Source organism: Rhizobium sp. BK399 (genome assembly GCF_014194695.1).
Taxonomy (GTDB): Bacteria; Pseudomonadota; Alphaproteobacteria; order Rhizobiales; family Rhizobiaceae; genus Rhizobium.
The window spans coordinates 1-225,963 of sequence record NZ_JACIAH010000009.1 but is presented as its reverse complement, the minus strand read 5'-3'; the positions used below and the strand labels follow the sequence as shown (position 1 = coordinate 225,963).

The window sequence follows — 225,963 nt, the reverse complement described above, 5'->3', positions numbered from 1 at the left end:
GCTCCGCACCGCAACCCGCCGCTACCGCCCCAAATACAGCAACCCAAAACCGCCGGAGCGAACTTAAAACTGGATAAAACTTGGGGGCAAGGTCAGGCGCATCGGCCTTTTTTGAAACGATTCCTTCGAGGGACAATTTGCAGGCGGAACGAAGCACGGCGTCGCCGCCCGTTTCGAAATGCTCGACGAAACGGAGTCGGGGCTCATTTCCAATTACGCTCAGCAAAGTGCGCAGACGGTCCTTGCGTCCGACCAATGGCATCGAGCGCAGATCCTCCTCCCCATCAAACAGCAGGTCAAAAGCAAAGTAGACCAGATTGCCAGTATTTCCCTCTGACAAGGCAGCCTGGAGTGCGGCAAAGTCCGGAGCGCCGTTTTCGTCAAGCGCACAGATTTCGCCGTCGATGATGCAATCAGGAAGTCCAGACGCCGCCGAGGCAATCTCGGAATATCTGGCCGTCCAGTCGAGACCCTTTCGCGTCTTGAGCATGACAGTTCCCGCGGCCACTCGCATCTGAATCCGATAGCCAACTTGATCTCATGGAGCCAATTCTTGCCTGCCGGTGGCCTTGCTAATGTTTTACAGAGCTGAGGCGCTACGAAGTCAGGCAGGTCAGCCGGCGCCTTTTCCGCGGCGCCGATTTTCTTTCGGCGTTCATCCGCGGCAAGCCCATTCTTGCTGTCCCAGACCGCGTCGGATTTCAGGTCGGCATTCGCCATCATGAACGGTTTTGGCTTGCGGCCCTTTCCATCCGCAATCTGATCCATCGTCCGACCGGACGCAATGGACGTCACATTCTGCTCAAGAATGGCATCCCCATTCTCCTCGACCGAATAGTCGTCGTGATGTTTGATCAGGAGCCAGTTTGTCCGCTTCCCGCCGTCGCGGTCACCGCGCATTCGCACCAGAACAAAGCTGCCGTGAAGACGCCTTCCGTGGAGTGTGAACTTGAAATCGCCTTTCTTCAGAGCGTCCTGAGGGGAACCCTTTCCCTCCGGTTCCCAGAATCCACGGTCCCATAGCATCACCGTGCCTCCGCCATATTGGCCCTTTGGGATCGTCCCTTCAAAATCGCCGTAGTCGAGGGGATGGTCTTCGACTTCGACCGCCAGACGCTTGTCATGCGGATCCAGAGACGGACCCTTCGTGACTGCCCACGATTTGAAGACTCCATCAAGCTCCAGTCGGAGATCATAGTGAAGGCGGGTTGCGTCGTGTTTCTGGATTACAAAACGGAGACGATTGGATGCCTTCACGGGAACTCTGCCGCTCGGCTCCTCGGTTTGGTGAAAATCCCGCTTGGCACGATAGGTTGAAAGAGTATCGCTCATTATGACCTCCCTTCTTTCGTCGACATTCGTTGCTCACCCCACAAAGCTGCCGGTCCCAGGGCCGATCGGGCAAAATCACCTGCACCCAACAGGTACGAACGCTTACTTGAGGTGAAATGGTTGAGAGAAATTGCCACCCAGTCATTCGCCACGAACGGTCTCCTGATCATCATGTCAGTGAGAGAAACGCTGGCCGCGGCAAGGAGTTTCGTGGTGCCGGGGAGCGCCCAACACCTCACCTGGCCAGGCAGGAACTGTGAGGATCCTCAAAGGTTGTATGAGAGCTGGCTCCCGGCGAAAGAAATTCCATTCCTGGATCTGCAAGCCGGCGAGGATGAAGCAGGAGGACAAGAATGACACGGATCACAGGATCATGTCGATGCGGACGCGTAACTTATAGCCTCGAAGGGGAAGCCACTCGCATAGGAATTTGTCACTGTACGGACTGTCGGCAGGAAAGCGGTTCGGCTTTCACATTCTTTGGTGTCTGGCCCGCTTCTTCCTTTTCAACGTCTGGGCAAACGGAGGTTCACGAGGGCCGGAGATTCTGCCCGACGTGTGGAAGTAGGATGTTCTCATACAATGATAATGAAGCAGAGGTAAAACTTGGAACGCTACGAGACGCCCCCACGGCTTTGGCGCCGACATACGAGCTGTGGGTCAAAAGGCGAGAGCATTGGCTTTCGCCGATCAATGACGCCGTTCAGTACACCGAAGACAAGATCGCCTGATTGAAAGGATCAGCCGTGCCCCCACGTTCAACGGACGATGTGCTACGCAGCTTCCGCTGCCAATAGAGTTTGCGCCCGGCACGGGCGTGAATCCTGTCGCGAAGGAGGGCCCACCTCTGGCCGACGCGTCTTCAACTACGATGAGGATCGCAGGGAAGGCGTCATTTGGAAATGGGTGCCAGCAATCTGAACCACTGCCACCAGTCTTGCTCTGCTCTTAGCGGCGAGCGAGATGCAAATTCTGCAAGAAAGCGCCCCCGGCGTGTGGGAGGTCCGAGCCGGAGGCGCTTTACGACGGGGATTGGAACCACCACGATGAGAGACGTGGCTGCCGTGTTTCACCAGCATCAACCCTTTAGCGTTCGTTCCTGCCCTTTGCCTGTTCCGGGCGTAAGGTAACGGACTTTCCTTGCTGATCTTATGTGATCGCAGGGATCAACGAACCTTTTCCGTTCCACTGGGCGAATTGATCATCGTCTTTCCTCCACCGCTTCCACTTGCAGTCGGATCGCGATCGGTGGCTTGTGGTGGCCTTGAACCTCCACCGGCGGGATTGTCGTCAAACGTGCCTTTTCCAGATGGCTGCGCGTTGATCGGGTCGATCGCTGTTGATACGGTCGGCTTATGATCGACGTCAAGACTTTCCCCCCACCATTCGACCGCTCCCCAGGCAACGAACGCGAGGAGCAGAACTGACACCAGAACGATGAGGACCGGTTTACCGAAGTTCCCCTGTCTCGCCTCCGTGGCGGTTTCGGTTACCGTCTTCTGATCGCTTCCGGCGCTATCGGTTCTCATCGAAAACTCCATGAATAATTGACGAACGGGTAACCTTCGAAGAAACCAGATGTTCCCTCGACCGCACTGTGGGCCAAGGCCGAAGAAATCTTGGAAAGGCTGCGTTCTCACCCGCTCCGACAAGACTTTACCGCCCGCCAACGTCCAGCAGCTGCTCCAAAAGGGCCAGCCGTTCTTCACCAGAGTTTGTTCGCTCCTCAAAGATCAGCCTCCCTTCACGTAAGGAACTGGGGCGAATTCGATCAAAATGCTTCTTGATGTGCCGGGTGTCCTTGTTGTTGAAGGTCAACGCGATCCCTTTAGGACCTCCTTCGACGCTTCTGATGCCAAGCAGCTGCGCAGCTACTCTAACGCTCGTCAGGCGCAGCAAAAGCGCCAGATCGACCGGGAGGTCGCCAAACCGGTCGTCAAACTCTTCCGCGAGCGCCTCTACCTGATCCAGTGAGTCCGCCCGCAACAATCTTGAATACAGTCCGAGTCTGACGCCGGCGTCGCTGACATAGTCACCAGGAATTGCCCCTGATATGCCGAGGTTAACGTCGGTTTTAGACTGGCCGCTTTCTTTTCTTCCGGAGATCGCGCGCTCCAACAGGTCCTGATAAAGAGCGGTACCGATAACCTTTAGATGCCCTGACTGCTTGTCACCTTCGATCTCGCCACCGCCCCTGAGCTCCAGGTCGTCCAAACTGATCGACAGGCCGTCGCCAAGGCGATCATTGTCCAGGATGGTCGACAGCCGCGATCGGGTGGCATCTGCGAGGTTCCTGTCGGGCGGCAGGATCAGGTAGCATATGCCCTGAACCTTGGACCTTCCAACGCGGCCACGTAGTTGATGAAGTTGCGCAAGCCCGAAGCGGTCGGCACGCCAAATGAACATCGTGTTGGCGCGCGGCACATCAAGCCCGCTTTCAACGATATTGGTTGCGAGCAAGACGTCGCCATGTCCATCTGCAAAATCGACCATGATTTCATCCATCTCGACCGCCCGCATTTTCCCGTGCGCTACGCGGATCGTGAGTTCTGGTACGACATTGGCGAGCATAGCACGCAGTTCTTCGATATCTTCGATCCGCGGCGTAACAATGAAGCTCTGGCCGCCTCTGCGATATTCGCGAAGGAGCGCCACGCGGAGAGAAGCCTTGTCGAAGTCCGTCACCACCGTCCGCGCCGGTCTTCGCTCCGCCGGCGGGGCGGTCAGCAGGCTGGTGTCCTGAATTCCAATCAATGCGGTCTGCAGGGTTCGCGGTATTGGCGTAGCCGACATCATTATCGTATGGATGGCAGGCGCCAGCTCCTGCAGGGCTTGTTTATCCCGAACACCGAAACGATGTTCTTCGTCAATAATCAGCAACCACAAACGGGGCAGTGAAATGTCTTTGGCGAGTATCGCTTGTGTAGCAACGACGACACTGATGTCGCCGTTTTTCAAACCCGCCTTAACGCGCTTCGCCTCTTTCGGGGAGACGACCCGTGACAACATCGCCACTTCTATTCCCATGCCGGCAAATCGTCTGCTGAACGTCACGAAATGTTGCCTTGTCAGGACAGTGGTTGGCGATACAACGACGACTTGTCCCCCTGCAAGTGCGACAGCGGCGGCCGCTCGAAGCGCCACCTCAGTCTTTCCGAAACCCACATCACCGCAGACGAGCCTGTTCATCACCACGCCGGATGCAAGATCAGTCATGACGGCTTGGATAGCCGCAGCCTGATCCGGTGTTTCTCCATAGGGAAAACGGGAAGCGAATCTTGCGTATCGGGCCCGAGGCGGCTTCACCGCCTGCGCCGGAGACGCTTGGCGGTTTTCGGCAGTTTTTTTCAAATGACGAACCGCTGCGCGGATGTCTTTATCTACCAATGCCCGTTTCTTCTTCCAACCATCGGTATGCAACCGGTCGAGAGGAACAGCAGTGGCGTTGGAGCCATATCGCCAGATCTTACCGAAGTCGTCCATCGGCACAAGGATCGATGCTTCGCCATAATAGACGAGACGTGCCGCATCGCGAGTTTCGCCCTCAACTTCAACTGTTTCCAATCCGGACAGTCTGCCTATGCCGTAATCCTCATGAACGACCAAATCGCCGAGCTCGAGGTCTGGTTCGGTATTTATCCCGACCTGTGAGTACTGCGTTGGTATCGCCCGCCCCACAATGTCTGCCGTTCCAAGCATGGCGAGTCTTTGGTGGTGGTCAATAAAGCCATGATGCAGACGACGGGAAAGCCTCAGCAGACTTCCCGGCGGCGCGGTTTGATGGTCCAGCCATGTTCCAATCGGTTGAATGCTGAAGCCTGTCTGTTGCACCAATCGTTGGGTAGCGCGCTCGATATCGACCGACTCTCCTGCCAAGACGACGGTCCATCCTGAACGAATATGATCTTCGACGAAAGTCCGCAGTGCTTTGCCCGGACTGACAAATTCGCTGAATTGCGGAACTTCTTGAGCCGCGGTCGTGTCGATCTCAAAAGAAGGCAACTTGTTGATGAAAAACGTCCATTGGGCTTCATCGATATAGAGCGAGTGCTCGAAAGCTCGTCCGCCGAAAGCCACATGGGCATCATCAATCAATTCGAGATAGAACGGCAGTCGACGAAAGGTTTGGTCAGGCACCGCTATCTTGACGTTTTCCAGAATGTCGAATGCGCTCGGGAGTTCGCCATATTGTCGAAAAAGCCGATTGTACAGTGCGTCCGCCGTGTTGGCCGGGTCGTCCTTTTCTTCGTCGCGGCCAATTACCGCCTCCGACGCAGGTCCGAAAACCATCTCCTCCAGGGCCTTTGTCGTCCTTTGGCTGGTTGGATCGTAAAACCAAAGTTCCGAGATCAAAGTGTTGCGCAAGGTGACACGCACTGGGTAACGGCCGCCGGCTGGAAAGATGTCGATCAGACCGTCGCGAAATGCGAATTCTCCGGGCTCGTCGACATTTCCGTCCTCATAATATCCGGTCCGCTTCGCGAAGACCAGAAACGTGGTTATGTCGAAGCTCTCGCCGATCGCCAGGCGATACCAAGTGTCTCGGATGACCCCTAGTGGTGGTACCTTCTGCACCATTGCTTCGAGGGAGGTTACAAGAAGCTTGGGTCCTGTTGGGCTTTCGAGCCAGACCCTGAGAGCGTCCATGCGCCGGCCCATGCTGTGTCTTGAGGGTGGAGCGCGATCGTAGGGCAGGCAGTCCCAAGCAGGAAGCATAACGACCGGAGCGATCGGGTTCATCTCCATAACAGCGCTCGCGATCTGGGTCGCCGCCAACTCGCTTGAAGCAACATAGACCAGATTATGCGTGCTTTCCTGCAGCTCTCTCAAAAGGCTTGCTGCCACGAAAGCTGGAGGTGGCAAGCTATCGGAAGCGGGGCCGTTGGCAATGTCAGTCGCGGCGTTGGCTTCCATCAATTATATATTTCCAATCAGATAGCAGCGTGTGTGATTTTGAGACCGGCGCTTTTCACCAGGAAATTCGCTCTCCATCCAACGAGCTGAAATCCGCTCGCGACAGTGCACGTTAACCCGCTGGCCGCTTTTGACGTCGACAGGGGTGAAGTTTGAAGGTACCAGGAAAATCAATCATGTCAGCTTTCCGACAAGCTCAGCATAATCAGAAAACGTGAAATTCCTGCCCCGCTGCGCGGCTTCGTTGGCGAGGACGAGAACGCGGATCGGAAACAAGGTTGCCGCGCGATTCGAATTCGAGAGTTCGTGATCATCATCTTCGGCCACGGCCCTTTCAGCGCGGCCGAGTGCCGCTGCGATGTCCTGGTGGGTAAATGCGCCCTTCGCTACAAGAGCGTTGGAAAGCGCTGCGACTGCCATGATCAGTCCCTCGAGCTGTAGATTGGCGGTGTTCACAGTTGGCTCCTATGGGTTGGTAGAATTTGGCGTGGCAACTCTCTTCTGCAACCAACGAAAGACTCTGATCTCTTCAACATCCATCCATTCCAAGAGCCGCTCGCTTCTTGTCTTCAATTGTAAAACATCCCGCAGTTTTCCTTCGCGAAAGTCGTCGAAAACCGCGGGATGAATATAGGAAGATCGGCAGACAGAGCGGGTGTTAACAAGCTTTGCCGCGACCTGGTCAATTGCTTCGTTCAATTGTGTGGCGATCCCCCTTTTGGAGGCGGCGGCTTCAACTGGCGCAAGTGCAGCGACAGCCATGCAAGTCCCGCCCCAGGTTCGAAACTGTCTTGAGCTGAAATCCTCTCCCGTGACGTCGCGGATGTAGCCATTCACGTCGTGGGAAGAGATCGGACGACAGCCTCCCTCATCGCAAACATATTGAAATAGATGTTGACCGGGCAACTCCTGGAGCTTTCTTACAACATTTGCGATGCGACGATCACGATGGGAAAGATTCCACTCTTTGCCCGACTTGCCTTTGAACTTGAACTTGACATTCCCTCCATCAACTTTCACGTGGCGGTTTCGGAGCGTGGTCAGCCCGTATGAACGGTTCTCCTCGGCATAGGCGACGTTACCGATACGGATATAGAGATTGTCCAGCATCCAAACGACTGTTGCGAGCGCTTTGTCCATGGTGAGCCCTCGGGATCTCAGATCGAGATCCACTCTCTCGCGAAGGTCCGGTAGCCGTGCAGCGAAATCAACGAGACGTTCAAACTTCGCCCGTCCCCGCTCCATGTGCCATTCCGCGTGATAGCGGTACTGCCTCCGCCCACGTGCATCGGTTCCGACCGCTTGGAGGTGGGACAGCGGGTTCGTGGAGATAACGACGTCGGTATAGGCGGGTGGGATGGCCAAGGCATTCAGACGTGTGATTTCGGCTGGATCAGTGACACGTCGACCGTCCGGCATATAATACAGAAAGCCTTTTTTGCCCGGCCGTCGCGTGAAGCCGCTTTCGAGAGAAGACAGATAAACGAGGCCGGATGCCAGCTTTGCGCCCGCAGCGGCAGTCCTTACGGCATCTTTGGAAAGCATCTGGTTCATGACATCCGTAACTCCGGTCCCGGCCTTCCGGTTCCGGCTGCTAGTGAAGCCAAGAACGTCGGGCTGGTTTGGCCACGCCAGGCATCACGCGATAGTATCTGCTGCGGGCGTCATCGGCGCGCGATGTTTTGAGCTCTTCCTCAAGAGCCTGACGACGGGGCTTCGTGCACGGCCGCGCCGTAACCGAGACCCTGTGGTCCTCTTTCGGCTTCCGGGTTATAGAATAGCAATGGCGCCGATAAGCTCGGCGAGAGCCATCTTCGCTCAGGACCTCCGCGCGGAGCTTGCTTCCGAGCTCCGGGTTTAATGTCGTCTCGCAGGGCGATTGATGGTCGTCACGGCATCTTGTCATCGCGGTTCCAAGCAGCTTGGTCGATCGAGAACCTTCAGCATTGCGTCTGGTCGATGTACATATCAGGGCGGCCCGAGGAGCCAGCTACCGATCGCAAGTCCAACGGCAACAAGGACAAGGCCGGCGACAATGATGCCTAACGGCACGACGCGGCCCGTCTGCGATATTGTCCGTGCGGATCCTGGCTCACGCATGGCGACGTCGTAGTTCTGCTGGATGTCCGGCTTCAATCCTGCTCGATCTTCAATGGCCATACCTGCCTGCTCCGGCGATATTGGCACTCCGCCGGCCTCTGCATCGGTTTCCATCGGTGCCGCAGCGGGATCAAAGCCTGATCGGCGATCGCCGCTCTGCCCGGATTGAATCTGTCCGCGCACCTGAGCACCGGTTCTTTCTTCTTGTTTTGTCATTGCTATTCTCCCACTTCAGTTTTGGGCTGCCGGATTTTAACTCAGGCCGACGACGACGAGCGATCCCACCGTGATCACCACGCCGATCACTAGTGTTGCAACTACGTAGATCATCAGCGGTCGATGTGAGGATCCCGGGTCCATTGTTGATTTCCTCTCTAAGTTGCCTGGCGTGCGAAGGCGACGACTGGGCCGGCGATGCGGTAAGCTGCTGCGTTGTCGATCTTTCGCCCACTCAAACCGTGCCAGAAGATCGAAGTTCCACCGAATCCTCGTTCGAGCGTTTTGCAGCTGGGCGGAACATCTTGGAGCGAGCGCAGGTCCAATTGGAGCAAATCATGAAAAACTCCCCATCGCACTCTTCTGGCTTGCCTGATTGCCCTCCCCGCTTTCACTTCGGGCGGCGTCGACGGACAGCACGCCTCTGACTTCGCTGGGAAGGCGGCTATGTCAACATGTTCGAGATCGAGACAGCGAAAATCGATATTGCCCAAGGAAGGGCCGGAAGATGCCAGGTAGTTCGCGCAGGACATGCTCAAAGACCGTGGAAAGCAGCTGAGCGATGCAGCGAAAAAGGACGGTACCGACCGAGCTTGACAGTCAGCACCACAAAATTCTCGTAGCGCTGGAGAACAGTGACGCAGCGAACCTTGATCAGACTATCTGTCGACGAAATTACCCACCCACCACATCAGCGATGGCGAGAGGTTTCCGAAAACCTCTAACCCGATGCTCTGCGGCGACTGCCAACAGCCCGCGGCGTTCGGTAACCGCCGAATCTCAGGTTGTCGGACGCACGAATGAGTACAATGTTAGGCGAGCACGCGACCGTTTTGTCGAGGATCCCAAAGGTTCTGTTCTGCAGGATTGCGAAGCCGCGATTGCCGGAGCAAAGGCTGTCGCCCGCGAAGAGACGGAAAGGACACGCCCGCAGCCCATGGGGCGATGCGCGCCCTTGTCCGATTGGGTGGCTCTAACTCTCCTGCTTCTTCGCCAACAGCCGCGCTTTCCTCAAACGCTCGGTCTTTGCTTCGCGCTTCCGTCGCTCCTCATCTGCGACCTGCCTTGCGAAGCGGGAGGTTTCCTCAAATGCCTCCAAGCGCTGCTGCTTGCTACTTCTTGAAGGTTTGCGGGTGTCGCCTTCATACATTCGATCGTCCCGTTTATAGCTATACTCGACTGCCGGCTCTTATGGACGGCGATGGTTTCACTGCTTCTTCACCTTATCGCCACGGTCGCCTTGGCCTGGTTTGGCTGCATGTTGCGCTTTATGTCGGCGATCCGCCGACAGTGATTTGCTGACGTCAGTCGACTCCTTGAATCGGCCGCCTTCGTCGCGACGCACGTATCTTTTGTCTGAGCCGGTATCGACGAGTTCTCTTCTGGACATGAAACATCTCCTTTGTTTCCCCAGGGAAAACGCTTCGGCAAGGAAGAGTGTTCAGTACGCTAGCGTACCTGTCGTACGAACCAGAGAAGTAGCCGAGCGTGCGAATGATCGATGGTTCGAGCGTCAGGACACACAACCCAGACATGATCGGGTGCCGAACCAGCCTGTTTGGCATTGATGGCTACCTCATTCCGATGTCGCTCGATACCTGCCTCGGCCGACGTGCGAAGGCTGTTCGGGAACCTTCGTTCTCGCTGCTTGTTGAGACGCGGTTTAAGATATTAGACAGGAGATCGAGCGTGATCAAACCTGACACGGAGCGGAAAAATGAGCCATTCATTGCTCCATCTGCAGATAGCCCGAAGGAAAACCAGAGAAAGCGACGAGCAGCCAGCGGTTTGGTTGGAATCATCATTGTCGCAGTAGCGACCTTTTTCCTGCTTTACATCTGGATTGTAATTTATGGCCTCTCGGCAAGCTGGCTTAACTCCGGATGATTTGGTCGACTGCCCCTACCGAGTCAAATGTGCGTCACATCAATGTTCCCCGAGCGGGTGCGGCTGGGGCAATACGGCAGCTTCTCCTCGGCGACGCAATTCAGTCCTCGCGCTGAACCGAATGTCTGGATCTCGGTCCTGGCCGATGAGCCGCGAGGGCACAAATGCCACCGGTGGGTTTGAGTAGGCCAGATGCGACGTCCTTCCAAAACGGCGCTGATGGCGCATCGGCATCAATGAGGCGATGGATGGCCATCGTCTCGGCCGAAATCCCTCGCCAGGATTGACAAAGAGCGCACCACGCGACCTTGACACGTGCTACAGGGCGTCTGCTTGAAGTTCGACGTCTTGCTACCCAATCTCACAAACATCGAAGCGGCCAGTTCCGGCCGTCCCAAGATCGATGACCCGTACACGAGGGCTTGTGATTTCAGTCATCGATGACATGGCGACAACTCAAGATGTCCCTTAGAAGCGGCCCCTCCGCAGGGTTTGCCTCGCCATCAGTGACTCAACGCTTTGGCTATTTCCAACGCCAGTTGATCCTGGGAATATGGTTTGCTCAGCCTGTGAGCGTCAACGTGCATCCCATTTGGCAAATCCGCATAACCAGTCGCGAGCAGGACGGGAAGATCGGGACGAATTTCACGAGCCGCCTTGGCCAGATCGGCCCCATTCATTCCAGGCATGGAGAAATCCGTGATCATCAAATCGAAATCCTGACCATTTTGAAGGACCTGAATTGCCTCTGCGCCGGAGTGAACTTCAACGACTTCGTGGCCGAGATCGGTCACCATGTCCGCAGAGCTCATCGCGATCAGAATATCATCATCGACCAGCAGGATACGCTTCGGGCCACTATCAGTGGGAGGCTCGATCTGTAGCTGCAACGGTTGAAGCAGTTGTTCTTCCCTGGCCTGTGCGACGGGCATCCATAATTCCGCTGTCGTTCCGGCGCCCGGCGAACTTTTCAGCCGAAAATGACCATTGAGTTGTAAAGCCAGCCCGTGGATCATCGAGAGACCGAGGCCCGTTCCCTTGCCGAGCTCCTTGGTCGAAAAGAACGGTTCGATGGCTTTGCTGAGCGTGTCCGGATCCATGCCGTAACCCGTATCGGTCACCGACAGGACCACGTATCGGCCAGGTCCGAGATCATCATCCAAATCGTCGACGGCCTCCTCCCTGAGGGCGACCGTCAACGTGCCTCCCTCGGGCATGGCATCGCGGGCGTTGACCGCCAGATTGAGCAGCGCCAATTCCACCTGATTGGCATCCGCCAGGACCCGTGGCAGGTCTTCCGGTATTTGTCGGAGGAGAGTGACCATCGGTCCGATTGATCTTTTCAATAGCTCTTCCATATCGGCCACCAACGACCTCATGTCGACGGACTTGACCTGCAGGTCCTGCCGCCGGGCGAATGCCAGCAGCCGTTGCGTCAACGAGGCGCCTCGCTTTGCACCCTGAACCGCGCCCTCGATCAAACGCTGCATGCGAGGATCGTCACCAACATTCTTGCGAATGAGGTCGAGATTACCGAGGACCGCCATCAGGAGATTATTAAAGTCGTGGGCGACACCCCCGGTGAGTTGACCGATCGCTTCCAGCTTCTGGGCCTGTCGGAGTTGCTCTTCCGCTTTTTCGCGCTGTGCGACCTCCGCCATGACAGCTGCGTGGGCCGCTTCCAGTTCCGCTGTTCGGGCTGCAACGCGCTCCTCGAGGACTTCGTTCAGCTTTTTCTGCTGCTCCTCGGCATTGCGCCGATCTGTGATGTCGGCCAATACGCCGACAAGTTTGACAGCCTCGCCACTACGATTTCGATAGAGCTGCGCCCTCATCTCCGCCCAGTGTACAGAACCGTCCGGCCAGATGGTACGGTATTCGATTGAGTAATCAGCACCCGTGTCGATGGTGGTAGCGACCGCAGCTTTCATTCGGTCGAGATCTTCGGGATGGATCGTGAAGAGAAGATCCTCGTAGGTGAATCGGTCCTCAGCCCCTCTGCCGAATATCGCGCGGCAAGTCTGAGATGTGGTGAGGACGTTGGTAGCGAGGTCGAGCTCCCACGCGCCGAGTCTGCCGGCCTTGAGTGCGGTCTGGAGCCGTCGCTCGCTTTCGTTCAGGGCCTCGATGCGCAGCCGAGCCTCAAATTGTCTGCGGCGGCCGCGCATCGCGGTATGTGCGATGCTGACAAATGTCGTGGCATGAAAAGGCCGCTCGAGGAAGCTGACATTGCCGAGAACCTCAGACAGGCGCGCGGCGGCGGGGTTGCGTTCGGGTCCACCCCCGCGATGGGTGAAGACGATAAACGGCATATCCGACCAGCTGGGCTGATTCCTGATCCATTCGGCAAGCGGTTTCAGATCTGCGGAACGGAGCGTCTCTTCCGTCAGAACGACAAATCCCGTGTTCTCGCCGATCCTCTGCAGCAGTTGCTGTAGGTCATTGACCGATTCCGAAGCCAATCCGGCTTCGGCAAGTAGTGCCTTTGCAATCTCGGCGTCACGGCCGGATGGAGCAAGCACAAGAATGGTCGTCGATAGGTCAGGAATCTTAATCATCCTCCGGCTGAGACAGCAGCTCTTCGCCTTTGCCCATGTAACTCGGAACCCCTCTTAGGACGCCCTGAAATTCGGAAAGCGGGGCTCCAAGGGTCAGGCCACATTCGCTGATCGTGAATTCCCGGATCGTGTCCTCGTGCTTTCCGGTGCGCTTCTTGATTACGGAAACAGCACGACGGATCTTTCCGAGCGCCTCGAAATAGCGCAGAAGCACAACCGTATCGGCAAGGTAGGTAACGTCGACCGGCGTCTTCATGTCGCCGACGAGACCGTGCTGAGCGACGGTCAGGAACGTCGTCGCGCCCTGCCTGTTCAAGTATTGAAGTAACTCATGCATATGCAGGATGAGCGCGTTCTCTTCCGGCATAGCGGCCTGATAGCCGTTGATGCTGTCCACCACGACAATCTTAGCGTCGAAATCGGACACGCGATCACGCACGCGCTGAGCGAACTCGCCGGGTGAGACCTCGGCCGCATCGAGCTGCTCTATATGGATCAGCCCCTGATCTCTCATCTTTTCGAGATCGATTCCTAAAGCCTTCGTTCGGTCAAACAGGAGGGAAAGTTCCTCATCGAACACGAAAACCACAGCTCGCCCTCCGCGCTTGACGAGAGCGTCCACGAACTGAAGCGCAAAAAACGTCTTGCCGGTTCCGGCCGGCCCGATCAGCAGCGTGCTGGATCCCTGTTCGATCCCTCCCCCAAGCAAACCGTCAAGCTCGGCAACGCCACTTCCAAGCGTGCTTCGGTGAAAGTCGGTTCTGTGCTCGATAGCGCGCAATCTCGGAAAAACCACGACGCCGCCGGTGTTGATGATGAAATCATGGTACCCACCCCGGAAGGACTGCCCACGATACTTGACGATGCGTAATCGCCGCCGCTCTGAACCGTAGTCCGGCGCCAACTGTTCGAGGTGCACCACGCCGTGAACGACACTATGGACTGTCTTGTCCATCGTGTCCGATGTCATGTCATCGAGCAGCAACACGGTCGCACCGGACTTTGCAAAGAAATGCTTCAAGGCCAGGATCTGGCGGCGATAGCGGAGCGAACTTTGTGCCAAAAGCCTGATTTCAGACAGGCTGTCTATGACGACGCGTGCGGGCTTTAGCCGCTCGAACGCCTCGAAGATCATCTTGGTCGTCTCGCCAAGTTCCAGATCCGAGGAGTAAAGCAGGCTTTGTTGCTGGTCAGCGTCAAGCAGGCTCTCCGGCGGCACCAGCTCGAATATCTCGATGCTGTCGTTCAGTTCAAGCTCATGAGACGCTGCGCTGCTCCGCAGTTCTTCTTCTGTTTCCGACAAGGTGATGTAAAGACAGCGCTCGCCAAGGGCAGCCCCCTCGAGCAAAAACTGCAATGCAATGGTGGTCTTTCCCGTACCGGGCGCCCCTTCGAGAAGAAAGACATGAAGGCGGGTCAATCCTCCCGACAGTATCTCGTCGAGACCAGCGACACCCGTTCTTGCCTTTTCCTCACTGCCTTTCGTCATTATAGGTCCGCTCCCTCAGCCGCAGATGGTATCAATAGAATTTCAATCTGCTTGATTATGTAAAAGCGGCGAAGCGCCAGAAAAGGGTATGAATGTAAAAGAGTTGATGGGGCATATTATGGGCACCTCCAGCATATTCACGATCAATCGACCGTCGTCGCGAACAGGGCGCTCAGAGACGAAAGCAGCTCACGTTCGGAATAGGGCTTTCCGACGAAGCCGACAGGATGCCACTGTTGAGCAAGCTGCCGCGTCCTTTCGTCGAGGTTCCCGCTGACAAACAGGGATGGAATATTCCAGCGCTGCCGCAGGGCCGCCGCCGTCTCGATCCCATTCGACCCCCGCGCCAGGTTCACGTCCATGATGGCGACATCGATCCTGCCACCAAGCTGTTCAGCCAGCGACAATGCCTGGAGCATGTCGGATGCCTGGCCTGCGACGATATGGCCGGCTTTGAGGAGCATGTCCTCGAGATCGAGGGCAAGCAGCATTTCGTCTTCAACGATCATGACCTGAAGAGGCATCACGACAGTTCCCTTGGAAACGTTACAGTGGCCCGAAAACCTTGCGTCGGATCCTCCTCTTCGATGAAAACACCTCGTATCTGTGCGGTCATGGATGTGACAAGCTTGCTCCCGAGGTCGGACAGACCGTTATCGTCGCTTTGGCGAGGATCCGGATTGGTGACACTCAATGCCAGGACGCCGTCCTCTGGGAGTTCTCGCAGCTTGACGAGGAGACGGCTGCCATGGGCTGGAGCCGCCTTCAATGCCGCAGTGACGAGCTCGTTCACGATGATCGATAGCGGAATTGCACGTTCTGTTGGCAACTCGATCTGCTCTACTTCCACCGCGATCGGACGAGACGGTCGCTCATTCGTTATATCGAGGCAGAGTTTTGTCAGATGATCGGCCATGTCGACTGTAAGCGAATTGGCGGTCCGATACAGATGCTCATGAACCGATATGATGGCTCTGACCCGTGAGATTGCCTGATCGAAGGCCTCCTTCGTCTTGGAGTCCCGCAACCGGCGCGCTTGCAGCCTCAGCGTACTCACGACGAGCTGGAGGCTGTTCTTGACGCGATGATTGACCTCAGCGAGCAACGCATCCTTTTGCTCGAGGAGCTCGCCCTGGGTCTTTACGGACACAGTCAGCGCAGCCTCCCTTTGCCGCTCGGTGGTAACATCCATCAACACACCGATCATTCTAACCTTGCCGTCGGACGTCCTTAGAACCTCGCCGCGGGATTCCACGTGTCGCACGCCCCCCGTCGGCAGAACGATACGATAGTCAAAACGCGCGGCAGTCTGGTCCGGGCTTGACTGGATGCGGCGAAGGCCCTCTTGCACCGCCGCAAGATCCTCCGGGTGAATCCGCGCGAAAAAGGGCGCGGCCACTGGCCCGCCCTCCCCGGGCAGGAACCCGAACATCTCATCGACGGCGTTGCTGCGTCGCCAGATATCGGTTTCCGGCTCATACTCCCAGGTCGCAAGCTCGGCGGCATGCAAGGCAATCCTCAGACGGGTATCAGCCTCCCTCGCCTTCAGGACGCGATCTGTAACATCCATCGGATTTTGTATGATGTACTGGACATGGCCATCATCGCCGATGACCGGCGTGTGAACAGGTGTCCAGAACTTCTGCGAAAATCCGCCACCGGGTTGGGGGATGTCGTATTGAATGACCGCCATTTCGTGCGGTTTGCCAGTTGCAAGGGCGTGGCGGAGGGAAACTTCAAGCGGCCCTTGCTCCACGGTCCCGGCAGCCTCGGGATTTTCGGGAAACGCTTCGAGAATGTGACGACCGACAATGTCGTTTCGCACGCGCGATGTGAGCGAGAGATATGCGTCGCTTGCGGCGACGATCGTCAGACCGGGATCAAGCACAAGATAGGGCTGTGGCATCCCCTGAAAGATAGCTGCGAAGTTTGTTGTCTGCATCTATTGAGGCACTCGACTGCGGCTTCGTGCTCTTCCCCAGGGAACGAATCTTCTTTCTGAGGAATGGATCATCAAAATAGGGCGGGCCGACACGGCGGCAATTCTTCCAGGTTTTGTTTCTCGGCAGATGAAAGCATCGTAACGCGCCGAAACGACCGGAGTTCCTATCTTCGGATCTCTTCGGAGCAAAAACCATCGAGTGTGTCGAGTTGGCGTCAGGCAGTCGTCCATCGAATCCGCTGCGCGCTGACAATGTCACCGGACGAGCCGAAGTCCTTCGGCGGGTACGTCTCAATCGATCGTTCGGCTATTCCGCAGCAAAAGCAACACGATTGCTGTTCAGTGCGACGAGCGTCCTTGCCCGCTCAAGCGATGCACTCTGATCGTTACGATAGCGGGAACCAATCTCCATCATCAGCACGGTGCCTGGCAGCGTTCAAACTCGCCGAAGATCCTCCCACTCGCTGTCGCCCCCGCCAAGCGGCATGTGGCGGGCCTCAATGATCTCGGAACCATTGCCACGCTCGCGCATTAGGTGGCGCGAACGAGGTAAGCATGACTGAAATCACTTTCTGGAACAGGCCGGTCGTCATCGTGATCGGATCCGCAATGCATATTGTCCGCAACACCCGAGAAGCCGCGTGGCTGCTTGCAGACAAATGGCCTGTTGTGAGCGGAAACTCCTTCACCAGGGCATTGCGAGCCTGTTCGGCGAGCCTCGATGGGAAAAAATCGGCGACCTATGCCCGACTTGCCCTGATCGCTGCAGCCCGCCACGCCAACCTCAGGGTCGAAGCGTAAAGGCTAGCGCCCTTTGGCCATGTCCCACGCTCACGACCTTACAAGGTCGCGAGCGTCGCGTTGGAGATCTGGGCACCATAGCTCTGGCGAATGCTGACCTTTTTCTCGAGTGCTTCGATCACGAGGGCGGAAAAATCCACGCCATAGAGATTTTCCAGATTCTGAAGTCCGCCCGGTGTGAAAACGTTGATCTCAAGGATTTTTGATCCCACGATATCAAGGCCTACAAGGAACATGCCATCAGCCACAAGCTTGGGCCGAACCATCTCGGCAACGGCCAGCATTTCCGGAGTGACCTTCACCTTGGCCGCCTTTCCGGAGGCACGGATATTCGATCGCACTTCACCCTTGGCCGGTACCCTCCTGAAGGCGGCATAGGCTCCATCCTTTTCGAGTGGCCTGCCATTCATCACGAACAATCGTACATCACCTTCAACTGCGTCCGGCAGGTATCCCTGGGCAATCAGGTACCCCTCCCCGCTGACCGCCTCGAAGATCTGATTAAGATTGGATTCCTTGTTGGATTTGATCTTGAAGACATGCTTGCCGCCTGATCCCTGAAGAGGTTTCAGGATCACGCCGCGCTTCTGGCTGTCGATAAACGATCTGATTTCATCCAGGCTCTTGGAAATGAGCGTGGTCGGACGGACGCTTTCGGGGAAATCCTGGAAATAGAGCTTGTTTTGAGCAGTGGCGAGCGCATTCGGATCATTCACCGTCAACACCCCGCGCTCGACAGCCAATCGTCCAAACATTGCCCCGACATTGACAGCCCATGCTCGCTCATCTGCATCCTCAGAGGGATCGTTGCGCAGGAACAGGACATCGATATTGGAGACGTCGATTGTTTCCCTTGAAACCTCAGCCCGCAGTCCGGCAATGAAAGCGTCCTGATCCCTGGTTTTGGACGGAGGCGGGATTACCGCGCGGACCAGGAGGTGGTCGTCAGGCCGAAGCACAAAATCATCAGGTGTAAGGTAACAGACGTCGTGACCACGTGCCCGGGCGGACATCGCCAGCGATGTCGTGGTATAGTACGATGACTCGCTCTCAATGGAATTTACGAAAAAAGCTATCCTCATTCTACATTTCCTTCGATTGAAGAAGATCGATCGGCCTTAATCCCTGGCGTGCTTTCTCAAGCCTGTCGCGGCCATCCTTGGTGGCCAGAAACAGCGGATAAATCGCCGGCGGCTTCAACAAGCCACGTGACGCCAGTTCCTCCATCACACCAAAATGGCCGGATGAGATTTTTCCCATCCAGAATGGATCGAGCGCTGCCCCTCGTTTGAGATGGTCGAGAAGCTCAAGAAGCCCCCGCAGGTAGATCGCGTCCTTTGCCAGCCCACCACCCCGGTAGACACGCAGAGTCAGATTGAACGCGGCAGCTCGTGAAAAGCCGTAGTCCCGCACCAGCCGATGGAAGGTCTGATCGAATTTTGCACCGGACAGCATGTCGGCACATGCGACCACGCGCGCCGCGATCAACTTGAGACGTCCTGCCGTCATTCCGCCGGCTAGATACTCGGCAAAGACTGCAAGACCTTCCTGCATGCCCTCATATCCTGCAAGCCCTGAACGAAAGAGCCTCAGTCCCTGGCACCCGCCATTGAAAAACGTAAGAAGGTGGACCCCTATTTCGTGGGAGAGAAGCGGCGCCACCCGGCGGGGATCCATCAATGTCTTTCTCGAGATGAGAAGACGGTGGTTCGATACCATCAGTCCCGACGGCAAGTCGTCCCGGACCTCAACGTCGACCTGGAAGTCGGGGAACTTTTCCTGGTAGGCGGCGATCATCGACTGCGCCTGCCGTTCAAGGTACACACTGTCGGCCGCCTCAACGTCGTCGCTCCTTGACGCCGTGTCGGGCCCGTCTTCACTGAGGTAGTCCAGAATGCGTTCGGCTTCAGCCAGCAACAATGGTTCGACAGGTCCATAGAGCGCTCGTCCAAACTCGATGAAGGTCTGGCGATTGCGCGCAGCAACCAGGGACAACTGCAGATCCACTTCCTGCTGCTTTTGCCTGTACAGTTCGTAAAGCACCGGGTCCTCGATCCGGTCAAAGGCAATGGAAAAGAGGCGTTGCTTTGCATCCTCGACCTGCACGGTCAATGGCCGATACAGGAAGCCTGGATCACCTACGAACCCGTTGGCTTCGAAGCGATGGAAAGCTTGACCTGCATTGATCGGGGTCACTGCCAAAAGGACATCAAATGCCGTGGCGATCTCATCGATGCCACGATCCACACGGTTGACCGCCTCGACCAACGCGCGGCGTCCGAGCGAACGATGGGACGCAGGCTTCATAATTCCACGCGCCTCTATGAAAGCCGCGCACGCTCGAAGCCCGGCATCGAACAGCGTCGCAATGAGCTGGTCGCGCACCTCCGGAAAGGTGTTACCGGACTGGGGAGCACGGTAGATCGGGGCGAACTCCGCAACCAGAAGGGCGCAGCCGGCAAGCCCGGCCAGATCCCCGTCAATCTTCGAGGATGCCATGCGCCGCTCCTCGACCTGGGGCGTGCGGAAGCGTGCTTCGCTGGCACTGACAGCCTTCGAGAAGGTTTCCCTGACTTCCGGCGCATTGCCTGACGACCAGACCGAAACCTCGAATGGTGGGAGGTACGGTGCATCATCTGTCAGGAACCTGTCGCGATCGAGCTCAGCAAACCGGACAATGACAAAGGCCCCGAACTGTTTGGCCGCCACCATTGACAGTGCCTTGACGATCGGCAGGACGGACCTCGGATCCGATGCGACAAGGTAGGAGGCGTTCGCCTGCACCACGGATCGGGCAACGTCCTCGTTGCGACCGCCATCGATGTGGAGGAACAGAAAGGGTAGCAATCGATCGACATGGAGGCGACTGCCGTCACCGAAATCCTTGCGGATGGCCTTGCCTTCATTCAGAGAGCTCACGACATCAACCAGCCAGTCGATCTGATCAAAGTGGACCGGGCCAGTCATGAGCCGTACCCCAGAATGCGTTCCAGCAGGGGTACTGCCGCGGCAAGACCACGACGCAATTCATCAAGGACGACGCGATTGGGCTCGCCCGTCCATTCGTCCATGAAGATTTTCTTGAATTCGATCGCGACGGCGCAGCCTGTCTCCGGAAATGCCTCATGGATAAACCGTGTCTGTTCTCCCCTGCCTTGGAAGGCAACATTTTCTCTCACATCCAAAGGTCTGCCGTTCACGACGATGGTCTGGAGGTGTTCGATCAGTTGGTCCACCACATAGGCCCACCGGTCCCTGTCCATCGAGAATGTGCCAATATTGATATCCGGCGCATCCTCTTGGCTGGTCTCGACGTCAGGCGCTGCCCGCCGATGATTGTAGCTATGGACGTCCAGAACAACGAATCTGCCAAAGTCGAGCTCAATCTGTTTGAGGAAGGTCCGAAGCATCGTGTAGTAGCTATCGTGAAGAGCGAGCGATCGGGCTTTTTCCTCCTGTGGCAGAGGCTCGCGCCAGACCTTCAGCCCCCACGCCTGTTCGGGGGTGAGGTAGAGGGCGCCGTCCCGGCTCCGGTTGAGGTCGAATTCAAAACGCGAGCGGTGGCCAACGACCTGGTTCGGCACATCATTGATCAGGAATGCGGTAAACGGATCTTCCTCGCGTTGTCTTTGATGGGCTGACAGCGCAAATCGGTCCTGTAGACTTTCCCTGACACCGCTTCCGTCATGGATTGCTGTACCGATCACCGGTGAGTCCGCCCTGGTGAGCGTCCATAGCCTTTTGCACCCTGCTTCCGTCGGTCCTGCGTCGACCCTACTTTCCATCAATACCTCCCGCTCGGTTGAAGGCCGGGTTGAACCGGTCTAGCGACGATCGCAGGTCCATATATTCCTGCAAACTTCCTGGTGCGTGCTAGCAGTGCGAGGTGCACCCAGAAATGTCTGACATGGCTCCCCGCAGGTCCTCCGTCTCCTATCAATTCCTTGAGACACAAACGCGATGCGAGGCAATTTGGTTCGATGCCTCCTCCTTGTGGGCGGGACGTATGAGACGGACGCTCGACCGTGCTCCATTGCGAATTGAGCAGCCGAACAACTGTCGGTAGATTTGCCGCCTGCGACATGGTAGGTTTCGCCCGTACTTCAGCGTTGGCGTGCGTTCAGGAGAATGCGATGTTGCGATCGGGCAGGAAGTATCAGCATCTCGTTCATGACGCTGGCTGGAAATGCGCCAGCCCCCTTCTCCAGCAGGCAGCTATGTGGCTGCGAGAATATCCGCGGAGAGATTTGCTCAAGATTTCGGATCGGCGGCGATCGCCAGGATGATAGCTGTTCGGCCCAGTGTACGGCCACATCGACGGACGTGATCGATGACTGCAGCTTCCGATCACCTCAATAGTCTTGCCCCTCGACCAGGTTCAACGTTCTACCTTAGACGGGTCAATGAAGGCGCCATGTACCATTAAAGCCATCTGCAGTAATCAACGGACAGGCATCGGCGGGCACCAGTACAGGCGAGGCGCTCGTCGCCATGGAGACGCTCGCCGCAGAGAAACCTCCGCCCGGCTTCGGGTTTGAATGGACTGTTCTGGCACGGCAGGAAAGCAGGCGGGTGGACAGACCGCCCTGATCCTTCTGATGGGAATGGTTTTTACCTACCTCCTTCTCGTCGCCCGGTACGAGAGCTGGAGTGTCCTGTAGTGGTCATGATGTCCGTCTCCCTTGCCGTGCTTGGGGCACTCACCGGGCTCGCGCTTTCCGGCGTTGACCTCAATATTTACGCCCAGATCGGATTGCTGCTCCTGATAGGCCTTGCGGCTAAGAATGCCATCCTCGTCGTCGAGTTCGCCAAGGAGCGGCGCGAGCAAGGCGCAAGCATCATGAATGCAACAATCGAAGGCACCTCGCAGCGGTTCCGACCCGTGCTGATGACCGGAATGGCTTCGGTGCCTGGGGGTGCTGCCGTTGGTTGTTGCAACAGGCGCAGGGGCCGGTAGCCGCCAGGCCATCGGGATAACGGTCCTGGGTGGGCTCCTGCTTGGAACCATCCTCGGCCTTCTTGTGATTCCGCTCTTGTATTTCTATGTGCAGACCATTCGGGAGGCTTTGAAAAGGAGGATTTTCAAAGCCAGGTGGACGAAGCCATCACTAGCTCAAGCCCGGAGTAGAACGCCGTCAGGTTTCGATAAGGTCCGATCGCCAACACGGGCCACCATGCCGCTATCAGAAGATGAGCGGAGCGATGTCGATCTTGGCCTTTCGGTAACGCGTGCCTTGTTGGTATTGCCAAGAGCCTTGACGGGAGGAATCGACGTCGCCTATCACGGGGCTCGCCTGCCAGTCGCCAGCCGTGCGACTAAGCGCTCCACAGGCAAGAGAGAGGCACTGCTGCAAGAGTGTCCCCGAACGGCAAAACCTTGTCGCCGTCATAGAGTACCCATCCCGCTGTGAAAGCCGCTCCCGTCGCTGCGGCGACCTTTCTAAGACCCTTAAAGTCGGCCGGTGTCACGGTGGCCGAGGCCTTGATCTCAAATGCCACAATGTTACAGGAACCCGCTGAACCTCGTCGATGACGGCAGTGTCGATCTGCCGAATGAACCCGACAGGGTCGGTCCTGGCGGATGACAATGTTGTTTCGTCGTCAAACGTAAAATAGGGTCGATCCGGCTCCAGCAGGGTTCGTGCCAACGTCGTTCTTCCGCATTGGCGTGGTCCATTGATCAAGACGACCGGAGTGTCCTTCAAGGCGGTGCGGATCCGCTCGGCTGCGCCCCTCGGATAGAGCATTTCTGCTTGTCTTCCAGTCATTGAATCCTCCAGACATGCGGCGCACAACGGCCTGCCCTATCCCGTCCAATTCGGAACCTTCTCTCGTCCAATTCGGATTTCAAGCTCGTCCAATTCGGATTTTATCCGCGGCTATCTCGGATCGGGATATAGCGGAATTCTCGGCAGCGCAAATGTACATGTCACGTCCGTCCTCCGGATCGGATCCGTTCCCACTGTTGTGATGCGGGCGCGCCGGCCTTCAATGCGCGGATCGTGCGCGGCGGAAACGCCAGGCACAAGATGACAACCGATGTAGCGACAAGCTGCTCGGCAAGGTGAATGCCGAGTGCAGCAAGGTGGCGACAAAATGCTTCCGGCCAGTTCCCGTCATTTTCAGCTTCGAATTCTACAGCATGGAAATTCAGGCCTTTCGAAGCTGGCGGATCGACAGGCTCAAAACGGCCGGAAGGGCGAACATAAGTCCGGGATCACTGAGAACGCCCCCCAAGGAAAGTGCTGGCGCTTTCAAAGTCGTTTAGAGTGCGTCCAGTCGTCATCGGCGCCGACATGGAACGAGCGCGACACGAAACAGCGCGAGCTGCGAGAAGCTGTAAGTCAATCATCGAAGGATGGAGGACATATGGATATGACCAGTGCCTTAATGCGCAGCCGCGAGCTCGACGGCGGTCTTGGCGTCTTCAGCGTTCATCCGACCGTCAACCACCGCTTGGCACGCTTTCCATGCTCGTTGCCACTTGGCAGCGCTCTGGTGCGGCTCATGGATGAGCCACGTCAACGCCTCCTCTGGGGAGCCGACAACAATACGAATGCGGCTGTCTCCTAACACGAGAGGCTTTTCCCATCGGTGTACCAACATGGTCTCTCTCCAATTCGGGCATCCGCTCAACCTCCCCGATAGATGGGTAGCGGCCGCCTCAGTTCAATCGTCGACACGCTAAAGGAACATCCAGACCCCCGTCGATCCTTCAAGGAGAACCCGTTGGCGAAGGAGACGCGGGCCGAATTCCGGTTCTGCAAAGCCCGCCACGGCGAACGCAAGTCCAGCGAGTGGAAACCATCAATCGATCTTCGGGCGCAGCGCTTGAAGCTCATCGAGCGCAACCTTGTGAAGGCCGGCTTCGAGTCCTTCGTGCCTGCCTTAATCCTCGGATTCATGGTAGTGATCTGGCAGTTTACACCTACGACAAATAGAGATATTCTATATCCTTAATAGATGCAAATCAGCATCTTTCGGATCTTTCAATGAATCTCAAGAGCCAAGTCGAATGGGCGCTCCACTGCTGTGCCATTCTCGCAGGCCTGCCAGAGGGCCGTTATCTATCCACCAAAGCTCTGGCGGAGTTCCATGGGCTTCCGAAGGAATACCTCTCGAAGGCCTTGCAAGGACTTTCGCAGGCAGGACTGGTGCATACGACCCTTGGCCCGACGGGCGGGTATCGGCTGGCCAGAACGCCCGCCGAACTGACCTTTCTCGATATCGTCGAAGCCGTGGAAGGCAAGGCCAGAACCTTCGTTTGCAACAACATCCGGGCAAACAACCCCTGCAGACCTCCAGGATACTGCGAAGACCAACCTTGCGCGGTCGCGCGGATCATGTGGGAGGCCGACGAAGCGTGGCGGGACAAGCTCCGCAGCGTGAGACTTTCCGACCTAGTGGAGACGCTTTCCAGGGATATTCCGCGCGATCTTTGGAAGAGCAGTTTTGAATGGGTGCTAGAGCGCGCCGGATGATGGTGTTCCGGGAATCCTGGCGGGAAAGGACTGGAGCGGCATCGCCAGGAAAAATCCCTTCTCCCTGCAATGGCGATGAACAGAAGCGATCACTTCGTTTCGGGCGGGCGTCCGGGCTGCCGGGCTCGTGACACGAAACTGAAGCTCCGTCTCGATCGCTACTGCGTCAATCGCTTTCAGTGCGACGACGGGCGGCGGATCCTTGACGATCGCATCACAGGCTTGAAGCGCGGTGAGCATGAGTTCTTCGACCTGCTCCGGATCGTGGCTTGCCGCAATTCTTATAAGAAGCGCGATCTGATGACTTTCGTCGGGCCGGCTGAGATTGGTGAGGCCAACCTTGGCGAGCACGCTGTTGGGCAAGACTACGACATTGTGAGCGCCGGTGATCAGGGAGATGGACCGCCAGTTGTTCTCAATAACCCTTCCCTCGGTACCGTCGCCGAGCACGATCCAGTCGCCAATTGTAAAGGGCCGTCCCAAGGTCAATGCAACCCCGGAAAAGACGTCACCGAGCGTATTCTGCAGCGCAAGGCCGAAGATGATCGCGACAACGCCCGAGGTTGCGATCAGAGTGCCGATGGGCGCCTGGAACACAAAGCCCAGTATGGACAGCGCTACGCCGAGATAGACGATCGCAACAATGAGGTCCTGCAATAGTCGCGCCTCGCGCGGACGTCGTTCAAGAACGATGTAAATGCGGACAAAACCGATGAGCGTCCAGGCGAGGTGAGTCCACCACAGGACGCGTGCAGTGGTAGCCATGCCGGCCCTGAAGCCCGTGAGCTGCAAGTCGTCGACCCGGTGCGGCATGATTCCGGCTCCTGCCAGAACGACGGTCATGGCAGTGAAGAAGAAGATTTGCACGACAAGTCTGGCCGTCGGTCGGCCGCTGCCCTGAAGATGCCAGACAGCAATCCCGGCAATTCCCAGGAGATTGATCAGCGTCAGCGGCAGCAACGGATGTTCCCTCTTTCATACTCTTTGGCACCCCAAAAGAAAAGTAAAAGAGGCACGATGCTCAACCGCACCGCGCCCCGCTTTCCCTCACTATTTCTTCATGGGAAAGGTGAGTTCCTTTTCACTGGTATCGACCACGAAGACAGCAAGAAGCTTGGCAGGTTCTGTCTTGCTGCCGTTTTCGCTCACACCATGGCGATCCCCCGGCATTTCCGAGAAGCTTTCACCTGCCTTGTAGACCTTGACCGGTCCATCGTTGACCTGGCTGCGGATCGAACCCTCCAGCACTGTCGCATAGATGAAGGCCGTGCTCGGATGGGTGTGCCCCTCTGAAAATCCGCCGGGGCCGTACTCCACGAGCACGCCCTTGATGCTTTTACCGGGTACATTCGGAAGCTCATGTTCGTACACAAGGGTCACTTTCGACGCTTCGCCGGCAACTGCATCGTGAGTGCCGGCCGGTCCCGTCAGTCCCGCAACGAGAAACGAAAAGGCGATGATTGATCTGATCATTGTCATTCTCCTGTTCTGGACGATTGCGCACCTGTTAGCGGCACAAGTCGGCCGATCAATTGCGCTGGGCCATTGCAAACCACTGTTCGAACGTGATCTGGCCAAGTCGGGGATTGTTGTCAGAGACGAGCGAGCCGTCGTCGAGCCGGGCGCCGAAGTATCGAGCTTCCGGGTCCGGCTGCACTTTCCGCACGTCGCCAGTTGCTTCGAGATAGCGCGCAACGAGTTCGTTGAGCCGGAAACGCTCGGGGCCGGCGATCTCCACCGTCCCGTTGATCGGGGCAGAGACGGCAACTTCGGCCATCGCGGCGGCGACGTCGTCAGATGCGATCGGCTGGATGTAGGCCGGTGACAACCGCACTGTATCGCCGACCGTTCCGGACTTGGCGATGCCGCCCACAAACTCCATGAATTGCGTGGAGTGTACGATGGTGTAGGGAATCGCCGATGCCTTGATCAGCTTTTCCTGCGCAAGCTTGCCCCGGAAATAGCCACTCTCCTGCAGGCGCTCGGTTCCGACAACCGACAGCGCGATGTGATGTTTGACGCCGGCATCCTTTTCGGCCCGAAGAAGATTGCGCCCCGAGGCCTCGAAGAACTCGAGGACGGCCTTATCTTCGAAGGATGGTGAGTTGGCGAGGTCGACGACAACATCGCAACCGACCAATGCCGCAGCCAGACCTTCCCCGGTCACGGTGTTGACGCCCGTGTTCGGAGAGGCAGCAAGGACATCATGCCCCTGCTTGCGCAGGCGTTCGACCGTCTTCGAACCGATCAGGCCGGTTCCGCCAATAATAACGATTTTCATGGGACTTCTCCCCGGTTTGCGGCCAGGCCGCGGTGGTTGGTGGCTAAAGGACAGGGGCTTAGTTCAAGCCTGCCTTGTCGAGGCCGTAAAGCTTGTCTGCGGAGCCCGGCACCGACTTGAACGCAATGCTGGCGCGGTTCCAGGCATTGATCACCATAACTACAAAGGTCAGATCAGAGATCTCTTTTTCTGAGAGCTGGCCTCGAACGCGTTCGTAAAGCTCGTCGGGAATTCCACCCTCCGGAAGCTTCGTCAGCGCTTCAGTCCAGGCGAGTGCGGCGCGTTCGCGCGGGGCAAACAGGTTCGATTCGCGCCAGATCGCGACGTGGTAAAGGCGTAGCTCTGTTTCGCCATGCAACTTGGCTTCCTTCACGTGCATATCGAGGCAAAAGCCGCACCCGTTGATTTGCGACGCCCTGATCTGCACCAGATCGTGGAGCTTCGGCTCGATGACGCTTTCCTTGAGGCTCATGCTGAGCTCGGAGAGCTTCTTGAAAAGTTCCGGGGATTGCTGTGCGTAGTTCAGGCGCTGGGTCATGTCCGTCTCCTTATTTAAGGATATTTGTCATCCTTATGGATATAAGATATCCGTAATTGCTGGACAGTAAAGCGTTTGCGGTCTAGTCTCGGAACATAAGGGTTATGTCGAACGGTACGGGTAAAGTGGGATGGACATCGTTTGCGCGCTGAGGACGTTCATGAGGGTCGCCGAGACAGGATCTTTTTCTGCAGCGGCAGCCGATCTCGGCCTGACGCAGCCAGCCGTTTCAAGGCAGGTTTCCGCGCTCGAGGAGCACCTCAGCATCCGCCTCTTCCATCGCACCACGAATGCGCTCGCCCTGACCCTCGAGGGTGAGCAGATCATTACGATGGCCTTGAAGGTGATCGACGCAGTGGACTCACTCAATGAGGCGTCGGGTGCCGAAGCAGCCAATGCCATGGGCCGTGTGCGCCTCGCCTTGCCCGCCCCACTTGGCCTTTATGTGAGCGACCGACTTGCGCAGCTTCTCGACCACCATCCTGGCCTGGTGGTCGAACTCCTTTTCCGGGAGGAGCCATCAGACCTCATCGGAGAAGCCATCGACCTTGAGGTACGGCTCGGTCTTGTCTCTGACAGCAGCCTCATGTGTCGCCGGATCGGGTGGACGACAGCCTTTCTCTGCGCAGCCCCCGCCTACCTCGAACGCCGGGGAGTTCCAAAGGCTCCGGCCGAGGTCAACACGCACGACTGTATCTGTTACAGCCGAGCCGGAGATGGCCGATCCTGGCTGTTTTCAGACGGCTCAAACGAAATTTCCGTTCGCATCTCGCCGCGGCTGGTCGCAAACAGCGCCCTTGCGGTGCACCGCGTGGTCTTGAGCGGAGGCGGCCTTGCCGTGCTTTCGCATATTCTGGCATATCCCGATATGGAGGCAGGCCGGCTGATCAATGCAATGCCGGACTATCCACCCGTGCGGCTGCCGATCAACCTTGTCTATCCGTCACGAAAGAACCTGCCCTTGCGGGTTCGCACCGTTCTCGACTTCCTCGTCGAAGCCGTCAGGGACGATCCGTTTATGGCCTCCTGATTTCGCGCCAATAAAGAGCAACGGTGTTAAGCGTCAAGCATCGTTGCGCGATGATCGCGCGTTCGAGCGTTGAGGACGATGATCATCCTTCGCAATCCGGCCGCAACGACAGACCTAGTTCTTCACGCCGGCCGTGCGTTGTTCACTTGGCAAAATTGCTGAAAGTGATCGAGCAGAAGAGGTGAGAATGCCGTGTTCTTATGCCGCAGCCTTCGCAGCGCGAGCGACGGCAAGATGCTGCCTGATCGCCCGATGGATATCCGTGATCGTGTCGAACACCAGATTATCCAGGTCGATCACGTGGAAACGAACGGCGATGAATCTCAGCCGGCTGTCGGCGGGGACAGCGATACCGACCTCTTGACCACCAAAAATGACTGCTTGCCTTTGCATAAACGCCCTGCACACTGAACCTCGGCGCATCTTTAGCAAGATCGAATGAAGGATTTACGACAGGGCAACCATCAGTAGTAGTGAGGCCACCGAAAATCCACGATAATACCCGCGCTGCCCCTTTGGAAGGTCCTTTATACCAAGGGTCAGTGTGAGGTGGCCGTGGTTTCAGCACGAGATGCTAGGTGGTCTCTTATTGCACGCCTGATTTCAGTCACCGTGTCGAACACCTCGTTGTCCAGGTCGATGACCTGGAAACGGACCGCGATGAATTTGAGGCGGTTATCCACTGGAACCGCAATACCGACTTCCTGACCGTTAAAGACGACAGCTTGTCTTTGCATAACCAATCCCTGGCCCGTCATGGGCGTCACATCTAGCAAGTGGAATGAACAAAGAGGACGCGTCAATACACGCTCGAGAGCCGGTATCGGATCGAACGCACATGGTGCACCGTCACGAAGAACTTTAGTCGGATGGACAAGACATCACTCCCTTTGGCAAGGCCAACGGCAGCCAGAAAAATTTATGCCAGAACCATCCATTAAGCAACTGATTTCTGTAATTATTTAGCGTTAATTAATCATATGACAATTACCGCAGGTGCGAGAAAAAAGGTGGTTCACCGGACCAAGCAATTGCATTAGCTGACGGAACGGGATGAAAGCAGGGATGCGCGAAAGGCACCGAAGCCGGATGTCCTTTAGCGCATCCCTGGCCGGTTCGAAACGGTTCGGCTGAGATTGCGTGGACCTGGCGGTCTTCTTCCGCGCTTTAACGGCATCGCCTTCCTACCCCTTTCCCTTGCCCGGCCGCCGTCGGGAATTTGCTTGCGATCAAGGGATGGGTGCGATCGCCCGTTCCCTGACGTTCACACCTGCTGGAATGTTCCCATCAAGGACGATTTTGCCAGCATTTGATTTTGCGCCTCCTCCCACATCGCTTCGATAGCTGCTGATGCCGGCACAGTGAGATTCGGCACGTCGAGCGCTGCAACTGTAAAGTGGTAGTGATGGACGCCATGTCCTCGCGGCGGTTCTGGTCCATCGTAACGTCTATTGCCAAAATTGTTGTCTGAAAACCGCAACCCGCTTCCGTTAGCTGTATCGCTGCTTTCCTGCAGGCCGTTGCTTGTTGGCGCAATATTATAGACGCCCCAATGCCGGAAAGTTCCATAAGGAGCATCCGAGTCCTCGATGACAATGGCGAAGCTTTTGACATTGTCCGGCGCTCCGGACCAGGACAATGCCGGCGCTATATTCTCACCCAGCCTGGTATGCTTTTTGGGAATTGGGCCTCCGTTCGCAAAGGCGGAAGCTCAAAAACGGCATCTGGACCTCCAGGTGGGTTCGAGGGTCGCCTCGGCAATATATTCGCCGGCAGCACTGGCATCGGTCGCCCACTGCGATTTGAATGGATGGCCCAGCAACTTTGCGACACGAAAGTTCCAGACGTCTCGCCAGTCATCCTGGATTGTCATAGCGATGCGGCATGAGGCGCGCCAAGCAACACAAGCGGTCTCTAAATCGACTCCTTATCCGTGGGATCTGACAAAATCTAATGGCGCCCGGCTATAACCGCAGCAAGCCTCACCATTATCTCTCCGGGTCCCACTGGTTTCAGAAGACATTGTACCCCTCTGAAGCGATCCGGGATCTCGATCGGGTCGTAGCCGGTAACGAAAAGGAACGGAATGTCTTGCTTCATAGGGCAATCAGCGAGTTGGAAGACGTTTCGATACAGCAGATGAACATCGAGAACAGCGGCATCGATGCTCGCGAGATTGAGTGCGGCCAAGCCGCCATCGAGGTGGGGAAAGGGCCCGACGACATCACTTCCCTGTTCCTCCAGCGCCAGCGTCATATCGACGGCCTGAAGATAGTCGTCTTCCACGACGAGCACGCGCTGTCCTATGAGATCGCTGAACATGGTCGGGTCACTCGGCACAGGGAAACAGTAGCCACGCGTTGCCTTTAGGAGCCAATCGCTCCGGGCCCGCGCTCGGTTTTTGTACGGTATTCGACCAATTCCGGAAGCTGGGAATCGGGACTTCATTCTAAAGGGCCATACCTCAGGCACCTAAGCCTGAACGCGACCCGACACTCCTGCGCGGCGGGCCGCACGGTCAGCAGCATGGACGATCATCGATTGCAGCCGCTGACGCTGCTGGATGGCGAAGGTCGGGCGTCGGTCAGAGCCGCTGGTAGTCCGGGAAATTGAAATCAACAGGCTGGTAAGTTCTCCTGGGTCCGGTGACCATGAGCGAAAAGATCCATCGCTTCGATGCAAAGGATTCTCGACGCGTTTCCGTTATGAGCAGCCGGCAATGGCTTTTCAAGGCTCACTGAAGCATTGCCATTTCACTGTCTCGAATGCGCCTGTTGAACATCACCAACCTTTCCGTCTGGTTTAGCAGGATAAATGGCAGCGACGGTATATTGGAGGTCAATGAAGAACGTGTGTACGTGATCGTACTTGAACCGAACAGTGCGCGACCTATTCTGGCATGTGGGGCGCTACCTGTTGCCTTGTCTCGGTTGGTAACGGGTGATCACGGGCAGGGGAGAGTCTGATATGCCGTCGCAAGGAGACGTTAGCAACCGAATGCTCAAGGCTTTGACAGCCGACGATTTCGATCTTCTCGCGAAGCATTTGGAAGCCGTCGATCTGCCCGCCAACTTCCGGATAGCGGAGCCGCGCAAGACACTCGACTTCTTGTACTTTCCGGAAAGCGGCATCGGATCGGTGATGGCGGTCGGCCCTACAGGACAGATGGCGGAAGCTGGCATGTTCGGCCGGGAAGGATTTGTTCCGACTGCCACGATCATAGGCGACGACATTGTTCCGTACCTGATTGAAATTCATGTGGCCGGAACCGGATACAGGGTGTCGGTCGAGGCGATGCGCCAGACAACCCTAAAAAGTTCGACCCTTCAGGTTCCGATGATCAAATTTATGCACGTTTTTGCCACCCAGGTGGCCTATACCTCGCTGGCGAACGCCAAATTCGATGTGGAACAACGGCTCGCGCGCTGGATCCTGATGTGTCACGATCGGCTTCACTCCGAGGAGATGGCCATTACCCACGAGTATATCGCCCTTATGCTTGGTGTGCGCAGACCAAGCGTGACCACGACCTTGCATGTCCTCGAAGGCAAGCGCCTCATTCGCTCTAGCCGTGGTTCTGTGATCGTGCGGGATCGAAGGGGTCTCGAAGCCCTCGCCGCAGGTTGCTATGGAACGCCGGAGCAGGAATTCGAACGACTTCTCGGTAAGACGTGAGCGCCCTCTGCACGAGACGGCGTGAGGGTCCGCCGAACGCCCTTGTCCACCCACTGTTGCAGGAACAATACCGCCGGATATGGGTTGGATAACTCCAACAAGGCGGAGGCTTCAGAAATGGACCATACCAATCACGTTCGGCTTAGCACTGCGGATCTCGTCCCTGATAATCTTGAAGGGGCGAGCGTATATGGCGCAGATGACGAAAAGGTCGGAAAGGTCGATCACGTTCACGGCGTCGGCGAAGCCAGCACTGTCATTATCGATGTCGGTGGGTTTCTCGGCCTCGGCGCCAAACCAGTGGCAGTGCCTGCAAGCCAGCTTGATTTCATGAGAGATGAAGACGGCGAAGTCCACGCCGTGACCACGTGGACGGAGGATCAGCTAAAGGCGATGCCCGAGCATCGCGACTGAAATACCAAGGCCCGTCGAAAACGTCGGGCCTTTTTAGCGCCTTTTCATCGAGTAATTTATTGAGTTTAAAAGATGTTTTCGTTTTTTGCTGTTGATGCGTCACCTTTAATGGCATGCCGTGGAATTCGAACTGCTCACGCGTGATATCGCTCGACCGTTGCCCTCAGCGCCGATAGGGCTTTGAACAGAGTTCTTGATTTGGTCTCAATCTGGTGGCGAAAGTGACCTTAGTGAAAATTCCGGCTCTTCACCTTCAATGTGTCGATGTGCAGATCAGGAACGAAGATATCTCTGGGCCGGACGGTCGATGGTGATCTTTCGCGCGAATCCGGACTGCCTGGCGAGCCATGGGTGAACTCATCGCCGCGTCCGGTCGGGATCCGGACTGACATATCCAGGTCGGCAAGGCCTGACAGTTCGCCGCTGAGGTCGAAAAGCTGCTGTGCAACGAGGTGAACGACATCCCCTTCCCTCTGCACGCGGCCGTTGATCGCCATCATCGAAGAGCCGAGGACCACGCGGCGGCACTTCTCGAACAGGCTCGGCCAGACCACAATGTTGGCAGGACCGGTTTCATCTTCAATCGTGATGAACATGACGCCCTTCGCGGAGCCTGGCTTCTGCCGCACCAGCACGAGGCCCGCCGTCATAAGCCAGCGGCCATCACCCGCATTCATCGCGTCATTGCAGGTGACGATCCGGCGATCTGTCAAATCCTTCCTCAGGAACGCTATAGGATGTTCGCGAAGCGTCAGGCCGACATGGCCATAGTCTTCCACGACGTTGTGACCCCTGGTCATCTGTCGCAGTTTGACCTCGGGTTCGTGCTGTTCTGCGATCGCTTTCATCTCGCGTTCGGCTGCGGCCGCAAATAGGGGAAGGGGCTCATCTCTCAGGGCTCTGATCGCCCACATTGCATCGCGGCGTTCCAGCGTCAGCGAAGGAAGGAAGGCATCTGCCTTGGCGAGCTGGACAAGGGCTTCCGACGGAACACCCGACCGGCGCCAGACATCGTCGACACTCTCAAATTGCGAATTCATCCGCGCTGCGACGATGCGGGCGGCATCGACGACCGCCAGTCCCATGACCAGTCTCATGCCAAGCCGGACAGCGTGGCGTTCCGTATTGCCAATGCGCTCGAGCGTACAGTCCCATCGCGAGCGATTGATGCAGACCGGGCGTATTTCGACACCGTGATTTCGCGCGTCGCCGACAATCTGAGCCGGCGCATAAAACCCCATCGGCTGTGAATTCAGCAACGCAGCGCAGAAGACGTCCGGGTAATGACATTTCACGAAATTGGACGCATAGGCAATGAGCGCGAAGGATGCCGCGTGGCTTTCAGGAAAGCCGTACGAGCCAAAACCCTCGAGCTGAGAGAATGTCTTCTCCGCAAATTCCGCCGTATAGCCATTGTTGATCATGCCATTGACAAGCTTGTCCTTGAAGCGCGAGACGCCGCCCGTGAACTTGAAGGTCGCCATGCTCTTGCGCAGTTGGTCAGCCTCACCACCGGTAAAACCTGCGCACACCATCGCGACCTTCATGGCACTCTCTTGAAAAAGCGGGACGCCGAGGGTCTTGCCAAGCACGGCTTCGAGCTCGGGGGTCGGATACTCGACCTTTTCCTTGCCCTCGCGCCGACGCAGATATGGATGGACCATGTCGCCCTGGATGGGACCAGGCCGGACGATCGCGACCTGTACGACAAGGTCGTAAAATGTCCGTGGCTTCATCCGCGGGAGCATCGCCATCTGGGCGCGGGACTCAATCTGGAAAGTCCCGAGCGTGTCGGCCCTGCGGATCATCGCATATGTCGCGCTGTCCTCCTGCCGGATATTCGAGAGATCTAGATCGTCGTTCTTATGGGTCCGGATGAAGTCGAACGCCTTGTTCATGCAGGTGAGCATGCCAAGGGCAAGAACGTCGACCTTCATGAACTTCAGTGCCTCGACATCGTCCTTGTCCCATTCGATAATCTGCCGGTCGACCATCGACGCCGGTTCGATGGGAACGAGATCGTCCAGTCGGTCATGGGTAAGAACGAAGCCGCCGGGGTGCTGGCCAAGGTGCCGCGGGGCGCCCATGAGCTGCTGAGCCAGTTTCAATGTCAGCACCAGGCGCCGGTCCGCAGGGTTAAGGTTGAGATCCCTTATGTTGCGATCGCTCACTTCTTCTGACCAGGACCACATGCCCGACGAAAGCGCCTTGATCACGTCCTCTGGCAGGCCGAGGGCCTTTCCGACATCGCGGATGGCACCCTTGGCACGGTATCGGGTTACGGTCGAGCAGAGCGCGGCCTTGTCGCGACCATAAGTCCTGTAAATCCACTGGATGACCTGCTCCCGACGCTCATGCTCAAAGTCCACGTCGATGTCGGGAGGCTCGTCGCGTTCCCTGGAGACGAAGCGCTCGAACAGGAGATCGTTGGTCTCCGGGTCAATGCTGGTGATGCCGAGGATATAGCAGATGGCGGAATTTGCTGCCGATCCCCTGCCCTGACAAAGTATCCCTTGGCTGCGGGCGAACCTGACGATGCTGAAAACCGTCAGGAAATAGGGAGCGTAACGCATCTCCTTGATGAGCTCGAGCTCATGTCTGATGACCCTGAGCACGTTCTGCGGCAAACCTTCAGGATAGCGGTCCGGAATACACGCGCGAACATAATGCTCCAGCGACTGCTGAGCATCCATGCCTGGCATGATGGCTTCCTCGGGGTACTGGTAAGTCAGCTCCTCAAGGGAAAACCTGCATCGCTCGACGATCTCCATCGTTCGCGCGAGTGCTTCGCTGTGGCGCGGAAACAGACGTTCCATCTCTTCAGGCGGCTTTAGATATCGGTCGGCATGGCGTTCCCTCTCGAAGCCGACATCATCGATGGTGGTGTGATTGCGGATGCAGGTCACAACGTCCTGGAGTTGCCGACGGTTGGGTTCGTGGAACAACACATCGTTCGTCACGACAGTGCGAACCCTGAACTTTGCCGCAAGAATGGACAACTCGTGGAGTCGCATCTGATCGTTCGGCCGTCGCCTCAGCGACAGCGACAGGTAGGTGCGGTTTTCGAAAATCTCAGCCAGCTTTCGAAGCTGGATCGCACAAGTTTCATCCGGGAGATCAGGAACGAGAACACAAATGAGGCCCTCGGCGTAACGGGCGACATCATCAAGCGTCAGGATGCAGTTGCCCTTTCCTCCTCGGCCCTTTCCGAGCGTGAGAAGGCGGGTCAGACGAGAGTAGGCCGATCGGTCGGTCGGGTAAACAAGAAGGGAGGGGCCGTCCTGAAGATCAAGCCTGCAGCCCACGACGAGCCGCACACCGCTCGCACGAGATGCCTCCAGGGCCCGCACGACACCCGCAAGACTGTTGCGATCGACCACGCCAAGAGCTTCAATTCCAAGCTCCTTCGCGGTCCAGAACAACTCGTCGGCCGATGATGCGCCCCGGAGGAAGCTGAAGTGGGTGGTGACCTGAAGCTCGGCATATCTCATGCGAAGATCCCATGCAGGAACCATTTATGGCTGCCGGTTTCGGGGTCGATGCCGTCCCCGCTACGGAAAATCCACAGTCGTTCGCCTGCGTCGTTTTCGATGATGAAGTAGTCGCGCACTGCTGTGAACTCGGCATCGCACGTCCACCATTCACCGAAGACCCGCTCCGGTCCATCGGCCCGTCTTACGCGATGTCGCTTGCCGCGCCACGTAATGGTTGCTGGCGGGTGGTCAGGGAGAAGGGCAATGGCGTCTATCCGGTCAGGGCGATCAAGCAATCGGACAGGACGCGGCCAATAATGAACCCAGGTTTCCTCGACTTCGGCTGCCGCAGCCGAAATGCGCCGCACACTCCGTTCGGGAACGTCGGACGCGACCGGAGCTACACGATAAACACGCTGTCCGCGGTTGCCAAAGATATCGATGAGGGGCGTGATGTCCTCGTTTTTCTCCTCCACGAGCGACGACGCGTGCTGCTCTTCGGCCAGCAGCTCGGTGATCACGGCGGCAAGTGTAAGCTTCTCGATACCGAAACCCGGCTCGATTTTTTCCGTGCGATCCCTGAAGAGCTTCGTCAACCATGCGATATCACGCGCGGGTTTCGCCGTGCCGGCGCGGATTGCTTGCCTACTGCCATCGACCTTCTCGACGATCAAGTCTGTCCTGCGAACGCCGAGCCCCTTGCGCTGCAGTTCGGCAACGAGCTGAACGATCAGGCGACCCACATATTTGTTGATTGTTTCGGCCGCGCCGATAGGTTCGGCGAAAGCGCGCGAGACTTCGATCCACTCCGGCGCACGGATCGGCTCAATAGGTTCCGACAGCCGGCCGAACATTTGATCAATGCGCCGGCCGATTTCAGGTCCGAACCGAAGCGCCAGCGGGGCACGGGGCGTTGCAGAAAGCTCTCCGATGGTCCTGAAACCCAGCATGCGAAGGTCTGACACGATCGGCTCCGGCAATCTCAGAAGAGAGATTGGAAGCCGCTCGGTTGCTCCGGCGGCTTCGCCGCGAGGGACAACAACTGTCTGCGTTCTCGCCGCACGCGCGCAGGCATGCGCCGCGCCCCAGGTGTCTGCCACGGCAATGCGTGCGGTCAGACCCCTGGCATGGAACTGATTGCCAAGACGCGTCAACATCGGCGCTTCTCCTCCCTGAAGATGGTCGGCGCCTTCCGTGTCAAGGACAATGCCATCTGGCGCATCGACCGCGACGATCGGCGAGTACACCGTCAGCGCCCATAAGGTTATCCGCCTGAGAGCCTCGGCATCGGCGGCGGCGTCTGCGTCAATCATCGCCAGTCCGGCAAAGAGCGCCTGTGCCTTGGCAGCCTGCATGCCGATGCGGACCCCCGCTTTCTGCGCCGCGGCGTCAGCAGCCGAGACCCATCGCTTCGGGCCTCTTCGTTCAATCACCGCAATCGGTTGATCAGCCGGAATGCCGGAATCGGCGCGACGAATCCGATCGGTTGCCAGATAGGGAAGATATATTGATACGACCCTTGTCATCGCAGGCTCCAATTTCAAACTCAGCACATTCGCCCGCCCGCGATCGCATCAATTCAAGCAACCACCTTGGACGTCCGACGCCCGGAACGGGCAATTCTGCGCTCGGCAGCACACTGACCCGCCAGCGTGTGACCGAGGCCGTCGGCTGGCCGAAGTCGTTCGCTTCGGTCTGACGGCGCCACCGCCGGACAACAATCCCCATCGTGCCGGTCCTTTCGGCTGCCAGCTGCAGACGTCGCGAAGCGACCATCGGTAGCCGAACAAGTTCTCCGATCACCGCACCGAGGCCACCATACCCAAGCGCCTCCTCCATGGATGAAAGGACATCCTCCTCCCGATCGCCTTCAACGAAGATGACCCGATCGGGATGAAGACCCGCCTGAGCCAGCGCCGGAAAGAAGAGGTCCGGACGTGTCAGACACCAGACAATCTTTCCTCGCGTACGCGCGGCGATTCCCGCGGCAAACAAGGCTGCCGCTGCTCCGTCGACCGTCCCGCATCCGCCGCCTGCAAATTCGTGTAGCGCGCCATAGGCGAGACCACCGCCAGGCAGGATCCGATCGATTTCGGGCACGCCGAACGACAGGCTGCCCGCCCGCCTGGACGCTCCCCCCTCCAAGGAGGAGATGCGCTCGCGCAAATCCGAGAGAATGTCCTGGCGAGCAGCCGACATCGTTGGCGAATCCTTCCGAAATCGCATTAAGAGGGACGACATTCATGTCGTTCATAACGGTGATGTTCTTCTTCTGTTCCTTTCCGCCGACGTCGTCAAGATGCTCAAAACAGGAAATTATTCCTCATTTTGGGGTGTGATGAGGATTCGTCAGATGAATCAAGTTCCTAGATAAGAGGATGCCGCCTTTGCGCCACGGAAGGTTTTGCGCCACTGAAGGAATTTTTGCATCAGCGCCCGTGCCTGTGGAATTCTCTTTGACGAGCTATGGCTGCCTGCGGAGGGTGTAACAAGCTTAGGCAAATCTGGAGACCGCGCGAGGAACCTTTTCCTGTTGCTACCCATTCCCTCCCCGAGCGCGGGCCGTGTCAACCGGACGCGACAGGGATGGCGAACGCAGCGGTTTTTCCGGTTTCTCGCTGCGGCCAACGAAATGGCAGTCGAGCGTCCAACCTGTCCGGCATCCGCCTCGCCTAACGGAGAAGAGAAAGCAAACGCGCAAGGAGCGGCATCGGGACGAAAATGCCCGTTGAGCGGATCCCATCATGATGAAGGACAGAACAACGCCTCTCCACACCCGGACGGTCGATATATCGTGATCCGTGGCCGCCAAACAGGACCACTCAGATCGTTGTGCTGGTCCGAAGAACGGCGTCCGCGATTGTTGCTCCGAGGCACCACCGCCGAACGATAACGGAGGTAAGACAGTCCGCGCAAACTTCCTTTCTGGATGCGCTCCTGAGGCTTTCATCAGACTTAAGTCCTAGCCCGGGAACCTAAGTCACGCTCCGTCGTTTGAGAGCAATTCGGCTAACAGGAGCCGGATTGGGGAAAGACGTCTTGCAGGATAAACAGCAAATTCGAATGGCCTGCGCGCGCCGAAAGGCACCTTTTTCGGCATGGATTGTACTCTCGGCCGGGCTGCTCTATGTGTGTCGTTAGACAATGCCCGGTGATGCAGGAAAGCTTGCGGGAGGCGTTGCAGGCGCCCGTTTCATCGATAGTACGCAGTAATATCCATGCCCTATCTATCCCATGTCCATCAGCTACCCTCCCCGTCAGGTCATCGATGAACTGGCTCGGCCGCTGGAAGAACCAAACGCTCGCTTCGCAGTTTTTTCTCGCTGGGGGCATCGTCTCCGCCATTGCCATGTTCCTGGTTGGGCTGCTGGTGACCCACTTCATCCAGGGGGCCGTCATCCATAATGCAGGTGCGACCACCGCACTTTATGTGGATAGTGTGGTCGCCCCCCTGTTGCCGGACATGCAGAAGGAAGGCCTTCTCGACGACGCCACGGCTCGCGCCCTGGATGAGACCCTTGGCCAGGGGGCGTTGGGCCGCAGACTCGTTTCCTTCAAGTTGTGGCGCCGGGATGGCACCATCCTCTATTCAAACGAAAAAGGGCTGGTCGGAAGGACGTTTCCGGTCACTGACAAGTTACGCGAGGCCTTCTCCGGCACTCTCGTTGCCCGATATGAAATTCCAACCGATCCAGAAAGCGCGCAAGAGCGGGTCTACGGCAGGCCGCTCATGGAAATCTACAATCCCGTCCTTCAACCCTGGTCGGGAGAGGCCGTTGCGGTACTGGAATTCTATGAGAGTGCAGAAGGGCTGGAGGAGAGCCTGACGCAGGCGCGATTGGGAAGCTGGCTTGCGGTCGCCGGCGTAATAGCCGTGTTCTTCCTCGCCCTTTCGGCATTGGTTTTTCGTGGTAGCCGCATTATCGAAGCACAACGGGTGGCACTCGGAGCACGCGTAGACGAGCTTTCCGTATTGCTCGGCGAAAACCGCGGTCTGCAGCGACGGCTGCAGAAATCATACCAGCGTGCCGCAGCCTTGAACGAAACCTACCTGCGAAGCATCGGCGCGGACCTTCACGACGGCCCCGCCCAGCACATTGCTTACGCATCGCTGAGGCTGGACAGCGAACTCCTCGTCAATCCGGCAACCGCGCCTGCCGCTCGGGATGAAGAGCTGTCATGGATCCGCTCTAGCCTTGCAGAGGCGATCTCGGAAATCCGCAGCATCTGCCGAGGGCTTGTCTTGCCGGAGATCGAAAACGCCTCGATCCGGGAAATCGTCAACCGTGTTGTCGAGGCTCATCAAAGCAAGACCGAGACAGTCGTCGAACTGACCATCGACGACGACGACCCGGATCTCGCGCCCGCTGTAAAGATCTGCATCTATCGCTTCATCCAGGAAGCGCTCAACAACGCCTATCGGCATGGTGGCGGCGTTCAGCAGGCAGTCAAGGCAATATCGCACAATGGATATGTGCGCATCGAAGTCAGCGACAGAGGCGAGGGCTTCGATCCGAAGGAAATCAGGCCATCGAGCCTGGGACTGGTCGGTCTTAGGGAACGTATCGACAGCCTCGGAGGTGTTTTCGAGGTGCAGTCGGGCCCTGATGGCACGACTTTGACCATGAGCTTTGAACCGATGGAGGCGGAAGACTAGAATGGCATCAACTCGTATCGGCGTTGTCGACGATCATCCGCTCTTTCGTGAGGGTGTCGTGCGAAGCCTGTCTGAAAACAAGGACTTTGTCGTCGTTGGCGAGGGCGCAAGTGGCGCGGACGCCTGTCGGATCGCCCGCGAATTGAACCCCGACATCCTGCTTCTTGACGTTTCCATGCCAGGAAACGGACTTTCTACCATCTCAGACGTTCTCGATACCAGTCCGTCGACCAAAGTGATCATGCTGACGGCATCTGAAGAGGTCGAAAGCCTGGTTACGGCCCTGCGTCTCGGAGCGCTCGGCTATGTCCTGAAGGGCGTGGGTGCGAGGGGATTGATCGACGCCATCACTTCTGTTCTTCGCGGGTCACGAGCCGTGAGTCCGGCGATGACGGCAAAGATCATGGAGAAGTCCCTGCAGCGTCATCGCTCGGCCGAAACCGTGCTGACCCCACGCGAAGTCGAGATTGTCGATCTCGTCTCAATGGGTCTGTCCAACAAGCGGATTGGTCTGAAGCTCGACCTGCAGGAAAAGACAGTAAAGCATCACATGACCCAGATCCTGACCAAGCTTGGGGTCTCGAACAGGACTGAAGCCGCTATGCGGTGGCGAGACAGACTAGCGTAGAATGCCGATAAGCCGCCGCGCATCGTCGGCGGTTGCACCCCGACTGATGATTGTCCGTCCCTTCGAATCTCGCATGATGTAGCGACCCTTGCGAAGGGTTTCCGTGATCCCGTTGGCGTGGCGGACATTGATCGAGCCATCGCTGCCCTCACTCGATTGCGTCACCGTCGATCCGCTGGACGTAGAACTCAAGCTACCGTTCCCTGTGCTGGCACTGCCACCACCGTTGCCCTTGTTGCTGTTGTTGCCGCCGCCGGACTTCCCGTTCCCGTTTCCTCCGCCGTTGCCATTCCCGCCACCGTTTCCGTTTCCGCCGCCGTTGCCGTTCCCATTTCCGCCGCCGTTTCCGTTACCGCCGCCGTTGCCATTGCCGTTTCCGTTGTCTTTCGCTGATGCAGAGAACGGAAGAGCGACCGCAATTCCAGCGGTGCCTGCAAAAAGCTTCAGCAAAGAGCGTTTGGAAAGAATCATGGCATGCCTCATTTCGGTATCAGCTACGCAAGTCAATACGCGTTAGATCATTGTATTGTTTCCAAACTAGGAGGGCATCAGACCTATGGGAGTGGCGGCGCAAGACTTTGGTCCCATATTGCCGACTTTTCATAAAACGTGGGTCCGAATTTACACGCGACGTTCAGGAACACCTAGGGTGAGTATGATACGGCGACGCCGTCTTCTTCCTTAACTGCACATTGTCGTCACCGGTCTGCCTCATTCCAGCATCGTCAGCTGAACTGCGAGAAGGAGCTTTGCTTGGACGAAAAGGAACAGCGGCGGCGCATGCGCTCCGATCATATATGGGAGGATGCGGGCCCCAAAGGCCGACATCGTGATCACTGGGCACGGGCGGAATAAAACCACGGGGCGACGGAAGAGGCAGCCGAAGGAACCAAGGCAATCGGAACGCCAAAAGACAGTTTAACGATGAAAGGACCACCAAGGATTCGGCCGTGGACATCCGACCTGCGCTGATGATCAGTGCAGACTGATCGCGCACTGCTCGAGGCCAGACCGGCAACACCCTAGCACCTCAGGGATGGCCAGACGCGGTCACGAGCCATAGGATGCTCCGATCGCACGCAATGAGAGATTGATCGGCCAATAACCGATCCGAACATCTATCTTCGATTGCAGACCCTGGTCGCATTCGGGTAGAAATTCGCTAGGGATTCTCCGGAGCGAGCCATGCACATTCAGCCGCAACAGCGGATTTATATCTGCTTTTTCCTGTTTGCGGTGTCGATGGGAGCGACATTGTCGCGCCTGCCCGATCTTCAGGATGCCCTGCGGATCGACAAGTCGGAATTGGGCCTGACACTGATAGGCGCCGCAATCGGCGCTCTGCTGTCACTGACATTCTCCTCCCCGCTCGTTGCCCGCCTTGGTGCACGCACGACGGCATTCGCAACAGTTCTTGGAACCTCCGCTCTGCTTGCGCTCGTGCCATGGATGACCGCTGCCCCGCTCGTATTCGGTCTCCTCTTCCTGGAGGGACTGTTGGCCGGTGCACTCGAGATAAATTTAAACGTCGAAATTGATCGCATAGAGGCCCAGCTGGGCCGCGGGGTCATGAACAGGGCCCATGGGTTTTGGAGCCTTGGCTTCTTCGTCACCGCGCTCGTATCGGCTGCCCTCCGTCAGGCGGGAATGTCAATGCAACTCCATCTCGCGCTGACATTCACCTTCGTCCTTGTCGCTGGTGGGGTCGTCATTGGTGGAATGCGCAATGCCCCGGCCAAACCGAACATCGAACATGTCGATGCCGGGCATATCGCTCTTCCGACGGCAGGCCTGTTGCCCCTCTGCCTGATCGGAATTGCTGCCTTTCTTGTCGAGGGAGCAGGCATCGACTGGTCGGCCATCTATATGCGCGACGTATTCCAGTCGGAACCATTCGTCGGGGGGCTTGGCCTTACCCTCTTCACCTTCTTCATGGCCCTGGCAAGGTTATTTGCAGACCCGTTTGTCGATCGCTTTGGCTCACGTTCCGTGGCCGTCGTCCTTCTCATTACATCTGCCGCGGGTCTTTGCGCGGTTTCACTGTCGCCCCACCAGAGTATCGCACTGGTCGGATTTGCGTTGATGGGTGCCGGATGCAGTGCCGTCTATCCTCTTGCTGTCTCGGCAGCCGCTCAACGAGTCGACAGGGCAGCCCATGTCAACGTCGCAGCCCTGGGTCAGATGTCGTTCGTCGTGTTTTTCCTGGCCCCGCCTCTCCTCGGCTTCGTCGCCGAACAGGCTGGCATTCGCACCGCATTTTTCATTTGCCTTCCGGTCATCCTGACTGCGCTTTTGTGTGTCCGCTCTCTCTCCTATCAACGGAAAGTCGTGATCGCTTAGAGCGCAAGCCGTCCGGGCATTACGGGGGGTCATGAACCAAGCCTAACCTGATCGATTGCTCATGTCGGGGCACCGGTGGAACAAACGGACGGAAATTGTGTTCCTGTCCCGCTGACCACATTCGGGGACTTTTATGCCGCAAAAATCTGGGTTCGACGTCGAGGCAGGTGACCATTTGGCTCTCGGCGCGACACCTGACGCTGATGGTGTCAACTTTGCTCTCTTCTCGGCGCATGCCGAACGGGTCGAGCTTTGTCTTTTTGATGCAGAGGGCGGCAACGAACACCGTATCGAGCTTCCGGAATACACCAACGAGATCTGGCACGGTCGCATCCCTGGCCTGAAACCGGGAGCGCTTTATGGCTACAGGGTATACGGGCCTTACGATCCGGAGAACGGCCATCGCTTCAATCCCAACAAGCTTCTCATTGATCCATACGCGCGGGAGCTCGTCGGAGACATCCATTGGGGTCAATCTTGCTTCGGCTACGATCTCGAAAGCGAGGAAAAGGACCTTTCCTTCAATGGAGCCGATAGCGCGCCCGACATGCCCAAATGCCGTGTGATCGACCCGAACGACTTCACTTCAATCGACGATCTCAAACCCGGCATACCCTGGTCACGTACGATCTTTTACGAGGCACACGTGAAGGGGATGACGCAATTGCATCCTGCCGTCCCCGAAAAGCTGCGGGGCACGTTTGAGGGCTTGGCGAACCGGGACGTCGTCGAGTACGTGAAAAGCTTGGGAATCACCTCCATTGAGCTTCTCCCCGTCCATTATTTTCCCGATGATGCCCACCTACTCGACAAGGGGCTGAGGAATTACTGGGGGTATAACACGATCGGCTTCTTCGCTCCGGCTTCGCGCTACTACGGGCCCCATGGCCTTTTAGGATTCCGAAATATGGTCCGCGCTTTCCATGATGCGGGGATAGAAGTCATCCTTGATGTCGTCTACAACCATACTGCGGAGGGAAACGAGCTCGGACCAACCCTTTCGTTCAAGGGTATCGACAACTTCTCCTACTACCGGACGATGCCCGACGAAGCACGCTACTACATCAATGACACCGGCACCGGCAATACCGTCAACACCTCGCATCCCCGTGTCCTGCAAATGATCACGGACTCCTTGCGCTACTGGGCGCAGGTCATGAATGTCGACGGATTCCGCTTCGACCTCGGCACCATCCTCGGGCGGGAACCAGAGGGTTTCGACCAGCGAGGAGGCTTCTTCGATGCGGTTGGGCAGGATCCGGTCCTTTCCCGTCTCAAGCTGATTGGCGAGCCTTGGGACATTGGACCGGGCGGTTATCAGGTCGGTGGTTTTCCCCCCGGCTGGTCCGAGTGGAATGACAAATACCGCGATACAATGCGCGACTACTGGAAGGATGAAGACGGAACCGCGCGCGACTTTGCCGCACGCGTGCTCGGATCAGGTGACATTTACGACTTCCGCGGGCGCAGACCTTGGGCAAGTGTTAACTTCGTGACGGCACATGACGGGTTCACGCTGAACGATCTGGTCTCCTATAACGAAAAACATAATGAAGCGAATGGTGAAGCCAATCGTGATGGCCACGACCACAACCGAAGCTTCAATTACGGCGCCGAAGGCCCCACCGACGATGATGGGATCAATTCTGTCCGCGATCGCCAGAAGAGAAATTTCCTCGCCACCCTCCTCCTGTCCCACGGCGTTCCCATGCTTTTGGCTGGCGACGAATTCGGCCGCAGCCAGATGGGCAACAACAATGGCTACTGCCAGGACAGCGATATAAGCTGGCTGCATTGGCAAGGGCTGCCGGACAGCGCACAGGCTCTGCGCGTCTTTACAGCTCGGCTGATTGCGCTCCGCCAGGAACAACCACTACTGCGGCGTGAAAGCTGGCGCAACGACCTTACGATCAGCTGGCTCAACCCTGTCGGCGGTGAACAGACCGAGGACCATTGGGACGATGAGGGAAGCACGACACTTGGGCTGCGCCTGACCACCAAGCATCTCGATGGCAATGAAAATGCCTGGAAGGAGGCGCTGGTGCTGTTCAACCCTCACGACGGTCAGGTGCCGTTCAATCTTCCATCACTGGAAGACGGCCAATGGATTTTGGAGCTTACGACCGCCGACCCTGACGTCGAGAGGGTCGATCTCAACGACACCGATCACTATGACCTGGAACCCAGAAGCCTCGTCATCTTGAGGCGAGCTTGAGCGGTAGACGGAAGCTCCGTGCTTGTGTTTCGCGCCGTACCCCTGTTGTCGAAAACCGCAAGCGCCCGCCCGGCCGGTTAAGAATCCATTCCGGAACATCAGTCGCTTTCGCGGGTTGATGGAAGCGACCGCTTCAGAGGAATTTGGATGAGCGTACCCCCGATGACATCCGAGACTTCAGACAGTCCGATGATGAAGGCACGGGCCATCCCGCAGCTGATCGATCCTGACGCCGAGCCATTCGTCGCCAAGGCGATCGAGGAACTTGCTTCCTCCGAAATACCGTTTCTGGTCGCAGGGACTTACGCCGTCAGTGCCTATACGGGCATCTCCCGTCTCACCAAGGATCTGGACATATTCTGCAAGGCCGGAGACTGCGGGCGCATCCTTGGCTACTTCAGGGAGCGTGATTACGAGATCGCGGTCGAGGACGAGCGCTGGATCGGGAAAGTGCTGAAAGGAAAGCACTTTTTTGATGTCATCTTCGCCTCATCCAATGGCACGATGCCGGTCGGCGACGCGTGGTTCGGTGACGCCCGGATGATTGAATTATGCGGGTTTCCCGTCCGCATCGTCAGTCCGACTGAACTGATCTGGTCGAAATGCTTCATTCAACTGAGACACCGCTATGATGGCGCTGACATCGCCCACGTCATCTTGCGGGCCAGCGACGAAATCGATTGGGCAAGACTGCTCGGATACCTCGAGGTGCAGTGGGAAGTGCTTCTGATCCATCTCCTGAACTTTCGATGGATTTATCCTACCGAGCGAGACAGGGTTCCCCAGTGGCTCCTGGATGAACTGATTGATCGCCTGAAGACCCAATGCGACATGCCCCTGCCGCAAATGCGCATCTGCCGCGGGCGGATGTACTCCCGTGTCGACTACGAAATCGACGTGAAGGAGTGGGGCTTTGCGGATGTCGGTGGCGAAGGCGAGATGCGAGGCAATTGGGAGATCGATGATGACCAGTAGTGCCGGCAAGCTCAAGGTGGCGGCAGTCGCCGACCTGCATGTGAAGGAGGATGGAAAAACCTCCTACAAGGACATGTTCACAGAAATATCAGGCGTCGCGGACGTTTTGGTCATAGCCGGCGATTTGACAGATCTCGGCAAACCAAAGGAGGCCGAGTTGCTGGCGGCGGATCTCAGAAGCTGCACGATCCCGGTTGTCGCGGTTCTCGGCAACCATGATTATGAAAGCGGGATGGTTGAGGAAGTATCCACGGTACTGACCGATGCGGGAGTGGTACTCCTTGATGGAAACCCGACCGAGATAGACGGTGCGGCGTTCGTCGGTGTCAAGGGTTTTGCCGGTGGCTTTGGCCGCCATATGCTTGGGTCTTTTGGAGAACGCGCCATCAAGGCCATGGTCGCCGAAAGCATCGACGAATCCATGCGGCTGGAAAACGCAATGCGCAGGATCAGTTCGGACCGGGCAATGGTGGTGCTTCATTATGCTCCGATTGCGGAGACCGTCGAAGGTGAGCCCCCGGAAATCTATCCGTTTCTCGGATCCTCGAGACTTGCGGAAACCATCGATCGTTTCAATGTAGCCGCAGTCGTTCACGGTCATGCACACCACGGTACCTATGAGGGCAAAACCCCGCGGGGGGCTCCGGTCTATAATGTCGCCGCCCACGTTGAAAAACCGAACGGGAAGCCGTACGCCATCCTCGATCTGTAACCTCTACGTGACGAAACGACAGCGGGTTTTCGAAGCAAAACTCAAACTATCAGCCAGACGTGACGCGCCAGACAGTATTGCCCGCATCATCAGCGATCAGCAGTGCACCGCCCTTGTCCAGTGCCAGACCGACCGGTCTGCCTCTGGCTTCATTCCTGTCGCTCAGGAAGCCGGTGACGATGTCGACCGGTTTTCCGTTCGGCTTACCTGCTTCGAACGGCACGAAGACGACCTTATATCCGTTGAAGGAATGCCTGTTCCAACTGCCATGCTCGCCGATAAAGGCGCCACCAGAATAGGCGGCTGTAAGGCTCTGTCCCTGGTTGAACACCAGACCGAGCGGGGCAACGTGAGAGCCGAGGGCATAATCCGGTGCGATCGCCTTTTCGACAAGGTCGGGCCTTTGCGGCATTACGCGTGGATCAACGTTCTTTCCGTAATAACTGTATGGCCACCCATAGAAGCCGCCTTCCTTCACCGAGGTCATATAGTCGGGAACGAGGTTGGGGCCGAGTTCGTCACGTTCATTGACCACCGTCCAGAGTGCCTTTGTCGTCGGTTCGAATGTGAGGCCGTTTGGATTGCGAAGCCCATCGGCGAATACCCGTGCCCGTCCCGATGCGCGATCAACCTCCCAGATGGCGGCCCGCCCCTTTTCGGCCTCGATGCCGTTTTCGGTAATGTTGCTGTTAGAACCGACGCCAACATAGAGGCGCAAACCGTCCTCGCTCGCCACAAGGCTCTTCGTCCAGTGATGATCAATCGGCCCACCCGGCAGTTCGGTAAGGCGGGTGCCCGGATCGGAGATCTTCGTATCACCGTCCTTGTAGGGATATCGCATGATCGCGTCCGTGTTCGCAACGTACAGCTCTTTCCCGACGAGCGCGACACCGAACGGTGAATTCAAATGTTCGAGGAACGTCTGCTTGATATCGGCCTTGCCGTCACCGTCCGTGTCACGCAGAAGCGTGATTCGATTGGCGGGCTTGCCACCCCCGCTATTGGTGGCGAAGGCTTCAACGAAGCCCATGATGATATCCTTGGGCCGCTTGGCTGGTGCCTCGGCAGGAGCCTCTGACTCGACCACGAGGATGTCGCCATTCGGCAGCGTGTAGAGTGATCTTGGATGCTGTAGTCCTTGCGCGAGAGCCTGGATCTTCAGCCCAGACGCGACCGACGGCGTTTCGTTGCTTTTCCAGCCGACGACCTTGGCAAGATGCATCGGAGGAAAGAGATACTGCGACTGCTCGGGAAGATCGGGCGTCGGGCCTATGCCGCCGGATGGATCCGGATCGTTGTCACTGCATGCAGCCAAAATCGTCGAAGCCAGCAGTATCGAACAGGCTCGGACCTTCAGATTGGGCGAAAGGTTGTTCATCCCATTACCTCCTCTGCCGGATGGCGCTGAATGCCCGCGCCAAGCAACGCGGCAATGACGATTGCCACGAAGGTTGCGATCGAGGTTGCCAGGCCCGTCGGCACGACAGACGTCCAGGCATCCCTGCTGTGAATGAGTGTGTTTAGAAAACCGAGGAGAAACGCTGCCAGAAGACATCCGAAGTACATGACAAGGCGCAATGGAGCCGTCGTCAGAACCCCACGGCTCCAGTCCGCAACAACCCCTACCGCTCCGACGACGCCCAACACCAAGCCTGCCATCAGAAGCCAGGCCGAAAAATCGGCCCAGGTCATTTCAGCGGTCTTCCAATAGGCGATGTCGGTCAGCAGGGCACCGATAAAACAGGTTGCCGAGAAATGGAGGGGAATAGAGCGGAAGGCGGTCCTGGGGGCCACTAGTCGAAGGGGAAGCAGGGCGTGAGATGACATGGCATTGATCCGGCTGAAGTTTCGGCCCAAACGATGTGACGGCCGGAATGTTCCAGCGGCAAAATGTTGCACACCTCTGTGGCGTGCAGCTCGATAGGAGGCTGGAACCCACACGCAGGCTTGCGCGTTACGCGAGACTTCCATGGCAACAGAAAACAGGACCAAATGCTGGAGTTTCATACCACGGGCGCGCCAAAAGCTGTCAATCCAATCAAGGTTGTTGGCTCAGCTTTGCGACGAGCGAAACCGGTCTTGCCTGGCCAACCGGTCATCCGCCCGGGATGGAACGCCTGGCGCAGCGAATGTGCGGATAAAGCAGCCTTCCTCGTCGATGGCGCAGCCTATTTTTCCGCCCTCGATCATGCTCTGAGACAGGCACGCCGCGAGATCTGGATCGTCGGCTGGGACTTCAACCCCGACATCCGGCTGAAGCCAAAGACGAGCACCCAAACACTTGGCGAACTGCTTCTGTCCATCGTCGATAGCCATCCGCAGCTACAGGTCCGGATTTTGGTCTGGGGCATGGGCCCGATCTACTCAGGCAAGTCGCTCCAGCTCTTCCATCGCAACCCCGTCTCCCATCCGCAGATTTCCTTGCGTTTTGATTTCCGGCACCCGCTTCGCGCATGCCACCATCAAAAGCTTGTATCGATTGACGGAAACCTGGCCTTCCTCGGCGGGATCGACCTTACCGCCAGACGATGGGACGAGCCTGATCATCGCGTGTCAAATCCGCTGCGTCGTTCTCCCGACGGCACGCCTTACGAGCCGGTTCACGACATCCAGTCAGTCATCTCAGGCAAGGCGGCAGAGTTGGTCGGCGATGTCGCGCGCCGGCGCTGGAAGAAAGCAACGGGCGAAAAGATCGAGCCCTTAACGCGGCCATCGGATATCTGGCCAGCCGTTGTTGCCGAGATGGAGAACATTCCTGCCGCCATTGCTTTGACCGAACCTGGTCTCATCGGGAAGAGGGGGCGCTATGAGGCAAGACGGCTGACGCGGGATGCCATCGCTTCCGCACAGCGTCTTATCTATGTCGAAACGCAGTACCTCGCATCATCCAGTGTCGCTCGGGCCCTTGCGAAGCGATTGAAGGATCCAGATGGCCCGGAGATCGCGGTTGTCGTTACGAAAAGCTCGCACGGCTTCATCGAAAAGCTCGCAATGGGGAACAACCGTGACAGGTTGATCCGCCGACTGAAGCGCGTCGATCGTCATGGTCGACTGAAAGTCATGTATGCCGTTGTTCCGGACGAGCAAGATAAAGATCAAGAACTCACTGTTCATTCGAAGCTGATCATTGTGGATGACCGCTTCATGCGCATTGGCTCGTCCAATCTCAACAACCGATCAGAGGGCCTGGACACCGAGTGCGATCTTGCCCTCGAGGCAAATTCAAAGAAGCATCAAGACGCGATCTCATTCCTGCGGCATCGCCTGATGGCAGAGCATCTGGACGCAAGTCCTGCAGACGTCACCGAGTTGGAACGATCTTGCAGATCAATGCTGACAACAATCGATGAGCTGAATATCGGACGGCGAAAACTGAGAGAATTTCCGGTCGATATCCAGGGAAAAACGGAGTTGTTACCTGGTACATCGTTTGTCGATCCACGCAAACCCTATTGGCCGCTACAACGATTGCGCCTGCGCCTCGGTCGTATCCTGAGCGGGCTTGGTTGAGGATGTGGCCTTTCGCTTGCGGAAGGTCAGCTCGCTGATCCCGAAGACAGCCAGGCCGATCATGAGGGGAAGAAGAAAATATACGACGCGAAAAGCGACGAGCGCCCCAATCGAGGCAGAGCCTGGCAAGACATGGTTGACAGTCGCCTCCAGCACGCCAAGACCGCCTGGAACATGTGTGACAAGGATTGCCACATTAGCCAGGACGAAGGCCGTAGCCGTCTGGACAAAATTGACATCGCCGTTCGCTGCCAGAAGCTGGTGCAGGCAGGCCGCCACGAAAATGAAATTCAGGGTACCGATAATGACCTGCCCTACTGCCAATTTAGTGTTAGGCATTTCGAAGCTCCATCTCCAGAGCTTCAGTTCCGATCGCACTGTCCCGGCCAAAATGACGTAAGCCACGGGAACAAGGAGGCAAAGGATTCCCATCCAAAGCAGCCCAGCCGAGCCGATGCGGAGCAGATTGCTCGCATCGCCGGGATTGACGAGCAGGGCAATGCCAGCCAGCGTTGACAAGCCGATGCCAACAGTGACGCCGCAAAACAGTATGACCTTGGCCACTTGCTGAGCATCGAGACCCCACCGCGAGTAGAATCGGTATCGTACGGCTCCGCTGCTAAGGGCTGCAACGCCGAGATTGTGCCCGATCGAAAGTCCGGTGAAGGATGCAACGGCAGCCCGCCGATAGCTCAACGGCCTGCCTGCGTAGCGGAGTGCCATCCAATCAAAGCCGGTCAGGCACAAATACGAAAGCGCTGAGCACCCGAGGCTCGCCATGAGTCGCGTTTTGGGAATTGCAATAATAGACGCCATGATTTCGTCGAGCGAGTACCGCTTGAAGACCTTGTAAAGAAGGTAAGCTGCAAGAAGAAGGCCCAACACAAGAGTCAGATTGATGAAAATGCGCTTGGCTGTCATGAAGATCCCGATTGCGTTGAGCTTTCAATGGGAACGAAATAAACCAACGCGGGTTCCCGCCGAATGAGTATCACGTCAGCGTCATTGCCGGCCCCTCTGCGCGGACTGAGGATCCTTACATACAATGTTCACAGTTGCATCGGGACGGATCGACGCCTCGACCCGAAGCGCATAGCCGAGGTCATCGCGCAATCGAAAGCCGACATCATCGCCCTCCAGGAGGTTGATGTGGGAAGAAAGCGAACCGGCGGTATCGATCAGGCTCAGACGATTGCAAGCCTTCTTAAGATGGAATCCCACTTCCATCCTGCGCTGCACGTGCGCGAAGAGCGTTACGGCGATGCGATCCTAACAGCGCTTCCCACAAAACTGGTAAGGGCCGGGTCCCTGCCCTCGGTCGGCGAGACGCGTGGCGCGATCTGGGCGGAAGTGACTGCCCAGGGTCACCGTCTCAACGTGATCAATACCCATCTCGGCTTGCGAGCAGGAGATCGAAGGCGACAGGTTTCAACACTCCTCGGTGAGAACTGGATGGGTAGCGCCGCATTTCGCGCACTGCCTGCCATCATTTGTGGCGATCTCAATGCCGTGGGCTCGTCCGCCGCTTATCGGCACCTGGCGCAGCACTTTCAGGACGCACAATTGATGGCGCCTCGCAAGCCCCGGCCGACTTTCCCGTCGAGGTTCCCACTATTGCGTCTTGACCATATTTTCGTTTCCGAGGGGTTTGGTGTCACTGCTTCCGAGATCCAGACCAACCTTCTCGCCCGCCAGGCATCGGACCATCTGCCGCTGATGGTTGAATTGGATTTGCAACGGTCAGGCTGAGCGAGCGAGGTTCCTGTTCGAACCACTACCCATCTCACCTGACACGGGAATTGATATAGCTTGTGGCCAGCTGAGCTCCGCGTTGCGGAAAGCCAGAGGTGAAAAGGACTGCCCATCAATTCAGTCGTTTGATCGGGAACTAAACGACGCCGCCGCGGTTCGTAGTCTTCTCGGTGCGTAAGCTGATGGGGCACCAGAGCCGTATTCAAACAGGTGGGTAACGCGGTGTCGAACGCCTTGGCGACACGAACAGCTTGCCCGCAGAAGACAAGACCGGACTTTGTCCGTATCATCCCACCGGCAGTCTACGCCGGAAGCAAACCAAGGATTTGTCGACTGAAACAGATAGCGCCCCTGTTGTTCAAAGGACGAACCGTCCTCATTGTTGAGGAGGGACACCTTCTCGATGATGACACGCGCCTGCTTCTCGAAACAGGCGGTGCCATCGTGATCGCTGCAGCATCGGTGCCGTCAGGCCTGACATTGTTGACGAATGAGAACATTGACGCTGCCATCCTCGATCTACAATTTGATGGTGACGCAGTGTTTCCATTAGCCGAAAGGCTGCTATTCCTCGAAATTCCCTTCATCTTCGCCACAGCCTATGTCAGCCCGGAACTTTCGGGCATCTATGGTGGCTTCCATCTTTGCGCAAGGACGACAGAACTCCAGCAGATTGCCGAGGCTCTTTTTGGAACTGTCGCCTCGATCTGAGACTGCCATCTTCAATTCGTGCGGTTTCGTACTTAACGCATGAGGCCGGAACGAAGTACCCGGTCAGTCCTTCTCCTTCATGTATCTCCAAGGGAAGGCCATACTCGTGTACAGTTCAACCGAAACCGTTCGCCGGGAAATCGTGAGTCTGATGCCGGCGTTGCGCGCGTTTGCGAGAACCTTTTATCGGAACGCCGCCGATGCCGATGATCTGGTTCAAGAAACGCTGGTCCGCGCACTTATTCACCTGGACCGTTATGAAGAGGGGACCCGGCTCAAATCCTGGCTCTTCACAATCATGCGCAACACCTTCTGCTCGTGCTATCGAGTGACAAGAAGGGAAGCGGTCGGGACGTTGGAATGCGTGTCCTCGCGGGAAAGCGTTCAGCCGGACCAGGAATGGCGCATTCGAGGTCATGAACTGGAAGCGGCCTGTGTGCGCCTGCCTGAGAAATATCGGGGCGCCTTCGAGTTCGTCTTCATTGACGGACGCAGCTACGAGGAAGCTGCGGATCATTTTCAGTGCCCTATCGGCACCATTAAAAGCCGCGTCAACCGTGCACGCCAGCACTTGATGCATGCGCTGTCCTAGCGAGTATCCAAACGACTGCTATACTGTCTGATGCCAAAGAATTGCCCGCTAACCATTACGGCCTTCGATCGCAGGACCGACAGTAATTCTTATGAAATGCGGAACGGGAAAGAGATTTGCACGTTCGAGCCATATGTCCGGGACACAATATCCCTGCTTGTCTAACACATGACCGAAGCCGTGGGAGAACACCATGATACTGGGCAGTCAGATCAAAGCGGCCAGGGCCCTGTTGGGTTGGCAGGTGAGCGACCTTGCCAGGGCCGCGGGAGTAACGGCAAGCACTATCGATCTTGTGGAAAACCAGATGGGGATAATTGCTGACGATACCGAGGGCTTAAGGGATATCATCGCCTCGGTGGAGAGGAGCGGTGTTGTCTTCTTAACAGAATATTCGAATGAGGGTGGACCAGGCGTGCGCCTCAAACCAGCAGAAAGGGTCTATACCGATGAAGCGGACACGGTTCAATACAAGGAATATCTCGTAAACGATGCGCCACCCGGTGCCGGTGGCTAGCTCTGTCCCCCTTCCTTCCGGTCGCAAACCCAGGACCATGCTTACGATAATTTTAATCGCTCTCAGCCGCTAGAGGCCGAATGCGTCCATTCGATCGCCTATATGCCGTCGAAATCACTTCACGGAGTCCACTAGGACGGGACGCAGAGGTAATCTTTCATGACGAAGCCTTGGACCTATAGCCGCGGACCGATCTGTTCAACGGAACCGGATATCATAAAAGCAACCACGATCAATGATCTCCTCCGTGAACCGGTTGGCATATTGCCGGTAAGGGTCGGCGATCCTATCAAGCCATTCGAATGCGGCCTCTGGAACCATTTGAGACTGCGCTTGCGGCCCGGTGTTTCCGTTACATCGTTGCGGAAGGCCACGGGCGCGTACCTCCATTCAAAACGATATTTCTTTGCAATGGCGCAACCCGACTCCCTGCGCTTCGACATCGACGGCGCGCCGGCGGCCCCGGTCTCGAATGAGGATCGCCTTGCGGCCCAAGAGCGGTATGAAATGTTGCGACGAACTGATGCTCCTGCGTTGGAACCTGCTGCGCCTTTGTTGGCGAAAGCAGATCGGATCCGCGCCGGTCTTCTACCTCGCGCGCAGGTGGGTGTGGCCAGTCGCATTCGCTAGCCACTGCTCCGTGGGCACCGATGGTGGCCGAGTTGCGCAATCCGTAACCGCTTCGCTCCGTTGAAGCCGGAAGCGATAACGGAAGTAAACCGGCCGTTCCCTTCCGCTCGTTCGTATAGGCGCTTCTATCGCCTGCAGAACCGTTTGTGAAGATGGTGTTGAGAAGGGCCGCCACCTGGCTTCGGAATGCTCGAATCGGGTCAGCAGCTTCCGGCGTTCGACGTGACATTGTTATACGCATTGTGGTCAAAAACGTCCATGGAATTTCGCCGGGATCGCTGAAACAGTGGGTTTAGAGACGCTATTCCTCATCAGGTGACGGAGAGATTATCCGTGTTCCGGTCATGCTTTTTCGAACCAGGGCCATGAGCATCGGTCCTGGTGAAAACTGCTTTCGCTGGGCACGGCGTGTCAGATCCCGCAGGTATCCGCCAGCCGAGTTGATACACCGACCTCGCTCCAGGATGCAGGCCACGGCAATAGCCGCGTTCTCCGGGCCCATTGCGTGGCAGGCGTCTTCAAACGTCGCTGAACTCACGCCGAGCATCGATCTGACGACAACAGCCGCATTCATCAGGTCCCTCCAGCTGTTAATCACACCGCGCGGGCCATAGGCGGCGATATCAGGGCATGCTTTCAAAACAAGACTAAGCGGCAGTGCCTGGCTGGACGTGGATGGTGGAGGCTCCTCCCCGATCGAGCTGACGCGAACTGGCCGTTCCGCGGATGCTTCAGATTCAAGATAAGATTCGGTATTAGAACTCTGTGTGTGGTGCTCATTGTGAGCGTCATTGGAGCTCGAATTATCCAAATCTTGGTGGAATTTCAGGATATTGATGATCCTTGCCTGCAAATGGCGCATACCGTCGAGAATGACATGGATATCATCGAGCGATTGTGAGCGGGAAATCCTATCCACGAGGTCCTGATAGGCCGCCTCGATCATCTGCCAGTCGCCTTCAATGCCTTCTTCCTTGGCGACGCCGAAGAGCTTTCGCACATCGCGCCGGCAGATGGTCAAACTCTCCCTTGCCCTGCGCGTGGCTGTGCGCTCCGCAACGACCTGCTTGGCAATGCCCGCGAACTCCTCAGCGCGCGACAGCAGGGGCGACAGATCGAAACCATAGGCGCTTTCGATCTCCCCTCCCCTGCCCCTATGGGCGTATCGCTTGCCATTGGCACTGTCCCGACGCAGGATCACGCCCGCCTCAACGAGAAACGCGAGATGCCTGCGAAGTGTGGCGCCCGCTATGCCGTGGGCACGGAGCGAAAGCTGCGCATTTGACGGGAAGACGACGAGTTGGGCGTCTTGGCGAAGCTCATTCTCGGGATAGAAGCTCAACAGCGCGTCAAGCACAGCCAGACTGCGGTCTTTCAGGCCGAGCGACTGCATAGCTTCAGAGACGTCACGAAAGACGCTCCATTTGTTTACCGATTTGCCCTGGCTGATTTCGGATACGGCGGTGTGCCGTTTCACCAGCGCAAGCGTCATCGGCCGCCGCCCAAAGGGCGTCGTCACATGTTCACCTTGCATTTTCCTTCACCTTTCAGAAGGCAAAAGAAATCTGCTCACCAAAACGGTGCCAAAGACTCTTGACTGTGATTCGAGGAAGTGCGATTCTCTGGTTGTCTAGATCAGAGGAAGGCTTCCACGGCGGCAACGTTGAGGGGGCCTTTTTCTTTTGCTGTTCAATCTCCCGTTTGCTGTTTCTCTTCAGAATGCGAATACTGCTCGAATAGGCTTTCTAGGTTGCTGGAGAGCCATTGCCCGAAGGATTTGCCCTTCGGATTTCCAAATTCCATAACGAGGCCGTTGCCCTTTGGCGTTGCCAGGACACTCACGGACTGGTCCGACGGTGTCCATGCGGTACCTGCCAGTGTCTGCTTGCTACGGCGATTCGATTTTCCGGCTGATTTCAATGCGGAAAGAAGAAAGAGAAACTTCGCTTCATCTGTTTCACATGCGAGGAATGCTTGGTCCTGCACAGCCTCGCGCGCGCGCGCGTTGATCGAAGGGTTCAGTACCAGCTTTTTCAGCTCCTCCCAGCGGTCTCGTCCAACACCCTTGGCTGCTCCGAGGGCGTCAAGAACTGTGTCCGGAACGATCTCGGCGACAGAAAGCATTCGCGACAACAGGCTGTCATCGACCGTGAGGGCCGTCTTCAAAACCTCCCTCGACATGCCACTTCTCTGGAGCCGGTTCGCAAAAATCGCCTTCTCAATGAAGGTCAGATCTGCGCGAGCCGTGTTCTCCTGGCCCTGGGCGATCACATGTTCGATATCGGCGAGCGGTTTGACAACTGCCCTCACCTTCAACCCGAGCTCCCGGGCTGCACGGGCTCGGCGGTGGCCAAATACGATCATGTATCGGCCGTCATCGCTCGGATGCGGTCGCACCAGGATAGGGGTCGATTGCCCGGACTGACGGATGGCCTCCTTCAGGTTCTCAAAGGCCTCATCGTCGTCACCAATTCGATCGGCAACGAAAGACCCATCGAGATCGCCGGGATCGAGCGAAATGACTGCCTCGCCATCAAGGACGCGCATGGACGTCTCGGCGAGCTCATCCAGCGACTGGATCATCGATCTGGAGGCCCCGCGCCGTGTATAGGACGCCCGGGCCTCGGACGCTGACGCGGCGCCGCGGTCGACATCGTCGCCCAACGTCGCCGTCACGCTCGCAAGAAGGTTTTTTCTAGCCATTTCCGTCTCCGTTGTGAGTGCCCATCCCTCTGAAAGAAAACAATTTTTCCGCGATTTGCACGGCTGTCAAAAACCTCACTTCCGTCCCCACGCATTATGGATCAAGGAAACAATCTCGCCATTGACCGCATTCAGGCTTTCGACGGCACGTTCATAGGTTGACCGGGTGAACTGAGACTTCTCGATCTCGTACAAGGTCTGCTTGGTGATCCCGGCATCTGAAATTGCCGTCGATTTCAGCATCTGGTTCTTCAGCATGCGCTTGTTGAAAAGGGCTTGAAGGAACCCGACCATCTGCGCCTGCGGCTGATCGGTAGGCTCGTAGCGTGTCACGAGGTAGCGGAACCATTTCAGCTTCACCGAAGCGCCGGCGCTCTTGATCGATTCAAGGATGCCACCAAGCATCAGGAGGAACTGGCTCATCGACATGACGTCAAGCATTTGGGGATGGACGGTGATCAGAACGGCCGTTGACGCCGTGAGTGCCGTCAGGGTGAGGTAGCCAAGCTGCGGGGGGCAGTCGATCACCACAACGTCATAGCGATCGTCGACTTCCTTCAAGGCATTCGAGATCCGCGTGAAAAAGAGCTTGCCTTCCTGAAGGTTCTTGCTGGATGCCGCAAGCGGTGTCTCATACTCGTATTCCTGAAGCTCCAGATTGGCGGGAACAATATCAAGCCCCGGGAAATTGGTAGGACGAATGAGTTCCGTGATCGACTTGCGATCGCTGTCGTAACGCAGTGCTTCGTAAAGGGAGGGATTTCGATCGAGTTCCGGCTGAATCCCATGGAGGGCTGTCATCGATGCCTGCGGGTCAAGATCGATGGCGAGGACACGGTGACCAGTCAGAGCCAGATACTGGGCAAGATGCGCTGCCGAAGTCGTCTTTCCGGAGCCGCCCTTGAAGTTCACGACGGAAATGACCTGTAAGCCTTCACCATTGCGGCGGTGAGGAACATACTTTTTGAAATCCGAACGGCCATGCTTGTCGAGATAGCGGCGCAACTCCATCATCTGTTCGGCAGTGTAAGACCGACGTCCCGAGCCAGAGACCTGAGGAGCAGGGCCCTTGCCTTCGAGGTGAAGCTTCTTGATGTGGTTTTGCGTGACGCCGAGATACTCGGCGACCTCGGCCAACGAAAACTGCCGAAGCCCTTTCATCGCGTTAGGGGGGTACTGCTCTAGCCGAAGCATGTTCAGCTTGTCAGAAATCAGCTCGCCCTGCTCAAGGATTTCCTTGTCAAAATCAAGGTCTTCGATGAAGACTGGTGCCATGTTCATATCTTGCCATCTTCCGGAATAACGCTTTTCTCAAGCGATCTGCATCATAAGCGTGATTTAGATGCGATTCTCTAGCCGGCGCAAGAAGTTTTTAGTTAACAAAGGCTTAATATGCCGATTCTTTATCATAGGCTGGCTTCGGACGCTGGCAGGTGTGCCGCGATCCGGCAAATGCGAATCAACTCAATGATTTTCAACGATAATTTTGATGTTTGCACGGCTGTCAAAAATATTAGCCTGTGAATTGCGTCGCCTGGAGCGAAAAAGGCTTCGAAGAGCTTTGCAAAGCGAACCGCAGGTGCGGTGAAGTTGTTGGAAGAACTCCTGAGACATTCAGCATTCAGTCGCCGAGACGCATAGGTTGTCGCTTGCCCCTGTGAATGAAGAGGAGGGGCAGATGACGGCCCATGGTTCGAGCCGTCACCCGGCGCGAAACAACGAGCTGTCAGTTGTTGTTATCGGCGCACGTATTCTCAACATTCTCGGTGTTGCTGTTGCCGCCCTGCGTCTGCAGCGAGTTCTTGCCCTTCAGCGACTTGCAGTTCTCTTTGTTGACATTCTGAGTCGTGCTGTGGGTCTTCATCGGGTCGACCTTTTTCATCTTCATGGGTTTGGTCGTTTGAGTGGCGGCCCCATGATTCTTGTCCATGGTGGATCCAGCAGGAGCGGGGTTCGACTGCCCGAATGCTGAGCCTGAAAGGCCGATGATCAGAAGTGACGTCGTAACAAGCTTGATGGACATTTCGTCCTCCTTGGTAGCGTTGCGTGATTGCAACCAAATTGGAAACGATGCCGTGGTGCTCTTGTTCCCGGAGCGGTCTGGTGCGGGTCACTGTGTTTGCGCGGCTGGAGGCGGCCGCTGCCTTCTTCGGGCGGGGAGGGCTCCTCGGCCACCAGACCGTTGGGTAGCCGGGGTTCGGACCGCCGAACCCTGGCGGGGTGGCAAACCGCCCGCGCGATTGCATCCGGCATTGGTCTCGTGTGGGCGGACCCGAGTGTGTGCTTCTGCCGGAACTAGGACTTTATATCCCGGAGAACCGAAGAACCGGCGCAGCTTCCCTCAACATTGCCTATGCGGGTCATATGCTGCGACCTGGTAGTGAATGACCGGACGAACATGTTTGGCAATTCTTGCATTCAAGAATCTGGGGAGCAAAAAGCAGACCTGAACGGTTCGGCAGCTGAAAGGCGATGTGCTCGATCTCGCCGCTTACTCCGATAATCAGCGTTGCCAAGCCAGATTGCTTAGCGTGATGAAAGGAAGTCTTCCTAGCCGGCCGTCCGGTTCTTCCCAGCCAAGTTTGGGGCTACCCGTCAGGGCAGGCGGCATTTGCATTGGCTAGTCTTCGTCCGCAGGAGTCAATCCGTCATAGACCTCCAGCAAGGCTTGCGTGATCGCGGCACCGAGTGCATTGCCAGTTTCCGCAATTGCCTTTTCGTCCATGTCACGCGCCGCTATCGCCAGATCGCCGCCTTGTTCAGCGACGATTGCCCGAGCCTTTTCGATCGCCCAGAGGGCAAAGTCATTGCGGCTTTCAATTGTTACGGTGTCCGGTTCCATTCGCAGGTCCTTTAAAGAGCGGCTAGTGCGGGGGGTATATGGGGGCTTACGCGCTAGCTCATTCCAGACTCCTGATCAACTCCAATGCCAAAAAGTACCGCCATATATCTGCCTCCAGGTGGCTTGGGTCGACTGAGCAACGTGGAAGCGCAGCGCCGCTTGCACAGTCTGTCACCTGTCTGTCCTCCATCTTTCGTGATGATGTGGAACGCGGTTTGTGGCGACCTTCATCATCAATCTGATGGCGAGGTTCGAGCAATGGCGTATTGATCGGGCTGCTCTATGGGCGCTGCCAGCCTTCAAGGCGCGGGTCTGCGCTACGCGAAAGACCCCAGGCACAAGATGACGACTGACGTCGTCAGACGCTGCGACGTGACCTATCTCGAAAACCTCAAGATCGGGAGCATGACCGTGTCGGCACGGGGGACCGTGGAGGGGCCAGTTCCGGCGTCGCGACGAAGGTGGGACTGAACCGATCCTCGACGTCTCGCCAGGCAAGGCCCGCATCTAGATCGATACAAGACGCGCCGCTCCGGCGGTAGCCGCACGAATGCCGTGTGATCAAGACCAGAAGCCGGTTCGTCAGGTCCCGACGAGGTGATATGCTGGCGCGTAGTAACTTGATCTCGCAAAGGGCTTCATTTCTCTCCGCGGCATTCATCCAGACCCATAAAGGGCGAGATTGGGGGGTTATCCACTAACGGAAGAAAATGCTCTAGTGGCTTCCGTTGAGCAGTTTGAGTTCGTTCTTTCAGTAGGTTACAGATTGATGCCCTGCCGGTTTTGTTGAACACTTCGGGTCAAGCGGGGTAAATTCGGAGGCACCGCCGAACGACAGGGCAAATCGGAGACTGGGGTCCGTCCTGTCACCACTCCCTGGCAGGATAGCCTCGTCGACAAAAGCGAGGGGCTGACAATGCGGCTGATCGAAATTGATAGCCTGGACGAGGCGGCGCTCGTCGAACTCAACGCCCGTATCGTCGAGAGGCTGCAGTTGCTGCATCATCAGCGGACTGCAGCTGCGCTGCAGGACATCCGTGTTGGAAGCGGCGTGACCTTCGAAGGGCCAGGCGGGGTGACGATCCGGGGCGTTGTCATTCGCCGCAACAAGAAGACAGTGACGGTGCATGCCGATGATGAGCGGCAATGGAATGTGTCGCCGACTTTGCTGACGCTCACCGGCTCCCATGTGCTCGATACGCTGGATGATGTCGTGACGGGCAAGCCAGACAGGACTGGTGCGTCGGACAGGATCGTTGCGTTCCCCAATCCTGATCGCCGTTGATGTGCCGAGGTTCTGGCAGCGACTATCGTGGCCAGCAGAGGAGCGGCCCGCCCGGGTGTGCCTATGCCTAGCCGACCGCCAAGATAGTGCCAGAACGACAGGCCCAACTTCTGGCAGGTATCGTCTTGAAGCTTTTGGTTTTCGGTCTCGAGTTTTTCGATCCGGATGTCTGCCCGGTCGGCCCGTTCTACCAGACCAGTCACAAGCTCCCGCAGCGCCTTCAGCGGCAGCGTATCGCCATGCTCGGTCATGGGCAGGCGGCGCTTCGTCATGAAAGGAGTGAATGGTGGCTTCCAGAAAACAGGAATGCCCGATGCCACCGGATTTGCTCCAGTTACACTTCGGGGCAACTTCGCCGAGTGCGGCCGAGCCAAGCGGCTGCGGGGTTCATTGCTGCGCGCTGGCAGCCTGCTTGGTATCTCATCGTCGAGAAGCTTGTTCAGTTCAAGAGCGACGCGAGGCCATCGACCACGTCAGCGCCAGGCGATCGACATCGCATCCTTGGTCGAGATTGCGGAACACCGGCCGCGGTCGCGGTTTCCGCTCAGTCGGGCTTGAAGCCTATCACCATCGAGTCAGGCCCCAGCAACGGCTCGACGTGCGTGGCCACGAAACCGGCGTCGCGCATCCAGGCCTGGCAGTCGCAGCCGGTGTAGTCGAACCCGCCACGGGTCTCGATCAGCATGTTGAGGCTCATCAGCAGGCCGAAAGCGTTCAAGCGGCGCTCGTCATCGATGACGGCATCGTAGACGATCACGGCCCCGCCGTTCGGCAGTGCGGCAAAGGCCTTTTCCAAGAGCATCCTCTTCTCGGCAAGATCCCAGTCGTGCAGGATGTGCCCCATCAAGATCACATCCGCATTCGGCATCGGGCCGTCAAAGAAGTTTCCGCTTTGGAAGCGGATACGGTCAGCGAGACCATGCCGGGCGACGAACTCGTCGAATATAGGCTGCACGGCGGGCAGGTCGAAGCCGATGGCCTGAAGATGCGGATGCGCTTGCGCGATCACCACCGGCACCATGCCCTGCGCCGCGCCCACATCGACGAAGGTCTTGTACTTCGACCAGTCGAACCGGGCGGCGATCGCCTGGGCCGCACCGGCGCTGATTCCACTCATCGCCTCCAGGAACCCGCGCAGCCGCGACGGCTCGGCATAGATCGCGGCGAAGAAGTCTTCGCTTTGCTTGGCTTCATTCTGCGGCTCGCCGGTGCGCAGGGCTTCGGTCAACGAGCCCCAGAAACCGTAGAGCCGGGCATTAGCCATTTCGAGGATGCCGCCGATATAGGAGGACTTGCCCTTGTCGAGGAAGAGGTCTGTATCAGGGGCATTGCGATAGCGGCCATCCTCGCGTTCGAGCAGCTTCAGGGCCACTAGGGTGTCGAAGAAGTCGCGGGCCGAGCGGGGATGCAGTTGCAGCCTGGCCTGCAGGTCGGGCAGGTTGGCCGGGCCGGCTGCGAGCGCTGTGAAGACGCCAAGCTCGACCGCGGTGAGCATGGCTTTGGAGGCCCAGAACCCCATCCCGAGCTGCATGATGTTGTCCGGCGTCGTTTCGCCCATCGTACGTCTCCTCCTGGATCGTATCGTCGAACGGCATCTGGGATTGGTGCGGAAACCGAGACGGTCCGGCCTGGCAAGCCCGCTCCCGTCTCGTCGAGGCGCCCTGCAAGGGAAAATAGAGCGTTTTGCCATGTCCTGCAATTAATCAAGAAGCACTATGTGAGCAGACGAATGCTCGTGCATCCGACGAGCCAAGCCTCGACCACTTGCCGCCGTGTCTGTCACGTAGCCGCGGTTGCTAACATGTTTTTCTCCGCCGGTACGATTAGTTCGGATGTAGTGCATCCCAACAATCACACCGTCTTCAACGACAAACGTGCTGCCACCGATTTTGCCCCGCTTACACGGCTTGGGTAAACGGGGCAGTTCTTGTGCCTTTGACCTGTCGATTTCAATTTAAGCTGTCAGCTGAAACCCCGACGCGAAGTTTTCACCTTACGAGGGGTGTAGCGGCAGGCGAGGGCCCTTCAAAGGGGACCGACACAGATACTTGCCGGTCGAGCTGCTTCGGTACATAGCGCTCGTCGATCTAGGGCCGACGAGGCGATCTCGGCGCGGAACGAATGGCGGGTGCTGGCCACGCTCGACGCTCCGACATAGCCGCGCCGGATTGCAGTTGCTGGAGATGCGTCGCCGACATGAACGATCCCGTCGGCGCATTAGAGCAGCGGGCGCGACGCTGGCAGGATTGGCATTGATCGCCCCGGCGTCGCCAGGCGAAAAATCGGGCACTGCATTTCCGACCCTTTCGCAGAATGGCTCATGCCGGCATGTCCCGCGGACCAGCGCCTAGCGCTGACCCCAGAGCGTTGCTCTAGTTGGAAGGTAGTACACGTAAAACTGTCTTGCATGTTTCGCTTGGCTCCAAGCACTAGCTTGTGCGCGACACGCTCTGAGAGCGTACCCTCGCCAGGCCGTCCGACGGGCATCGTCGACGCGCGCTATCAGGTTGAAAGCGAAATCGCGCGAAGGCTTGGAACAAGTTGGTGCGATGTCAATTTTACTTCTATGATGAAGACTATCGCTCTCGCAACATCCATTGTTCTCATACTGTTTGGGACTGCGGCTGCGGATGAGCTTACGGCGGAGGCGATCAACTCCGCCTCGCTGCAGGCAATACCGCCTGAGCGCCCCGCGCAGAATGCCCCCTCTCAGCCGGACCCCGCCATTGTCCGCCTTCAGGTTCTCCTTGACCGCGCGGGATCGTCGCCCGGGGTCATTGACGGCCATTACGGTGAAAACGTTACAAAGGCGGTCGCCGGGTTCGAAACCTTGCAGAATCTTTCATCGGACGGAAAGCTCGATCCGGACGTCGTTCAACGGCTTTCAGACAAGGCGGCTGTCATCCAACCCTATCGGATTACCGAGGACGATGCCGCTGACTTGCTAGACAAAATTCCCAAGGACTACGCCAAGCAGGCAAAGATGAAACATCTTGGCTACACAAGCATCGCGGAAAAACTGTCCGAACGTTTCCATATGGACATAGACCTGCTGAAGGCACTGAATTCCGGTGTGGACTTTAAAGTCGGAGCGACAGTGCTCGTTGCGATGCCCGGTGGTCCCAAGGCTGGCTCCGTCAAAAAAATAGAAGTTCACAGAAAATCCGGACGGGTACTAGCCTTTGCGGCAGACGGTGCACTAATTGCTGCCTATCCGGCGACCATCGGAAGCGAAGAGACGCCATCACCTACCGGGACGCACAAGGTCAAGGGCGTCGCGCGGATGCCGCCGTATATCTACAATCCGAAAATCAACTTCCAGCAGGGCAAGAACAAGAAGATCCTGAAACTACCCGGCGGTCCCAATGGTCCCGTGGGATCAGTCTGGATTGATTTGACAGAGCCGACCTACGGAATTCACGGAACCCCCGAACCGTCACTCATCGACAAGGTCGGCTCACACGGTTGCGTGCGGCTTACCAACTGGGATGCGCAGGAACTGGCCGGCATGGTCAAGCCCGGCATTGTGGTCGAATTCACCGACTGAACGTGCGCCATTGGATTCTGTCTCGTAAATCGGCCAGGCATTGCCGAGCCACGTCACATCAAGGTTTGATTAGTTGACCTCGGTCTTCTCGTCACCGATAGACCTCGCCACATGATCGGCGACGTCTGAATCCTATATCACGCCGAAAATCCCGATCCGACAACAATGACGCTATAGGATGCCTGGCTTCTGGTCGGAGGTCACTGTCTTGTCCTACATGCAAGAGCGTCGGGCGGCTGCGGTGTCGTCCTTGTCTTCCGGCGACGGTCGTGGGGATTCCGCCGGTCGGACACCCATTGCAAATTTTCCATGCCATTGTTCACAATTAAACTGATCGCAAGAAGCGGAAAGCCAAAGACATGCCGATTGCTCACTCCGTCATTCGTTTTTTGTTAAGCATGAATCAAAATACTGATGGGGCTACGTGTACCAATTTGATCCACCTTGCGTTTAGCCATCGTCTGACAATGGAGACACCGAGAATGGCAAGAATCCTGATTGTGGAAGACGAACCCTTGATCCGCTTCGCACTCGCCGACGAACTGGCCGATGACGGCCATGTCGTCATCGAATGCCGTAATGTGCTCGAAGCGGTTGCAGCCCTGGGAACGAACGGATGCATCGAGGCTGTGGTCACTGATGTTGACATGCCCGGTGGGTTAAGCGGTCTGGACCTTGCCCGGATGCTGACCGTCACCCGACCGTCCCTTCCGGTCTGGATAACCTCCGGACGCGATGTGGACATTTCAGAATTCGGTGAAAGCGTTGTCTACCTGCCAAAGCCTTACGACCTTGCCGCACTTCGGGACAGGATCTCTGCGCGGTTCAAAGCGAACGAGAAACAGAAAAGCCAAACGCTTGCTCTCGTCCGTTCCCGCTCCACTTCGTTCTCATGAACGCAATATATTGACAAGGCTCGCTGGTTTTGGGGGCCATCTGCAGCAAGGGGCCAATGGAGAATCCTTTTAATCACCACACGAGAGACTGGGAGATGGACATTCCCAAGGGATGGCTCATCCCGGGCCTGAAATCGCACAAGGTGGCCGAACAGGAGGGTTGGGAAGAAGCGGGCGTCAAGGGAGGGCGCGAAAGCGAGTCTTCGGCAAATTCACATACCTGAAAACCCTTGCCGCGGGAGTGAAGTACGCGCGACGGTCGGCGTCCACCTTGTGGATGTGCGGCAGACCAGGTCACTCTTTCCAGAGCGCGGCCAGCGAAAGCTTGAATGGTTCCGTCCGCTGGACGCAGCATCGTTTGTCAAGGAGACTGAACTCAAGAGCCTCCGGTCGAAGGTCCCAAAGCTTTTTCGTGATACCATTCCAGGGCATGCGACGAACCTCGACGGCACCGACGCGCTGTTCGACGGGCAGGCTTGTATCTGGTGGTTTGTGTGGCTCAGGTGACGATCGACTTGATCTGCCCCAGCCTATCCTCGGCATCCTTCAAGCGCCTCATGAGCAGATCCATCGTGGCGAGACCGTCAACGCCATCGAAATAACCGCCGACGAATTCGAGCGGATGGATGTCCAGTGTCCTGCAGATGATGATCAGGGCCGAAACCGACAACCTGCTTATGCCGCGTTCATACTTCTGTATTTGCTGGAAAGTGACGCCTACTGCGGAGCCAAGCTCTGTCTGGCTGAGTGCCTTCATTTCCCTTAGGAACCTGAGGCGTTCGCCAATCTCCCTATCGATCTGCCCTGCGCGCCTTGCTGCGTGATTCATCAGCCACCCCCGTGGTCCTGACTCCGAGACTGAGCCAAAGCCCGACAGGAAGGCAAGGCCACCATTCGGCGTAGCGATGTCTGTCCTTTGGTACAGTCTATTACCCTCGCAGCAGCCAAATCCCGCCATCAACCTGGCCAAGCGGAAGCATAGGTGCCAAAGGCTTTCAGCCGTACGGCATGATCGCTACCTGTTTATGGCGGAGCATGGAGAATTTCAAAAAGATGTCGGATCCGTGCCGTCAACGATGACTGTGTGTCGACTCCGGGGACATGCCTTCGTTGAAAAGATGCTTATCGGTTTCGATGCGCCGCGACAGCAGGAGGCCAAGTTCATCGGCCAGGGGACGCGCTCCTGCATCACGCTCGCAAGCTGGCGCGACCCGAAGAGGATTACCAGTTATAAACTTGCCAGGACCGGCAAATGTCAGGCGCGAATGGTCGAGTTCTCGTGTGCCCCGTCGCGCCCGCATCCCTTGCGAACGCTGCGTCGGGCGTCGAATGACTTCCTTGACGAGATCCCGCCAGCCATGCCTGATTTGTTGCCCGTTCGCGGGTTCGGAGGCTACGCGGCCTGGGGAGAGCCAGATGGTGCAGGGAGGAAATCACTCAGAGAGACTACAATTGCTTCCTGTGGCTGCGCCAGCAATTGCGGCGTCCATGGCCATGACCATGCCGGCGCATGGACCGCAAAACTTCCGATAGCTGATCTGAAGGGTTTCTTTGGCGCCCTCGGCTGCTCTTGCTGGGCTGTCTAGCTCGAGGCGATACGCGGATAAAGGGCTGCTTGCGGTCTTTGTTCGGGACACGGCGCCGGCCGGGCGCCTTGCCGCCTTGCTGTTGCACATTCGGAACCTCACGCGGCAGGGACCGGGCTTATTGCAAAAATGGCAATGAAATATGAATTATTCTTGCAATTGTATGATCAACCTTTTCCGGCCATTCTTCCTCCACCAAAACGACGAGAGCCGCCTGTCATGCCGCTCGGGAAAGCATAGTAGGAGAAGGAGAAGCGACCGCAGCAATTTCGATACCGGCCCTCTCGCAACGGGGGACCGACCATTTCCAGCCCCTCCAGATTTCAACCTCTACTTCACCGAATTCCACTTTAAACGAAGGAAACAAGACAATGGGCTTTATCACCACGAAAGACGGCACCGAGATTTTCTACAGGGACTGGGGCGCAAAGGATGCGCAGCCGATCATGTTCCATCACGGCTGGCCGTTGTCATCAGACGACTGGGACGCGCAGATGTTGTTCTTCCTGTCAAATGGCTACCGTGTCATCGCTCACGACCGTCGCGGTCACGGCCGGTCTGGCCAGGTCGCCGATGGCCATGACATGGATCATTACGCCTCGGACGCATTCGCAGTTGTTGAAGCGCTCGATCTTAAAAATGTCGTTCACATCGGTCATTCGACAGGCGGCGGCGAGGTCGCTCGCTACGTGGCCAAATACGGAGAACCCGCTGGCCGCGTTGCCAAGGCGGTCCTGGTTTCGGCGGTACCGCCGTTGATGCTGAAGACTGAAGCCAATCCGGAGGGATTGCCGATCGAGGTCTTCGACGGCTTCCGTGCCGCTCTTGCCTCAAACCGCGCCCAGTTCTTCCGTGATGTACCGGCCGGACCGTTTTATGGTTTCAATCGCGACGGTGCCAAGGTGCAGGAAGGCATCATCCAGAACTGGTGGCGTCAGGGAATGATGGGTGGCGCCAAGGCGCACTATGACGGGATCAAGGCCTTCTCGGAAACCGACCAGACCGCTGACCTCACGGCAATTTCGGTCCCAACCCTTGTCCTGCATGGCGAGGACGATCAGATCGTTCCGATTGCAGACTCCGCTTTGAAAGCCGCGAAGCTTTTGAAAAATGCCACGCTCAAGACCTATCCTGGCCTTTCTCACGGCATGCTGACTGTCAACGCCGATGTGCTGAACGCCGACCTTCTTGCCTTCGTAAAGGCCTGACCAAGGCTCCCTGATCTGCCGACGACGCGTTGGCAGACCAGTCTCCCGAACAGACTTAAACGGATTGGATAGACAGATGAAGTTCCCGGCTCTTCCGCTGCTCCTGAGTTTCAATGGCGGTTATGTCGACACACTCGGCTTTCTCGCGCTTTCGGGCCTGTTCACCGCACATGTTACCGGCAACTTCGTAACCTTTGGCGCGACCCTTGCCCTCGGCACGGCTGGTGCACTTCCAAAGCTGCTGGCATTGCCGGTCTTTTGTGTCGTGGTATTCTTGACGCGCTGGGCAGGCCTTTGCCTCGAACGTCGGAATTTGCCGGTGCTCAGACCGCTTCTGTTCATAAAGTTGCTCTTGCTGTCGGCGGTTGCTGCTTACGCACTTTGGCATGGTCCTTTCGCAGTAGCCGAGAGTGATGTGATGCTCGGGGTTGGCATGACGCTTGTTGCCGCAATGGCAATCCAGAACGCTGTCCACAGAGTTCATCTTCCCAAGGCACCGCCTTCGACGCTCATGACTGGAACGACGACGCAGATCATGCTCGATCTGGCCGATATCATGGCAGGAGAGAAAGGCGAGCAGAGCGCGGCAGCGTCCGCTCGAATCAAGCGCATGGTTGTCGCAGTGATTGCGTTTGCAGCCGGCTGTGGACTTGGCGCACTTGCTTTCGTTGTTGCACCAGCAGCCGCATTTGTCCTGCCCGCAATCATCGCCGCACTCGGACTGTTCTCGAACGCCGCCGCAACCGAGGCGTAGAAAAAAGGCGGGGAGGGGAGGGCATAATCTGCCGGGTGCCGACCACGCGATCAGCAATTCGGTCAACGGCATGGATGGTTTAAGCCGTCAATACGGAGAGCGACATTCGGCTCTGGCCCCCTCGGGCATTTCGTAGGTGTTATCGGTTGCATGGTAGGACGGATAACGTCTGGCGCACCACCTGACGTGGGCGATTTCCTTGCTTGAAAGCAGAAAGCTGTCGCGAGGTTCTCTCTGACCGCTGGAGGCAAAAGCCGACAAAGTGTCTTGGTCATCGGATTTGACCTGCGTTGCTGGAGCAATGACGCTAAGAGCCTGCGCCGGTAGCAGCGATGATACATAAAGCCCGCAAGTAACGCCGAGCACCGGCGCAAGTTTAATCGCCTTGAACATCGAGAAACCCCGTTTGATCGAGATCACGGCAACGAGTTCTCGATCGGTTTTGTTCCAGACACTTGCTTGAACGCTATGAAATCACGTCCGTTGTGACGTGCTTGGGCCTGGATTTATCGAATTCATCTGGCCGGCAATGCCCGGCTAAAGACTCAACCTTCGCGCAAGTCGGCATTGCAAGTCGATGATACCAACACGGCAGGATAATTATCAAGGATTGCGCCCTTTGGGTGTCGTGCACGTTGAGATTTATTGCCAAGGCTTTTTGAAACGGGCGAACGTGCTCGCATCCGTCTCTGTCGACCATAACCCCTCGACCTTTGTTGGCCAGGCTCGGGCCGACAAAAAGGGCCGTGTGGCTTTGAACTGGCACGGGCCGGCCCCGCTCATACTTCACTTTCACCTCGACCTTGCCTGGGAGGGAGAGGGCAACGACTTCTCGCCGTACCAGCTTGACCGACTGCGACTCACGCACTATTCCGCTCCCGCCGTGCTCTGACGTGATGAGGCGGTGCGGGAGGGTCCGGTCACCTGTGAAGACCGGGCCCTTGCCTGTCAGCTTACAGACAAACACGCATCCTGGTTCGATCTCAATTGGCACGACGAGCGCGTCAGGCCGGAGCCTGTCATTTTAATCAGCTGCCAGTAGGCGGTTATACGTCTATTGAGGTAAGTGCACGCATTGGCTGGTTGTGCTTATATGAGCTCGGCCCAGAACTGGCCTCTTCTGTCAACAGTGCTAAGGGTCCGCTCTAACACCCCTTGCGGACCCGCACTTTCTCCCCGCCCAATCTAAGTGATAAGCCACTCATCCAAACGACTGGATAACGTTTCCGCCGCAAACGGTTATGCTGTGGTGCGTCCTGAAATCCTCTGCGAGCAGGGCCGCACCGGACCCGACATGCCCCAGTCGGGGCCTTTGCAACTCTGTTTACAGCCAGGCCGCTGCACATGCCGCGGCCTCGGCTTTTTCAACCCCCACCACGGCTTGGTTCGTCGGGGTATCGGGAAACGCCCGCGATCCGGAAAGTCACCGTCTGTTCAAGTCCAAGAAAAAGGGACCCGTGAGGTCCACGCCTTTCAGTGCCGCCGCTGGAGCCTGGTCCAGAAAACGGGTTGGTAGACGGGTGTTAAGCCTTTTCCAGGGTCAGCCGCCCACGACGATCCACCACCCGTGGTGAGGCGCTGGCATTAAGTTTGCAAGCCTCCGCTGCCCCTCGCTTTGTGGGACGCAGGATCACACGCAAGGCGGAGTTCAATGCAGTCACTGCGTGTCGCCGGTCACGGCATCCTCTGTGCTATCGATAACGCTGTGACCAAGCAGACAGTCGCCAACCTCTTTGGGTTCGCCTTTCTGCGCTCATACGATCAGCTTCAGCAACTCCCGGCTCGGTGCAGGTTTGGCGATAAAGTGAACGCCGCTCTCCAGGTCCCGATGTGAGAGTTTTATGAGGCCTGACGTGACGATCAATTTCGTGGACGGCCATTTCGACCGGACGGTCTTGACAAGGCCGAGCCCATCCATCGTGCCAGGCATGTCGATATCGGTGAAGAGCGTGTTGACGCAGTTTGTCTTGAGAAGAACCAGGGCCTCGTCGGCGTTGGCGGCCTCCAGGACCCGGTATCCGGCCTGCTCGAGAACATCCACAGTCTCGAAGCGAAGAAAATGCTCGTCCTCGACCACAAGAATGCTCGAAGCGTCCGTGCCTCGCGAACGAGCTGACCGAACACGGCTCATCACCTCCTGTCCATCGGCTGACGCGCGCGTCTGCTCCAGGAGATCGCGCTCAAGAACCGCCTGCTGCCAGTGAGCCTGATCTTGCCACAAGGGTTTTTCTGCCTGCTCCCACAACGCGTAAGCCCGCGCCGCGATCCACTCTTCCCTGTTATCGTTCATGAGCGCGCCTCCAATCTTTACCGCGGATCCCGATCTAAAGCCGGGGCTGATCAACGCAGCTGTTTGACCGCGCTTCGAAACGACAAATCGGCGTCACAGTTCCTGGCCGAGGCAAATATTTTGTGCGTGCCATCCCGCAGAAATGGCCGGCGCTCGGAACCAATCCGCGGCAAGGACATTAGGTTGGCTCTGCCTGCGATGAGCTGAAGGGACATGTTGTCAATTGCGTGAATGATGGAGCGTCGCGGGGTCTCCAGGAGGCGGGATTGAGGGATTTCGATTTTGGTCCGTCCGTCCGGGGCGTCGGTTTGGTTGCCTTTCGGCTGTGGGCGCCACTGCAGGACGTTGTCCGGTTGAATGTGAAAGGAATGGATCGCTTCGAGATGGCGCGAAGGGCGGATGGTTGGCACGAATGCGAGGTTGCCAATGTTACGCCCGGATCGCTCTACTCGTTCATCCTGTCGGACGGACTTGCCGTCCCCGATCCGGCATCCCGGTTTCAGCCAGAAGACGTTCATGAGGCCAGTGAGGTGGTCGACCTCGCATCCTACGAGTGGATCACGAAGGGCTGGCACGGCCGACCTTGGGAAGAAATCGTACTTTATGAGCTTCACGTGGGAACGTTCACCGAAGAAGGAACTTTCCTTGCCGCGATCGATCGGCTCGACCATCTGAGAGAGCTCGGCGTCACCGCGATCCAGATCATGCCGGTTGGTGACTTCCCCGGCCGATGGGGATGGGGCTACGATGGGGTGCTGCCCTACGCTCCTGACAGCAACTATGGTCGGCCCGAGGAACTCCAGAAGCTCGTCGATGAAGCACATCGACGCGGGCTCGCAGTCTTTCTTGATGTCGTCTACAACCATTTTGGCCCCGACGGGAACTACCAGGGTGCCTATGCGCCACTGTTCACGGACCATCACCAAACCCCTTGGGGCAATGGCATCAATTATGATGGAGAACAATCGCGGCTGATCAGGGAGTTCGTAATTCAGAATGCAATCTACTGGATCACCTGCTTCAAGCTCGATGGTCTTCGCCTAGACGCCGTCCATGCGATTAAGGACCATTCCGAAGAACACATTCTTGCGGAGTTGGCGCGGCGGGTCCGATTGGCCGCCGGCGAGCGACATATCCACCTGATTGGGGAGAACGAGAGCAATGACAGCGATCTTCTGACACGCGATACTGACGGGCGGGCGTTAATCTTCACCGCGCAATGGAACGACGACATTCATCACGTTCTGCATTCTGCAGCGACCGGTGAAGTGTCCGGCTATTATGCGGATTTCGCCGACGATCTGGAAAAGCTCGGCAGGGCGATCGCAGAAGGCTTTGTCTATCAGGGCGAGTACATGTCCTATCACAGGGCAGCGAGAGGCAAATCCGCGTTGGGGTTACCCCCCACCGCCTTCGTCTCGTTCATTCAAAATCACGATCAGATTGGCAACCGGGCCTTGGGTGACAGACGGATCGCCTCGCTTCCTGCCGATGCGCTCAAGGCCATCGCCGCAATCTATCTCGTTGCTCCGCAAATACCGATGCTTTTCATGGGCGAGGAATGGCGCGCGGTGGAGCCATTCCCCTACTTTTGCGACTTCAATGACGACTTGAATGAGAAAGTCAGGGTTGGGCGCAGACACGAGCTTTCCAGGCTTCCCGGATTTGATGTCGACGACCTTCCGGATCCGACAGCGGAAGCCTCCTTCAGGTCAGCAAAGCTCGATTGGTTGACGGCTTGCATGCCGGCATCCATCGGGTGGCTTGAGTTCTACAAGGGAGCACTCAAGGCAAGGCGCGAGCATGTCATCCCGCGTCTGACGATGATTTCGAAAAACGGGACCTTCCTGAGATTGCCTGGCGATGCACTGTGCGTCGAATGGCGCGTGTCGGACGGGGAAATATTAAAGCTCCTCTGCAATCTGACCGATGAAAGGGTGTCGCTGGGCGATGTCGGACGGGACCCACCCTTCTTTTCAACCGGATCGATGACACGCGGCGCACTCGCGCCCTGGTCCGTACTCTGGAGCATCAGTCAATGATTGTTCCGACGTCGACCTACCGCATACAGTTTCGCAACGGGATGACGTTTGACCGGGTGGTCGAGGCGTTGCCTTATCTACGCGATCTTGGCGTAAGCCATCTCTACGCATCGCCGATCTTCACCGCGACGAAAGGATCGTCCCACGGCTACGACGTGACGAACTGCAACGAGCTCGATCCCGATCTTGGCGGGAGGCAGGGCTTCGAACGGCTATCGGAGGCCCTGAAACACCATGGTATTGGTCTCATCCTTGATATCGTTCCCAACCATATGGCCGCGTCGGTGGAAAACCCATGGTGGGCGCATGTCCTCAAATTCGGAGAGAGTAGCCGTTTTAGCGATTATTTCGATATCGACTGGAGCGAGCCGCTCACCCTTCCAATTCTCGGCAAAACGTTCGACGACACACTCGCTGACGGAGAGCTTGAGCTGCAGCGGGATCAATCGACCGGCGACTGGAACCTCGCCTATTTTGATACTCGCCTGCCGCTCAATCCGGCAAGCGTCGTCTCCGTTCCCAACCCTGCTGACCCTGCCGAGATCGCAGCCGTTCACAACGCCCAGGCCTGGCGGTTGATCCATTGGAAGGAGGCAGCCTCGCACCTCAGCTACCGCCGGTTCTTCGAGGTGACAGGTCTCGTCGGGCTGCGCGTGGAGGCCGACCATGTGTTCGACGCCAGCCACGCCCTTATCCTCGACCTCGTCCGTTCTGGTAAGGTTCAGGGTCTGCGGCTTGATCATATCGACGGACTGACCGATCCGACCTCATACCTTCACCGGCTTCGAAAGAAGATAGGGGCCGATGTCTTCGTCGTGGTGGAAAAAATCCTCGAAAAGGGGGAGAGCCTGCCCCGGAACTGGCCAGTCCAGGGAACGACTGGCTACGAATTCATCGCGGCTCTTTCAAACCTCTTCATCGATCCGGAGGGGGTGCGTTCGGTTGGTGAGACCTACGCCACCATTGCCTCCGCGCCTTCGAACTACCAGCAGGATCTGCGCGAGGCCAAACGCCTGATGGTCGAGCACAATTTCAAAGGCGAAATGCAGAGATTGATAGGGCTCGCAAGCGGCGCGCGCACCGACCTGTCGGAAGCGGCGATTGGGGAGGCCATCAAGGAAATCCTGGTGGCATTTCGGGTCTATCGCACATACGGGCAAGAGGGCGCTCTCGATGAAGAGGATGCGATCGTCCTCCGAAAAGTCCTTGTCGAAGCAGCGCCACATCAAGAACAAAGAGATGCCCTGGATTGGGTCGGATCCGTGCTCCGCGACGGAAGCCAACCGGAGTTCCGTGCCCGTTTGCAGCAGTTAAGCGGCCCGATCATGGCCAAGGCTGTCGAAGACACCCTCTTCTACAGGTTCACCCTGCTTCTCGCGGCCAACGAGGTCGGGGGTGATCCGAGTTCCGTTCCAGGGGGGATCGAGGCGTTCCACGACCTGATGATGGAGAGGCAAAAGAGGCAACCAAAAGGATTGTCGGCGACCTCCACCCACGACACCAAAAGAGGCGAGGATGCACGCGCTCTGTTGTATACGCTGAGCGAAGCGCCCGTTGACTGGACAATCGCCTTCGCGCGCTGGCGCAGCTTGAACGCCAGGTATCTGACCGATCTTTCCGGCAAGACCGTGCCAGAGCCTGATGTCGAATGGATGCTCTATCAGGCTCTGGCCGGAATCTGGCCAGACTCTGACCGTGCTGACGACATCACGCGGCGATTCACCGCGTACGCCGAGAAGGCCGTCCGGGAGGCAAAGCTCACCACAAGTTGGACCGATGTGGACGAAGCCTACGAAGATGCCGTCAAGACTTACGCCGAGGCCCTGACATCGGCCGAAAATTCGGCTTTCCGGCAGGATCTTGTGGCGACGATCGGTCCGTTCGTCGCGGCAGGCGCCGTGAATTCCTTGTCCCAGACCCTTATAAAGCTTACCGCGCCGGGTATTCCCGACATCTACCAGGGAAGCGAGGCGTCCGACTTCAGCCTTGTCGATCCTGATAACAGGCGCCCGGCCGACTTTAAACGGCTGGCCGGGGCGGTCTACCAGGACGGTCGCAAAGATTGCGGCAACGAATTTCAACGTCGAAAGCAGCACATGATCAGAACGGTCCTGCAGTTGCGACGAGCTCATCCGCGCCTTTTCGAACGAGGCAACTACCTGCCAATCAGCGCAAAAGGTTGTCGTGCCAGGAATATTGTCACCTATGCCCGGTCTCTTGGAAATCTTACGCTCATCGTCGTCGCACCCCGTCTGATGCTGGGGCATGTCACGACGAGGGCCTTCAGCGCTGGTCCCGACTTCTGGGACGATACGGTTCTCGAGCTGTCATCGATCAACGGCAAACTGACCGAGCTCCTGACTGGACGAGATTTTTCTCGAGAATGCCTCTACCTCAGGGAATTGCTTGAAAGCGAGCCGGTAGCCCTTCTGATGACAGGGCATTGACCACGTTTGGCCCAAAGGTGGACACAACGTCATGTGCGGAAAGGGAGGCGCGTGCCGAACGAGTAGCCAGGCGCTATGCACCTAAGGCAGGGCTGGGATCACCCCTTAGCGCTGCACATTCAGATCCAAGATCACTACATAAACTTCAACAAAGCGAACGAAGCGCCACGGACTGGCAGCTGAGCTTTGAAAGCCCAGGAAAGGGGAGTCATTATGAACGTAGCACGCTCTTTCAACAATTGGCGCAAGTACCAGCAGACGGTCTCAGAGCTCGGCCGCATGAGCAATCGCGAACTGCACGATCTCGGTATCGATCGCGCCGAAATTCGTAGCGTTGCCAAGGCAGCCTCGGGCCGTTAATCGGCGCCATCCAGACTTGGAATTTGAAAGCGCTCGTCACATCGTGACGGGCGTTTTTTTCATCTTTGTCTCCCGGGAGAAGCCATCAACCGTGCGCCTGGTCCCCTCCCCATTCCCCCTGCCTCAGTGTTGAGCAGGTATCGGCAGCCTGCGAGGTTTTTTCTCCTGCCGCTTGGATAGCGGTCATCGTCGCCTAGTTAAACTGGCGCATTGTCTATCGATGGCGGCGTGCCGCGGGAGAAGCGTCGAGGACGTCAAAACGGGGCCCGCCAATGACGTTGAAACTCTCCAGGTCACTCTCACGACTCCTGAAAAATCGCAAGAAGGTCCGGCGCCTCTTCGAGACGTCGTTCTTTCGCATACCCAAACAGCCGACCACACGTCGGCGCCGACCGGCAAGTCCAAAGCCCGTGCTCACTGAAGTAACGGATTTCGGCTCAAACCCCGGCCGCCTGAAAATGAAGCTGTTCGTGCCCAGAAGGCATCCCCCAAAGCCGGCGCTCGTCTTGTTCCTTCACGGCTGCCGACAGACACCGGAGAGCCTCGACCTTGCGAGCGGCTTTTCAAAGCTTGCAGCCCAGCGCGGTTTTATCCTTCTCTATCCCGAGCAGAGAGAAGCGAACAACCCGCAGCGTTGCTTCAACTGGTTTCGGCCGAGCGCCATCGCCCGTGACCGGGGCGAACTGATGTCGATCAGGCAAATGATCAATCATGCTGTCAGGCAATACCAAGTCGATCGCGCCCGCGTTTATGTGGCGGGACTTTCGGCCGGTGGTGCGATGACATCGGCTCTCCTTGTCACCTACCCTGATCTGTTCGCTGGCGGGGCGATCTTTGCCGGCATGCCCTATGGGGCGGCACGCGATGCAATTTCGGCGCTTCGAACGATGAAATCCGGTCATTCGCGCTCGCCTCGCGAATGGGGCGATCTGGCACGCACGATCTCCCCGGAGCGGAAGACGTGGCCGCCCATATCGATCTGGCAGGGGAGCGGCGATCGTACGGTCCATCCGGACAACGCTGTCGCAGCCGCCTCACAGTGGCTGGATATCGTTGGCATCGAAGTGGCAACGGCAAAGCAATTGCACAAGCCCTGGGGGCACGTGGTGCGATGGGATGGGTTCCACAAGGGGCAGGTGTCGTTCTATTCGCTCAGAGGCTTCGGACACGGGCTACCGGTCAAAAGCCCTCTGAAATCGGACCCGTTCGTCATCGAAGCTGGTATTTCGGGACCGCTCGAGCTTTTGAAACTTTGGAATCTGCGAAGATAGGCCTGTTGTCGTGGATGCCGGTGTTGCTCGTCCTGAACAGATCGGGAAAAAGGCGGTTTCACTTTTCAGTGTTGCCACTTCCATGTGTGCAACAAAAGGCAGATCTTCCGATACCGCAGCCCGAACACGTCGGACGCGGGTCAGGGAACCGAGGAGGAGAACAAGATGGTGGGCAGGCGTCAAGTTCTGATCGGCGCTGCACTGGGCGCGTTTGGGCTTTGCTTCGGAAGGCAGTCTGCGGTCGCCCGCGAGACCTTCGCCATATCGCATAGTGATGCCGAGTGGAGGAAGCTACTCACCCCGGATCAGTACACCGTCCTCAGGAGGGAAGGCACGGAGCGTCCTTTCTCGAGTGCATTGTTGAAGGAGCATAGAAAAGGCAATTTCGCTTGCGCGGGTTGCGACCAGAATGCCTTTTCGTCCACCACGAAATTTGACAGTGGGACAGGATGGCCGAGCTTCTGGGCGCCGCTCAAGGACGCGGTTGGGACCTCCACGGATGCGACACTTGGAATGGTGCGTACGGAAGTCCATTGCAGTCGTTGCGGCGGCCATCTCGGACATGTCTTCGATGATGGTCCAAAGCCTACCGGCCATCGGTATTGCATGAACGGCGTCGCCATGAAATTCCATCCACTCGCGGGCTGACAGGTCAGGGGTATTCGCATGATTCCGTTTCCGCTCGGCGACATCCTGACCCGGTCGGGCCCGACCGGCCCTCACGCGAAGGCGGCACCGATCAGCGACCATGCACTCGACATCACGTTCCCGAACCTTGGCGTCAGGCCTACCTGTTCCCATCAGACTAAGGAGATCGAAATGACGCGTCATGGGGGTCTTTTGAGACAAGTGGCTCTCGTGCCAACCCTGGCCATGGCGGTTGCAGCCGGGTCTGCGTTTCAAATCGCCGTCCTCGCCGCGGAAGAGGCTCATGCCATTCCAGCACCGCTTCAGGATATGGCGTCCCAACAAAAGCTTGAGACCGCCGTCCTTGCCGGTGGCTGCTTCTGGGGAGTGCAGGGGGTCTTCCAGCATGTTGACGGTGTCGTCAGTGCAACGTCGGGCTACGCTGGTGGTGGCAGGTCGACGGCTCAATACGAAGCGGTCGGCACCGGAACGACAGGCCATGCCGAGTCAGTTCGCATAGTCTTTGATCCGAAGAAGGTGAGCTACGGCCATCTGCTCCAGATCTATTTTTCAGTCGCACACGATCCGACGGAGCTCAATCGGCAAGGTCCTGACACGGGGACCCAATACCGCTCGGCAATCTTTCCCACGAACGACATGCAGGCAAAAGTTGCGAGGGCCTATATCGGCCAACTCAATCAGGCGAAGGTTTACAATGAGGCGATCGTCACGACAATTGAACCTGGGAAGGCGTTCTACCCGGCAGAAGACTACCATCAGAACTTTCTGACGAACAATCCGACGTATCCGTATATCGTCGTCAACGACCTGCCGAAGATCGAAAGCCTGAAACGGCTTTTCCCAAACGACTACCGGCCGGAAGCGGTGCGGGTATCGGTCGTTGGCCGGTGAGCGGTTCGATTGAATGGCGATCGCCTGGGAAGGGAGGACGATGACCCGTTGGTGTTGGTCCGCACGGCAGATTCGGGCGTGGTTCGACGCAATGTCTTGACAGAATCGACGTCCGGCCGGCGATGAATCTGGACGCCCTTCATTCTCGTCGCTTCAGGTTGGTGTCAGCAATCCTCTTCAAAAGGCCCGTTTGCGTTGGAGAAGTGAAAGTGAAGAACGAGCCCGCAAACGTGAGCGTGCCACGGCCCGTTATCGGCAGCATTCCGCTTTGCATTTTTGTATCTATCTATATTCTTGTCTTCTGCAACAACACGTTTTGGCAGAAGGCCAACGACTATCTCGGAAGTGGGACTGGTCCCCTGTGGGCGCTATATCTTGCAATGGTGGCTCTCTGCGTTGCCGCGATCACTCCCTTCTCGATGAAATACCTCATAAAGCCGTTCCTGATTTTTCTTGTCATCGTCGCTGCCGTGGCAAGCCATTTCATAGACAGATTTGGCGTGGTCGTGGACACCGACATGATCCGCAATGCGATGGAGACAACGCCTGCGGAGGCACAGCACCTGATCACCCGCGACCTCGCCTTTCATCTTGCGATTTTCGGTGTCCTACCGTCCTTGATCATTGCGTGGACGAAGGTCGATCACCGACCGTTCGTCAGCAAGGTCGTATGGAACCTGGCAGCGATCGTGATTTCGCTCGGAATTGTCGCGGTTTGCGGCATCACCTACTCGAAAGAGTATAGTGCCGCTGTCAGAGAACGACGCGACATCACCAAAAGCCTCAATCCCGTTACACCGATCGTAAGCACGGCGCGCTATTTCCTCAGCGCCCGAAAGGAAGCATTGATTGTCGTCCAGCCTGTCGGGACCGACGCTGTTGTGAAACCGCCTCTGGCGCGCATCAACAAGCCGAGAGTGACGATTATTGTTGCTGGGGAGACTGCCCGTGCCGAAAACTTCTCACTCGGGGGTTATGGCCGAGAAACGAACCCGCAGCTCAAGGCACGCAAGGTCGTCTATTTCCCTGATACCGAGAGCTGCGGTACGGCTACCGCAACATCAATTCCCTGCATGTTCTCGCGGTTCACGCGGGCGGAATTCACGCACGCAAAGGCACGCGCCAACGAAAACCTACTCGACGTGCTCTCCCATGCCGGGGTCAACGTTGCCTGGTTCGATAACAACACGGGTAGCAAGGGCGTTGCGGACCGGGTCCTGTACGTTGACCTGGCGAGCTCAAAGGATCGGCGCTTCTGCAAGCAAGGTGAATGTCTGGATGCCATCTTGCTGGAGAAGCTCGACGACTGGCTGGATCACGTCCAAGGCGACAGCGTCCTGGTGCTCCACCAGTTGGGCAGTCACGGTCCTGCTTACTACCTTCGATACCCTGAACACATGGGCGGATTTATTCCGGACTGTCGAACGGCAGAACTCGGGCGGTGCTCGGAAGGCGAAATCACCAACGCCTATGACAATTCCATCCTCTATACCGACTATTTCCTCTCCGCCGTTATCGATCGCCTCAAGGCCCGGTCCAGCCAGATGGCGGCTGGCGTGATCTATATGTCAGACCATGGAGAATCCCTGGGTGAAAAGGGGCTCTATCTGCACGGTGCGCCGTACACTTTCGCTCCATCGCAGCAAACGCACGTGCCTTTCCTGACGTGGCTTGACGACGACTTCACGAAATCAATGGAGCTGGACACCGCCTGCCTTCGCAAGGAGGCAACTCGTCCAACCTCCCACGACAACCTCTTTCACAGCGTGCTTGGAATGATGAATGTGCAGACCTCGGTCTACCAGCGCGAGCTGGACGTGTTTTCACCGTGTAGGGGCGGGAATTCCTGATGGGCGAGACCGCCGACGATGAGAAGTGGATCAGGGGCCCCGGCCGGTGAATGTTCTTGTCGTCGAAGACAACGTAGAGATCGGGGATGCTGTTTCAGCTCATATGGTTGGCGAGGGACACACTGTCGATTGGTGCAGGAACCTGAAGGTAGCCTCCCGTAGGCTCGTATCAGCGAACTACGACCTGGTACTGCTTGATCTGCGTCTGCCGGATGGGAACGGACTTTCACTCCTCAGCGACATTCGGGCGGCAAACAATACGGTTCGCGTCATCATTATGACCGCACAAGACCAGTACAGTGATCGTCTGGCAGGAATAAAGGGAGGAGCGGACGACTTTCTCGTCAAACCCTTCGATCTCCGTGAACTTTCAGCTCGAATGAAGCTCATCCGCCACTAAGATGCTCTCGCGTGCTGAACGCGACTAGAATTCCGCACAGGTTGCTGACCGAGGAAGTCTCCTTTTTGGCCCATATTTGGCTGGATGAAGGACACCTTCGCCGCTTGTGAAGGCCCCCGGGGGCAGCCCGGTGTTCAGGTTCTCGTCAGGAACATATGGCCAAATCGCTATGCGCCGGGTGTGCCTTGGGGAACGAAGCCGCCCATTTACATTGCTGTGTATTGGAGCGGATATGACCGATCAGTCTAACCGACTTGTCCTGCATACGAATTTGCGTGACGAGGTTTTCGCCGACGAACGTGATGCGGTCGCAGACTTTTCATTCAACTCCACTGTCGCGAATGTTTTCGACGACATGGTCAGCCGCTCTGTACCGTTCTATGACGAGATGCAGCGAATGGTCTGCGAACTGGCAAAGGATTTCGCACAGCCTCAGTCCAATCTCTATGACATTGGCTGTTCGACAGCCACAACACTGCTTGCGCTGGATCATTTCGTTGACAATCAGGTGGATTTTGTCGGCATCGACAATGCCCCGGAGATGCTGAAGAAGGCCGCCGAGAAAATTGAAGCGTCGGGAACGAACCGTTCGATCGATTTGATCACCGGCGATCTCCATCGCGGTTTCTCCCTGGAGAATGCCAGCGTCGTGACCATGCTGCTGACATTGCAGTTCGTGCGACCGCTGTTTCGCGAACGTGTGATGAAGACCATCTACGACGGTATGAACGAACATGGTTGTCTGCTGCTCATCGAAAAGCTGACCAGCGAGGACACGACGTTCAACCGGCTCTTCATCGACCACTACTACGACTTCAAGCGGCGCAACGGATATTCGTCGATCGAGATCTCAAAGAAACGAGAAGCGCTGGAGAACGTGCTCATTCCCTATCGATTGGAGGAAAATATCCAGTTGCTCCGGGAGGTGGGCTTCAAGAGCACGGAGGTGTTCTTCCGTTGGTATAATTTCTGCGGCATCGTCGCGATCAAGTGAGAACCCATTGCCATGAAGTCCCTTATGCTGAAGATCGGAACGTTCTTCTTCAAATACCGAAACCAGGCATTTCCGCTGATTATTGTTGCCCTGTTCATCTCCACGCCGCCGACAACGACGGTGTTCGGAAGTGAAGCGCTCGAGGCGTGGAAGAATATCCTGGCGATTCTCGTCGTGCTTGCCGGATTGCTGTTGCGTGCAACAGTTATCGGATACGCATATATCAAACGGGGCGGCTTGAACAAGCGGGTCTACGCCAAGGATCTGGTCACAGAAGGCATGTTCGGGGTTTGCCGCAATCCATTGTATGTCGGGAATATGCTCGTCTATTCCGGGCTTTTCCTGTTTCACGGAAACCCAGTGGTCGTGGTTGTTGGATGCTTGCTTTTCGCCTTCATTTATCAGTGCATCATCCATGCCGAAGAGGAGTTCCTCGCCAACAAGTTCGGCGATGCCTATAGCGCCTATTGCCGTGACGTACCCCGATGGGCACTCAAGCTCAGTGCATTCTCGACATCGACGGATGGTATGAGCTTCAATATCAGGCGGGTCATCGCCAAAGACTATTCCACCATGTCCTCGACACTTATCGCGCTTCTGGCAACAGAGTTCTACCGGATCGCGGCGGACTCTATTTCAGACCAGGAACTGTCGTACGCGATTGCTCTCGTCGCTTTGTTCGTGGGGGTCATCGCTCTTACGGGGCTCGTCAGTTCCCTCAAGAAGCGTGGGGCTTTTGACAAGATGACCACCGCTCATTGAAGCGCTTTTGATTGAAATCTGGCCCGCGACAGAACCATGTCGCGGGACTGTCGTCGGTCCCTCCGCCCGATTAGCTGGAAGTTCGGGAGCTGTCTTCAAGATCCTCCCAGCTCTCATCCATTGCATATGCTGCGGAGAGGCGCGGGATGCCAACATGTCCGAAGTAGAAGGACAGCTGACGTTCAGCAGCTTCTTCATCCCGGCCTGCAATACGGGTGCTGTAAATCGCAGAGGCGAGACCCGTTCGATCCGCTCCTGCCTGGCAATGGACGAGGATTGGCTTCGGTAGCGAAGCCATCAGTTTCATAAGTTCATCAGCGCGATCCAGCGTCAGCACTTTCGATGCGGACATCGGGAAGTCCACATGTGTTACGCCCAGCCTCTCTGTGGTCCCCACCTCAGCTGCATACCAGCTGCCCTTATCACCCCGTGCCCTCAGATTGATGACCGTCTTGATTCCATAGTCCCGCACATAGGCTTCAAGCTGTTGCGGACTTGGCTGGGCTGATCGATAGAGTTCGCCATCGACAACCGTATGAAAGTTTTCTGACAGTTGCAGATAGGCAGGATACGCACCAGTCGCTATTCCGGTCAAAGCGAGGCATGCAGCGACGATGGCCGCCTTGCGCGTTGCAGTTGGCTCGCACTACGTTTCCGATGCACTCCTCGGCTGGTTGCTGGCCGTGATCGTGTTTATGGGAATGCTCATTGTCGAGAACCGGATCTCGGCGGGGTGGTCAAGCCGGTTGGCGTGATTTGTTGAGTTTTGGGCCTTTTCTTCGCGCACCAACGGCACCAATTCCCGTCGCTTTCAACGGACACAGATATCCAGGCTCGCAAGCCAGCTCTTGACCCTGTCGCGCGCGGAGCCGGGTAGCAGGCGGCTGCGCTGCGACGTCATTGACCTCGCAAAAGCGGCCGAAGACGTTCTCGGAGCCCAAGCCGAGGAAGCGCTTCGCCGCGGCATTGATATCGGATTGAAGGAAGCCAGTCCGATTAGGGTCGCAGGTGACGGCACGATGTTGGGAGAGATGCTTGTAAACCTCGTCGACAACGCAATCCGCTATACTCCCGTGGGCGGCAAGGTCAAGGTATCGGTGACCCGCCTCGACGGTAGGGCATTGTTTACCGTCGAGGACAATGGTCCCGGAATCCATCCGATGGAACGCAAGCACGTTTTCGAGCGATTTTACCGGGTCATGGGAACCCAGGAAGAGGGCGGCGGTCTGGGTCTCGCCATCGTGCGAGAAGTCATACAGGGAGCGGGAGGTACCGCGTATCTCAGCGATGCAGCCGGTGGTGGGCCTGTTGGTTACCCTGCGATTGCCGATCCTGGAGACGCTGTAAGGGCAAGAGAACGAATAGGGTGTCTCCCAGAAACCAGCCTTTGCGCCACGCGGCTGGCATGTAGCGAGCCTCCTCGGCAATGCAACCGTACGATAACGTACAAACAATTGCGCAGGCAGAACGTCGGACCAAAGTCCAGTTGTCGTTGGACTTCCTCGACCTAATCTTGTCATCGTTCTTCCGTCCGGGGGAAGGACATGGAGGCCACAAGGTGTCGCGGAAACCCCCTTGTGGCCTCCCATTACCGCTTGGGGAACAGAGCGCCCAAATTCTTGCGGGCGCCCTACGGAAAGGTATGCTTTCGATTTTAGCGGCGCGGCGCCGGCTGGGCAACGAAACCGATTATAGTCTTGCGCGGGAGCTAACCCCCCTCTCAAAGATCTCTGACCCCTTGGCATTGAATTACGCGCCAGAAGGTGGTGGTGCTCGAACTGCGTTCAGTTCCCCCGGACAGGGCGGGAGATGCCGTCAAACCAAGATCATATCGCCTCTGCTTCTACCGCCTTCACCGTGAGGCGATGAACTTGCCCATCGCGAGCCAGCCAGTCGATCGATTGTCCTTTTGAAACTCCGATGAGGGCCGTTCCAATCGGGGTCAGTATCGAAACCTTGCCCTTTGCGATGTTCGCCTCTCCAGGAAAGAGAGCGTGACCGCACGGTCTTCGCCGAGGTCGCTCACCAATCGCAGCGTGGAACCCATGTAGACGACATCCGTGGCGATAGCCTCGTCGGACACGATGCAAGCGCGTTCGAGTTCGGAAAGCAATTCCCGGCAATATCAGTGCTTTTCGAGCTATGGGTCTCCGCGAGTTTTGACAATCGCGTGTGGTCGGTCTGTGTGAGGGTGATCGAGGATTGTCGAAGCGTCGTCTGGGACGCCATTTCCTACGTCCTAAAAGACCGTGCTGGCAGTAAGGAGCTTATGTCGCGTCAGTGGCAGCGCCAGATCCGTCACGCGGTGCGTTGCCGTCGCCCCGCGGCACGGCGCCACGCACCAAGCCGGGGCAGGATTCTGCGATCGGAAATGCTCGTTCAAGAACGAGATCGTGGCGCGGGATAGGCATGGTCGAAACATGCTGATCGCGGAGGGATTTCAAGTCTTGCGGGCGAGTGTCAGGCAATTGAAACCCGCCAACGTTCGGGCTGACGGGCTAAAAAGTCTCTTTGTCCCACGTCTGTCCCGTAGGACTGTGACTAGAAATTAAAGTACAGGCTCACGCCCGGCCTACGCTGGTAGGAGTAGTAGTCGCGATAGCCGTACCGGGGATATCCATACCGTGGATAGCCGGAATACCGATGACGGTAGCATGAGCCGTAATACCGGCAGTCGCGGTAGGCGTAATTCCGGTTCTTGTAGTGGCCATAAGCATAGCCATTCCCGTGGCCCTTGTGCCTGACAAGCTCGACATCGGTGGTGTGTAATGGCGCTGCTTTCGGCACCGCGATCGGCGCAGCGCTCAGCGGCAGGGCGAACGATGCAGCCAGGACCATGGCTGCGAGAGGTGAAAAAAGCGTCTTCATCGGGGCATCCTTTCAGGCAGTGAGTCTCGGTTACCAAGCATTAACCTGCGATGAACGGCTGCGCGCATGCCGCGGCAATGATTGCAGATATAGCGATTGAATTAAAAAGCCTGCGTGATGAACGCATCAAAGTCTCCTCCGGTACGAGTTACGCATCGCCTTTCATCACGATACAGGTGCTTCCTCCACGATGCAGCTCGTTCGTAGCTTCTCGAAGCTTTCAACTAGCTTTCAGCCTTCCTGACAGATAGCGACCTTACAAAAACGTAAGCAAGCGGACAGAGCAGGGAGATATTCGGTGGGCAAGGTCTGGCAGATGTGATCATCCCCGGGCCTTCAATGAACTACCTTCCCGAGCACGACAATCTAATCGCCCGCCAGGCGCTGCCGCAGCTGCGGACCTTTCTCATCAACCTCGATCGGGCGCCCGATCGCGGAAGGCGCATGACGTTTCTGATCAAAACCTTCGGGTTGAATTTCGAAAGGATTTCGGCCGTGGATGGAGCTGACCTTCGACTGCCGATTTCGGACTTCGATGAGCGCGGCTACCTCTTTCGGCACGGGCGAAGACCAAATCCATACGAAATCGGCTGTTACCTCAGTCATGTCGACTGCGCCCGGCGTCTCATTGCATCACCTGATGAACATGCCCTGATCCTCGAGAACGATCTCAATTTCGACCCGAATTTCATGGCCGTCCTGAAGGAGGTGCTGGCTAATCGAAACCAATGGGACATCGTCAGGCTTTCGACGGTCAACAAGGGAAGGAAGTTCCGGTTTCGCCGGCTGACCTCTCAACATTCGATGGCGATTTCACTGACACGGGAAAAGGGCGCTGGGGCGTACCTGGTAAATCGCCGCGCCGCGGCTTGGATCGTCGATCGCCTGATGCCGATGCGATTGCCATACGATCTGGCATTTGACATGGAACATCTGGTTGGTCTGAGGGCGTTTTTTGTTGATCCCCTGCCAGCCAGGCAGGACGCCGAGCCCAAATCTCAAATCCAGGAGAGACTATCACGCTACAAGCTGGGCTGGCGCAAGCCACCCACAGTGGTGCCGTATCGGGCAGGGGTCGAGATTGCGCGGTTTGTCATCAGGGCGCTTCGACTGTTCAGGTGCAAGGTGATCGCCTAAAATGCAGCCTGGTCATCCCGCATTTATCGCCTATCTCTCCCCGCAGACCACGAAGCGGCGGTCCGGTATTGAATACCACGTAGCCCGGGATGAATGACATGCGGGAACCAGCGCAGTTTAATGGCGATCGGGAGCGCACAGCCTATCAAGGCCGTCGAACGCCTATCTCAGCCAGGAACAAGGGCATCTCCGTCTGGTCCACTGTCGGCCTTGGTCTGCTCCTCGCCCTCGTCGTCCTGCTCGTTGCCAATTCATGGCGAGGAACTCCCACGGTCGCTCCGCTGAGATCGACGTTGTCCTCCAACTTGCCTGCTGCTCCAATTGCGGCTCTTGTGGGCGCGTAGGCAGCGCTCAAATCGAAACGCGGCCGAGTGCCTGTAGCCCTAATTCAAAACCGGCAGATGCCGATCCGTTTCGCTTTCAAAGCGCGATGCGAGGTGGGGAGCATAGCGAAGAACATCTGACCGAAGTCGAAGGAGAAAGGTCTTTGGCTTTCCCTTCCAGCATGAGGTCGAAATCAAGATGATCGATCGTGCGCACGAACGTGGAGAAAGGGAATGGGTTGCATGTGCCCGCTTGCCCGGTCATCAAGGGAGCACCAGCGACGCCTTAGAATGGTTATTAGAGGAGGCGTAAAATGTATATTAGGTGTGGCAAAAGACGTACACTAGGCCAAGGCAACGCTCGAATTTCCAACTTTCTAGCCTCGTCTTCGACCGCCTGCTGGGAATATCTCCATAGGTACCGCCGACATGAATGACCAGCACAGCTCACGACCGAGATCGCTGGTCAAGCATCTCTGTCTGACAGAAGTTGTCCACCTCGTCGTGACGATTTGCAAAACTAGTGCCCCGCGGTGTCACAGTATTGGCTGCGTCGCGTCCAACACCTTTGATCGTGTTTGCGCATGAGGCAAGGCTGAGCGTTAGTAGGCAAGTAGCGGCAAGCGCTGAAATGATCTTCATTTTTGAACGTCGAAGCAGGGCGAACGCGCCGCCTTTGCTCGTAATGAACTCGGACTCGTTTGTTCCCGCTTATTCCAAGCCTCGCGCTCGAACAAAATCCGCCTGCAGAAAAAGGCCCGGTGCTGGGAGCACCGAGCCCTTTGCGCGCTGGTTTCTCTGAGGGACGGATACCAGCTGACAATGCCGCTGTGAAAGCATTGCGAGCTTCAAACCATTCAGCTTAGGAAAGGTTCCCAGTCGATTCTACTTTAATGGCAAAGATTTGAATCGAAAGCCCGGCGGATCAGGTGACCAGCGCCGGGCCTTGAGCGGACCTGCATAGGGCGATGCTGATCCCGCAGCGTGTTTCAAAAATCGCTGCGTCCTGCAAACAAACGAGGTCGGGGAAAGTTCCCGACCGATTCATTCATTTATGCGACGCGCTGGCGATATTCTGGTCCTTTCCCACAGGCTGCCGAACCAGGCTCCCGAATGGACCGGCGACGGTCGAGTTTGAAGCGTCCGACGAGGCTTGCCAAAAGGGCAGCACCGGCAGCGAGGGCTTCACTGGTCGAACTCATGGTCTTCACCATGGCCGCATTGTGCTGCGTCATCTGATCGAGGGGGTGACGTCTCGATTCCGCAGAACATGGTCGTCGCCAAGGATCGAGATGAAGGGCACGTTCCGGTTCCATGAGGAGTTCGGCGTTGCGGTCGATCTCATCAATAGCCGGCGGGTCGATCTTAAGCCCCTGTTGAGCGGCATTTATCCGCTGACGGAAGCGGTTCAGGCTTTCGAAGCTGCCGGGGATCGGAGCAAATCGATGAAGGTACAGCTGGCCTTCTAGCCGGGCGATAGCGGACAGCTTTGGGGCGCCGCGTACTTGGCGGTGCATCCCGTCATTGCGAGAAACCAAAAAAGCGGATGTATCGCGGAGAAGGCAGAAATCGGGCTGATCGGCTTGCCGTCATGGGTTCTAACCTGGCGCTCAACATTGCGGAAAAAGGCAACAAGATTGCTGTCTTCAACCGCACGCCTGAGAAGACCGACGAATTCTACGAAAGCGCCGGTGATCTGAAGAAGCAGATCATTCCCTGCAAGACGATCGAAGAGTTCGTCGAGGCGATCCGCCCCCCGTGCCCGATCATCATCATTTCGCGAGGCCACATTCTATGCTTTCGCGCGCAAAAGTGTGGTCGCAATATCTCTGAACCCGAGGCCAGCCGGTTCCGACGAAACCCATCGTGGCTTATGCGGAAGTTTGTCCATTATGGGCAAAATGTTGCGCACGCCAAAAGAATTGCGGATGTAGCCGAACATGGGAGCGTCGTTGCGTGAATCACCAACGAAAGCCGTGACTGAAGGCGTCGTCAGGGGATCCACCGCAAAAGCTTCATTGAGCAATCGCTCGCTCATGGCTTTCTTGTCATAGTCTCCGATCCACGTATTGATATGAATGGAGCTGATGGCGACGGTCGCCGCCATCTGCCGAATCTGATCAGCCAGGATATCGACCTCCTCGTAGGGTACACCACCGATGTCGATGGCAACATCCGCCAGCCGGAATGCCTGATCATGGGCAATCCGAAATGGCGAGGGCGTGGATCTGATAATCTTCCCGATTGCTTCGAGATGTTCACGCTGGCGTCGCGCCTGCAGGGCGCCGTCTTCCCAATAGTCGAAGACGACCTCGCCATCTCGCCGGAAAACAGCAAAGGCTCCGCTCTCGCCGATGACCGCGGCCACCGGCCAGGCTCGAACGATGTGTTCGCACCAGCCAGCCGATCCTCCGGTGACGGGAATGATTGAAATCCCGGCGCGGTAGAGATCCCAGAGGGCTTGGTAAGTCTGTGGTAACAGCTGACCTTCTGTCGTCAGGGTATCGTCGATATCGGTGAACAGGTAACGCACATTGCGCAGGTCCGCCGGCGATGGGGCAGCGCCTATGAATGTCATGAATACTCCTCGCCGCACAACACGATGTCCATGCTGCTTGCCGCGCAAGCGGCGACAACACCTTGGTCGTCAGGCAGCCGGTCGGTGTAGAACCGGGTCAGTTTGTTGAAGGGGGCGACGCGCACCGAAGCGTTGCGCATCCACTTGCTGGCATCAGCTGCCAGGAAACAGCTCTTGGAATTTTCGATAATGGCGTTGGTGATCTGCGCTTCACTGTAACTGAAGTCCATCAGCCCATGAACGTGACTGAGGGCGCCGGCTCCAACGACGGCGTGCGTGGCATAGAACTTTTCGAAAAACCGGATGACGTCGGCGCCGACCACATCCCGGTCGTCATGGCGCAACAGCCCGCCAGTCAGGTGCACCTCGATGTTTGAGGCGTCGCAAAGGATAAGCGCGACATGGATATTGTTGGTAACGACCGTAAGGCCCTGGTGATCCCGCAACGCCTCGGCAACAAATTGGACGCTGCTGCCGATCCCAAGGAAGACTGTGGAATTCGGACCGATGTCGCTTGCAACGCGTCTCGCGATGCGCCTTTTGGCAGCGCTGTTGAGCTGAGCGCGTGCATTGACGGAGATGTTCCTTCCCTCGACGGGCACATCGACGCCACCATGAAAACGCCTGGCATAACCAAGGTCGCAAAGCGCGTTTATATCGCGCCGGATCGTTTGCGTCGTCAGGCCGAACCGACGCGCCAAATCCTCGATGAACTGCATCCCCTCGTTCTCGATGAGCGCGAGCATGTCGCGCTGTCTGCTCGATATCATTACCGCCCCCTGCACGCTTTCAAGTCAGGAAGAGACTTGGGTCGTCAGTAATGACACCTGTCAAGCCAGCACCCCAGAAAGGACGGAGAAGGTGTGGTGCGTTGCACGTCCATGCCCTGACCTTTATCTCGCGCCGACTTGCCTCCTCGAGGAACCCGAAGCTCAACGACTTGTAATTTAGATGGATCGTGTTTGCCGGGATAGAGGCCAGAACATCGGCCCAGTCACGCGGCAGTTCGCTCCACAGCATGGCGAGCTCGTAGTCTGGATCGAGCCGATGCATCGCTTTTAGCGCTTCGGCATCAAAGCTTGAAATGACGATTTCAGTATGGGGTGCGCGTTTTCTGAGGTGAGAATGGACGGTTTCCGTCAACTGCGCGAGCGATGTGTGGTGCGCGTGCTGCTTGATCTCGACGTTGAGATTGAGCCCGAGGTCGCCGAGACGTTCGATCGCGAGCGCCAGTGTTGGCAGCGCCTCTCCGCGGTAAGCTTCTGAAAACCACGAGCCGGCATCGATGCTTTCAATATCTGCGGCCACCATGTCACCGAGATTGCCGCGCGAGGAAGAGCATCGATCGACAGAAACGTCGTGAATGACGACAGCCGTTCCATCCTGCAGGAGTGCAACATCGAGCTCGACCCATTTGCAGCCCTGCTCAGCAGCGGCCCGGAAGGCTGCAATCGTATTCTCGGGAGCAACGGCCGAAGCGCCCCGATGTGCATGGACCTCGTTACGCGCCGGACCGATGCGCTGCTGGGAAATCGTCATGTTCTGGCTTTCTGTTGGCTGCTACATTCCGGTTATGATGCCGGTGCGACATCTGTTCGTTTGCCGGTTTCGCGGTTAAACGGATGCATGGCGCTGACACGGGCATAGACTGGAAATTTTGCCGCTTCAGCGACTTCTGGACGTCCGGGGACGCTGAGGATTGCGCTATGGCCGCGATCGCCGAGGCGCACGTGAAGATGGCTTTCTCCACCGATCGGCTCCAGAAGCTCGGCCGTCGCGTTGAGGCGGATTGACGGTTCGGCTGGCTCGACCAGCGACAGCTGATCGGGGCGCACGCCGACGATATCGGTCCCAGTGGGAAACTCAAAGCTATGTTGGCCGTTGGAGCCGGCGATGACCTCAATCGGCATCAGATTCATTGGTGGGGATCCGATGAAGCCAGCGACGAACAGGCTTGCAGGGCGGTCGTAGACTTCGACAGGCGAGCCTATTTGCTCGACGAGCCCGCCATTCATCACCACCAGCCGATCGGCGAGTGTCATTGCTTCAAGCTGATCGTGGGTGACGTAGATGCTCGTCGTCTTCAGCCGACGCTGGAGCCGGCGGATTTCGACACGCATCTGGACACGTAGCTTGGCGTCAAGGTTTGAGAGCGGCTCGTCGAACAGGAACGCTGCTGGCTCGCGCACGATCGCTCTGCCCATCGCGACGCGCTGCCTTTGACCTCCCGACAGCTCGCGTGGTCTTCGTTCAAGCATCGGCCCGATCTCGAGAATCTCGGCCGCCTCATGCACGCGTCGGTCAATTTCGGCCCGCGGCGTTCTCCTGTTTTTCAGCCCGTATTCCAGATTGCCGCGCACCGTCATATGCGGATAGAGCGCATAGTTCTGGAAGACCATTGCAATATCGCGCTCTGCAGGCTCGGCATTGTTGACGTTGCGACCGGCAATTTCGATTTTCCCGTCGCTGACCGTTTCCAAGCCCGCAATCATCCGAAGCAATGTAGACTTGCCGCAGCCAGATGGTCCGACGAGGACGATCAGTTCGCCATCGGCAACAGAAAGGGTGACGCCTTTGACGGCAGGTACGGAGCCGTAATTCTTCTTGAGGTCGACGATTTCGATCGTGGCCATTCTTACTTCTCCGTTTCAACCAGGCCTTTGACGAAAAGGCGTTGCATGGCGAGGATGACGAGGACGGGTGGCAGGGCAGCGAGGATGACCGCCGCCATGACGAGGTTCCAGCGGGGCTCTGCATCAGCAACCGCCGCCATGCGCTGGATGCCCATGACCACCGTGTAAAGGCTTGGATCGGTGGTGATCAAAAGTGGCCAGAGGTATTGGTTCCAACCAAGCACGAACAGAATGATGAAGAGCGCTGCGATGTTGGTCACCGAGAGGGGCAGAAGAATATCGCGAAAGAACTTCATCGGTCCGGCGCCATCGACGCGTGCGGCCTCCATCAGTTCTTCCGGCACGGTCAGAAAGAACTGGCGGAACAGGAACGTTGCTGTTGCCGAAGCAATCAACGGAATGATCAGTCCACCATAATTATTGAGGAGCCCTAGGTCGGCAACAACCTTGAAGGTCGGTACAATGCGCACCTCGACCGGGAGCATCAAGGTGATGAAGATCATCCAAAAGGCAAGGGTTCGGAATGGGAAACGGAAATAGACGATCGCAAATGCCGACAGGATGGAGATGACGATCTTCCCGACTGCGACACCAACGGCCATGACGAGTGAGTTGAGCATCATCGGCCCGATTGGCGGCGCGCCCGAACTCGTCATCCCGGCCGACAGCATCGTTGCATAGTTCTCGATAAGGTGGGGACCTGGAACAAGGGGCACGACGTCGGAAAGGAAGTCGGTGCCGCCATGGGTTGAGGCGATGAAAGCGACGTAGACAGGAAAAACGACGATGGCAACACCGACAATCAGAACAAGGTGGGCCAGGAGGTTCAGGAATGGACGGTTCTCAACCATGGGCGAAGCGCTTTCAATATTGGACACGCCGCTCGATGAAGCGGAACTGGATTGCCGTAAGGCCACAGACAATCAGCATCAGGATGACGGACTGGGCGGCCGAGGAGCCAAGGTTGAGGCCAACGAAGCCGTCGAAATAGACCTTGTAGACAAGGATCTCAGTTGCGCGTGCCGGACCGCCCTGTGTCGTTGCGTGGATGATCCCGAACGTGTCGAACATTGCGTAGACGATGTTGATGACCATCAGATAGAAGGTCGTCGGAGAAATGAGCGGGAAGACGATTGTCCAGAAGCGCTTGACGGGACCGGCTCCGTCGATTGCACCAGCCTCCTGCAGGGATCGCGGGACGGACTGCAAGCCCGCAAGGAAAAACAGGAAGTTATAGGAGATCTGCTTCCACGTGGCCGCAATGACAATGAGCACCATTGCATCGGTTGCGTTGACCAGATGGTTCCAGTTGATCCCGATTGCGCGCAGCATGTAAGCCACGATGCCGATCGATGGATTGAACATGAACCACCACAGGATGCCAGCAATCGCGGGTGCGACGGCATAAGGCCAGACCAGCAGCGTCGAGTAGGTCCGCGATCCCCGCAGAACGCGCATTGCGGCAACCGCCAGCAGCAGCGAGATCGACAGCGAAAGAAAGGTGACGAGCACGGCAAATACAATGGTATTGCCAAAGGCGCTTATGTAGATCGGGTCGGCAAACAGCTTTCGGTAGTTCGAGAACCACACGAAAGTGGTCTTGAAGCCAAATGCGTCATTACGCAAAAACGACTGCCAGAACGCAGTTCCGGCCGGCCAGAGAAAGAATACAATGGTTACCAGCATCTGCGGCGCAATCAACAGATAGGGCAGTACCTTGTTCGGAAAGACGGTTCGCTTGGTCTGCATGGTCCCCTCACGCAAGAACAGATGGCAAGGAGAGAGCCGGCTTGACCGGCTCTCGGCCTCGGGGACTATTCGTTGGCCGATTGGAAATCGCGCAGTTGCTCGTTGCCACGGCTAACCACCGAGTCCAGCGCTTCCTTGGCTGATTTCTTGCCGCCAAGAAGAGCTGCGAACTCGTCATCGATGATGCCGCGTACCTGCACGTAGTTACCGAAGCGGATACCCTTGGAATTTTCCGTCGGGGCGACCCGTGTCAGTTGCTTGATGCCAACGTCCGAACCAGGGTTCTTTTCATAATAGCCCTGGTCCTGGCCGAGCTTGTAGGCTGCTTCGGTAATGGGAAGGTAGCCGGAGAACTGGTGCCAGTCAGCCTGGACTTCGGGCTTCTGGAGATAGGTGTAGAACTTTGCCACTCCCTTGTACTCGTCTGCCGGTCTGCCTTGCAGGGTCCAGAGTGTTGCACCGCCGATGATGGAATTCATCGGTTCCTTGATCACGTCGTTGTAGTAGGGCAGGGGCGCGAAGCCGACCTTGAAGCTCTTGGCGTTGTTGACGACGCCCGCGCGCCCTGCCGAGGAGTTCATGTACATGGCGCATTCCTGCGAGTAGAACATCGGGGGAGCATTGTCACCGCCACCTGGTCCACCGTATTTGAAAAGGCCCTCGTCCTGCCACTTCTTGAGGTTGTCCCAGTGGTGCACCGTGAGGTCGTTGTTGAAGGTGAATTCGGCGTCCACTCCGCCGAACCCGTTGGCCTTCGTTGAATAAGGCTTGTCGTGCAGGGCGTTCAGATTTTCTGTCTGGATCCACGAGATCCACGCGCTGGTGAACCCGCATTTGGCAGCGCCTGACGTGACTATCTTCCGCGAGAAGGATTCGACGTCCGCCCACGTCTTTGGCGGGGTTTCCGGATCGAGGCCGGCTTTCTGAAAGACGTCCTTGTTGTAATACATGATTGGCGTCGAGGAATTAAAAGGCAAGGACAGCACGTTCCCGTCCGTATCGGAGTAGTAGCCGACTACCGGAGTGAGAAACTTGCTCTGATCCCAGGCTTCGCCCTGGTCCTTCATCAACTGGTAGATCGGGTAGATGGCGCCCTTTGCTGCCATCATCGTGCCCGTCCCGACTTCATAGACCTGTACGATTGCGGGTTGCTGGTTGGCTCTGAACGCCGCGATAGCGCCGGTCAGTGTTTCATCATAGGTGCCCTTGAAGACAGGCACGATTTCATAGTCGCTCTGCGAAGCATTGAAATTCTTGGCGATCTCTTCGAGCTTGGCGCCGTTTTCGCCTCCCATGGCATGCCACCACTGGATCTTGGTCGCCGCGGACGCAGCCTGCGACGCCAGAAGAACTGCCGCTACACCTGCGGACAGGAACAAAGCCGTCTTTTTCATGCTCACTCCCTTTTTGGTTCAGAGCCTCCCGCTCCAAACTTGTCCGGGACCGTATCAGGCAAAGTTCATTTTGCAAGAACAAATGTTCATATGAACATTTGTTCTGACCGTTCAGGGAAGGGATGCAGCGTGCCCGTTCGAGCGAGAGCGATAGGCCGAAGGTTTCGCCCGCCCCGACGTCAATTCGACTGTAAATTAGGTAAAGCTAATTAACTTTAAAACAAACAGAGAACGGCAGTGGAACATTAAAAGTTGCATTTGCTCTGATAGTATTGCAACTTCCTCTTCATCGAAGGTGGAGCGCGATGAGGTACCTGTTCCATAGCCATGTCAGAACCTCTCTCCTTGCCGTGGTCCTCTACGGCGTGATTGGTATTGCTCTTGTCCAGCCCGACCTGTCGACCGATGCGAAAGCCCTTATTGCGCTTGCAGTGCTTGGGGCGTTGTTGGCCCTTGCGATGCTCACGATGGAGCCCGGTGTCGTCGCGTCCCCTGAGCCCTCCGAAACCGTGTCGCCTGCGACACTCACCGCAAATGAGATTGCCACGCTTCTATGGCTGATGCGGCGAGGCAAACAGCGTTTCTCGGAAACATCCGAGAGCATATGGTCGATGCATCAGATGGGCGTTGTCGTCCGCCCATGGCAGGGATGCAACGCATGGATGGTCAGCAACGAGATATGGAACGAACGGGAAGACTTCATGTCCGCGAGGCTGCTGCTCTACACACCGGATAGGTTCCCCCAAGACGGCGCGTTCATATGAGCGACGACCTCGCCGGTCCCTGCCAGGTTAAAAACGCCTTTTTGTCTTTTCCCATCTCGGGTGACGAGATTGATCAGACGTCCCGCAGACCCTGTGCCAATCGCTGCAACTCCTTGAATGCACCATAGCGTCTTGCGTGAATATCAGCGACGCCTCCCGGGGAAGGAATGTACGTCTTGTCAACCGTCGTCAGCCTGTTCATGGCTTCGCGGACGTTGGCAAAACAGCCGCCTGCTACGGCTCCCAGGATCGCAGCCCCCAACAGGACCGGCTCTTCAGCCTTCGTCGCCACGACGGGCTTGCCGCTTGCGTCTGCGAGGAGCTGACGGACGAAGGCATGCTGGCCGGCGCCGCCGCTGATGACGACGTTTTCGAACTCAACACCAGCATCTGCCTGTGCATCGATGATCTGTCGCAGCCCGTATCCAATGCCGTAGAGGCCTGCGACATAGAACTGGACAAGATTATCGATGTCACGCTCCATTCCAAGTCCTGCTATGATCGCTCGGGCGTGCGGGTCGGCGAGTGGCGCGCGGTTTCCGAGAAACTCGGGCACGACATGCATGCCGGTTACAAGTGAGACCGCATCCGAGGGCGTTGCGGCCTTTTCGGCGGCAAGTTCGGCGAGCATGACGGGAAGCGCCATGCTCTTTGCCTTGGCAAGATCGGTTGCCTCGGCGGCGGCAGGATGGAAGGAAAGGAGCTGATCGATCGCTGCTCCGGCGGCACTTTGACCACCTTCGTTCAGCCACAGACCGGGTACCATCGCCGAGTAGTAGGGTCCCCACACTCCCTGCACGAAGGCCCGTTCGTTCGTCGATGTCATGGTACAGGATGAGGTGCCAAAGACGTAGGCGAGGTTTGAGGTCGGTCCGCCACCAAACCCGACCGTTCCGATCCCTCCGGCATGGGCGTCGATAAGACCGGCAGCGACTGCCGTACCCGGAACTAGCCCCAGTTCCTCGGCTGCAAGTGCAGTCAGTCCCTGGCCCAGAGCTGAGCCAGGCTCGACAATTGCCTGGCCGATGCGAGAAAATCCCTCGTCTGCAAGCGACCCCAGGCCGATGTCCTGGAAATAGCTAGCATCCCAACGGCTTTCGTGGGCTAGATATGTCCACTTGCAGGTGACCGTGCAGGTGGATCGGGAGAGATCGCCGGTCGCGCGCCAGGTCAGGAAATCCGCGAGGTCGAAGAATTGCCATGCCGCGTCGAACACCTGTGGCTTGTTCTCCTTAAGCCAGAGCAGCTTCGGCGTTTCCATTTCCGGCGAGATGCGGCCGCCAACGTAACGCAAGACCTGGTGACCGAGTTCGTTGATGCGTTCGGCCTGCGGCACTGCCCGGTGATCCATCCAGACGATGATGTTTCGATCGGGATCCTCGGACGGCCCGACGGGCAGGGGCGCACCCCCGTCTCCGAGCACCACGAGCGAGCAGGTCGCATCAAATCCCATGCCGACAACATTGGCTGGATCAATAGCTGCGATGCGAACGGCTTCGCGGACGGAATTGCAGACCGCCTGCCATATTTCGCTGGTTGACTGCTCCACGATTGAGCCCGCTTCACGGTAGAGGGTGATGTCCCTTTTGGCCGAGGATAGCATCTGTCCTGAAAGGTCGAACACCCCTGCGCGAGCGCTTCCGGTGCCAACGTCAACTCCGATGACGTAGCTGGCGTCGGTTGGCGGGATTTGGGTTAAGTCGCTCATGGTCTCTGGTGTCTCCGGGCATGAATGGCTCGTCTCCGCGTGGTCGCGGAGATCGCCCCTTAAAGGTCGACGCTGTTCGGAAGTATCACCAGATCGCGCACAGTCACGTTGCGCGGTCTGGAAAGCATGAACAGCACGCAGTCGGCGACTTCCTTCGGCTGCATAAGGCTTCCATTCGCGAGCGCCTCGTCCATCTTCGCCTTCGGCCAGTCATCGAGAAGGGCGGTGACCACCGGACCCGGGAGTACAGCGCCAACCCTTACGCCGTGTTGGGCAACCTGACGACGTGTCGAGTGCACGAAGGCCTGGACCGCGAACTTTGACGCCGTATAGATCGGTTCCCATACAACCGGCACCATGCCGGCGATCGAGCTGGTGAACAGGATGTCTCCGGATTTCTGGGCAATCAGGTGCGGCAGGACTGCGTGAACCGAGCGGAAGGCCGCGTTGATGTTCAGATTGAGCATCCGGTCCCAGGCATCTGGGTCGCCTTCGGCTACTTGCCCGCCGATGTAAGCACCGGCATTGGCATGGAAAATGTCGAGTCTGCCCGCTATGTCCAGGATGCGGGGCAATATTCCCGACAGCTGCTTGCCGTCGAGAAGGTCGACGACCAGCGGGAAGGCTCGTTCGCCCAACTCCTCACAGATCGCCTCAAGCCTGTCCTTGGCGCGGTCGATAAGGACGACGGTGGCACCCTCGGCGTGAAGCGTGCGGGCACATTCCAAGCCTATGCCGGACGCCGAACCGGTGATGGCAGCAACTTTGCCTTTCATGAGGTCGGTCATGCTGAAACTCCAATGATATTAGGCGCGTCCATGGCTGACGCGGGAACGACGGGCAAGCGAGTCAACGATCACGGCGGTCGCAAGAACGCCTCCGGTAATCATGTAACGCAGCGAGGAACTGAGGTTGAGCAGGGTAAGGCCGTTGGAGATCGCCTGGATGACGATGATCCCGAGCAGGGCCGAATAGGCGCTGCCACGGCCACCGAAGAGGCTGGTTCCGCCGATCACGGCTGCCGCGATGGCATTCAGGTTCACATCGCCGGTACCAGCCTGCTGACTGGACGATGCCAGGCGCGAGGCGGACAGGATCCCGCCGATGGTCGCAAGTGTCGAGCAGAGCACGAAGGCGCTCAGGTAGATACGGCGGACGTTGATGCCGGCGCGCCTTGCGGCTTCGCGATTGCCGCCAACCGCAAACATCGAGCGTCCCCACTTTGTACGGGTCAGTGCGTAGTTGAGTACAACGGCAATCGCCACGAACAGACCGAACATCCACGGGATGCCTCTGCCGAGATTGAGGTAGTATGTCGCAAATTCGAGCGCGGCCGTGAGAACGATGGCCTTGATGGCCGTTGCTGCGAACGGTTGCGACGACAGGTTGACCGCGGCGCGATGCTGACGCGTTCTGATGCCTTTCGCGATGATGGCGGCACCAGGGATCAGGGCGAGCATATAGGACAGCCAGTCCGGCATCACGAGAATCTGGCCGAAGCGGACGAGGGACGATGCGTAAGGCAGGTTGATGCTGCCGGTCGGGCCAAGGATATAGAGCTGCATTCCAAGGAGCGCCAACAGACCAGCCAGGGTGGCGACGAAACTCGGCATACCAAGCCGGTTGAACAGGACGGCATAGATGGTTCCGACCAGCGCACCGGCGACAATCGCGGCAACGATCGCGACGGCAAATGGCAAGCCGTTGTTCACCCAGAGAACACCGAGAATGGCTGACGACAATCCACTCATGGAACCGACCGACAGGTCGATCTCGCCAAGCATCAGGACGCAGACAATGCCGAGCGAGATGACGCCGACAGTCGCACAGTCAAACAGAAGGTTCACGAGGTTGTTGGGTGCCAGGAATACCGGGTTCAGAATCGAAAAGACCAGCGAGATGACGATCAATCCGACAGCGACAGGCAGCATGCCGAGGTCACCGGATTTCACGCGGTCGATGAAGGCACCGACCATCGCCATGACGCTGTCGTCATGCCGGACACGCTCATCGCTTCGGTCGAGTGCTGCGGCCGGCGCATTGATGGGGGTGGTTGGTTTCTGGCTCATGCCGGTCTCCCGCTGGTTTCCTGGGGCCCACCGGCTTTCCGCTCGATGCGGCGGGAGACGGAGTTTTCGGTCGCACCGGTGATGGCCGCCACGAGTTCATGATTGGACGCGTCGGGTGTAAAGACGCCATTGTTCCTGCCGAGCCGCAGCACGACGATCCGGTCAGCGACCGCGCGGACATCTTCCATGTTGTGGCTGATGATGATGACGCCGAGGCCACGGTCGCGGACGCGCTCGATGAGATTGAGCACCTCTGCGGTCTGCGCGACGCCGAGTGCGGCGGTCGGCTCGTCAAGCATGATGATCTTTGGATTGAGGAGGAGCGAGCGGGCGATAGCCACTGTCTGGCGCTGTCCACCCGAAAGGGATGCAATCGGTTCCCTCACCGAAGGAATGCGTGCCGCAAGCTCCCTGAGCAGCGTCCAGGCGCGGACTTCCATCGCAACCTCATCGAGGCCCCAGGGTGAAAGCTCATGGCCAAGGAAGAGGTTTGCCACGACATCGAGGTTTTCGCACAGGGCGAGATCCTGAAACACGGTCGCGATGCCGAGTTCAAGCGCCGTGCCAGGGCTGTCGAGCGTAACACTCTGTCCGCAGAACTCGATCGACCCGGCGGAGGGCTGATGAACCCCGGCAAGGACCTTGACCAGCGTCGACTTGCCCGCACCGTTGTCGCCAACAAGGGCGACGACCTCACCGGCCTTCACTTCCAGTTCGATGTCGGTCAGCGCCGAGACGGCACCAAAGTGTTTCGACACGTTCTTGAGTCGGAGGATGGGTTGTCCTCGCTCCGGCATATTGCTTGCTGTGGTGCTCATGGCTGAAGCCCTTTGTGCTTCCAGAAAAGTCCGGCCGCACATCGTGCGACCGGAATGACAAGGCGGTTCTTACTTAAGGATGCCGAGCTTCTTGCAGCCTTCCGCATATTCACCGGTGCAGATCTGCTCTGGTGTCTGGATCTTCTTGTCGAAGATCTCGGCCTTGATGTTCTCGGCAGTGACGACCGCTGGAATGAAGAGCTGCGACGGCGTGTTATAAAGCGTGGTCTTGGCTTCCGGCTTTTCACCCTTGAGCATCTGGACTGCGACGTTGGCTGCTGCCGCGGCAACCACTTCGGAAGGCTTGGAGATCGTATTATACTGGTCACCGGAGATGACGAGCTGCAGTGCTGCGATCGTCGCGTCGTTGCCTGTCACCGGCGGTACAGGATTGACACCAGCTGCCTTGAATGCGGCAATGGCGCCGCCGGCGGTGCCGTCATTTGCTGCCACGACACCCTTGATGTCGCCACCGAAGCGGGTGATCTGGCCTGCGGCCCATTCCTGAGCCTTCGGCGGAGCCCATTCCGGAGTGTCGTATTCAGCCAGCGTCTTGTAGGTAGATTCCTTCAGGCCACGGTGAATGCCGTCGCGGATCAGACCCGCTGCCGCATCAGTCGGCGATCCGTTGATTTCAAGGACCCCCGCGCCATCTGCCACGCCAGTTGCCTTAAGATGTTCGACGAGAGACTTGGCGATTGCATAACCGATACCTTCGTTGTCGAAGGAGACGTAGAAGTCGGCAGGCTTGTCAGGAACCGGGCGGTCGTAGGCGATTACCTTGACACCCTGGGACTGGGCGAGTTCGACGAGGCCGGCCGCAGCGGCTGAATCGACCGGGTCAAGAACGACGACCTTGGCTCCCTGGGCGATTACCGAGTTGAACTGCTGCTGCTGGAGCGACGCGTCGGCATTGGCATTCTGGTAGACGACCGTGCACTTGGGGCAAAGCTTCTCCATCTCCGCCTTGAACCCCGGGAAATCGTGCTGCTCGTAGCGCGTCGACGCCTGGTCCGGCATCAGAAACGCCACAGTTGACGCTTCCTGCGCTGATGCTGCAGCGGCAGTGCCAAGGGCAATGGCGGCCGAGGCCAAAAGCAAATTAAAAGACTTCATTCTCTCCTCCTACGTTTAAATGACGACAAAAACAGGCTGAGGCATTGTCGACGGTCGCCGCGAATTCACCATGGGGCGCACGGCAGGCCATGGACGCCAGATCACGAGATTCGATGTTGCGGCTTCTTTAGAGCATCACCCTCCCGCGCCGGACTCCCGCCGGCTTGCTTCATCGATTGCACCTCTTTGCTCAATCGATGAAGCAACAATTGCCACCTCTTCATAAAGGTGTCAAGGTGGCGGCGAAATGGAGATTGAAATTTGACTCGCCCAAAGCAGGCCAAGCGCACCACCATCTACGATCTTGCGAGCCTCGCAGGAACGTCGGCGAGCGCTGTCAGTGCGGTTCTTAACGGGAACTGGAAGAAGCGGCGTATCAGCAGTCAACTCGCCGAGAAAATTACACGCCTGGCCGAGGAGCAGGGTTATGCGACCAACATGCAGGCAAGCCTTCTTCGGCGTGACAAGTCGCACATCATTGGAATGATCGTTCCGAAATACGACAATCGGTACTTCGGTTCGATCGTCGAAAGTTTTGAGGACATGGCGCGTGCTCGCGGGCTGTTTCCGATTATTACCTGCACGCGGCGCGATCCGCAGCTCGAGGTCGAGGCAGCGCGCACCATGCTTTCCTATCAGGTGGACTGCCTGATCTCGACGGGTGCGACGGATCCAGACCGGATCACCGAAATGTGTTCGGCGGCGGGTGTTCGCAGCATCAACCTCGATCTGCCCGGCACTCTGGCGCCATCCGTGATCTCGGACAATTTTGAAGGCGCACGGGAACTGACCCGAAAAATCCTGCTGAACTGCGAGCGCCAGCTAAACGAGAAGAACCCGCTCCTGTTCATCGGCGGCCGTGGCAGCGATCACAATACGGCCGAACGTATTCGAGGCTTCCGACAGGCCCATTCCGAAATGGGCGTTTCCGTCAGCGAGGAGAATATCCTGCCTTGCGGATATGCGCCCGAGAAGGCGGAAAAGGCGCTTGATGAGCTAGTCGCCCGCGGCGTTTTGCCGGCTAAAGGCATGTTCGTCAATTCTACGATCTCGCTCGAAGGCGTGATGCGGTGGCTGCGACGGGCCGGGGCGATCGACCGCCAGGATGTCGTCATCGGCTGCTTCGACTGGGATCCGTTTGCAGCCCTTCTCGGGCATCACATCGAAATGGTGCGGCAAAACGTGCCGGCCATGCTCGAAAAAATGTTCGAAATGATCGAGGCGGGGCAAACGAAGCCGGTTGTGGTGCAAGTGCCGCCGATCATGCCGGACGAAGAGGGGCCGCTGGTTTCGCGGGAAGAGGCGTTGAAGGCGCAGACGGCCTATAGGAACGCTGGCTAACGCCACGCAGCTCCGGATTTGGTTCTCGCCTCCTTTGATTAATCCCTTTGAAAACGGCATTCCGACCGATTCTGGCCCGAAGAGGCAGATCGCCTGAAGGTCGGGCGCGCAAAAAAGACGGACTGGGCTTTTTCGTCCGTTTTCGGCGCTACGTCCTTTTGTAACGCAGCCATTCGCCCAGTTCCCGGTCGGCGATGGAATGGCGGATGATGCTGCCGTATGGCAGGTCGACGAGGACACCTGCATCGTCACGACGACCGATTTCTTCATGCCGGTTGTCGATGATCCTTGTTGATTTCGGACGCATGCAGCGACGACCGCAATTTCCGACGTTTATGCCATGGGCGGCAAGCCCATCCTCGCACTGGCAATCCTCGCTATGCCGATCAGCAAAGTCTTGCCTCGAGATTGCATGGGCGGTCCGAAATTTACAGCCCTCCAGCGTCATGACCTTCGTTGGGCGCCGTCCTGATCCATCTCGATGCGCCCGTCGAGGAACGTAACGCTGCGGCGATGCCATGGCCTCGAATATCGGCAACCGTGAACAGGACCTCTCTTGAAGAGAGACTTGGCCGTGAAGCGAATACGGTAGCAGTTTTCAAATGCGGCGTGATCAAGAGACCACCAGAACTTTGGTCCGTCAGGGAGGAAGACGTCACTGCTTCCAATCCTCAGCGACGTTAAAGCGGCTAAACAAGCACCTCCTGTCGCGCAAACTGCCATTCTGAAGGTTTTGCTATTAGAATCCCGCCTTCTTCAGGCCCTCACGATAGAGATCCTTGTGCCATTGCTCCTTGCTCGGGACCGCAGAAAGCCATCGGTCGACATCAAAGTCTGGATTGGCTTCGCGAAATCTCCGCACGTGGAGCCGCGCCTTTTCCTGATTGTCCAACATCGCCCAGCTTGCGGCAGAAAGCCTGTCAGCCAGGGTGGGGTCGGCCATTTGACCGATGTAATCCAGTGCCCGGTTGAAATCGGCGAGGGCATAACTCGCCCCTGCAGCCGTCCAGAGGTAAGTGTCGGGGCTGAGGGGGTTGAGCTCGATTGCTCGCTCGATCTTCTGCAACGCCATCGCAGGTAGGGAGCAATGGACGAGCGTGTCAGCGTAGTCGGCGATGACGTCGGCATAGTGCGGCCCACAGGTTTCCGCCAATTCCATTGCTTCGGCGCTTTCGTCGAACTGCCCCTTTAGCAATCTGGCGACGCCCAACTCGCGGTAAGCGTCAGCGAAGTCGGAACGCGTCCGGCCTGCTTGCTTCGCTAATGTTTCGGCCGTGTTCAGCAGTTCGATATCACCTCGCGCTGTCAACAGCCATTCCTTCGAATAGGTCCGCGCCATTGAACTTAGCGCTGGCGCGAAGTTCGGGCTCACGTTCAGCGCCGCTTTCATCTCTGCACGCGCACGCCGCAAGTTCGGAAGCGTCAAGCGCACCAGGTGGCGCCTGCCAACCAGATATCGATGATAGGCTACTGGACTGAGATTGTCTCGCAGGCTTTCATATCGTTCTATTTCTCTGCAAACAGACAGCGCAACCTGTCGGGTAACCGCCCTTCTGTCCTTGGCAAGAGCCATGTGGTGGAGGCTGAAACGCTCCGCCCATATGACCTGGTGCTGGTCAAAGTAGATGAGCTGGACGAACAGTGTGGCGTCGTCCGTGTCGCCGCTGGTGCTGGTGTCAAGGACGTAGTTAACGCGATGTCGCGCACAAAAATCTGACTGTGTCCTTGCATCCTTGCCCACTTGAGCTGCTGAGTAAGGCGCAATCACCTGAACGCTGTCGAAGGCGCAGAAACCAATCGTGATGTCCTCGATGAGTGATCCAGCAAGTTGCCACGCAGTTGACTGCACGGATTGACTCCGGGGTGGCAGCAACATCAGGCGGGGGACCGCGGCTACCACGTCTTCGCTCGCAGATGTAACGTCGTCTGAAGGTCCGGCCGGTTGAGTTGACGATGTCAACACGTCGCCGTCAGATCTCAGGCGGCTACTCTTCAATGAAAGGGAAATCTGACGACGTTCGACATCCTTTCTAAGGGATGCCACGTATTCTTCAGCGTTGAGGATCTGTAAAATAAAGCGCTTTGTTTCTGGATTGTGTGGATCCAGCCAGGAGAGTGTCGTCGCCGCTCGTCGCAAGATATCGGGCGCTTCTTTTCCTTTTGGCAGCTTTGAGGCGTCTCTCAACGTCTCCTTGAGAAGGCATGCATGATAATTCTCCCGCTCGGCGAACCACCTTCTAAATTCCTGGCTCGCACTTTGAGAGGTCCCCAAAAATGGCTGGCTGAGAATTTTCAAAAGGTCCTGGAGGAACGCGACTGGCTCGCGCTCCGCTCCACCGGCTTCGAGGAGGAGGTCCGAGCACAAAGCCTGTCGGTTAATCGAGAGCAGTCCGTTTTCAGAGGACAGTATTACGGTGCCCAGTTCATTCTGACGCGCCATAATTCTGGAGACCGCCTTTCTCAGCGTAGTACGCGCGACGTCGTCATCTGCGTCGCCCCATAGAAAGCGTGCTATTGCCGGACGATCTGCCTGGCCCTGATCGGACGTGAGCAAGTATACGAAGAGCAGCAGTCCTTTTTCGGGAAACACGACGGTATCGCCATTTCGGTCGAGTAGCTGCAGCCGGCCAAAAGTCCTCAAAAAAAACGTCATGCCGACCTTCATATTGGATTCATTTGCTTTGCAACAGACTGTCCGAATGTTCTGTGCGGATCAACACGCATCTCTACTTGCCGGAAGAGCCTGTTGTCGCCCGCAAGGTGTCCCCGCATCTGCGATGGCGGAAGAGGATGGAGTCGAACCCACCCGAGACAGCCTCGCTGCCCCACCCGGATTTGAAGTCCGGACGCCCCACCGAGGACGGTTCTCGTCCTTAACTGCTGACTGACCGAGCTTCGCCATGGAGGTCGAGCCTGTGCGGGGCGGCCCTCTCATGGAAGACGCCATCATGGAAAGCTGCGACTTCCTGACCGCATAGGCGGTTCCCTCACACGGGATCTAATTCCAGAAATCTCCGGTGGACGAGCGAATGATCACGGTGGAATATATGACGCGTGATCGAACGAGCTTTTAGCGAACGAATGCCGGTGTCCGCATGAAAGGAGCGAATCATGAAACTGATCATCCGTACCACCATATTATCCTTGTTGGCATGGGCCGCTCACGGTGCGGAGCCATACACCTTGACTTCGGCAGAAAGCAAGATCGCCGAACTCGGCGCGACAAACTTTGCCCAAGCATCGAACTCCTCTTTCATTTCATGTTCCAATCTCTGCACAAGCGATGACCATCACGTCGCCTGTACCATAGCCGACAAAGCCGGTGCACGGTCCGAAGTGCAATGCTCATACAAGTCAGAGGGCTGCAAGAAGCAGTGAAAAACCACGGGCCATTTGCGGGCATTTACGGCTACTCGTTCGCTGCCATTACGTCTTTGGACATGCGCCATAACTAACGCCGTCCGGCAAGGCGGCGTTGGGCGCGACTGATCGTGACGGACGAACGCACTGCCGCTGGTCTCCTAAAGCAGGGCGATCATTCCCGCAAACACCGTTCCTGCGCCGATCCACGCACCAAATGCGGGTCTCTCTCATGTGACTGCCCATATCATCGGAAGCACGGGGACTGGCGTCGTCGCCGGTGTGCCCAACAGATCGACCGGGCGTCGCTGCTCCAGCCTGTCGACGATCTTTCCAGCCATCGTTCGGCTTCGCCAAGTGATCCGAAAACTCAATTGCCCTTGCAAGAATCTTGGCAAACCTCCATGCCCGCCCGCGTTTCTCCCGGCTTAGCAGCTGCGGAGGGGCGTTCCTTCGGGGGTGCTTTACAGCCCGTCAAGGAGAAGATCGTGTGCGTTGAGGGCGTTGCGAAACTTTCGCGGCAGAATCCTCGCTGCCACAAAGAAGCCTCACGACTTTCTGCAGGGCCCCGTAATCGTTATCTCGAGCGATCCTTGCCATGAATGATCGACCTCCGCGTCATCGTCGGCATGTGTCGTCTGCCCTTTTTCAAGAAATCGAGCCGGCAACAGGCGAAGAGAACGGGGCGAGCCGCTGGTTACCGGTTCGCCCCGCATCCGTTCGATGACTAGCCGATCTGCAGGATGACGACGTCCCGGGCCGGGACTTCGACCTTGCTGCCCTGGTAGTGGTGGCCGGGCGGCCAGGATGCAGCCTTTCCGGCTTGAATGCACCCATGGGCCTCGGCAAGCCTGACCTCCGTCATTTGTGTTTCCCGCGTCGGGTTGACGAGCCACACGAAGCTGCCGTTTTCGCCCTTGTGTACCCGGGCGAAAAGGCCGGTATTGGACAATGCGGCGTGACGCTCGATGCTCGTCCAGTCGATCAGCGCCCCGAAGAACGCCCGGTTGGCCTTTCCGTTGGTCGTGAAGTAACCAACCGACGGATTTGTGCCGATCAGGAGTGTGCGCCCTTCGCCATAGCCGTTCTCGACAACCGCCAGGCGGCCGTCGTCGAACGTCCCGCGTGCTTTTCCCCTGGTTACTTCATAGGACTGGAGCATGCCCCCGCCCTGGACGTCGCGGCCGCCAAAATTGAAGCGGATCCGGTCACCGATGTCGGGCATGTATTCGACATCGACCTGACGGGCCCCGAACATCACATCGAGCCCGAGGTTCGGCTGTTGCTGACCGACATGGCCGCGGTCGCCGAAATATCCGGGGCATGCCTCGCAGATCAACGTTCCGCCATTTTCGACCCAGGTCTTCAACCGGTCCGCCTGTTCCGACGTAAACATGATCGGGTAGGGGAAGTAGAGCACACGATAGCTGTCGATGTCGTCGATATGCACCCAGTCAGGCTGAACGCCCTGGTCAAGGAACGCCCTGTAGGCACCCCACATGGCATCCTTGTAGGGTTTCTCCTTTCGGTCGTGGTTGAGAAGATAGTCCCATTCCTGCGTCTCGCGCACGACGATGATCCCGATTTCTCCGCGAACGGGCTTTGCCGCCCAGAGGTTTGCCTGGGCAGGATCATTGGCCCACTTGCCGAGCGACGCCTGCATCTCCGATCGCGGCGTACGCGAGCCGTCCATGCCGTACGCACCAAAGGCCCCAAACAGAGGTCCGTCGAGCAATGGCCTGTAGCGCAGGTTCATCATCCCGCGTGCGCCCCCGGCAAGTGACGTCAGGCTCCAGATCCGGATGTCTTCCGGCTCGGCGACACGTCCGTCCTCCTTGTCACGCCCGATCACCTGGGGCTGCAGCCAAAGAGGGCCCGCCTGACGTTCTGCATGCCAGAATGGTTTTCCGCGTGCCGCAGCACGATTGATGTCGACGCCGTACCAGGTTTTCCACGGCTCCGTGCCTTTCCGTGCCTGGATCCATGTATAGCCGTAGAGCTCAACCTTCGACGCTGCCAGCCAATCGTCGCAGCCATGCGAGGCCATGTCGGGTATGGCACCCGAGACGCCGTGCGCGGCAATCAGGCACTTGCTGTCGACTGACCGGATCGTGTCGATGCGCCACTGCATCTGCTCATAAAAGTTCTCACGCTTGAACTGCAGCCAGTCGATGCACTCAGGATAGGCTGCCATCTGGACGGGGGGCTCGATATCGTCCCATTCCGCATAGCTGTAGCGATACCATGCCTTGGCCAATGTCTTGAGGTTCCCGTACTTCGCCTTGAGCCACGTCCTGAAGGCAGCCTTCGTATAGCTGCTATAGTCGACGTCCTCTGCGTAGTTGCATTCGTTCCAGATATCATAGCCGTAGAGCGCCGGATGATCCTTGTAGCGCTTGGCCATTGCCGTCAGAAACCGGCCGGCCGCCTCGCGCACCTCCGGGCAGTTCAGGGTCAGAACGCCACCACCATTCTTGCCAAAACCGCCTGTCGCTGACGACACGCCCATGTTTGAACTGAGCTTCCTGCCATCTGACGTGATCTGGATCGCATGGGCATATTTGCGGACCGCCCAGTCAGGAACGGTCTGTGTCATCTCGGCAATGATGGTCCTTATTCCGTTTTTTGCGGCAAGATCGAGCTGCCGGTCATATTCTTCCCAGTCGTAGACGCCGGGTGCCGTCTCGATCGCGCCCCACATGAACCAGTGGCGGAAAACGTTCAGGCCGTCTTCGGCCGCGACGCCATAGTCGCGGTCCCAATGCTCCTGCGGGGGATTTGATTTTCGGAAGTAAACGGCCCCGTAGGGAAACTGGATGTCATCACGTACCATTCTATGGTCCTCCAAGATTTGGGAAATACCAGACATGGCTTCGCCGTCCGACGTGTCGGCGCCGGTTGTTGAGGCATCAGCCGAGCGTCAGGGGATAAGGTTAGCGGGCGCCTCCGGAGAGCCGTTCGAGTGTCTTGATCAGCGCGGAATGGTCACGCTCGCCGTCTCCCGAGGCAACCGCGGCATTCATGAGCTGCTGCGTCGCCGCAGTGTTTGGCAGAGCGAGATCCAGCGCACGCGCAGCGTCCACCGCCAGCGTCATGTCCTTTCGGTGCAAGCGGATCCGAAAGCCTGGATCGAACGCCTCCTTGACCATGCGCTCGCCGTGCACTTCGAGGATCCGGGAAGAGGCAAATCCGCCCATCAGCGCCTCGCGCACCTTGGCGGGATCTGCGCCTGCTCGTTTCGAAAACAGGAGCGCTTCCGATACGGCCTCGATTGTCAGCCCGACAATGATCTGGTTGGCGACCTTTGCGGTTTGACCGTCACCGACACCGCCGACAAGGGTGATGTTCTTGCCCATCTTGTCGAGAAGTGGTCTTGCCCGTCCGAAGGCCTGTTCCTTGCCGCCGACCATGATCGTCAACGAGGCCGCCCGGGCGCCAACTTCGCCTCCCGATACCGGCGCGTCCAGATAGTCACAGTCGAGCGCTTCAACGCGCGCGGCAAAATCCTTCGTGGCGACCGGCGAAATGGAACTCATGTCGATGACCAGCTTGCCCGCCGAAAGACCCGAGGCGACGCCATTCTCGCCAAAAAGGACGGCTTCGACATCCGGGGTATCCGGCAGCATCAGAATGACGATGTCTGAGGTCTCGGCCACTGCCTTGGCGCTGTCGATCGCTTTGCCGCCCTTCTTGACGAGATACTCCGAGGCCTCCTTTACACGGCTGAGGTTGAGCTGATGGCCCGCGTCGATCAGGTGTTCTGCCATCGGACGTCCCATGACGCCCAGTCCGATAAAACCAATGTTCATGTCACGCTCACCTCCGATAGGGGTTCATCCAGCCGAGGCCTTCGCTGGTGCTGGATTTCGGTTTGTATTCGCAGCCGACCCAGCCGTCGTAGCCAAGCCGGTCAAGCTCGGAGAAGATGAAGGGGTAGTTGATCTCGCCGGTGCCGGGCTCGTTTCGTCCCGGATTGTCTGCGATCTGCACATGGGCAATCCTGTCCTCCAGTCGCGCGAAGGTCTCGATCAGGTCGCCCTGCATGATCTGCATGTGGTAGAAGTCGTACTGGATGTAGAGGTTGTCCGAACCGACCTTGTCGAGGATCTGTTCGGCGTGATCCGTCGTCGACAGGAAGAAGCCCGGGATGTCACGCAGATTGATCGGCTCGATCAGCAACCGGATCCCTGCATCCGCTGATCGAGCCGACGCGTATTTGAGATTTTCGACGAGAACCTCCTCCAGGCTGCCGAGGTCGGCACCTGGTGGGACAAGGCCGGAAATGACGTTCAGCTGTTGGCAGGAAAGCGCCGTCGCATAGTCGATCGCCTGGGCGACACCGGCCCGAAATTCCTCGACGCGATCGGGCAGGCAGGCAATCCCGCGTTCGCCGCCCGCCCAATCGCCGGAAGGGACATTGAAGAGCGCCTGTTTCAGTCCGCTTGATGTCAGCGCCTCGGCCACCTTCTCCTTGGGTTCAGCGTAGGGGCCGAGATATTCGAGTGCACCGAACCCGTCCTTGGCGGCTGCCTCGAACCGATCGAGGAAAGGCAGCTCCTGGTATAGAAATGAAAGATTGGCAGAGAATTTTGGCACGTGTTTTCCTTCCTGTGCATTGGCCGGCCTATGCATTGGCCGGCGCAACGAAACGCTGACGGTGCATGAGACGCTTGTCGCGCGGATCGGGGTTGGGAACGGCTGAGATCAGGCTTCTCGTGTAGGCCTCGCGCGGGGCCGTGCAGATCTGGGCGGCGTCACCCAGTTCGACGATCTTGCCGCGATGCATGACTGCGACCCGGTCGCAGAAATATCGGACCACCGAGATGTCGTGCGAGATGAAAAGGAAACTCAAGCCAAGGCGCTGGCGGATGTCGAGCAGGAGATCGAGGATCTGGCTGCGGATCGATACGTCGAGCGCAGCGGTCGCCTCGTCGGCAATGATGATCTTCGGATCAAGAGCCAGCGCCCGGGCAATGCAGATCCTCTGGCGCTGCCCGCCCGAAAACGCATGCGGATAGCGCTCCATCGCCAGTGGATCGAGGCCGACGAGGCGCATCAGTTCGGCAACGCGCTCCTCCAGGGCCTTGCCCTTTGCAAGGCCATTGACGACGAGCGGGTCGCCGATCACCTCTTTTACGGTCATGCGCGGATTGAGCGAGGCGAACGGGTCCTGAAAGACCAGCCGCACCTCGCGATGGAAGGCACGGAGATCCCTTTTCCCGAGCGTTGTGACATCGGTTTCCTGGCCGTCCTTTCCCCGGAAGATCACGGAGCCGGTCGTCGGCTCCACTGTCCTCAGGATCAGCCGTCCGAGTGTTGTCTTGCCGGAGCCACTTTCACCAACAATGCCGAGGTTTTCCCCGGGATAGAGGTCAAAGCTCGCATCGTCGACCGCCTTGAGAGTATTGGTCGTACCGTGCCAGCCGAAGACCTTGCTCAGATTGCGCACGGAAAGGACGGGGGCGGGCGATGCGTTGGCTGCGGCCGTGGCAGGCACGACGCCTTCGACGTGATGTGTGAGCTTTACCGTCGAGGCAAGAAGCTGGCGGGTATAGGAATGCTGCGGATCATGAAAGATCGCATCGACGGTGCCAGCCTCAACGACCCGCCCGAAGCGCATCACGGCCACCTCATCGGCCACCTCCGCCACAACGCCCATGTCGTGTGTGATGAGAAGCATCGCCATTCCGCGTTCGATCTGAAGGCGCTTGATGAGGTCGAGGATCTCTGCCTGGGTGGTCACGTCGAGCGCTGTCGTCGGCTCATCGGCAATCAGGATGTCCGGGTTTGCCGCCAGCGCCATTGCGATCATCGCCCGCTGTCGCATGCCGCCTGAGAATTCGAAGGTGTAGCGATCGCCCATGGTCTCGGGACTTGGAATCTCGACCTGGCGCAAAAGGTCGATCATGCGCGCTCGCGCTGCCTTCCTGTCGAGATCGCTGTGCAGTCTTATCGCCTCCACGATCTGCGAGCCGATGGTGTGGACGGGTGACAGGGAACTCATAGGCTCCTGGAAGATCAGGCCGATGCGCTTGCCGCGAATGGCACGCATTGCCCGGCTGGTCGGTGAAAGTGCGGCGATATCGGTCTCGCCAGATGCTTGCTTGAGGACGATGCGCCCCGCGACAATGCGACCGGGCCGGTCGACGATCTGGAGAAGCGACCGCGCTGTCACGCTCTTGCCCGATCCGCTTTCTCCCACAAGGCACAGTGTCTTGCCACGGCGCAGCTGAAAGCTGACCCTTTCGACGGCATGCAGGATATGGGTGCGAAGGCTGAAGTCGATCGACAGGTTTTCGACACTGAGGACGACGTCGTCGGTTTTGTCGGTCATGGCTTCCTCCTCAATTGTCGTAGGGATCGGCCGCATCACGCAGTCCGTCGCCGAAGAAGTTGAACGAAAGAACGGCGACCACCACCGCCAGCGAGGGCCAGATCAGCAGCCACGGAGCAGTCGCTACCGTGCGGATGTTCTGTGCATCCTGGAGCAGGACACCCCAACTGACGACCGGTGCCTTCAAACCGATACCAAGGAACGACAGGGATGTCTCGGCAACGATCATCGTTGGCACCGCCAGCGTGACGACCGCAAGAATGTGACTCGTCAGCGAGGGAAGGATATGCCGAAAGATCAGCCGCATCTCGCTGGAGCCATCGAGTTTGGCCGCCGTTACGAAATCCTCGCTTCGAAGCGCCAGAAAACGGCCACGCACCTCGCGGGCAAGTGACGTCCAACCGAGCAGGGAGACGATGACGGTGATGACGAAATAGACGCTGACAGGTGACCATGTCAGAGGGATGGCAGCGGCCAGCCCCAGCCACAGCGGGATCGTCGGCATTGCGCTGATGACTTCGATGACCCGCTGGATCGCCGTGTCCACCCATCCGCCGTAAAAGCCGGATATCGAACCGATAACAACCCCGAGGACGAGGGACATTGCCACGCCGACAAGACCGATCGACATCGAGATGCGCGTGCCATAGACGAGCCTGGAGAAGACATCGCGGCCGAGACGGTCCGCTCCCAGCAGATACATCGGGTCGTTCGGATTGATCGGTCCGATGAAATGCGTGGTGGACGGAATGAGGTTCCAGAGCCTGTAGGCCGGACCTTGCACGAAGAACCCGATCGGGACAACCTTGGTGTCATCGGTCACAAAGGTACGACGCAGTGCCACCTTGTCGATTTCGATCTTGTAGCCCTTCACGTGGAGATTGAAATCGGAACTGCCGTCGGGATTGGTGACGAAGAACCGGATCGCCTGCGGTGGAGCATAGGTGTACTGGGGCTTTGCGGTCGCCGGCAACGCCGGCGCCAGGAACTCTGCGAAGACGGCGACCAGATAAAGCAGCGCAATGATCGCGCCCGCGACCATGGCAACCTTCTGACGGACCAGTTTGCCGAAGACCAGCCGCCACGGGCCGACCGTCGCGGTCGACACGGCACGCCCCTGTTTGAGCGGGCTGATCGAGGGACCCTCCAGAGCGGCCTGCGGGTGAACCTCGTTCACGGAAATATTCTTGTTCGCGGTCATGGCAGCCTCCTCAGTTGAACCGGATGCGTGGATCGAGGAGAGCAAGCAGCAAATCGGAGAGCAGGACGCCCACCAATGTCAGCGCCGACAAAAGCAATATGAAGCTACCTGCGAGGTACATGTCCTGCGAGACGAGGGCGCGGAACAGGAGCGGGCCTGCCGTCGGCAAGTTGAGCACGATGGCAATGATCGTGACGCCGGAGACAAGATGCGGCAGGACCCATCCGATCGCCGAGACGAACGGGTTCAACGCGATGCGGACGGGATATTTCAAAATGACCTTGTATTCGGGAAGACCCTTGGCGCGCGCCGTCACGACGTAGGGTTTGTGCAACTCGTCGGTCAGGTTTGCGCGCAGGATACGGATCAGGGCGGCGGTACCGGAGGCGCCGATGATGATGATGGGAATCCACAGGTGATTGAGGAAGTCGATGGCCTTTGCAAATGACCATGGCGCCTCGGCAAATTCAGGGGAATTCAGTCCTCCGACGCTCTGGCCGAGGAAACGGTAAGCGACATACATCAATGCCAAGGCAAGGATGAAGTTGGGGATCGCCAGGCCGATGAAGCCGAGAAAGGTGAAGACGTGGTCGCCGACGGAGTGACGACGGACCGCCGAATATATCCCGATTGGCAGGGCAACGATCCACACGAAGATGAGGCTGAGCAGCGAAATCACCAGCGTGGAGCCCATCCGCGCCCAGATCAGTCCTGAAACGGGCTGGTTCCATTCGAAGGACCATCCGAAGTCACCGCGGCTCACGATCCCCCACATCCACTTGAGGTATTGGATGTAGAACGGGTCATCAAAGCCGTAGATTTCCTTCAACCTGGCGATCTGGCCCGGATCGACGGCCTGGCCGCTTTCGCTCATGGTGGCGATCATCGAGGTCAGGTAGTCGCCCGGCGGCAGCTGGATGATCATGAAGGAGATCAGGGACATGCCGATCAAGGTCGGGATCATGTAAAGGATGCGCTTCAAAATGTAGGCAAGCATGAGATTGTCTCTCCTCCCTCGAGACAGGCGTCTGCAGGCGCCTGTTGCCAGGTCTTCTCTTCGCTCCGGCTTCCTCCAAGCCGGGGCGAAGAATCGTACTGCCATTATTTCCAGGTGACGTGCAGCACTTCTAGCCGGTCGATCGCCGCAACATCGATTTCTGCGCGACCTTCCTTGATGTTGAAGGGTGCAGCGCGATCGGCCAGGACGAGCCACGCCTTCGCAACAGACTTTCCATCCGGGATCTCCAACGAAACCGTCTGCGCGGGGAGCGGGTAGTTCTCACGAACCGGCCCCTTCATCATCATCGGATTTGTCAGGTTGAGCATGGACAGCGCCACGCCGTCAGCGTTCTCTCTCAGTGCAAGATCAAGGATCCCTGGACCTTTCACGGTGACGCGCGGGGCCTTGCCGAGCGCCCAGCGGACGGCATTTGCGATCAGCCGTCCGTGGTCGGCAGCCATGACCTCCCAGAAGATCTCGCCAATGTTCCATGGGACGAAAACCGCGCGGCCGCCCGTGCCGGTCTCGCGTGCGATGACGCCGGCACCCTTTGGCTCGTGCCTCGGATAGACTTCCTCCATCGGAAGATCCGGGAAGTCAGGCACATAGAGGAAGGGCGTAGTGGCATCGCCCTTGACATCGACATCGATGAGGCGCGTTCCCCCCATGATCCGTTCGGCGCCATCATAGCCTTCATTGAGCGGATGACTTGCCGACAGTGCGACATAGGTGTTCTTGACGATGCCGCGAGGTCCGGCAACGAATGTCGCTCCAAACACGTCAGAAAGTCCGAAGTTCTTTCGCAGCTTGCCGTTCTCGTCCCTGAGCGAGGTCTCAAAGGCGCCAACGACGCTGCCACCGCGACCGACATATTGCCGGATAGCCTCGATCTGCGCGTCGGACAGGCATGCCGCGTTGGCAAGCACAATGACCTTGAAGCGATCAAGGTTCTCTTTTGTCAGGACCTGGTCGGACAGGAGCTCGAAGGGCAGGCGCGCCTCGACGAGCGCGTGGTAGAAGCCGAGATCGTGTTTCTCGCCGTTGTTTCGCTCTTCGGGAGCCCAGTGGCGAAGCGTCGTCGACGGATCGATCACCGCGATCTCGGCGGTCGGCGTCGTCGCCTCGAAAACCGGTTCGACGGCAGCCTGAAGGTGGAAGGAGTCTGCGATCGGCTCCACCCAGCGCTTGTCCGGCACGACGCCGTTGAACTTGGTGAACCAGGCATAGAGCCCATGCGCCGTGCCGTCGTTCACCCAGAGCTGCATTTCCTCCGGGGCTGTCACGGCATCCTTCCAGCGATATTCCTCCTCCGGTCCGATCGAGGTAATGAGCACGACGGGGCGGTCGGGGAAGGTGGCGCGGATCCGCTTGCCATTGCGGCCGGCCGACCAGCCAAGTTCGACGCCGCGGCGCCCCTGATGGTCGACGACGAGGAACGGGCAATGCTTCTTGATGACCTCGAGATCGAATTCCATCAGTGACGATCCCGCCATGTTCGGAATGAAGCTCGCATGGGGCTTGATCGCCTTCACGGCATCATCCCACTGGGCGATGATATCCGTCAGAACGCGTCTGCGCCATTGCAGCCATGCCTGCCAGGCCGGATCCTGGGCGTCTGCCTTGACGGGCAGGGCGTGGCCGAACATGTTCTTGAAGCTGCGGGCGCTGTCCTGGCTGTAATCGACCCCATGCCCCTGCCAGCGATTGGCGAAGATCGCGTCGATATCATATTTGCGGACAATCTCCTTGACGACCTCGGGCATGAAGACGGTGTTGTATTCGCCGTAGGCGTTGGTGACCCAGATGCCGGGATAGGCCCAGTGCTCGCGGGGCGTCCCATCGGCGTTGACCATCACCCATTCCGGATGCGCCTTGGCCGCGTCAGCGTGGATTGCGTGCGGGTCGACGCGGGCCATGACATGCATGTCGAGCTTGCGTGCGGCATCGACAAGGGCACCGAAAATGTCGCTGTCTCCGAGGTGCTGCGAGACATAATGGTAGGGGATTTCGCTCGGATAAAAGGCGATGTAGCCGCCAGCGCTAAGGCAGACTGCATTGGACTTGGTACGCTTGAACACGTCTATCCAGAACGCCGGGTCGTAGCGGACGGGGTCGTCTTCAACGAAGGTCAACTGCGTCCAGCGTGTCGCGGTCTTGTACCACTCCGGCGTTCTCAGAGTGTCTATGTTCTGTCGTCTTGCTTCAAGCATATCCGAGATCCGAATTGTTGACAAAGAGGTAGCGCTCGGCGCCTGCCTTGCAGGCGCCTCGGCAGATCTGATTGGTGTGGCCTGTCAGGCCTTGTAGAACTGTTCCGGCATGGTCGGAGCCGGGGTCGGCCAGCCGAACGAGCTCGGCATGGTCTTCGTGGTGTTCTTCATCACGTTCTTGACGATCCCGTAGCTGTCCGGAGGCTGCGAAACCCCGAAGACGTAGAAGTTCTCGGCCGCACCTTGAAGCAATTGCTTCATGATCTCCTGCTGCCCCGCCTTGTCGGGCTTCGCCTTGAGCTGGTTGTAGAGCTCCAGCTGCTTCTTGGTCTCTGCGGGCGGCTCTTCTGCATTGGCATTCGTCGGGTCGACATACCAGAGGGCCCAGGCCGGCGCATAAAACGCGTTGCTGTCGGTCGGTGCATAATAGCGCGGGTCGAGCATGGCCGCGACGCCGCCGTTTGCACCGAACTGGTGGGCTGTTGCGTCGAAGCTGCGTCCCTGCCTGACCCGTGTCTCCCACAGGGACCTGTCCATCGTGCGCATTTGCGCGTCGATACCGACGGCCTGGAACATGGGAATAACAAGCTGGAACAGATCGAGGAAGATCGCGCGCGCCTGGTCGATTTCGAAGATGATCGTAAGGCGGCGGCCCTTGTCGTCCAGTCGGAAATTCTGATCATCCCGTTTCGGAATGATCTCGTCGAGCATGGCGTTTGCCTTTTCGACATCATAGGCGGTGAACTGCGTGGCAAGCTGCTCGTTGTAGAGAGGGTCGCCCTGCTTGATGGATGGCTGCGCCGGCGCTCCTTGCCCGACGAGTACTGCGTCGATCAATGTCTGGCGATCGAGTGCAGTCGACATTGCCGCACGGAAAGTCTTGTTGCGAAAGAGCGCCCGCTTTGTCTCGTCCTCGTGATTGAGATTGAAGATGAACGTCATCACGTTCGCCTCTGTCGAGGTCAGCGTATAGAAGTCGTATCCGCCCTGCTGGCGTGCATCATATAGGACCGCCTTGTTGTTAGGCGTGGCGATGTAGAGGTCCATCATGTCGATTTCGCCCTGCATCGTCTTCAGCAACAAGACCTGCGGATCGGCGACCATCTGGTAGACGATGCGGTCCATGTACGGGAGCTGGTTCCCTTCCGTGTCGACCTTGAAGTAGTAGGGATTGCGCTCGGCGACCGCCCTTTCGGTGTTTTCTCCAGGCGCAACCGTGAACTTCCAGGCGAACAGACAGGGTTTTGCCGACGAGTTCAGGAAGAAGGAATTGTCGTCCTGGAAACCCGCCATCGACTGGAACGCAGCTATCCAGCTCTGGAAACCGCGCTGCTTGGCCACCTCATCGGCCTTCGGATTGAAGTCGATGTGAAACTGCTCCAGATAGTGCTTGGGACAGCGTGTCGTGTGGTCATTGTTCGCCCAGGCCATCTGAAGGGGGAACAGGCCATTTGGCCTCGGGAACGTCACCTTGAATGTCTGTTCGTCGACAATGTCGAGTTTGGCCGGCTTGCCGTCGGTTTTCCAGTGGCCTTGCCCGGTAATGGCAACGCGCTTGTCGGTCAGAACCGTGTCGTACCAGAATTTGACGTCGGCCGTCGTATAGGGCTGGCCGTCCGACCACTTCATGCCCTTGCGAAGGCGGATGGTATAGACTGTGGCATCCTCGTTGCCGTCGAATGCCTCGGCAACGTTGAGAGTAATACCGGACCAATCAGGAGTGTATCGCACCAGCGGCTCATATGCCTGGTAGCGGAAAAGGTGTGACAGCGAGCCGCCGCCGACGAGGGCGAGCTTCCAGTCGCCGCCATACTTGCCGACGCTCTCAACCGGCTTGATGACGAGCGGGTTCTCAGGCAGCCGGTCCTTGACCGGTGGCAGCGTGCCCTTGGCTGACTGTTCCTTGAGGCTGACAGCCTCATTGTAGCCGCCAGCGAAGCTTGGCAGGGCTGGAAGAATGAAAACGGCCGAAGTCCCGGCCAGAAACGCGCGGCGTTTCAGCTTAAGCATGGGTTTCTCCTCCTAAAAGCGTCCATAGTTTTTGTTATTGTTTGGACGTAAGTGAGGTTTACATAGGAGTTTTGTTAGGTAAAGCGTTATGTTAGATTAATTTCTGCGGGCGCCATATGGGCTGCGGCGAGAAAAGAGGCGGATATGAAGACCAGGACAAAAGTGACAATCCAGGCCATCGCCGACGAGGTCGGACTTTCCAAATATGCCGTTTCGCGATCGCTCGCCGGCAAGTCTGGTGTCAGTGAAGAGACGCGAAAGCGCATTTCCGGGGTCGCGGAAAGACTGGGCTATACAAAGCCCGTCATTCGCACCAAGGCGTCGGACAGCGAGGAGATCGCTGTCGTCTTCCATGACATCGACCCCGTCAACAGCGAGCTCAACTTTCAGATCCAGACGGGGGTACAGGAGGAGGCTGAGCGGCTTGGCGTTGGCATCCGAATTCGCTGGACACATAGCGAACTTGCACTGGAGGAATTGAGTGCCAATTTCGCGGGTCTCATCCTTGTCGGCCCTCATACACCGGAAGGCATAGCGCGTGCCGCCGCGGCTGGCGGCGCCACGATTGTACGTCTCGGCTGGACCGATCCCCTCCAGCAGATCGACAGCGTCAGCGGGTCGGACCATGAGGCCGGGCAGGCGGTGGCGCGGTACCTGACGAGCCTTGGCCATAGGTCGATTGCATATGTTTATGGCTTGCCGATCTACCGGGGTCGCCACGAGCGCTACTACGGCATGCGCGAGATCCTGGAACAGAACAGTGATTATCAACTGCATGTCATGCAGTTCGAGGAGCAATCGGGGTTTGCGACGGCGCTCGGTGAACTGCGAGGAAAGGGCGTGCATCCGACGGCTTTCTTCTGCGCCCACGATGGACTTGCCGTGACTGTCGTTTCCGAACTGCTTGGACAGGGCTTTCGTATTCCAGACGACGTTTCCGTCGTAGGCTTCGGGGACTTTTCCGCGGCAATGCAGATTTCGCCAGGACTGACAACGGTCAGGCAAGAGGGAAGAGAGACAGGTGCTGCGGCACTGCAGCTGCTCCTGGAACGCATCAGACGGCCACGCTTGCCGGAACAGCCGCCACGCAGCATCCGTGTGGTGTCCCGAATTGTAGAGCGACGCTCTGCCGGACCCGTGAAAAATTGAGGCTGGTTCAAGAAACTGCCGCGCTAGCCAGCTGGCATAGCAGGCGACGACCGCGATGCGACCTGAAGAAACCATCGCCTTTCGGGTGCCCAGACGCGCCGTCCGCATGAGGCAGATGCAGGCCGTGATATTCCAGGACGTCACGAAGCAGAAACGCTCGCGGGCAGGGTGGAGGAAAGCGAGGCGCGGTTGCGCGCGTTTGTCACGACCGCCGCGTCAGCCGTTATGATGTCCATGGCAAAAATTTTAACTTCGAGATGATCCGTAAGGCAGTCCTTACATGCGCTTCCTGACTCGAGGGCCGGAAAATGTTCAAACTAGCCGGCGCAAAGTACCCACAAGGGCTTTTTCGAAACCATCTGGAGCAGGCAGGGCCAGTTTTCGGCAGTGATGGCCTGCATCCTATAATTTGAACGGATTTTGGAATGGAAATTGGAAGAGTTTTGATGCGCTCGGCAAGCAGCCTTGGCTGCTATCCCGAGCGCATAGGCGGATGAGGCCATCGCTGCTGGCGAGCTGGAGCCGGTCGAATACGTCCGCTTCCAACGCCGGCCCGAACGCCAGTGCCACACCGGCAACGGCACCTTGGCGACAATGACAATAACGACGCCTTGAAGGCCGGCCTGGCGGTGGTGCTAAGGCGTCGCTTCAACACCTCGACCCGGACAGGGAGACGACGTCACGACGGGCTTCTTCCGCCTCCAGCGCATTCTAATCGAGAACAGCGTCCTCGTTTCCAATTCTGCTTGGCAGCGCGACGCAACATAGCCTCTGGTTACTCGACCGCCGACCAGTTGCTAGGGGCGGCGTCAGGTTCCCCGGCCTGCCGCACCTCGGGTGTGACTTCGCCCCCCTCAGCCCTGTCGCGACGGTTGGTGCTGCCGGCAGCATGAGCGGTTTGACTTGTCTCGCGCCCGCCGGCGGGAGCGAACGCTTCAACAATACCTTCACCGACGGTCTGACGAATGACCTATTTCTTGCGCGACCTTGTCGTCGACGCGGTTGGTTTTCTTGACGTCGTCGGGGGAGCACTTCTCGGACGAGTTGATTGGATGTCGGAGATGGTCTTGCGAGCGGCGTCGATGGCTGTATCGAAGGCCTTCACCGTGGCTTCCCGACGCGTCTCCAGACTTCTGATCCGGATTTCCAAATCGCGGATCGTGCGATCCTGTTCGAGGCCAGCTTCGTCAGGCGTGGTGCCGGCGCCGCGTCGCGTGATTTCCATCGCCATCTCGACAGACCGGTCGACCCAGGTCGATTGCTGTTTGAGCAGTTCCTCGATGTCCATGGCCTTCTCCTCAAAGGTCTATGTTGGTTGCAAGCATTGCGGCCGGGATCGGCGCAGGGCTAATGGGAGCCCGAACGAAATAATTGGCAACAAAGATCGGCCGCGTCATCTGCTGAAAGTCGACGCAGGCGGGCTGCCCAGGGAAGGCCCGAAAGGCATTGGCCGAGACAAGCGCGAGACGTCCCTTCAAAAGCAGCGTAACGGCTGCCTCAGCCTCGCGAGGCACGCGATGCATGCAGTCGTTATCTGAAAAGCTTATGCGCTCGAACCGCAGGAGCGGATCGTTGCGGTCACGCTCCAGGAACTGTACGAGGGCGGAAAAGCCAATGCCTTCGAAGCGGTTGCCCTGCACAAGGGCGGGATAGCCAGTGGTGCCATCGGTCTGCAGGATGCCCGGCAGGCTCATCCCTTGCATCAGAAGGGCTCGGTCTTCGACGTTGAGGCCACGTTTCTCGAGAATGCCGTCCCAGCCGCCGCTGTAGTTGACGATATTATCCCTGATCGCCGCCTCGAGGCAAAGGATGGCAGCAATGCCGATGGCAACGCCCGGAGAGGGGTTGAGATCCACATCGATGCCCGTGTCAATCACCTCGTTTCGCTCGACACTCGCCTGTCCTGATACCCCGAGCAGAAAGACGCCGATCTTGGGAAGCTCATCGGTTCTGGTTCCCGTTCTGGCAATACTGTTGCCGTGAACAACCATGCGCCCACGGCTGTCGAAGCAGAAGATGCCGAAGCGTTCCTGAGCATCAATATCATTCGAAGACAGGGACGCATTGATCTCGCGAACCATCCCGATCCCGACAATGCCGCCCGCGACGGTGTTGCGCTCGATAGTGTTGTTCTCGCCTGAGACTGCAACAATACCGAAACTCGTGCCTTCGATCCTGTTGCCGTCAAACCGGTTGCCATGGGCATTGAAGATCAGCAGGCCGGCTGCCAGCGCTGCGCGTTCCCGGGCACGATAGCTGATTACATTGCCCGACAGCGCACTGGATTGCGTCGCCTCCGCAAAAAGCCCGACCTCTGCATCCCTGATCTGATTGCCCGCGACCAGTCCGTCGATCGTGATGACATTTCCCTGTTGGCCGTTCCAGCCGAAATGCATACCGATGCTCGGCGGGCCGTTGCCTCGGGGCGACGCGATGCTGACCTCGTTATCCTCGACCCTCAGACCGAGGCCGCCGAGAGCGATTGCGGTAACCGGCGCAAATTCTGGCGATCGCTCCATGGTCACCGAGTTGCAGGAAACAGTAGTACTCTCGGCTATCACGCCGATACCCATGTTGCGTGTCGAAAGGACCGGTCGGGACGCGACGCATTCGATCCTGTTGCCGGTAACGGTAAGCCCCTCGAGCGGAACGTCCATCTGCCTCTCCAGGCAGACGATTCCGTTTGCGGTTCCACCGATGACACAGTCTTCGATCCGACTGAAGTCTCCGCCATCCTGCAGGAGTATTCCCGCAGTAGCGGGTAACCCTCCATCCTCGGCACCATCGCGCCTGATGCCCGCAAGGAAGCAATCGGCAATCGTCAGCAGGCGCGTGCGGCTGCCTGTGATCTGCACATTCACATCCGTACCCGAGATCGTGCAGCGCCTGATATCAACCCGTTGGGCACTGGCAATCGCAATGCCGATGCCACCGTCTTCCCCGCCACCCCCTGAAATGAGGCAATCGTCGACAATGCAGTCCTCGACGCGCACCAAGCTTATCATGGCCGGACCGCCGCGCCGTCGTCTGAACTGCAGCTCGTGGATCCGGTGGCGACGGCCGGAAACCGTCAGGAGTGGCCCTTCGCCGGTCTCGACGATTGCTCCTGTGCTTTCGCCATGGAGACTGACATCATTGCGGCTGATGAAGAGTGGTGCACGAAGCCTGTGGATGCCGGTCTTGAGGCAGACACATCCCCCCGAAGCGGGCAGCTGGTCGATCGCAAGCTGGATGTCGTCGCCGGGGTTCAGGACGAACGTGCAGCATCCCTGGCTGGTTTCGGGTTGCGGCCGGCAATCGCTGACATCGGGTCCGTTCACCGCGGCAAGCTGTACGTAGGAATGGATGATGCCGCGCGGCGGTGCCGCGGTAAATTCCTCCACCGAAGCATCTGCGGTGCGCGCTGAAAAGAGCCAGTAGTCTCCGACATGGAAACCTTCACTACCCACCGTCGAAAAGCTGACCTCGATGCCCTCCTCGATGGCGACCGGTCCTGTGGCCGTCGGGATCGTGCCGTCTGCGCCGACGAGGGGATCGGATGAGGACTGATCCCATTTTCGGACGCGGGTGTGGCGTGCTAGCAGGTCCGCGGGCGCGGTTGCGAATGGCCGTCCTGTCGCGCCAATCGTCCGGTCAAGTCTGAAGATGGCGTTCGCCTCGTCTATATCTTCGATCTGCGCCATCTCGCCGGCTTCACCATGAAGGTCCCGGTGATCATCGGTGACGCATACCCAGTCGCCGATCGCAAAGCGCGTCACACGATCCCGGCCGATCCGGTGAACGGTAAGCGAAGACCTACCAGACGCGGTCGCTATCTCGGCGACGGTCGTGACCAGGGAAGCATTGTCCCTGGACCAGGTGAATGATGCAGTGCCAAGTGGGCCGGCGGTCTGGATCTCGATCCGGTAAAGCCGGTTCTCGAGGCCGCGATAGCCGGTCAGTGGCGGAACAATGCATGGGTCCTCCGGCGCAGGAGGCGCAACAGCCGCCACGGACATGCGTCCACCTGAAGGCGGAGTTCCGGTAAACGCGCCACATGCAGCAGGTGTCTGTGCGGCGGCCGGTTCAGTCTTCACCTGCCATACCTGCTGGACGCGCGTTGCCGTGTCCACGCCGCCAAGCGCCTTGTCGAGGAGGTCGTTGTCCTCGATATAGGTGACTTCCCGCTCCCAGAGATCCAGGTAGACATTGTAGTTGACGCCGCCAATCGCCGGTGGGTCAGGAAGGAATGGCTGCGCCTGGTAGCTGACGTTCTCGCCTTGCAAGATCTCGGCGAGGTGACCATCCACGTAAAGGCGCCCCTTGCCAAGTTTGAAATCGTCGGCAACCGGTGCCGTCACCTTGAATGCATCAGGGGTCGTGGCATGTGGCACACCGACAGGACCGAAGGTGTCGAGTGCCTGAACCCTCAACCTTTCCCGGGCAATGTCGGCCGCCTCGTTCCAGTCGGCATCGAGCTGCACGCGACCCTGCTGGATGAGCACACTTGAAAAGCGCTTTCTGACATCGTGCGTAAACCGTGAATAGTCGCCGGACATTAGTCACTCTCCTCAGGTCACGTAGATGAAGCCGTAGTCGAGGCCGAAGGGCAGGTATTCTTCGAGACGCGTGCGCAGATTGCGCTCGCGCTGCGGCTGCTTGAGATGGCAGTAGGCACCCATCTCGGATCCGTCTTCGGCACCTGTTGCAATTTCCGGCGGCCCATCGAGCGCCAGCTGCAGGTAAGCGGGTTGGCCGTAGGGTTCGGCGGTGTATTCGGGCTTCAGCCGCAATCGCACACGATCTCGGATCTGCTGACGATCAGCCGCAGTGAGCGCGGTCGCTTGCCCGGCAACCTCGATCTCCAGGGCTTCGGCAAGATCGGGTTGGCAGCGATAGCGACGAGGCACCCGCGACAGAGGATGGACATAGGAAAACCGGACACAGCCCTCCTGAACCCGCTCGCAGGTGACCTGGTTCTCGAAGATGGAGGTTGAAGCGTATTCGATACCGCGCAGGTTTGCCGTGCCGCGCACGGTGCTCCGCTCGGCATAAAGCATCGGACCGGTGGCATCGGGTGCTGCATAATCGGGCGCTGGCATAAGCGCTCCGTCGACAATGCTGTCGAGCAGGATCAGATGCCGCGAAAGGCGGGGCATTGCGATCGATCCGCTGATCGAAAAGACGAGCTCGACCGAAAGCCCTACGTTGAGAGGGGTCGCCGGCGATCCCGCCAGCGCCACGATGCTGGGGTCGCCAGACGGCGACGATCCGTCGACGATGCCAAGACCCGGCACCAGCGTAGTGTGGATAAGACGAAGCCGCGAAATTGTGTCTTCAACACGGACCTGCCCCTCGATCAGTAGCCCGCCGAGCGTCAGGACAAAGTCAGGATGATTGCCTGTGACCGTCATTGCTCCATCCAGCTGGAGATGCGGGCGCATTCCGTCTGCCGCTTCAATCGCCAGGAATTCACCTCGCTGCGACACGTCAAGATCAATGGCAATGGCTTCCACATAGCTTCGGTTGTCGCCGATGCGGATCAGCGCACGCGGGCGCGCGTCGTCCCTCCATTGCTGCAGGGCAGCACCGATCGTGGAGAAGGTGCCGGGCAGTCCGCTGGTATCCACCAGATAGGTTGCGGCAAGCTCCGCCCGGACAGGATCCGTCAGCCATGCCTGACGTTGGTATGGTCCGCCCCCAAGGTCCGTCGGGAACCCGTAGTGGTAGCTGATCTCAACCACGGGATCGGTCGCAAACAGGGCGCCGAGGGCAAAGCGGCCACGCGTCACGTCAATGAGGACCGTGGCGTCTGCAGGCTGCCTGAAGGTCGACAGGTCGGCGCAACGGATAGAGGTGGCCGGCACCTCGATGCCATCGACCACCATGAATATGCTCTGATCCGGAGCAGCGGTATGACCTGGTGTCCTGTCGAAAGGGCCGTAGAACTCGGTGTGACTGGGTGGCGAGGGCATTGCTGCACTATCGGCGAGGTCCTTGTGGAAGCGTGCCGGATCGATTGGCTGCGGCACGTCGAGTTCAGTCGCAAGCTCGGTCTCGACGGCTTCGCGTCGCCTTGCTGAAAACAAGGGTGCCTGGTTGCCGAGCGGACTGAAGTGATAGCGAAAGTCGCCGAGGCGTCTCGGCGTGGCCCTGCTCAGCGGATAGGCGCCAAGACGCCAGAGGAAAAAGCCGACATTGCGGACGTTGTGCCAGCCTTCGCTGCGGGATGGGGGGCGCACATCGACGGTGTGGCTCATGCCGTCGAACGCGGTATTCAGGCGTCTGCAGCTTTCGACCTTGCGCACGTCAGGCGTGAGCGCTTCCGGACGAAGCCGGTTGCGGACAGCTTGCGTCCAGACGAGCCTCTCGAAGAATTCGACGGCGTGGGCAGGCCAGCCGGTAATGTCGCGAGCGAGCTCCTCGAGCATCGGCAACGTGCCCTTGCGCCGGCGATAGTAGATCGTCTTGGCGACATCCGCCCTTGTTCGAAGCGCTGGAAGGGGCTCGAGCCGCGGTCCGCGCAAATCCGGAAAAATCTCACGCGCCGCGCTCGAAACAGGCTCGGCTTCGGTCGAGGAAAGCCTGATATTGCCGACAAGCTCGCCGATATAGGGAACGACCCAGGGCTCGCAGGTCTCGATGAAGGCATTGGCATGGAGCTGGCGAATGTCGTCCTCGATGTCGTTTGCAGCCGTTTCGACCACAGCAAGAAGCGCCTTCAGCGCGCCGCCGTTTCGGGCATCCTCATCGCGCAGATAGGCAGGAAGCAGGTTGAAGAGTTTGTCGGTGGCGGCATTCGAGTATGCCATCAGAGCGCCTCCACAGCAGTCAGCGTCACGTCGCGCGGGTCTTCGATGAAGGCCTGTTCTGCCGCAAGCACCGGCGGCACGACGCCATTGTCGAAGCCGCGCCTTGCGAACCGATCGATGAGCAACGGGTTCGTCGGCAGCGGACGGGCGAGAAACAGGCGGATGTGTTTTTGCAGCGGCCCGGAACTGACGGCGCGGATCTTCTGCTCCGCGGGCGTCATTGCCTCGTGTCCCTTGAGATGAAAGAGGTCCACGTCGGCGGCGACGACGCCTTCGGCCTGTTGCAGGGCCGCGTAGACGTGGCTGAGATGAACTGGCATTCCGGGGGTGATCCTGTCATGCCGGAAGGCTGCCATCAGCGCGGCATGGGCATTCTCCATGACGGCGTCGCGCTCGAAACGGGGATCGGAAACAATCCGCGCCGAAACGGTAAGAGGCACCTGGGTCAGACTGGCAAGATAGAGCGGCCAGTTTGGATCGCGGGCATTCGACAGGGCAGAAGCCAGTTGCGCGAGCTGATCGGCGGGCACGCGTATACCTCCTTCGCCGAGCACGCTGACATGAACCGCCTTTCCAAGCCGGAGCCAGACCCATGAGGCGGTTGCGCGAATGACGAGGCGCGTCGACAGTGCCAGCCATTCGAAATCCTGAATGGAAACGACCCTTCCGAACGTCCTGACGCCGTTCGGGGCGTTCCTGCGCGCATCGTCGCGGTCTTCGGGATCGGCGCCGCCAATCGAGGCCATCGGGTTGGCAACGGCGCGAAGGCCGACTGGCCTTTCCAGCGGCAAGGCGAGTTGGCCGGGACGCACGCGACCCGCAAGGCCAAGACCCTTTCGGTACCGCGCAGTAACGGCAAGGACCCCAGTCGGCAGCCTGCGACCCGTACGCCCGTCACCGAAGCCGACGGTTGAGATGCCGTCATCGCCTGTCTTCACCGTATAAACTTCTTCGGAAGGCTTGCGGCCAAAGAGGTCGGGGACCGGCGACCAGAGCACGCCGTTGACCCTGACCTCAAGGTTCGCGCGACCAAAAAGATTGCCCGGCTCCGGCAGATATGTCAGCGGCATGCGCTGCAGCTTGAATTCCGCAAAGCTCCTGGACGCATCTCCGTGGCCAAGCTGTTCCTCGGGCTGGGTTTCGCCGTGGCTGGCATTGGCGATATTGGCCTTGACGGTTACTGCCGTCAGCGGTCGTGGAAGAGAAGGTGTAAACGATACGAGCACATGGTCGGGTGCCTCTCCCGCGATCGCCGAAACCGGCGATGCCGAGGTGACGGTCGCGGCATGTTGCACCTCGCCAGACTCGATCAGGATCCGTCTGCCTTTGCCGAGTTCGACGGTCCCAAGCGTCGCGCGAAGGACGAGCTGGTTGCCGGCGAGCTCTTTCGGATAGTCAAAGCTTCGCGGTTCGATCGCCTGTGCGCCGACCTGGACAATGCGGCTTTTTCGACGGTCAAGCGCAATGTTGACCGGAGCCTCGCGTTTCGACCAGCCAGCCCATCCGCCTGACTGGCGTGCATTCTCGACGATGACGTCATCGTCGTTTCGGGCGACGATCGTAAGCATCCCCAAGGCGGGTGTGACCACCGGGTCCGACGCAAGTTGGGCGTCGATTACCTGCCATTCGGACCATGCGTTTGCGCGCCGGCCAATGACACCGAGCGTGTTGTCGAGACGCCGAACCGCAATGGCGACCTCGTCTCCCGGAAGTGCAGCAATTGCGGGTTGACCGGCGAGATTGCCACCGAGATTGAACCAGTCCGTCCAGGTCGTTCCTGTCCATCGTCGATGCAGAAGTCCTCCATCGTCGGCGCGGGCAACCACATCGATGCGGCCGGGGAGAGTGGAGACGGCAGCCGGCGCCGATGCAAGGCTTCCGGCAAGGCTGGTCCAGGAAGACCATGTCGCCTCCCTTGATCGCGTCCACAAGGCCCGGTCGGCGCCACGCACGAAGACATCGACCCGTCCTCCACCCCAGCTCGTCGCGCAGGGCGCCGACGTCAGGAAGCCGCCAAGTGATGTCCATGCGGATGTTGGCGCCCCAACACCGATGACCCAGAGGCGCTGGTCGGTTCCGCGCCCGAAGACAAGGAGTTCGCCGTTGGCGAGCGAGAGGGCTGCCGGATCACTGGTCAGGATGCCTCCATAGTCGACCAGTGCCTCAAAGCGCACGCCGGCGCGCGTCAGTCCGATCAGCGCCCGTTCGGCGTTCCGGACGAAAAGCCTGCTGGAGGAGGAGCTCGCCACGAGGACGGGGTTGCCGGTGACTGCCACGGCATCGATCGACTGTGTCGCTGCGGCAAAGCCCGCCATCGGCAGGAAGGCGGTGAGCCTGTTTGCGCCGTCGCGACTGACGATCTCGGTCTGTGATCCAGAGGCCGTAACGGCCGGCCGGCCGGCAAATGTCCGCGTAAAGCGGGCATGCGTCACCGTCTGGGCCAGCTGCGAAACATCGAGGCCATCGGTGGTGGAAACGGTAGCGCTCCCCTCACGCGTCGTGTCGACAGCTGCAGTGAGCCGGCGCGGGGTGGCGTCCCCTGTGTCGATGAGGACACGCGTGCCCGACGACAGGCCCTGTATACTGGTTTCGAGCGCATAGAACCCATCGCCCGAGGGCGTCAGTACATCGCTGATGGTATGCGTTGACCAGCGCTTGTCGGGCTCGATCGACGGACTGGTGGAATAGAGCTGTACGGTCGCAGGGGCATTGCATCCGAACAACGCCAGGCGTCGCTCGAACTTGCGCAGCTGGGTGCGCTCAGTGGCAAATCCATTGACCTGGATCGGCGGAGTGAAGCGCAGCGCAAGACCGCCCCATTCGTCTTCGATCGCCTGGACGCGTTTTTCCTCGAACAGTTCGCCGTCTGACATGACGAGAATATCACCGATCCTCAGATCGGTCGGCCGCGCGGCAAGTGCAAATCCTACGCGGCCGACAGCAAATGCAGCAAGCGCCACAGGCGCGGCGAAGGCGCGCGCCGCATTGAGATCACCATGCGCAACCAGTTCCTCGATTGTCTCGTATGTCTGCGGGACCTCGTCCTGTCCCGGGATCGACATCACAGGCAGGCCCTTGCGGATGCGCACACGCGCGCCGTCCTCAAGGTCGAATGCAAGCATTGCGGTGGCGGCAAGCCCTGGAGACAGCTCATGCCCGATCAGCCGCACGAGTTGCTCGACCGAGGCTCTTTCCCGGGCCGTACCAAGGAAATATTCGTTGGCGATCCGTTCGCTGTAGAAGGTCATGACGTCGGCCATCGCCGAGAACATCTCGATCAGCGAAACCGCGTAGTCGTCCGGCTCGCGGGATGTCAGCTGCGACAAAGCAGGGTCCTTCGCAAGGCCCTCGAGCATCTTCAGGCGAAAGCTCGCAAAGGTTCCTATGCGATAGGAGAGTGCACTGAGACCCGGGCGGTTGAAGACGTCGAGCGGCACAAGCGCAGCGTCGCTGCCGCAGCCACAGAAGGGATCGGAACAGGCGTTGCCCATCATCGTGCTCCCGCCGTTTCGAGGACGAGCACGCCGAATTCGGGAGCGCTCAGATTGTTGTCGAGCCGCGCTATCTCAAAGGCGCCGATATCGATGACACCGCGATCGAGCCAGTCGCGCTGCGGCTCCCAGTAGCGTTTGAAGCGCGTCACGTTGGCCGATTCTAGTCCCTCGATCAGTTCGATCGCGGCGTAGATCTTTGACAGATAGACCGGCTTTCCGAAGCGGGCGCCGAGCTGGTCAAAGAAGCCTTCCAGGGTTTTCTTGACGGCAGCCGCAACGTCGCCGGGAAAATATCCACGGGCGACGCATAGTGTCACGGCAATTTCGATCGGAACGTAGACCGCGCTTGTTATGGCAAGGTCATAGCCCGCGAGCTTGAACCGGCGGAGGTGACCGTCAATCCGTCCGGCAAACCGGCTTTCCAGAGCAAAGCCACCACCAGCCGTTGGCAGGAGATTGCGTTCGTCGCGCGGATGAATGGCGACGAAGATGGTGTGCCAGCTGCCCGTCCAGCGGAAGACGGCGCGCGCATCCAGAACCTCGATCTGCCTGAGCGCGGCGTTGCGCCAGTCGTCCTCGGTGACGGCACGAAACTGCTCAGCGCGGAATGCCGCCGGAGCCAGTCGTTTCACCTCGGCCGTCGATCGTGGTGCCGTTCCGCCAGTTGCCGAAACTGGCTGATATACGGCATCGACCACGCCGGTCGCGGCGGCAATATGGAAAAGCGAGCCGCTACCAATGTTGCCGTCACTGCCGTTGCCAATGCGCATGGTCAACCGCGCTCGCTCAGCTCCGCGTGGCATGCGTCCATAGATGTCGTCACCGAAGCGTAGCGTTGGTGCGCCATCATCGCCCACCTCGGCGACGAAGTTGCGGTCGTAGGGGGTGCAGTCGAAAAGATCAGGGACTGCTGACCAGATCTGGTCTTCCTGCCCGGCAAGCGAGAGAACGAGTTCGATGGCAGGCCCATATTTCGTCTGCGTCAGCGGCGTTGCGGGCACGGCCAACGTTGCGAGAGGGTAGCGGCTGCCTGATTCCACAGGCAGGTCCAGTTCACCGCGGGCCGAATCCAGAAAGATCGTGAGACCGTGATCGGCGGCGACGACATTGCCCCGCGCGACCGTCACGGGATCGATTGGAAGAAGATCGGCCCCGACAGCTGATATCTGCACGGCTTCGGGGAGCGCCTCTGCTGTGCTCCATCGGACCCGTAGCAGTGGCAGGGCGGGGTCCGCGACACTGAGGCGTGGTGCAAGCTGATCCGTCAGTGCCTCGTCCGTCGTCTCTGATGCCTCGACGAGCTGCACGACCCATCGGTGCGACGGGTTTCGATCAACGGCCTCTCCGGTCCTGGCGCTTCTGACCTCTTCCAGAAGGAGAAGATCGCCAGGACCCAGCGACGGTCGTGTCGCGTGGCCATCGCCCGACAGGTGGTAGAGATGAACTTCTGTGCAGCCGGCGCCAAGGCAGCAATCGCTGTTGCCTGATGTGTGGATGCGCAGCTCGTTGTGCTCGGGCCGTACCTCAAGCACTGTTTCCGTCTCGAAGATGACGACCTCTGACAAGGCCGGGTCTTTCGCAAAACCGGTATCAATCGGGATCACGGTTCCGGGCAGGTCGGTCGCGCCGGCCAGGGGACGTGCGATCCGTGTGCACACCCTTGTCCCGGCATCGACAGTGCCTGCCGAGACGGCGTTGAAATGCACAGGGGTTCGCGCATTGGCGCCGTCATGCACCGGGTAGTCGATGAGGCGTGTGTGCCGCTTGACCGAGACACGGTGCAAGGCGGTATCAAGATAAGCTTCCGTTGCAGCCGCATCCTGGAAATAGCTCAGATAGTCGCCGGCATAGGCGAAGAGTTCGACGAGCGAAACGCCGAGGTCGGGGGGCAGGCGCTCCGTCCAGTCGCGATTGCGGGCGCTCATAAGGTCGAGAAGCATCCGCCTGAAGCTCTGATAGTCACGCGCAAGATAGTCGAGGGCGGGTTCCTCCAGGGCGCCTTCACCACAGTCGCAATCGCTTCGGCAATCGAAGGGCGAGGGGCAGGATGCCTTGAAGCCGAAGCTCACCTCGCTGAGCTCCATGTCGACTTGCGGATGCTGCACGCGAACGACATAGGTCGAGAAATCGCCCTCGGCGCTCAGCATCAGGATCACCGACTTCTGTGACGCCGCGGGCAGCACGATCGACTCCACATCGATTCCGGTGATGCGTAGGCCACCCGCAATGCTAAAATGGCTTTTGTCGAGAGCCGGTGAAGCGGGCCTCGCCTTTACGAAAGTCACCGTGAGTTGATGCGTGCTCGGCGTGCGCGTGTATTCGACGAAGTCAATGCCATTCAGCGGATGGGCAGCGCTCGCAAGCATTCCGCGGCGCTTGTCTTCACCGCAATCGATCAAACCCTGGCGCAAGCGTGTCATTGCCACCTCCTCAGCCGATCTGCCGCACGAACAGGTCGAGATGGCGCGCGCCGGTGTCGATCCTGGCATAGGTGATTTCGATATCGAGCGTGGACTCGTCTGCACGAACCGCGACGGATTCGATCGTGATGACCGAATCGAGCCAGCGGATCAGCGAGCCGTGAACGAGAGCCTCGACGGCCGCAACCAGGGCATCGGAAGAAGGAGCAAACACGAGCTGCTTCAGCCCGCAGCCAAAATCCGGCCTGTTGACGCGCTCGCCAGGCTCGGTGAAGAGGACAAGCTTGATCATGTCCCTGACATGATCATCGTCGCCGGTCGTTCGCGTCCGCCCCTGTGCGTCGATGCCGAATGGAACGTCGAGATGGCGGGAAATTGCGTTCATTGTGATACCACCTCTATGGCGTCGACACGGATCGTGGCCCCGCCGATGGCGGGAACTAGCCTGAATGCTTCCGGATGGTCAGAAAGATGCAGCGCAACCCCACGGGCAATCGCGACGAACATGCGCCGCCGCGCGCGTACGTCGCGGTCGGTGTTCGACGTTGAAAGGGGCTCAAGGCCATCGAGCACCAGGAGCTTGTTCAGCTCCTTCTCCATCGCTTCGGCCATCGAATTGACGAAGCTCATGGCATCGTCTGGATCGGATGAGAAATTGCCTGGTTTGATCGCCATCGTAAGCCCCTAATCCAGTGTGACCTTGGTCGAGAGAAGAGACGGTGGTGGCGGCATCATCTGAACCACAGAGGGCGCCGGCGTCACCGGGAGGATCCCTGCCGCCATCTGCCCCACATGCAGGTGTGTGTTGAAGATCGTCACCAGCGTGTTGAGATAGGTCATCAGCTGGTCGCCATGGACCGCCGGATGAAATGCGACCGCGCTTCCCTCGAAGATCTTGCTGCTTTCGAAGACAACCTTGGCGAGCCCGCGCAGGGTCACAGTCGACTGCCTGACGTCGAGCACGATCTGGTTGGCGCCGGCCGGATCGGAGAGCGTGATCGTCTGTTGCTTGTCGTCAAGCGCGATCGTCAGCCCAAGGTCGCTGCGCCAGACCTTGGTCATGGGATCGGGTGGAGAGGCTGGCGGCGCCATCGGGGCCTCGGCCAGGCCCCAATAACAGCCGGCAAAGATCGGTCGCGAAATGTCCCCGCCTTCAAACTCGATCCACACGCCCGCACCGACCGGCGGCAGCGAGAAGAAGCCTGATGTCGTTCCGGCGTAGGGCGCACAGGGTGTCGCCCATCCCGTCTCGAAATCCTCGAGCAGCGAGGGAATGCGCGCCTTGATGCGGCCAAGCCTGCTTGGGTCATTCACATCGGTCGCAATCCCGCGATACTTGCCATAGAAGCGTTCATAGTGCGCCTGGCTATGGTCGGCTGCGGCTAGGAGATCGTTCACGTCCTGCTCCTTTCATGCAATCGCGGCAAAGGGGTCGATGAAGATTTCGGCGCCGGTCAGCCCGACAGCATTGCGCCAACCGGAAAAACTCTGGGCGTAATCGTCGCGTGATATCCGGTGGGTGACGGAATCGACGTAGTAGAGGCCGCTGTTTTCCCGACCTGCGCCGCGTACCAGCACGGTTTGCCCGCATCGCAACGCCCTGGCGAACTTGATCCCGTCGACTTCGCCGCGGCAGCTGACCGAACGGCTCGAGGCGGTCGCCCTGGCAAGGGCCGACGACTGTGCCTCCTGCGGGCTTGCCGCATCCGTCGCAGATATCCGGTCGACAGGCGGAGGCAGGATGCGCAGGAGATTGGGTTCCATGCCCATCGGCAGTTCGCTCGCAGCCGGTGCAATGTAGGGCAGCGGCAGGCGTGTCTTCGGCTCCGAGGTGAAGCCAAGCATCGAGACCGGTCGCTGCATGTCGTTGAAGGCATTGAAGGAGCGCAGGTTGGTCTGGCGTCCGAAGTCGATCGACAGCACACCCTGCGGCACCGGCAGGCTCAGTGGCGGTCGGAAGTGTCCGATGTCGAGGCCGCTGAACGGTTCGGGGGCAACATACAGATCGAAGCCGTTTCGATAGGCGAGCTGGCTGAGGTAGACGGAATCCGAACTGCGCTGGGTGGTTGTCGTATCGAGCGTCGTGCGCTGCGGCGGGGTCGGCAACACGTCGGGAATGATGCCATAGCTGCCGAAGATCGCCGTGGCGACGACGCTGTCCGGGCAGTTGGGCCATGTCTTGGGTGCGCGACGCTGCCCCATCAGTGTCCCAAGCGCGTCGGCGCCGACAACCTCGAGAATGGAGCGGCCGGGATCATTGCCGGCAAGAAGCCGTGTCTCCGTGACATAGGCGTTGACAAGCGCGAAGGGAACGGGAACGCCAAGCGCCAGCCGAATGGTCAGGGGCGTGTTTGGCCGGAAGATCGGAAGTGCTGCCGCGTCATAGTCGCCCATGAAGTTGCGGCTGAGGTCGAAACTCAGCCGTACCATCGACGCACGGCCGACTGCCGTTTCCACCTCGATCGAGCTTAGTGCTTCGATCAGCAAGCGCGGCAGCGGCGCCTTGGCGATCTGGACCAGGAAGAATGACGGCAGGATCGTCATGCGAGATCTCCCGGTGAGGGGACCGATATGATCGTGCCGGGCTGATCGGTCAGATCGACCGGGCGCATCACCCGGTTGATGTCGCAGAGTTGCCAGAAGCGTTCAGGATCCCCGAGCGTCGAGGCGCTTGCCAGATCCGGCCTGTCGCCGCTGCCGACGACGTAGCTGCGGCTTCCCGAGGTTGCTGGAATGAACCGCATGCGCTTGTAGCGGATGACCCGCCCGTCGGCACCTTTGTACTGCGCCTCGGGAATGGATTCGTAACGGCTGCCTCGGAAGAACATCCTATCCTCCTATGGAACAAGGGCCTGAAGGCCGGAGCGGGCGCCGAAGGTCTCCTGTGCGGCCATCGCCTGCTTCTGCGTCAGTGCCGCGAGATAGACGAAGTAGCCAGGGTCGACGATGCTGAGATCGCGATAGGTGAGCACCTTCAGCGTCAAATCTGCGCGGGCCCTGATCGGGTTGAGCGACTGGTCAAAGGCCTCCTCGCGCACCGACAGGCTTTCGAGGCGCACAGGCAGGACGCGGTGTGCCCCCCAGACGAGGAAGGCCATGGGAGCGTTTTCCGCCAGGATGAAAGCACCGCCCGCAAGCGCGATGACCTCGTTGGCCAGCACCATGGAATAGGCGGGGTAGACCAGCTTTTCGAGCGCGGCGAGCGCCGGATGGAGACCATTTGCGACGGTGACGCCGTTCTGCCCCGGCTTCTCGAGCTGGTCGGCAGCATCGATCTCGACCGAAAACGTCAGCGTTTCGTCGGGCGGGCCGTTGAGGCGGCGGGCGTCGCCGCGTCCACCGCCCGAGGCCGAACGCCCGGCGATCTGGCGCGTCACCTCGTCAGGATTGTACTGGAATGCAACGACAATTGGCAGCGGATCAGGCGGCTGAAACGCGACGATTCCGCCTTTCTGCACCTTTGGCCATCGTGGCGATGCGGTCATGATCCTGCTCCTATGGTGCGGCGGGTTGTTTCTTTAAGCCGAGCGATGCGATCAGCATCCGAGCAAGGTTAGGCACCTGCTTCGGCCAATAAACATTCTCGAAGTGGGCGATGGCTTGGGTGGCCACCCCGGCCGATGCGGTTGGTGCCTGTTCGGCCGGCTTGACCGGCAATGACTTGTCCCAATGCATCTCGGCATATGCGAGGTAGATCCCGTTCGCGGCAAGCCGTCCGGCCTCAGCCTTGAACGCGGGGTTCGACGTGTCGACCGCAAATCCCTGTCGGGCAATTTCTGCAGCCAGCACCGTAACTGCCGCCGCAATGACCGGCTCGACTGCCAGAAAGGATGCAACGAAGCCTCTTCCTGGCGATCCCTTGCCGGTGGCGCCGGTGAAGAATCGGAGCGACCAGTTTTCTGTCGGGTGGCCGGCACCCGTATGGCCCCATACGCTGACATTGCCGACACCGGCGTCGACCAGGGTGTCGCGGACAACGGCGGCAAGCGAATCCTTGCCACCGGGCTCGAACGAGCCCCTGCGGTAGACATCTTCCTTGTTCGACCCGAGATTTTCCGTGACACCCTTTGCGGAGCTGCAGGTGTAGAGGATGATCCGGGCCGTATTCGACAGGAATGGTGCAATCGTCTTGAAGATGCCGGGCGCGTTTGACGACGTTACATTGAGGCTGCACCAGCTGGGCGTGCCATGCGCGAAAATCGCAAGTGACTTGATCCTGCCGGGCGTCGCACTTGTCGCTGCGCCTGCCGCAGGGACCTTCGCCAACGCTCTCCCGACCACGCCCGCAAGACGCGGAACGACGTCCTGGATGCGGCTGGTGCCGTCGGTCTTCGTGCCGCGAATGGCCTTGCCGAAGACCAGCGACGTCGCATCAAACCGTTCGTCCTTGATGCCTATTCCCTGTTCGCGCGCCGCAAATGCATCGGCAAGTGCCTGCGACATTGGCTGCGCCTTCTTGATGAGGTCGAAGTCAGGATCGAAGAAGGCGAGGCTGTAGCCGTCATTGAATTCTTCCGATCTCAGCTTCTTGCCGAGTTCGATGTCCGGGTCGCCAGTGACACTGTCGCGGCGCACCACGCCATCGGCCTGCTGCACGGTATGCGCCAGTTCATGCGCCATCAGCCGGCGACCCTCGAGACTTGTCGGACGATATTGACCGGACGCAAATCCGATGTGGTGTCCGACGGTATAGGCCCTGGCCCCTATATGGTCGGCTGCACGGGCAGCAGCCCCTTCAGCATGCAGGCGCACCGCTGACAGGTCGCGGCCGAACTGAGGCTCGAAATAGGACCGCTCTGATGGGCTGAGCGGCATGCCTGGCCGGGAGGTGACTGCACGCTCGGCCGCCTCCGCACCCGCACTTGCGGCGTCACTCGAGGCCGATCGCCGGACTGTAGAACCGGCCGATGACGGAGTAATGCTGGCACAGCGACCGGAAATCACCCGCTCGGCGGCGGCGTCGGCCTCGTGCTCCATCGCGTCGTTGACCGCACCGAGTTTTGCCTTGCGCTGAACGACCGGGTGCCGTGCAGGGGCAGTGTGGCAACGACTGGCGCAAAGTGGGGCGTGCGTCGCCGTCATTTTTCCCTCCCTTTGCCTGTCTCCGATCTCATCCTCATGATCGCTACCTGCTGTAGACAAAGTTCAGCCCGATCCGGGCGAAGTGCAGCTTGTCCGTGTCGTCGCTGAAGGCCTTGCCGAGTGCCGCCTCGACTTCGACTCCGATCCGGCGGCCCTTTTTCATGTCGTCGAAAATCCCGATCCTGGCGCCGACCTCGCCGTAGGGCGTCTTGTCGGGCCAGACGATGCCCCCGACGCCGCCAAAGACGCCCACCTTGGCGCCCCAGGTCGCTGGGTGGGTCTGCGCTGAAAGCCCTAGTCGCGCTCCGAAGAGCAGCGCGTCACGATGTTTCTCCGGGGCATTCAGATAAAGGGCGTGCAGTCCAGCCTCGAGGTTGAAACGTCGGCTCGTATCGAGCGGCAATGCGGCGTCGACGCCCCCCTCCACCGCGTAACCCTCGCCGAGATTGCCAGAAAATCCGCCGCCACCCAGCGTGAATCGTGCCTCGACCGGAAGAGCCCGGGCCCGTGCAAGGTCGACCTTGCAGCTCGCACCAAGTGCCGCCTGCACAAAGACTTGCGCAAACTGGAAATGCCGCTCATGGAAGGCTGCAAGCCTGCCGTAGGTGTGTTGAGACCCCATGCGGGTGAAGTCTGTCCGGACCCGCTCATCGCGTGCCCAGGCCGGCGTGCGGGTTCGGTAGGCCTGATTGGTCTCGCGATATTCGTCGCCGACGCCGAGCCGCTGGTGGCCGCCTTCGTGCACCGTCGTCCCGGGGTTGAAGTCCGGCGCGCAGATCGTTGCCGCATCGGCGCGTCCGCCGCGATTGACGACATTGATGGTCACATCGGGACTGGTGGCCGTCTGGCTGACCTCCACCCGGATCGGAATGTCTCGGCCAGCACACGGGTTCTTGCAGCCTGAGACCCTCAGTTTGAACCAGCCGTTCAGGCCATCCTGCGCCGTTTGAACGACTTCGTTGGCGATCTCCGCAAGCCGGGCCGGGCTGACGGGAGGCGCGGGGCCGGCACCCCCGCTCGTGCAAATGCCGGCGGTTCCAGATGTCGGTGCCGCGACAAAATTCATGCGAAACGGCAGGCGCACGACGCAGTTCTTGGGATCGTAGATGACGTTGACGGTTTCATCGCTGATGGTCATCTGAGCCTGGGTCGCCGTGGCCGGTGAAATCTCCTGCCGCCTGACGCTTCCGGTAAAGGTTCCGTCAGCCTGCAGGGTCGGTCCGCCGGTAACGGTATTCAGGAACGCCGTGCCTCCGCCGCCGCTGGTATCGATCGGCGCGAGACCAGCCGGTTGCCGCCTGATCGTCCCGCCGGATTGCTGCACGACATGGGCAAGCTCATGAGCAAGCAGGGCATTGCCGCCCTCGGCGCTGGCAAATGCAATCGAGGAGCCAAGCGTGTAGGCTCTCGCGCCAATGCCCTCGGCGGCGCGCTCGGCTGCGGCACTGCGGTGGAGGCGCACCTCGGAGAAATTATGGCCGAAACGCGGTTCGAAATAGGCGCGCTGTTGCGCAGTGAGCGCCGTGCCGCCGCTACTGATGGCTGACGCTGCGCGGTCGACGGCTGACTGTTCGGCTGCCGCGCCGCCCTTGCGGCGAAGCATCGCGTCGTTGGCCTCGCAATGGGCGCACTTCCGGCGAATGGCGTGCCGTTCCTCGTCCTCGCAGGCGCTGCACTTGCGCTGGGCAAGCGAAGTCGAACGCGAGAGGTTGGAAACACGGGCACCCGAGAGGATCTCAGCTGCGGCGCGATCGGCTTCGTGCTCGAGCGGATCGTTCTCTGAACCGAGCTTGACCTTTCGCTGAACCATCGGTTTTGCGCCCGGCTGGGGCGTCTTGCCTGCAGTCTGCGGGACAGGATATGCCTGCATCATGACGTCACCCTCCGCAGCGCACGGGCAATCTCTCGCCTGACCGCATCGGTCAATTGCGGCATGCCCGTGTCGCTGGTGATGCGGATGGTGAGTGCGTCGATGCGGATCCGGCCCCCGTCGGCAGCCCCAGCTCCAGCAGTGTCCCCCGCTTGCGAAATACCGTCGACCACGGCGCGGGTGATGCCGTGTGCGTTGGCACCATTACCGTTGACCGCTCCGACATGACGCTGCAGTGTCCTTGTCATGCCCACCCCCCAAAGTCACGGTCGAGCTTGCGGAATTCTGCCCGGGCCGCCCGTTCAATGTGTCTCATGCCGACCGCGCAATCTTCTGCTGCGGACAGATAGGCCGCATTGACGGCAACAACGCTGATGTTGCCGCCGGTGAAGTCGAGCCTGGAGAGCTTCTGATAGTCGAGGTCGTCCGTGAGCGTGCCTGCCGGGAAGGCGCGCCGCCACATGGTTTCGCGCTCGGCGGCATCGGGAAACGGAATGTCGACCACATAGCGAAGCCTGCGAAGAAAGGCGGGGTCGAGATTGTTCTTCAGGTTGGTGGCAAGGATTGCGAGGCCGGAGAAGGCCTCCATCCGCTGCAGGAGGTAGCTGATCTCGAGGTTGGCATAGCGGTCATGGCTGTCCTTGACCTCCGTCCGCTTTCCGAACAGTGCATCCGCCTCGTCGAAGAAGAGGACGCAGCCACCGGCTTCGGCGGCGTCGAAGACCTGCCGCAGATTACGTTCGGTCTCGCCGATATATTTCGAGACCACGGAGGACAGGTCGATCCGGAAAAGATCAAGCTTCAGGGAATGGGCAAGGACCTCTGCGGCCATGGTCTTGCCGACACCGCTCGGACCGGCAAAGAGTGCTGTCGTGCCGTGGCCGCGGGCGAGCCGCTCCGCAAAACCGCCAGTGCCAAGGACGCGGCTCTTGAAGCGAACCTGCGCCTCGATGGCGTGCAACAAGGCAAGAACCCTCGGTGGAAGGACGATATCCGCAAAGCCGAACCGGGGCACGATCCGCTCGCTGAGCCCGAGCAGATCCCGGCTGGCGACTGAGCGGCAGGCGTCCCAAAGCGCGGAAGCAGCATCGACAGCTTCGCGGGCGAGCCGGGCAATCTCCCGCGGTCCCAGCGCAAAATGCTCGGCAATTTCAAGGAGATCATTCTCAGGGACGGTTGCCTTCCCATCAAGGGCGGTTTTCCAGAGGAAAAGACGGTCAGGCGCCGCAAGCGGGCGGCAGTCACCGGTCGGCACATGACGCGCCGTCTCGAGAGGCCGTTTGCCGACGACGATGATGAAGCCGGAAAAGCCGCGCAGCATGTCCTCGCCGGCAAGCCTGCCGTCGGCCTCGTCAATGTCGACAAGCAACGCGAAGCGGCCGATGGCGGCTTCGCGTTCAAGCAGCGCAATGAAGTCGCGTCGTTCGCCAGGATCGGAAGGAAGGAAGCGCGGAAGCAGGGTACGAATGCCAAGCCCGAAGCGGCGGGCAAGGGCTGCGGCCGTGGCGCGACGCGCGCTTCTTGCCGCGCCGACCAGCGCTGCCGCCGGGCGCGCGATGTCCACGCTCGCGCAAAGGTAGTCGACGATCTTTAGATTTTGCTCTGGAAGAGGACCGTAGTCGTCCGCCTCTAGCGCCTGGTCGATCGCGGCGACGCGCTGGTCCTCTCCGAGCAACAGCCGCAAGACGCGCTCATCCACGGCAAACCGCGATTGCAGCAGGACAGTGCTGTCTGATATCTCGATCAGCCGAAAGCGTCTGAGTGGCGCGTCCGGGCTGAACCGGGCGAGGGCAAGGAAGCGGGCCTCTGGCGGCTCGATCGTTTCGCACACCGCAAAGGCCATCTGAAGGTCCGCCCTGCCAATGCCTTGCACCAGCTGCGCTGCACAGCCAAGCAACAGAACGTCGAGATCGAAAGGTGCCAGCGAGAAGAGATCGCCAAGCCGGTCGATGCTGGCGGGCTCACCTGCGTTGATCTGCCGTCTCCGTGCTGCATCATAGGCATCACGGATCGCCCCGGTGTCATCGGCCGCGGCAAGGCGCGCCGAGATCCAGGAGAGACCGAGCGCCATCGTTGCGGCATTGGCGCTAAACCAGTCCGCTGGTCGGTCTTCCCAGATGCTCTCCTGCGCATTGATGACCGTATTCAGCATGATCCTCCTCACGGTTGGTGGTAGACGAGTTCTGGTCCAATGCTGCGCACACCGTCCACCAGCACTGCCACCGGGTAGTCGCCTGCGGATGGCAGCTCGAAGCTTTCAACCGGCACCTCGATGCGTGTCGGCGTCGGCGGATCACCCGGTGCGGCATCCGCTGCCTTGACGATCCGGCGTGAACGGTCGCCGATCACGACCTCGACGATCTTCGCGCCGCGGTGCCAGAGCCGTTTGCCCTCGAGCCTAAGGACCCGATCGCCAGCAGGGGAAAGGACGGTCAGGCCTTCGAGAGACGGCACGAGCTGAAGAAGAACGGTGTTTGATCGAAGCCTCCGTGTCGTGTTGCCGGTCGTGCCCCGGTCCAACCCGCCGGTGACCGTGTCCGTTGCGATGTCGGTGAGAATGTGAAACTCGAGTGGGCCCGGCTGGAGCTTGATGTCATCAGGCACGATCATCTCGAAGCGCCCGTTCGGGGAGGCGGGAAGCGAAGCGGGAAGAAGCGTTCCGAGGACAGCAGATACCGGGACGCCAATCGTGCCTTCCGTCTCGATGACAACAGTCCCCCCGATCGGGACGCGGATGTCGCCGATCGGTTCGTTCGGTGGTTTTAGGACAAAAGCCGAAAGGATCACCGGTGCCCGACGCACGGTCGCGGATATCGATCGTATTTCCACGGGTGCCGGCCGCAGGCGCGGAGACACGGTCTCGATCTGCACGACCGTCACTTCGTAGACTACCGATCGGCGGAAATTCGCCTGCGGCATCGCCGACCAGATGCGACTGAGATCGTCGATCGACATCGGATTCAGCACCACTTTCAGGCGCTCGAATTCGTCTGCAAGCACCGGATCGATCACCGGATCGCCAATCCGTTTGCTGCCGACATTCCGGGTCATGACAAGCTCGTCGATGTGGACGCCGAACTCATGCAGGACGGCCATTGCGTCGCCGAGCAGGATTTGCGCGTTGAGGTCGGAATCAGCGGCGTCTTCAGTTGCGCTGTAGCTCGACAGCAGGAAGCGAAGGTCCAAGGACAGCGGCGGGCGACCCGGGCTGCCAGGATGTGCCCGACCTGGAATGTCCTGGTTCTTGAGAACCCCATTTTCGATCACCTGGTAGAGGTAGAGGTTCACACGTCGATCTGCGACCTGCGGCGTCACGTCGGGCGGCGACAATGTCACCTCGGCTGCCGTTGCCATGCGATCGAGAAGCAGATGGCGTAGGGTCCGGCTGACAGCAGCGATCGCTTCGTGTGTTGCCATGGCTATCGCCTCGGTCCAAGGCGCCGCTGCTCATGCGTGGCAAAGCCGCTGGCGCGATCAGGCCCCCGGTCGACCGCGGCTGCCGGTGACGGCGTGACGACGATGTCGATGCGCCCGATCTCGATCGTCGTGCCGCTGTCGGACCGCGTTGCGATGGCTGCCGGCGCACGCGCTCTGGCCAGCTGTTCCGGACGGATGGCCCGTTCCGGCAGGGAAGGATCCATCGCTTGAGGATCCCGTTCCCGTGACATGCCCGCCGGATCGATTGCGGACTGGGGCGTCCCCCTTGGTTCCCTGAGATTTGGGTCGAGCTCCACGACAGGTATGGTCGTCAGCACCTCCTCGCCGGCGGGCTGTGCCGCAACAGGCTGGCCGGCAGGGGCAGGCTGGTGCCGGCTCGGCTCGACAGACGCAGCAGCGTCGGGCACGCGCGCACGCGTCCGCTCATGGCCATCCCTCGCAGCCGCAGCCGGCGTCGTTTGGGCAGGTGTCGCAAGTCGAAGGGGCTGCTGTTGCGGCTGCAATGTGCCGGGGCGTCGGACGGTCATTTGCGGTGGCTGTCCACGGTCCGATTTAGGTGCTTCAGCCATGCCCGGGTCGGGATATGCAGCGACCTGGCGTGGGGAAAAATGCGATCGGGCAGGAACGGTCGCAAACTGTGCCTTTCCGGCAGCGGAAGGTCCGATACCTCTGATGAGGACCGATCGAAGAAAGCCTGTCATGCCTCCAGCTCCTCCTCGATCATTGCCAGGTAGTCGGCGCGGCGGTCACGGGTAAGGGCGAGGATATCAGGCTCCGTCCAGTGGTAGACAGAGGCCAACCGATGCACGTCGCGAAGGACATGTCGACCGTCCATCAATGTGCCCCGGAGGAGCGTCGTTGCATCGACAACGACCTCCACCGTCTTTCCGCAGCCCGGGCAGACGAATTCGACCTCGCTCTCTGCCGCCGGGTCGGCGTGGCGCATGGCGTCTTCGACGGCTGCAAGGATCTCGGCGTCTGGATCGACGATCGATACCGGCCACCCGTTCCGGGTCGCCTCGACCACACAATCGCGCAGGAGGCGCACGTCCGCATCCCCACCTGCCTCCGGGACGGCCAGGGCAAGCCTTGCCTGGTCGCCGCCTGTCGGGAGCCGAAACGAGATCTGCCACAGAGCGCTATCGCATTCGCACTCAACTTTATAGATCGCCGTTTGTCTGGCGGGAGGCGGTTCTGCGACGCGGGCAGGGATATCGAGTTCGACGATTTCCTCGCAATCAGGGCATCGCGCGACGACGTCGACATTGGCTCCGAAGGTCAGTCGATAAAGCGCAAACAGCAGCCGCTCCCGGTCTCCGACCGTCAGTTCGGCGGCATCGGCAGGGAGAAGGCCGGACAGTGTCCCGATTCTAACGACCGACGATGCGAGAAGCCTTGAAACAAGATCCGCGTTGGGCCAGCCGGCCCTGACGCCATCGCGCAGGTCAAATTCCGCCCGGCCCGTCAACGGCACCAGCGTTGCCGACCGATGGACGGCGCCGTCGCGAAACAGGCCCTGTGCGAGTTCGATCGCGATGGTGTCCATCGGAACTCTCCTGGAACTCAGCTGGTTGTTAGCCCGGCGGGAACGTGAACGACGGCTCGGTTGGCTCGGTCACGGCGGTATCGCGTTCCCAGCCTTCGTTTTCGAGTTTGAGTGTCTGGATCGCGACCGCATTGGCGTTGGCATCGAGATCTGGAAGTGCCTGGTATTCCGAAACCCAGCAACGGAATACGTTGTAGGAAATGACCTTTTGCCCGGCCTCGTTGAACAGGTCGATGATGATGTCCTTGCGAAAGTCTGCGAGTGACAGCTCCGCCCCGGGCCCGGCCCCGAAATTCCAGAGCTTGTTTGCCCATTGCTCGAATTCGAGGTCGTGGGTGACGCCCCGTTCCAGCGTGACCGCTTCATATTTCGTTCGGCCTGGCGACTTCCGGCTGGTGGAGGGGTCTCCCCCCTCCCGATGCTCCACAACTTCCGTCGAACGCTTCAGCGCGCCGACCTTGCTGACCCCGGCCACATAGCGACCGTCCCATTTCACCCGGAACTTGAAGTTCTTATAGGGGTCGAACCGGCGGGGATTGACTGTGAACTGTGCCATCTCGGTTATCCTCAGGCTTCAGGTCGCCGCACGATCTGGTGTATCTTGATGATGACGAATTCCGCAGGCTTCAGGGGCGCAAAGCCCACCTCGATGTTGACGATGCCGTTGTCGATGTCCGATTGCGTCGTCGTCTCCCTGTCGCATTTGACAAAGAAGGCATCCCGCGCCGTCGACCCCTGAAACGCGCCCTGCCGGAACAGGTCGTACATGAAGGAACCGACATTCATCCGGATCTGTGCCCACAGAGGCTCGTCGTTCGGTTCGAACACCACCCATTTGGTGCCGCGGTAGAGACTTTCCTCGATAAAGAGAGTGATGCGGCGGACCGGGATGTACTTGAAGTCCGACGCAATGAGGTCCGCCCCATCGAGAGTGCGTGCTCCCCAGCAAATGTTCGAGTAGATCGGGAAGGAGCGAAGCGCATTGACGCCGAGCGGGTTCAGGGTGCCGTTCTCGAGATCCGTCATCTGGTAGGCGAGGCTGTCGACGTTGCGAAGCCGCGCGTCGGTGCCGGCCGGCGCCTTCCAGACGCCACGCGCTGCATCGGTGCGGGCCCACAGTCCGGCGATCGTTCCGGATGAGGCGACCGAACGGGCGCGACCCTGGTTCAATGGATCAGCAAGGATCGTCCGTGGATAATAGACCGCACCGTTAGGATGACGCAGCGGCTCGTTGTCCGAGAGCCAGGCATGCATCTGATCGACCAGCCTGACATTTTCGGGGATGTCGACGATGATCATCGCGCGCCGATCACCGACATAGGCCTCTGCCGCAGCATAGAGCGACCGGGCATTGGCGGCGGTAAGACGTGGAGCATCGGGTAGGCAAAGGATGTTGAAGAGATCGACATCCTCGAGTGCCCACAGGCCGGTGCGATCGGCAGCGTTTCCCTGGTAGACCGCAAGCGGAACCGCATAGGTCTCCCCGTCCAGAACGGTGCCGTCATCACCGCCGTCGAGTGCAAAGGCAGCACCTGGCGTCGGAAGGTGCTCGGTGGCGTTGGCAGCACCTGTTGCCGGCTGCAATGCGTAATTGGCGACATCGGCACCGGAAAACACAAACAGCGCGTCGGCTGCAAATGTTCGCGGCCCAAACCCCGGCGTGACGACAAACCGGCGCGGCCGCCCCGTCGCCCCGTCGCCAATGATGGCGACGGTCGCTGACGAGAAGTAGGTCTGCAGTTCCGGAGCAAAGCGAGGCGCGACGGCGCGGATTGCGGCCTGCAGGCGCTGCGCCCAGCTGTTGAAGCTCGCCTGTGTCTGTCTTATGGCCGAGGACGGGTTTGCGGGGACGTCGGCCGCGATCGTGAGCGGCTGCGCGGCCGCACCCGAGCCGGCAAGCGTGATCGAGATGGTGTCGATGTCGGCAAAGACCGGCCGCGTTCCGGCAAGTTCGCCGCTCACCATCCCGGTCGCGCGCGGGCGCGGGAAGGGTGCTGAAAGGGTCACGCCCGTCGCAAGCGCAAGCTGGATCAGCCTCGAGCCCTGATTGACGACGTCGATGACGTTGTTTGCGGTATTGGGTTCGGTCGTCAGGTTGTTGAAGGCTTCGGAGGAGGCGATGCTTGCCGTTACCCCGCTGGTTCTGAGCTCGCTGACCACCAGATTGAAGGTCGCATCGTCACCGGTTCCATTGTTGGTGATGGCGATGCGCAGGTTGTCGCCCCATCCACCGGGATTGACCGCCGACTGACCGCGAATGCGCCGCCCAGCAGTCGCAACCAGTAGGTTCGAACCGTCTAGCGCAGGCAAGGTTACCGTAGAGGCTGCGATCGCTGTTGCACTGTCGCTGCCGTCGTGGCCGACCCTGACGACATAGGCTTCGGTTCCGCCATTGAGGAAGAACTGCTGGACGGCGTAGGAGGTCTCGCTGTTGCGTTCGAGACCACCATATTCGCGCTCGAAGTCGGACTGGCTGAGCAACTGCACCGCCTCGTCGAGAAGGCCACGGCTGAAAGTGCCGATGAATGCGGTCGTCGAGGTGGCGACGCCCGTGACAGGGCGAAGGCCACTCGGAATTTCTTCAACATACACGCCTGGGTAAGTGGGACGTACGGGCATCGTCAGACTCCGAATCGTTCGTTGAACACGCGATACGTGTCATTGCGACGGAACATTCCGGCATTCGGGAGTATAAACGGGGAGCTGCTGATTACCGGTACAATATGAGAGCAAATCAACCGATGGTCAATACTGTAGTGGGCCCGTGAAATCCGTCGACGGGAAAGTAAAAATGATTCAACGGGATGCGCGTGAGTCGCGACCCAATATCGCCGGAGAACGTTTCCTGTAAGGGAAGTGCCTCGGGTCGTAACGCCGGGCACTGGGCGTCGAGACATCGAACAGAGAGTAACAATTCGACAATCATGACGGGCGATTTTGATGCGCGGTTCACACCCGGAATAATCACCGAAAAGTTGTGAAATCCGAGGAGGAAGGATCTGGCCTTTGAGCTGTGTCAACGCGTTTCGATGGAGAGACGGTTCGCGGTCGTCAGCACGACAGGAAAGTTCTCTCCGAGGCTATAGAAATGGCGGCGGGCCACGGCGGCCGTCATACGGGTTATGACAACCCCTGCGACCGCACGAATCTTGGCGAAAACTGGACCAGATGCCCGCATGCGGCGATGCGCCGCCCATGGCGTAATTCCCATTCCGGAAGATCGCGACGCGCATCACACAGATGTCTGGTGATGGATTGACCTGCGGCGGACAACCCAAAACCCTGGGTTTGGATCATCAAGCTCGCTGTTACTTCCGGCTGAAATTTTAGGGTTCGCAACGGTCGTATCGCGACTCCCAAGGCTTTTTCGTGATGCGATCCCCTTCGATGAAAAAGCTCACCCCGTGACACGAACGAAGGCAATGGTGCACGCCGAACAGGACGATTGGACGTCGCTGGCATTGCCGGCGAAATCCGGTTTTTGCGTGAGAGAGACCGGGACGGAGCGGGGGATCAATGCGCCAAGGATTGGCTGGCGATGAAGGTTGCCACTCGCATTTCGAACGCGACTGGGCTACCCTCCAGGAGTGCTTCGACCTCACGCGATGAGGGATGGCGGGAAAGCTGAGCCCCGGAACCACGGGCAAAATCTGAAAGTCTTTCGCGTTTTTACAGGGGAATCCACCCCTAGCGCCTCGCGCCTCGACAACGCACAATCCCAATCTGCAAGGAAGTTGCTCGACGGCCGCGTTCCTTGTGCCTGGATCTGGAGGAGATTCTGGCTGACCCACGACAACAGGCGGAGCCGGAATGCTTGCCTTGGGAGGAACCATGTTTCAACGGCTTTTCAAATTGAGTGAACACGGCACCAGCGTGCGCACCGAACTCATCGCAGGCGTGACGACGTTCCTGACGATGTCCTACATCATCTTCGTGAACCCGGATATCCTGTCGACCACAGGCATGGATCGTGACGCTGTGTTCGTCGCAACTTGTCTTGCCGCGGCTTTGGGATCAATCATCATGGCATTGGTTGCCAACTGGCCGATCGGCATGGCGCCAGGCATGGGGCTGAACGCATTCTTTGCCTTCACCGTGGTTGCGGCCCTCGGCTTTACCTGGCAGCAGGCGCTTGGCGCGGTTTTCATCTCGGGCATGATCTTTGTCCTGCTGACGGTAACAGGCGTGCGCCGGTGGCTGATCGACGGCATCCCGCATTCATTGAGAAGCGCGATCGCGACCGGTATCGGCCTCTTCCTCGCCATCATCGCACTGAAGAACGCCGGCATCGTCGTCGACAACCCAGCAACACTCGTCGGCCTAGGAAACCTCAAGGAGACCGGACCGCTTCTTGCGATCTTCGGCTTCTTCGTCATTGCCGTGCTCGATGCGCTGAAGGTAAGAGGTTCGATCCTCATGGGCATTCTCGCTGTGACCGTCCTATCCTGGATCTTTGGCGTCAGCGAGTTCAAGGGCATCGTCTCCATGCCGCCGTCGATCATGCCGACCTTCATGCAGCTCGATATTTTCGGTGCTCTCCACGGCGGTCTGATCCAGGTAATCCTCGTCTTCGTTCTTGTCGAAGTCTTCGATGCGACCGGTACGTTGATCGGCGTTGCCAAGCGCGCGAAGCTTGTCGAGGAGGGACGTCCTAACAACCTGAGCCGGGCACTGCTTGCAGACAGTGCGGCTATCGTCGCCGGCTCTCTGATGGGGACCAGCAGCACGACGGCCTATGTCGAAAGTGCCTCTGGCGTGCAGGCAGGCGGCCGGACCGGTCTGACAGCGCTTGCGATCGCTGTCCTCTTCCTGGCAGCTCTTTTCATCTCTCCTCTCGCTGCCTCGGTTCCCACCTATGCGACCGCTCCGGCTCTTCTCTACGTTGCAGGCCTGATGATGCGCGAGATGACCGAGATCGATTGGGACGATTTGACGGAAGCGGCGCCGGCAGCGCTCACCGCACTCGCCATGCCCTTCACCTATTCCATCGCCAACGGTCTTGCCTTTGGTTTCGTAAGCTATGTCGTCATGAAGATCTTCACCGGCCGGTGGTCGATCCTGCATCCGGCGACGCAGATCGTGGCCGCGCTGTTTGTTGTGCGCTTCGCCTTCTTTGCCCCGTAAGGCACGTCGCGAAAAAGGCCGGCTTGGCCGACCAGCCACTCACCTGAATCTGGAGCCGCGGAATTTTTCGCGGCTCCAGATTTTCTGAGCCATGCCACTGATGGGCCGAGAACAATCTACAGTGGGTGGGAGGTGAAGCCTCTCAGCCAAGCCCGCCGACAAGCCCGGGTCCCGTCTGTCTCGTAGTCGTCCGGGTGAATTGCCAGAGTGCTCCATCGCAAAATTGCAATTATGTATATAATACAAACGCCTGTGCGAGGTAAGAAACCAATGAAATCGGATTGTCAAGGCTGGCGCATACAAGCCTTAAGATGTCGTCCGGTTTCCATCCGGGTGGCTTACCGTCAACTTGTCTGACACTTTCTCATCCACCGCCAGGGCGCCCTCGATGACCGCTGCGCGCGCAAGGGGCGGGACTCGGCGCCAATCTCCCAGTAGCAACGAGTGGTATTTCTCCTTTACGAGACTAGTAGCCCGCCTTTCGCCAGCCAGCGGCACGAGCTTCTTGCTCGGAACAGAACCAGCGTTCTCCATACTGCGGCGATATTTTCGTAGCCTCGTAATAGTGCTGGCCTGGTACGTGATAAATTCGTTCGCCGGAATCGATGCTGACATTACCCTTGATGTTGCAGGCTGTGCCTCGTTGGACGATCACTCCGTTGTCGATGATCATCGGTTGCGACTGTGCGGTAAACGAAGACTTGATCGGAGCGGACATGAATTCCGGCAATAAAGTATAGCCACCGGCTCCCAGGAATGCTGCTGCCGAACTCAACACTACCATCGTTGGAAACTTCATGTCTTTCCCCTGAAAAACCTCTCAGGGTTGTAACACGGCGAGGTTTATCGGAGCGTATATCACATTGCTAAAATGCCGAATGTTGGCGACGTCGCGCATATCTGGGCGCCCCGGGCTGACTTTCAGGCCTTCCCCGCCGGACGCGGCTTCGCAATGATCGCTCTCGGAGCCTTACAGCGGACCGACCTGCCGCTCAGCCAATAAATCTGCCGAAGGCTCATGGTCATGGCCGGCGATCACGCCTGTCGACACCAAGGTCTCAAAGAACGCGACCTTGAGATCAAAGGACTTCAGCAGTTTTTGCGGCTCGGCTTCACCACAGCATCGTCGAACTCACCCGGCCGCTCCGCCATTTCCACGAAGGTGGTCGTCTTGAGGTGATATGATAGGCGTCGAGGACTTCCGCTGACCCGGCAGCGGTCCGCCATGAACGGATGATCATTTCCCAATTCTCCAACTGTGTGTTTTCAACCTGCCAGTCGCATTGGGTGTTGTCCATGAAGACTGCTCTGCCGGTTCCGAATGAGTCCTTGCCAGCGATTAGCTGGCGAGGATTTCAGACAACAGTTTCGCCACCGTCGACGATCAGGATTTGGCCAGTCATATAAGAAGACCGATCGGATACCAGAAAGAGTATCGGCTCGGCAATTTCGGACACGTCAGCCCAACGTCCGAGTGGCACTTGCGCGCTGATATAGGATTCGATGGCATTTCGCCCGCCCATCTGAGCGATAAACGGTTCGTTGAAGGGTGTGTCGACCCAGCCTGGGCAGAGCGCGTTGACGCGGATTCCAAACTTTGCGTAATCGCCCGCCATCTGCCGCGTCATGGCGATGACGGCATGCTTCGTCGTCGTATAGGCGATCATTTCGCGGTCGTAGAGCACGCCGGATGACGACGAGGTGTTGAGAATAACGCCTTTGCCGGCCTTCTTCATAAGCGGCATCACGAAGCGTGAGGCCATGAAATGCGCCCGCACATTCAGGCTCCACGACCTGTCGAAACCGTCGACGGCAACTTGCTCCAGGTCGCCAGCCACCTGCGCACCTGCGTGATTATGAAGGATGTCGATGCGGCCGTGGCGTGAGGCAACCGCCGCAATTCCAGCCTCCAGTGCCTTATCGTCGGTCACATCGACCACGAGGCTTTCGGCACTGCCGCCTGCCGCCGTGATCTGGCTGACGGACTCCGCGGCGTTCTTGAGATCAAGATCGGCGATGATCACATGGGCGCCTTCTCGTGCCATGATGAGCGCCCCGGCGCGCCCGATGCCCGAGCCTGCTCCGGTGACGATTGCAATGCGGTCCTTGAGTATCATGCATTTCCCCCGGACGGTTTTAGGTTGTCTTTTTGCGCATGAGGAAGCGCGCGATGAGAATGAGGGCCAGCGAGGCAACGAGCACCATCGTCGCAATCGCATTGATCTCAGGCGTCACGCCCCGGCGGATCGAAGCGAAGACATAGATTGGCAGCGTCGTATTCGATCCGGCGACGAAGAAGGCGATGATGAAATCATCGAATGAGAAGGTAAAGGCGAGCAGAAAACCCGCCAGGATCGACGGCATGATCTGCGGAAGCACGATCTGCCGGAATGTTGTCAGCGGCGTCGCGTAGAGATCGCTAGAAGCTTCAACGATGTCGCGCCCCAAACCGGCGATCCGTGCCTTCACGATCATTGTCACCAGCGCCATGGTGAAGAGGCCGTGCGCGGCAATGATCGAACCGTATCCGAGCGCGAGCTTCGGCGGCTGATTACCCGGCCAGACGACTGCGATCAACGGATTGATGAAGCCGAACACCTCGACCAGCGCCACCAGCGTCGCGATGCCGATAACGACGCCGGGAACAACGATCGCCGCAGCAAAGAGGCCGTCGAAAACAGCGCGCATGCGCGTCCCCAGCCGCTCCATGCCGATGGCCGCCATCGTCCCGAAGATCGCGGCAAGCACGGCACTTGTTAAAGCGACGATCAGGCTGTTGCGCAGCGCTTCCATCAGGAAGACGTTGGAAAGCGCTTTCCCATACCACTGCGTCGAGAAGCCGACGAACTCACTCGCATTGCGTCCAGAATTGAAGGAGAACAAGACGACCAGCGCGATCGGCGTGTAGAGAAACAGATAGACGGAGCTGACGAGGACGCGCATCAAACGAGATCCACCTGACGGGTACCCGCAACACGCCAGGCGATGCGCATGGCGACGAGAAGCACCACGACGACGACCGCGACCAGAGTAACCGCAATCGCCGATCCGAACGGCCAGTTGCGTGACTGCAGGAAAAGATCGACCAATGCATTGCCAATGAAGAATACCTTGCCGCCGCCGAGCAACTGCGGGATCAGATACTCGCCGAGCAGGAGGATTGTCACCAGCGCCACGCCCGTCATGACACCCGGCAGCGATAATGGCAACGTGATGCCGAGGAACGTCGAGACGGGTTTTGCGCCGAGGTCGGCGGATGCCTCCAAGAGGCGGTGATCGAGCTTTTCGAGGCTGACATAGATCGGCATGATCATCAAAGGCAGGTAGCCATAGATGATCCCGAGCAGAACCGCGCCCGGCGTGTTGATGAGCCGGACATTCTCGATACCGAAGAGCTCCAGAAGATGCGGAATTCCGCGTGCACCCAGCAAATACATCCAGGCGTAGGTGCGGACGAGAAGACTGGTCCAGAACGGCACGACGACCAGCGACACGAGGAGCAGCCGGCGCTGCGGGCTCGCCTTGACAGCGAGATAATAGGCAACCGGGTAGGCGACCAGCAGACAGGCCGCCGCCCCGATCGGCGCCAGGATCAGCGTATTGACGAAAGCCGTCGCCCGAGAGCCGAGATTGGCAAACTGTGCGAAGGTGAATGCCGCCTGATATCCGCCTTCTGGCGCGCGCTCCCCGAACGCAAAGACAATGATGGCGATAAAAGGCAGCACCAGGAAGACGAACAGCCAGATGCTCGCTGGCCCAACGAGGGCAGCAGTCACAAGGCGCCGCTTGGTGGCAAGTGTCAGAGGCATTGCGTCTTCTTGTCCGCGGATTGAGGGAGGCAAACCGGTCCCCATCGGTGCGGGAACCGGAATTGCCTGGTTGGATCAGGCTGACTTGAAGCGCGCCATGAGCTCGGCACGGCTTGGATCGGTCAGCGTGACGGCGGCACCAAACTCCAGTGGGGTAAGCGCAGCTTCGTCCGGATAGACGATCTTGTTTGACGTGACGTCCATCGGCAGGAGCGATATGACGCGACTGTCGGTCGTCGGCGCGCCGTTTGCGATGTGCTCCTTCACCGCGTTCTGCGGGTCCATCAGATAGTTGAGCAGGGCGTAGCCTGCGGCCTTGTTGGGCGCATCCTTGGGGATCGCGTAGTAGTCCGTCCAGATCTCGCCTCCGTCCGTTCCGAGCACATAGGCCAGTTCAGGCATGTCGCGGTTAAGCTGCGCGCCGTCGTTCGTCCAGCACATCGTCAGCCACGCATCTGTCGACCGCATCGACGGCTGATAGTCCGAGTTGATTGCGAACAGATGTGGCTTGACCTTGATCAGCAGCTCCTCGGCCTTCGCAAGCTCTTCCGGCTTGATCGAATTGAAATCGTAGCCGAGCGAAACCAGCGCGCTGCCAATCGTCGTCAGCTGATAATCATGCACCATGGCCCGGCCATCGGCCTCTGTCTGGGCGATTTCGAAGAAGTCTTTCCAGCTCGAGAGCTTCGTCTTGAGCTTCGAGGTGTTAACCGAGAAGCCGGTTGTGCCCCAGTTCTTCGGCAAGGCGTAGGTCTTGCCGTCGATTTGGCCTTCCTTGGTAAAGCGCGGGCTCTCGTCCTTCTGGCTGAAATTCGAAACCTTCGAAAGATCGAGTTCGTCGATCAGGCCGAGCTTATGGTAGGTCGAGATCGTATAGTTGGTCGGCACGAATAGCGACCAGCCAGAAGCACCGGCCTGCAGCTTCGCGAGCATCTCCTCGTTCGAGCCAAAGACGTTCACCTCGACCGCAACGCCCGTTGCAGCCTTGAAGTTCTCGAAGGTCGCGGGATCATGATAGTTAGGCCATGTCGCGATCGACATCTGCGTGCCGAGGTCTTCTGCGGCATAGGCGGGCGTCGAAAGTGCGCCGGGCAAGCGCGACAGAACGGCAGTCGCAAGACCGAGGCCGGTGACGCCGAGAAAATGGCGGCGGCTGATCGAGCCACGCTTCAGCCGCATGAACTCGTCCATGAAGGCCTCGGCGGAAATGGGAAGATTGTCCTTGTAATCCTTGCTCATGATGCTGCTCCCGTGTTTTGGTCTATGCATTCGATGCTGGAAAAACATGTACGGCAGTGGGGTCGAAGCCGAGGAAAACCTCTTCGCCCGGCTCCACGAGATCGCTCTCGTTCATGCTGCGCCGGTCCGCAGTGATCAGAAAGTCGCCAAGCTGAGGCACGCTCACCGCATATTCGACCGATGAGCCGAGAAAGATGCGGTGCGTCACCATGCCCTTGAGCGAAGTCGCGGTTGCCGCCTTGCCGCGTGTCAGATGGATTGCCTCCGGACGGAGGGCCGCTATCGCCTTGCCCGGCGCAAGGCGCGTGCCAGGCATGATTGCCGAGCCATCCGCCAGCCGGAGTGTCTTGCCGTCGGCTTCCATCGTCGCGGACATACGGTTCGTCTTGCCGACGAAATCGGCAACGAAGAGATCGGCCGGGCGATCGTAGACTTCCTGGGGCGTCCCGAGCTGGCGAATCTGTCCCGCGCTCATCACACATACGACGTCGGCCATCGATAGAGCCTCCTCCTGGTCATGCGTGACGAGTACGAACGTGATGCCAAGCTCGCGCTGCAGCGTCTGCAGCTCGATCTGCATGGCAGAGCGCAGCTTCTTGTCGAGTGCTGCAAGCGGCTCGTCGAGCAGCAGAACCGACGGGCGGTTGACGATGGCGCGGGCTAGCGCCACACGCTGTTGTTGGCCGCCCGACATCTCGTGGATGCGCCGCTTGGCAAAGCCTCCCAGTCGCACCATCTCCAATGCCTCGGCAACGCGGCGATCGATTTCGGCGGCTGCGATCTTCGGGCGCATCTGCTTCAGCCCGTAAGCGACATTCTGTTCGACATTGAAATGCGGAAACAGCGCATAGTGCTGGAACACCATGTTGACTGGACGGCGATAGGCTGGAATGCCATTCATTTCGCGCCCGTCGATCAGGACCGCGCCATCGCTCGGCTGTTCGAAGCCGCCGATCATGCGCAAGCATGTCGTCTTGCCGCAGCCGGAAGGGCCGAGGAGCGCGAGAAACGCTCCCTTGGGCACATTGAGGTTGATGTCCGTCACGGCGGTCACAGCGCCATAGTTCTTTGTGACCGAACGGAATTCGATATCGTTCGTCGAAGCGGATGCCACGTCTGTTCCCTGCGGTTGGTTTGAATCTGGCAGTCTGCGCTGCCTTAATGCCACCGTCGTTAAGGAAAGAGTAAGCCTGAGCGCCTCGCAAGGTATATACCCCGAAAGGGGTATTTAAGCACGCATGGCTTCGTGGAAGGTGTATATGAGATAATGCGCAGTTCCGCGTGGGCGGCAAAGGGAATCCGTCAATGAGCACCGACCTTGAGGCACTGTTCGGCGCCTTCAACGCAACGATCGGAAAGCCGGCTATGGCGGATGTCGAGTTCGGCGACACGCTCCGCCAGATGATGGGCTCACTTGTACGCTTCGACTATGTGGTTGTCTTCGCCTACCGCGGGAAAGAACGGCCGATCGATCTCTATAACACGTTCGACACACAGGAGCATGTCGTCTTCGTAACCCTCTATCAGGCGGGTCCCTACCTGCTCGACCCGTTTTACCACACCGCGCGCGAACGCCGCGAAGGCGTGCTGAGGATGCGCGAGCTGGCGCCCGACCGCTTTTACTCGAGCGAGTACTATCGCACCTACTACGTCCAGACCGGACTTGCCGAGGAAATTGGCTTCTTCGTCAACGCCGACGACGACATCACGATCGTCTTGTCGCTGATGCGCCGCGAGGAGACCGGTGTCTTCCCGCCACGAGAATTCGAGACGCTGAAAAAAGCCAGGCCACTCGTTGCGAGCATGGTCAGACACTATTGGGCGGGGCTTGCACCACGCTTCGATGCTCAATTGGCCAAGCGCGGCAAACGCCGACGCAAGCGGGGCCAAAGCGAGCATATCTCGCCCGCCGATGCCGTATGGGGGGACCTCAACCTGACAAGTCGCGAGGCATCGATCGTCGAGCTCGTCTTGCAGGGCCATTCCTCGGAATCGATCGGCCTGAAGCTGAATATCTCGACTGGCACCGTGAAAGTTCACCGACGCAATGTCTATCGCAAGCTTGGCATTTCCTCACAGACTCAACTGCTGTCCTTATATCTCAGCAATTTTGGATAAGCTGCAGGAACAAGTCAGCCCATCAGCATAGAGGAGACGGGCGACAGTGGCACGGCAGGCCAACGATGAAACATCGCGGCCGTGATCAGCGTACAAGGAAGGGCTCAGTGTAAACATGTTCTTCCAAATTGTTGCCGTCGCCGCCCCGGTCCACCACCGCGAAATCCGAGCGGGCATCAAGCGGCGTGAGGACGCCGTGCCAGACGTTGCGGGCGATATTGATCCCCTGTCCGGGTCCTGTTCGAAACGCCAGCGGTTCACCGGGCCCATTTCCCGTTTCCTCGGCGACGATGACCAGAAACGACCTGTCAGTCAAAGGGATGAAGGCCTGGCTTCCGAGAGGATGGCGCTCCACCAGCTCAAGGACCAGTGGTAGTTGGCAGGGTTCGGCGCGGAAAAGACTGATCATCGGACGCGCGTTCTCGCCCGTAGTCTCGATCCTGGCGAGGTCGTGGTACCGGATGCACCGTCCCGCATTGATCGGGAAATTGTCGGCGCCTTCCATCTCGATCACCTCCCCGAAAGGGGAAAATGCCGCCCGGCTCAGCGGCCTTATCTCAATCTCTTTCATTCCTCTTCTCTCTCGTTCGTCCTGCCGCCCTTACTGCTCGGCCGGCGCAACGCGCCGCCCGGTGGATCTCGGCGAACAGGCTCACGGCGCGATCTGCTCCGCTTCGCCGCATCGTCAGTCCTCTGGTCCATGCTGGTTTGTAAACTCAAATCATGCATGCCATTCCCCCTGGAAAATTTGAAAGTCTTCAAGGATCTCGCTGCTTTTCAGGGAAATCGTCCTGTCGGATAGTGGAAGAGGAGTGTTCTGTTCTGGGAGAAAACATGCAGTCAGATTCGCAAGGTGCCGGGCGCCTCACGACCCACGTGCTGGACACGGCCAATGGCAAGCCCGCCGATCGGCTGCGGATCGACCTCTACAGGGTCGAGGACGATGCGCTGCATCATCTCAAGACCACTGAGACGAATGACGACGGCCGTTGTGACGAGCCGCTCCTGTCGGGCGAGGCGCTGAAGACTGGCACCTATGAGATGCGGTTTCATGCCGGGGACTATTTCCGAAGCATCGCCGCCGCATCCGGCTTTCTCGATCTCATCCCCCTCCGCTTTGGCGTGACCGACGAGGACGCGCACTATCACGTTCCCTTGCTCGTCTCGCCCTACAGCTATTCCACCTACCGCGGGAGCTAAACAATGACGGGACCTGCAATCCGCCACGAGCTGCGCTTCATTCTGAACGGACAGGACATTGCACTGACGGGGGTCGCGCCGGACCAGACGCTGCTTGACTGGCTGCGCCTCTCTTGTCAGCTCAAAGGCACCAAGGAAGGCTGTGCCGAGGGCGACTGTGGAGCCTGCACTGTGCTCGTTGGCCGCCTGACCACCGGGGGCAGCCTTGTCTACGAGGGCGTTAATGCCTGCATCCGCTTTGTCGGGTCCCTGGACGGCTGCCACGTCGTCACCGTCGAGCACCTGTCCGGCAGCGAGGGCAACCTGCATCCCGTGCAACAGGCGATGGTCGATTATCACGGTTCACAATGCGGCTTCTGCACTCCCGGTTTCATCATGTCGCTCTACGGGCTGTGGATGCAAACCCCATCCCCGAGCGACCAGCAGATCGAGACGGCATTGCAGGGCAATCTTTGTCGTTGCACCGGCTACGAGCCGATCCTGCGTGCGGCGAGGGCGATTTCCGCCTATGGCGGGACGGATAATGATCCGCTCCTCCTCGAACGCGAAACGATGATCGCGCGGCTGAAGGGTTTGCGCGACGGTGCGCGCGTCGAGATTGGCGAAGGGAAGGATCGCCTGGTTGTCCCGGCAAATCTCGACGACTTCGCGTCCATTCTCGAGGCCTCACCCAATGCCACGATCGTCGCCGGATCCACCGATGTCGGCTTGTGGGTGACAAAGCAGATGCGGGACATCACGCCGGTCGTCTTCATCGCCGGGCTCGATGAGATGAAGTCCATGACCATGAAGGATGGCCTGATCTCCATCGGTGCTGGTGTGACCTACAGCGAAGCGGTGGCGGTCTTGTCGCAGCAAATTTCGCCGCTCGCTGAGCTCATTGCCAGGATAGGTGGCCAGCAGGTGCGCAACATGGGCACGATCGGGGGCAATATTGCCAACGGCTCGCCGATCGGCGACATGCCGCCGGCGCTCATTGCTCTTGGTGCCACGCTGACCTTGCGCAGGGGCGCAACACGACGCACCATTGCCCTTCAGGACTTTTTCATCGCCTACGGAAAGCAGGATCGTCAGCCCGGCGAGTTCGTCGAGGCGGTGCATGTGCCAGTCCCGCAGGCAGACGAAAAATTTGCCATCCACAAGGTAACCAAGCGCCGCGACGAGGACATCACCGCGACGCTGGCCGCGTTCCGTCTGGCGCTTGCCGACGATGGTACTGTTACATCTGTCTGCATCGCCTATGGGGGCATGGCTGCCACGCCAAAGCGCGCCCATGCCGTCGAGGCGGCGCTCATCGGTCAACCCTGGACCGAGGCGACGGTGGAGGCTGCGATGGAGAAATACGCAGAAGACTACACGCCGCTATCAGACATGCGCGCCACAGCAGAGTATCGCGCGCTCGTTGCAAAAAACCTCCTGCTCCGTTTCTACATGGAAACAACCTTGAGCCCGACACCCGTCAAGGTGCACAGATACGAGGCCGCGTAAGCCGATGAACAAGCACACTACCGAACTCAAGCTCGAAACGATCACGGGCGGCGTCCATTCCAGCCCAAGGCACGATTCCGCTCGCAAGCATGTCTCGGGAACCGCTGTCTACATCGATGACATCGCCGAACCCTTTGGTACCCTGCATGCCGGCCTCGGTCTTTCGAGCGTGGCGCACGGCATCCTGAAGTCGGTGGATCTTTCCGCCGTGCGTGCTGCCGCGGGCGTGGTCGCTGTCCTGACCCATGCGGATGTACCCGGGGTCAACGACATCTCCCCCTCCTACATGAATGACGATCCGGTGCTTGCATCAGGCAAGGTCGAGTTTTATGGCCAGCCGATCTTCTGCGTGATTGCCGAAACACGCGAACAGGCGCGTCGCGCCGCCCGTCTGGCAAAAATCGAGTATGAGGAACTGCCGGCCGAAATCGATATCTGGGATCTGGACGTGTCGAGCCATCGCCAGGTCGTCACGCCGCTGACCCTTGAACGCGGTGATGCAACGACTGTCCTCACTGGCGCCCCACGACGAGTGACCGGTCGCATGCGCCTCGGCGGTCAGGACCATTTCTACCTCGAGGGCCAGGTATCGCTGGCCGTTCCCGGTGAAGACGACGACGTCATCGTCTATTGCTCAACCCAGGGGCCGAGCGAGACGCAGCATATGATCGCTCATGCACTTGGCGTGCCGAGCAACGCAGTGACCGTCGAGGTACGACGCATGGGTGGTGGCTTCGGGGGTAAGGAAACCCAGGCCAACCAATGCGCCGCGATCGCCGCCATTGCTGCCAAGAAGCTGAAGCGCGCCGTCAAGATCCGCCTCGATCGCGATGAAGACATGGTTGCCACCGGCAAGCGGCATGATTTCGCGATCGACTACGATATCGGCTTTGATGACGAGGGTCGCATCCTTGCCGTTGATTACACCTTTGCGCTCCGGGCGGGTTTTTCCGCGGATCTTTCCGGGCCGGTCGGGGACCGTGCCCTGTTCCATTGCGACAATGCCTACTTCCTGCCGCACGTTCGCGCGAAGTCGGCCCCGCTCTACACCAACACCGTCTCCAACACTGCTTTCCGTGGCTTCGGCGGCCCGCAGGGCATGGTGGGCGCAGAGCGGGTCATCGATGAGATCGCATTTGCGGTTGGCAAGGACCCGCTTGAGATCCGCAAGCTGAATTTTTACGACCCGATGGGCGCTAAGGGCGAACGCAACCTCACCCCCTACCACCAGAAGGTGGAGGATTGCATCATCCAGCGCATCGTCGCGGAACTGGAGGAGAGTGCTGACTATGCCGGACGCCGGCAGGCAATCCAGGAGTTCAATGCCAGGAGCCGGCTTGTCAAACGCGGCATTGCTCTCACTCCGGTGAAATTCGGGATCTCCTTTACCAAGACGGAGTCGAACCAGGCAGGAGCTCTGGTCCACGTGTATACCGATGGCTCGGTGCACATGAACCACGGCGGCACGGAAATGGGGCAGGGCCTCCATCTGAAAGTGGCGCAGGTCGTGGCGGAGGAATTCCAGATCGACCTCGACCGGGTGAAGATCACGGCAACGACGACCGCCAAGGTACCGAACACCTCTCCAACCGCCGCTTCGTCAGGCGCGGACCTCAACGGTATGGCGGCGCAGGACGCCGCACGCCAGATCAAGGAGCGGCTGATCGCGTTTGCGGCGGAGACTTACAAGGTTTCGCGCGACGAGGTGCTGTTCCTTCCCAACCGCGTGCGCATCGGCGCTGAGGAAATTCCCTTCCCGGTGCTCGTCAAGAAAGCCTATATGGCGCGCGTCCAGCTCTCTGCAGCCGGTTTCTACAAGACGCCCAAGATAAATTGGGACCGCTCCAAGGGTCGTGGTCACGCGTTCTACTATTATGCCTACGGCGCTTCCTGCTCCGAGGTCTCCGTCGACACGCTGACCGGTGAATATATCGTCGAGCGCACCGACATCCTTCACGATACCGGGCGCTCGCTGAACCCGGTCATCGATATCGGCCAGATCGAGGGCGGCTTCATCCAGGGCATGGGGTGGCTCACGACGGAGGAACTCTGGTGGGACGGAAAGGGGCGCCTGAGAACCCATGCGCCATCGACCTACAAGATTCCACTTGCATCCGATCGGCCCAAGGTCTTCAACGTAGAACTGACAGACTGGTCACAGGCCTACGAGCCGACCATCCATCGTTCGAAGGCGGTCGGTGAGCCGCCGCTGCCGCTTGGGCTTTCCGTGCTTCATGCGCTTTCGGACGCGGTGGCAAGCGTTGCCGACCACCGGATCTGCCCGCGCCTCGATGCGCCTGCAACGCCTGAGCGGGTGCTGATGGCGATCGAGCGCGTCAAGGCAGGGAAAAAGGGATAGGACCGATGCTTGGAGCGCGCGAAAATATCCGGGATTTTATCCGACGCGAACCGGCATCTATCCTCATCGAGGTGGCAGGCGCTGCAGGCTCCACGCCGCGCGACACCGATGCCTGGATGCTCGTTTCGGAACGGGCAACCTTTGCGACCATCGGCGGTGGCCAGCTCGAACATATGGCCATCGATCAGGCACGCCGGGCATTGCGCCTCGGGATCCCGGCTGCGGCGATGAATGTGCCGCTTGGGCCGGAGATCGGCCAGTGCTGCGGTGGTCGCGTCAACCTTGTCTTCACAGCGCTCAACCCTGATATCGCCAGGGACCTCATCGCACGCAACGACCGTGACATCGCAACACGCCCTCATGTGTATGTGTTCGGCGCCGGCCATGTCGGCGATGCACTCGCCTATGCGCTGTCGCTGGCACCGCTTCGCGTCGTTCTCGTGGATACGCGGGAAGACGAGCTCAGTGCCTCGACCGCCCCTCACATCGAAACCTGCCTGACGGCCGTGCCAGAAGCGGTGGTGCGTGATGCACCGGCCGGCAGCAGTTTCGTGATCCTCACACATGATCACGCCCTGGATTTCCTGATTGCTGCCGAAGCGCTCCAGCGCCCGGACGCCGCCTATGTCGGCATGATTGGCTCGAAGACGAAGAAGGCAACATTTCGCACCTGGCTGTCACGCGAGGTCGGTGCCCCAGAACTGCTTGCCAACCTCGTCTGCCCGATTGGCGGAACGGCAGTTAAGGACAAACGTCCGGCCGTTATTGCGACCCTTGCCGCAGCAGAAATCACGACTGCGGCGCTCAGCTGGTCGGCGTCGCGCAATCAGCCGGCAACTGCCTCGACAGCCGGTTCCTCTTCGAGCAGCTTTCCGATCAAGCGCTGACAACGATCAGCCATGAAATCGATCATCAGCCGGACCTTCGGGTCCTGAAAGCGTTTGTGCGGATAGATTGCCGCGAGTTGGACAGAGGCTGGCGGGCTATCCTTGAGGATCTCCACCAGGCGGCCTGCATTGAGATCGGCCTTTACCTCGAAGAGCGGCTTGTTGATGATGCCGCGACCCTCCAGTGCCCATTGCGTCAGCACATCGCCGTCGTCACTGTCATAGGGGCCAGCCACATCGAACTTGCGCGGGCCGTCGGCGGTCACCAGCATCCAGAAATATTCCTTCGAACCCGGATAGCGCAGCAAGAGACAGTCGTGCTTGTCGGCGATCAGCGCATCGGCGTTTTCGGGCAGGCCGCGCCGCGCGATATAGGCCGGAGAGGCACACAAGACGCGCTGGCAGTTGAGGATGCCGCGCATGTGCAGGTTCGAATCCTCGAGCACGCCAAGCTTGAAGGCAACATCAACACCTTCGGCAAGGATGTCGACATTATGGTCCGAAAGGCGCACCCGCACTTCGATATCCGGGTACTTGTCATGGAATTCCGGGATGCCGGATGCGATCAGCCTGCGGCCAATGCCGAGCGGCGCGGTAATTCTGAGCGAGCCTTTGGGATTGCGCGACAGATCCGCGATTGCTGCCTCTGCCTCATTCACCGCTTCGATGATCTTGACCGCCCCTTCGTAGAATACGCGGCCATGCTCGGTCGGCGACAGCTTACGGGTCGTACGGTTGAACAGCCTGACGCCGAGGTGGATCTCCAGTTCCTTGATGCGATTGCTGGCGACCGCAGGGGTCACGCGCTGGTCGCGTCCCGCGGCTGAAAGTGTACCGAGTTCGATCACCCGGACGAAGACACGCACATTGTCGAGATAGGACATGAGAGTTTTTACCACACCGTTGCGCGAGGGGCACCGGCGCGATCTTATAGATTTTTTTGAAAGTGTTCGAGGATTAACCGGGATTTTCGGGGAAGTCGCGCGATGGCAGAACCGTACTCAAGAACTGGGAGGTCCCTATGTACGAATATGCTATCGCGTGGGATTGGCTGACGTTCGCCGTCCGCTGGCTGCATGTGATCACGGCGATCGCCTGGATCGGATCGTCTTTCTATTTCGTCGCGCTCGATCTTGGCCTGAAAAAGCGGCCCGATCTTCCACTGGGCGCGTTCGGGGAGGAATGGCAGGTTCACGGCGGAGGCTTCTACCAGATCCAGAAGTATCTCGTTGCGCCCGCCAACATGCCGGACCACCTGGTCTGGTTCAAATGGGAAAGCTATGTCACCTGGCTTTCCGGCTTCGGCATGCTCTGTCTCGTCTATTATGCCGGCGCCGACCTCTACATGATCGACCCCAACGTCCTTGATGTATCAAAGCCTGCCGCGATCGCGATATCGCTCGGTTCGATTGTGCTTGGCTGGATCACCTACAATGTTATCTGCAAGTCGCCCTTCGGCAATGACAATACACGACTGATGGTGGCGCTGTACTTCATCCTGGTCGGCGTTGCCTGGGGTTACACCCATCTCTTCACGGGTCGCGCTGCGTTCCTGCATCTCGGGGCCTTCACCGCGACGATCATGTCCGCGAACGTCTTCTTCATCATCATTCCGAACCAGAAGATCGTCGTCGCCGACCTCATCGCCGGCCGCAAGGCCGACCCTAAGTACGGGAAGATCGCCAAGCAGCGCTCGACGCACAACAATTACCTGACCCTGCCTGTGCTGTTCCTGATGCTGTCCAACCACTATCCGTTGGCATTCGGCACCCAGTTCAACTGGATCATTGCTTCTCTCGTCTTCCTGATGGGCGTTACGATCCGCCATTATTTCAATACCCGCCACGCCAATGCAGGCAATCCGACATGGACATGGCTTGTCACAGCGCTCCTGTTCATTGCCATCATGTGGCTCTCGACGGTCCCGAAGGTGCTGACGGGTCAGTCGGAAGATGCCAGGATCTCGGCCAACCAGCAGCCATTCATCGCCGCTCAAGCCTTTCCCAAGGTCCGCGACACCGTGATGGGACGCTGCTCGATGTGCCACGCGAAGGAGCCGGGTTGGGAGGGCATCATCGCGCCGCCAAAGGGCGTCGTGCTTGATACGGATAGGGACATTGCCGCCCATGCTCGCGAGATCTACCTGCAGGCTGGCCGCTCGCATGCCATGCCCCCGGCCAATGTCACGCAGATCTCCGACGAGGAGCGTCGCCTCCTTGTCTCTTGGTACGAAAGCGCCATCAGCGCGGAGAAAGTTCAATGAACGACATTCTTATCCGCGGCCGCGTGCTGACATTCGTCGCCGAACCCAAGGGCATCGATGACACATCGTCCTACCGCTATATCGAGGATGGCGCAGTTCTTGTGCGAGGCGGCAAGGTGGCAGCGCTCGGCTCCTACATCGACATCAGCAGAGAGGCAGGCGCCAATCTTTCGGTTGTGGATCACCGGCCGAACCTCATTCTGCCAGGCTTTATCGATACGCATCTGCACTTTCCGCAGACCCAGGCAATAGCCTCCTATGGTGCGCAGCTGCTCGAATGGCTGAACACCTATATTTTCGTCGAGGAGCAAAAGTTCGCGCGTGCCGCTCACGCAGCAGAGGTGGCCGACCGTTTCATGGACGAACTGCTTTCAAACGGCACCACCACTGCTGTCGCCTACTGCTCGGTTCATCCGGAAAGCGTCGACGCATATTTTGCAGCAGCTGAAGCGCGTGGCATGTGCGTGATCGGCGGCAAGGTGATGATGGATCGCAACGCGCCGGACGAACTCCGCGATACACCGCAGCGCGGATATGACGAGACGAAGCAGCTCATCGGGAAATGGCATGGCCGCGGCCGCGCACGCTACGCCATCAGTCCGCGGTTTGCCATCACCTCCACACCTGAGCAGATGGACATGAGCAGGGCGCTGGTTGCCGAGCACCCTGATTGCTACGTCCAGACGCATCTCTCCGAAAATCGTGATGAAATCACCTTTGCCACGTCCCTTTATCCCGAAGCGAAGGATTATACGGATATTTACGCGCGGTACGGCCTGCTGAATGATCGCATGCTGCTAGGCCATTGCATCCACATGAGTGATCGGGAGGTCGGCGCTCTTTGCGAAACAGGTGCGGTCGCCGTCTTTTGCCCGACATCGAACCTCTTTCTTGGATCAGGGCTGTTTGACGCTGCGCGTTTCGACAAGCTTGGTGGGCGATGGTCCGTCGCAACCGATGTCGGGGCGGGCACAAGCTTCTCTATGCTGGAGACAATGGATGAGGCCTACAAGGTGCTGCACCTGCAGGGTCAGCGGCTCACTCCGCTGAATTCCTTCTACCGCATGACGCGGGGCAACGCTCTCGCACTCGGGCTTGAACGATCAATCGGCTCGCTCGAGGCTGGCGCCGATGCCGATATCGTCATCCTTGATTCCAGGGCGAAGTCAGCGATGGAATATCGCATGCATACCGTGACATCGCTTGCCGAAGAACTCTTCATTCTCCAGACAATGGGTGACGACCGCTGCATCGCCGAAGTCTACGTCGGCGGCAGGCCGATGAAGGCAAAGGTCCGAAAGGAAAATGCGTCGAAAGCACCCCGGACGCTGGAAACGGCCTGATAGTCCGGTTTTGGCTCAGCCCTGGCTGGCGACATCTATCGACAACAGGGGCCGCGATCGGCCCCCCATTGCTTTGGTCAAGCCCTTGGCCGCCGCAAGAACGAGTGGGCCGACCGCCTCGAGCTTGTTGTCAGGCATACGGACGGCCGGCCCCGAAACGGAAATGCCTGCGACGGCTTCGCCGTATTCGTCGAAAATCGGCGCCGCTACACAGCGCATGCCAAGTGTGTGCTCTTCGTCATCGATCGACCAGCCACGCAATCGAATCCCGGAAATATCCTGCAGCAGCAAGGCCAAGCTGTCGCGGGTCTTGTCAGTGAACCGTTCAAGCGAGCGGCCGGAAAGCAGGGCTTCGATCTGCTTGTCCGGCCACGTCGATAGGATGGCCTTGCCAATCCCGGATGCGTGGATTGGCCCGCGTCGGCCGGGGCGAAAAAAGGCGCGCATTGGTGCGTGGCTTTCCACCTGCGAGATGAAGACGACGTCGCCATCCTCTTCGATGGCGATATTTGCCGTCTCGCCGCACGCGCCCATCAATTGCTTCAGAAACGGCCGGCTGATCGTGCCGAGCTTGCGAAAGCGCATGTAGGCCGTCCCGATCTCGAAGGCTTTTACGCCGACCGTCCACGCACCGGTCTCACCGTCATGGGCGACCATGCCATGCTGGGCGAGGGAATTGAGAAGTCGGTGCACAGTGGAGGTTGCCATCCCGGACTGCTCGGCGAGTTCGCTCAGAACAGCCCCATCACCCTCAGCCACGAGTTCCAGAAGTCTAAGGCTGCGGTCGAGCACCTGGACGGATGATGAGGCCGCGTCTTTCAAAGGCTTCCGGCCGGGCCTTCCTCTCGTCTTTTCTCTGTCGCCAACCATAACGCAATCCTCCTGCAGCCGCCGATGTCGGACGTTCAATAAATCATTCTCGATCTTTTGGAATAGGTGAGGACACCGACCTTCAACGAAGGCATTTAAGGGGAATGGTGAAGTTTTCCAAGGCATGGATCATCTAGCCTCGGTGGCGCGTACGGCTCCAGATGAGTGATTGAACCACCATGCAATAGCTCATGACCCGCGCAATCTTGAGTTATAGAGATGGTGGCCACACACTTTTGGCACATGCTCGGTGACTTTGAGGCTCGGAGCATCACCAGTTGCCCGGGTCTGCAGTATGATCGAGACGGGCGAAATCATCTGCCGTTTGCCGATCAAGCACCAGATCGGTGGTGATGCTTGTCTCATCAGTGACCGAATAGCGCAAAGGCAAGGGCCCATTGGCCAGCCCTTGATACATGAGCAGGGCTGCTTCCTCAGCGGTGTCAGCCTCGATTTGATCCATGACGATAACAGTGAACTTGTGCATGTCCTACCTCTTGGTTTGTGCAGGTTACGACAATCAACCGGCGGCTTTTCACTCTTCAGCAAAGAGCTTGCGCTCGTACTTGTGCGATATGGTGGCAACGTCGGTGAGGTAAAGCACGAGATTGTGACGTCGTATCCGCTATCGGCTTAGATCGGCGTTTTCCACGTGCGATGAAAACAAGGGATTTTTGCCATTCATCGCTGACCCTCCGGCGCTGGCGAAGGTACGCCGCCGCGGATCGACTTTGAGAAGTTCGGCGACAATCCGTCGGCCCGAGCCCGCTCGCCGATATGAGCGACGGTCCTGAGTTCAGCAGGCGACACTGAGGTATCCACCGGGCCGCGATCATAGGCGAAGTCGGGAAGATAGCCGTTGACGATGAGACGCCAGTCGAAGGGAACCTTGTCTCCAACCAGGCGCATCATCTTGACGACCGTCGTCGTGCAGTTGCTCGTGTCGAGTTATAGAACGCCGGCGTCGCTGCGAGGGCATTGGCGTCTGCAACATAATCCCGCAGGAGTGCCCGCGCCTGTTGCGGAGATGCTTTCAGGCGGTAAATTTGGACATCTTCACCACGGAAGTTCGACCGGACGCCCACAACATCCCGCTCGTCTGCGGCGCTGATCACCTGAGGATGCTCTTAATAGATCAGCAAGCGGCGAGAACGCGCCTCCAGCCCGGCGGCGGACTTCGATCGACCACGGAAGCTGCTCACCTCCTTCAAAACCGAAGCTGAAGATCACGTGCGCAATCTCTGGCCCCGCCCAATAAGACATGAACAGGTCGACCGTGCGGAGCTTGCTCATGTCATAGGTACGCGTCGTCCATCGCTCAGTGAAGTCGGTGCTGCTACGCCACTCGAACTCGCGGACATTGGTGAGCGCCAGCAGATCGCCGTTGCCTGTAACCTGTCGCCCGACGTCGGCTGCCTGCGTCCGCGACGGGCTTGATCGTATTCCACCGGTGCCAACAAAGCTGCAAATGTCAGGATTGCCTTGTGCCGCCAGGAGCCCAACAGCGCGACGATCGTGAAAACTCCGAAAAGAGCGAACAGCACGGCGGCAAAACCTCTGGCGACGTCTGATGCCGGAAAGCGATACCATAATGCGAGCGAGGCCCATGCGGTGGCCAAGGCTACGAGGATTGCTACTAAAACAGCCAGAACAGCCCAAGCCAAGCGGCGGAATTCTCCATCTGTCGATCTCTGTTCGATTGAGCAGGAAGGATCTTGCATCACGCTGGCCGCTGACATCAAGCCGCGCCACAAGAGCTTATCCCAACAGCAGCTTCAGACAGAGACCTTTCTGAATGAAAGGGGGGCGTCGTCGCGTAGACTTTCCAAATTCACGATTGGCGACATATCATTCGAAGGCGCATCGGGCGCGATGGTGAGATTCGCTGAAGCCTTAGCGAGAAAACAGGAGCGGGCTATGACGAGCATACGAGTTTCGCAGGACGTCTGATATGGCCGCGACTTTACGCCCGAGAACAACCGGTGTGCGGCAGTTCCTTGATCCTGAGCAGCAGCGCGATTGGATAGCGGGCAAGATCGAGCTGCCGGACGTGGGCGAGCGCCCAGAGTCCCTTGAACAGCGCTTCAAATATGTCGCTCGATTTGAGAAGCTCCTCAACCGCCCGCAAGCGGGGCAACTGCTGGAGATTGTCGGGCTATACGGCCCAAACTGCATTCCGATGATCCGCAAGACCGAGCGCTACTACTGGTCGGTTTCCTGTCTGCCATCCACCTTGGACAAGCCGCTTGTCCGCGTCAATGCGAGCTGGATGGAGCTCTTTACGCTCTATGCCCACGGTGACGATATCCGCGCCAGGTTCATCGTGCATCTTTCGGATTTCACGATAGATGGTTCAGCAACGCCGAGCCAGGTGGATGAACACTTTCTCGAGCAAAGTGTGGCGATGCCAGAGCATGTCAGTTATTTCTTCCCGCGTGGTGCAAACATTTTCGGCATCAATGTGCAAAGCTCTTTGTCGATCCGCACATTCCTCACGAGCCGCCGTGTCCTGGCCGCTATTCGCACGTTCAACCTGACGCACATGAACAGGGGGCGCAACGCCTATCAGGCTAGCCACTGCTACAGCGTGGCGGATTACATGCAGGCAGAGTGAGGGCTTTCTTGGCGCCATCCTGGCGAACGACGCCTCTGCCCCCAGCCGGTGGGCGCCGGCTTGTCGATCTTCCCATTCCCCAAAAGCGGAAATTACTCCAACCTGTCAATTCAGGCCGGCACGGGCAAGTCCCTCGATCAGGCGCGCCCGATCCTCGGCGCGGACGAACGAGGATGTTGCTCCGATCGCGTCCCGTGAGATGTCAGGGACCAACCACTTGAGTTGTCCGAGCAGGTCCGTGGCAGCCTCCTGATTGTCCAGAAGTCCGGCACAGGCAGTACCGATGACCAGCGGAACCGCGTGGCCGGACCGCAAGCGATGAGCCTCCCGTGCGTACTTCAATCCAAGCTCGTAATTCGCTCCCTGGAAGTAAGCCATGGCGTAGTAAAACTGAAAGTCGCCGAGAAACGCCTCCCGCGGGCTCAGTCTGAGGGCATAGTCGATGCAAGGAATGGCATCCGCCGCACGGCCCCCATTGGCATGCGCAAGTCCCAACTGGCCATGTGCGAACGCGGAGTTGGGGTTGATCGCCACAGCCTGGCTGATCGCTGCCGTTGCCAGGTCATTGTCGCGCGTCGCAAAGGCTATCATCGCCTGCGCAAGGTAAACCCACGGTTCCTTATCGTCCGCGGCAATGGCTTGTTGGACGATATCCCTGGCAAGGGCCAGGGCGCATCCCATGTCCTCCCACCCTTGGAACGCACGCCATATCGTAATCCAACCTTTCATGGCGAGCGCCTGGGCATAAGCGGGAGCCAGTCCGATTGCCCGATCGAGCAGGGGGAGCATCTTCCGGCTGCTCTCGTCAGACAACTGGGAACACAGGAACACTGCCCGCACGACACATTCCCAGGCATCCAGGCCATGATTGGGCTTGGGGCTTTCGCGGGCATGCTCTGCGGCTAAGAGTTCGGGTCCGATGCGGCCGACGACGCTTGCGGTGATTTCGTCCTGAATGACGAAGATGTCGCCGAGGTCGCCGTCGTACCTCTCGGCCCACAGATGGGCTTCGGAGGCCGCATCGATAAGCTGCGCGGTCACCCTAACGCGGTTGCCGGACTTGCGGACACTCCCTTCGAGAACATAGCGGATCCCGAGCTCGCGTCCGATGGCGCGCACATCCACGGGCTTTCCCTTGTAGGTGAACATCGTGTTGCGGGCGATCACGAAGAAGCCCTTGAGCCTGGATAGCGCGGTGGTGATGTCCTCGGTGAGCCCATCGCTGAAGAAGTTCTGCTCCGGTTCGGCGCTCATGGCGTTAAAGGGCAGCACGGCAATGGATGGTCGGTCCGGAAGTGCGGGGCTGGGTGATGCCGTTCGTGCGGTCGTCCCTTCCAGAAGGGGACGGTACAGTCGCACCGGCCGCTCCATGTTCTTGAGCGCGCGTTCGCCGAGGTACTCGTATTCGCAGTCAAGCTTGCCCTGGAGGTGATCGTACGCCGTGCCGGAAATGCAAATGCCGCCTGGATCCGCCAAGGTCTGGAGACGGGCGGCGATGTTGACGCCATCGCCGTAGAGATCCCCATCAACCTCGTGGATCACATCACCGAGATTGACGCCGATCCGGAAGATGATGCGTCGCTCCGTGGGGATATTGGCCTGGTTCTCGGCAACGTCCTTCTGGATGGCAACCGCGCACCCGACTGCATCGACGACTGAGCCGAACTCCACGAGCGCACCGTCGCCCATCAGCTTGACAATACGGCCGTGATGCTCGGCCAGCAGCGGATCGATCACCTCCCGGCGCAGAACCTTGAGGGCCGACAAAGTGCTGGCCTCGTCATGTTCGACGAGGCGGGAATAGCCGACGACGTCAGCGGCCACGATCGCGGCCAGCCGCCGCTCTGCTCTTGCAGTTGCCATGGCTGTCTCCCCTCAGGAGATCGGCCGGATGAAGCCCAGGCGATTGAAGACATGCACCATCCGGCTGCCCGACACCGCGACCGTGCTGGCTCATGATACCACTGAGACGGTCATGTGGCGACGATTCACGAGAGGGTCGTCTTCAACAGGAACAGGATCCGCGAAGCGAAATATCTGCTGCGGACCAATGGAAGGATGTTTTTCTTCCGCCGTTGGCGGCCGATGACCGTTGATTGGCTGATCTCACTCAAGGCCGCAGTCGTGCCACCTGCTCGCCAGTCTGGGCATCAAAAAGGGCGAGATCGACCACGAAGTCACCCGACCTGGCAGCGAGATCGAGGATGGTCGCTGCAAGTCGCACAGCACAGAGAGGGTTGACCGACAGATCGATCGTCTCGCTGCTGGAGAGGGCAAGGCGGGTGACCAGATCGCCCTTTTCCGTTGGGGCGAACATTCGGAAGCTATCAACTTCCAAAAATGCGTCTGCGTCACCTTCACTCGATGGAAGTTTTTCGTCAAAGAGGCGGGCAAACTCTTCCTTCAGCTTAACCGACAACATTTGCTTTCTCCAATGAATGAACAAAAGGGCAAACACCTCTGCCCGACGAGAAAGGCGGCGACGCCTCGGCTGGCGTTGCTAAGCCAGCAATAACATTGCTGCTAACCGCATTGGATTGAAACTAGTCCGCTTCTCACAAAGCGGACATCATCTAAGGTGCCGGGAAGCGCTCAAGTCTCTGGTTTGTCGTGGTCCTCTCCCAGCGCCACAAGCGACGCCTTGATCCAACCAGCAAAAGCGCGCACCGCAACCGAGGACAGTGTTGTCTTCGGCAGAAGCAGGTGAAACGCGTGGCGGACGATGGGCCGCAATTCACCCAGTCGCGGTGCCAGCCAGTAGGTCATGAAGCCCTGCGCCGTTCCAACATTGACGATATCGCTTTCCGACCGCTTGCTGATTTTGGTGGTAGCACGCAAGGCCCGCCCGAGATTGCAAGATGGTGGTGCTCGCCAACTCGCGTCATCTTCACCGACCGCTGCAGGCGCTCAAACAGGATCGTGCCCAGGAACTTCTCAAGCGCCTGCATATGCTGGCCGACGGCGACGCGCGAGACGTTGATGTCGGTTGCTGCCTGGTAACGCTGAGGTGGTGCACAAATCATCCGATTCGAGAACCTGAATCAAAAAACGGGCGACGCGCTTTAGTTTAGTTCGGCGCGACGGGTAGGATTTGCGTGTCGTCCCGACCTCCATGTTCGCTTCCGGCGGCCCATCGCCAGCATCCCTGCGCGGGGGCCGACCCCGCTGCGATTGCAATTTCACCAGCAGGCCAGCCGTGCCGCTAAGGACGTAGCTGTCGCCGCCATTGTCAAACCCCCGGCGCGCGATCAATGCCCCGAAAACACCAGGGTCTGTACAGGGAGGAGCAAGGCTTGGATGCGCAGGATCATCGCGTGCACGAGACCGACGGTGTCCACCACATGCAGGAAGATCCATTGCATGGTGCCGATATTCTTGTCGGCGAGTGCGTCGTGGTTATTCGTATAGGCGTTGGCAATGCAGCTGCTGCCGGGTGGAATGTCATCCAGCCCGCCTTCGAACAGCGGCTGCAGGAAGACGGTAAGCGTTCCCGGCTGCGCCAGTTGCTGAACATCGAGAAGCTGATCCGTAATTCGCAACTGCCCTGCCGCGATGACATCCTGCACCTCGGTCACAACGAGCGGAATGATAGTGAACGGCTTTCCGATGCAGGTGGCCTCGGCGATCATCCCTTGTTTCATGACCTGTGCTTCGATCTGTCCAAAGCCTGCGATCAGCGTGCCTTTGCCCGCTGTTGCCGGCACGAGAATGCCAGCGGGTCTGATCATGGTGTTGACGACATCACCCGGCCGCAGAGTGAATTGTTGAACCGTGCCAGCGACCCCTGCACGCACCAGTGTCTTGTCCAACTCCACCTGTGCCTGCGCAAGCGCCGCTTCCGCGCTCGCTTTCTGTGACGGCAGAAGGTCTGCGATCTTGGCCTGGAGGGTATCCTTTTTGGCGATTGCAGAACTGAGCGCACCCTTGCGGCTTTCGACCGTGTTGGCGAGGCGATCGACCTCGCGACGGGCAACAGCATCCCTGGTCAGGAGCTGGGCCTTCAGTTCATATTCGTCGATCGCAACCTGAAGCGCACCTTGGGCTTCCTGGATCTGACCGTCTGCTGTCACCAAGTCCGTTTGCGCAACCTTGGCTTCGGCATCCAGTTCCGCGATTTTCCGCCGCGCCGTCTCAAGCGCTGCCCTTTGCTGTGAATCATCCAGCCGGAAAAGCGGCGCGCCAGCTTCAACTTTCTGATTGAGGCCGACAAAGACCTCATCGACGCGTCCGACCGTTTCCGGCAGGATCGTCACCGTGCGGAAAACCGCCGTTACGTTTTTCGTCGAGGGATGGAAATAGAAGATCAGCGTGATCAGCGATATGGTGAGCATGAGGCATGCTGAAATGCCCCAGCGCAACTCGTACCACATGGTATAGAGGTTGATCTCATAGCCAATTCGCTTTCCTTGGACATAGCGCCGGTAGAGGTAGTCCGGGAAGATTGTGAGAAGCGAGCAAAGCATCAATTCAAACATGTGCCGATACCTTCGCCTCGCCTTGGGGCTCGCTCTTGGCAGGCTCTTCAGGCTTCGCATGCGCTTCTTCGGATTTTGGCGGCTGGTCACGAACCAGGGCGGGGTCGTCGGTCGTTTCAACCGTGCGGCCGGAAAGCTTGCCGAGCGATTGAGCGATCGAGTAGAGTGGCGTCGAAAAGTCGGGGATGTGTATGAAGGCGAGCAGCAAACCCGCGATCCAGAACAGGTGGTTGTGCGTGAAGAGCGAAATCAGCGCCAGGACCGCGACCACTTCCATCTGTACCTTGCTGGTGCGATGCGCCATGCGCTCGGGAACAGCGTGAAGCTGGAAGTAGAGATTACCGACGATCAGGATCATCAGGATCAGGAAGACAACGACGCCGACGAACAGGTAGTCGGTCTGACCGGGGGGCGTGATGAAGATTGGCAAGTGCTCGGTAGCTGCCGGATGGAGATCTTGCGCCATCGGGACTTCCTTTATGGCGGTTAGAACAGGCTGAAACACTCAGATCGCGCTACTCACACCTTACAGTGAACCCATGCGTCTTTCTCGTAGTATCGCGTAAACTACGGAGTGCGACGGCCGGCCAGAATGGCGATTTGCGTGGAAATCCTTCATTTCGTCCGAAGCCGCGCTGCAAGTATGGTTGCGTTGGGTCGCTCTTTCACTTGACTGCAAAGGGTATATTTTTGAAGTCTGCGGACTGGTTGAGGAGGTCCACGCAAGAGGAAATCGCGCCGGTCGTCGTAGCCGGTTTTCAGGGGATCTTCAGTAATGTTTATACGTCTCGCCTCACCTGCGCGGCTTGGGCTTTGCTGCGCATTTTTCCCTTTTCCATTGCCGCCATTACCTTTGGCAGGTCTGCAGCCGAGGACAGCGGGGATAACACACGGATATCGGACCTGGAGCGGCGGGTCGATGGCATGCAAAAGCGCCGCCTGATTCGTATCCTGGTATCCTTCAGCAAGACAATCTGCTTCATCGACCGCGGCGAACAATCGGGCAGCGCATAACCGAACAATTGCTCAACGGCTGGATTGGCGCTCTGGATGATACGTCGCTCGTTGATGGTAATGATGCCATATACTACGGTTTAACAGCTTGAGCGCGTGACCGGCTCTCATCCGTTCGGCTTCCGCTTCCTTTCGGCGCAGATGTCACGCATGATACCCGCAAAAACGGAGCGTCCCTTGTCCTTCATACCGCTGGTCTTTATCACGGGATATGACCGGGACGTGATCCCTGATGAGTTTGCGAATATTATTCGTCTACAAAAACCGATTGCGCTGCGTGAGGTCGTGGAGGCGGTATGTGGGCTCTAACGTCGGAGGCCGGGTGACCGCTGTTGGCGCTTCTCTGCATGACGGTAATCGGCCCTATTGCGAACATTGCTAAACACCGTTGCTTCTCCGATTGCTGTCCAATTTAAGGGCGGCTAATGGGCCGGCCGGAAGCGGCCCTCCAGTGCCAATGATATCCGCAATCTTGACACCCTGTTGTAAGAGACGACGGAAAGAGACCTTAAAGGTAGGACCTTGGTCTGAGGTTGCACCCGACCAAGGCCCGTACGGGGAACGAATAACCAACCTCCGAATTAATATGTCGGCGACCACGGCGGTCGCGGTGCAATGGTTTTCGTTGAAAATTCAATTCGCTTTACGATTTTGCGCAGATACTACGGAGGAATTCCCACATGGCTGATCGTGGACCAACAGTTATCAATACAGGCGGAAGTGGCAATGGTGGATGGGCAGTTGCCATCATTGTTATTGCCGTGGTTGTCATTGGCGGCTTGCTGATGTTTACCGGCGTTATCGATATCGGCGGCGGCAAAGGTGGTGGCGCTGACGTCAATGTCAACGTTCCGGCAGTCGAAACCCCATCTGCAGACAAGCCCGCAACATCGGCAGACAAGCCTGCAACCGCGCCTGCAACGACGCCCCAGTAAGGGGCTGCGCCTAAAGATCCGGCGGATCGCACCGCCGGATCCTGACTGAAATTGCCTGGCTTACATGTATGGGCCAAACGGGGCTATTGCCTGTTTCCGTCCCGTGGACACTCCCCAATTCACGTCGAAGCTACGATAGAGAGGCGAGGGACCGTCCCGTCCGTCATGACGGAATAGTGTTCCCTCAGAGGCGAGGCATAGGTTTGCCAATCTAATATGGGCGGCCGCTATAGGTGTCACAACATCATAGATCGAAATGCGGGTTCCCCTGACCAGAGTACCGCGTGAGATGCGTCCGGCCATGGTCCCGCTACGAGAACAATTGCAAATTGGCCCAAGGAATCAGGTGAGATCAGCGGTCTTGTGGTCTTTGGTCGAAAGCTTTGTTTTCGTCTCCTGTTGAAGGATGAAAACCGCTTCACCATAGATCTCTCGCCGTCTCTGCTCCCGGTCACTTGAGAGGCGCTTTCTGTCTGTCGCCGTCAGGCGGGCAACGCTTTGTTGTCTCGGATCTTCATTCTCCACCAGATCGATCAGCAGGTTTCGCATAACACCGTTGAATTCCCTTAGATCTCTCAGTTCCACCATAAGCGGTGATTTGAGCAGGCTGCGAGCGACGGCATCGTCAATTTTCTTTTCAACAAGGCGAGTTCTGGCCGCAAAATAGCGTCCAATGAAGACAGCGCATGCAATGACGCAACAAGCCAGGGTGACGTAGAACATTGGGCCTCCAATCTCACTGTAGATTGGGCACAGGCGCCAAACATTCAATATGCCGTCAGAGAACTGTGGCGGGTGTGGCCAGCGGTAACGGCGGCCCGTCTGTGGTCGCCGTGCGGTTGTTGTCCCGCAAGTCCGCGTGTCAGGCATGGCGCTGGAACGAATAGGCTGCTGGAGGCTTTCTCCCCTACGTTTCATATGGCACGGAGAGCATTGATGAAATCACTCGCTGAAATTTTCGAGCACACGCTGCAGGATCTCTATTTCGCTGAGAGCGCCATCACAAAGGCGCTTCCAAAGGTCGCCAAAGCAGCGAAAAGCGCTGAATTGAAAAAGGCGGCCGAGGAACACCTGTCGGAGACGAAAGATCAGATAAAAAAGCTGGAGCAGGTCTTCAAGTCTATTGGCAAGACGGCATCTGGCGAAAAATGCGACGCGATTGAAGGCCTTATCAAAGAGGCGGACGGTTTGATGAAGGCTGAAGGTACCGCTTTGGACGCCGGTCTTCTGGCCGCCTGCCAAGCCGTCGAGCACTACGAGATCGCACGCTACGGCTCGCTGCGCGAATGGGCCAAGGACCTCGGTTACGATGAGGCACACAAACTTCTGAGCGAGATCCTCGACCAGGAGAAGGCGACGAACAACAAGCTTACCAACTTGGCGGTAACGTCGATCAACAAAACCTCGACGCATTCAAAGGCGGCCTGACAAGATAAGCGCTGCCCTTAGGACTGCAACACCCCTTGTAACGTTGGTTATCGGGGGTATTGCCGAGGAGGCGATCTCTTCGGAAGACCTAAGCTGGTTCGATTGCCACTCTCCTTCCCAGGAGCCGCCCGGCTGCCGCCATCAGCGCATAAAAGGAAGTCCCAACCTGGCCGGTCTAGCATATCTTGAACAGGGGCTTTCATGAAAGCGGGTCTTTTCCCAATCTCGGCCAGTATATCCAAAGGGCCTGTCCAACGTTCTGCTGCAATCGAGATAACGCAAGACCTCGCGGCGGCCGCACGGCCGCATCCGTCAAGTTATCGGCAACGGGATGCCGGTGGAGTTTCCGAGCGTCTTGGACGCGGTTGTGTTCGGCTGAGATCCAGCGGGCGATGGTGTTGAAGGATGCGAGCTGCCGAGATCTGAGGTCGACTTTAGCTGGAAGTCGTATCTAGCCAGATCGTTACAGGCGTTGGACAGTTCCACCCGCATGTCTGCGCCGCAGATGCCACTAGCAACCGAAACGATCGCGTCAGCTTGATCGATATTCTCGTCGATCTCGGCCGGAAATCCAGTCGCCGTGTCGATAACGGAACAAGATCCGTGGTCGCCTGTGCGAACGTGATATGGAAGCCGGTGCTCGCCCATGGGACTGAAGTCCGATGCGGGGCACCCAACTTGCATTGGCTCCCGATATTCCTATGCTGAAGAGCAGGAGGACTAGAGGAGGCCCCATGTTTTTGCGTGATGAAGTAGAAATGTTACGACGGGTACCGATCTTCTCGACGATCGATCCCGCAAAGCTGAAGCTTCTAGCTTTCACATCAGATCGTAAGCAGTTTCCATCTGGAACAGCGCTTTGCCGTCAAGGCGATCAGGGCGACGCAGCTTTCGTAATACTCACCGGAAAGGCGGAAGTCTTTGTGCATTCTCCAGCGGGTGACGTAAGGGTTGCCGACGTGGAACCGAACTCGATTGTCGGCGAAATTTCGATCCTATGCGACACCCCAAGAACGGCCACCGTCAAGGCCTCAAGCGATGTCGAGGCGCTCCGCATCAGCAAGGAAAACTTTCTGAAGCTGCTCAGCGACTTCCCACATCTGGGCGTTGGCGTGATGCGCGTTCTCGCCGATAGGCTTGTTCAGACGACCAGTGAGTTGACTGCAACACGCTCCAAGCAACAAGACGAGACGGAACTGGAAATCGGGTAGGCCACCCCGTTCTTCTGGACAAGGCTGGCCGGACGTTGGTCTCGCAGTTACACGCGTTCAGGCCACCATCTGGCAAGCGCTTACGCATTTTCGCTTCCCCGCGTGGTTATGGCTTTCATGGAAGCCCCTAAACCGGATGAAACGCCGCCAACGCCCGATTGCCTTCGACAGGCATTGGCAGCGTTTCCGCCCATTTGGGCATGCGCAGGCTATGAGAGAATGTTAAAAAAGGAATACGTCAGGTACCGCTTTCCTTCCGTAACGAAAGCTGTTCGTGGGCCGGTGTGGCACTAATGCGACGATCTTCCCCGCACGGGCGACGATCCTGTAATAGATGCGAGGTAGAGTACCTGAAGTGGCTCGGGCCTCTGTTCTCCGTTGTCCGAGGACCCAGAGAACGCGAATTCGGCGCCACAGCTGACTTATGGCGAGACCCTGTGATCGTTCGTGGATAAAGCCCGCGCCGTTTGGGGGCGATCTGTCGAGCAAAATATGAGCTCCCATCGCGACAGGAACCGCAGACTTGCATTATAGCGATCTTACGTTAATTTATGTAAATTCGATAAACCAGGCTAAGATGACTCAATATGGATCCCAGGCTCAATCCCTATGCACCTGGTGCAGGTACGCCCCCGCCAGAATTGGCGGGGCGAGATGACCTGATCGAAAGAGCGGCGATAGCGCTTGACCGCATCCGCGCAGGTCGTTCCGCCCGCAGCGTGATTCTCTATGGTCTACGAGGTGTGGGCAAAACAGTACTGCTGAACCGCATTCGGCTCGACGCGGAAGCACGTGGAATCGCTAGCGTGAAGATTGAAGCACCGGAGGAGCGGTCTCTTCCGGGCTTACTCGCGCCCGCTTTACGAGCGACCTTGCTTCGTTTGAACCGAGGAGAAGCCGCGAGGGCGAGCGCCCAGAGAGCTTTACGTGCACTGGCGGGATTCGCAAAGGCTCTCAAAGTAAAATATCAGGACATCGAGTTGGGACTTGAGCTCGATCCTGAAGAGGGAGTTGCCGACAGCGGTGATCTGGACAACGATCTAGTGGAATTGCTCTCCGCGGTTGGCGCGGCGGCTGCCGACAGAGATACAGCGGTGGTGTTATTTATTGATGAACTACAATATGTGCCGGAGGACCAACTGGCTTCCCTGATCACAGCTTTGCATAATGCTAACCAAGATCAATTGCCCGTCACGATGGTAGCTGCCGGGCTGCCGCAACTTCTTGGCCACACAGGGCGCGCCAAATCATATGCAGAGCGGCTCTTTGAGTTCTCGCCCGTGGACAGACTAGACGATGCCGCTGCCCGCGCTGCACTTATCGTTCCAGCCGCAAAGGAAGGAGTGGAGTATGAGCCGACGGCTGTTGACGAGATTCTCGACCAAACGCGCGGCTATCCTTATTTCCTCCAGGAGTGGGGGAAGCATAGCTGGAACGTCGCTGATATGTCGCCAATCGAGAGGTCAGATACGCAGCGAGCTACCGTCGACGCCTTGGCGGAGCTTGATGCTAGCTTCTTCCGAGTGCGGTTCGATCGACTGACGCCCGCAGAAAAACGCTATATGCGAGCGATGGCAGAACTCGGCGCGGGACCGCACCGATCCGGCGATATTGCCGACGTCCTCGGACGACGAGTCACAACTGTCGCCCCAGTCCGCAACGCGTTAATTGCCAAAGGCATGATTTTCAGTCCTGCCCACGGTGATACCGCGTTCACTGTGCCGTTGTTCGATGGCTTCATGAAAAGGATCATGCCAGACATTGATCATCTGTGAACACAGCATCGCCACTTACTCTTTCTTCGTTCTTTGATCAGACTTGGATACTGCGATTCCATCGCCAACAAGCGCAGCTCGCTCCATGAGGGTTGGGACGGCTCTTTCTGACTATGCGGTATCGCAACTCGGTTTGGCGCCAGCGACAAGCCGCTGACCTCGAACATGCCGACGCCCAGAAGCTGAAGCGGGTCACGCCTTGTTCAGGCGCGATGTACGGAGGACTGGTTGGCCGAAGCCGGCGAGATCCGGCGCATCGCGCGACAACCTTTTCGGTCGGACGGAATTCTAAGTGGAGGCAAGTGGTCAGGGAAGCGTGACGGAATGCGATGCTAAATTCATGGTGTATATGCGCCATACGAAGCGGCGCTCCCCTGAACTGCAACAGCGGCGGGGGCAATACCAGAACCGTAGGCACTCTACCCCCGCAAGGCAAGTTTGGTTGTTCGAAAGGCTTTCAACCGAGACGTACGGCTAACCCCTTGAAAGGAAAGGAAGCCTGACCATCCATCACGCGATGGCATCGTTGATATCGCGACGTCGATGGCAATGGCGAGAGCAGTCTCCCGCAAGCGCAGAGCCAACGATCTAGCTGGTCGCGCGATCGCTCCGCCCCATCACGGTTTGGGTGCCGTCTCCAGCTGGGCTTCAACCTGTGTCTGGGTATTCTTCCATCCTCTTGGTGCGCCTTCTGGCAGGATTTCCGGCGTGGTGAAGAAGACGCCATCGGGGGTCGGATTTGGCGTCGGCGTCACTGCAGACTGCGGGGATCCCGGAACCCCAGTCAGCAACTGAATGCGTGCCAGCATGGCGAAATCTTCGTGCACCGTGTTGTGGCAATGGTTCACGTAGGACCCACCAAACTCGCCGAACTGGATCTGAAACGTCACGCTGCCGCTTTCTCCAAGCCGCCAGACGTCCTTCCGCTGCAGGTTCTCGGTCGGTGGCGGCGTTTGACCGTTACGGAGCATCGTCACACCCTCTTCGAAATGCAGGTGGATGGGGTGATCCCAGCCGCCGCCACCATTCTTGTAGGTCCAGTGCTCTACCTCCCCAGCCTTCGGCACGAGCAGCGAAATCCGGTTGGCGTTCATGGAGTGGGACGACTCGCCATTGATGCGGATCGTCCAGGGAAAACTCACATACTCTCCACAATCCGGCGTGCAGCCATTCGGCCCACGCGAGTCTCCGGTCCCCGATTTGCCGAATTCGACCATGCGCGTGCGCACCGGCGTCACGATCGGAATTTGTTCCGTGAGCGTTGCTGGAACCTGGCTCTTGTCGGGATCGGTGGCGCGAAGAATGACGCCCGGGACATCGACGCTTTCAACAGCCCCGACGATGCGGAACTCAAGCATCGGCCCAACCACCGGATCCTCCGACGTGCCCTTTAGAGCCTTCGACAGACTGAGCTCTTCCTTGAGCCGTCGTCCGTCCTCGTGGCGAACATGATTGACGACCCTGATGCGATCGCCGATCTTGAAGCCAGAGAAATCGACAACGAAGTCAAAGCGCTCGCCCATGCCTTGCACTGGCAGACCCGGCATCCTTATTGGATTGACAACAAGGTTGCCATCATTGGCGATGAAGGTGATGGGAACCGGATTACCCCTGGCATCGGCCAGTCCGAGCTTTAGGAAGCGTGACATGCACGCGTTCAGGACGCGGAATCTGTACTTGCGTGGCAGCACCTCGAAGAAGGGTGCGAACCCGAAGTTGACGAGCGGGACGTCGCCCAGCATGCCGTCGGTGTCGAAGATGTCGAAGTAGAGCTGACCGCCGGCGTCGCAGGCGCAGTCCGAGAAGATCAGATTGACGTCGAAGTCGGTGTTACCCCATCCGAGAAGCTTGCCGCTTGGCAGGCGCAGATTGACGCCGTCATTCAGCTCTTCATTGCCCCGGTCCGGGCCGCTGTAGTAATTGATGGCGCCAAGGTTGCCCTTGTAGACGTTTTCCGCCGTGAAGAAGAAGCGGTGGTCGTGCGCCCACATCGTTCCCTGCAGTTCGCGGAAATCACCAGCCACATTGACGAGGCCGATATTGTCGTCGGGACCGGAAGCACGCGGGTCGCCGGCCTGGGTATTGATCTTGTCGCGCCGCGCCAGCGCCGTACTCCAGCGGTAGTCGTAGAACGTACCGGGGAAGTGATGCACATTCGCGGCTCCGTCGCTTTCCGCACCGTTATGAGCGTTATGGAAATGCAACTGGGTTTCATTGCGCCCGAAGCCGTTGTTTGCCTTCCGGTCGGTCGGCAGATCATTGTAGATTCGCGTGATGATCGGCTCGCCGTAGCGCCCCTTGATCAGGAATGGCGGCAGAGTGCAGTTGCCGCTCCGTCCTCCGCCATAGGTCCAGCAGCTATCCGGATGTTGAAGCGGGAAATTGTCGTGGAAATAGCCGCCCGATCCCTGCGCAACTTGACCAAGCCGCATGATGTAGCCGACCTTGGGGAAGAACTCGTCCCATCGCTGGTGGGCGAAGACCTCGCCTGGCGGCCGTCCCTCGATCGGTCCACGATAGGTAACGGGATTGATGAATTCCCTGTTGGACGGATCGGCGGAAAAATCCGTGTGATAGGAAAGCCGCTTGGCCGGCCGCTCACCAAGGCCGGCCGGAAAGGCCGCATGGCCCTCAGCCGTCCGTGTGATCGGCAGTGGTTTGAGATGGTTCAGCCGATGCATCGGCTGAGAAAACTTCTGGATGCCAAACAGTGGCGTCCTTGGCGTGCCGGTCGGAACCGCCGCATAGGCGCTCTTTGCAAACGGGCTTAGCCCATTCTTGCAGGCGAGATAGCCGCTTGCTGTGAAGATGCCCCATTTGAGCAACTCTCGCCGGGTGACTTCTCCCTGGTTGAGAGCCCTGACGATCTCCGCGCGATTTTCTCGTGCAAGTTGTGCTTCTCGCTGCCTGATCCTAGATGCGTTGCTCAAAATATACATTCGACCAGCCCCCAATCAAATGTAATCAACCCTTCAACGTAGAAAGAGTTGAGAAACACTACACTTTAAAACCTAAAACAACAAATTTTTACTACTCGATCACAAATATGTTACAGTAATTATCGGGAAAGATATTCCGGCGATATGTCTATCCGCAAGAAAATAATGAGCTATTAATCAATAACGGCCTGCCATGGCACGCCGCGAAATAAGTCCTCACATGAAGACGGTAAAAGCGTCTGAGCTTCAGGCTCCGAGCATGCCGATTGTGGCAACGGCTAACGACTGTCTAAGGGCATGCTCAAATGGACATCGCCGCCGATTGAAAGCTGCAACGTACCTTCTTCTATGACGGAACGCGGGCTGGCAGAAGCGATGCCGCCGATGGCTGCATCCCTCCAACTATCCAGATCGCACCAGGAGTACTATCGATGGATACTTGATAAACATTCATTTATGTAAATAAACCGGGAAAACACACAATAACAACAACGATATAGTTAAATATTACAGCCAAACCTAACTTTAGATACCACTATCGTCCCGCCTATGCAGAGATGACATTTGAGTGTAGGCTGGATCCATTTACGGTTACTGTAGTGGAGGGGTCATGCTCAACTCTGTTAGAGTGGCGTTCGTTGATGATCATCCCATGTTACTTGAAGGTATCGGCGCGGTCTTCGCGCGGCACGGTCGATACGATGTTGTTGCGAAAGGCAGCGATGCAGATGCGGCGCGTGCCATTGCTGCTCGATATGAACCACATCTGATCTTCGTCGACTTAAGTATGCCTGGGGACGTCTATGGGGCAATCAGCGACATTGCGGCGACTGGAAGAACACAAGTCATTGTCTATACGGCGTGCAATAGCGTCGATCTGGCGGTCAAGTCCCTGGACAGCGGTGCCAGCGCCTTCATCCTTAAGGAGAGCATTTCAAACGAGCTTTTTGGGGCGGTCGACGCCGTCATCAAAGGCGAGGTTTTTATTTCTCCCAGTTTGGCGGGTAAGGTGATTTCCGCACTGAAGGGCCGTCGCAAGGAAGGAGCGGCAGGCACCAAACTAAGCCACCGTGAGGAGCAGGTCGTTGCCCTTCTTTTGAAAGCGCGGTCAAACAAGGAGATCGCTCTTTCCCTGTCGATCAGCGAAAAGACAGTCAAGCATTACATGGCCAACCTGATGACGAAACTCAACGCCCGCAACCGCGTCGAAGTGGCACTTGCGGCGCAACAACACGTTTCGCTCACGAGCTAGTCTAGCGCCGCTCCTACCGGGTTTTTTTTGGGGGGTCGCGAGATGTGGCCTATAGAACCTGATTGCCCTGTATTGACCGGCATTTCTGCCGTGGCTAGCTGAGGCTCTGGGTCAAACGGATTGGTAGGATATCTGCGTGCTCACAGCTGAGATGATCCAAGCGCTCTGTTTTCCAGATCGAGAGGAAGCATGACGACGAGTTCGGTACCACCGGATGCCGGCGATATGATCGAAAGCTCTCCAGACAACGCCGCAAGCCGGTTCTTGAGGCCGACCAGTCCGAGCTTGGCGTTAGCAGTTGGCTCAGGCATTTGCGTAGTGACGCCTGGCCCGCGATCACTCACGGTGATTAAAAGGCGGCCATTTTCTTCCTTGACAGCGACCGACTGACCGGCTGCCGCAGCGTGTCGATAAGCGTTGTTCAAGCCTTCCTGAATGACCCTGTAGCAACATATCTTCACTGCGGTCGGTACCTCCGTTGGAAGCGTCCCGATGTTTCGCTCCACGGAGGTGCCCGTCAATTGCTCATGGCGGTAAATGGCAGCCTCGACAACTTGCGCCAGTCCTTCTGCCTGGATACCCGGCAACACGAGCCCGCTCGAAATGTTGCGGAGCTCCGAATAGAGATATCTCGCAAGCTGGATGGTATTTGGCGGACTGCCTCCCGGCTTGGCGGTGTCACCGGGCTCGAGGCTCTCCTCGCCATCCCGTCCATATTTAAGCGAGAGCATCAGAATGCTGAGTGTCTGGATTGGCCCGTCATGCAGCTCTGATCCGAGGCGCGCCAGGAAGTTCTCGTTGTCTTCGCTTGCGCGCACGCGAGCTCGCTCGGCGGCCTTGCGCAGTTCATCATTTTGCTTGGCGAGATGGGCAGCTTCGGCGTAGCGCCGATTGAGATCATCCCTCTGCCGATCAATTGTCTTGCTTCCCCGAGAAACGATGAGGTTGAGGACCGCGATCATTCCGATCGAGGTCAGTCCAACAAGAAGCCAGGTCCAGTTCCGCATGCTGGTGCGCTCGGCGATCAATGCTGCGGCGCTCTGATAGAATTCGCCTACGGCGATGATGCGATTTGTTCCTGTCTGATAGAGGGGCGCATAAACCTCGATCAATCTGATGTTCTGGTCCTCAGTCACGCCGTCGAGCAATTCATCGAGATCTTCGAACGCGGTTGCCAAACCGCCGCTGGCTGCGATTTTGACCTCATTTTCCGCTTGCTCTCCGACCTTGATGTTATCATTCGAGGAATAGGCGAGTGTCCCGTCCAGGCGCCAGATTTTGAGGAGAATGAAGCGGTTGCTTACATCGTGACCTGCAAAAAGCGTGTGGGCAAAAAGCGTATCGAGGCGTTCTTCGATGTGTTCTGCCAAGGGATCGGCTGATCCGAGCTCCTGGATGTAGGGCTGGAGAAATGCTTGGAGGAAGATTGCGCCGGCCTCGGCCGCGCTTCGTGTGGCACTCGCCTGGTATCGCGAACTCATCCAGTTTCCGAGCATTAGCATCGAGACCCCGACGATCAGCGTTGCAGTCATCAGGAACTGTCGAGACAAATTGCTGGCTGAGTGCTTCCGGCGACCGGAGGCTAGCGACCAAAGTCGCAAGCCAATACGGCCTAATTGCCCTATCCGCCCGTTGGACTTCAGTTCAACCATCGCATGGGTCTTTCTGAGCTAATATTCGAACTGAATATGGATCACACTCCTCCTAATGGAATTTGTCGGGTGCACGCAAAATCATTTGCGCGATCGCGCCAGCAAGGGGAGATGAACATGCCCTCCGTTAAACCGTTTGAAATAACATTAGGCGATATCAACTATCTGCTCGACCAGATGCGCGATGCGATTTTTATTGTCAGATTCGATGCACAAGGCCGACCGATTTATGGGTATCACGACTCTGCTGGCGTCGTCCACGAGCTGGGGTTGTTTGGAACTTTTGACCCGCTGGGCATCGTCGATCCGATAACCGGCCTGTCAATTTACGATGGTGCGCGCGAAGCGAGCGGCTTCCGTATACCAAGCGGGTTGTTCAACAACCTTGTGGATCTGACCCGCTGGACGTGGGGCGCCACCGACAACCCCTTCCCGCGCCTTACGGTGGCAGACTACAGCCATTATGTGCACCAGGTATTGACCAATCGGGCGCTGGCCGGAGATGCGACACATGATGGCTATCTCACAACACATCCAACAATCAGCGATCCAAATGCGGCTACGACGCTGGCAACGCCGGCAGCGTACGCCGATCCAAACAAGAGCGTGGTCGACTATACACCGCGCATGATCGCGCAGACGATCAGCTCGTCCAATGAGGGTGGCGCCCTTGAAAGGGTCGAGGCAAATGCGCCAGGCACCGTGACCGACGTCATCACCTCCACCTATGCGGACGGTTCAGTTCATACCGAGAACATCGTGCGCAACCTCAATACCCTGCCGGGTGACCCGTCGACGAGCGGCATATTCACCCTGTTCGGACAATTTTTCGATCATGGCCTTGATTTCATCGACAAGGGCGGGCAGGGCGCAAAGATCATTATCCCGCTGGATCCGGGCGACCCCCTTTACAGGGCACCGGGGACAAACAATCCTACGGACCCCGGCAACACGACAATTACCATCTCGCGCGCGACGCCGGATGACTACACGTTGCGGGATATACACGGCCGCCAGGTGTCTATAGCGGGCGCCGACAACATCTGGGGGACCGCTGATGACGTCCAATCACTGGGTGCCGATGGCGTTCTGGGAGGGACGGGACAGGATGCCGATGTTTTTGGGCCGGTTGCCAAGCCTGCCCTGCCGACCTACACCAATCACACATCACCATATATCGACCAAAGCCAGAGCTATGGATCGGATACGCAAATCACACTGTTGCTGCGGGCATGGGTGTTGGACCCCAACAGTGGGCAATACCGCCCGGGCGCGGAGCTTTTCGACGGTCATCAGACGCAGGCATACAACAGTAATGTCTTCAACGATGCCAGTCCCGATGGACTGGGGGTTGGGACGACAACGAGGACCGTACCTACGCTTGCTGAGCTGCGTGCTCATTTGCTAGCAACCGGCCGCGATGATCTGACATGGGATGATATCAATAACTACCGCGCTCGCGATACCAGCGGCCATGTGATCGATACGAATGGCGCCACCCTGGGAGGCTACGTCTTCACGGGCCAGGCCTTGCTACTGGACATGAACCCGAACCTCGCGGCCATCAACTACGGCAATGCGACGATCGTTGCCGGCGGCATAACTGCCGCCAATCTCATGTCCTTCATCGACTTTTCGAACTTTTCGATCCGCAATTCAGTGGGTGGCGTAGCTGTCACCGCCGCGCAGTATGCGGCAGTCAGCGAAGCGTTGATGCAGTCGGTCGGAAACCACTACATCGCAGGCGACGGTCGGGCCAACGAGAATTTCGGCCTCACGGCCCTGCATCATGTCTTCCACGAGAACCACAATGTCCAGCTCGTCAACCTGGAGAACGCAATCCTCGGCCAGACGGATGCAGCCTCGCGCCACAATTTCCAGATCGCCGTCAATGGACCGAATGGTCCTTACACAGACGCAAACGGCAACTATCTTGTTTCACCCGGCGGTCCCATCTCATGGGATCCGGACAAGATGTTCGAAGCCACGAAACTGATCAACGAAATGGAATATCAGCATGTGGCAATCGACCAATATGCACGCCTCGTTACCCCGGACCTGCCCGAGTTCGTGACTTACGACAACGATATCAAGGCCGATATCTCCCTTGAATACGCGCAGGCAGCCTTCCGGTTCGGCCACTCGCAACTGCGCGAGACGATCGACGCCATCGATCCCAATGGTCTGGTCAGCAAGTTTGCCCTGTCGGGCGCCTTCCTGAACCCTGGGCAGTTCGCTGCCGTTGGCGCAACCGACATCGTCCGGGGCATGTCGCAGCAGCTATCGAACGAGGTGGACGAGTTTCTGACGCCTGCGATGCAGCAGTCATTGCTCGGACAACCGCTCGACCTTGCTGCAATCAACATCGCCCGCGGCCGGGACCTCGGAATCCCAACCCTTAACGAGGTGCGCCGGCAGCTTCACGACGCATTGGTCGCGGAACGCGCAGCTGATCCGGCGACGCCGCACCATACCAATCTCATTGTCGATGCGCTAAACCCGTACACAAGCTGGGCTGAATTTGGGTCGCAGATGCAGCACCCGCAGTCGCTGGTGAATTTCATCGCGGCTTACGCGTTTGACGGAGATCTGGCAAAGGCCGAAGCAATCGTCGGCCTGGAGAACGGCACGATCGCCGAAGGTTCGGCTGAAGCACAGGGCTTTTCCGTCAACTATGCGATAGCGTTTCTCAACAATACCGGGGTCAACCCGGGTGACCAACCGCCGATCGGGGCTGACGGCTTCAACAGCATAGACCTCTGGATTGGCGGTCTGGCCGAACTGCACGTCTTTACCGGCCAGCTCGGGACGACGTTCAATGCGATTTTCGAAGATCAGATGGAAAGGCTGATGGATGGCGATCGCTTCTACTACATCTACCGCCTCCAGACAGCCTTGAACATTGATACCGATCTCGGGCACGCCATCGTCACCGAACAATTCAAGGACATTATCGAACGCACGACTGGCGCAATTCACCTGAACGGCGACGTCATGGGATACGCAGACAGCAATATCGAACTCGCCCGTACGATCGTGCCTGGCACGGCACTGCGGGCTGTCAGAGGCGAGCTCATCCTTGACATCAATGGCAATTCGGTCGCCGCTAACATGGGCGACCTGAAATATGATGCGAACCACCAGCTGATTACGCAGGACCACCAAAACGCCCACGCCTATGGCGCGTTGTTGTCAAGTTACGCGGCGACGCCAAACGGGATCGATGTTGTCGGCGGCGCAGCCAATCTGGGCTACGGTATATACTCGGGCTTCGGTAACGGCATCGTCGGCAATGGTGGTCTTATCACCAAATCCAATTCCGACCTCGGCACCACACGTACTTTCATCCGCGATTTCCGTCCGGACATGGGCGAAAACCCCGATGGTACACCAGCCTCGGGATACAATTCTCACGAAGTGATTGCCGGCACCGACAATGACGACTGGATCGACGCAGGCAATGGCGACGATACGGTCTATGGCGACCGGGGGGATGATGTGTTGGACGGAAAAGCCGGCGCAGACCATCTCTACGGCGGCGATGGTCAGGACGTAATCTATGGCGGCGACATCGAGGACTTCCTCGATGGAGGCACTGGCGACGATATTGTTTACGCCGGCACCAGTGCCGGTGCGCTCGATGTCGTCATCGGTGGCGGCGGCAACGACAAGCTCTATGGCGAAGCCGGCATCGACGAGATCTACGGCGGCAGCGGCGACGACTACATCGACGCCGGCGGTGACACCGACCTCGCATTCGGAGATGGCGGCAATGACGAGATGTATGGTGGTGACGGCCCCGACGAACTACGCGGCGGCCTTGGGGATGACATCCTTTCGGGCGGCTCGGGCGCCGACATGTTGCTTGGCGAAGGTGGCGACGACATTATCATGGGTGGCATTGGACAGGCCGCGCAGGTTGGCGATGCCGATGAGGCCCTTGGCGGCGACGGCTTTGACATGGCATCCTACAGCGATGTGAGCATCGTGCTCGATGTCCCGGCAGACCTGCGCAACCAGGGTCTGACCGCAGCCAACGGAGGAACCGCATTCAATCCCTTCAACCAGTTGCTCAGTCAAATCGAAGGCATCGTGGGATCGAGGTTCAACGACAGACTGATCGGGGATGCCGGAGATAACTGGTTGATCGGTGGTGGAGGTGCCGATCGTTTCAATACGACTGTTGCTGACGCGACAGGCAACATCGGCAGCGGCGGCAACGATGTCATCATTGGCGACAGCATCCGTCTCGATACTCTTATCGGCGCCTACAGCGGCTATTCGACCAGTCTGGACGCGCTTGGCAATGCCGTGCATTCCGTTGGAAACGTCCTCACCGCCGGTCTCCTCGGGAACGTTGCGCTTGGGACTCAGATGTTTGCCACGCACTACACGGACTTGCTGAAGACCGAGAAGTTCAAGAACATGGTGCTCGGCTCCGACCCCGCCGCCGCAGGATCGGATACCGTGATCTTTTCAGGCAACAGAGCCGATTACACGGTAACTACAGTTACCTTTACGTCGGCAAACCAGGGTACTGTTCTGGCTTACAAGATACAGGATAACAGGCCCGGATCGCCGGATGGCACGGACCTTCTGGTCGGGATCGACATTGTGCAATTTGCAGATCGGACAATCACCGTCGATCAATTGGCGAACCACATTCCCACGGGAACGCTGTCGTTCAACGCCGGAGACCAAGGGAGCCTGGCCCGCCTTACACCAACGAGTGCGCTTTTTGACGCAGACAACATCACTCTGGCAAATCCGCAAGGCAGCGTCACTATTCCAAATAGCGGCTACAACTGGCAAACAAGCGCTGACGGTGTCGCCTGGACTACGGTGCAGAGCGGCACCGCTAGCGGGCAGCAATCCAGCCAGCATGTTCTCAGTCAGAGCCAGACATCTGGAAAGCTGATCCGGCTCGTGGCATCCTTCGTGGACGCACTCGGAAATCCGGAGTCGGTGCAGTCAAATACATGGAACCTCGTCGTTGGCACCACGTCCAGTAACACCGGGGCTAGCGCGCTGAGCGGCACCGGCAGTCTGCTGATCGGAGATGCCATCTTCGGTCTTGGCGGGAACGATGTGTTGAACGGGCTAGCCGGTGACGATCGTTTGTTTGGCGGCGATGGCAACGACGCTCTTAACGGTGGCGATGGCAACGACTATCTCGATGGCGGAGCAGGCAGCGATACACTGACTGGCGGCATCGGTGATGACACCTACGTGATCGCAAGCAATGGAGGATTTTTCGGGGGCACTGACACCATCGTCGAGCAGGCGAACGGCGGAACGGACCTTGTGCTTAGTTCGACGAGCTATACGCTCGGAAACAACCTCGAAAACCTGACCCTGGCCGGCGGCAGCAATATCAACGGTACCGGCAACGGCGGTGCGAACAGTCTCGTCGGCAACTCCGGAAATAACACGCTGGACGGTGGAGCAGGTGCCGATTCACTGACCGGTGGAGCTGGCAATGATACTTACATTGTCGACAACGCAGGTGACATGATCCATGAAAATGCAAACCAGGGGACAGATACGGTGCGCACGTCGTTGCCCACGTTCACCCTGTCCGACAACGTCGAGAATCTCGTTTACACCGGCAATGTATCGTTTACCGGTAACGGCAACGCCCTCAACAACGCCATTACCGGGGGCAACGCCGGCGATACGCTGAATGGCGGTGACGGAAACGATACGCTTACGGGCGGGGGCGGCGGCGATACGCTGAACGGCGGAAATGGCAACGACACTCTTGTCGGCGGTTCCGGCAACGATGTCCTCGCGGGCGATGCGGGTGCAGACCAGTTTGTCTTCAACACCAACCTGAACAGCGCGGGCGTCGATACGATCACTAATTTTGTCAGCACCGCCGCCAATTCGGCGGACCACGATCGCATCGTCCTGGATAACGCAAACGGCATATTCAGCCAGGTTGGAAACAACGGAAATCTGCTCGCAGCAGCCTTCTGGAGTTCGGCCACGGGTACCGCCCACGATAGTTCCGACAGAATTATTTACAACACCACGAACGGTTGGCTGACATACGACAGCGACGGCACCGCCAACGGAGGAACGGTGCATTTTGCCACCCTCGAAGCAAACCTCACGCTCCAGGCAGCCGACTTCTTGGTCGTCTGAGGCAGGGGGCCGGCCAGCCCTTGGACCCCCTCCGGAATTGGCCGGCCCCACTGAGACAAACGTGCGCTTCGCCGAGCGAGAGATGGAGCTTCACATGCATCAGCCGCTGCGCGCTGCAAATGCAAATCATGCCCTATTCGACCCTAGACTATCCAGCACGCTACCTGCGAGTATTGCGCTCAAGCGCCGCCTGTCAGATCTAAGAGCAGTCGGGCTCTTTTCTGCTGTGATCAGCGTTTTGACGCTGACCGGCTCCTTCTACATGCTTCAGGTCTATGATCGGGTCTTGGTGAGCCGCAGCGTCGAGACGCTGCTGGTTCTGTCTGCAATTGCGCTTGTGGCATTTTTGCTTCAGGGATTGCTGGACTCGTTTCGACTGCGAATGCTGAGCCGGATTGGCGCGCAATTCGATGAAGATCTTTCAAGCTTGGCCTTTCGTGCCACCAGCCTCTTGCCGTTGAAGGGCGCAAAGCCGGACGAAGCAATGCAGCCTCTTCGTGATGTCGATCAGGTTCGCGCGTTTCTTGGCAGTCCGGGCCCGACCGCACTTTTCGACCTTCCTTTCATGCCGCTTTTCGTGATCGGCTGTTTTCTATTGCATCCGTGGCTCGGTTGGCTCGCCGTCGGTGGCGGGAGCGTCATTGTCTTCCTCGCGGTTGCAACGGATGTGCAAGTTCGCGCCCCCACGCATGAAGCCACGTTACAGGGAAATCGGAAACATCTCTTTGCGGAATCGGCGCGACGTCACTCGGAGGCAGTCGATGCAATGGGCATGCATGAAGCGATGGCCAGCAGGTGGAGAAAGCTGAGCCGCGATTTCCGCGATACAAGTTTGCAGGCAAGTGACGTCCAGGCCAGTCTGGGTGCATTTGCGAAGATATTCCGCACGATCCTTCAATCGTCAATATTGGCACTGGGAGCCTATCTGGCTGTCCACCAGGAGGTATCCGGCGGCGCCATGATCGCCGCATCGATAATGACCTCTCGTGCGCTGGCACCGATCGAAACGGCAATAGCCCATTGGAAGGGGTTCGTTTCGGCGAGGGCAGCCTATACAAGGCTCAAGAACTCGCTGTCGATTGCAGTCGAAGGTGAGCAGGTTGAGTTGAGGCCACCTCGCCTGAAGCTGACCGTGGATGGGCTTGCCGTTGCCGCGCCTGGTGCCGCAGATCCGGTCTTGCTGAACGCTTCGTTTGAGCTGTGGGCAGGCGATGGCCTCGGTATTATCGGCCCAAGCGGCTCCGGCAAGTCGTCGCTTGCACGCACCCTTGTCGGCGTCTGGTCGCCAATGAAGGGCAATGTGAAGCTTGACGGTGCACTCCTTAACCAATGGAACCGCGACAGCCTTGGTCGCCATGTCGGCTATCTGCCCCAGGATCTCGCCCTTGTTGACAGCACGATCGCGGAAGCGATTTCCCGTTTCCAGGCTGATGGCAACTCGGAAAGGATCATCAAGGCGGCGATGGCTGCGGGTGCCCATGAGCTCATTGTCGGCATGCCGGACGGTTATGAAACGAGGATCGGCGACGGCGGCATGTTTCTGTCCGGTGGTCAGCGTCAAAGGATTGGTTTGGCCCGCGCGCTTTATGGCGATCCGTTCCTTGTCGTTCTCGATGAGCCGAACTCGAATCTTGACGCCTCCGGCGACGCGGCGCTAAGCAATGCGATCAGCGACGTGCGCAGCCGCGGCGGAATCGCGATCGTGATTACTCATCGACCGCTCGGGCTGGCATCCGTCGACAAAGTCGCGTTTGTTCACGAAAAAAGCATCAAGCTCTTCGGACCGAAGGATGATGTGATGGCGGTCCTTTCGAGGCCTTCCGATGCGGCGATCCCCCTGAAAGCCAGTGGGAACTCCACCCATGTATAGCTCGACCTCCTGGTATTCTGACCATTCTCATTCGCTTCGCCGCTACAGGCGGGCAGGCACAATGTTGATTGCCGCCTTCGCGTCCACCTTTGGTATTTGGGCAGCCATTGCACCGCTCTCCAGCGCGGTTGTTGCGTCAGGACATTTCGAGGTCGAAGGCAACATCAAGAAAATCCAACACAAGGCGGGTGGAGTGGTTTCACAGATTCTTGTCCACGAGGGACAGCGAGTAGCGGGAGGACAGGCACTTCTCCGTCTGGATGATACCAATGCGCGGTCCGAACTCCAAATCGTCGAGCATCAGCTCGCGGAGCTTCAGATGAGCGCAGCCAGACTCGGAGCCGAACGCGACGGCGCACTCAATTTCGAGCTTCCGAGCTATTTCGTCAAATATTCTGACCCCATGTCGGCGCGTATCCTCTTCAATCGAGAGCAGGAACTTCTCGATGCGCGCCTGAAGGCACGGCAGGGTCAGAAGCAGCAGCTAACCGAGCGGGTGACGCAGCTGATGAATCAGATCGATGGTCTTGCCCTCCAGGAGAGTGCGAAACGGCACGAACATCAATTGCTCGATACGGAACTTCGCAGCCTTCGCAGTCTCCTAGACAGGCAACTTGTTCTGGTTAGCCAGGTAAAGATCCTTGAGAGGAACATGGCGCAACTCGATGGTGAGATCGGCCAACTTCAAGCGTCCACCGCAGAGATCCGGGCGAAGATTGCCGAAACAAAACTCCAGATGCTGAATCTGGACCAGATTGCTGTTGCCGAGGCGGGCAAGGACCTTGCGGAGACCGAGAGCAAGATCAATGAGCTCAGCGAAAAGCAAATTGAAGCGAAGGATGCCTTGACGCGCGTTAGCGTCCGGTCGCCTTTGGCCGGCGTCGTGCACGAGCTTTCCGTCCACACCGTCGGCGGCGTTGTTGGTGCTGGCGAAGTGCTCATGATGATCGTGCCCGAAATGGCCGAGCTAAACGTCGAACTGAGAATCTCGCCTCAGGAAGTCGATTCGATCCATGTTGGCGACAAGACATATGTCAGGATCAGCGGCCTTAATCGTTCCACTACACCGGATCTCGAGGGAAAGGTGGAAATGATCGGGGCAGATCTGGTCGAGGACACGCCAACGCGGATCTCGTACTACCCCGTCCGTGTTCATTTGCCCCCCGGTGAACTCGATCGACTAACTGGTACACAAGTTGTTCCGGGGATGCCGGTCGAAGCTTTCATCACGACGTCCAAACGGACTTTCCTCGACTATCTATGGGAGCCACTTTCCGATCGGCTGCGGCGTGCTATTCGTGAGCACTAAGGCTGACGAAGACGGTTCCCTGACGTTCGCGCAAACCTTCAAAGTCGAGACCCGCGGGAAATCCTCGTTGAGGGCTGCTGCGATGGCGGGTATGGTCGTGTTATCGCCCGAGGCTGATCCCGCCTCTTGCTGCTGCGGCCGAAGGGGATTGAGCGTCACGCGCGAAATGAGAAAGCTCGCTGTTGAATCTGGCCGGGTTTTCCATAAAGGGCGCGTGGCCCGTCATCGGATACCACGATGCAATGGCTGCAGGGCACATGCTCAGAAGGTGCCGCCCCATCGCCGGGAGGATCACCGTGTCCTGTTCACCTTGGGTCACAAGGACCGGCACATCGATCCTGGCCAGCACGTCGTCAGAATCGATCTGACGGGACAGAAGGGCAGCGCGGACCTTCGCGGGGACGACCATATTCCAGGAAATTGCCATCTCAAATACCTCGGCTGGCAGCTGCGAATAAGTGCACCCGCGAACAAAATTGCGAATTGCTTCTATGTTGGTCGGAAGATCGTCGTCAGTCGCGCCGATGACATGGTCCAGGAAACCGGGACCGATCAAAGTGCCGAAGGCTGATTTGTTCAGCGTGACTGCTGCGCCCACAAAGTTGATGCCCGCAACATGAGCGGTGCCATGAAGGCGGAGATAGTCGCAGATGATGAAGCCGGCGTAGGACCAGCCGACAAGGATCGGACATCCCAGATCAACTTGCTTGATGACAGCGGCGACATCGTCGGCCCAAAGCTGAGGGTCGGTATAATTTCCGTCTCCCAGCGGGGCGTCCGACATGCCGTGGCCGCGCAGGTCCAGAGCGACGAGGCGACAATCGTTGGCAAGCACGCTTTCATATTGTTTTTTCCAACACAGATGGTTTTGCGACCACCCATGGATGAAAAAGATGGATGGCGCATCTTGGTTTCCCCACTCGCGAACCTGCAGACGTACGCCTCCACCGCCGGTGACATTGTGAATTTTCATTGTCCTACCTCCCCATGAATGTCGAATCAGAGTGAGGCGTGCGCGTGAGAAAGGGCGTTGAAGAAACCGTTGAAACTGTCGGCCTGGTCGTTGAAACCGCACCACAGGTCCGCTCTCAATGCTTCGGGAAGACATTGGCAAAGGCACTATGCTGTTTCGCAGACGAACTGTCTGAGTTCGCGGACAAACTGCTCAAAGGCGAGTTCGTGGGGAAGGAGAATATGGTTGGCGCTGTCGAGGTCGACAAACCGTGCGCGAGGAATGCCGGTTGCGAACTCCCTTCCGGACCCAAAGGGAACGACAGCGTCATTTCGTGCGTGCAGAACGAGCGTCGGAACTTTTATCTGTGAGAGGAGGTCCGAGACGTCAATTTCGCCGAATGCTTCATGAAGGCGGCCGGCATTGCAAGGCGAGACCGAAATGCGTTGCAGTTCATCAAACCAGTCCATCTGAACCTGGTTCGCCCGCGGAATGAACATGGTTGTGAACAGATGGCGAAAAACCGGGTTGTTCTGGCCCCATCCTTCCCGGATAAGTGCGGTCATTGCCTCATGGGTAGCGATTTCATGGCTGTCGCCTCGCTGCCGCCAGCCTTTGACAAAACCTCCGTAGAGAATGAGGCCCGTCACTCGTTCGGGGTGTCGCAGGACATAGGCAACGGAGACGGCGCAGCTTTGCGACACCCCCAGAAGTGTAAAACGTTCGAGACCCGCCGCGTCGACAACGGCCTCCAGGTCAGCGATCATCGCGGTGAACGAGATATCCTCGGCAACCCAGTCCGATAGCCCAGTTCCACGTTCGTCATAGCGGATGAGCATCGTTTCTTCCGAAAGAGCGTCAATCCAATGCATCCACACCGGACTTTCCCACTCATACTGGAGATGTGACGTCCAATGAGCGGCTCGCACGATCGGTGAGCCATGCCCGCACACTGCGTAAGCGATCGTCGTCTGGTCGGCCGTCTTGCAGAAGCGAATCTCCTGCGGCCTCCTGCTACACGACAACGCAATTGGTCGTGCATCCCGAGGCTCCGACCGCTGGTCGGGCAAATCGACGTCGACAATCTCTGTGGCGAGACGCTTCAAAGCCATGGAATGAACGTGCACGCGCTCGGGGTTATCCCTGAGCCGTCCGATGAGGGTGCGCAGAACGGCCGCGTGCAACCGGAGCGCCTTGTCTCGATGATATTGCCGCCAAGCTTCAAAGCTCGGGCAGTGCGGCAGGGAGAGGCCTTCGAGAAATTCACCCCGAAAAATCGCCATAAGAGATTCCAGGGTTTCGGTATCCATGACGCTAAGGTCGATGCGTCGAAGGGATGCTGTGCCCCTGATGTCCAGGTCAACCCTCTCGAGGCTGAGGGAAACAGAATCGTGGTCTGCATGTAGACGCTCATGACCGTCGGTGTTCACGATGGGTCTGAGTTTGTGAAGGCTCCACCTCAGCGAAGCCCGGGGGTCGTCTGGGACATGCCAGAACATCTTGCATAGATGATCGCGACGCTGGGGCCTTCCGATGACGGCCAAATAGGCGAGAAGCGCGCGTGTCTTCTTCGACTGCGGTAGGGGCAGAGCCTCTCCGTTTTGGCTGACGTTGAGTTCGCCCAGTACCGCAATTGCTAGATCGCCAATCATGATACACCGACGTGACGGTAGCGTTCGGACGTTAGCTTAGAACAATGTCATTGGAGGCGAAATCGGCTTTGATGCTCGATTGAGTTTTCGGTGCGGAATTTTTGCGGGCTTCGCTAATCTTGTAGTTAGCTTGGGGGATTAAGGCCTCCAATGATTGAACCGTGCGTTCATGGTACGACCGACGCGTCATGTGCGCAGTGCGGTTGTACATCTCCCATCAATGGTCTTTACGAAGATACGATGAAGGCTGGAGCTCCCCAGCCACACCCGCTTTTCCTGCACGACTTGCGCCCGAATGTCTCTGTGGGACGCCGAAGCCACACTTTACGTCGTCCCACTGACTCCTAAAAATGACCCCGCAACCAGGGCGGGGGTCGTTCTCACTTTACTTGTTTAGCGCATCCTTCAGCGCCTTCGCAGGCTGAAAGGTCAGCTTCTTGGCCGCTGCAACCTTGATGGTCGCACCCGTGGCTGGATTGCGAGCCTCGCGCTCGGGCGTTGCCTTTACCTTGAACTTGCCAAAACCCGGCAGCGACGTTTCATTCCCGGCGACAGCCGCGCTAGCGATCGAGGCGATCACCGCTTCAACGATTGCCTTACCCTGGACCTTCGTCAGGCCATGCGCCGCAGCGATCTTGTCAGCGATTTCGTTGGTCGTTGTCATTGTTGCTTCCCCATTAATTGGTACGAGCATCCCTGCCATTGGTCGCGGGCGCTGTCACTGATGCGCCGTAGCAAAAGCAAGGTTGAGCGCCAGATTTCCACAGCTTCTGATTAAAATTCCTCGCTGTCGGACGGAAAAGTCCTGCTCATTAAATGCTTTGGTCGTGGCCTTGGCGGTGAGCGCATACATATCGAGGATTTTGCACAGGTCTTCGGCGTCTATCCGTCTGGAAAATATGAAGGGGCCGCCTATCACGACATCACAGCCGCCCTAAGCGTTGCCGTCTCGCTTGCCTCTGCATTCGAATTCGTCCGCCAGCTGGCTCTGGCTGCCATAACCGGTAACGGCGACATGCACCTGAAGAATTGGCCATTGATCTATCGCGAGGCTGGCGACAAACCGCAACTTGCGCCTGTTTACGATGCGCACTCGACGGTCCCCTACATCCCTGCGGATGCCATGGCTCTGTCACTGGCCGGCCGGTGGTCCTTCAAGGGGATGAACGTGCAGCGATGGAAGGCCTTCGCCAATCGCGCGCCTGCCGGGCTGCCAGAGCGAGAGGCCGTTCCGGCGAAGGTTTTTTGAACGGATCGATGCACATGTGCAACTGATGGCGCCAATTCTTGGCACGTGTGCGGACTGAACCCCGGTCCATCGAGGATGACGCCCTGTCCTAGCCATCGCGCCAGTTTTCCTGGCGCGTCTTTACGCCTTCCAATCGGCGTCAGTAAACCAGTCGAGCTCGTATCGTTCCCGGGATCTGGCGGAGCGACTCGAGTATATCATTCGCTGTCTGGCCAGCACCTTCGACTTCAATAACCACGTAACCCGTGTCGCCGTGCGTCTGCAGGAATTCACCGACGATGTTAAGTCCGCGAGACGAAAAAATAGTATTCAGGCTGTTCAGAATACCCGGACGATTTTGATGAACGTGGATGAAACGCGTACCGTTCGGGCGGGGTGGAAGTTGAACCTGGGGGAAATTGACGGCGCCCAGTGTTGAGCCGATGTCCGAATATTCCACAAGCTTCCTTGCAACTTCCGTCCCAATGCGCTCCTGCGCTTCCTCCGTCGATCCACCAATATGGGGAGTTAGGATTACATTATCCAAACCCTGCAGCGGCGTTTCGAAGCGATCCCTGTTTGAAGCCGGCTCCTTGGGGAACACGTCGACGGCCGCGCCCGCGAGATGTTCTTCTCTCAAAACCTTCGCAAGCGCTTCGAGATCCACAACGGTGCCGCGGGAGTTGTTGATGAAGAAGGCTCCCTTTTTCATTCTCCGGAGTTCGGTCTCAGTTATCATATTTTGCGTGGACTTCGTTTCTGGAACATGCATCGTCACAAAATCGGAGATTTCGAGAAGCTCGCCGAGCGAAGCCATCGATTCTGAATTGCCATGCCGAAGCCTGTCCGAAGGATCAAAATAGCGGACGTTCATGCCCATGCTTTCCGCGAGAACACTGAGCTGCGAACCGATGTTGCCATAGCCCACTATCCCCAGCGTTTTCCCGCGTACCTCACGGCTCCCCAAGGCGGATTTGTCCCATCCGCCTTCATGGGCCGACGCCGACCGCGGGAAAATCCGCCTGGTCAGCATTATGATTTCACCGATCACAAGCTCAGCGACCGACCGCGTATTTGAGTAGGGAGCATTGAACACGGGAATCCCACGGCGACGCGCCGCCTCGAGGTCGACTTGATTGGTTCCCACAGAGAAACAGCCCACTGCAATCAGCTTTTTTGCGGAGCTGAAGATTTCATCTGTCAGATGCGTTCGTGAACGAATTCCGACTATATGCGCTTCGGCTATATGGCTCTTGAGATCTTTGTCATCCAGAGCCTTCGGCAGATGTGCCAGATTGACGTAGCCAGCTGACGAAAAGTAGTCAACGGCGCTCTCACTGATGCCTTCCAACAAGAGCACGGAAATCCGATTGCGGGGAAGAGAAAGTTGTCCGGTCATTGAGTTGCTTTCGATTCTCAAATTCAAAAAAGCCTAGGTCGCTCGTCGGTAGCAAGTGACGGTATATGAGTTAGCGACCGGTCAGCAGGCTGCGCAATAGAAAACTCAATTCCGTCCGCCGACACGCGCCGTCGCGGCAGCAAATAAGCATCTGTAGCTGCCTCGCGGGGCCGATCAAGGGACGAATGTTGTCACACTGTAATACGAGGATGTCGGCAGTGTAGTTGGTAGCCGCGCATGCCTGGGCGTTCAGATCGCGTTCGGCGAAGTCGGCTTTGGGAACGCTATCAGTTGCATTTTGATCCGGGTGAGACTGTTTTTTTGGCATTTGAAAAAGTAGCTGATGTACTCGGCATTCCACCCAGGGAAACCGCGGCGCGATCAACGCTCGTTGGCGAAATTGTCTTCACCCTTTGATGACCATATCGCCCAATTCCGGAGTGAAGCCGCCAATCACCGCGAATACGGTTGGTACAAGCATGAGGACGGTCATTGCGGACATGCGGCCGCTGATCGGCCGCGCGGCGCATCGGATTTCCGTGAGGGCGACTGTGCCGCGAACTACTGCTTATTCAGCTTCACCTTCAAAGCTTCTATCTTAGGGGTGATTGTGTCCCCGCCCGACAACTTCGGTGTGAACTTCGTCCAAGTTCCGCCCTTGCTCGGTTCGGCGCGATAGAGAACCTTCGGCTTTGCAGTGTCGCGCGCCCATAACTGACATTCGTCGGAGTGGTTCGTGCCCCATGCCCCGGTCCACTGATCAGACACACAGAGCTTGCCATCAGATGTCGACCAAGTGCCCGCCGCATGAGATGGACCGTTTCCGGTATAGCCGAGCATCTTTCCGTCGGCGCCCAGGTACCAGGAAATCGGTTCCCTTTCGCCTTTGTGACCTTTTTCGGTGAAATTATACGTTTTCCCCGAGAAAATTTCCTTGATTTCGGCCGCTGGTATTGGCGAGGCGCCTTTTGGCGCGGCCTGGGCGAACGCTAAGCTAGGAGCGGCAGCGAGAAATGCCAGAGCGATTATCGGTCGCATGAGAACCTCCAGTTCGTTAGCGGTTATAGGGTGCGAGCGTTGCGTTCGGGAAGGACCCGGCGGCAAACCGCAAGATTGGAAAACTGCCCCTGTCGTTCGTTCCGCAAGATGAACCCCGCAGTCGCGGATACGGGGCTCGAAGTTGTTATATACGCGCCTGTGGAGTATATCGCCGCATTTAGTCAGTGGGTAGTGACACAATATGAGTAAGTTCATGGCGCGAAACGCCCCGACTAGCACTCGGATCTAGTGACGTCATCGCGGCGCTTGGCTTGATCGCTCAAGGCGTTACTCTTCTTGCGAGGAAACAGAATCGGGCCAGGATGAAGCCGGCATGTTCTGCGCGAAATCTCCGCAAGGCAGTTTGCCTGGAGAAAGTAAGATAAAGCCGCGCCAGTAGGTTCCTGAGCTTTTTCTCAGCCTTCTTTTCTGGCGCTGGACATTTCCCAGGCGGATGAGCCGGAGATGCGGCAGTCAGAATTACAGGTTCAAGCAAAGTGTGCGGACGGCATTGAGATGGGCTCCTATACGTGACCTAACTGAAGGGATTTGGTAAAGCCGAGGGCCCACATCAAATTCGGGAAACTGCTCAACCCTTTCGCTTGAAAATGATCTTGATGCTCGAGGTCGTTTGGGCTGAAGCGCCAATTCCCATGATGCCCACCTTTCCGTCGGCGCCCACCTCGGCGGAAACTTCCACGGAGTCCACGAGGATTATTCCTTCGCGCAACCCGCCGACGGCCAGCCTTCTTCGTCATCTTGCTTTGCATGTATTCCGACCGTCCTTGTTGTCCGTTTGGCTGGAAGTCGCGCATCAGCAGATCTTCGTCACCGGGCCATTTCTCATCGCTACCTGCATCCCGGCTACGGGTGGCTGATCGCAAGCCAGTACTTCTACAAAGCCGAGGAAGGCAGGCTTTCCGGCAAGGGCGGCACTGCTTCGAGCTACGGAAATTGCCAGGAAACCCATTGAGCACCGGACGACCCACACGTTTGACGAATCCCTGGAAGCCATCAGGACGGCAATCCTGAAGGCCTCTTCGCGGAGCAGCTCTGTCGCGAGGACTGGCTCCGCGCTGGTCTTGGTCGCCGCAGCAGAAGTCGAATACGGTACGGCCCACGGGACGCGCGCAATGCTATCAGCTCAGGCAGTTTGTCGGCGGTGAAGTCGGCTGCAGAGCCGGTCTGAACGGCCATTCGCGTGCCGCACGACCCTCAGCGGCTTTAATAGTGCCCTTCTTGACCGGAGGACCATGGCAACGGTACCCTGGAGAGAGGTAACGAAGTCGACGGCTTCAATCGGTCTTCCCGGTGCGTTTCAAGGGCGTCTACCACGCAGTCGACGGCCCAAAACCATATCAACGAGGATGTGTCAGCCGCAGAATGCGACGTCAACGCTGACTTTTCGGATCATTTGCTTGACTTGGGGCAGAGCCCGAACCACTGCGCCTTTGTTGGTGCCAATGAATACGTCCTGCATCGGCAATTTGGATCTGGTTTCGAGAACGTAAACGGATCCCTTTCGGATCTGATCTCGCACAAGGCGCACTGGAAGAATGCTGATGCCAGTGCCCGCCTCAACGAGATTCAGGATCGCGCCAAGGCTGTTGCAAACGTTAAGTCGGAGACCGAGCGTGGAATTACCGCTGAGCGCGTTCGTCGTGAGTTCGTGGAGATTGGACGGTGCCGGCGTTGAAAAGACGCGTTTGGTCAGTAGATCGTCGTCGGAAACGAATTCCTTCTTCATATTGAGCTTGGAACTGGCGATCCACTCCACCGTCTGACGGCCGAGAAGCTCAAGGGCGACATTTTCATACTCCGGCGGCGTCGACAGGAGTGCGATATCAAGAAGTCCCTCGGATAGCTGCCTTGCAAGATTGTGGCTCGTATCGACGGTCGCCGCAATCCGAGTGCCGGCAAATCTGTGGTCAAGTTCATCCAACAGCGCTGGCAATCCGACCGCCGCGAAACTGTCCATAACCCCCACTCTCAGCGTCGGCAGCTTGGTGTTTCTCGTCTTGATGTTGGATTCGATGTCCCGCGCGATCCCGATCATCGCCTCGGCGTAACGCTTCAACGCTTCGCCTTCGCTCGTCATGAGAAGCTGGCGCCTCTGTCTGATGAAGAGCGAGACACCGAGCTGCTCCTCCAGCTCCTTGATCCGATAAGACACGGTTGGCTGGGTGATGTTGAGCTTCTCTGCAGCGGCGTTGAAGCTGCGGAGTTGGGAGACCCAGTAGAATGATTCGACTGCAGAAAAGTTCAGAGCCATGAGCGCAAGATAGAAAAATTCAATCGATAACCCCGAATATCCCAATTGGATTTGAAGTTCAATCAATCATAAGGTCGAGAAATAAGCAGATAGTAACGGTGTTGAAAAAATGTACAAAACCATCTCTCGCGGACATATTGTCGAGGATCTTCCGGAAATCGCGGAGATCCAGTCCCTCGAACTTCGTGAGAAGGTCATCGACGCGTGGGTGTTTGCCTTGGAACGTTCTTCGTTCAGTCGTGTCACGGATATTCAAGGTGAGGGTAGCCCGAACGTATTTTCGCTAAAGCGCGGAACCCAGGACGCTCACCTCCGTGGGGTCACCCGGCTTGCCCTGGCGATCTATGAAGAGTTCAAGACCACCTATCCCGAGGCGAAAGTCGATCGAGACATCATCCTTGCCGGCGGCCTGTGCCACGACATCGGTAAGACGTGGGAATTCGACCCCGTAAATCTCAAGCGTTCAGCCGAACGCGGCGACCGCTACGGCGACCCGACTTATCGCCATTCTACCTACGGCGCACATGTTTGCCTCTCTGTGGGACTTCCCGACGAAATCGGCCACATCTGCATGGGGCACGCATTCGAGTTTGGCGGTATTGGTCACAGCACCGAATGCTTCATCATTCGCCAGGCTGATCACGCATGGTGGCATGTCGCGGCGGCCCTGGACCTTTGCCACCCCGACACGATTTCGTTTGCGGGCAAGAGCATTCGGGTCCGGCCTTTGGGCCTCGAATAGTTTCGAAACCGGACAGGAACATGCGCCGAGGCAACAATGCAATATACCTTCCAATTCGGTCCGTTGATCGCATATCTGCCACAGTTCCTCAGCGGTCTGTGGTTGACGATGCAGCTTTCGATCGTCGGTATCTTCGGTGGTTTCGCCCTCGGGGTCGGCTTAGCAATTGTCTCGACGCTATCGTGGTTCTTGCCGCGCTTCCTGGTTCGCTGCTACGTGGAGATCGTGCGAAATACGCCATTGCTTGTCCAAATCTTCGTGATCTTCTTCGGCTTGCCTAACATCGGTATACGGATGTCTCCACTAACATCCGTGACGATCGCCCTGGTCTTCAACAATGCAGGCTATATCGCCGAAATTGTCAGGGGCGGTATCCAGTCGACCCATCGCAGTCAATTCGAGGCGGCCGAGAGCCTGGGCATGACGTACTTACAGACATTGCGCTTTGTGATCCTTCCACCTGCCTTGGAAAGGGTCTTCACGCCGGTTGTCTCGCAGTGTGTACTGTTGATGTTGTCAACCAGTTTGGTATCCGCGGTCGGCGTAGAGGACATGACCGGCGCCGCAATGATCGCCAGTTCCGAGACGTTCCGGACGATGGAAGTATATCTGGTCATTGCTGCTGTCTACGTGACCCTCAACTTCATCTTCTGGGCGCTTTTGAATCTCCTGGGGCTGATCGTATTTCGACGCTCGCGCCGCAAGCTGCTGGGGAGAATATAATATGCGAACATTCGGAACTCCGGAATTCCTTTTCGTATTGTACGCCCTGCGGTGGACGCTGACGCTGACCGTCATTGCCTTCGTCGGGGGCGGCCTTGCCGGGATTGTCCTCGCGCTCTTGAGGATCTCGTCCAGCAAGTTCTTAAGAAATGCGACATTAGCTTACATGCAGTTCATTCAGGGGCTTCCACTCCTTGTTCTGATGTTCATCTGCTATTATGCGCCGTCGCTTTTTGGCTATGAGGTGAGCGCGATCGTCGCCGCAGCGGTCGCCTTGACTATCAACTCCAGTGCCTTCCTTGGCGCCATCTGGGAAAGCGCTCTTCGCGCAATCCCGAAGGCTCAGTGGGAAAGCGCCGATGCTCTCGCGATGACGACGCTGAAGAGTCTTCGATTCGTCATCGCTCCACAGGCGATCAGGCTGGCATTGCCGTCTACCGTTGGTTTTCTTGTCCAGATCATCAAGCAGACCTCGATAGCGTCGATCATCGGCTTTATCGAAATCACTAGGGCGGGACAGCTGGTCAGCAATGCAACGTTCGAACCCCTTAAATCCTTCCTCGCGGTGGCAGCACTGTACTTTGCCGTCTGCTTTCCACTCACACAAATCAGCCTTTGGCTGGAACGAAAGGGGGCGCGACGCGGATCGCGCGCTTGAGATCCAACGACACAAAGAAGGTCGTTTCACTGAAACCGGAACTCGAAAACTGAGAGGACGCAAAATGCGCTTCAAATCCCTACTGCTACCGTTCGTCGGCCTTGCCCTCGTCTTTGGTGCGACCGTCGCATCGGCCTCATCCTTGGACGATATCATCGCCCGCAAGAAGGTCATGATCGGGGTCGACCTTTCCGTCCCGCCATTCGGCATCACGAACGATCAGATGCAGGCCGACGGCCTCGACGTGGACGTGGCCAAGCTGCTCGCCAAGGATCTTGGCGTCGAATTGGAGCTTGTACCCGTGACCGGCCAGAGCCGCATCCCTTCGCTACAGACCGGAAAGGTCGATTTCGTTGTGGCTAGTTTTGGCATCTACACCGAGCGGGCACTGTCAGTGGCATTCTCCAATCCCTACGGAGGCCACAAGTCGGTGATCGTGGCCCCGAAGGAAACGGCGATCAAAAGCCTCGACGACCTTAAGGGCAAGCGGGTCGGCGTTCCCCGAGGAACGGCGCACGAGAAGATCCTGTCCAGTGCGAACATCCCAGGAATGGAGCTGGTGCGATTCGACGATGACAGCACGACGCTGAACGCGCTGGTGGCCGGTCAGGTCGACGCGATCGGCACCGTGAACTACATCGCCGCCCAGCTTCAGGGTCGCTATCCTGACAAGTTCGAGGAGAAGACCACCTACCTCCAGAGCTTCTACGGCGTCGGTTTGCGTCGCGGCGACCCCGACCTGCTGCACTGGCTCAACACAGTGCTGTTCGTCCACACCCAAAGCGGCGAGCTCGGCAAAATCTACGAGAAGTGGATGAAGGCGCCAATGCCAGCGCTGCCGTCCTTCTAAGTCAGACCGACTGCGGGGCGGCCTGCCGCCCCCGCCAGCCCACCGAGAGGTAAAAGAGATGTCCGTCGTAATTGCAAACAATATCCGTAAGAGCTTTGGTCCGTTAGCAGTCCTCAAGGGTGTATCCCTGACGGTTCAAGGTGGCGAGGTTGTTGCTTTGATCGGCAGGAGTGGTTCGGGCAAGAGCACTTTTCTTCGGTGCCTGAACGGGCTTGAGACGATTGACGGTGGCGACATAGAAATCGCGGGTCACGCCATGTCAAGGAAGCCGGCCTTGCTTCGCGAACTACGCCGCGACGTCGGAATTGTTTTTCAAAGCTACAATCTTTTCCCTCACCTGACCGCGGGCGAGAACATCATGCTCGCCCCAGTGCAGGTCAAGGGTGAAGCGAAGTCGGCGGCGAAAGAGGAGGCCAGACGCTGCCTTGCGCTCGTTGGTCTCGCCGACCGTTTTGATTCCTATCCCGATATGCTTTCCGGAGGTCAGCAGCAACGCGTGGCGATCGCTCGTTCGCTAGCGATGCGGCCAAAGGTTCTTCTCTTCGACGAAGTGACGTCGGCGTTGGATCCTGAACTCACCGGCGAAGTCCTCGCGGTTATCGAAAGCTTGGCGCGCCAGGGAATGACGATGCTTCTCGTCACTCACGAGATGGGCTTTGCGCGACGCGTGGCCAACCGCACGATCTATATGAAAGACGGCGTCATTCACGAGGAGGGCCCGTCCGCAGAGTTCTTCACAAATCCAAAGACGCCGGAGCTACAGGCCTTCCTCCGATCCGAAGTCGGCTAACCAAACTAATTCCTTTAACTGAAATTCATTTGACCGCCCTCGGCGGAAAGGAGCTGCTGTGCCTACCAAACAGAAGATCGCTCTAGTCGGATGCGGCGTAATGGGAACAGCCATCGGGACCCGCCTCCTTCAGACCGGTCATACGGTGATTGCGTTTGATCTTGATCGCGGCAAGGTTTCGCAACTCGAAATACTGGGTGCGCAACCGGCAAGCTCCGCCGCCGATGCAGCGGCGAAGGCGAACTCTGTCGTGCTGAGCCTGAATTCGTCACGGATCGTGCGTGAGGCGGTGTTCGGTGGAGGAGGCGTCGTCCATGGCGCGAAGATCGGCACGGTGGTCGTCGACATGTCGTCTATCGAGCCCGTGGCGACGCGGCAACTGTCGGCCGATGCTGCGGAGGCGGGGTTGAAGTGGCTGGATTGTCCGCTGTCCGGAGGTGCCCCGAAGGCGTTGGAGGGAAAGCTGACCGTGATGGTCGGGGGCGATCCCACTGATTTCGCCCAAGCGAAGCTTATCCTTGACGACCTCTGCCAGAATTTGACGCTCATGGGGCCGAGCGGCTCCGGCCAGACCACAAAGCTCATCAACCAGGTTCTCTGCGCCTTGAACTTCGTCGCGGTCGCCGAAGCCACTAGACTCGCTGTCGACGCCGGTGTCGACGCCCAAAGAATTCCCGCGGCTCTAAGCGGGGGTCGCGCCGATAGCGCGATCCTGCAGGAGTACATGGGTAAGATGGCCAGAAACGACTATTCGCCCACTGGTCGCATCGACAACATGGTCAAAGACCTCATGGCAGTGCAATCACTCGCAGGACACACAGGCACTGCCATGCCGATGACCTCGCTTTGCATGGAAATTCACCGGTTGATGATGGCGGCTGGCCTCGGTGCGGCCGACAGCGCCGCGCTTGTTCGATTTTACGATGGCCCGAGAGGCTAAAGGAGTAGTGCAATGATCATTCGATATGCCGAGTTCGTGGGTGCAATCCGCGAAGGCAAGGAGTTCGAGTTCTTCCGTTTCGTCCAAGAGGTTTTGACCCCGCTCTGGACAAAGTTCGATGGCGCGGAAAGTGTGACGGTTTCCCGTGAGGTGGAACGCGATGAGGGAGCGCCTTCGATGCCGCTTCTTCTTGCCATTGCATACTCAGACAAGGGCGCGCTCGAACGAGCGATGGCCTGCGACGCAAGGTTCGAATCCCGAGAGCAGACCAAAACGCTACTCGAGATGTTTGATGGCGTGGTCTACCACCGGGTCACTGACCGCATAGTCCACCGGGCACTGGGCAACTGACGATGGCGGCTGATCTCTTCGATCTCTCTGGATCGCGGGCGCTTGTGACCGGCTCGTCCCAAGGTATCGGCTTCGCCTTGGCAACTGGCCTCGCCCGGTATGGTGCGCAGGTCGTCCTAAATGGTCGCGACGGCGTCAAACTGCGGGATGCCGCCGCCCGGCTCTGTGAAACCGGCGCGTCGGTCTCAATCTGCGAATTCGACGTCACTGACGCCGCAGCCGTAAAACGGGGAGTCGACGAGATCGAGAGCAGCGGCCCCATCGACATCTTGATCAACAACGCTGGAATGCAATTTCGTTCGCCGCTCGAGGAGTTTCCTGCAGACCGCTGGGAGCAATTGTTGAAAACGAACGTGTCCAGCATCTTTTATGTCGGTCAGGCCGTCGCGCGGCATATGATCACCCGTCGTCGAGGCAAGATTTTGAATGTCGCCTCGGTGCAAAGCGAACTCGCCCGTCCAGGGATCGCTCCCTACACTGCGACGAAGGGCGCAGTAAAAAATCTGACGCGAGGCATGTGCACTGACTGGGCTAAGCATGGCCTGCAGATCAACGCGCTTGCGCCGGGGTATTTCAAGACCCCGCTCAATCAAGCGCTGGTCGACAGCCAGGAGTTTTCTAGCTGGCTGGAGAAGCGAACGCCAGCAGGCCGCTGGGGCGATGTCGATGAACTTGTGGGCGCGGCTGTGTTTCTGTCGTCCAAGGCTTCCTCTTTCGTGAATGGACACACGCTTTATGTCGACGGCGGTATCACCACCTCTCTTTAATGCGCCCCCAGGGATTGGCCCGCTGGTGGTAATGGGCGTCTCGGGGTGCGGTAAGACTTCAGTCGGAAAGCTGTTGGCTTATGATCTCGGATACCTGTTCATCGAAGGCGACAGCAAACACTCCGATGCCAGCATAGAGAAAATGTCCAACGGCATCCCTTTGACCGATGAGGACCGACTGCCGTGGCTGATGTCCCTTGGCCGAGAAATGGCGGCGAATCGACAAGTCGTCGTCTCGTGCTCGGCGTTGAAGCGACCTTATCGTGACGTTCTGCGCAACGGCGCCGGTACGCCGCTCAGCTTCGTTTTTCTTCATGGTGGCACGAAGACTCTGGCTGCGAGAATAGCCGCCCGAAACGAACACTTTATGCCGCTCTCGTTACTCGAAAGTCAGCTTGAGACGCTAGAGCCCCCGACCGATGAGCACGATGTCATCACAATCGAAATCGACCAGCCGTTCGAACACATCGTGTCGACAGTAATCACGTATGCGGGAAAGCTCGCACAACAACGCTATAAGGCGGAAATCTCACAGAGGAAACCATGACAAAGCCCGAAATTCTGCTCGTCGGGCCATATCCCGATTGGGACATGGTTGAGCTTGAAGACCGCTATATCGTCCACAAGCTCTACGAAGCCGCCGATCGTGATGCATTCCTGATGGACGTCGGCTCGGGTATCAGGGCCATCGCCACGCGTGGCGAACTTGGTGCGTCAGCAGAGTTGATGGAGTGCGTGCCGTGGGTCGAGCTCGTTTCCGTATACGGGGTTGGAACGGACGCCGTCGACCTTGGCTATGCCAAAGCTCGTGGCATAGCCGTTACCAACACGCCTGACATCCTGACGGACGACGTCGCGGATATTGCGCTGGGACTGTTGCTGGCAACAGCGCGTCTCATGCCGCAGGCAGATGTCTTCGTCCGGTCCGGTCAATGGGGAAAGGCCGTAATGCCGCTCGTCACGCGCGTCACCGGGAAGCGTCTCGGCGTTGTCGGCATGGGCCGGATCGGTCAGGCGATCGCAAGTCGGGCTGCCGCATTCAACTGCGATATACGCTATTTCTCACGCAACCCGCAGCCACAGGTCTCCTATGACCACGAACGCGATCTTGTCGCGCTTGCAGAGTGGAGCGAGTTTCTCGTTGTCATCGTACCGGGCGGCGAAGCGACCAGAAACATAATCGATGCTGATGTGCTTGAAGCACTCGGGCCTGATGGCATCCTTGTCAACGTATCGCGCGGATCGACTGTGGATGAAGAGGCGTTGATCGCCGCCCTTCAGAAACGATCTATCAAGGCAGCTGGTCTCGACGTGTTTTACAACGAACCAAAGATCGATCCGCGGTTCCTGGAGCTCGACAATGTCGTGCTGCAGCCGCATCACGGATCCGGTACAGTCGAAACCCGCAAGGCGATGGGCCAGCTGGTGCGCGACAATCTCGCCGCCCATTTCTCCGGCGACACCCTGCCGACGCCCGTTGTGTGAGGAGGACCATCCATCATGAAAGCCGTCGTCATCCATGCCGCCAAGGACCTGCGTATCGAAGAGCGCGAGTTGGAGACCTTGAGCGAGAACGAGGTCGAAGTCGCCATTGAAGCGGGCGGGATCTGTGGTTCCGATCTGCACTACTACAACCATGGTGGATTCGGCACCGTTCGGGTGCGCGAGCCGATGATCCTCGGACACGAGGTCGCAGGCACGATCAAGGCGGTCGGGGAGGGCGTGTCGCACCTGGTTATCGGCGATCGCGTCGCCGTGTCGCCAAGTCGGCCGTGCAACGCCTGTGCGTATTGCCTCATTGGGCAGCAGAACCACTGCCTCAACATGCGCTTCTATGGCAGTGCCATGCCGATGCCGCACATCCAGGGCGCCTTCCGCCAGCGGTTGATTGCAGAGCAATGGCAATGCCACAAGGTCGGCAACGAGATCTCCATCAACGAGGCGGCATTCGCCGAGCCGCTGGCGGTGACCCTGCATGCGGTCGTGCGCGCCGGTTCGCTGGCCGGCAAGCGCGTACTGGTCACCGGTTGTGGTCCGATCGGTGCACTGTCGATCATCTCTGCACGTGCGCATGGCGCCCGCGAGATCGTTGCCACCGACGTCATGGACGCTGTCCTCACGAAAGCTGCCGAGGTCGGCGCCGATCGCACCATCAACGTTGCCAATGCGGCTGCCGAGCTTGCGAGCTACGCTGGCAGCAAGGGTTACTTCGATGTCCACTTCGAGGCATCGGGCAATGCAAGCGCGGTCCGTTCCGGCATTGAAGTGCTAAAGCCCCGCTCGGTTCTTGTACAACTTGGCCTCGGGGGTGACGTCTCGATTCCGCAGAACATGGTCGTCGCCAAGGAGATCGAGATGAAGGGCACGTTCCGGTTCCATGAGGAGTTCGGCGTTGCGGTCGATCTCATCAATAGCCGGCGGGTCGATCTTAAGCCCCTGTTGAGCGGCATTTATCCGCTGACGGAAGCCGTTCAGGCTTTCGAGGCTGCCGGGGATCGGAGCAAATCGATGAAGGTACAGCTGGCCTTCTAGCCAGTCGATAGTGGACAGCTTTGGGCCGCCGCGTCCGTGGCGGTGCATCCCGTCATTGCGAGAAACGAAGAAAGCGGATGTATCGTGGAGAAGGCAGAAATCGGGCTGATCGGCCTTGCCGTCATGGGTTCCAACCTGGCGCTCAACATTGCGGAAAAAGGCAACAAGATTGCTGTTTTCAACCGTACTCCTGAGAAGACCGACGAATTCTACGAAAGCGCCGGCGATCTGAAGAAGCAGATCATTGCCTGCAAGACGATCGAAGAGTTCGTCGAGGCGATCCGCCCGCCACGCCCGATCATCATCATGATCAAGGCCGGCGAGGCCGTCGACCAGCAGATGGAGGCGCTGCGGCCGCACCTTACCAAAGGCGACATCATGATCGATGCCGGCAACGCCAATTTCCGCGACACGATCGCCCGTTTCGATCGCCTGAAGAACACCGACCTGACCTTCATTGGCATGGGCGTCTCGGGTGGCGAGGAAGGTGCGCGCCATGGTCCTTCAATCATGGTCGGCGGCACCGAAGACTCCTGGAAGCGCGTCGAGAAGGTGCTGACCTCGATTGCCGCCAAGTACAACGATGATCCGTGCGTCGCCTGGCTCGGCAATGACGGTGCCGGCCACTTCGTCAAGACGATCCACAACGGCATCGAATATGCCGATATGCAGATGATCGCTGAAATCTACGGCATCCTGCGCGACGGGCTTGGCAAGAGCGCCAAGGAGATCAGTGGTATCTTCGGCGAATGGAACAAGGGCCGCCTCAACTCCTATCTGATCGAAATCTCCGAGAAGGTGCTGGCCGCCAGCGATCCGGTCTCCGGCGGCCCGATGGTCGACATGATCCTCGACAAGGCGGGTCAGAAGGGCACCGGCAAATGGTCGGCCATCGAAGCCCAGAATATGGGCATCCCGGCCACCGCAATCGAAGCGGCTGTCGCCGCTCGCAGCCTGTCATCGATGAAGACCGAGCGCGAGGCGGCCGAAAAGATCTTTGGCAAGCCGGAATACAAGTTCCCGATCGCCTACGGTCCGGACCTCGACAAGGATCTCGAATTGGCGCTTTTCGCCGCCAAGATCGGTGCCTACGCGCAGGGCTTTGCGGTAATGGCGGAAGCCTCGCGCGAGTTCAACTGGTCGCTGCCGATGCCTGTCATCGCCAAGATCTGGCGTGCCGGCTGCATCATCCGCTCGCAGTTCCTCGACGAGATCACCTCGGCCTTCACCAAGGCTCCGGATGCGGCCAACCTGATCGTGACGCCGGCCTTCTCCGAGATGGTGAAGGAATCGCTGCCGGCCCTGCGGCGTGTGGTTGGTGCCGCTCTGCAGGCTGGCCTGCCGGTTCCGGCCCTGACCTCGGCTTTGACCTATTTCGATGCCTATCGCCAGGGCCGCGGCACCGCTAACCTGATCCAGGCACAGCGCGACTTCTTCGGCGCCCATGGCTTCGACCGCCTCGACGGCAAGGACTTCCACCACGGCCCATGGGGCAGTGGTGCGGCCACATTCTGAATCCATTGTTCGACCCGCGCTATATTTATTTCGAGCTCAGCTGATTGAAGGACAACGATTCAAATTCGTTCAAGAGCTCCAGCGTCTTTCCCTCAATATACTACCGCGATGACTCATATCAGGTCGTCATACCGCCGTGCAGTAAATGCTGGCTCTGGCCGGACAAATTTTGCGACGTCACTCTCACCGCTTGACCTACGCGTGTTTTGATGTTCGTCCGAATGCAAGCATAACAACGGTCCCTGGTACACCGGATCCGAGTGAGCCCATTGCAGACCGAGGAATTGGCTTTTAGGGATGACGGGCGACTCGTCGGCCGTTCGGCGCTGATGCAGCGTGATTGTCGAGGCTTGCTCGCAATCATTTGGCCTTGCAGAATATTTGGGACCGTCATCCGGTGGATCCTAGTGGGCTCCATCGAGAATATGTGGGCGATACGGACGACCGGATCTTCGGAGAGACTCAAATCGGCGGAGCGTAAATATACATTTTGGGGAGGCAATGCTGAAGGAAGCCAGAGGCGAGGTCGCATAAAAGCGCCGGGCGATCCACGAAGACAAAAGCTCATCGGTATGGAGCCAGCCTTACCGGCAATCGCTGTTCGCATAAGCTCGTTCTCATGCGAACGCTGCGTCGGCGTGCTCCCATCTCTCAATGGCTTCATCGGTAATTCATTCCCTTCCACTTTCCATTGATAGCGAAGGTGGGCTCCGCCCGTTACAACACCATCTAGTGACAGCGACGACAACGTTCTTCGCATTATCAGGACGAGTGGAGCGCGCAGCAGCATCCTGGGGACGGTAGCCTATTGGTATCTACCCTCTTTCCGCGCGCACGGAATGTCGCGGGCTCATTTTTGTTCAGAGCTTGCTAACTTGCGGTTGATATATTGGCCCCAAACGAAAGATCTTCTAGAAAGGAGGCGATAGCAGATGGGCGGCCGTACGGCTTATTCACCGAGCAACATCGATGACGAGATTGATCGACAAATGGAATTTTCGGTTCAGTCAAACGTCATGAATTTTGCCGAGGCTACAACCCTTTCGCTCGTCACCGTCGACGAAACCGGCAAAATCGAGTTCGTCAACCGCGCGATGACCGATCTGTTCGGCTTCGACCGAGAGGAGATGGTTGGGCAACCAATCGAAATCATTGTCCCCGAGCGCATGCGCGGTGCACATCGCGCCGGCCTGGCGCGTGTTGTTGCAGGTGGCGGGACGGCACTTTCGGGAAAAACGATCGAGGTGACGGCGCGCAGGAAGGACGGATCAGAGTTTCCGATCGACATCGCGCTGTCTGTTTGGCGCGGCGAACAAGGGATTGCCGTCGGCGCAATCATTCGCGATATTTCGCAGGCTCGGGAGCGTGACGCGCGCCTGATGCGGTTGGCGCATCATGACCTCCTAACCGGCCTTTGCAACCGTTTCCGCTTCGAGGCACAGCTGTCGGAGCTGTTCGAGAAAACAACGCTAGCCGCTGTGCTTTTGATCGATCTCGATGGCTTCAAAGAGGTGAATGACAGCGCCGGCCACGCCGCCGGCGACGCGTTGCTGCAGGCGGTGGGGATCCGTCTCGCGACCGTCACGCCAGCGCAAGCGACTCTCGCACGCTTTGGAGGGGACGAATTTGCTATGCTTGTGCCAGGAATGACCGATCCCCTTGTCACCCAGTCCCTGGCGTCGCAAGTGATCTGCGCGCTTGAACCACCTTTCGAAGTGAACCACGAATTGTTCCATATAGGCGCGAGTGTCGGCTATGCTTTCGGTCCAAGTGACGGAAACGACGCGGAGGAGCTCATTGCAAGTGCAGACGTCGCCCTCTATCGCGCCAAGCAAGATGGCGGACGGTGCATTCGAGTGTTCTCACCTGACATGCGCCTCGAAGCAGTTTCCCGGCGCGCTGTCATTGATGACTTGCGTAGAGCCTTCCGGCTCAATGAACTTGAGTTGCACTATCAGCCGCAGGTATCGCTCACAGACGGTAAGATCTTCGGCGTCGAGGCGCTGCTGCGTTGGCGCCATCCGCAAAAGGGCTTGTTATTTCCAGGAACATTCCTAGCCGCGCTCGAAACCAGTTCCCTGGCGTTGCCCATCGGCTGGTGGATACTCGACGAGGCGTGTCGTCAACTGGCCGAATGGCAGCGACAGGGCGTCGACGACCTCAAGGTTGGCGTGAACCTCTTTGCAGCGCAGTTTCGTTCTCCGTCGTTGGTACAGCAAGTGCGCCGTGCCCTCGAAAAACATGGGTTAAAGCCTTCGATGCTGGAGCTGGAGGTTACTGAGACAATTGCTCTCCTTGATGACGGCAATTCCTTTTCAGCAATGCGCGATCTGCGAGCGCTCGGCATCGACATCGCCTTCGATGATTTCGGGACCGGATTTGCTTCGCTGAGTTCGCTTCAACGTTTCCCGCTTACAACTCTGAAGATCGATCGGTCGTTCGTAGGTGAACTACTGACAAAACCTCAAGACGCCGCGATTGTACGCGCTATTGTTTCGATGGGAAATGAACTGGGGCTTCATACCATCGCAGAAGGGGTTGAGACAGCGGAGCAAGAAGCCTTTCTCAAGAGGCTCGGATGTAAAGGTGTCCAGGGCTACAGATATGGCAAGCCACAGCCCGCAGCCGCGATTGCTGCTATGGCAGGACGAGCCAGGATTTTGCCCTCCAATTAGGGCTCTTTTCGAAAGCGCGCATACCTGTGATTTGCTCGTCCATTCGCTTTTGGTCCTCGGCTATTGGCAGGAGACTACCGGTCAGCGGCGGACGAACCTTCGGAACAGCCGAAGACCTGTGTCCGCAACGTCAGTGCGGTCCCGCGCGCCCCTTTGATAGCGTCAGGCGCGTTCACCCTGCATGGCGCATTTTGTTGCGGGAGTGAGGCCGATAGCTGAAACGCTACGGCGCTGGAGACGTGGGGCCAATGCGGGTCAAGAAGTCTTCGTCCCGCGCGCGACGCCAGTATCGAGGTTATTCTCGCAATCCTCTGCCGAGTTGACAACTGTTTTGCTCAACATCCGGTGATTGCTGAGGTTGGATGGAGAGAATGGCAACAGTTCGCGATGTTGCGAACGAGGCAGGCGTTTCCGTCGCGACGGTAAGTCACTTAACCAATCAATCGTGGTTTGTGACACCCGAGACTAAGCTTCGTGTCCCTGGAGGGCAATCACCGATCTCCGTTACAGTCGCGATGAGTTGCACATTCGCTTCGCCGATCAAAAACCGGAACCATCGGGGGAATCATCTCCGCCATAACCAACCCCTTCTTTGCTGAGCTGGTAAAAGGCATCGGTGAAGTCGTAAGCAGTTGCTCGGGCGAAGCTGGCCCTTGTGTTCTGGCGCTCTGGCAAGCCCGCTCTGAGTGGCCTTTTTCGCCAGACGCTGGCATTGAGCCCATTGCGAGATTACACCGCTCTGCCTCGCAAAGCCTTCTGCTTTCATCTCTGGGCCAGGGCATCCGTGCTCCATCTTCCGAGCGACTATTGAGCCAGGGCAGCCAGCTATCCAAAGAACTCGGCCGGGTAGTGTGCGGACGACTTTAGGGGCGCGCGGTAACCTCAAGATGGGGGCCGTCCAAATATGGGGACCTCGCTCAGGCCTATCCAGAGCAATCCCCGAATTCAGCTTAGCGAGGGGACGGGCCACCTTCACCCAGGAACATAAGGACTAAGGCGATCAGCGATGTCGAGTTGATCAAGCCTCAACCTAGGCCGGCGCGATTGCGCCGATGTCGCGGGGGGCGGAGCCAATGACGATTATGAGCTGCCCAACATCGTGGTTTTTATGCGAAGAGGTCTGACCGAGAATTGAAAATTGGATGTGCCGTGGCACATTCGTCGAAGAACCAAGAAGGAACCGGCACGTGGCGGAATTTCCAAGCAAGGCAAAAGTCGTCATCATCGGTCTCGGCGGCATCGTTGGCGCTTCGATCGCGCATCACCTGATCGAACGCGGATGGGACGACATCGTCGGCATCGACAAATCGGGTATCCCGACTGACATCGGCTCGACCGCCCACGCCTCCGACTTCTGTTACACCACCAGCCACGACTATCTCTCGGTCTGGACAACCCAGTATTCCATCGATTTCTACGAGAGAATGGGCCACTACTCCCGCATTGGCGGCCTTGAAGTCGCTCGCACCGGCGATGACTCCTGGATGGACGAAATCAAGCGCAAGCTCACCTCCGCCAAGGCCTTCGGCACCAACGCCCGCTATGTCTCGCCCGCAGAGATCAAGGACATGTTCCCGCTGATCGAGGAAGATCAGGTTCAGGGCGGCATGTTCGATCCCGACGCCGGCCTCGTCATCCCACGCTCGCAGACGGTTGCCGGCAAGCTCGTCGACGCAGCCGAGAAGTCCGGCAAGCTCAGGATGTTTGGCAACACGCCGGCCCAGTCGCTGATCGTCGAAGGCGGCCGCATCAAGGGCGTCGTCACCCACCGCGGCACCATCATGGCCGACCACGTCATCGTCTGCGCGGGCCTCTGGGGCCGCCTGATTGCCGAGATGGTCGGTGAGGACCTGCCGGTCATGCCGGTCGATCATCCGTTGACCTTCTTCGGCCCCTACAACGAGTTCGAAGGCACGGGCAAGGAAATCGGCTTCCCGTTGCTGCGCGACCAGGGCAATTCGGCCTATATGCGCGACACCGGCGACCCGAAGACGACAGAAGGCGGCCAGATCGAGTGGGGCTACTACGAAACCACCAATCCGCGCATGTGTCATCCGCGCGAACTGCTCGAGAAGCACGAAGCGCGCCTCTCGCCCTCGCAGCGCGACCTCGAAATGGAGCAGATCCTCGAGCCGCTCGAAAAAGCCATGGAGCTGACGCCGATCCTCGGCGAACTCGGCTATAACGAAGGACACTCCTTCAACGGCCTGTTGCAGGTTTCCGCCGCCGGCGGCCCCTCCTGCGGCGAGAGCCAGAAGGTGCGCGGTCTCTGGTACTGCATCGCCATCTGGGTCAAGGACGGTCCGGGCTACGGCAAGCTCATCGCCGACTGGATCACCGACGGCCGCACCGAGATCGACCACAACTCGATCGACTACGCCCGCTTCTATCCGCACCAGCTGACCGAGGAATTCATCGCCGGCCGTTGCTACGAGGCCGCGCAGAAGATCTACTTCCCCGCCGTTCACCCCCGCGAACCCTACCTCTCCGGCCGCAACGCCAAGCGCTCGCCCTTCTACGAGCGCGAGAAGGAGCTTGGCGGCTACTTCATGGAATTGGGCGGCTGGGAACGCGCCCATGGCTATGCCGCCAACGAGCATCTTCTGGAGAAATACGCAGACCGCGTTCCGCTCCGCGAAAACGAATGGGACAACCGCCACTTCTGGCGCGTATCCAATGCCGAGCATCTGGCGATGAGCGAGGATTGCGGCATCGTCAACCTCAGCCATTTCCATATCGTTGACCTCGAAGGCCCCGACCATGTCGAGCTCTTGGAATGGCTCTGCGCCGCCAAGATCGGCGGTGACGGGAACATCGGCAAGGGCATCTATACCCACTTCCTCGACGATGAGGGTATGGTGCGCGCCGACTTCACCGTTATCCGCATGACCGATCGTTGCCGCCTCATCAACGGCGCCGACGCCGGCCCGCGCGATTTCCATTACATGAAGCGCGTGGCCGAGGATCGCGGCCTCGACGTCACCATCACCGATGTCTCGGAAAAGTTTATCACCATCGGCATCTGGGGTCCGAACGCCCGCGAGACGCTGAAGAAGGTCGTGGCCGATCCGGCTGCGCTCGACCCCGAAAACTTCGCCTTCGCGGCCATCAAGCCGGTCGAGATTGCGGGCAAGACGGTCACTGCCTTCCGCATTTCCTATGTCGGCGAGCAGGGCTGGGAACTGCACATGAAGTACGAGGACGGCCTCGCCGTCTGGGACACACTGCGCGCCACTGGCGTCATGCCATTCGGCGTCGAAACCTACGCCAACTCGCGCCGCATGGAAAAGTCGCTGCGTCTGCAGAACGGCGACCTGCTCACCCAGTATAACCTGCTGGAAGCTGACCTCGCTCGTCCGAAGGTCAAGGAAGCCGATTTCCGTGGCAAGGCCAAGCACCTGGAATACAAGGCGCGCGACCATCAGCCGGCGATGCTTTGCACGCTCGTCATGACCGAGAACACCGACAGCAAGGGGGTCAAACGCTACCCCGTCGGCTCCATGCCGGTCATGGACCCGGAAACCGGCAAGACGCTAGTCGATAGCGTTGGCCGCATATCCTACACCACCTCCGTCGCCTACGGTCCGACGGTCGGCAAGAACATCGCGCTCGCCTATCTCCCGTGGGAGTACTGCGAGGTCGGCCGCAAGCTGAATGTCGAATATTTCGCCGAAACCTACCCGGTTGAAGTCATCAGTGTCGGCTACAAGCCGATCTACGACCCGGAGAACCTGAAGCCGCGCACGTGATTGCGAGCCGCCCTCGCGTGAGGAAATGAGAGACAGTAATCCGTTCGCTCCAATGATTTGAGGGAAGCTGCAGCGGTTGGCGCCTATATCTCGAGTGCCACCGCTGATGCTTGAGAGCGAAGTGCTACCCCATTTTTCAAAGCGCATACTGTCCTTCAATCTAGCGGCTTCACAGTTTTACTCGCTCGGCACGGCTGATGGCTACATTGCCGCCACAGCAGTAGGGAATGGCCCTGACCGCGCCGCTTACAAGCAGCGTAACGTCGTCGAGCGTATGTTCTGCCGTCTCAAGGACTGGCGTCGCCTCGCCACCCGCTTTGATCGCAACATCAAAAACGTCATGGGCGCCGTCGCTCTCGCCGCAGCCGTCATCTGGTGGCTGTAGTGAGGCCGGACCCTGGTCCGATCAGTAACCGGGATATTTCCACGGAGGATAATTCGCGGTTCAACGAGCTTAAGGGCAAGACAGGGAGCCGTCGATGCTAAGATTCCCAGAATTCCCATCGTGGACTGGGCGGCGGCAAAGCGCGGGCTCGTGACGGAAACCACCATATTGGCGAGACGGTCGTGGGGGTCTTTGAAGGTCCACCGAAATCCCGGATCGAAGACCGATTCACGGTCCTTCGTGACTGCGATAGGGCCGCAACCCGCCGCTCTTCAGGCACGATGGCTGAGTTGCCCGCCCGCCCACCGGAGTCGGATTTGATCCTTTGGAGAGATCGACCAACGTCCCGACCATCACGCGACCAAAGACCGATGCTAGATTGCTGAGGATTGCATATTGTTCAAGGGCCACAACTAGCCGTGGCCGGTATCGCGGGTTGGGGCGCCGCGATACCGAGGGCCTCGCGCTTAATGCGTTGAGGCCCTGTTGATCTTGCGCTCCTTGAATGCGGTTCGTTGGCGCTTAGAGGGTTGCCATGCCGAGATCCATGACGACAGGACTCAGGATTTTGATCCTCAATCTCGGACCCCGATCCTGGCGCTCAATCCCAAGGGACGTAGGGGTGAAGACAGTACGGCATGCCCGCGAACTGGATCTCATCGAATTCCTCGACAGTAACCCCGACAACAAAAGATGCCGCCTCACCGAAAAGGGTTTGGTTTTGAAACGGCGTTTGTTGGCGAGCGAACGGATTCGCATACATCGCGCGGTGGAGGTTTCTCGAATTCCGCAACGTGTCGACGAAGAGCATCGAGGTTAAACAGAGCTCTGCAAATCCGTTCCAGCGGGGCAACATTTGGACCGATTTTTTTGCGAACCTCGAGCTGCGTCGCCGCAGCCGGGAGCTCTGCGATCGTCGCAACGGCGTCGTTGTGTCGTTCCCGCCAAATGAAACGATGGCTACGTCGATGACACTATCCTGATCCATTTGTGCCGGCACGCCTGTGAGCGCTGGCTGTCCTGCAGTCGGATCCAGACCACCTGCTTTGGTTCTTGCCGCCCGACCAAATGAAGATGCTGCCGATTAACCGTGACGTTCCGGTAGGCCTCGGTCGAGCAGCCGGTACATTCTACCTGCTGAGCGCCCCGGCGCATGTCCGCCATCCCGGCAAACATATCGGCATCGCCGATGCCAACCGGGGTGTACCGAAACCCTTGACGAGGGCGGAGGCCAGCGTTTCCGGCCCAACCTTGTCCACGGCGTCAAGGCGCTGGAAAAGGGCCGGTTGATCGATTCCTTCACGCCGCATCGCGCCGAATTCCTGAAGCGAGCCTGAGATGGCCATGTTCGACCTTTCAGGACAGGTGGCTGTTGTTACCGGTGCCAATCCCGGCCTTGGCCAGGCGATCGCCGTCGCCTTGGCTGCGGCCGGTGACTCCATCGTAGCGGTCGGCCGCACGGCGATGGACGAAACCGAGGCTGCAGTGGCCAGACCGGCGCAGGTTTTCAGGCCATCAAGGCCGATCCTAGTTCGATAGAGCCGGTCAACGCAATCGTCGACGAGACGGTCAGGACCTTTGGAAAGCTCGACATCCTGATCAGAAATGCGGGCACCATACGCTGTGCGGACGCAATCGACTTGGCCGCTTAGGCCCGACCCAATTAGTCTATTGATACCGCGTTGCGAAAATGCCGAACGCCCTGACCGCCTTGACGAACGGAGTGCGATTAGATGGGATATTCGGCTTTCCGTCTCAGTGTGACCATTGTGGATTGCGGTGCTGCGCTTCTGGCTGATGGTCAAACGAGGTCATGTCTCTCAACAGCCTCAAACATCAAAGGGAGAAGCGCAGCATGAAACACTAATGCGCACTGGATGTGTCGGTGAAAGGGACCGCGGTCTGCATTGTTGATGACACAGGCAAAATTTGCCGAGAGGTGAAAGTTGCCAGTCACCCTGAGGATTTGATCTCAGTGATCAAGGATCCGAAGTGGCAGATTGAGCGGATCGGTCTTGAAGCCGGACCACTGTCGCAATGGCTTTATGAAGGAATTGCCACGGCAGGATTGCCGGTGATCTGCATCGAGACGAGGCATGCAAAGGCGGTCGGTTCTGTGCTCGGGCTGACGCCGAAACTGAATGAGCCTGGTGAAAGCAAGCGGGTCGGGGGCGTATCCTGTTGCGGTGACGCGATGATGCTTTACAAGCAGCACAAGTCCTGCTTGTAAACGTCAAGAAATGGTCGTGGCTAAAAGCGTGGGCGACGAATATCGCCAGACGCCGCGGCAGGCAAAAGGTGGTTGTCGGGTTGGCTCGACGGCTTGCGGTGATCATGCATCGCATGTGGAGTGACGGAACCGAATTCTGCTGGACACGGGAGAGCTTGCCTGTTGCTGCGTAGTTAGCAACCAACCACTGCAGTGGGCACGATCCGAATTTCGACTTTGGTCTTAGACTAAGGACTCGGGAGTTGTTCGACCTCGTTCCCTCGCGCACTGGTCCTGGGAACTGCATAATGATCGAAGGGTGGTTCTTGGGGACCTACCAACTGTCTCGGCCATAGCTCCGGCGACTGTTCAGCCGGCAGCGCACTTCGTTTGTGCGAAGTGCGAAGCTTTGTCCAGGCAATGGGCAACTTAGGGGAGGGTGTCATCGTACAATCTATTCGTTCAGATCTAGATTTCATCCTGCGGAATGCTCAGGGCGAAAGCCTGACTGACATCTTTGGACGGTGTGCAACACTTCATGCGAGCCTCGGGTGGCTCGCTGACGGCGGCAGGCCAGGTGGTGGTGACGCACGAGGTGCTGAACGGCGACGAGTTCACGGTGATCCACGGCAATGTCGACAGCAACACCGATGCCGACTTCGTGCT

At 58.4% G+C, this 225,963-nt stretch carries 184 protein-coding genes, 1 tRNA gene and 14 pseudogenes; 85 read left to right on the top strand and 114 right to left on the bottom strand.

The window, feature by feature from the left end:
- Positions 1-94 precede the first annotated feature (94 nt).
- Positions 95-1,332, bottom strand: a pseudogene (locus tag FHT97_RS20015) (DNA polymerase ligase N-terminal domain-containing protein); the annotation flags it as partial.
- Positions 1,333-1,685: 353 nt separating this feature from the next.
- On the opposite strand from FHT97_RS20015, the gene FHT97_RS20010 reads away from it, so the two are divergent.
- Positions 1,686-2,063, top strand: coding sequence for a GFA family protein (locus FHT97_RS20010; protein WP_183756160.1), 378 nt, complete (start codon positions 1,686-1,688; stop codon positions 2,061-2,063).
- Positions 2,064-2,498: 435 nt separating this feature from the next.
- Here FHT97_RS20010 and FHT97_RS20005 read toward each other — a convergent pair whose 3' ends face one another.
- The 6 genes from FHT97_RS20005 to FHT97_RS19980 form a co-directional block, all read right to left on the bottom strand.
- Complete coding sequence (locus tag FHT97_RS20005; protein WP_183864007.1) at positions 2,499-2,861, bottom strand: hypothetical protein; 363 nt, start codon at positions 2,859-2,861, stop codon at positions 2,499-2,501.
- Between the two features lie 127 nt (positions 2,862-2,988).
- Positions 2,989-6,246: a DEAD/DEAH box helicase gene (locus tag FHT97_RS20000; RefSeq protein ID WP_183864014.1), complete on the bottom strand. Its 3,258-nt coding sequence runs from the start codon at positions 6,244-6,246 to the stop codon at positions 2,989-2,991.
- A gap of 174 nt (positions 6,247-6,420) precedes the next feature.
- Positions 6,421-6,702, bottom strand: a complete 282-nt coding sequence (locus tag FHT97_RS19995) for a hypothetical protein (RefSeq protein ID WP_183756157.1) — start codon at positions 6,700-6,702, stop codon at positions 6,421-6,423.
- A 9-nt stretch (positions 6,703-6,711) separates the two neighbouring features.
- Entirely contained in the window at positions 6,712-7,800 is a 1,089-nt protein-coding gene (locus tag FHT97_RS19990; RefSeq protein ID WP_183756156.1) for a DNA topoisomerase IB, read from the bottom strand.
- Positions 7,801-8,214: 414 nt separating this feature from the next.
- Positions 8,215-8,562, bottom strand: a complete 348-nt coding sequence (locus FHT97_RS19985; RefSeq protein WP_183756155.1) for a hypothetical protein — start codon at positions 8,560-8,562, stop codon at positions 8,215-8,217.
- A gap of 1,207 nt (positions 8,563-9,769) precedes the next feature.
- Positions 9,770-9,952 carry a hypothetical protein gene (locus FHT97_RS19980; RefSeq protein ID WP_183864006.1) on the bottom strand — a complete coding sequence of 61 codons (183 nt, stop codon included), beginning with the start codon at positions 9,950-9,952 and terminating at the stop codon, positions 9,770-9,772.
- Positions 9,953-10,056: 104 nt separating this feature from the next.
- Between FHT97_RS19980 and FHT97_RS19975 the strand changes: the two genes are divergently transcribed.
- On the top strand, positions 10,057-10,449 hold the full coding sequence (locus FHT97_RS19975) for a hypothetical protein (RefSeq protein ID WP_183756153.1): 393 nt from the start codon (positions 10,057-10,059) through the stop codon (positions 10,447-10,449).
- 503 nt (positions 10,450-10,952) lie between these two features.
- On the opposite strand, the gene FHT97_RS19970 is transcribed toward FHT97_RS19975, so the two are convergent.
- The 4 genes from FHT97_RS19970 to FHT97_RS19955 form a co-directional block, all read right to left on the bottom strand.
- Entirely contained in the window at positions 10,953-13,007 is a 2,055-nt protein-coding gene (locus tag FHT97_RS19970; RefSeq protein WP_183864005.1) for a response regulator, read from the bottom strand.
- Entirely contained in the window at positions 13,000-14,496 is a 1,497-nt protein-coding gene (locus FHT97_RS19965; RefSeq protein ID WP_183864004.1) for an ATPase domain-containing protein, read from the bottom strand. Before FHT97_RS19965 ends, FHT97_RS19970 begins: the two co-directional genes overlap by 8 nt.
- Before the next feature lie 143 nt (positions 14,497-14,639).
- Positions 14,640-15,020 carry a response regulator gene (locus FHT97_RS19960; RefSeq protein WP_183756150.1) on the bottom strand — a complete coding sequence of 127 codons (381 nt, stop codon included), beginning with the start codon at positions 15,018-15,020 and terminating at the stop codon, positions 14,640-14,642.
- Positions 15,020-16,438 (bottom strand): histidine kinase dimerization/phosphoacceptor domain -containing protein, encoded by a 1,419-nt coding sequence (locus tag FHT97_RS19955; protein ID WP_183864003.1) that lies wholly within the window; start codon positions 16,436-16,438, stop codon positions 15,020-15,022. The genes FHT97_RS19960 and FHT97_RS19955 overlap by 1 nt, the downstream gene beginning before the upstream one ends.
- A 555-nt stretch (positions 16,439-16,993) precedes the next feature.
- On the opposite strand from FHT97_RS19955, the gene FHT97_RS19950 reads away from it, so the two are divergent.
- On the top strand, positions 16,994-17,239 hold the full coding sequence (locus FHT97_RS19950; protein WP_183756148.1) for a DUF982 domain-containing protein: 246 nt from the start codon (positions 16,994-16,996) through the stop codon (positions 17,237-17,239).
- Positions 17,240-17,277: 38 nt separating this feature from the next.
- Here FHT97_RS19950 and FHT97_RS19945 read toward each other — a convergent pair whose 3' ends face one another.
- From FHT97_RS19945 to FHT97_RS19935, 3 genes are read right to left on the bottom strand one after another with little or no spacing between them, the layout of a single operon-like run.
- The gene (locus FHT97_RS19945) at positions 17,278-18,321 is read right to left on the bottom strand and encodes a glutathione synthetase (RefSeq protein WP_183756147.1); all 1,044 of its coding nucleotides are present in this window, start codon (positions 18,319-18,321) and stop codon (positions 17,278-17,280) included.
- Between the two features lies 1 nt (position 18,322).
- On the bottom strand, positions 18,323-20,206 hold the full coding sequence (locus FHT97_RS19940) for a flavohemoglobin expression-modulating QEGLA motif protein (protein WP_183864002.1): 1,884 nt from the start codon (positions 20,204-20,206) through the stop codon (positions 18,323-18,325).
- Positions 20,203-21,024: an N-formylglutamate amidohydrolase gene (locus FHT97_RS19935; RefSeq protein ID WP_183756145.1), complete on the bottom strand. Its 822-nt coding sequence runs from the start codon at positions 21,022-21,024 to the stop codon at positions 20,203-20,205. Before FHT97_RS19935 ends, FHT97_RS19940 begins: the two co-directional genes overlap by 4 nt.
- A 637-nt stretch (positions 21,025-21,661) precedes the next feature.
- Here FHT97_RS19935 and FHT97_RS30910 point away from each other — a divergent pair.
- Positions 21,662-22,323, top strand: a pseudogene (locus FHT97_RS30910) (efflux RND transporter permease subunit); the annotation flags it as partial.
- A 381-nt stretch (positions 22,324-22,704) separates the two neighbouring features.
- Here the strand turns inward: FHT97_RS30910 and FHT97_RS19925 are convergent.
- Both FHT97_RS19925 and FHT97_RS19920 read right to left on the bottom strand, forming a co-directional pair.
- Complete coding sequence (locus tag FHT97_RS19925; protein WP_246712695.1) at positions 22,705-22,986, bottom strand: AAA family ATPase; 282 nt, start codon at positions 22,984-22,986, stop codon at positions 22,705-22,707.
- A 640-nt stretch (positions 22,987-23,626) separates the two neighbouring features.
- Positions 23,627-23,845, bottom strand: coding sequence for a DUF982 domain-containing protein (locus tag FHT97_RS19920; RefSeq protein ID WP_183756144.1), 219 nt, complete (start codon positions 23,843-23,845; stop codon positions 23,627-23,629).
- A 123-nt stretch (positions 23,846-23,968) separates the two neighbouring features.
- On the opposite strand from FHT97_RS19920, the gene FHT97_RS19915 reads away from it, so the two are divergent.
- Both FHT97_RS19915 and FHT97_RS19910 read left to right on the top strand, forming a co-directional pair.
- Positions 23,969-24,199, top strand: a complete 231-nt coding sequence (locus tag FHT97_RS19915) for a hypothetical protein (RefSeq protein WP_183756143.1) — start codon at positions 23,969-23,971, stop codon at positions 24,197-24,199.
- A gap of 32 nt (positions 24,200-24,231) precedes the next feature.
- Positions 24,232-24,720, top strand: a complete 489-nt coding sequence (locus FHT97_RS19910; protein WP_183864001.1) for an Rrf2 family transcriptional regulator — start codon at positions 24,232-24,234, stop codon at positions 24,718-24,720.
- Here FHT97_RS19910 and FHT97_RS19905 read toward each other — a convergent pair.
- From FHT97_RS19905 to FHT97_RS19890, 4 genes are all read right to left on the bottom strand, one after another.
- Entirely contained in the window at positions 24,703-25,680 is a 978-nt protein-coding gene (locus FHT97_RS19905) for a mechanosensitive ion channel family protein (protein ID WP_183756141.1), read from the bottom strand. The two genes, FHT97_RS19910 and FHT97_RS19905, sit on opposite strands and share 18 nt — an antisense overlap.
- Before the next feature lie 90 nt (positions 25,681-25,770).
- The gene (locus FHT97_RS19900; RefSeq protein ID WP_183756140.1) at positions 25,771-26,193 is read right to left on the bottom strand and encodes a cupin domain-containing protein; all 423 of its coding nucleotides are present in this window, start codon (positions 26,191-26,193) and stop codon (positions 25,771-25,773) included.
- 55 nt (positions 26,194-26,248) lie between these two features.
- The gene (locus tag FHT97_RS19895; RefSeq protein WP_183864000.1) at positions 26,249-27,001 is read right to left on the bottom strand and encodes an SDR family oxidoreductase; all 753 of its coding nucleotides are present in this window, start codon (positions 26,999-27,001) and stop codon (positions 26,249-26,251) included.
- 58 nt (positions 27,002-27,059) lie between these two features.
- Positions 27,060-27,539 (bottom strand): carboxymuconolactone decarboxylase family protein, encoded by a 480-nt coding sequence (locus FHT97_RS19890; protein ID WP_183756138.1) that lies wholly within the window; start codon positions 27,537-27,539, stop codon positions 27,060-27,062.
- A gap of 130 nt (positions 27,540-27,669) precedes the next feature.
- Between FHT97_RS19890 and FHT97_RS19885 the strand changes: the two genes are divergently transcribed.
- Positions 27,670-28,569 (top strand): LysR family transcriptional regulator, encoded by a 900-nt coding sequence (locus FHT97_RS19885; RefSeq protein WP_183863999.1) that lies wholly within the window; start codon positions 27,670-27,672, stop codon positions 28,567-28,569.
- A 198-nt stretch (positions 28,570-28,767) separates the two neighbouring features.
- Here the strand turns inward: FHT97_RS19885 and FHT97_RS19880 are convergent, their stop codons facing one another.
- The 4 genes from FHT97_RS19880 to FHT97_RS19865 all read right to left on the bottom strand — a co-directional run bounded on the left by FHT97_RS19880 (position 28,768) and on the right by FHT97_RS19865 (position 30,891).
- The gene (locus FHT97_RS19880; protein ID WP_183756136.1) at positions 28,768-28,962 is read right to left on the bottom strand and encodes a hypothetical protein; all 195 of its coding nucleotides are present in this window, start codon (positions 28,960-28,962) and stop codon (positions 28,768-28,770) included.
- Positions 28,963-29,108: 146 nt separating this feature from the next.
- Positions 29,109-29,306: a hypothetical protein gene (locus FHT97_RS19875; RefSeq protein WP_183756135.1), complete on the bottom strand. Its 198-nt coding sequence runs from the start codon at positions 29,304-29,306 to the stop codon at positions 29,109-29,111.
- Between the two features lie 527 nt (positions 29,307-29,833).
- A complete protein-coding gene (locus tag FHT97_RS19870; RefSeq protein ID WP_183864013.1) occupies positions 29,834-30,253 on the bottom strand; it encodes a YbhB/YbcL family Raf kinase inhibitor-like protein in 420 nt (139 codons plus the stop codon).
- A 266-nt stretch (positions 30,254-30,519) separates the two neighbouring features.
- On the bottom strand, positions 30,520-30,891 hold the full coding sequence (locus FHT97_RS19865; protein ID WP_183863998.1) for a response regulator: 372 nt from the start codon (positions 30,889-30,891) through the stop codon (positions 30,520-30,522).
- A gap of 675 nt (positions 30,892-31,566) precedes the next feature.
- Here FHT97_RS19865 and FHT97_RS19860 point away from each other — a divergent pair.
- On the top strand, positions 31,567-32,244 hold the full coding sequence (locus tag FHT97_RS19860; RefSeq protein WP_246712692.1) for a Crp/Fnr family transcriptional regulator: 678 nt from the start codon (positions 31,567-31,569) through the stop codon (positions 32,242-32,244).
- A gap of 117 nt (positions 32,245-32,361) precedes the next feature.
- Positions 32,362-32,658, top strand: coding sequence for a PRC-barrel domain-containing protein (locus FHT97_RS19855; RefSeq protein ID WP_183756131.1), 297 nt, complete (start codon positions 32,362-32,364; stop codon positions 32,656-32,658).
- 227 nt (positions 32,659-32,885) lie between these two features.
- On the opposite strand, the gene FHT97_RS19850 is transcribed toward FHT97_RS19855, so the two are convergent.
- The 3 genes from FHT97_RS19850 to FHT97_RS19840 are packed head-to-tail and all read right to left on the bottom strand — an operon-like array spanning position 32,886 to position 38,330.
- Positions 32,886-36,149, bottom strand: a complete 3,264-nt coding sequence (locus FHT97_RS19850) for an error-prone DNA polymerase (protein ID WP_183863996.1) — start codon at positions 36,147-36,149, stop codon at positions 32,886-32,888.
- Positions 36,146-37,657, bottom strand: coding sequence for a DNA polymerase Y family protein (locus FHT97_RS19845; RefSeq protein ID WP_183863995.1), 1,512 nt, complete (start codon positions 37,655-37,657; stop codon positions 36,146-36,148). Before FHT97_RS19845 ends, FHT97_RS19850 begins: the two co-directional genes overlap by 4 nt.
- Positions 37,578-38,330, bottom strand: a complete 753-nt coding sequence (locus FHT97_RS19840; RefSeq protein ID WP_183756128.1) for an ImuA family protein — start codon at positions 38,328-38,330, stop codon at positions 37,578-37,580. The genes FHT97_RS19845 and FHT97_RS19840 overlap by 80 nt, the downstream gene beginning before the upstream one ends.
- A 1,069-nt stretch (positions 38,331-39,399) precedes the next feature.
- Between FHT97_RS19840 and FHT97_RS19835 the strand changes: the two genes are divergently transcribed.
- Positions 39,400-40,788, top strand: coding sequence for a sensor histidine kinase (locus FHT97_RS19835; RefSeq protein ID WP_183756127.1), 1,389 nt, complete (start codon positions 39,400-39,402; stop codon positions 40,786-40,788).
- Position 40,789: 1 nt separating this feature from the next.
- The gene (locus FHT97_RS19830; protein WP_183756126.1) at positions 40,790-41,416 is read left to right on the top strand and encodes a response regulator transcription factor; all 627 of its coding nucleotides are present in this window, start codon (positions 40,790-40,792) and stop codon (positions 41,414-41,416) included.
- On the opposite strand, the gene FHT97_RS19825 is transcribed toward FHT97_RS19830, so the two are convergent.
- Entirely contained in the window at positions 41,408-41,887 is a 480-nt protein-coding gene (locus FHT97_RS19825) for a hypothetical protein (protein ID WP_183863994.1), read from the bottom strand. The two genes, FHT97_RS19830 and FHT97_RS19825, sit on opposite strands and share 9 nt — an antisense overlap.
- Before the next feature lie 714 nt (positions 41,888-42,601).
- On the opposite strand from FHT97_RS19825, the gene FHT97_RS19820 reads away from it, so the two are divergent.
- The 4 genes from FHT97_RS19820 to FHT97_RS19805 all read left to right on the top strand — a co-directional run bounded on the left by FHT97_RS19820 (position 42,602) and on the right by FHT97_RS19805 (position 47,658).
- A complete protein-coding gene (locus FHT97_RS19820; RefSeq protein ID WP_183863993.1) occupies positions 42,602-43,756 on the top strand; it encodes an MFS transporter in 1,155 nt (384 codons plus the stop codon).
- A 133-nt stretch (positions 43,757-43,889) separates the two neighbouring features.
- Entirely contained in the window at positions 43,890-45,971 is a 2,082-nt protein-coding gene (gene glgX, locus FHT97_RS19815) for a glycogen debranching protein GlgX (RefSeq protein ID WP_183863992.1), read from the top strand.
- Between the two features lie 162 nt (positions 45,972-46,133).
- Positions 46,134-46,946 carry a hypothetical protein gene (locus tag FHT97_RS19810; RefSeq protein WP_183864012.1) on the top strand — a complete coding sequence of 271 codons (813 nt, stop codon included), beginning with the start codon at positions 46,134-46,136 and terminating at the stop codon, positions 46,944-46,946.
- The gene (locus tag FHT97_RS19805) at positions 46,936-47,658 is read left to right on the top strand and encodes a metallophosphoesterase (RefSeq protein WP_183864011.1); all 723 of its coding nucleotides are present in this window, start codon (positions 46,936-46,938) and stop codon (positions 47,656-47,658) included. Before FHT97_RS19810 ends, FHT97_RS19805 begins: the two co-directional genes overlap by 11 nt.
- A gap of 49 nt (positions 47,659-47,707) precedes the next feature.
- Here FHT97_RS19805 and FHT97_RS19800 read toward each other — a convergent pair whose 3' ends face one another.
- Entirely contained in the window at positions 47,708-49,036 is a 1,329-nt protein-coding gene (locus FHT97_RS19800) for a sorbosone dehydrogenase family protein (RefSeq protein ID WP_183756121.1), read from the bottom strand.
- Positions 49,033-49,485: a DUF2231 domain-containing protein gene (locus FHT97_RS19795; RefSeq protein WP_183863991.1), complete on the bottom strand. Its 453-nt coding sequence runs from the start codon at positions 49,483-49,485 to the stop codon at positions 49,033-49,035. The genes FHT97_RS19800 and FHT97_RS19795 overlap by 4 nt, the downstream gene beginning before the upstream one ends.
- A 252-nt stretch (positions 49,486-49,737) precedes the next feature.
- Here FHT97_RS19795 and FHT97_RS19790 point away from each other — a divergent pair, with 252 nt between their 5' ends.
- Positions 49,738-51,168 carry a phospholipase D-like domain-containing protein gene (locus FHT97_RS19790; RefSeq protein ID WP_246712691.1) on the top strand — a complete coding sequence of 477 codons (1,431 nt, stop codon included), beginning with the start codon at positions 49,738-49,740 and terminating at the stop codon, positions 51,166-51,168.
- Here FHT97_RS19790 and FHT97_RS19785 read toward each other — a convergent pair.
- On the bottom strand, positions 51,118-52,089 hold the full coding sequence (locus FHT97_RS19785; protein ID WP_183863989.1) for a lysylphosphatidylglycerol synthase domain-containing protein: 972 nt from the start codon (positions 52,087-52,089) through the stop codon (positions 51,118-51,120). The two genes, FHT97_RS19790 and FHT97_RS19785, sit on opposite strands and share 51 nt — an antisense overlap.
- A gap of 63 nt (positions 52,090-52,152) precedes the next feature.
- On the opposite strand from FHT97_RS19785, the gene FHT97_RS19780 reads away from it, so the two are divergent.
- The 5 genes from FHT97_RS19780 to FHT97_RS19760 all read left to right on the top strand — a co-directional run bounded on the left by FHT97_RS19780 (position 52,153) and on the right by FHT97_RS19760 (position 55,370).
- Positions 52,153-52,917, top strand: coding sequence for an endonuclease/exonuclease/phosphatase family protein (locus tag FHT97_RS19780; protein ID WP_183863988.1), 765 nt, complete (start codon positions 52,153-52,155; stop codon positions 52,915-52,917).
- Between the two features lie 357 nt (positions 52,918-53,274).
- Complete coding sequence (locus tag FHT97_RS19775; RefSeq protein WP_246712690.1) at positions 53,275-53,631, top strand: response regulator; 357 nt, start codon at positions 53,275-53,277, stop codon at positions 53,629-53,631.
- Positions 53,632-53,737: 106 nt separating this feature from the next.
- Positions 53,738-54,223: a sigma-70 family RNA polymerase sigma factor gene (locus tag FHT97_RS19770; RefSeq protein WP_310503134.1), complete on the top strand. Its 486-nt coding sequence runs from the start codon at positions 53,738-53,740 to the stop codon at positions 54,221-54,223.
- A 193-nt stretch (positions 54,224-54,416) separates the two neighbouring features.
- Complete coding sequence (locus FHT97_RS19765; protein WP_183863986.1) at positions 54,417-54,740, top strand: helix-turn-helix domain-containing protein; 324 nt, start codon at positions 54,417-54,419, stop codon at positions 54,738-54,740.
- Positions 54,741-54,899: 159 nt separating this feature from the next.
- Complete coding sequence (locus tag FHT97_RS19760; RefSeq protein ID WP_183863985.1) at positions 54,900-55,370, top strand: ProQ/FINO family protein; 471 nt, start codon at positions 54,900-54,902, stop codon at positions 55,368-55,370.
- Positions 55,371-55,671: 301 nt separating this feature from the next.
- Here FHT97_RS19760 and repC read toward each other — a convergent pair whose 3' ends face one another.
- The 5 genes from repC to FHT97_RS19735 all read right to left on the bottom strand — a co-directional run bounded on the left by repC (position 55,672) and on the right by FHT97_RS19735 (position 60,915).
- A complete protein-coding gene (gene repC, locus FHT97_RS19755; protein ID WP_183863984.1) occupies positions 55,672-56,904 on the bottom strand; it encodes a plasmid replication protein RepC in 1,233 nt (410 codons plus the stop codon).
- A gap of 155 nt (positions 56,905-57,059) precedes the next feature.
- Entirely contained in the window at positions 57,060-58,073 is a 1,014-nt protein-coding gene (gene repB, locus FHT97_RS19750; protein WP_183863983.1) for a plasmid partitioning protein RepB, read from the bottom strand.
- Positions 58,074-58,148: 75 nt separating this feature from the next.
- A complete protein-coding gene (repA, locus tag FHT97_RS19745) occupies positions 58,149-59,354 on the bottom strand; it encodes a plasmid partitioning protein RepA (RefSeq protein ID WP_183863982.1) in 1,206 nt (401 codons plus the stop codon).
- Positions 59,355-59,799: 445 nt separating this feature from the next.
- Positions 59,800-60,096 (bottom strand): hypothetical protein, encoded by a 297-nt coding sequence (locus FHT97_RS19740; protein ID WP_183756097.1) that lies wholly within the window; start codon positions 60,094-60,096, stop codon positions 59,800-59,802.
- Between the two features lie 597 nt (positions 60,097-60,693).
- The gene (locus FHT97_RS19735) at positions 60,694-60,915 is read right to left on the bottom strand and encodes a hypothetical protein (protein WP_183756096.1); all 222 of its coding nucleotides are present in this window, start codon (positions 60,913-60,915) and stop codon (positions 60,694-60,696) included.
- A 916-nt stretch (positions 60,916-61,831) separates the two neighbouring features.
- Between FHT97_RS19735 and FHT97_RS19730 the strand changes: the two genes are divergently transcribed.
- Complete coding sequence (locus FHT97_RS19730; protein ID WP_183863981.1) at positions 61,832-62,200, top strand: hypothetical protein; 369 nt, start codon at positions 61,832-61,834, stop codon at positions 62,198-62,200.
- Between the two features lie 544 nt (positions 62,201-62,744).
- Here the strand turns inward: FHT97_RS19730 and FHT97_RS19725 are convergent.
- Both FHT97_RS19725 and FHT97_RS31600 read right to left on the bottom strand, forming a co-directional pair.
- Complete coding sequence (locus tag FHT97_RS19725; protein WP_183863980.1) at positions 62,745-63,758, bottom strand: methyltransferase; 1,014 nt, start codon at positions 63,756-63,758, stop codon at positions 62,745-62,747.
- A 168-nt stretch (positions 63,759-63,926) separates the two neighbouring features.
- A pseudogene (locus tag FHT97_RS31600) lies at positions 63,927-64,076 on the bottom strand (GNAT family N-acetyltransferase); the annotation flags it as partial.
- 690 nt (positions 64,077-64,766) lie between these two features.
- Between FHT97_RS31600 and FHT97_RS19720 the strand changes: the two are divergent.
- Together FHT97_RS19720 and FHT97_RS19715 are read left to right on the top strand one after the other, a co-directional pair.
- Positions 64,767-65,747, top strand: a complete 981-nt coding sequence (locus tag FHT97_RS19720; protein WP_183756094.1) for a L,D-transpeptidase — start codon at positions 64,767-64,769, stop codon at positions 65,745-65,747.
- A gap of 482 nt (positions 65,748-66,229) precedes the next feature.
- Positions 66,230-66,643: a response regulator gene (locus tag FHT97_RS19715; RefSeq protein ID WP_183756093.1), complete on the top strand. Its 414-nt coding sequence runs from the start codon at positions 66,230-66,232 to the stop codon at positions 66,641-66,643.
- Between the two features lie 499 nt (positions 66,644-67,142).
- On the opposite strand, the gene FHT97_RS19710 is transcribed toward FHT97_RS19715, so the two are convergent.
- Positions 67,143-67,472: a helix-turn-helix transcriptional regulator gene (locus tag FHT97_RS19710; RefSeq protein ID WP_183756092.1), complete on the bottom strand. Its 330-nt coding sequence runs from the start codon at positions 67,470-67,472 to the stop codon at positions 67,143-67,145.
- 496 nt (positions 67,473-67,968) lie between these two features.
- On the opposite strand from FHT97_RS19710, the pseudogene FHT97_RS19705 reads away from it, so the two are divergent.
- From FHT97_RS19705 to FHT97_RS19695, 3 genes and pseudogenes are all read left to right on the top strand, one after another.
- A pseudogene (locus tag FHT97_RS19705) lies at positions 67,969-68,229 on the top strand (amidohydrolase); the annotation flags it as partial.
- A 371-nt stretch (positions 68,230-68,600) separates the two neighbouring features.
- The gene (locus FHT97_RS19700) at positions 68,601-69,437 is read left to right on the top strand and encodes an alpha/beta hydrolase (protein ID WP_183863979.1); all 837 of its coding nucleotides are present in this window, start codon (positions 68,601-68,603) and stop codon (positions 69,435-69,437) included.
- Between the two features lie 76 nt (positions 69,438-69,513).
- Positions 69,514-70,191, top strand: coding sequence for a YoaK family protein (locus tag FHT97_RS19695; RefSeq protein WP_183756090.1), 678 nt, complete (start codon positions 69,514-69,516; stop codon positions 70,189-70,191).
- An 87-nt stretch (positions 70,192-70,278) separates the two neighbouring features.
- On the opposite strand, the gene FHT97_RS19690 is transcribed toward FHT97_RS19695, so the two are convergent.
- Positions 70,279-70,584, bottom strand: coding sequence for a BA14K family protein (locus tag FHT97_RS19690; protein WP_183863978.1), 306 nt, complete (start codon positions 70,582-70,584; stop codon positions 70,279-70,281).
- A gap of 1,360 nt (positions 70,585-71,944) precedes the next feature.
- Positions 71,945-72,481 carry a response regulator gene (locus tag FHT97_RS19685; RefSeq protein WP_183863977.1) on the bottom strand — a complete coding sequence of 179 codons (537 nt, stop codon included), beginning with the start codon at positions 72,479-72,481 and terminating at the stop codon, positions 71,945-71,947.
- Positions 72,482-72,747: 266 nt separating this feature from the next.
- On the opposite strand from FHT97_RS19685, the gene treZ reads away from it, so the two are divergent.
- The 10 genes from treZ to FHT97_RS19635 all read left to right on the top strand — a co-directional run bounded on the left by treZ (position 72,748) and on the right by FHT97_RS19635 (position 84,146).
- Positions 72,748-74,523, top strand: coding sequence for a malto-oligosyltrehalose trehalohydrolase (gene treZ / locus FHT97_RS19680; RefSeq protein ID WP_183863976.1), 1,776 nt, complete (start codon positions 72,748-72,750; stop codon positions 74,521-74,523).
- On the top strand, positions 74,520-76,970 hold the full coding sequence (gene treY / locus FHT97_RS19675; protein WP_183863975.1) for a malto-oligosyltrehalose synthase: 2,451 nt from the start codon (positions 74,520-74,522) through the stop codon (positions 76,968-76,970). The genes treZ and treY overlap by 4 nt, the downstream gene beginning before the upstream one ends.
- Before the next feature lie 213 nt (positions 76,971-77,183).
- Positions 77,184-77,330 carry a DUF1127 domain-containing protein gene (locus tag FHT97_RS19670; protein WP_183756085.1) on the top strand — a complete coding sequence of 49 codons (147 nt, stop codon included), beginning with the start codon at positions 77,184-77,186 and terminating at the stop codon, positions 77,328-77,330.
- A 272-nt stretch (positions 77,331-77,602) separates the two neighbouring features.
- Positions 77,603-78,601 (top strand): PHB depolymerase family esterase, encoded by a 999-nt coding sequence (locus tag FHT97_RS19665; RefSeq protein ID WP_183863974.1) that lies wholly within the window; start codon positions 77,603-77,605, stop codon positions 78,599-78,601.
- A gap of 165 nt (positions 78,602-78,766) precedes the next feature.
- Complete coding sequence (msrB, locus tag FHT97_RS19660; protein WP_183756083.1) at positions 78,767-79,249, top strand: peptide-methionine (R)-S-oxide reductase MsrB; 483 nt, start codon at positions 78,767-78,769, stop codon at positions 79,247-79,249.
- 225 nt (positions 79,250-79,474) lie between these two features.
- Positions 79,475-80,140 carry a peptide-methionine (S)-S-oxide reductase MsrA gene (msrA, locus tag FHT97_RS19655; protein ID WP_183864009.1) on the top strand — a complete coding sequence of 222 codons (666 nt, stop codon included), beginning with the start codon at positions 79,475-79,477 and terminating at the stop codon, positions 80,138-80,140.
- 209 nt (positions 80,141-80,349) lie between these two features.
- Complete coding sequence (locus FHT97_RS19650; RefSeq protein ID WP_259129607.1) at positions 80,350-81,990, top strand: phosphoethanolamine--lipid A transferase; 1,641 nt, start codon at positions 80,350-80,352, stop codon at positions 81,988-81,990.
- 46 nt (positions 81,991-82,036) lie between these two features.
- Complete coding sequence (locus FHT97_RS19645) at positions 82,037-82,390, top strand: response regulator (protein WP_183863972.1); 354 nt, start codon at positions 82,037-82,039, stop codon at positions 82,388-82,390.
- 232 nt (positions 82,391-82,622) lie between these two features.
- Positions 82,623-83,384, top strand: coding sequence for a carboxy-S-adenosyl-L-methionine synthase CmoA (cmoA, locus tag FHT97_RS19640; protein ID WP_183756080.1), 762 nt, complete (start codon positions 82,623-82,625; stop codon positions 83,382-83,384).
- A 12-nt stretch (positions 83,385-83,396) separates the two neighbouring features.
- Positions 83,397-84,146 (top strand): isoprenylcysteine carboxylmethyltransferase family protein, encoded by a 750-nt coding sequence (locus tag FHT97_RS19635; RefSeq protein ID WP_183756079.1) that lies wholly within the window; start codon positions 83,397-83,399, stop codon positions 84,144-84,146.
- A 70-nt stretch (positions 84,147-84,216) separates the two neighbouring features.
- On the opposite strand, the gene FHT97_RS19630 is transcribed toward FHT97_RS19635, so the two are convergent.
- A complete protein-coding gene (locus tag FHT97_RS19630; RefSeq protein ID WP_210280941.1) occupies positions 84,217-84,741 on the bottom strand; it encodes a dual specificity protein phosphatase family protein in 525 nt (174 codons plus the stop codon).
- A 253-nt stretch (positions 84,742-84,994) separates the two neighbouring features.
- Between FHT97_RS19630 and FHT97_RS19625 the strand changes: the two genes are divergently transcribed.
- Positions 84,995-85,657 (top strand): HAMP domain-containing sensor histidine kinase, encoded by a 663-nt coding sequence (locus FHT97_RS19625; protein ID WP_210280940.1) that lies wholly within the window; start codon positions 84,995-84,997, stop codon positions 85,655-85,657.
- A gap of 315 nt (positions 85,658-85,972) precedes the next feature.
- Here FHT97_RS19625 and FHT97_RS19620 read toward each other — a convergent pair whose 3' ends face one another.
- Together FHT97_RS19620 and FHT97_RS19615 are read right to left on the bottom strand one after the other, a co-directional pair.
- A complete protein-coding gene (locus tag FHT97_RS19620; RefSeq protein ID WP_246712689.1) occupies positions 85,973-86,236 on the bottom strand; it encodes a GreA/GreB family elongation factor in 264 nt (87 codons plus the stop codon).
- 451 nt (positions 86,237-86,687) lie between these two features.
- Positions 86,688-87,014: a hypothetical protein gene (locus FHT97_RS19615; protein ID WP_183756078.1), complete on the bottom strand. Its 327-nt coding sequence runs from the start codon at positions 87,012-87,014 to the stop codon at positions 86,688-86,690.
- Between the two features lie 339 nt (positions 87,015-87,353).
- Here FHT97_RS19615 and FHT97_RS19610 point away from each other — a divergent pair, with 339 nt between their 5' ends.
- The 3 genes and pseudogenes from FHT97_RS19610 to FHT97_RS19600 form a co-directional block, all read left to right on the top strand.
- Complete coding sequence (locus FHT97_RS19610) at positions 87,354-88,151, top strand: glycosyltransferase family 25 protein (protein WP_183863971.1); 798 nt, start codon at positions 87,354-87,356, stop codon at positions 88,149-88,151.
- 1,566 nt (positions 88,152-89,717) lie between these two features.
- A pseudogene (locus FHT97_RS19605) lies at positions 89,718-89,943 on the top strand (L-idonate 5-dehydrogenase); the annotation flags it as partial.
- An 81-nt stretch (positions 89,944-90,024) separates the two neighbouring features.
- A pseudogene (locus tag FHT97_RS19600) lies at positions 90,025-90,251 on the top strand (NAD(P)-binding domain-containing protein); the annotation flags it as partial.
- A gap of 15 nt (positions 90,252-90,266) precedes the next feature.
- Here the strand turns inward: FHT97_RS19600 and FHT97_RS19595 are convergent.
- The 7 genes from FHT97_RS19595 to ugpB form a co-directional block, all read right to left on the bottom strand.
- Positions 90,267-91,052, bottom strand: a complete 786-nt coding sequence (locus FHT97_RS19595; RefSeq protein ID WP_183756194.1) for an HAD-IIB family hydrolase — start codon at positions 91,050-91,052, stop codon at positions 90,267-90,269.
- A complete protein-coding gene (locus FHT97_RS19590; protein ID WP_183756076.1) occupies positions 91,049-91,822 on the bottom strand; it encodes a DeoR/GlpR family DNA-binding transcription regulator in 774 nt (257 codons plus the stop codon). Before FHT97_RS19590 ends, FHT97_RS19595 begins: the two co-directional genes overlap by 4 nt.
- A gap of 19 nt (positions 91,823-91,841) precedes the next feature.
- Positions 91,842-92,591 (bottom strand): glycerophosphodiester phosphodiesterase family protein, encoded by a 750-nt coding sequence (locus FHT97_RS19585; RefSeq protein ID WP_183863970.1) that lies wholly within the window; start codon positions 92,589-92,591, stop codon positions 91,842-91,844.
- A 32-nt stretch (positions 92,592-92,623) separates the two neighbouring features.
- A complete protein-coding gene (gene ugpC / locus FHT97_RS19580; protein ID WP_183863969.1) occupies positions 92,624-93,685 on the bottom strand; it encodes a sn-glycerol-3-phosphate ABC transporter ATP-binding protein UgpC in 1,062 nt (353 codons plus the stop codon).
- Between the two features lie 2 nt (positions 93,686-93,687).
- A complete protein-coding gene (ugpE, locus tag FHT97_RS19575; protein WP_183756073.1) occupies positions 93,688-94,536 on the bottom strand; it encodes a sn-glycerol-3-phosphate ABC transporter permease UgpE in 849 nt (282 codons plus the stop codon).
- Positions 94,537-94,549: 13 nt separating this feature from the next.
- On the bottom strand, positions 94,550-95,434 hold the full coding sequence (gene ugpA, locus FHT97_RS19570) for a sn-glycerol-3-phosphate ABC transporter permease UgpA (protein WP_183863968.1): 885 nt from the start codon (positions 95,432-95,434) through the stop codon (positions 94,550-94,552).
- 65 nt (positions 95,435-95,499) lie between these two features.
- Positions 95,500-96,828, bottom strand: coding sequence for a sn-glycerol-3-phosphate ABC transporter substrate-binding protein UgpB (ugpB, locus tag FHT97_RS19565; protein WP_183756071.1), 1,329 nt, complete (start codon positions 96,826-96,828; stop codon positions 95,500-95,502).
- 305 nt (positions 96,829-97,133) lie between these two features.
- Here ugpB and FHT97_RS19560 point away from each other — a divergent pair, with 305 nt between their 5' ends.
- Positions 97,134-97,592 (top strand): hypothetical protein, encoded by a 459-nt coding sequence (locus tag FHT97_RS19560; protein WP_183863967.1) that lies wholly within the window; start codon positions 97,134-97,136, stop codon positions 97,590-97,592.
- A 73-nt stretch (positions 97,593-97,665) separates the two neighbouring features.
- On the opposite strand, the gene FHT97_RS19555 is transcribed toward FHT97_RS19560, so the two are convergent.
- From FHT97_RS19555 to FHT97_RS19535, 5 genes are all read right to left on the bottom strand, one after another.
- A complete protein-coding gene (locus FHT97_RS19555; RefSeq protein WP_183756069.1) occupies positions 97,666-99,300 on the bottom strand; it encodes an FGGY-family carbohydrate kinase in 1,635 nt (544 codons plus the stop codon).
- Between the two features lie 59 nt (positions 99,301-99,359).
- A complete protein-coding gene (locus FHT97_RS19550; protein WP_183863966.1) occupies positions 99,360-100,088 on the bottom strand; it encodes an SDR family oxidoreductase in 729 nt (242 codons plus the stop codon).
- 18 nt (positions 100,089-100,106) lie between these two features.
- Complete coding sequence (locus FHT97_RS19545; protein WP_183863965.1) at positions 100,107-101,369, bottom strand: sugar ABC transporter permease; 1,263 nt, start codon at positions 101,367-101,369, stop codon at positions 100,107-100,109.
- Positions 101,366-102,187, bottom strand: a complete 822-nt coding sequence (locus tag FHT97_RS19540; protein ID WP_210280939.1) for an ATP-binding cassette domain-containing protein — start codon at positions 102,185-102,187, stop codon at positions 101,366-101,368. The genes FHT97_RS19545 and FHT97_RS19540 overlap by 4 nt, the downstream gene beginning before the upstream one ends.
- A 69-nt stretch (positions 102,188-102,256) precedes the next feature.
- Positions 102,257-103,303 (bottom strand): sugar ABC transporter substrate-binding protein, encoded by a 1,047-nt coding sequence (locus FHT97_RS19535; protein ID WP_183756066.1) that lies wholly within the window; start codon positions 103,301-103,303, stop codon positions 102,257-102,259.
- 261 nt (positions 103,304-103,564) lie between these two features.
- Here FHT97_RS19535 and FHT97_RS19530 point away from each other — a divergent pair, with 261 nt between their 5' ends.
- Both FHT97_RS19530 and FHT97_RS19525 read left to right on the top strand, forming a co-directional pair.
- On the top strand, positions 103,565-104,644 hold the full coding sequence (locus FHT97_RS19530) for a LacI family DNA-binding transcriptional regulator (protein ID WP_183863964.1): 1,080 nt from the start codon (positions 103,565-103,567) through the stop codon (positions 104,642-104,644).
- Between the two features lie 166 nt (positions 104,645-104,810).
- Positions 104,811-105,041: pseudogene (locus FHT97_RS19525) on the top strand (AIR synthase related protein); the annotation flags it as partial.
- A gap of 342 nt (positions 105,042-105,383) precedes the next feature.
- Here FHT97_RS19525 and FHT97_RS19520 read toward each other — a convergent pair.
- Together FHT97_RS19520 and FHT97_RS19515 are read right to left on the bottom strand one after the other, a co-directional pair.
- A complete protein-coding gene (locus tag FHT97_RS19520; protein ID WP_183864008.1) occupies positions 105,384-107,297 on the bottom strand; it encodes a hypothetical protein in 1,914 nt (637 codons plus the stop codon).
- Positions 107,298-107,422: 125 nt separating this feature from the next.
- A tRNA-Sec gene (locus FHT97_RS19515) sits at positions 107,423-107,517 on the bottom strand.
- Between the two features lie 238 nt (positions 107,518-107,755).
- Between FHT97_RS19515 and FHT97_RS19510 the strand changes: the two genes are divergently transcribed.
- Complete coding sequence (locus tag FHT97_RS19510; RefSeq protein ID WP_183863963.1) at positions 107,756-108,022, top strand: hypothetical protein; 267 nt, start codon at positions 107,756-107,758, stop codon at positions 108,020-108,022.
- A 709-nt stretch (positions 108,023-108,731) separates the two neighbouring features.
- Here the strand turns inward: FHT97_RS19510 and FHT97_RS19505 are convergent.
- The 8 genes from FHT97_RS19505 to FHT97_RS19470 all read right to left on the bottom strand — a co-directional run bounded on the left by FHT97_RS19505 (position 108,732) and on the right by FHT97_RS19470 (position 120,759).
- Complete coding sequence (locus tag FHT97_RS19505) at positions 108,732-110,837, bottom strand: beta-galactosidase (RefSeq protein WP_183863962.1); 2,106 nt, start codon at positions 110,835-110,837, stop codon at positions 108,732-108,734.
- Between the two features lie 100 nt (positions 110,838-110,937).
- Positions 110,938-111,813: a 2-hydroxy-3-oxopropionate reductase gene (locus FHT97_RS19500; RefSeq protein WP_183863961.1), complete on the bottom strand. Its 876-nt coding sequence runs from the start codon at positions 111,811-111,813 to the stop codon at positions 110,938-110,940.
- Between the two features lie 7 nt (positions 111,814-111,820).
- Positions 111,821-112,600 carry a 2-oxo-tetronate isomerase gene (gene otnI, locus FHT97_RS19495; RefSeq protein ID WP_183863960.1) on the bottom strand — a complete coding sequence of 260 codons (780 nt, stop codon included), beginning with the start codon at positions 112,598-112,600 and terminating at the stop codon, positions 111,821-111,823.
- Between the two features lie 28 nt (positions 112,601-112,628).
- Entirely contained in the window at positions 112,629-114,338 is a 1,710-nt protein-coding gene (locus tag FHT97_RS19490) for an ABC transporter ATP-binding protein (protein ID WP_183863959.1), read from the bottom strand.
- Positions 114,339-114,348: 10 nt separating this feature from the next.
- Positions 114,349-115,539, bottom strand: a complete 1,191-nt coding sequence (locus FHT97_RS19485; protein ID WP_183863958.1) for an ABC transporter permease — start codon at positions 115,537-115,539, stop codon at positions 114,349-114,351.
- A gap of 10 nt (positions 115,540-115,549) precedes the next feature.
- Positions 115,550-116,536, bottom strand: a complete 987-nt coding sequence (locus tag FHT97_RS19480; RefSeq protein ID WP_183756058.1) for an ABC transporter permease — start codon at positions 116,534-116,536, stop codon at positions 115,550-115,552.
- A gap of 104 nt (positions 116,537-116,640) precedes the next feature.
- Positions 116,641-118,749 (bottom strand): alpha-amylase family protein, encoded by a 2,109-nt coding sequence (locus FHT97_RS19475; protein WP_183756057.1) that lies wholly within the window; start codon positions 118,747-118,749, stop codon positions 116,641-116,643.
- A gap of 84 nt (positions 118,750-118,833) precedes the next feature.
- Complete coding sequence (locus FHT97_RS19470) at positions 118,834-120,759, bottom strand: ABC transporter substrate-binding protein (RefSeq protein WP_183863957.1); 1,926 nt, start codon at positions 120,757-120,759, stop codon at positions 118,834-118,836.
- Positions 120,760-120,903: 144 nt separating this feature from the next.
- On the opposite strand from FHT97_RS19470, the gene FHT97_RS19465 reads away from it, so the two are divergent.
- Complete coding sequence (locus FHT97_RS19465; RefSeq protein ID WP_183756055.1) at positions 120,904-121,908, top strand: LacI family DNA-binding transcriptional regulator; 1,005 nt, start codon at positions 120,904-120,906, stop codon at positions 121,906-121,908.
- A gap of 970 nt (positions 121,909-122,878) precedes the next feature.
- Here FHT97_RS19465 and FHT97_RS19460 read toward each other — a convergent pair.
- The 21 genes from FHT97_RS19460 to FHT97_RS19360 all read right to left on the bottom strand — a co-directional run bounded on the left by FHT97_RS19460 (position 122,879) and on the right by FHT97_RS19360 (position 149,760).
- The gene (locus FHT97_RS19460) at positions 122,879-123,196 is read right to left on the bottom strand and encodes a hypothetical protein (RefSeq protein ID WP_183756054.1); all 318 of its coding nucleotides are present in this window, start codon (positions 123,194-123,196) and stop codon (positions 122,879-122,881) included.
- 10 nt (positions 123,197-123,206) lie between these two features.
- Complete coding sequence (locus FHT97_RS19455) at positions 123,207-126,446, bottom strand: DUF6519 domain-containing protein (RefSeq protein WP_183863956.1); 3,240 nt, start codon at positions 126,444-126,446, stop codon at positions 123,207-123,209.
- Between the two features lie 12 nt (positions 126,447-126,458).
- A complete protein-coding gene (locus FHT97_RS19450) occupies positions 126,459-128,699 on the bottom strand; it encodes a hypothetical protein (RefSeq protein ID WP_183863955.1) in 2,241 nt (746 codons plus the stop codon).
- Positions 128,699-132,193 carry a baseplate J/gp47 family protein gene (locus tag FHT97_RS19445; protein ID WP_183863954.1) on the bottom strand — a complete coding sequence of 1,165 codons (3,495 nt, stop codon included), beginning with the start codon at positions 132,191-132,193 and terminating at the stop codon, positions 128,699-128,701. The genes FHT97_RS19450 and FHT97_RS19445 overlap by 1 nt, the downstream gene beginning before the upstream one ends.
- Entirely contained in the window at positions 132,190-134,613 is a 2,424-nt protein-coding gene (locus tag FHT97_RS19440; RefSeq protein WP_183863953.1) for a hypothetical protein, read from the bottom strand. Before FHT97_RS19440 ends, FHT97_RS19445 begins: the two co-directional genes overlap by 4 nt.
- 10 nt (positions 134,614-134,623) lie before the next feature.
- Complete coding sequence (locus tag FHT97_RS19435; protein WP_183756049.1) at positions 134,624-134,998, bottom strand: GPW/gp25 family protein; 375 nt, start codon at positions 134,996-134,998, stop codon at positions 134,624-134,626.
- Entirely contained in the window at positions 134,995-135,288 is a 294-nt protein-coding gene (locus FHT97_RS19430; RefSeq protein WP_183863952.1) for a hypothetical protein, read from the bottom strand. Before FHT97_RS19430 ends, FHT97_RS19435 begins: the two co-directional genes overlap by 4 nt.
- Positions 135,289-135,297: 9 nt before the next feature.
- Positions 135,298-136,011: a phage baseplate assembly protein V gene (locus tag FHT97_RS19425; RefSeq protein ID WP_183863951.1), complete on the bottom strand. Its 714-nt coding sequence runs from the start codon at positions 136,009-136,011 to the stop codon at positions 135,298-135,300.
- A 12-nt stretch (positions 136,012-136,023) separates the two neighbouring features.
- Positions 136,024-137,157, bottom strand: coding sequence for a hypothetical protein (locus FHT97_RS19420; protein ID WP_183863950.1), 1,134 nt, complete (start codon positions 137,155-137,157; stop codon positions 136,024-136,026).
- A complete protein-coding gene (locus tag FHT97_RS19415; protein WP_183756045.1) occupies positions 137,154-137,441 on the bottom strand; it encodes a hypothetical protein in 288 nt (95 codons plus the stop codon). The genes FHT97_RS19420 and FHT97_RS19415 overlap by 4 nt, the downstream gene beginning before the upstream one ends.
- 9 nt (positions 137,442-137,450) lie before the next feature.
- Positions 137,451-138,098 (bottom strand): hypothetical protein, encoded by a 648-nt coding sequence (locus FHT97_RS19410; RefSeq protein ID WP_183756044.1) that lies wholly within the window; start codon positions 138,096-138,098, stop codon positions 137,451-137,453.
- Between the two features lie 10 nt (positions 138,099-138,108).
- Complete coding sequence (locus tag FHT97_RS19405; protein ID WP_183863949.1) at positions 138,109-139,695, bottom strand: DUF4157 domain-containing protein; 1,587 nt, start codon at positions 139,693-139,695, stop codon at positions 138,109-138,111.
- A 43-nt stretch (positions 139,696-139,738) separates the two neighbouring features.
- Positions 139,739-141,568: a DUF4157 domain-containing protein gene (locus tag FHT97_RS19400; protein WP_183863948.1), complete on the bottom strand. Its 1,830-nt coding sequence runs from the start codon at positions 141,566-141,568 to the stop codon at positions 139,739-139,741.
- Positions 141,565-141,813 (bottom strand): hypothetical protein, encoded by a 249-nt coding sequence (locus FHT97_RS19395; protein WP_183756041.1) that lies wholly within the window; start codon positions 141,811-141,813, stop codon positions 141,565-141,567. Before FHT97_RS19395 ends, FHT97_RS19400 begins: the two co-directional genes overlap by 4 nt.
- Positions 141,810-143,717 carry an ATP-binding protein gene (locus FHT97_RS19390; RefSeq protein ID WP_183863947.1) on the bottom strand — a complete coding sequence of 636 codons (1,908 nt, stop codon included), beginning with the start codon at positions 143,715-143,717 and terminating at the stop codon, positions 141,810-141,812. The genes FHT97_RS19395 and FHT97_RS19390 overlap by 4 nt, the downstream gene beginning before the upstream one ends.
- Before the next feature lie 8 nt (positions 143,718-143,725).
- Positions 143,726-144,982 (bottom strand): DUF4255 domain-containing protein, encoded by a 1,257-nt coding sequence (locus tag FHT97_RS19385; RefSeq protein WP_183756039.1) that lies wholly within the window; start codon positions 144,980-144,982, stop codon positions 143,726-143,728.
- Positions 144,983-144,984: 2 nt separating this feature from the next.
- On the bottom strand, positions 144,985-145,704 hold the full coding sequence (locus FHT97_RS19380; protein WP_183863946.1) for a hypothetical protein: 720 nt from the start codon (positions 145,702-145,704) through the stop codon (positions 144,985-144,987).
- The gene (locus FHT97_RS19375; RefSeq protein WP_183863945.1) at positions 145,701-146,549 is read right to left on the bottom strand and encodes a hypothetical protein; all 849 of its coding nucleotides are present in this window, start codon (positions 146,547-146,549) and stop codon (positions 145,701-145,703) included. The genes FHT97_RS19380 and FHT97_RS19375 overlap by 4 nt, the downstream gene beginning before the upstream one ends.
- 28 nt (positions 146,550-146,577) lie before the next feature.
- On the bottom strand, positions 146,578-147,105 hold the full coding sequence (locus FHT97_RS19370) for a phage tail protein (protein WP_183756036.1): 528 nt from the start codon (positions 147,103-147,105) through the stop codon (positions 146,578-146,580).
- A gap of 11 nt (positions 147,106-147,116) precedes the next feature.
- Positions 147,117-149,168, bottom strand: coding sequence for a phage tail sheath C-terminal domain-containing protein (locus tag FHT97_RS19365; RefSeq protein ID WP_183756035.1), 2,052 nt, complete (start codon positions 149,166-149,168; stop codon positions 147,117-147,119).
- Between the two features lie 397 nt (positions 149,169-149,565).
- Positions 149,566-149,760: a hypothetical protein gene (locus FHT97_RS19360; protein ID WP_183863944.1), complete on the bottom strand. Its 195-nt coding sequence runs from the start codon at positions 149,758-149,760 to the stop codon at positions 149,566-149,568.
- A 620-nt stretch (positions 149,761-150,380) separates the two neighbouring features.
- Between FHT97_RS19360 and FHT97_RS19355 the strand changes: the two genes are divergently transcribed.
- Positions 150,381-151,673 carry an NCS2 family permease gene (locus tag FHT97_RS19355; protein WP_183863943.1) on the top strand — a complete coding sequence of 431 codons (1,293 nt, stop codon included), beginning with the start codon at positions 150,381-150,383 and terminating at the stop codon, positions 151,671-151,673.
- A gap of 466 nt (positions 151,674-152,139) precedes the next feature.
- Here FHT97_RS19355 and FHT97_RS19350 read toward each other — a convergent pair whose 3' ends face one another.
- The 6 genes from FHT97_RS19350 to FHT97_RS19325 all read right to left on the bottom strand — a co-directional run bounded on the left by FHT97_RS19350 (position 152,140) and on the right by FHT97_RS19325 (position 157,835).
- Positions 152,140-152,472 (bottom strand): hypothetical protein, encoded by a 333-nt coding sequence (locus FHT97_RS19350; protein ID WP_183756033.1) that lies wholly within the window; start codon positions 152,470-152,472, stop codon positions 152,140-152,142.
- Between the two features lie 556 nt (positions 152,473-153,028).
- Entirely contained in the window at positions 153,029-153,790 is a 762-nt protein-coding gene (locus FHT97_RS19345; RefSeq protein ID WP_183863942.1) for an SDR family oxidoreductase, read from the bottom strand.
- A 19-nt stretch (positions 153,791-153,809) separates the two neighbouring features.
- Positions 153,810-154,616 carry an ABC transporter permease gene (locus tag FHT97_RS19340; protein WP_183756031.1) on the bottom strand — a complete coding sequence of 269 codons (807 nt, stop codon included), beginning with the start codon at positions 154,614-154,616 and terminating at the stop codon, positions 153,810-153,812.
- Complete coding sequence (locus tag FHT97_RS19335) at positions 154,616-155,482, bottom strand: ABC transporter permease (protein WP_183756030.1); 867 nt, start codon at positions 155,480-155,482, stop codon at positions 154,616-154,618. The genes FHT97_RS19340 and FHT97_RS19335 overlap by 1 nt, the downstream gene beginning before the upstream one ends.
- Positions 155,483-155,557: 75 nt before the next feature.
- Positions 155,558-156,721: a spermidine/putrescine ABC transporter substrate-binding protein gene (locus FHT97_RS19330; protein ID WP_183863941.1), complete on the bottom strand. Its 1,164-nt coding sequence runs from the start codon at positions 156,719-156,721 to the stop codon at positions 155,558-155,560.
- A gap of 22 nt (positions 156,722-156,743) precedes the next feature.
- On the bottom strand, positions 156,744-157,835 hold the full coding sequence (locus FHT97_RS19325) for an ABC transporter ATP-binding protein (RefSeq protein WP_183756028.1): 1,092 nt from the start codon (positions 157,833-157,835) through the stop codon (positions 156,744-156,746).
- 191 nt (positions 157,836-158,026) lie between these two features.
- Here FHT97_RS19325 and FHT97_RS19320 point away from each other — a divergent pair, with 191 nt between their 5' ends.
- Positions 158,027-158,839: a LuxR C-terminal-related transcriptional regulator gene (locus tag FHT97_RS19320; protein ID WP_183756027.1), complete on the top strand. Its 813-nt coding sequence runs from the start codon at positions 158,027-158,029 to the stop codon at positions 158,837-158,839.
- Positions 158,840-158,924: 85 nt separating this feature from the next.
- Here the strand turns inward: FHT97_RS19320 and FHT97_RS19315 are convergent, their stop codons facing one another.
- A complete protein-coding gene (locus FHT97_RS19315; protein ID WP_183863940.1) occupies positions 158,925-159,410 on the bottom strand; it encodes an ureidoglycolate lyase in 486 nt (161 codons plus the stop codon).
- A gap of 263 nt (positions 159,411-159,673) precedes the next feature.
- Here FHT97_RS19315 and uraH point away from each other — a divergent pair, with 263 nt between their 5' ends.
- Genes uraH through xdhC form a run of 4 tightly spaced genes read left to right on the top strand, consistent with a single transcriptional unit; the run spans position 159,674 to position 164,773 of the window.
- Entirely contained in the window at positions 159,674-160,039 is a 366-nt protein-coding gene (uraH, locus tag FHT97_RS19310) for a hydroxyisourate hydrolase (RefSeq protein ID WP_183756025.1), read from the top strand.
- Positions 160,040-160,042: 3 nt separating this feature from the next.
- Complete coding sequence (gene xdhA / locus FHT97_RS19305) at positions 160,043-161,527, top strand: xanthine dehydrogenase small subunit (RefSeq protein ID WP_183863939.1); 1,485 nt, start codon at positions 160,043-160,045, stop codon at positions 161,525-161,527.
- A 4-nt stretch (positions 161,528-161,531) separates the two neighbouring features.
- Positions 161,532-163,886: a xanthine dehydrogenase molybdopterin binding subunit gene (xdhB, locus tag FHT97_RS19300; RefSeq protein WP_183863938.1), complete on the top strand. Its 2,355-nt coding sequence runs from the start codon at positions 161,532-161,534 to the stop codon at positions 163,884-163,886.
- Between the two features lie 5 nt (positions 163,887-163,891).
- Positions 163,892-164,773 carry a xanthine dehydrogenase accessory protein XdhC gene (gene xdhC / locus FHT97_RS19295; protein ID WP_183863937.1) on the top strand — a complete coding sequence of 294 codons (882 nt, stop codon included), beginning with the start codon at positions 163,892-163,894 and terminating at the stop codon, positions 164,771-164,773.
- Here xdhC and FHT97_RS19290 read toward each other — a convergent pair.
- Entirely contained in the window at positions 164,713-165,657 is a 945-nt protein-coding gene (locus FHT97_RS19290; protein ID WP_183756021.1) for a LysR family transcriptional regulator, read from the bottom strand. The genes xdhC and FHT97_RS19290 overlap by 61 nt on opposite strands.
- 137 nt (positions 165,658-165,794) lie before the next feature.
- Between FHT97_RS19290 and FHT97_RS19285 the strand changes: the two genes are divergently transcribed.
- Entirely contained in the window at positions 165,795-167,036 is a 1,242-nt protein-coding gene (locus tag FHT97_RS19285) for a urate hydroxylase PuuD (protein WP_183863936.1), read from the top strand.
- Positions 167,033-168,379 carry a guanine deaminase gene (gene guaD / locus FHT97_RS19280; protein WP_183863935.1) on the top strand — a complete coding sequence of 449 codons (1,347 nt, stop codon included), beginning with the start codon at positions 167,033-167,035 and terminating at the stop codon, positions 168,377-168,379. Before FHT97_RS19285 ends, guaD begins: the two co-directional genes overlap by 4 nt.
- A gap of 15 nt (positions 168,380-168,394) precedes the next feature.
- Here the strand turns inward: guaD and bhcR are convergent, their stop codons facing one another.
- From bhcR to FHT97_RS31440, 5 genes are all read right to left on the bottom strand, one after another.
- Positions 168,395-169,249, bottom strand: coding sequence for an HTH-type transcriptional regulator BhcR (gene bhcR, locus FHT97_RS19275; protein WP_183756018.1), 855 nt, complete (start codon positions 169,247-169,249; stop codon positions 168,395-168,397).
- 271 nt (positions 169,250-169,520) lie between these two features.
- Positions 169,521-169,736 carry a hypothetical protein gene (locus FHT97_RS19270; RefSeq protein ID WP_183756017.1) on the bottom strand — a complete coding sequence of 72 codons (216 nt, stop codon included), beginning with the start codon at positions 169,734-169,736 and terminating at the stop codon, positions 169,521-169,523.
- 194 nt (positions 169,737-169,930) lie between these two features.
- Positions 169,931-170,161, bottom strand: a complete 231-nt coding sequence (locus FHT97_RS30900; protein ID WP_246712688.1) for a hypothetical protein — start codon at positions 170,159-170,161, stop codon at positions 169,931-169,933.
- Positions 170,158-170,334, bottom strand: coding sequence for a DUF4105 domain-containing protein (locus FHT97_RS31445; RefSeq protein ID WP_259129620.1), 177 nt, complete (start codon positions 170,332-170,334; stop codon positions 170,158-170,160). Before FHT97_RS31445 ends, FHT97_RS30900 begins: the two co-directional genes overlap by 4 nt.
- Positions 170,306-170,512, bottom strand: a complete 207-nt coding sequence (locus FHT97_RS31440) for a DUF4105 domain-containing protein (protein WP_259129631.1) — start codon at positions 170,510-170,512, stop codon at positions 170,306-170,308. The genes FHT97_RS31445 and FHT97_RS31440 overlap by 29 nt, the downstream gene beginning before the upstream one ends.
- A 688-nt stretch (positions 170,513-171,200) precedes the next feature.
- Here FHT97_RS31440 and FHT97_RS19260 point away from each other — a divergent pair.
- Entirely contained in the window at positions 171,201-171,863 is a 663-nt protein-coding gene (locus FHT97_RS19260; protein ID WP_183863934.1) for a hypothetical protein, read from the top strand.
- A gap of 105 nt (positions 171,864-171,968) precedes the next feature.
- Here the strand turns inward: FHT97_RS19260 and FHT97_RS19255 are convergent, their stop codons facing one another.
- The 5 genes from FHT97_RS19255 to FHT97_RS19230 form a co-directional block, all read right to left on the bottom strand.
- On the bottom strand, positions 171,969-173,726 hold the full coding sequence (locus FHT97_RS19255) for an adenylate/guanylate cyclase domain-containing protein (protein WP_183863933.1): 1,758 nt from the start codon (positions 173,724-173,726) through the stop codon (positions 171,969-171,971).
- 247 nt (positions 173,727-173,973) lie between these two features.
- Entirely contained in the window at positions 173,974-174,285 is a 312-nt protein-coding gene (locus tag FHT97_RS19250) for a hypothetical protein (RefSeq protein WP_183756014.1), read from the bottom strand.
- 170 nt (positions 174,286-174,455) lie between these two features.
- Entirely contained in the window at positions 174,456-174,701 is a 246-nt protein-coding gene (locus FHT97_RS19245) for a hypothetical protein (protein ID WP_183756202.1), read from the bottom strand.
- Positions 174,702-175,111: 410 nt separating this feature from the next.
- Positions 175,112-176,338 (bottom strand): biotin/lipoyl-binding protein, encoded by a 1,227-nt coding sequence (locus FHT97_RS19235; RefSeq protein WP_183863931.1) that lies wholly within the window; start codon positions 176,336-176,338, stop codon positions 175,112-175,114.
- Positions 176,331-176,804: a hypothetical protein gene (locus FHT97_RS19230; RefSeq protein WP_183863929.1), complete on the bottom strand. Its 474-nt coding sequence runs from the start codon at positions 176,802-176,804 to the stop codon at positions 176,331-176,333. Before FHT97_RS19230 ends, FHT97_RS19235 begins: the two co-directional genes overlap by 8 nt.
- A gap of 224 nt (positions 176,805-177,028) precedes the next feature.
- Here FHT97_RS19230 and FHT97_RS19225 point away from each other — a divergent pair, with 224 nt between their 5' ends.
- The gene (locus FHT97_RS19225; protein WP_183863928.1) at positions 177,029-177,352 is read left to right on the top strand and encodes a hypothetical protein; all 324 of its coding nucleotides are present in this window, start codon (positions 177,029-177,031) and stop codon (positions 177,350-177,352) included.
- 680 nt (positions 177,353-178,032) lie between these two features.
- The gene (locus FHT97_RS19220) at positions 178,033-178,287 is read left to right on the top strand and encodes a hypothetical protein (RefSeq protein WP_183756009.1); all 255 of its coding nucleotides are present in this window, start codon (positions 178,033-178,035) and stop codon (positions 178,285-178,287) included.
- 342 nt (positions 178,288-178,629) lie between these two features.
- Here the strand turns inward: FHT97_RS19220 and FHT97_RS19215 are convergent, their stop codons facing one another.
- Positions 178,630-179,010 carry a hypothetical protein gene (locus FHT97_RS19215; RefSeq protein WP_183863926.1) on the bottom strand — a complete coding sequence of 127 codons (381 nt, stop codon included), beginning with the start codon at positions 179,008-179,010 and terminating at the stop codon, positions 178,630-178,632.
- A 213-nt stretch (positions 179,011-179,223) separates the two neighbouring features.
- Here FHT97_RS19215 and FHT97_RS19210 point away from each other — a divergent pair, with 213 nt between their 5' ends.
- From FHT97_RS19210 to FHT97_RS19200, 3 genes are all read left to right on the top strand, one after another.
- On the top strand, positions 179,224-179,715 hold the full coding sequence (locus FHT97_RS19210) for a ferritin-like domain-containing protein (protein WP_183863925.1): 492 nt from the start codon (positions 179,224-179,226) through the stop codon (positions 179,713-179,715).
- Between the two features lie 734 nt (positions 179,716-180,449).
- The gene (locus FHT97_RS19205; protein ID WP_183756006.1) at positions 180,450-180,926 is read left to right on the top strand and encodes a Crp/Fnr family transcriptional regulator; all 477 of its coding nucleotides are present in this window, start codon (positions 180,450-180,452) and stop codon (positions 180,924-180,926) included.
- A 587-nt stretch (positions 180,927-181,513) separates the two neighbouring features.
- Positions 181,514-182,701: an ATP-binding protein gene (locus tag FHT97_RS19200; protein ID WP_183756005.1), complete on the top strand. Its 1,188-nt coding sequence runs from the start codon at positions 181,514-181,516 to the stop codon at positions 182,699-182,701.
- 617 nt (positions 182,702-183,318) lie between these two features.
- Here the strand turns inward: FHT97_RS19200 and FHT97_RS19195 are convergent.
- Complete coding sequence (locus tag FHT97_RS19195) at positions 183,319-185,640, bottom strand: multicopper oxidase domain-containing protein (RefSeq protein ID WP_183863924.1); 2,322 nt, start codon at positions 185,638-185,640, stop codon at positions 183,319-183,321.
- A 610-nt stretch (positions 185,641-186,250) separates the two neighbouring features.
- On the opposite strand from FHT97_RS19195, the gene FHT97_RS19190 reads away from it, so the two are divergent.
- On the top strand, positions 186,251-186,892 hold the full coding sequence (locus FHT97_RS19190; protein ID WP_183756003.1) for a response regulator transcription factor: 642 nt from the start codon (positions 186,251-186,253) through the stop codon (positions 186,890-186,892).
- A gap of 140 nt (positions 186,893-187,032) precedes the next feature.
- On the opposite strand, the gene FHT97_RS19185 is transcribed toward FHT97_RS19190, so the two are convergent.
- Positions 187,033-188,424, bottom strand: a complete 1,392-nt coding sequence (locus FHT97_RS19185) for an ATP-binding protein (RefSeq protein WP_183863923.1) — start codon at positions 188,422-188,424, stop codon at positions 187,033-187,035.
- Positions 188,425-188,661: 237 nt separating this feature from the next.
- Between FHT97_RS19185 and FHT97_RS19180 the strand changes: the two genes are divergently transcribed.
- The 3 genes from FHT97_RS19180 (at position 188,662) to FHT97_RS19170 (ending at position 197,870) form a co-directional block, all read left to right on the top strand.
- Positions 188,662-194,691 (top strand): peroxidase family protein, encoded by a 6,030-nt coding sequence (locus tag FHT97_RS19180; RefSeq protein WP_183863922.1) that lies wholly within the window; start codon positions 188,662-188,664, stop codon positions 194,689-194,691.
- Positions 194,692-194,785: 94 nt separating this feature from the next.
- Positions 194,786-196,561 (top strand): type I secretion system permease/ATPase, encoded by a 1,776-nt coding sequence (locus tag FHT97_RS19175; protein WP_183756000.1) that lies wholly within the window; start codon positions 194,786-194,788, stop codon positions 196,559-196,561.
- Complete coding sequence (locus FHT97_RS19170; protein ID WP_183755999.1) at positions 196,554-197,870, top strand: HlyD family type I secretion periplasmic adaptor subunit; 1,317 nt, start codon at positions 196,554-196,556, stop codon at positions 197,868-197,870. Before FHT97_RS19175 ends, FHT97_RS19170 begins: the two co-directional genes overlap by 8 nt.
- Positions 197,871-197,970: 100 nt before the next feature.
- Here the strand turns inward: FHT97_RS19170 and FHT97_RS19165 are convergent, their stop codons facing one another.
- The 3 genes from FHT97_RS19165 to FHT97_RS19155 form a co-directional block, all read right to left on the bottom strand.
- Positions 197,971-198,843, bottom strand: coding sequence for an alpha/beta hydrolase (locus tag FHT97_RS19165; RefSeq protein WP_183756191.1), 873 nt, complete (start codon positions 198,841-198,843; stop codon positions 197,971-197,973).
- Between the two features lie 146 nt (positions 198,844-198,989).
- The gene (locus FHT97_RS30890) at positions 198,990-200,105 is read right to left on the bottom strand and encodes an alpha/beta hydrolase (protein ID WP_246712687.1); all 1,116 of its coding nucleotides are present in this window, start codon (positions 200,103-200,105) and stop codon (positions 198,990-198,992) included.
- 754 nt (positions 200,106-200,859) lie between these two features.
- Positions 200,860-201,138: an HU family DNA-binding protein gene (locus FHT97_RS19155; protein ID WP_183755998.1), complete on the bottom strand. Its 279-nt coding sequence runs from the start codon at positions 201,136-201,138 to the stop codon at positions 200,860-200,862.
- A 120-nt stretch (positions 201,139-201,258) separates the two neighbouring features.
- Between FHT97_RS19155 and FHT97_RS19150 the strand changes: the two are divergent.
- Positions 201,259-201,781 (top strand): annotated as a pseudogene (locus FHT97_RS19150) (HipA domain-containing protein); the annotation flags it as partial.
- A gap of 81 nt (positions 201,782-201,862) precedes the next feature.
- Here the strand turns inward: FHT97_RS19150 and serA are convergent.
- Positions 201,863-203,101, bottom strand: coding sequence for a phosphoglycerate dehydrogenase (gene serA, locus FHT97_RS19145; RefSeq protein WP_183755997.1), 1,239 nt, complete (start codon positions 203,099-203,101; stop codon positions 201,863-201,865).
- A 561-nt stretch (positions 203,102-203,662) separates the two neighbouring features.
- Entirely contained in the window at positions 203,663-204,139 is a 477-nt protein-coding gene (locus tag FHT97_RS19140; RefSeq protein WP_183755995.1) for a DUF995 domain-containing protein, read from the bottom strand.
- Between the two features lie 712 nt (positions 204,140-204,851).
- Here FHT97_RS19140 and FHT97_RS30885 point away from each other — a divergent pair.
- Positions 204,852-205,112: pseudogene (locus FHT97_RS30885) on the top strand (hypothetical protein); the annotation flags it as partial.
- Positions 205,113-205,511: 399 nt separating this feature from the next.
- Here the strand turns inward: FHT97_RS30885 and FHT97_RS19135 are convergent.
- A complete protein-coding gene (locus FHT97_RS19135; RefSeq protein WP_183755994.1) occupies positions 205,512-206,411 on the bottom strand; it encodes a LysR family transcriptional regulator in 900 nt (299 codons plus the stop codon).
- Between the two features lie 109 nt (positions 206,412-206,520).
- Between FHT97_RS19135 and FHT97_RS19130 the strand changes: the two genes are divergently transcribed.
- The 19 genes and pseudogenes from FHT97_RS19130 (at position 206,521) to FHT97_RS19040 (ending at position 225,491) form a co-directional block, all read left to right on the top strand.
- On the top strand, positions 206,521-207,153 hold the full coding sequence (locus FHT97_RS19130) for an HD domain-containing protein (protein WP_183755993.1): 633 nt from the start codon (positions 206,521-206,523) through the stop codon (positions 207,151-207,153).
- Positions 207,154-207,189: 36 nt separating this feature from the next.
- Positions 207,190-207,876 carry an amino acid ABC transporter permease gene (locus FHT97_RS19125; RefSeq protein ID WP_183755992.1) on the top strand — a complete coding sequence of 229 codons (687 nt, stop codon included), beginning with the start codon at positions 207,190-207,192 and terminating at the stop codon, positions 207,874-207,876.
- 1 nt (position 207,877) lies between these two features.
- Positions 207,878-208,534 carry an amino acid ABC transporter permease gene (locus tag FHT97_RS19120; RefSeq protein ID WP_183755991.1) on the top strand — a complete coding sequence of 219 codons (657 nt, stop codon included), beginning with the start codon at positions 207,878-207,880 and terminating at the stop codon, positions 208,532-208,534.
- A gap of 64 nt (positions 208,535-208,598) precedes the next feature.
- Positions 208,599-209,384, top strand: a complete 786-nt coding sequence (locus FHT97_RS19115) for a transporter substrate-binding domain-containing protein (protein WP_183755990.1) — start codon at positions 208,599-208,601, stop codon at positions 209,382-209,384.
- A 58-nt stretch (positions 209,385-209,442) separates the two neighbouring features.
- Positions 209,443-210,174 carry an amino acid ABC transporter ATP-binding protein gene (locus FHT97_RS19110; RefSeq protein WP_183755989.1) on the top strand — a complete coding sequence of 244 codons (732 nt, stop codon included), beginning with the start codon at positions 209,443-209,445 and terminating at the stop codon, positions 210,172-210,174.
- 58 nt (positions 210,175-210,232) lie between these two features.
- On the top strand, positions 210,233-211,114 hold the full coding sequence (locus tag FHT97_RS19105) for an NAD(P)-dependent oxidoreductase (protein ID WP_183755988.1): 882 nt from the start codon (positions 210,233-210,235) through the stop codon (positions 211,112-211,114).
- Positions 211,115-211,126: 12 nt separating this feature from the next.
- The gene (locus FHT97_RS19100) at positions 211,127-211,465 is read left to right on the top strand and encodes a hypothetical protein (protein ID WP_183755987.1); all 339 of its coding nucleotides are present in this window, start codon (positions 211,127-211,129) and stop codon (positions 211,463-211,465) included.
- A gap of 2 nt (positions 211,466-211,467) precedes the next feature.
- The gene (locus FHT97_RS19095) at positions 211,468-212,232 is read left to right on the top strand and encodes an SDR family oxidoreductase (protein WP_183863921.1); all 765 of its coding nucleotides are present in this window, start codon (positions 211,468-211,470) and stop codon (positions 212,230-212,232) included.
- The gene (locus FHT97_RS19090; protein ID WP_183863920.1) at positions 212,201-212,779 is read left to right on the top strand and encodes a gluconokinase; all 579 of its coding nucleotides are present in this window, start codon (positions 212,201-212,203) and stop codon (positions 212,777-212,779) included. The genes FHT97_RS19095 and FHT97_RS19090 overlap by 32 nt, the downstream gene beginning before the upstream one ends.
- The gene (locus FHT97_RS19085) at positions 212,776-213,717 is read left to right on the top strand and encodes a 2-hydroxyacid dehydrogenase (protein WP_183755984.1); all 942 of its coding nucleotides are present in this window, start codon (positions 212,776-212,778) and stop codon (positions 213,715-213,717) included. Before FHT97_RS19090 ends, FHT97_RS19085 begins: the two co-directional genes overlap by 4 nt.
- A gap of 15 nt (positions 213,718-213,732) precedes the next feature.
- Positions 213,733-214,764 carry an L-idonate 5-dehydrogenase gene (locus tag FHT97_RS19080; RefSeq protein WP_183755983.1) on the top strand — a complete coding sequence of 344 codons (1,032 nt, stop codon included), beginning with the start codon at positions 213,733-213,735 and terminating at the stop codon, positions 214,762-214,764.
- 84 nt (positions 214,765-214,848) lie between these two features.
- Positions 214,849-216,279, top strand: coding sequence for an NADP-dependent phosphogluconate dehydrogenase (gndA, locus tag FHT97_RS19075; protein ID WP_183863919.1), 1,431 nt, complete (start codon positions 214,849-214,851; stop codon positions 216,277-216,279).
- Positions 216,280-217,211: 932 nt separating this feature from the next.
- A complete protein-coding gene (locus tag FHT97_RS19070; protein WP_183755981.1) occupies positions 217,212-218,954 on the top strand; it encodes an EAL domain-containing protein in 1,743 nt (580 codons plus the stop codon).
- A 1,187-nt stretch (positions 218,955-220,141) separates the two neighbouring features.
- Positions 220,142-222,703 carry an FAD-dependent oxidoreductase gene (locus FHT97_RS19060; protein ID WP_183755979.1) on the top strand — a complete coding sequence of 854 codons (2,562 nt, stop codon included), beginning with the start codon at positions 220,142-220,144 and terminating at the stop codon, positions 222,701-222,703.
- 109 nt (positions 222,704-222,812) lie between these two features.
- Positions 222,813-222,935: pseudogene (locus tag FHT97_RS31595) on the top strand (VapC toxin family PIN domain ribonuclease); the annotation flags it as partial.
- Positions 222,936-222,938: 3 nt separating this feature from the next.
- Positions 222,939-223,088 (top strand): annotated as a pseudogene (locus FHT97_RS30880) (transposase); the annotation flags it as partial.
- A 1,244-nt stretch (positions 223,089-224,332) separates the two neighbouring features.
- A pseudogene (locus FHT97_RS19050) lies at positions 224,333-224,425 on the top strand (cupin); the annotation flags it as partial.
- Between the two features lies 1 nt (position 224,426).
- A pseudogene (locus FHT97_RS19045) lies at positions 224,427-224,728 on the top strand (SDR family NAD(P)-dependent oxidoreductase); the annotation flags it as partial.
- A gap of 233 nt (positions 224,729-224,961) precedes the next feature.
- Positions 224,962-225,491 (top strand): annotated as a pseudogene (locus tag FHT97_RS19040) (hypothetical protein).
- Positions 225,492-225,963: the final 472 nt, after the last annotated feature.

Coding starts and splice junctions, on each gene's coding strand:
- FHT97_RS19490 (WP_183863959.1), bottom strand. CDS start 114,338: ATGACCGACAAAACCGACGACGTCGTCCTCAGTGTCGAAAACCTGTCG.
- xdhC (WP_183863937.1), top strand. CDS start 163,892: ATGCTTGGAGCGCGCGAAAATATCCGGGATTTTATCCGACGCGAACCG.
- FHT97_RS19340 (WP_183756031.1), bottom strand. CDS start 154,616: ATGCGCGTCCTCGTCAGCTCCGTCTATCTGTTTCTCTACACGCCGATC.
- xdhB (WP_183863938.1), top strand. CDS start 161,532: ATGAACAAGCACACTACCGAACTCAAGCTCGAAACGATCACGGGCGGC.
- FHT97_RS19500 (WP_183863961.1), bottom strand. CDS start 111,813: ATGAACATTGGTTTTATCGGACTGGGCGTCATGGGACGTCCGATGGCA.
- FHT97_RS19345 (WP_183863942.1), bottom strand. CDS start 153,790: ATGATACTCAAGGACCGCATTGCAATCGTCACCGGAGCAGGCTCGGGC.
- repB (WP_183863983.1), bottom strand. CDS start 58,073: ATGGCTAGAAAAAACCTTCTTGCGAGCGTGACGGCGACGTTGGGCGAC.
- FHT97_RS19860 (WP_246712692.1), top strand. CDS start 31,567: ATGCTCAAGGCTTTGACAGCCGACGATTTCGATCTTCTCGCGAAGCAT.
- FHT97_RS19385 (WP_183756039.1), bottom strand. CDS start 144,982: ATGGCAACACACGAAGCGATCGCTGCTGTCAGCCGGACCCTACGCCAT.
- FHT97_RS19900 (WP_183756140.1), bottom strand. CDS start 26,193: ATGATCAGATCAATCATCGCCTTTTCGTTTCTCGTTGCGGGACTGACG.
- FHT97_RS19255 (WP_183863933.1), bottom strand. CDS start 173,726: ATGGCAACTGCAAGAGCAGAGCGGCGGCTGGCCGCGATCGTGGCCGCT.
- FHT97_RS19455 (WP_183863956.1), bottom strand. CDS start 126,446: ATGTCCGGCGACTATTCACGGTTTACGCACGATGTCAGAAAGCGCTTT.
- FHT97_RS19120 (WP_183755991.1), top strand. CDS start 207,878: ATGCGAACATTCGGAACTCCGGAATTCCTTTTCGTATTGTACGCCCTG.
- FHT97_RS19335 (WP_183756030.1), bottom strand. CDS start 155,482: ATGCCTCTGACACTTGCCACCAAGCGGCGCCTTGTGACTGCTGCCCTC.
- FHT97_RS19415 (WP_183756045.1), bottom strand. CDS start 137,441: ATGTTCTTCCGAGGCAGCCGTTACGAATCCATTCCCGAGGCGCAGTAC.
- FHT97_RS19210 (WP_183863925.1), top strand. CDS start 179,224: ATGAAATCACTCGCTGAAATTTTCGAGCACACGCTGCAGGATCTCTAT.
- glgX (WP_183863992.1), top strand. CDS start 43,890: ATGCCGCAAAAATCTGGGTTCGACGTCGAGGCAGGTGACCATTTGGCT.
- FHT97_RS19285 (WP_183863936.1), top strand. CDS start 165,795: ATGTACGAATATGCTATCGCGTGGGATTGGCTGACGTTCGCCGTCCGC.
- FHT97_RS20005 (WP_183864007.1), bottom strand. CDS start 2,861: ATGAGAACCGATAGCGCCGGAAGCGATCAGAAGACGGTAACCGAAACC.
- FHT97_RS19110 (WP_183755989.1), top strand. CDS start 209,443: ATGTCCGTCGTAATTGCAAACAATATCCGTAAGAGCTTTGGTCCGTTA.
- FHT97_RS19670 (WP_183756085.1), top strand. CDS start 77,184: ATGAACGTAGCACGCTCTTTCAACAATTGGCGCAAGTACCAGCAGACG.
- FHT97_RS19320 (WP_183756027.1), top strand. CDS start 158,027: ATGAGCACCGACCTTGAGGCACTGTTCGGCGCCTTCAACGCAACGATC.
- FHT97_RS19715 (WP_183756093.1), top strand. CDS start 66,230: ATGGCAAGAATCCTGATTGTGGAAGACGAACCCTTGATCCGCTTCGCA.
- FHT97_RS19250 (WP_183756014.1), bottom strand. CDS start 174,285: ATGTTGTCGGTTAAGCTGAAGGAAGAGTTTGCCCGCCTCTTTGACGAA.
- FHT97_RS19235 (WP_183863931.1), bottom strand. CDS start 176,338: ATGTTTGAATTGATGCTTTGCTCGCTTCTCACAATCTTCCCGGACTAC.
- FHT97_RS19470 (WP_183863957.1), bottom strand. CDS start 120,759: ATGCTTAAGCTGAAACGCCGCGCGTTTCTGGCCGGGACTTCGGCCGTT.
- FHT97_RS19460 (WP_183756054.1), bottom strand. CDS start 123,196: ATGGACATCGAGGAACTGCTCAAACAGCAATCGACCTGGGTCGACCGG.
- FHT97_RS19135 (WP_183755994.1), bottom strand. CDS start 206,411: ATGGCTCTGAACTTTTCTGCAGTCGAATCATTCTACTGGGTCTCCCAA.
- uraH (WP_183756025.1), top strand. CDS start 159,674: ATGCAGTCAGATTCGCAAGGTGCCGGGCGCCTCACGACCCACGTGCTG.
- FHT97_RS19550 (WP_183863966.1), bottom strand. CDS start 100,088: ATGACCGACCTCATGAAAGGCAAAGTTGCTGCCATCACCGGTTCGGCG.
- FHT97_RS19855 (WP_183756131.1), top strand. CDS start 32,362: ATGGACCATACCAATCACGTTCGGCTTAGCACTGCGGATCTCGTCCCT.
- FHT97_RS19970 (WP_183864005.1), bottom strand. CDS start 13,007: ATGATTAAGATTCCTGACCTATCGACGACCATTCTTGTGCTTGCTCCA.
- FHT97_RS19695 (WP_183756090.1), top strand. CDS start 69,514: ATGAAGTTCCCGGCTCTTCCGCTGCTCCTGAGTTTCAATGGCGGTTAT.
- FHT97_RS19940 (WP_183864002.1), bottom strand. CDS start 20,206: ATGACTGGCCCGGTCCACTTTGATCAGATCGACTGGCTGGTTGATGTC.
- FHT97_RS30900 (WP_246712688.1), bottom strand. CDS start 170,161: ATGATGCGCCTGGTTGGAGACAAGGTTCCCTTCGACTGGCGTCTCATC.
- FHT97_RS19080 (WP_183755983.1), top strand. CDS start 213,733: ATGAAAGCCGTCGTCATCCATGCCGCCAAGGACCTGCGTATCGAAGAG.
- FHT97_RS19125 (WP_183755992.1), top strand. CDS start 207,190: ATGCAATATACCTTCCAATTCGGTCCGTTGATCGCATATCTGCCACAG.
- FHT97_RS19555 (WP_183756069.1), bottom strand. CDS start 99,300: ATGAGCGACTTAACCCAAATCCCGCCAACCGACGCCAGCTACGTCATC.
- FHT97_RS19690 (WP_183863978.1), bottom strand. CDS start 70,584: ATGTTCAAGGCGATTAAACTTGCGCCGGTGCTCGGCGTTACTTGCGGG.
- ugpC (WP_183863969.1), bottom strand. CDS start 93,685: ATGGCCACGATCGAAATCGTCGACCTCAAGAAGAATTACGGCTCCGTA.
- FHT97_RS31440 (WP_259129631.1), bottom strand. CDS start 170,512: ATGTCTTATTGGGCGGGGCCAGAGATTGCGCACGTGATCTTCAGCTTC.
- FHT97_RS19875 (WP_183756135.1), bottom strand. CDS start 29,306: ATGCAAAGACAAGCTGTCGTCTTTAACGGTCAGGAAGTCGGTATTGCG.
- FHT97_RS19175 (WP_183756000.1), top strand. CDS start 194,786: ATGCATCAGCCGCTGCGCGCTGCAAATGCAAATCATGCCCTATTCGAC.
- FHT97_RS19230 (WP_183863929.1), bottom strand. CDS start 176,804: ATGGCGCAAGATCTCCATCCGGCAGCTACCGAGCACTTGCCAATCTTC.
- FHT97_RS19270 (WP_183756017.1), bottom strand. CDS start 169,736: ATGCACAAGTTCACTGTTATCGTCATGGATCAAATCGAGGCTGACACC.
- FHT97_RS19795 (WP_183863991.1), bottom strand. CDS start 49,485: ATGTCATCTCACGCCCTGCTTCCCCTTCGACTAGTGGCCCCCAGGACC.
- FHT97_RS19200 (WP_183756005.1), top strand. CDS start 181,514: ATGGATCCCAGGCTCAATCCCTATGCACCTGGTGCAGGTACGCCCCCG.
- FHT97_RS19290 (WP_183756021.1), bottom strand. CDS start 165,657: ATGTCCTATCTCGACAATGTGCGTGTCTTCGTCCGGGTGATCGAACTC.
- FHT97_RS19840 (WP_183756128.1), bottom strand. CDS start 38,330: ATGTCGGCTGCTCGCCAGGACATTCTCTCGGATTTGCGCGAGCGCATC.
- FHT97_RS19365 (WP_183756035.1), bottom strand. CDS start 149,168: ATGCCCGTACGTCCCACTTACCCAGGCGTGTATGTTGAAGAAATTCCG.
- FHT97_RS19410 (WP_183756044.1), bottom strand. CDS start 138,098: ATGACCGCATCGCCACGATGGCCAAAGGTGCAGAAAGGCGGAATCGTC.
- FHT97_RS19590 (WP_183756076.1), bottom strand. CDS start 91,822: ATGATATCGAGCAGACAGCGCGACATGCTCGCGCTCATCGAGAACGAG.
- FHT97_RS19220 (WP_183756009.1), top strand. CDS start 178,033: ATGGCTGATCGTGGACCAACAGTTATCAATACAGGCGGAAGTGGCAAT.
- FHT97_RS19170 (WP_183755999.1), top strand. CDS start 196,554: ATGTATAGCTCGACCTCCTGGTATTCTGACCATTCTCATTCGCTTCGC.
- FHT97_RS19920 (WP_183756144.1), bottom strand. CDS start 23,845: ATGTTGGTACACCGATGGGAAAAGCCTCTCGTGTTAGGAGACAGCCGC.
- FHT97_RS19370 (WP_183756036.1), bottom strand. CDS start 147,105: ATGGCACAGTTCACAGTCAATCCCCGCCGGTTCGACCCCTATAAGAAC.
- FHT97_RS19190 (WP_183756003.1), top strand. CDS start 186,251: ATGCTCAACTCTGTTAGAGTGGCGTTCGTTGATGATCATCCCATGTTA.
- FHT97_RS19420 (WP_183863950.1), bottom strand. CDS start 137,157: ATGACGATCCTGCCGTCATTCTTCCTGGTCCAGATCGCCAAGGCGCCG.
- FHT97_RS19950 (WP_183756148.1), top strand. CDS start 16,994: ATGACTGAAATCACTTTCTGGAACAGGCCGGTCGTCATCGTGATCGGA.
- FHT97_RS19730 (WP_183863981.1), top strand. CDS start 61,832: ATGCGGCTGATCGAAATTGATAGCCTGGACGAGGCGGCGCTCGTCGAA.
- FHT97_RS19205 (WP_183756006.1), top strand. CDS start 180,450: ATGTTTTTGCGTGATGAAGTAGAAATGTTACGACGGGTACCGATCTTC.
- FHT97_RS19585 (WP_183863970.1), bottom strand. CDS start 92,591: ATGACGATTTCCCAGCAGCGCATCGGTCCGGCGCGTAACGAGGTCCAT.
- FHT97_RS19615 (WP_183756078.1), bottom strand. CDS start 87,014: ATGAAGACGCTTTTTTCACCTCTCGCAGCCATGGTCCTGGCTGCATCG.
- FHT97_RS19165 (WP_183756191.1), bottom strand. CDS start 198,843: ATGAAAATTCACAATGTCACCGGCGGTGGAGGCGTACGTCTGCAGGTT.
- FHT97_RS19665 (WP_183863974.1), top strand. CDS start 77,603: ATGACGTTGAAACTCTCCAGGTCACTCTCACGACTCCTGAAAAATCGC.
- FHT97_RS19545 (WP_183863965.1), bottom strand. CDS start 101,369: ATGAGCCAGAAACCAACCACCCCCATCAATGCGCCGGCCGCAGCACTC.
- FHT97_RS19765 (WP_183863986.1), top strand. CDS start 54,417: ATGATACTGGGCAGTCAGATCAAAGCGGCCAGGGCCCTGTTGGGTTGG.
- FHT97_RS19740 (WP_183756097.1), bottom strand. CDS start 60,096: ATGTCCATCAAGCTTGTTACGACGTCACTTCTGATCATCGGCCTTTCA.
- FHT97_RS19910 (WP_183864001.1), top strand. CDS start 24,232: ATGAATCTCAAGAGCCAAGTCGAATGGGCGCTCCACTGCTGTGCCATT.
- FHT97_RS19865 (WP_183863998.1), bottom strand. CDS start 30,891: ATGTTCAGCGATCTCATAGGACAGCGCGTGCTCGTCGTGGAAGACGAC.
- FHT97_RS19700 (WP_183863979.1), top strand. CDS start 68,601: ATGGGCTTTATCACCACGAAAGACGGCACCGAGATTTTCTACAGGGAC.
- FHT97_RS19510 (WP_183863963.1), top strand. CDS start 107,756: ATGAAACTGATCATCCGTACCACCATATTATCCTTGTTGGCATGGGCC.
- FHT97_RS19090 (WP_183863920.1), top strand. CDS start 212,201: ATGTCGACGGCGGTATCACCACCTCTCTTTAATGCGCCCCCAGGGATT.
- FHT97_RS19710 (WP_183756092.1), bottom strand. CDS start 67,472: ATGAATCACGCAGCAAGGCGCGCAGGGCAGATCGATAGGGAGATTGGC.
- treY (WP_183863975.1), top strand. CDS start 74,520: ATGATTGTTCCGACGTCGACCTACCGCATACAGTTTCGCAACGGGATG.
- FHT97_RS19735 (WP_183756096.1), bottom strand. CDS start 60,915: ATGGAACCGGACACCGTAACAATTGAAAGCCGCAATGACTTTGCCCTC.
- guaD (WP_183863935.1), top strand. CDS start 167,033: ATGAACGACATTCTTATCCGCGGCCGCGTGCTGACATTCGTCGCCGAA.
- FHT97_RS19785 (WP_183863989.1), bottom strand. CDS start 52,089: ATGACAGCCAAGCGCATTTTCATCAATCTGACTCTTGTGTTGGGCCTT.
- FHT97_RS19885 (WP_183863999.1), top strand. CDS start 27,670: ATGGACATCGTTTGCGCGCTGAGGACGTTCATGAGGGTCGCCGAGACA.
- FHT97_RS19155 (WP_183755998.1), bottom strand. CDS start 201,138: ATGACAACGACCAACGAAATCGCTGACAAGATCGCTGCGGCGCATGGC.
- FHT97_RS19965 (WP_183864004.1), bottom strand. CDS start 14,496: ATGACGAAAGGCAGTGAGGAAAAGGCAAGAACGGGTGTCGCTGGTCTC.
- xdhA (WP_183863939.1), top strand. CDS start 160,043: ATGACGGGACCTGCAATCCGCCACGAGCTGCGCTTCATTCTGAACGGA.
- FHT97_RS19395 (WP_183756041.1), bottom strand. CDS start 141,813: ATGACAAGGACACTGCAGCGTCATGTCGGAGCGGTCAACGGTAATGGT.
- FHT97_RS19985 (WP_183756155.1), bottom strand. CDS start 8,562: ATGACAAAACAAGAAGAAAGAACCGGTGCTCAGGTGCGCGGACAGATT.
- FHT97_RS19505 (WP_183863962.1), bottom strand. CDS start 110,837: ATGGTACGTGATGACATCCAGTTTCCCTACGGGGCCGTTTACTTCCGA.
- FHT97_RS19720 (WP_183756094.1), top strand. CDS start 64,767: ATGATGAAGACTATCGCTCTCGCAACATCCATTGTTCTCATACTGTTT.
- FHT97_RS19130 (WP_183755993.1), top strand. CDS start 206,521: ATGTACAAAACCATCTCTCGCGGACATATTGTCGAGGATCTTCCGGAA.
- FHT97_RS19635 (WP_183756079.1), top strand. CDS start 83,397: ATGAAGTCCCTTATGCTGAAGATCGGAACGTTCTTCTTCAAATACCGA.
- FHT97_RS19890 (WP_183756138.1), bottom strand. CDS start 27,539: ATGACCCAGCGCCTGAACTACGCACAGCAATCCCCGGAACTTTTCAAG.
- FHT97_RS19825 (WP_183863994.1), bottom strand. CDS start 41,887: ATGATTCTTTCCAAACGCTCTTTGCTGAAGCTTTTTGCAGGCACCGCT.
- serA (WP_183755997.1), bottom strand. CDS start 203,101: ATGACCGGACAACTTTCTCTTCCCCGCAATCGGATTTCCGTGCTCTTG.
- FHT97_RS19780 (WP_183863988.1), top strand. CDS start 52,153: ATGAGTATCACGTCAGCGTCATTGCCGGCCCCTCTGCGCGGACTGAGG.
- FHT97_RS19955 (WP_183864003.1), bottom strand. CDS start 16,438: ATGCAGACAACAAACTTCGCAGCTATCTTTCAGGGGATGCCACAGCCC.
- FHT97_RS30890 (WP_246712687.1), bottom strand. CDS start 200,105: ATGGCGATTTTTCGGGGTGAATTTCTCGAAGGCCTCTCCCTGCCGCAC.
- FHT97_RS19520 (WP_183864008.1), bottom strand. CDS start 107,297: ATGACGTTTTTTTTGAGGACTTTTGGCCGGCTGCAGCTACTCGACCGA.
- FHT97_RS19830 (WP_183756126.1), top strand. CDS start 40,790: ATGGCATCAACTCGTATCGGCGTTGTCGACGATCATCCGCTCTTTCGT.
- FHT97_RS19095 (WP_183863921.1), top strand. CDS start 211,468: ATGGCGGCTGATCTCTTCGATCTCTCTGGATCGCGGGCGCTTGTGACC.
- FHT97_RS19100 (WP_183755987.1), top strand. CDS start 211,127: ATGATCATTCGATATGCCGAGTTCGTGGGTGCAATCCGCGAAGGCAAG.
- FHT97_RS19480 (WP_183756058.1), bottom strand. CDS start 116,536: ATGCTTGCCTACATTTTGAAGCGCATCCTTTACATGATCCCGACCTTG.
- FHT97_RS19810 (WP_183864012.1), top strand. CDS start 46,134: ATGACATCCGAGACTTCAGACAGTCCGATGATGAAGGCACGGGCCATC.
- FHT97_RS19315 (WP_183863940.1), bottom strand. CDS start 159,410: ATGAAAGAGATTGAGATAAGGCCGCTGAGCCGGGCGGCATTTTCCCCT.
- FHT97_RS19560 (WP_183863967.1), top strand. CDS start 97,134: ATGAGGTACCTGTTCCATAGCCATGTCAGAACCTCTCTCCTTGCCGTG.
- FHT97_RS19540 (WP_210280939.1), bottom strand. CDS start 102,187: ATGAGCACCACAGCAAGCAATATGCCGGAGCGAGGACAACCCATCCTC.
- FHT97_RS19440 (WP_183863953.1), bottom strand. CDS start 134,613: ATGACACGCTTGCGCCAGGGTTTGATCGATTGCGGTGAAGACAAGCGC.
- FHT97_RS19465 (WP_183756055.1), top strand. CDS start 120,904: ATGAAGACCAGGACAAAAGTGACAATCCAGGCCATCGCCGACGAGGTC.
- FHT97_RS19725 (WP_183863980.1), bottom strand. CDS start 63,758: ATGGGCGAAACGACGCCGGACAACATCATGCAGCTCGGGATGGGGTTC.
- FHT97_RS19450 (WP_183863955.1), bottom strand. CDS start 128,699: ATGGCATACTCGAATGCCGCCACCGACAAACTCTTCAACCTGCTTCCT.
- FHT97_RS19475 (WP_183756057.1), bottom strand. CDS start 118,749: ATGCTTGAAGCAAGACGACAGAACATAGACACTCTGAGAACGCCGGAG.
- FHT97_RS19185 (WP_183863923.1), bottom strand. CDS start 188,424: ATGACTGCAACGCTGATCGTCGGGGTCTCGATGCTAATGCTCGGAAAC.
- FHT97_RS19880 (WP_183756136.1), bottom strand. CDS start 28,962: ATGCAAAGGCAAGCAGTCATTTTTGGTGGTCAAGAGGTCGGTATCGCT.
- FHT97_RS19435 (WP_183756049.1), bottom strand. CDS start 134,998: ATGAACGCAATTTCCCGCCATCTCGACGTTCCATTCGGCATCGACGCA.
- FHT97_RS19800 (WP_183756121.1), bottom strand. CDS start 49,036: ATGAACAACCTTTCGCCCAATCTGAAGGTCCGAGCCTGTTCGATACTG.
- FHT97_RS19980 (WP_183864006.1), bottom strand. CDS start 9,952: ATGTCCAGAAGAGAACTCGTCGATACCGGCTCAGACAAAAGATACGTG.
- FHT97_RS19215 (WP_183863926.1), bottom strand. CDS start 179,010: ATGTTCTACGTCACCCTGGCTTGTTGCGTCATTGCATGCGCTGTCTTC.
- repA (WP_183863982.1), bottom strand. CDS start 59,354: ATGAACATGGCACCAGTCTTCATCGAAGACCTTGATTTTGACAAGGAA.
- FHT97_RS19375 (WP_183863945.1), bottom strand. CDS start 146,549: ATGGACACCATCGCGATCGAACTCGCACAGGGCCTGTTTCGCGACGGC.
- FHT97_RS19845 (WP_183863995.1), bottom strand. CDS start 37,657: ATGACAAGGGTCGTATCAATATATCTTCCCTATCTGGCAACCGATCGG.
- FHT97_RS19180 (WP_183863922.1), top strand. CDS start 188,662: ATGCCCTCCGTTAAACCGTTTGAAATAACATTAGGCGATATCAACTAT.
- FHT97_RS19140 (WP_183755995.1), bottom strand. CDS start 204,139: ATGCGACCGATAATCGCTCTGGCATTTCTCGCTGCCGCTCCTAGCTTA.
- FHT97_RS19360 (WP_183863944.1), bottom strand. CDS start 149,760: ATGGGAATTACGCCATGGGCGGCGCATCGCCGCATGCGGGCATCTGGT.
- FHT97_RS19990 (WP_183756156.1), bottom strand. CDS start 7,800: ATGAACCAGATGCTTTCCAAAGATGCCGTAAGGACTGCCGCTGCGGGC.
- FHT97_RS20000 (WP_183864014.1), bottom strand. CDS start 6,246: ATGGAAGCCAACGCCGCGACTGACATTGCCAACGGCCCCGCTTCCGAT.
- FHT97_RS19355 (WP_183863943.1), top strand. CDS start 150,381: ATGTTTCAACGGCTTTTCAAATTGAGTGAACACGGCACCAGCGTGCGC.
- FHT97_RS19260 (WP_183863934.1), top strand. CDS start 171,201: ATGGCCGCGACTTTACGCCCGAGAACAACCGGTGTGCGGCAGTTCCTT.
- FHT97_RS19390 (WP_183863947.1), bottom strand. CDS start 143,717: ATGCTGAATACGGTCATCAATGCGCAGGAGAGCATCTGGGAAGACCGA.
- FHT97_RS19400 (WP_183863948.1), bottom strand. CDS start 141,568: ATGATGCAGGCATATCCTGTCCCGCAGACTGCAGGCAAGACGCCCCAG.
- FHT97_RS19330 (WP_183863941.1), bottom strand. CDS start 156,721: ATGAGCAAGGATTACAAGGACAATCTTCCCATTTCCGCCGAGGCCTTC.
- FHT97_RS19835 (WP_183756127.1), top strand. CDS start 39,400: ATGAACTGGCTCGGCCGCTGGAAGAACCAAACGCTCGCTTCGCAGTTT.
- cmoA (WP_183756080.1), top strand. CDS start 82,623: ATGACCGATCAGTCTAACCGACTTGTCCTGCATACGAATTTGCGTGAC.
- FHT97_RS19085 (WP_183755984.1), top strand. CDS start 212,776: ATGACAAAGCCCGAAATTCTGCTCGTCGGGCCATATCCCGATTGGGAC.
- FHT97_RS19430 (WP_183863952.1), bottom strand. CDS start 135,288: ATGGCGATCAAACCAGGCAATTTCTCATCCGATCCAGACGATGCCATG.
- FHT97_RS19350 (WP_183756033.1), bottom strand. CDS start 152,472: ATGAAGTTTCCAACGATGGTAGTGTTGAGTTCGGCAGCAGCATTCCTG.
- FHT97_RS19380 (WP_183863946.1), bottom strand. CDS start 145,704: ATGACAGGCTTTCTTCGATCGGTCCTCATCAGAGGTATCGGACCTTCC.
- FHT97_RS19685 (WP_183863977.1), bottom strand. CDS start 72,481: ATGAACGATAACAGGGAAGAGTGGATCGCGGCGCGGGCTTACGCGTTG.
- FHT97_RS19610 (WP_183863971.1), top strand. CDS start 87,354: ATGAACTACCTTCCCGAGCACGACAATCTAATCGCCCGCCAGGCGCTG.
- ugpA (WP_183863968.1), bottom strand. CDS start 95,434: ATGCAGACCAAGCGAACCGTCTTTCCGAACAAGGTACTGCCCTATCTG.
- FHT97_RS19975 (WP_183756153.1), top strand. CDS start 10,057: ATGATCGATGGTTCGAGCGTCAGGACACACAACCCAGACATGATCGGG.
- FHT97_RS19595 (WP_183756194.1), bottom strand. CDS start 91,052: ATGACATTCATAGGCGCTGCCCCATCGCCGGCGGACCTGCGCAATGTG.
- FHT97_RS19935 (WP_183756145.1), bottom strand. CDS start 21,024: ATGGAAAGTAGGGTCGACGCAGGACCGACGGAAGCAGGGTGCAAAAGG.
- FHT97_RS19760 (WP_183863985.1), top strand. CDS start 54,900: ATGACGAAGCCTTGGACCTATAGCCGCGGACCGATCTGTTCAACGGAA.
- FHT97_RS19895 (WP_183864000.1), bottom strand. CDS start 27,001: ATGAAAATCGTTATTATTGGCGGAACCGGCCTGATCGGTTCGAAGACG.
- FHT97_RS19405 (WP_183863949.1), bottom strand. CDS start 139,695: ATGACGGCGACGCACGCCCCACTTTGCGCCAGTCGTTGCCACACTGCC.
- FHT97_RS20010 (WP_183756160.1), top strand. CDS start 1,686: ATGACACGGATCACAGGATCATGTCGATGCGGACGCGTAACTTATAGC.
- FHT97_RS19960 (WP_183756150.1), bottom strand. CDS start 15,020: ATGCCTCTTCAGGTCATGATCGTTGAAGACGAAATGCTGCTTGCCCTC.
- FHT97_RS19850 (WP_183863996.1), bottom strand. CDS start 36,149: ATGAGATATGCCGAGCTTCAGGTCACCACCCACTTCAGCTTCCTCCGG.
- msrA (WP_183864009.1), top strand. CDS start 79,475: ATGGCGGTTGCAGCCGGGTCTGCGTTTCAAATCGCCGTCCTCGCCGCG.
- FHT97_RS19820 (WP_183863993.1), top strand. CDS start 42,602: ATGCACATTCAGCCGCAACAGCGGATTTATATCTGCTTTTTCCTGTTT.
- FHT97_RS19535 (WP_183756066.1), bottom strand. CDS start 103,303: ATGAAGTCTTTTAATTTGCTTTTGGCCTCGGCCGCCATTGCCCTTGGC.
- FHT97_RS19445 (WP_183863954.1), bottom strand. CDS start 132,193: ATGATGGGCAACGCCTGTTCCGATCCCTTCTGTGGCTGCGGCAGCGAC.
- FHT97_RS19945 (WP_183756147.1), bottom strand. CDS start 18,321: ATGAGGATAGCTTTTTTCGTAAATTCCATTGAGAGCGAGTCATCGTAC.
- bhcR (WP_183756018.1), bottom strand. CDS start 169,249: ATGGTTGGCGACAGAGAAAAGACGAGAGGAAGGCCCGGCCGGAAGCCT.
- FHT97_RS19115 (WP_183755990.1), top strand. CDS start 208,599: ATGCGCTTCAAATCCCTACTGCTACCGTTCGTCGGCCTTGCCCTCGTC.
- FHT97_RS19925 (WP_246712695.1), bottom strand. CDS start 22,986: ATGCTCTATCCGAGGGGCGCAGCCGAGCGGATCCGCACCGCCTTGAAG.
- FHT97_RS19070 (WP_183755981.1), top strand. CDS start 217,212: ATGGGCGGCCGTACGGCTTATTCACCGAGCAACATCGATGACGAGATT.
- repC (WP_183863984.1), bottom strand. CDS start 56,904: ATGCAAGGTGAACATGTGACGACGCCCTTTGGGCGGCGGCCGATGACG.
- ugpB (WP_183756071.1), bottom strand. CDS start 96,828: ATGAAAAAGACGGCTTTGTTCCTGTCCGCAGGTGTAGCGGCAGTTCTT.
- ugpE (WP_183756073.1), bottom strand. CDS start 94,536: ATGGTTGAGAACCGTCCATTCCTGAACCTCCTGGCCCACCTTGTTCTG.
- FHT97_RS19805 (WP_183864011.1), top strand. CDS start 46,936: ATGACCAGTAGTGCCGGCAAGCTCAAGGTGGCGGCAGTCGCCGACCTG.
- FHT97_RS19485 (WP_183863958.1), bottom strand. CDS start 115,539: ATGACCGCGAACAAGAATATTTCCGTGAACGAGGTTCACCCGCAGGCC.
- FHT97_RS19195 (WP_183863924.1), bottom strand. CDS start 185,640: ATGTATATTTTGAGCAACGCATCTAGGATCAGGCAGCGAGAAGCACAA.
- msrB (WP_183756083.1), top strand. CDS start 78,767: ATGGTGGGCAGGCGTCAAGTTCTGATCGGCGCTGCACTGGGCGCGTTT.